The organism is Wolbachia endosymbiont (group A) of Limnophora tigrina (assembly GCF_964263225.1).
In the GTDB taxonomy this organism is placed as follows: domain Bacteria; phylum Pseudomonadota; class Alphaproteobacteria; order Rickettsiales; family Anaplasmataceae; genus Wolbachia.
Genome location: NZ_OZ181654.1, coordinates 1,384,114 through 1,614,799 on the forward strand (window position 1 = coordinate 1,384,114; position 230,686 = coordinate 1,614,799).

A 230,686-nucleotide genomic window follows, 5' to 3' on the forward strand; every position below is an offset into this window, starting at 1 on the left:
TTGGTATTTTATATTATATGTTTACTCCCCTAAGTTAATTATAGTAAGGTGCTTAAATGCATTATTGTTCACTCCTGTTGCTAAATTAGCTTATATCTTATGCTTTGTAAGCTTTATGTATCATTTTCTTAATGGTATTCGTCATTTATTGTGGGATGCTGGGCTTAATTTAGAAATTGCTAGTGTTTTAAAAAGTGCTATATTACTAACAATAATGCTATTTCTTTCTACTATGGCTTTTTTATTTATATTTATATGAGTCAATCTGTAAATTCAGTACATCATTGGTGGATCCAGCGTGTTTCTGCGGTGATTTTGTTATTTTTATTTCCTTGGTTTATTTACTCATTTTCTTGCACATTTTATGTTGATAGCCCTTTATCTTTTAATGAAAAATTATTTCAGGCTATTAATCATCCACTAGAGCTTTTGTTTTTTGTTATACTGGTGTTTTGCATTTTTTGGCATGCAGTTCTTGGAATGCAGGTAGTGTGTGAAGATTATATAGACAGAGTACCTCTAAGGATTTTTACAATTACATGCATGAAATACTTATCAAGCATTACTTATATAGTCCTTGCTTTTACGACTTTTTTCTTTTATAGGCATATTTTCTTGTAAAGTTGCCAGTTCTATGTTAATATATTATTAGTGTACTAGTTTTATTATTGAACTATAGCGATTTTGGTTTAGCAATATGTTAGAGACATTGAAAAAGTGGGGAATAGACCTTACGCTAAAGGTGAAGGATCTATTTAGTTCATCTGAGTCTCAAGTTTATGTCAAAGACCTTAGAAAGGTAATGATATATGAGGATGGACGAAAGTGTCAATATCCAAAAAATTATGATCAGATTGTAGATTCTGGGAGAGTTGTAAAAAAAAATGACAAGCTTGTAAAAGATAAAGACGGAAATCCAGAGTACCAGCTTATATATAATGAATACAAATTTGATCTAGCCTTGGTTAAGGAAATTGATAAAAAATCTTACTTTGCTATTGACTTTTTAGTTAGTAAAGGTAGGCGTGAGGTTAATGATTATAGTAAATTTTATAAGCCATTTAAGTTTTCAAAAATAGATCTTGAAAAACACTTGCCGGTCTTTGAGGTTGATACTAAGTTACTTAGATTAACTAATTCTTCTTTTCTTGCTAAAAAAGGTTGCTTCATCAATGATGACACGGGAGAAGTTGATGAGAAAGATAGAGATGAAAAAGGAAGAAATGGAAAATTACTATACGCTAGTGATTACAAGAAGCTAAGCACCCATTTTTCAGAAATTAGAGATCAGGATGGTAATCTAGAGCTAGATAAAAGTCTTATATCTGTTTCTATCGTTTTTGCTACAAGCTTGGCTAAAGTTTGTACTAAATTGTTGACCTCTCTTCCTATAAAGTTAGGGGAGTATTTAATAAGCGAACAAAACCCAATTGCAAAGTCTTTTGGCTATCTTTTGTTCACCCCTGCAATGGCAGTAAAAAATTTAGTGAATATGGGAGCTACCATACTTAAGGCTCCAATTTTATTGTTTGTAGCAAATGAGAAAAAGTATGGTGATGCTTATCTTACTATGTGGAAACACCAATTGAAAGAATGTTGGAAAGAAGTAAAAAGCGACTTTAATGTTGTTACAAATGGGGAAAGGCCAAAGCCGAAGCAGAAGGATCATAAGCCACTTAGCATAGCGGGTACATGGAAAGAGCTTAACGCTAGAAAATCAGATATTGAAAAAAACTTAGAGAAGGGGTTGAGCAAAAATAGTGAAAGTATAGATAAATCTAGAGAACTAGGTGTTGGAGAAAGCTTAAAGGAAAAGTTGCAAAACAAAACTGATGAAAAAGTAGCTGCAGCCGTTAATCAAAAAAGCAACACTCCTCATATTGATAGAGAGATAGAAAGAAGACAAGACTCATCACGAAATGTAGGGACTCCATCACGCTCGTAGTCAACCATCACTTTAAATTACTTTTTACTTTAATCATCTCACAATAAAAACTTGCATGCATTTTGCCGTTAGTATAAGATATTAATCAAATAATTAATATCTTAATTAAATGCGCCCTGTAATACTGTGTGGTGGTAGTGGCAGCAGACTTTGGCCTCTATCTAAGCCAAAGCAATTTCAGAAAATATTTAGTCAGAATACTATGTTTCACAACACTTTGTTGAGGCTAAAAGGCGATTATATGCCACCCATCATTACCACAAATATACAATATGAGTCATTATTGATGCAGGAATTACATGCATTGCAGGAATATAAAGTAGTTTTTGAACCAGTTAAAATTGGGACAGCGGCAGCAATACTAATTGCTGTGCTTCTCTGCGATAGGAACGAGACAATCTTAGTTCTGCCTTCAGACCATTTTATAGGTGATTTGAATAGTTTTTATGTTTCTATTGAGAAAGCGTCTAAGCTAGCCTCTGAAACTGACTCTATAGTCACTTTTGGGATAAAGCCTCATGAATTCAATTCGGAATACGGCTATATAAATGCAGTATATGGTCAGAAAGGGAAATATCACATAGTAAAGAGCTTTATAGAAAAGCCTGAATATGAGCTGGACAATAATCATTATTGGAACTCTGGAATATTTGTGTTTAGAGCAAAACGCTATATAGATGAGATAAAAAAAATTGCTCCGACTCTCTATAATTTATGTTGTGAAAGTATGAAGCATTTTGTACCACGAGAGAGATTTCTGTATTTAGAACAGCAAAATTGTGCAGGAATGGGTGATACATCTATTGATCACCTAGTGATAGAAAAAGCAGAAAATATTGCAATGGTAGAAGCTAATTTTGATTGGATGGATATTGGTACTTGGAGTTCAGTTTTAGAACTGAGTAAGAGATTTAGTGAGAATTTAGTTTCATTTCAGCATGTAACAAAAGGAAGAGAGCCAGTTTTGATGACAGAAAATGATGAAAAGATTTTATTAGGTAGAGTTTATAAACGGCAAAATAAGAGCCTAATGTTGTTCATTAATAAAGTTAAAGAAGCAAAGCCAACAAGGAAAGAGATTAAGCCATGGGGATTTTATAGTGTGATTTTAATGGGTAAGGATTTTCTTATAAAATACCTTTTTATAAATCCACTGAGCTGCACTTCTAAGCAATTTCACCACTATAGAGATGAGTACCATATAATACTATCAGGGGTTGGATGCGTGAGTTTAGATGACAAAACATATGCTATAACAAAAAATCATGTAGTAGAGATTCCAAGGAAGGTGTTTCATAAAATTGAGAATAAAAGTACAAGATTTCCTCTTGAGATAGTTGAGTTTCAGGTAGGAAAGTTTTTATCTGATAATGATATAGTAAGATCGGACGATATATATGGAAGGTCTTAATATAGAATATTGAATATATTCTATAAGCTTGCTAAATTTAGACAACCTAATTTGAGGTAAAGGAAAAATTACAGTTATATGAAGCATAAAAAGTATGATATTTAAATCTTAGTATAATGTCTATTGCCTTTGAATTTACTATGGCTATTCGCTATTTGCGAGCAAAGAATTCTAGATTTTGCTCTATAATGGCCTTGTTTTCTATTATTGGTATTGCTCTTGGAGTTGCAACGCTAATAGTAGTAATGTCTGTAATGAATGGGTTCAGAGCAAAGCTGCTCGACTCTGTACTTGGCATTAATGGCCATATTAATGTTTACTTTGATAGAAGCATAAATTCAGATTACCACGCAGTGTTAAAATCTATTGAGAAAATCCCAGGTGTATTAAAAGCTACTTCTATGACCAATGATCAAGTGATCGTTGCATCAAATGGTGGAATTGTGGGTAGCGTAGTTCGTGGTGTATCAGCTAAAGACTTATTTAATAACACTACCGTTACAAATAATGTGATTGTGGGTAACGTGGAAAAATTCGATGAAGGTATCATAATAGGGGCAAGATTAGCAGAAGCTTTGAATATTGATTATGGTGATAACATTATGCTTATATCAACTGAAGGATTTGACGCACTGTCTGGTGAAATACCAAAAATGAAAGAATATAAAGTTGTAGCAATATTTGATATGGGTATGTTTGAGTACGACAATACCTTGATGTATATGCCCATGAAATCAGCTCAGGCTTTTTTTAATTATAAAGATAGTGTGAGAAATATAGAAGTGTTCATAGACGATATTGCTGCGGCTAATAAGCTAGCAAATGCTATAGTAGAAGAAACAGGAATGAAAGCTGAAAGTTGGCAATCTCAGCAAAGCCATTATGTTAATGCTTTAAAAACTGAAAGAAATGTGATGTTTTTAATTCTTACTTTGATTATAGTTGTGGCAGCATTCAATATTGTTTCAAGTTTGATGATGATAGTGCAAGAAAAGAAATCCGCAATTGCAATTATGCGTACGTTTGGTGCAACAAGTGGAAGCATTATGCGCATATTTTGTGCTTGTGGGCTATTAATTGGTTTTACAGGAACTTGTCTTGGCTCTGTTATAGGAGTTATTTTTTCTCTCAACATTGAAAATATTAGAGTGTTTTTAGAAAACATTACCAACATCAAGCTATTTGATCCTATGATATACTTTTTTTCAAGTTTGCCAGTGATATTAGTTTCTCAAGATGTAGTGAACATTTCTGCACTTGCATTGTTCTTGTCATTTTTAGCAACAATTCCTCCTGCATTGCAGGCAGCTGCACAAGACCCAGCGGAGATATTACGTTATGAATGATACTCGAAAAAAATGCATAGGTTGGTTCTTAATTATATTGTTATTTGTTAGCCATATTGCAATAAATAACATAATATTTTTCAAAATAAATCAGCAAGAAAGTGAAAATAGTATAAATGGTTTAACGGAAAAGATGGATGAACTTAGAGTATTGCTTGAAGTGAATCAATCTAGGGTAGAGAAAAGGATATTTGACTTAAAGAGAAATCTGCACACTCAATGTGAGCAAGGTGATGGTAGTTTAAGGCATAAGAACCTCGCAAAGTTGCTGCTACTTGTGATTAAGATGAAGAATTCGTTATTGCGAGAAGCCAAGTTTGATAATCATATAAATTCAATAAAGCCTTTGATATCAGAGCTTGACGATCCAGAGATAGAAAATGCAGTAAATGAATTGGAAAATTTGAAAGAGGTAGATACTTTACGCGGGTTGAAATTGTCTTTTGAGAAGAACATGACTGTTATTAACTACAATAAAAGTAACTTGTTTAAAAAAATCATTTCAAATTGGATAAAGATAGATGATCGTAGTGATCCACTCAGGTTAAAGCTTGCGGAAATTGAAGAATTAATAAGCGATAATGATTGGCAGAGCATAGCCACCGCAATAAGTGACTTAACATACCCAGAATTCAAACCATGGCTTAATAAATTGAATGATTTTATTGTAGCTTTCAAGAATACTTCAATAATATATCGTCACTTATTACAATACATCTCATGATTTATTTTATAATTTTTGCTTTTTCGTTTTTATTTGGCATATGGATCAAGGTAAGTGGTGAAGTAATAAAATTGGAATTAGGCAATTACACTATAAGTATTGATCTATATTTCGTTATTCTTGCTTGCGTAGTCTTATTATTTTTATTGATTGCAGTTGCACGTTTTTGTTCTTCTATTTCATCAACATTTGCTAACATAAAAAATAGAAGAAGAAGTAGGGAAGAATTGCTTCTCTTTGAAGCTTTCTTTAGCTTAGACTTAGGTAATATAGAGAACACCAATAAGCTAATTAAAAATCTAAATGAAGAAAGTGATAAATTATCTTTAGTAAAGCTCTTTAATTCAGGTAAAACGGGAAATTACAGCTTTTTCAGCCATAATTTAACGAGTATTGCAAGTAAAAATCGCAACTTAGCTCTACTTCTGATAAATAAACTGATTATTCACCTAAAGCAAGAAAGGTTAGTCTTTCAAAAATTTATAGAATATTGCTCTAGTTCAATTAATGATAAAATTTTGTCTATTCCCTTTCAAATAGAGCATTGTATATTGCAAGAAGATTGGATAAATGCAATTTCAAAGTTAAAGGAAGCTATCAAATTCAATATTTTTCTTCCCTTTGATCGTAAAAAGATGTTAGCGGTTTTTTATTGTGCTTTAGCAAAGCAATACGAAAGTAAAGGAAGTTTTTACAAAGCTATAGATTATTTAGCTAAAGCACAAAGTTATTATGCAACTTTTCAGCCCATCAATTATTTAAAGGCAGAATTATATATCAAGCTTGAAAAAATCAGAAAAGCTTCCACAGTATTAGAGGAAGAGTATAGAGTAAATCCTACTCCTCAATCAGCTAGAATGTATATCAAGTTAAATAATAAAGGCGCTGAAAGACTATATAACTTACGCCCTGATTATTATTTTAGTTATTGCTTGCTTGCTTTGTCTTCAATTAGCTTAGGGAAATATGATCTTGCAAGTCAGCATTTAGATATTGCTATGAAAAAAGCTAATTACATATCAATCTACCTTGTTATGGTACAGCTCAAGATTATGTTGCAAGAGTATGATCAAGCAATTTATTGGTTAAACAGGATGGACTCAGAAGCTGTGCCTGATCCAGGTTGGAAATGTGCTGATTGTAATAAAGAGCTAAAGCAATGGGATTATAAGTGCTCAAGTTGCAATAGTCTTAATTGTATTTACCTTATATTATAAGACTCCATAAGGTGTGATACTTTTACATCGAGATTGCTTTAATATAATCTTTATCTCAAAACAGTAAATCTGTGAGTTTCTTAGTTAGGTTTGACTCCAATGTCAAAAAAACTTGTTTTTAGACATTACCAGTTATATATTTTAATAAATTAGAATTATATACAAAATGAAGAGCTTAAAGGAATTATCCTTAAGAATTAAAAATATTAAGTCTGTGCAGAAAACCACGAAAATAATGCAAATGGTTTCTGCAGCAAAATTATTACAAAGCCAAAAGAAATTATCAAATTCAAAATTGCATATATCTAAGCTGCATAGCATTATTTCTTCACTAGCGCTATCAGCGGATCAAGAGTTACTAGCAAGAATTCTAAATATCAATAATGAAGATTCTTTCCTAGTATTTATTATTGCATCTGATCGTGGTTTATGTGGCAGCTTTAACTCCTCTGTTGTTAAATTCAGTCAGGAGCATATAAACAAATTAATTGCAAATGATAAGAAAGTAGACATTGTTTTTTTTGGTAAGAAAGCTTTTGAGACAGGCAAAAATAGATTTAATTCTAAAAATATCTTGAAGGTTGAAAATAGTAAGGGAATCACACTAAAGCGTGTGGAAGCCTTGGTTAGTGATATAGATCTAAGTAAATACAATAAAGTTAAGGTTTTTTACAGTAAATTCTATAATACCTTCATGCAAAAGCCAATATTAGAAACAATAAAACCATGGAGTAAAGACTCATTATTAATTGATAATTCTGTAGTTAGTCCTCTAACAGATTACAGCTATGAGTATGAACCACAAAATATTGAGTTTATTTTAAAATCTTTGACTCAAGATTATGTTACAGCTGCTCTTTATTCTGCTTTACTTGAAAGTGCAGCAAGTGAAAATAGTGCTAGGATGGTTGCTATGGAATCAGCAAACAGAAATACAAAAGAAATGCTAAATAAACTAGCATTACTTTATAATCGTTCTCGTCAAGCAGCAATTACAACTGATTTGATTGAAGTTATAGGTGGTGCAGAATCTTTATAGAAACTCAAGGAATGAAAAATGAATATATTAAATATTGCAGCAGATATCACTAAACTAATAAAAAAGCAGAATCAAGACGCAGAAGTTACAATATATGAAACTAATAAGACCTCGGTTTCTCAGCGTCTATCAAAAATTGAACAAATATCACAATCTAGAAACTGTACTGTCGGAATTAGAGCTATAGCAGGTAAGAACAAAGCTGCGTATATTTCGACAAACGATTTGAATAATCTTAGTAGTGCAGTGAGCCAAGTGGTGGAAATGGCAAAGAATGCCCAGGAAGATCCTTATATTAGTTTTGCTGTAGATGGCAGTAATTATATCTCTTCTGCAGATTTAAATATCTCAGATAATAATGTTGTAACAATTGATAAATTAAAAGAAATTACTGAAGCTACAGAAAATTCAGCTCTTGCACATAAAAATATTATTAATTCCGAAGGAGCTTCATCTTCACATACTTCAGTAAATACAGTATTATCAACCGTTTCTGGTTTTGTTGGTTCATTTAGTAAGTCAACTTTTGTTAATCAGGTTTCTGTTGTTGCTGGAGAAAAGAGTGAAATGAAAATAGGCTACGATTACGATGTAGCATGCAACTTCAGTGATTTAAAAACACCGGAGTCAATAGGGAAAGAAGCAGCAAAAAGAGCAATAGATCAATTGGGTTCATGTACAATCAGGACAGGCAAATTTCCGGTTGTTTTTGAAAAAAGAGCAGCAAAAGAGCTAGTAAAGAGCTTTGCTTCTGCCATAAATGGTAGCAATATTGTAAGTAATAGCTCTTTTTTGAGAAATAGTTTAAATAATCAAATTTTTAATACTGAGATTAGCATTATTGATGACCCATTGTTACCAAGGGGTATAACATCAAGACCGTTTGACGGGGAAGGAATAATGAGCAGAAGAAATGAATTTGTAAAAAATGGAGTACTGCAAAACTGGATTTTAGATCTATATTCGGCTAGGAAATTAAACTTGGAAACGACCGCAAATGCAACTCGTGCAAGTAATGCTGCAATTATTCCTTCAGCTAGTAATTTCTATTTCAAAAATGGTAATAGATCGTTTAAGGAATTAATTGAGGAAGTAAAAGAAGGAATATATGTAACTGATTTATTTGGTTTTGGTGTTAATTTAATCAATGGCGATTATAGTCAAGGTGCATGCGGATTTTTTATAGAAAATGGTAAAATAACGTATCCAATACACGAGATTACTGTTGCCGACAATTTGAAAAATATGTTTAGCAATTTAGTTGTTGCAAATGACCTAACTTTCTGTGGGCAGTTTAATTCACCAACGATTAAAGTTAGCGAAATGACAGTAGCAGGTTCACTTAGTGATTAAAAATTTTAGTTGCATTAAGTACAATAATTGTGTACTATTACTATGTAATGTTAAGAATAGACTATGGAGTATAGAAGTTTAGTTGCAGTAACTAAGCTTAAAGCATTCTAAATCGTAATTTCAAAGTTTTTCATCACATTAATAATATTAGTTAGTAGTTTAGGAGTTATCCATATGGAATTTGGTAATATAAAATGGTTTAATGTTGAAAAAGGCTATGGTTTCATCAAGCCAGAAGGTAAAGGTGAGGACGTTTTTTTACATGTTAGTACATTAGAACGTTCAGGAATAAGACCTGATGCACTTCGAGGAGAGGATAAAAAGGGAGGAATGAAAGGGGAAAGAGTAAGTTATGAGCTTAAAGAAGAGCGTGGTAGGAACGGAGAAAATAAAAAGTCTGCAATAAATTTAAGATTGGAAGATTAGTCTATCGTGAAGCTTTTTAATAGGGTAATGTATTGTGAGTAATTTTCATGAAATGGGGCTTCCAACTTTGCTTAGGCAAGCTCTAAGTAAAAATAATCTTTGTGTTCCAACCCCGATTCAGGTGCAAGCGATTCCTCTAGCTCTTCAGGGCAAAGATATTCTTGGGTCTGCTCAAACGGGAACTGGAAAAACCTTAGCGTTTGCTATTCCACTGGTTGCTAAATTGATGAATGAGCCAAGCATTGGTTCAGCTTTAGTCATCGTGCCAACCAGAGAGCTTGCTCATCAGGTAACAAGTGAGATAAGAAAACTCTTATCTCAAAGTTCTTTACTAAGAGTTGCTTTGTTGATCGGAGGCGAGCCTATTTTTAGGCAGCTAAATCAGCTTCAGAAAAAACCACAAATTATAATAGGTACTCCTGGTCGTATTATAGACCATATTGAGCGTAAAACTTTAGTTACTCGGAATGTTGGTATTCTTGTGCTTGATGAGACGGATCGTATGTTTGATATGGGCTTTGGAATTCAGATTGAAGAAATTATGAAGCATTTGCCTAAAATAAGGCAAAATCTTATGTTTTCTGCAACTCTTCCTGGAGAAATAGTAAAACTTACTGAAAAATATCTTAATCAACCAGAGCGTGTTTCTGTTGATTGCCAGGCTACAACTTCTGTAAAAATTAAACAAGAAGTTGTTTATGCATCAGAATCAGAAAAATATGGCAAGCTTGTTACACAATTATGTCAGCGCAAAGGATCGATCATTATTTTTGTTAAAACAAAGCGAGGAGCGGATCAGCTAGCTGACAAATTGCACAAAGATGACTATAGCGCTTTGGCAATTCATGGTGATTTAAGGCAGCACAAGCGTGAAAGAGTCATTGATTCTTTTCGTCGTGGCCGCAATCAAATCATGGTTGCAACAGATGTTGCTTCTCGTGGCCTTGATATTCCGCACATTCAACATGTTATCAATTATGATGTACCACAATCGCAAGCTGATTATGTTCATCGTATAGGTAGAACTGCACGTGCGGGAGCTGAAGGATTTGCATTATCTTTTGTTACACCTCAAGATAAGAGAAGACTGCCTGCACTAGCAGATAAAGAAGGAGAGCCAAATTTTGATTGTAGTATGCAATCTCAAAAACGTAACAGCAAAAAGATCTTTAAAAGGCCAAGTACGTTAAAGGCTAAATACGGTAGAAAAAAGATCAATGTATTTAAGAAGAAAAGCAGAGTACTAGAAAAAGCGTATTAATGTACTTAACTATTCTTCTATTCTTTAAAAGCTCCAGTAAACTTGCTGCAAAGTGAAGTGATTGGAGGATGGTAGAAAGAATATATAGCTAGCCCAAATTAGATTTACCTACAATTTGATAATCTTAATTCTGCTGCTTATAACGTTTTGAGATTATCACAACGGTATAATGTTAGGCTGTGTGGACTATAATCTGTAGCTTAATTCAATTTGGCTACAACGAGCTGCTAGATTTCAGTTTTTTTAATAATTGTGTGCTACTAATTATATATAAATTTACACTTTTAAAGAGAATAGATGATTTCTAAAAATTTAGAGGCAAGTTTAAATAGAGCGTTACAGATTGCTTCTGATTGTAAGCTTAAATATGCAAAAGTGGAACATTTGTTGCTAGCATTAACCAAAGATGTGGATGTAAATTATGTTTTATCAAGATGTAACATCAGAGCTGGTGAAATCATAAATATAGATAATATTATATTAAGGAATGATCGTGGTAATAATACAAAAGGTTTTTTACAAGACAACTCCGAATTAACTGTCAATAAAGTTGAGCCTGATGTGCTATTTCAACGCATAATACATAAAGCCATGATACGAGCTCATCGTCTGGGAAGAAAAGAAATAAATGGAGCAAGTATTCTATTAGAGATTCTGTCTGAGCAAGATTTATACATTGAAGAGCTATTACGCAAACAGAATGCAAAGGATTCTAATTTGATTTATAACATATCCAATATAAAATATTCAGGTGATATAGAAGAATATGTAACTAATCGTAAGATAAAACTTGATAAGAATAACGATATCTCTACTGTAGCAAATAAAGGTGAATTATTAAAAGATGAAGAAGTTCTACAAAATTATTGTAGAAATTTAAATGATTATGCAAGAAGCAAAAAAATAGATTATGTCATTGGTCGTGATTATGAATTAAATCGCACTATAGAAATCTTGCTAAGACGCAGAAAAAATAACCCTTTATATGTCGGAGAACCAGGTGTTGGTAAAACAACAATAGTTGAAGGCTTGGTATTGAAAATTATTGAAGGTAGTGTTCCGAGTGCACTGAGATCCAGCATAATTTATGCTTTGGATTTAGGATCACTTCTTGCAGGAACACGCTATAGAGGTGACTTCGAAGAGAGAATAAAATCTATAATAAAAGTAATTGAGGCAAAACCTGGCGCTATTCTTTTCATTGATGAAATACACACTATTATTGGAGCAGGTTCAACAAGTGGCAGCTTTCTTGATGCTGGCAATCTGCTCAAACCTGCACTTGCAAGAGGTGCGTTGCGTTGTATAGGTGCAACTACATATAGAGAATATAGCAATAGCTTTGAAAAGGATAAAGCATTAGCAAGGAGGTTTCAAAAAATTAATGTAAAAGAGTCTTCTATTAATGATACAGTAAAGATACTAGATGGTATAAAGCATTACTATGAAAGGTATCATGGAGTATATTACACGAAACATGCCATTAAATCTGCAGCTGAACTTTCACACAAGTATATTACTGGGCGAATATTACCTGATAAAGCAGTTGATGTTATAGATGAAGCAGGGGCGTATTGTAAGTTACAAAAAAACAGGCGAAAAATTATAAACAGTAGAGATATTAAGAATACTATCACTAGGATTACAAACGTACCTTGCGAGCTTGATGATGTGCAAAGAGTAAAATCTTTGAAAGAAAATCTCAAGAAAGCCATTTTTGGTCAAGAGCAAGCGATAGAGTCTCTTGTTAATTCTATTAAAATTGCTAAATCTGGTCTGAGAAGTTACAGTAAACCCTTGGCAAATTATCTTTTTGCAGGACCAACTGGCGTAGGTAAGACTGAGCTTGCAAAGAAATTAGCACAGAATATGGGTATGAACCTTATACGATTTGATATGTCCGAGTATATGGAACCTCACACAATATCTAGAATGATTGGTTCCCCTCCTGGATATGTGGGTTACGACCAAGGTGGATTGCTTACAGAATCTGTATCTAACAATCAATATAGTGTGGTACTTCTTGATGAAATTGAGAAAGCTCATAGTGATATTTACAATATATTACTACAAGTCATGGATTATGGTTATGTTACAGATACTTACGGGCGTAAAGTTAATTTTTCCAATACAATTTTAATTATGACAACCAATGCAGGTGCATTTGAGCGTAGCAAAAGTTCTATTGGCTTTGGGTATAAGGACTTTAATATTGGTGATAGCGAAAAAGCAGTAGAACGGATTTTTAGCCCTGAATTTCGTAATCGCTTGGATGCAGTCATTTCTTTTTCTGACCTCAATTTAGATGTCATTTTGTATATTGTGGATAAATTTGTTCAAGAATTGAAAAAGCAACTTATGCAAAAGGGCATAAGTTGCTCAGTCGAAGAGGAAGTAAAGTTTTATCTTGCACAAACTGGCTACAGCAAAGAAATGGGAGCACGTCCGATAGAGAGGTTGATTGAAAAAGAGATAAAAAGTCATTTGGCTGAAGAAATGCTGAATCGTCAATTAATCAAAGGAAAGAAATTAAGGATTTATATGGATAAACAAGAAATTGCTTTTAATATAGTTTAAATTCTTGCTTGAGTATTAAATTTGTAGTATAAGCCTCATTTTTTAATGAGGCTAAAGTGGCAAGTTTAACTAGAAATCAATATTACAGTAATCAAGATTTACGGAATTTATTTTCAAGACTGGGAATAAAAGCGGAAGAAGTAATAAGCCAGGAGTTTGATGATGTACTTAAGTTAGTTGAGCGGCGCTTTAGAAAAGCTTCATTAAAATGTCACCCTGATAAAGTAATAGGAGAGAAAGAAAAAAAAGTAGCTGAAGAAAAGTTTAAAAAACTTAGTGCAGATAAAGATAAGCTAGAGCAATATCTTAATTCTTTAAAAGCAGCTGGCATATCTATAACATTACAGCGAGAAGTGCAGGAAAAACAAAGGAGAATCAATGAGATTCTATTGCGTAGAGAGAAAGCTGTAAATAGAGCATGTTTATTTATATTAGCAGGTGTGATACTTAATCCGTCGCATAAAGTCAAATATTGCTTATCGCAGCTTGCTAACAGTGGCAAAATGCAAAATATTGCTTATAAATTTTATGCATTCAGCATCGGAGTTTGGCCATGGTTATTTATTATATCCTTTTGTAGTATTATCTATGCAGCAAGTAAACAAAGAGGCTCACAAGAGGAAAATCTAGATAGGTTAAATAGAAGATACAATCTACTTATTGCTGCTGATAATTATGTGATATGTATGGCAGCAGCGTTTGCTGTGTGCAGTTTAGCATCGGAAATTGCACAAAATGGCTGTCCTGTTCAATATGGAACAATGCTGATAGTTAATTTGGCATTGGATTTATTACTTATTGCTTTACTTAGAACTTTTACGAAAGCTTCTGAATTATATAGCGAACACTGCATTCAGCGTTTATATGAAGAAGACACAGAATTTAGCTACAAGGAAAAATTTGCATGGTATGACTACAAATTAGTGCTTATGCCACTCATTCTTCCTATTGTTAAAATGTATTTTGAAGATTTAATTCAAGAAAAACCACAGCAGCACACCACCGATCCTAAAGTTACACCTTTAAATATAGGTGTAGGAACAAGAGCATAAAAAGATCTTTGCTTCAACTATGGTTTTTGCTACACTTTAAGCAAACTTGAAGGTGTTAATGAGTAAAGAAGTAAACCGAATTCTAGATTATTACGAAAGTGAAAATCCTGGGGTAAAAGCAAATCTTGCTCGTATTCTTATGCATGGAAAACTTAGTGGAATTGGCAAGTTAGTAATTCTTCCTGTAGATCAAGGATTTGAGCATGGGCCAATAAAAAGTTTTGAAGTTAATCCTGATGCTTACGATCCGCATTATCATTTTCAGCTTGCAGTTGATTCGGGAGTAAGCGCATATGCTGCTCCGCTTGGTATGATCGAAGCTGGTGCTTCAACTTATGCTGGAATGCTACCACTTATTTTGAAGCTTAATAGTGCTAACTCCTTGCACTCGAAAAACTTAACTTCTGATCAAGCAATAACTGCTTCTGTAAAAGATGCGCTGCGTTTGGGTTGCGTAGCTGTTGGGTTTACTATATATCCTGGTTCTGCTAAGTGCTTCGATATGATGGAAGAAGCTCGCGAAATTATAGCTGAGGCTAAGTCTTGCGGCCTTGCCGTAGTGCTATGGTCTTATCCACGCGGTGAAGGAATTTCCAAAGAAGGCGAAACAGCAGTTGATGTTATTGCCTATGCTGCGCACATAGCAGCTTTACTTGGCGCTAATATAATCAAAGTAAAACTTCCAATTAACTATTTGGAAAGGGAGAAAATAGAAACAGAAAATATTGAGTCATTATCTAAAAGAATTGAATATGTTAAAAGATCTTGTTTTGCAGGGAAAAGAATAGTAGTTTTTTCTGGTGGCGAGTCAAAATCAGTGAATGACATATGCAATGAAGCGAAAGAAATTAAGCAAGGCGGTGGTAATGGTTCAATTATCGGGCGTAACACTTTTCAAAGAAAAAGAGAGGATGCTTTATCTATGCTAAAAGATATAATGGATATCTATGCATAAAAAACGGCTGGGTGGCAGAATGGCTTATGCGGAGGACTGCAAATCCTTTTATACCGGTTCAATTCCGGTCCCGGCCTCTTACTCCAATTAGATCGTTTTTTCTTCTGAAATTTTAACAAGAAGTGTGGCTTTTAATGAAATATTTAAAAAAATAAGATACTATATTCAAAATATAAGCAGTAAAATGCCAAAGAGATTAACAGAAGTTTTATTATTGATTGGTTTGCCCTTCTTGCTTACCAGTTGCACTTTTCACTATTTATTAAAGAGCTCGTATACTCATCTTGCACCAGAAAAGTACCCTTCATCCAACAAACAGCCGGTTTACGTCGGTACAGCTTACAGTGCACAGACTATATATAATGCGTTATTTAATGACTTTCTGTTAATAGGTAAGTCATCATTCACAGCCAAACATGGGCGTGCTAGTCAATATGTTAACTATGGAAGAGAAGTTGGAGCAGATGTGATAATCGTATCATTTCAAAATATGCAAAAGGATAAAGAGCATTTTAGCATCACAGAAAAACTATTATGGGACACAAGCTTAACAACATTTCATACAAGGACCATTATAAACTTTGATCAGGACGTACTCTTTCTAAAAAAGGTAGGTGATGCAAAAGCTCCATGGGAATATGTCAAAGGAGAGTTCAAGCTTCACGAAAAAGACGATACTGATCCATATCTAGGGAATTGGGTAGGGTATAGAATATGCAAGATTGCAATATCTTCTTCAGAAGATGAATACTTAGGATTTGTAAATGAAGATAATTGTAAAGAAAAATCTGGAATAAATAAGATGCTTGCTTGGAAAAATAGGGATGTAAGGTTGCGGATTAATAAACAATCAAAACAGGGATTTTATTTAAATCGAAATAAGATTCCTATACTAATAAAATCTCAAATTAACAAATTTGGCTACCTCGAATTAGTAGATAAAAATACTGATCAAGTTCTGGTTTCCCTTCAGAAAAATTAGTTTTTACTACTCATAGAAACTATATACTTACTATTTTGATAAACCTCAAGCTTTCTAAGTTATTCTTGTTGCATGGTAAAAAATAAACTAAAAATAAGCAAAGTGTTTTACAAAATGATATTACGTAATTTATTGTTTTTACTGCCGCCTGAAATTGCTCACTCCTTGGTAATAACGGCGTTAAAAAAGATGCCCTGTAGGAAACCTATAGAACTACCTAAGTCTTTAAATGTAAACTTTTTTGGTAATAAAATTAGGAGTCCTGTAGGTCTTGCTGCAGGTTTTGATAAAAATGCGGAAGTTGTAAAGCCGATGCTCTCATTTGGTTTTGGATTTATTGAGGCTGGTACTGTAACTAAACATCCCCAATATGGAAACAAAAAACCGAGAATTTTTCGATTAATTAAAGATGAAGGAATAATTAATAGATTGGGATTTAATAATAAAGGAGTAGACTATTTTCTTAAACAGATAAGTGAAACTAAACTTGGTGATTGTATTTTTGGTATAAATATAGGAAGAAACAGTACATCAAAGGACCAAATCAGCGATTATGTTGACTTAATAAAGATAGTATATGGAAAGAGCAATTATATAGTACTGAACATCTCATCCCCAAACACACCTAACTTGCGCGATTTGCACAATAAACAAGAATTATCCAAATTGTTGAAATCTATCACTCTAACCCGGAAATCAATCGATAGCTCTGAATCCATACCGATAATATTAAAAATTTCTCCAGATATAGATCAGCAAACAAAAGAAAATATCGCTGAGCTTACACTAGAATATAAAATTGACGGCTTAATAGTAAGCAACACTACGATAAGTCGAGATTCTTACTATAATGAGAGTGGTGGGTTGAGCGGTAGACCATTGTTTCAACTTTCAACCGAGTTATTGAGTGATATGTACAAGCTTACTAAGAGCAGGATTCTATTGATAGGATGTGGGGGAGTTTCAAGTGGTATTGACGCATATGAAAAAATAAAGGCAGGAGCCTCTTTAGTACAACTGTACACTGCTCTCGTATATCAGGGGCATCAAGTTGTGAACAAAATCAATCTGGAGCTTGCAGAATTGGTAAAAAGAGATGGATTTAGTAACATTACTGAAGCAGTGGGTTGTATACATTAATTTTGGAAGTTATTGATATTGTTTTAGTAAAGTAGAGCTAACTTTTTAGTGTAAAGGTATGATAGGGAGTGCTTTTCTTTTGAATGATGAACATGAAAGTTTTGAACGATATAATATCTAAAGTTATTAATTATAAATTTACAGATCATGCAATATTAGAAGAGGCATTAACCCATCCAAGCGTAAATAAAAGGAATAGCGAAGACCAGATCGTAAGCTACGAAAGGCTAGAGTTTTTGGGTGATAGTATTTTGAACATGGTTGTATCTGCTATGCTGTTTAAAATGTTTCCTGAAGAAAAAGAAGGAGCATTGGCAAAAAGAAAAACGGATCTAGTTTGTGGCAGTACCATTGCTAATGTTGCTAAAGAAATAGAGTTAGGTAACTTTATCATCATGAATAATAGTGAACGTTGCAACGGAGGGAAATGTAACTTAAAAAATTTAGAAAATTCGCTTGAGGCACTAATAGGTGCAATTTATATTGACGGTGGACTTGAGAGTGTTGAAAAATTTATTATCCGACATTGGGAAAAGCTAGCTAAAGACATCATCGATCCTCCTCAAGATCCTAAAACTTCACTGCAAGAGTGGACTCAGAAAAACAAATTACCTTTACCAGAGTATGAACTTGTAAAACAAACTGGACCAGCACACAATCCTGAGTTTACTATATCAATTTTCATAGAGAATTATGGCAAAGTTTCTGCATGCGCTTCTAGTAAGAAAATTGCTGAACAAAAAGCTGCTGAGTTGATCCTAGAAAAAATTAAAAAAACGACTTAGTTTAATCAAAATAGCTGTTAGCATAAATTTAAAGTAAGCTAAGCTCTTTAGTTCAGCTTACATATTTTTTTATCTCAGCCAGAATCTTATCAGATTGACTTTCATCTGAATTTAAATCAGCTACAAAGTGTGTGACATATTTTCCTTCAGGGCTAATAAGGTATATCATTGAAGAATGGTTAATTTCCTCTTCTCCATCTACTTTACTTGCATATACTTTATACTTTGCAACTACTTCATCTATTTTTTGTCTTTCACCAGTTAGCATTTGTATTCTATGGTCAAATTGCTGCTGAAATTCTTTAAGCCTTTCTGTGTTATCGCGCTCAGGATCAACTGTGATAAAAAATGTTTGTAGCTTATTGTCAGTTTTCTTATCTAACTTTGCAAGTGTTTCTGAAATTATGCCGAGATTCATAGGGCAAATTCTTTTGCATGAGGAAAATCCGAAAAAAATCATCATATACTTATTTTTAAAATCACTACTGCGTACTGTTTGTCCGTCTTGATTGATCAAAGAAAAATCTCCACCTACCTTAATTTCTGTATTTTGTGAAACAAATATGCCTTGCTTGGTAAAATAACAATAACCTAAGAAGATAGCTGCTACTGTTATTAGCAAACTAGACAATAACCTTATAAACTTTATCATTAAAGCGTTTCCAATAAAGTTAAATCATATATTGATTAGTTGATTGATTCAATATATTCCTTCCAAAGTGGGTTGTTAATTTTATCTAACAATTTCTTATGCTCATCAATTTCTTTAATACTTGGTGAATGTTCTCTGCGAGCTAAATTACGCACTTTATGCTGAATAAACGTAGAGTTATTGTCCTGAGCACATTCATTATTAAATAAAAAGGTTTGCAATCCTCCTGTAAGCTCAACATAGACCTTTGCAAGCAATTGAGCATCAACTAATGCTCCGTGTAACTCTCTACCTTCTAGCGATATATCAAAACGCTTGCATAATGCATTTAAAGAAGCAGGTGATCCTACAAACTTTTTTCTTGCAAGTGGTAATGTATCTAGCACTCTATCTGAGGAAATTAACCCGGCATTCAACTTGTTTAACTCCATATTAAGGAACTTAATATCAAACTCAGCATTATGAATTACCAAGATGTCATTAGATATGAAGTCAAGAAATTCAAGTGCAACATCTGAAAATAGTGGCTTATCTTCCAAAAACTCCTCACTAATACCATGAATCTTAAATGAGTGGTAAGGTATATCTCTCTCTGGATTAAGATATTGATGAAATGTTTTACCTGTTGGAATACGGTTAATTAGTTCTACACATCCTATCTCAATAATTCGATGGCCAGACTCAGTGTCAAGACCTGTAGTTTCAGTATCAAGTACTATTTCTCGTAGCCTACTTTCCATCGGTGTAACTAATCTTACTTGTCATTTGCTGTTAAATTTTTATCGGTACTTGCCTTCTTGTAGTTAATGGAAACAAGCAACCAGGTTGGATCTGATGAATTAATATTTTTTTTGAATTGCCATACATCCTCAACTTTGTTAATAGTAGACATACTGCCTGATATGATATCTCCTTCATTATTCTTAACGAAGTTAATTTGCTCTGAAAGGAAATATACTGCAATAAATATTACGTTTTTTACTAGCTTTATTTCTAAGATCTTTTGTGAAACGATAGAAACAATTATAGACTCGTGTATCTCTTTACGATGCTTAATCTTATCCACAAAGCTGTTATACAAATCTTTGTCCAGAAGGGATTTTAATTGAGGTAAATTCCCTTGGTTAAAATATTTAATTATTAATTCAAAAGCTATGCTTGAACCTTCTATAAAATTGGAAATAGAGAACTCTCTGTTTTTTTGTAATATTTGTTTATAAGTAGCTTCTATTGAACTTTTGTCGTTGCTATAAATATAATCTTCGATATTTTCTACCACATCCTCTTTACTTTGACTTGCATCCAATACAACTGTTAGCTTTTTTAGGTTGAGACTGGCTGATCTTCCTAAAGAATTGTATAAGCGTGAAAAAATAAACGCCGCTAGTAAAGCATATATTACAAGCTCTATCATGGTAACTTAACCCCTTGGTATATAAAGTATCTAAATATTATTAATTATTGATAAAAATATGTTTTGCATATTAGCCTATAGTTAGGTTTGCTATTCGTTTATAAATGAATATATTATATAAGAAAGTATTAAATATCTCAACTTAATTAAAGGAGAAGTAAGAAATGTTACAACACAAAATGAAAATTCATGGTCAGTATGTCAAAGATCTTTCGTTTGAGAATCCAAATTCGCCATTCCTTCCTTCTAGTAAAGCTCCCGATATTAATGTAACGGTTAATATTAATTCAGCAAAATTAGAAGGAACGGAAAGCAAAGAAGGAATAAATGAAGAAAAACCTTTTCATGAAATTACTTTGCATATAGAAGTCAAATCGACGGTAAAAGATGAAGATATAAAAAATGGTATAGCTTTCATTTGTGAGATAAAGTATTGTGGTATTTTTTCAATAGAAAATTTGAAAGAGTTGAGTGAAGAGGAAGTAAGACAAGCTTTGTTTATTGGCGGGCCTACTTTTCTTTTTCCTTTTGCAAGAGAAGTAATTGCAAGAACTACAAGTAGTGGTGGGTTTCCTCCACTTATGCTAGATCCTATAGATTTTGAAACTATGTATCAGCAGCAAAGTCAACAACAAAAAAGTAGCGCTAGTAATTCCAATTTTAACTAATACAGGATGAACAATTCTTTAAATGCAAAGACGACTTTAAATATTGATGGAAGGTTATATAACTACTTTAACCTAAGTAACGCTGGTAAATTCTTAGGAGTAAATTTAACCAAATTGCCTTGTTCACTCAAGGTATTGCTTGAAAATTTATTGCGCAACGAAGATGGAGTAAGCGTTAAATTAGATGACATAAAGATATTAGCAAATTGCGTCAAGAAACACATTAATCACGAAATTAGCTACAAGCCAGCAAGGGTTTTGATGCAGGATTTCACAGGAGTTCCTGCTGTCGTTGACTTAGCTTCAATGCGTAATTATGTGAAGAAAAACGGAGGTAACCCAAGCAAAATAAATCCATCTGTAACTGTTGATCTTGTGATCGATCACTCTGTTCAAGTAGATAGTTATGGAAGCACTTCCGCATTCAGTAAAAATGTTGAGCTAGAAGTAAAAAGAAATTTGGAGAGATATCAATTTTTAAAGTGGGGAGAGTCGTCCTTCACAAATTTTAGAGTAGTACCACCAGGTACTGGAATTTGCCATCAAGTAAACCTTGAGTATTTAGCGCAAGTTGTGTGTAATAATGATGGGGTCATATATCCTGACACTTTAGTTGGTACTGACAGTCACACTACAATGATTAACGGGTTATCAGTCCTTGGTTGGGGTGTTGGAGGCATAGAAGCTGAGTCTGTGATGCTTGGTCAACCAATTAGTATGGTGATTCCAGAAGTAGTTGGATTTAAATTAATTGGCAGACTACCGGAAGGAGTAACTGCGACTGATTTAGTGCTGACGGTTACCAGTATCCTAAGAACAAAAGGTGTTGTTGGTAAATTTGTAGAATTTTATGGTGATGGTTTAGATTATTTATCTCTAGCAGACAGGGCCACTATAGCTAACATGGCCCCAGAGTATGGTGCAACTTGTGGGTTTTTTCCAATTGATCAGAAAACACTCGATTATTTACATTTAACAGGGCGACCAGAAGAGCTGATCAAATTAGTTGAAGTCTATTCAAAAGAGCAGGGATTGTGGCGTAGCAGTAATGAGTTAGCATTTTTTGACACACTAGAGCTTGATTTATCAAGCGTAAAGCCAGTGATGGCTGGTCCTAAAAGACCACAGGATAAGATTTTCCTTTCAGAAGTAGCGGAATCTTTTTCTACATCTTTTCCTATTAATGAGACAAACAGACCTCCGTTGGAACCTATCTATGGCGATCAGCTCCAGAGTGGCAGCGTAGTGATTGCAGCAATAACAAGCTGCACTAACACCTCAAATCCAAGTGTGATGATTGCTGCAGGTCTTGTAGCTCGTAATGCAATTAAACTTGGATTAAAATCAAAGCCTTGGGTTAAAACTTCTCTTGCTCCAGGGTCACAAGTTGTGACAGAATATTTAGAAAAGTCTGGATTGCAGGTAGATCTAAATGCTTTGGGTTTTAATCTAGTTGGATATGGCTGCACAACTTGCATTGGAAATTCTGGTCCACTTAATAAGGATATAGAGGATGATATAAAAAACAAAAACTTAACTGTTGCTGCAGTTTTGTCTGGCAATCGTAACTTTGAAGGAAGAATTCATCCGTTAGTCAAAGCTAATTACTTGGCATCTCCGCCACTTATTGTTGCATATGCACTTGCAGGCACTGTGCAAATTGATTTGACAAAAGATTCAATATGCAAAGATAAGAATGGAAATGATGTCTATCTCAAAGATATATGGCCAACAAATAATGAAGTTGAGAGCTGTGTTAAAAGTGTTGTGACGCGTGAAATGTTCATACAAAAGTATAAGGATGTTTTTTCTGGTGATGAGCATTGGCAAAAGATAAAGTGTGAGAAAGGTGAAATCTATGATTGGGACACGAAAAGCACTTATATACAAAACCCTCCCTATTTTGATAATTTATCGACTAAGAACAATGGAAGCAACATAGTTGATATAAAGAATGCGCAAATACTAGCGATGTTTGGCGATAGCGTCACTACCGACCACATTTCCCCTGCTGGAAATATTGCCTCAAATAGTCCTGCAGGCATATATTTAAAAGGTCTTGGAGTTGAACCGCAAGATTTCAATTCATATGGATCTCGCCGTGGTAACCACAACGTAATGATGCGTGGAACCTTTGCTAATATCAGAATAAGAAATAAAATGGTGAGCGCTGAGGGTGGCTATACAAAACATATTCCTTCTCAAGAAACTATGTCAATTTTTGATGCAGCAATGCAATATAAAAGAGAAGCTGTTCCATTAGTTGTCATTGCAGGAAAAGAATATGGTACAGGTTCAAGTAGGGATTGGGCAGCAAAGGGTACTGCATTACTGGGAATTAAAGCTGTGATTGCAGAAAGTTTTGAACGCATACATAGGTCCAACTTGGTCGGCATGGGTGTTCTTCCACTTATATTCCAAAATGGAATAACCAGAAAGATATTTGATGGTAGTGAGATAATAAGCATAAAAGGTGAAATAGTATCAAATGGAAATCTAGAATGTATCATTAAAAGACAGGATAATTCAAAGCAATCAATACAACTCAAATGCTGTGTACAAACCGCAACTGAGATTAAATACTTAATGAGTGGTGGAGTGTTAAGCTACATACTTCTTTCGACTTAGTAAAAGTAAGTACTAGACTTCTTTTAGCTCCAGCCCTGGTCCTTTTAAATAATGATTTGTTCTATGCGAAGTTATGATATAATTTTACCTTACATATAGTAAAGGTGTTTTATAGATAATTATGATTAGCTCTATACAAGAACCTAATGAACTCAGAAAACGTTTACAAGGATTTTATCGTACTGATGAAAAAAGCTGTGTACGTTATCTTGTAGAAAAAGTAGAACTTTCGGTTGATTCGAAAAACAGAATTTACAATATTGCAAAACAAGTTATTGAAAAAATCAAACACAATAAATTAAGTATTGTAGATTCCTTTATGCAGCAATATTCGCTTTCCAATGATGAAGGAATAGCATTGATGTGCCTTGCTGAATCGCTACTTAGAATACCAGATGATTACACAATAGACGAATTGATCAAAGATAAAATTACCAACCAAGAATGGAATAAACACTTGGGGCGTTCCTCTTCATTGTTTGTTAATGCTTCCACATGGAGCTTGATGATAGGTAGCAGTATATTGAGAGATAATGAAGGCGATTCGAAGTTCTATTACGCAATTTCTAAGTTACTTAAGAATTTAGGAGAACCGATCATTCGCAAAGCAGTAAAACAAGCAATGTCTATGCTTGGCAATCATTTTGTTGTTGGAGAAACCATAGAAGAAGCTTTAAGATATGCAAAACTAGATGACAATAGTAAGTTTTTATACTCTTTTGATATGCTTGGCGAAGCTGCTCACACAGCTGAAGATGCAGAAGAGTGTTTTGATTCATACATGCACTCAATAAAAGCTATAGGTGCAACTACTGAAGTGAATGATTGTTTTAAATCCCATGGAATTTCAATAAAACTTTCTGCTTTGCACCCACGTTATGAATTTGGTCAATTTGACCGAATTGCTGGTGAGATATTTACTAGGGTTTTAGAGCTCTGTCGTGAAGCAAAAAAATACAACATTTCACTATGCATAGATGCAGAAGAATCAGAAAGACTTGAGATGTCATTAGTTTTATTCGAGCAACTGCGTCTTGATGAGTCACTTTCTCAGTGGGGAGGGCTTGGCTTGGCTGTACAAGCATATCAAAAACGTGCTTTATCTGTGCTTGATTTTGTTGAGGATGTTGCTATCCGATCAAAGCATAAAATTATGGTGAGGCTTGTGAAAGGTGCATATTGGGACTCAGAAATCAAGTGTGCACAAGAGCTAGGGTTAAGTGGTTATTCAATATTTACAAGAAAAAGCTATACTGATGTATGCTACCTTGCGTGTGCACAGAAGCTTTTAAGCAAAGTAAATCACTTTTACCCATGCTTTGGAACTCATAATGCCTATACTTTTGCTACTATAATAGAGCTTGCTGACAAAGATCATCCTGGATTTGAGTTTCAGCGTTTACACGGAATGGGTGAGGATTTATATGATTATGCAATGTCAGAACTTGCAACAAGCATCAGCTGTCGTATATATGCACCAGTTGGTAAACGTAGTGATTTATTACCATATCTTGTTAAGCGTCTTCTTGAAAATGGAGCTAATAGTTCGTTCGTCAATCAAATAAATGATCCTAACGTTAAAATTGAAGAATTAGTCTCGGATCCATTAGAAAAAGCTAAAAGTTTAGAATATGAACCTCATCAAAACATTCCATTGCCACAAGATATTTTTGGAGAGGAAAGAAAAAACTCCTTGGGGATGGATATTAGTGATTCAATTACAGTTTCGCAATTTGCAAATGATATAAAAAAATTTAGTGAAAAGAAATGGCAAGTTGGGCCAATAATTGATGGAAAGGCACTACTTGATAGTGCTGAATTTATCGAAGTAGTAAATCCTGCACATTTGGAAAATGTAATTGGAGAAGTGTCAAGTACAACAAGCGCTCAGGCTTTAAATGCTCTTGAAATAGCACATAGTGCTTTTACTAAGTGGCAGAATATTTCAGCAGAAGAGCGCGCTAAATGCCTTGAAAAAGCTGCAGATTTGCTTGAGGAAAGGATGAAAGAGTTGGTTTACATTCTGATCTTGGAAGCAGGAAAAATTTTATCCGATGCAATAGCAGAAGTAAGAGAGGCAATCGACTTTTTGCGCTATTATGCAATGATAGCAAAAAACGAACTGAATGACTGGAAAAAATTGCCAGGTCCAACAGGTGAAGATAACTTCATCTTTTTTGAGGGCAGAGGAGTTTTCTTATGCATATCACCGTGGAATTTTCCACTTGCTATCTTCATTGGGCAGGTTTCAGCTGCACTTGTAGCAGGTAATGCAGTGCTGGCAAAACCGGCAGAGCAAACGCCGATTATTGCCTATGAAGCCGTTAAGATACTACACGAAGCTGGAATACCAAAAAATGTATTACATCTTGTTCCAGGAGATGGTCGATATTTAGGTAAAATATTAGTGCCAGATAATAGAATTTCCGGTGTAGCTTTTACCGGCTCAACACAGACCGCTCAAATAATTAATAGAATGCTTGCCAGCAGAGATGGTCCTATTGTGCCACTTATCGCTGAAACTGGTGGATTAAATGCTATGATTGTTGATAGTTCTGCTCTTTTAGAGCAGGTAACTAAGGATGTTTTAATTTCTGCATTTCGCAGTGGCGGTCAACGTTGTTCTGCTCTCAGAGTGCTATTTATTCAAGAAGATATAGCAGAAAAACAGATAAAAATGATATGCAATGCAGCTCAAGAACTAAAGATAGGTGACCCAATACAACTGAGCACAGATATTGGTCCAATAATTGACAAAGCATCTATTGATATGCTCACTAAACATACGGAAAAAATATCAAGGGATGAAGATTCAAACCTTTTGTCCAAGGTACCCATGGATACAAATTCTTATAATGGTTATTTCTTTCCTCCGTACATTTATGAGATACAAAAAATTTCGCAATTAAAGCAAGAAGTGTTTGGGCCTATTTTACATATCATACGTTTTAATAAGTCGCAGTTAAATGAAGTTATAAGTGATATAAACAATACAGGATATGGACTTACGTTTTCTTTGCAAAGCCGTGTACAAAGTAAGATCGATTTAATAAGCAAGAAAATATCAGTTGGAAATGTATACATCAATCGCAATCAAATAGGTGCAGCAGTTGGAATGCAACCATTTGGCGGTAGAGGACTGTCAGGTACCGGACCAAAAGCTGGTGGTCCTAATTATCTGCAACGTTTTTCTATAGAAAAGGTTGTAAGTGTCAACACTACAGCATGTGGCGGTAACATTACACTTGCGTGTTTGGATTGATTTGCAATTTCTAAATTGGAAGTCCGTGCAGTTGTGTATGCAGTACTAAAACCTAAAACTCATACACTGAAAGGATAGTTGTGATTCTAAGGAGGATTCAAAGAAAGTCTTGTCTTTAATAAAAGAAAAAGGTTGCTATAATTCTGATAAAAGCACTATAAACAAAATGAATGTAAAAAATATCTTATTAGCGTTTTTAGTACAATTTATATTCGATTTGTCATTATTTGCGGCTGATCCTATTTTGCTTAATTGTATTGAAACTCCAGGGATTTATGATCTTGAAACAAGGCCAAAAAGCTTTAACTCTTCAAATAATTTAAGAAGAAAACCTGGCTCTCCAAATAATGCAGCAGGAGAATTAATAAATGTAGTGGGTAGAGTTACTGATGTAAATTGCTTACCGATACAAAATGCTGTGGTTTCTATATGGCACGCAGACTCACTTGGCATGAGCTATTATGATGAAAATGTGGAGCTTGATCCAAATTTTGCTGGATCAGGAAGATTTGTAGTAAATAACCTTGGCTATTATAATTTTATTACAATAGTACCAGGTAAAATTGGTGATAGGGCTCCACACATCAACTTTTTGGTCCAACATCCAGATTTTCCAGAATTCACAACACAAATGTTTTTTGCTGATCATAATTGCGATAACTGTGATGATCTTCTTCTTGGTAATCTTATTGAGAGTGGACTTGCAAGCCTTCTGATAGCACCATTTACTTATAACAATCAGGCCATGAAGACCTACACATTTAATATAACCCTAGGTGGGCATAACAAATTTTCTGATAAAAGATAAAGCCCTTGCATATCAGGGGAGTTCATAGTAGTCTTAAGCGCTATTGTACTTAAAATGTATATGAAAAATATCTTACTAATGTTTTTACTATGTTTTATGTGCAGCTTACAATTATTTGCAACGGAGATGTCAACGATGAAGATAACAATTTCTAAAGCTTTACCCGATTTTGAGACGCTAGTGGTAGGTTTGTTTGAGGGTGATAAGCTCATAACTAATGTTCTACAAGATAAGCAAGCTATAGATAACATCAAGAAATTTAGTGGTTTTAATGGAGGTTTTGGTGAATTTTTCTCCGTTACTTCATCAGAGGGAAAAAATATTATAGTTGCTGGTCTTGGAATGAGAGATGAATGGGATGAAAGCAAAGGATTAAATATTGGTGGTAAAATATATTGTGAGCTAAGCAGATTAAGAATCAAGCGAGCAGCTATTTCAATCGAGGGCAGTACAGCAAATGTTGCATATGGAGCATTTCTGCGCAGTTTCAAGTTTAATAAGTATAAAACTAAAAAGGATGAAAAAATTACAGAAGTAGAGGAAATTACATTATTAGTAAAAGATGAACAGTTAAGTAGCATTGAAAAATCATTTGAGCGTTTAAAACACGAAGGTGAAGGTATCTTTCTTGCACGTGCTTTTACTACTGAGCCACCTAATATTTTATATCCAGAGTCTTACGCTAATCGTATAAAAGCTGAACTTACTAAACTTGGTCTTGAGGTTGAAGTGCTTGATAAAAAGCAAATGGAAGAGAAAAAAATGGGAGCCCTGCTTGGAGTAGCACAAGGAAGTAGTAAAGAGCCAAAGTTAGTGGTGATAAAATGGAATGGGGCTTCTCAAGAACAAAAACCAATAGCTTTTATAGGCAAGGGTATAACGTTTGACACTGGTGGAGTGTCACTTAAACCCTCACGCGGTATGGAGTCAATGAAATATGACATGGCAGGTTCTGCTACTGTAGTTGGAGTGATGCATACTCTAGCTGGGCGAAAAGCAAAAGTAAATGCAATTGGTGTGGTTGCACTTGCAGAAAATGCAGTGGATGGTAATGCTCAAAGACCGAGCGATGTAGTCACTTCAATGTCTGGACAAACAATAGAAATATTAAATACCGATGCAGAGGGAAGACTAATACTTGCGGATGCTTTATGGTATACACAAGATAGATTTGCACCGAAATTTATGATCGACCTTGCAACTTTAACTGGTGCTATAGTGGTTGCACTGGGAAGTAATGAATATGCTGGTCTTTTTTCAAATAACGATGAATTAGCGAATCATCTGATTGATGCAGGAAATGAAGTAAATGAGAAATTATGGCGCTTTCCTATGAATGAAACTTATAACAAAATTATTGATTCGCCGATTGCTGATGTGCAAAATATAGCTCCTGCAGGTTCTGGTGGAGATAGTATAATGGCTGCACAGTTTCTACAGCGTTTTGTAAACGACACTTGTTGGGCACATTTAGACATTGCAGGCACTGCTTGGCACGAAAAAGGCACTGATATTTCTCCAAGAGGGGCAGTAGGTTTCGGTGTAAGGTTGCTAAATAAGTTGGTTGAGAAGTACTATGAGATTAATAATTAAGGATCTTTGTATTGAGTTTATAGCTTAATTTACGGCTACATGAATGTCTGTTTATAAGACGTAGAAAATGATATCATCAAAGTAACTTACATTTTCTTTTTTGGGGATTCTAAAGTTACACACTTGAGCAGCATCAAGAGAAAGTATTTTGTTCAAATGATGATTGTAATGATGGACTATTAAAACTTTAAAGCTATTTGGTATTGACGGTATATACTTAAGTGTTAGAATAAAATAGGAAGTTTTTAGGAGTTTATATGGCAGCAGGCGGAAAAGCGAAAACAGCTAGTAAAAATAACCCTACTCAGCGTAAGAAAGCAGAACAAAAAATGTATAAGGATAAACCGGTAAAGCCGGTTAGATATATAGACCGTGATTCACGTATGAACTATATGTCTGCTCAATACGATAACGGCAATCTAGTTGAAGATGAGGTAAGCGGCAATCCTATAAAGTGGGAAGCTGTATAGTAGTTGTGGTTAAAGTTACTATTAATTCTAAGGAATGTGAAGTAGAGCATGGGCTCACTATAATTCAAGCTTGTGAAGTTGTGGGCGTTGAAGTTCCGCGGTTTTGTTATCATGAGCGTTTAGCAATTGCTGGTAACTGCAGAATGTGTTTGGTTGAAGTTGAGGGTGGCCCTCCAAAACCAGTAGCTTCTTGTGCAATGCCAGTTGCAGAGGGTATGGTTATTCACACGGATACTCCCAAGGTAAAAAAGGCGCGTGAAGGTGTGCTTGAGTTTTTGCTAATAAACCACCCGCTTGATTGCCCAATTTGTGATCAAGGTGGTGAATGCGATTTGCAAGATATCACGATGGCTTATGGTAAAGGAATCAGCAGACTTGATGAATATAAGAGGGCTGTGCCAAAAAAACATTTTGGTCCGCTGATTGAAACTGCAATGAACAGGTGTATTCATTGCACTCGGTGTGTTAGATTTTTGTCTGATGTTGCAGGTACAAATGAACTTGGAGGAATTGGAAGGGGAGAAAATATAGAGATTAGTACTTACATAAAAAGGCATATTAGCTCTGAATTATCTGGGAATATTATAGATCTTTGCCCGGTGGGAGCTTTAACTTCAAAGCCCTATTCTTTTACAGCACGTCCATGGGAGCTATCACATTGTGAAACTATAGATGTGCTAGATGCTGTGGGAAGTAATATTAGAGTTGATTGTCGTGGTCCTGAAGTTATGCGAATATTGCCAAGACTCAATGAAGAAGTGAACGAAGAATGGATATCAGACAAAACTCGTTTTGCTTACGATGGACTCAAAGTACAACGCCTCGATCGACCTTATATAAAAAAAGAGGGCAAATTAATTCCAGTTGATTGGAATGAAGCATTGGCTTTTGCTGCAAAGAAACTAAAGAGTACGAAATCAAACAAAATAGCTGCAATTGCAGGTGATTTAGCAGATTGTGAGTCTATGCTTCTACTCAAAGAAGTGATGCAGAAGCTTGGTTCGGGGAATATAGACTGCAGGCAAGATGGTGCAAATCTTATATCAAGTAATCGTGGATCTTATGTGTTCAATACCACTATTCAGGGTATAGAAAGTGCAGATTTATGCTTGCTAATCAATACGAATCCAAGGATAGAAGCACCAATAATTAACGCAAGATTGAGAAAGAGATATTTACAAGGTAATTTCACTATTGCAAATATTGGTCCTAATCTTGAATATCTATATAATGTTGAAAGATTAGGTGATGGTCCAAACGTTCTAAAAGAAATAGAAGAGGGAAATCACAAATTCTGCGAGTTACTGAGTGCGGCTCAGAACCCTATGCTAATTATCGGTCAAGATGCATTAATAAGAGATGATTCTGAATCAGTTTTAGCTCTAGCTGGCAAAATTGCAGAAAAATTTAACATGATCAGAGATGACTGGAATGGCTTTAACGTACTGCATAAGGCTGCAGCAAGGGTTGGTGGACTCGATATTGGATTTGTTCCTAGCAAAGGTGGAAAAGACATTAATCAGATGCTAAAACAGGCAGAAAGTGGCGAGGTGGAAGTTGTTTATCTTCTTGGTGCAGATGAAATTGATACATCAAAATTAGAAAATACATTTGTAATTTATCAAGGCCACCATGGTGATAGGGGAGCGCATATAGCAGATGTCATTCTACCTGGAGCTGCATACACAGAAAAATATGCAACTTATGTAAATACTGAAGGGCGAGTACAGAGAACAAATTTAGCTGTTTTTCCTCCTGGTGAAGCAAAGGAAGATTGGTTGATTATTAAAAATTTATCCCAATATTTGAGCCTTTCCTTGTTATATGATAGTTTATTTGATGTGAGAAAAAAATTAGATACTATCGGTCCACAGTTTAGAAGTGTTGATCAAGTGGTAAAAAATACATGGGTACCAATCAGCAATGGTAAAATAAATTTAAGTAATACGCCTTTTACTTTAAAGGAGTGTAATTTTTATATGAAAGACTCAATAGGTCGTGCTTCAAAAATAATGGCAGATTGTACTAAGGATTTTTATGAACACTCTACTTAATATTTTATTTATTCTAACACCATTATTACTAATAATTCTGGTATATTTTCAACGAAAATTAAACTCTATATTTTTGTGTAAAGAACAAAATACATTAGAAAAACAGTTCGTTTATAAGCTAGTTGATTTTATCAATGATATTATTGCACTATTTACGGAAGGATATGTATGGATGGCAATAACATTTATTATAGTTACCGAGGGAAGAGGGAATTATTTGCCTCTCACAATGATCTTAATTATGATGTCACTAGTGTCATTCATATGCATATCATTTTACTATTCTATTAAGCTAAATGCTGTACAGAAAAGTGTTGTCCTATTGATTTCAATAGGGACATTGTCTTTTGTGTCTAGAGCATTTGCTGTATTTTTTATTGCCACAATTATGAACTATTTTTTTGATTTAGGGTTGCATGTACTTGATATTTGATATTCTTTTTCTTCTTATTCCACTTTTGCTTTCAGTAGCATATTTAGTGTACTTTGAGCGTAAAGTTATTGGTGCAATTCAACTAAGGCATGGTCCAAGTGTAGTAGGGCCATTTGGGCTACTACAGCCATTTGCAGATGCTATCAAATTGATAATTAAAGAGCCGATAATACCATTTAGAGCAAACACCATACTGTTTATTATGGCTCCAATGCTCACCTTTATTTTAGCATTAATTTCCTGGGCAGTTATACCATTTGGAGCTGAAATAATTACAGAAAATGGACAGCAGGTAATAATCCCTAAGGTAATATCAAATATTAATGTTGGAGTGCTTTATGTGCTAGCTATATCCTCTTTGGGAATATATGGCATTATTATTGCAGGCTGGTCTAGTAATTCTAATTATGCATTTCTTGGCGCTATAAGGTCAGCTGCTCAAATGATTTCATATGAAGTTTCAATAGGTCTAATAGTTGCTACAGTTGTTATTACAACTGGCACATTAAATCTTGGAGAGATGGTGGTAGCGAAACATAATATGCCATTTTGGATTGATTTATTACTAATGCCTATAGGAATAATATTTTTTATTTCTTTGCTTGCCGAAACTAATCGTCACCCATTTGACTTACCAGAAGCTGAAGCAGAGCTCGTCTCTGGGTATAACGTCGAGTATTCATCAATGCCTTTTGCTCTCTTTTTCTTGGGAGAATATGCAAATATGATTTTAGCAAGCGCTATGATGACAATATTCTTTCTAGGAGGGTGGTATCCTCCATTAGAGCTTAGTTTGCTGTATAAAATTCCTAGTTTAATCTGGTTTGTTTTGAAGATAGTTGTACTTTTGTTTATATTTGTTTGGATTAGAGCTACAATACCTCGTTATCGTTATGATCAATTAATGCGTCTTGGTTGGAAAGTATTTTTGCCAATATCGGTATTTTGGGTAATACTCATTTCAGGAGTGTTGCTTTTTACTGGGAATTTGCCTGGATCCAATGTTTAATTTCCCAAATACAAGGTTAAGGCGTAGGCGCTCAGGCAAGTGGATTCGCAATTTAACAAGTGAAAGCACTTTATCAGTAAATGATTTGATTTTTCCCTTATTTGTTTATGACGGAGAAGAAACAATTGAGCCAATTTCTGGCTTACCTGATATCAAATGTTATTCAATAGATGGATTAATTTCTATAATTCAGAAAGCTAAGGACTCGGGGATTAATGCTGTTGCAATTTTTCCTGTAGTTGATAGTAAACTAAAATCTGAAAACGCCGAGGAAGCGTACAATCCTGACAATTTAATCTGTAAAGCAATTTGTGCTGTAAAATCAAATGTACCGGATATTGGCATTATTGCAGACATTGCACTAGACCCATACACTACTCACGGTCATGATGGCATTTTAAAAAGCAGTAGGATAGATGTAGAAAATGACGAGACTGTGTCAGCATTATGTAAGCAAGCACTTGTTTTAGCAAAAGCAGGATGCGATATAGTTGCTCCTTCTGATATGATGGATGGCAGGATAGGAAAAATAAGAAAAACATTGGATGATAATAACTTTCAGAATGTGTCAATATTGTCCTATGCAGTAAAGTACTGTTCTAGCTTCTATGCGCCGTTCAGGCAAGTTGTCGGTTCGTGCGCATCATCAAATTTCATCGACAAAAGTGGTTATCAAATGGATTATAGAAATGCACGTGAAGCAATCTGCGAAATCGAAATGGATATAGATGAAGGTGCAGATTTTATTATGATAAAGCCGGGTATGCCATACTTAGATGTAATAAAAACAGCAAGTGAAAAGTTTAATTTTCCGATTTTTGCTTACCAAGTAAGCGGTGAATACGCAATGATAAAAGCTGCAGCAAATAATGGCTGGCTGGATTATAACAGAGTGATTTATGAGTCCTTAATTGGTTTTAAACGTGCAGGTGCAAGTGCAATATTTACCTATGCTGCACTTGATGTTGCAAAAAATTTGGTATCTACTTAGCAGTGTGGAACATCTAAGTAGGTAGCTGGCCGAAGTGACTTGACAAACCTTCCCACTTTCCTTATCATATCAATAAAAGTATTTATCCTTGTTTTTAATCTCTGCAGATTTAACAACAAAAATTCAGTAAAAAACTCAGGTATTTATTGGCAAATTACATAAAATTATAGCGGCTTTTTTTATTTTTTCTACGTTCAGCCAAATCGCGCTTGTTAGCACATTATTACAACGCCAATTTAAATTATAAAACTCGCTATAAGGGGGTTCTTTTGCCTTTTTTTATTTAGTAAATTTTTTAATATTTTGAATTAGCTATACATACTGACATCATATCACAGTGCGTGACACTGTGATCCAGAAAAACTAACCGCAAATTGAATCATAATAAAGACTAGATTCCAGCGTCATGAGCTGGAATGACATCAACTTTTGAATTCCAGTTATGCAAGAGATCTAATGACGCAAAGGGGCTACTTGAATGACAGGAAAAGGAGCACTGGGATAGAGGCACTAATATGAAGAAAGAAGGGATAACGGTTATTGGTAAATTTAGATCGTTTTTAACTATTTGCCTTTTTTCTATGCAAGAAGTGTATTGATAAGTCCATTACAATTCAGTATTGTGAAAAATATAAGTCAAGTGTTAGTTAGGACATGGGGATTTTTTTTCAATTTTTGGGTAAGGTGCTAGGCAAGGTTTTTCCTGCCAAAATAGTAAGCTCTTTTTTAGGAGTAGGATATTTACCGGGTTGGCAGCATTATTGGTCTTCTTTTCTAATATTATTTATTACCGACATTATATTAATGCTTACATACGGAGGTGATTTTATACTATATAAAATGCCGAATTCAGGCATAGTTGTAGCTGCTATTTTTACCAAGCTAGCAATAGTTATGTTAGTGCTGCAATTAGTTGGCATATCTATTTTTCATACTCAAGATCCTTCAGCCAGCAGTGATGAGAATATAGTAATACAAATAGCATCAGGACAGGTGATGACTGTTGCGTTTTCGATGCCGGCAATAATGTCAATTTATTATATTGTAAGTAAATTCTATTTAAGTATATGCAAGGCAATACTTCAATGTCCATTTTGGTTTAATGATCTTATGCATTTGTTCTTTTTCTTTATAATACCTTATTTATTTTTTAATATTGTAGAAGTAATAAAACCATGGCCGATAAGTACGATACAGCTTAGTTATAACAATGCAATATCAATCACATTTGAAGGGATTTTTCATGTGTTTTATGCAGTGATTTTATTGTACTTGATTGCATTTATATTCTGCGATCTGACTATGCATGATGCGATTGTTTTAAATAAAAGCATATTTGAGTATGTAAAAGAAAGTTCAATAGCCTTGAGTGACTATTTTCATGGCACTATTAAAAAAATAAGTATAGAATAGTACTTATTTGCTTATGTATTCAGTTTAAAAGATATACAGTTTGCGTGAATCTACAGGATATAATAAAGGGATTACAAGATTTTTGGGCAGATGAAGGGTGTACTATACTTCATCCATATACGTCTGAAGTTGGGGCTGGAACACTACATCCCGCAACAATCATGTCAGCGATTGACGAAAAATCAACAAAAATTGCGTATCTACAACCAGTAATCAGACCTGCAGACGGACGCTATGGCGACAACCCTAATCGTTTATATCAGCATCATCAATACCAAGTTATAATAAAACCATCTGGCAGCAATTTGCAAGATATTTACTTAAATAGCTTAAAAGCTCTTGGTGTATCGACAAAAGAATATGATATTAAGTTTATTGAAGATGATTGGGAAAACCCAAGTGTTGGCGCATCCGGTCTTGGTTGGGAGGTTACATGCAACGGAATGGAAGTAACACAACTTACTTATATACAGCAAGTGGGAGGTATTGACTGCAGAATAATTCCTGGTGAAGTAGCATATGGGTTAGAGCGTTTAGCAATGTGCATACAGGGTGTAGATAATGTTTACGACATAATGTGGAACGGTAGCGGTGCAACTTATGGAGATATTTTTAAACAAAGAGAGCGAGAGTTTTCTTACCTGGCACTTGATTATTATGATACTAAAGTAGTACAACAGCAGTTTGAGGATACAGAAAAACTGTGTAAATTCCTTGTTGAAAAAGAATTGCCGATAGCAGCTTATGACCAATGTATTAAAACGAGCCATCTACTTAATCTACTTGATGCAAGAGGTGTGCTTGGTGTGAATGAACGTACAGGCTATATTAGTAGAGTGAGAGAGTTAACAAAAAAATGCTGTGAATTATATAGAGCAAAGTAGAATATGTTGTCACAATTATTGTTTGAATGTCTTTCAGAAGAAATTCCATCAAGAATGCAGAATTCATCTGCAGCTCAGGTTAAGAGCTATATCACTAATGCTTTTAGTAAAAATAATGTGAAATTTGCATCTATAGAAGTTTATGTGACTGCACGTCGCATTGCTCTTTTTATTGATGGCATAAGTGCTTTGGAGCTAAAAGATTCTAACAATGAGATTAAAGGACCAAGAGTTAATGCACCGAAAAGTGCTATCGAAGGTTTTTTGAGAAAAAATCGGAAAGGTGAAGAAGATTTACTCATTCGCAAAGTAAACGATGAAGATTTTTACTTCATTAAGAGAGAAAGCTGCTTATTTAACATCAACGGGTTTCTCAAAAATCAACTGGAGGAAATGCTAAAAAACTTTTCTTGGCCAAAGAGTATGAGATGGAGTGAAAGAAAAGAGAGATGGGTTAGGCCAATTAAAAATATTCTATGTATTTTAAATGACGAAATAATACCTATATCTTTTGCAGGGGTTACAGCATTCAACGTGACGTATGGTCATAGGTTTCTTTCAGGTGATGCAGTACTTACTGTTAAAACACCCAAAGACTATTTTGAATTGTTAGAAAAAAATAATGTCATTCTCCAGTTGGACAAAAGAAAGCAATTTATACTAGATCAGATTAATAAGTTTACAAAAGAGGAGAACTTACAACTTGAAAAAAATGATTATTTACTTAATGAATTGGCAGGGCTTATAGAGTGGCCAATAGTATTATTTGGTAAAGTAAAATCATCAGAATTACCGAAGGAAGTAATACTTAGTATAATTAATACGCAGCAAAAGTATCTTGCTTTAAGTGATGGACAGAAAATATCACATTTTGTTACTGTTGTAAATGTTAACAACAATGAAGTTGTCAAAGGCCATGAAAGAATATTAGAAGCACGTCTTGCTGATGCCCAGTTTTTGATATCTCAAGACAAGAAGGAAAACCTAGATTACTATGTCAAAAAATTGAGCTCTATTTCATTTCATGCTTCGCTCGGTAGCGTAGAAGAAAAAGTGAAGCGTATTATCGCTCTTTCAAAGTATGTAGCGATATTTATTCCACATGCTTCATTAATTAAAGTTGAACGTGCTGCATATTTAGCAAAGGCAGATCTTGCAACGTTGATAGTGAAAGAATTTCCGGGATTGCAAGGAGTAATGAGTGGATACTACGCTTCTTATTTTCAAGAGGATAAAGAAGTAGTGGAAGCTATAACTGAGCACTATAAGCCAATTGGATCGGACCAAGAATGCCCTAAATCTCCTACTGCGATTGCTGTAGCTATTGCAGACAAAATGGATAGTTTGGTTGGCTTAATTGCAGCAGGTGAGAAAATCTCTGGTTCGTATGATCAGTTTGGTTTGCGGAGAATGACAATTGGTATAATTAGAACAATACTTGAAAATAATTTGCATATTCCAATTAGATTGCTGATAGATAAGTCAGTATCTTTATGTTCAAGGCTTCTATTGAATAAAAATATAACTCCAGTTGATAAGCCAAGTGAAAAACAAATTTTAGAACTAGTATTTAAATTCTGCTTAGAAAGGTTCAAGATTATTTTAAAAAATAGAAATATAAGGCAAGATGTTGTAGATTCAATACTATATAAAGTCGATATTAATGATCTGCTGAAAGCGGAAAAGCAAACTGTGATATTGGATCGTTATCTTAGTACAAAAGAAGGTGAACAGGTTCTAAGCACTTATAAAAGAGCCAGTAACATGATGAGCAAAGTGAGAAAAAGTGATGGCACTACTTATAATGCATCTTACAGTAAGAAGTTTTTGATTGAAGATGAGGAGATTGCGCTATCAAATTGTGCTATAGCTGCTTGTAAAAACATCAAACAAGCGATAGAAAATAACGACTTTAATACAGCGCTTGATGAACTTGCTCGTTTTGCTCCGTTTATCAATCAATTTATGGACAGTGTAAAGATTAACTGTGATTCTAATGAGCTTAGAATAAACAGGTTATCTTTGCTTGCAAATGTTGTTTCTACCTTTCATTTAGTAGCAGAGTTTAACCTTATACAGGTTAAACAATTGATAAATGCTCAGGCAATATAAGGAACAAATCAAATCATCTCCACAATCCTGTGGCGTTTATAAGATGGTTGGAGATAAGAGTAAGGTTTTATACATTGGTAAAGCAAAAAACTTGAAGTCGAGATTATCCGACTACCTTCAATTCGAAAACCTTTCTGAACGAATCAGAGTAATGATCTTACAGGTTATTAAGGTTGAAATATTCATCACTGAGAATGAAATCGAAGCATTGCTTCTTGAAGCACAGTTAATAAAATCGTTAAAACCATCTTATAATATTTTGCTTAGGGATGGAAAATCTTATCCTTATATAACAATTTCTAAGCATGATTATCCAAGAATAGCGAAATATAGAGGTAAGTTTAAGAAGAATGAGTTTCATTACTACGGCCCTTTTCCATCTGCCGCTGCTGTTAAGAACACTATATTATCATTGCAAAAAGCTTTTCTCTTAAGAGTATGTTCAGATCAATATTTCTCTTCAACAAAAAGACCATGTCTTGAGTATCAAGTTAAGCGCTGTTCAGCACCATGCGTAGATAAAATTACAAAAGATGATTACTGCAAATCAGTAAAACAAGCACAAGATACTCTGCTAGGAAGGAATAAAGAAGTGCAAAGACAGCTATTTTCTACAATGGAAAAGTGCAGTAGGGAGATGAACTACGAGCTTGCTGCTGTCTATAGAGATCGATTGAAATTTCTTCAGCAAATTCAAATGCAGCCAATGGATTTTTCTTTTGAAGAAGATGCAGATTTCTTCAGCATTGTACGTGAGGCAGACTTAGCATGCATTGGTGTACTATCTTTCAGAGATAAAGGTAACTATGGAAGCATTCCTTACTTCATTGAGAATTGTAGTGATCATCCAAATGATGAAATTTTATCCACCTTTTTGGTCAATTTGTATAATCCAGTTAATACACCAACAGCGCAAATTTACGTTCCCGATTTTATTAAGGATAAGGAAATTATAGAGCAAGCACTTTATGCTCTTACTCAAAAATCAATAAAAGTTTTGTATGCGAAAAATAGTAAAGAGCGTGATTTGTTGAATTTTATTTACAATAATTCTAAGCATAGCCTAGAGCAGAAGCTTACTGATTATAGAAATAACCTAGAAAAGCTCGAAGAGCTTAGCAAAATCTTTTTGTTACCAAATATTCCAAAGCGTATCGAGGTTTATGATAATAGCCATATATCTGGAAATCAACAAGTTGGTGTGATGATTGTTGCAGGGCAGGAAGGTTTTTTAAAAAGTGAGTACAGAAAATTTACTATAAAAGAAGAAATTTCAGGTGATGACTATAAAATGATGAGAGAAGTGCTTACTAGACGTTTCTCTGGCAATATAAAAGACATCATTCCTGATTTTTTACTGATAGATGGTGGGCCAGGACATGTTTCCATAGTGCAGAATGTGTTGGAGATATTGAATATAAACGTTCCTTTTGCTTGTATGGCAAAAGGTCATGATCGTAACGCAGGAAATGAAAGATTTTATGTGCCGAGCAGAGAAGAATTTACTCTAGCAAGTGACAGCAAGGTCATGCTTTATTTACAATTGCTGCGTAATGAAGCTCACCGTTTTGCAATAACTTCGCACAGAAAAAAACGCGATAAACAGTTTTTTGCTTCACAATTAAGCAAAATATCTGGTGTTGGCAGTAAAAGAAAGAAGGCACTCATGTCTCATTTTGGTTCGGTAGAAAACATAAGCAAAGCTTCTCTAGCTGAAATTCAAAACGTACCTGGAATTAGTAAAGGTTTAGCAGAAATCATTCTTCAACACGTGAATTCTAAGAAAGGTACTCCTAAATAGGTACTCTAAAATTAACCTTTATTTCTTCTTAATAAGACATAAAAAGCTCCTTTGCCACCATGTTTTTTTATGGCTTGCTGATAGTATAAGATCATATTTCGAACTTTTGTATCATTCAACCACTTATTTAAGCTATTCTTTATAGTGTCTATTTTATCTGTACTATTACCATGCCCCGTAATTACCAATAAGCACCTATTCCTTGCTTGATAATTTTTGATAATAAAATCTATCAATTTACAATAAGCATCATCTATACTATAGCCATGCAAATCGAGTTTATCGCTTATAAAATATTTGCCCCTATCGATCTTTAATTTTGTATTGTAGTCAAGACAAAATGATGAATCACCATTATCAGTATTAAGAAAATTTTCTTGTAAGCCAGAGATACCTTTATCAATCATAGATTTTATATTTACTTTGTGATCAACTTTCAAAGTAACTTTTCCACATTCTATTGGCTTAACATTTTTTTGCCAATCTAACTCATCATCTGACATAAATTCATTAATTGAACTGCATAATTTTACAACAATATATAAACACAGTAAAATATTGCTTACTCTATAAAAATCTGATTTTTAATAATGAGATGAAATCATCAAAAGCTAATGAAAACTGTTGGATATATGGAAAGCACACTTGTATTTCAGCATTAAGAAACAAAAATAGGCGGTGTATAGAACTGTTAGTAACAGAAAATTTCTACAGAGAATTTGAGAAAGAAATTAAACAATGTGCAGATAGTAAGGGCATTAAAGCTCGACTGGTAGAGAACAAAATGTTCAATGATGTTTTACCCAAAGGTGTAAATCACCAAGGAATTGCTTTAAAAGTTACTCCTATTTTTCACAGCTTAAATATTGAAGAAATAGCTGAAAGATCAGGTGAAAACTCTACTATAGTCATTTTAGATCAAATTACTGATACACACAATATAGGGTCGATTTTAAGAACCTCAGCTTGTTTCAACATTGATGCATTGGTTTTACCGTATCACCATTCACCGAGCGAAAATGCATCTATCGCAAAAGCAGCAAGTGGAGCACTGGATATTGTCCCTCTAATATACGTTACAAACATAGTAAAAACTATGGAGTCTCTAAAGAAGATAGGCTACTGGTGTTATGGGTTTGATTGCAATGCCAAGGAAAATATAGATGAAATAAAGAACTTTGGGGAAAAAAGAGTAATTGTTTTTGGTTCTGAAGAGAAAGGAATGCGGAGACTAGTTAAAGAAAGTTGTGATTATCTTTTAAAAATCCCAATGTCAAACGTAATTGATAGTCTAAATGTTTCAAACGCAGCAGCAATAGGACTATATTCCATCTACATTAAAACAAAAATAACTGCAAATTAGTTGCAATAAAACAAGGATGTCATTCCAGTATGTGATACTGGAATGACAACAGTGAATGACATCTTGCGATGTCATTCACTAGCACTTACATTACCAATCCCAAGAAAGAGGTGAACTTGAATCTGTTGGAATCTCGAAGGATGGCTGTGACACTATCTCTTTTATCTCATTTTTAAGCCATTCGCTACCATCTTCTCCAGCTTCTTTAATAGCTTTCTTGAAACTGCTCTCTAGTACAGTTTTAGCAGCTGCAGTGACGTGACCATTACCATTTATAGCATTTCCTATTGTAGTTAACTTAATTAACTCATCGTTTAAGTCATCAGGCATCTTATCAGTCTTAGTTTTTATTGCATCTACATTAGTTCCAATACCTAATAATGTAGCAATTGCACCTCTAGTCATGAAGTTTGTTGCTGTAGCACTGTAATCTATTTCAGCAGCACCATTAGGTTCATACTTAAAAGTGTTGAAAACATTAGTAGCATTGTCTACACCAAAGGTATACTTATTCTGTGCAGCATCTTCATAAATTATGCTTTTAATGTTAGGGGATGGTACATTTGCTCCAGAGTTGTCTTTAAAAGTTAAACTAGCCATATCACTTTCCGTTAATTATAAAAACCATAATGTGCATGAAAATAATATAAATTCCGTAAATACTAGATTTTGCATAAGATTTCCTTGAAGCTTTTCGCTTCAGAATTCTTCTCTTGTGATCTAAGTATGTAGCAGACGATGTCATCCTAGTAGCCCCTTTGGTGTTATTCCAGTGCTTGACACTGGAATCCATTTTTCCATCATAAGAAACGTTGATTACTTTTATACTAGCAAATTTAACTGGATGCCAGTGTCTGGGCATTGGAATAACAAAAAGAGGGCAGGGCCCTCCTTGTATATTAGATATAGGCTGAGTTATGATCGTGATAAACGTGATCGCTTGCGCAGTCGAACATTTTCACAAAACCATTCTCTAGATAGAGATTATATTCATGATGTTGATCTAATAACTCAAAGTTATCTTGTGTTTCTAAGCTGAAGTGACTTGAATCTGATAGCAATTCGTAATTTGGATTATCTATTTTACTAATGCTGCTTATTACTTTGCCATTACCATTTGATATAGCCAAACTATAACTATCACCATCCTTCATTATTTTGATGGATACCTTATCTTCAGGTAACACTATAAGCTTTTTCGTGTCACTATCGTGAATTAGAAATTTGCCATCTTTAAAGTAATACTTGTCTTCCGGCAAAGCACCAATCTTATAATCCGATGTATGCAGTTTGTTCCAAAAATCTAACACAGATTGCTTGTCTGCTCCTTCTGCTCTATTATACAAGGCTTTCACATCATTATAATCTATGATTACATTTGCCTTATGCTTTCCTTCTACATCTCTATCATAGCTCTTTTCTATTTTCAAGATTGTGTCTTTCAACACTACCTGCTCTTTCTCCTCCACTGAAGCTGACCTTTTTGCCCTTGTTGGAATTTGTGGTTGATCAGACTGTATTTCACTATTGTCGTTTGATACAGTTCTCTCTTCAGCAACAACATTAGTAGTACTATGAACTTCTGTCTTAGTTTCACTTACTTGCCCTTTTAGACTTTCGGTTTGTTTCTCTTTTGTGAATATTCTCTGATAGTCCGTGTAGCCTCTGTTAGTATCGCCGATATCGCCACTGCCTTGATCAAAAGTTATTTTTTTGCTTCCATTTCCCATATTCTCAATTTCAACTTGAGGAGAAACAGATGCGAGGAAATCATTATAGCTGTAGTTATAATCAGCAGAAAAGAATATTTGCCCTTTGAAGTTATGGAAGTTATTAGATAACATTCCTATTTCTTCATCAGTATCACCATCAAATAGTTTTACTTTAGTGAAATATCTTTGATTGTTGATTCTCACTATTTCACCACTCGAGTTTCTTTGTATCTGATAATCATTTGGATCATGTTTAATGGTAAAAAGTTTACCAGGGGCATATTTTTCTAAGTTTATAAGGCCCACATTTATATGTTTATGAGAATAATCTCTCTTTTCATATTCATGTGCAAATACTGGGTCAATATATTTGTATTCGTCTGGTATGCTACTGTATTCTCTTCCTTCAGAATCAGATGGTGCTAATTTATATTGTCCATCTTTTTCCACCAATTTTAGGTGAGTAACATTGCCTGGCAATTGAAACCTTACGTTTTTTCCATGATCATGAATGAACAAGTTACTTTCATTTATAACTTCACCTCTTTCATTTTTCATCTCTTCAGTGATATAGAAGCCCATATTTTTGAATGCATGTAGATTTTCGCCTCCTTGCTTTACAACCGCTTCGTATACATCGTCGTCTTTTCTATCAGTCCCTTTATCATCCAATAATGTTCCTTTTTCTACGATTACGCCGCTTTCTCTTTGCTCATCAGAATATTGAGCATGCTTTGAATCCTGATGATTTAGAATTTTGGTCCCTCTAAGAAGCAGAGAATCTAAATCTTTTTGAATGTGTCCAGTGCTAGGATGCAACAATTCATTTTCATGTAAATGTGCTTCATCAAAGTATTCATCACGTTCAACTGTTCTGCCATCTATCAGAGAAGCTTTATAATGACCATTTTCTTTTGTAATAGCCATATAAGCACCACCGTCATATTGAGTATTCAAGTTGTGCAATATGTCCTCAAAAACAAAAGTTTCTTTAGTTTGACCTTCAACTTGCTTAAAAAAGCCCGATTCGCTCGACAACTCTCCAAGCTTTGTATTCCCATCATATATAGATAGTGCACCCATATCTCCGTGACCAAGAGCTTTGATAGAGAAAACTTTACCTTCTTGTGGATTAATATGAGCACCTCTGATTAGGTTTGGATCGATATTAACCATCTCTTCTAACATCTTTTCTACGTCAATGTTCTGAGTTTCTTTTACTTGTTTCAAGCCAGCGTTTATGGTTTTATCAAGCAAATCATCTTTCAGTTGTGTATATTTGTCCTGTGTAGCATTATATAATCTCTTATCTTCATTATGATAATTAGTGCTGGCTGAATTGCATTTTTCTACAAATTTCTCATAAGAGATCTCTCCTCTTTTGTATTGCTCGTATGCATCATGACGCTGTGTTTCTTCCTGTTCACGCAGGCTTTTCAACACATCATTATATTTTATATCCTTCTGCTTATCTAAGTCTTCTTTCCCATCATAGTAAGATTTTCTAAGATCTTCACCATGTTTTGATAATATCCTCAAAGCTTGCATTTTATACTCTTGACTGTTTTGATATTCATTACCTTGTTGATCAGAGTAAGTCAGCTTAACCTGCCCATCAGTAGTTTTTACTGCCTTTAAGAAATGATATTCCTTTGATATATCGAGGGTATCATTTGTTGCCCTATTAACAGCACGAGCATAATCGTAAAATGACACATGCTCTACAGCAGAGAAACTTCCAACGTTTTCTCCATCTATTTTTTCTATATTTGCTTTATAATACGATACATCTTTAATTTCTCCACCCACTATTTCTTGACCAGTTGCTATAAAATCTCCTTTTGTAACTTGCAAAGCGTTGAGATGTTCCATTGCAGTTTCTGTATCATTCTCAGCAAGCCAACTTTTGAAGTCAGCATCATGTCCTTTTATGTCTTTCAAGAAACTTTTTGATTCATCTGAGTTACCTTGACGTAAAGCATCTAGGTAGTCTCTTAATAAACTAGGATCTTTTTCCTGTAAGTACATTATCAACGCATGACCAGTTTTATACACTAAACTGTTTTCTTCACCATTGGCTGAGTATTGTAAATTTAAAATTCCACCTAGATCCAAATTTGCGGCTTCAGTTTTATCAATGCTTGACCCTTGAGCATTGAACTTGTGATCTGAATGATGTTCAAAGTAATCTGCAATTCCCTCCATTAATACTGTAGGTAGAGATTTTCCTCCTGTAGCCAAGTAAGTTAAACCATGTGCAAATTCATGCTGAAGGTTATGAACGCCACCTTGCTGATAGACATACATCTCAGCAAAAATATCAGCTTCTCCTTTGTAGTAACATTTACCACCTTCATCTCCAAGGTAAGAACCAAAACGTTCGCTTCCACCAAGGTGAGTGTAATCAGCCTTATCATCAAACACATAAATTTTGAATGTTTGTTCTGAGCTACCAGGCTCCAGCTTAAATGCATCTTTAAAATTAGTAGCTGTTTCTCTTATCTCACTTTCAATGTGAGCAACTTTACTTGCTCTTAAATCATGAGAATAAACTTCTACTTTAATATTTAAATCTTTAACTTCTATGATATGCTTATTGTTAAAGTATTTTTCTTTAGTTATATTTTTATTTATTTGTTGATTGATTGTCATAATTCTTCTAAGAAACTCCCTCAACCAGTTCATCTTTTTGAACTAAGATGTAGCCAAATTCCTGTGCTTTTTTGATCAAGTTTTTTTTAACTCTCTCTTTGTAACGTGTTTCATAATAGTTCATTCCTTTTTCAACATACTCTTGCCCATACTTTAGCATACTATAAAAAATGCATGCTAGTTTTCTTGCGGTAGCCGTGATTGCTTTTGGTGCACCTAGTCGTCTCTTTATTCTTCTACAGTACGCACCTATTCCGCTGTTGCTTCTTGATACACAGTGAGCAGCTATTCGAAATGCATTTGCAGCACGATTAATGACTTTACGCGTTCTTGTGCTAAACACTTTTTCTCCTGTAATTTTATTGGCAGGGCTGAGCCCTAACCACGATGAAAAGTGTTTTTCTGTCCGCCATCTATTAGGGTTTATGCCAGTTTCTGAAATTATTGTTTGTATGGTTACTACATCAAGTCCTGGAACTTTTGTGAAATCCCTACCTGTAATTCTATGCAGTTCTTCGTGTATAGCAAAGTTTGGCCTATGTTTTGTAGACTTACGCTTTATTTTATTACATAGCTTGTTCCCACCTGACTTTGTCTCAAATGTTTTATAATATCCTTCAATACTTCTATCACATTCTGCTATTTTTTCCTGATAAATATTGTATAGCTCAAACTCTTGTTTTAGTGTAAACAGGTGTTCCTCTCTATAGTCTCCTGCTAATGCTTTTGCAATGGTAGATTTATCATTTTTTATTCGTCCATCTCTTAATTCAGCTAATTTTTCTGGATTTCTTTCACCTTCAAGTATTGCTTTAATAATTTGTATGCCAGTAACTCCTGTTATATCGCTTATCACCTTATGCAATTGAATGTTCATTTGAATTAACGCTTTTTGCATACGTTGAATGTGTGCTGCTGCACTTTTTATTAGGTTATCTCGTTGTCTAGCGTAGCTGCGTAATACACAAATTTGATTATCTGGTCTAAATGACCCTTGAAGCAGTCCATAGCTATGCAGTTGTTGTAACCACTGGCAATCCTGAACATCAGATTTTCTTCCAGGCACATTCTTAACATATTTTGCGTTTACTAATTTTACTTCAAATCCATATGATTCAAGTACTTGAAACAAAGGGATCCAATACACTCCTGTTGATTCCATGGCTATTGTAGTAACTTTGCACCTCTTTAACCACTTTGCTAAGTTATAAAGATCTTCTGTGAAGCAGCAGAATTTTTGTATATTCTGTTTATCTCTTCCTTCTGGTACACATACATAATGCACAGATGAACCAATATCTATTCCTGCCGCATCAGGGTTCATTACCTCTAATTTACTTTTTGTTTTTGCCATTTCTAACCTCCATCATATAATAGTTGAAAAGCACTTCAGCTTGGAACGGTTGAATTATACGCTCTTCTAATCGAGGTAGTCTCAAAGACTCCATCAGTGGTTTGATCGTTCCTTCCAAAACCATGCTAACCTACGGGCACTAAGGCACCATTGCCTATTCGGCTATAACTGCAGAAGCGCTTCTCCGTAAAATTATATTCAAAAAAGTAGAAAATAGGAGTTTCTTTCTGGTTTGACAGGTTTTATATCTGTCCGATGCTTACCTCTAATTTATTAGTCTTTACAATATCAAGCATAAAGTGACTCATCTGAAGAAAACGTAAATTCTCATATTAGTATAGTTTCTATCTTAGTAGAAAAATATAAATTATTAACTTAATATGGAAAATTCAGAATACGACTGAAATTCTATAGATAACCTCACGTAGCTGCTAACAAGTAACGGAATTGTAAATATTAAGAAATTTACCAAACGAAAAAAAGGCAAAAGAATCCCCTAGTAGCGAGTTTTAATAATGTAAATTGGCGTTGTAATAATGTGCTAACAAGCGCGATTTGGCTGAATGTAGAAAAAATAAAAAAAGCCGCTATAATTTTTATGTAATTTGCCAATAAATATCTGAGTTTTTTACTGAATTTTTGTTGTTGAACCCGCGAGGATCAAAAATAAGGATAAGTACTCTTATTGGTATGATAAGGAAAGTGGGAAGGTTTGTCAAGGAGTTTCATTCAGCAAGAAGTCTAAAAGCAAATTGACTTTCATTTCACTGAAGCACTATACTAAGGTTAAGATGGGTAATTAGCTCAGTTGGTAGAGCACTTGCTTGACGTGCAAGGGGTCGCTGGTTCGAGCCCAGTGTTACCCACGTTTTTTTGCTCATAAAAAGATTTTATATGACAGCAGTGCACAATGGCAAACACTCAATAGCGGAGTCCAAGCGCTTAATTTATTCCATAATAATAGTCGCAATAACAATGCTTATGGAGATAGTAGGTGGAGTAATTTCACACTCGCTTGCTCTGTTATCAGATGCAGGGCATATGCTCACTGATCTTTTTGCCTTGATTTTAAGCTGGGTAGCGCACAAATTTTCAGCTAAGAAATCTGATTTACAGAGGTCATATGGGTATCACAGATTGCAGATAATTGCAGCATTTGTTAATGGTTTAACTCTATTTTTCATTGCAGCAGTCATTATCATTGAATCAATAAAGAGATTCATTTGTCCGGTCAATGTTGAATGGAAAGTAATGCTAATAATTGCCACACTTGGCCTGATCTCTAACATTATAGTCTTTTTTATATTACATAGTAAATGCGAAAGTAATATAAACATAAAAAGTGCTGTATTGCATGTTATCGGAGATATTTTAGGTTCTGTAGCTGCTATACTTGCATCCATAATTATCATGTTTACCGGATGGCAAATAGTGGACCCTATTTTGTCAGTATTTGTCAGTGTAATAATCTTAAACAGTGGCTATAAAATTCTCAAGAATTCTTGCCATATACTCCTTGAAGGTACACCTGAGAGTGTATCTGCTGAGGAGATAAAAAGTGAGATTGTATCTAAGTTACCTGAAGTGATAGATGTGCATCATATACATGCATGGTCACTATCTGATAATTATTTTATACTTACTATGCATGCCAAGATAAAGCAAAATGGACAACACACTAATATTTTGTATGAGATAAAAAAAATACTATTAAATAGGTTCGAAATTGCGCACTCTACAGTTGAAATTGAATACGATGAGTGCGTAGACAGTAAAATACTTAAGCATTGACATCTATAGGCTATTTGTTATTACTACAATATCATAATATTATAGAGAGTAGGCTATGATAGGTGTTTCCCAAATACAATTTCCTGGAAAGGATTCTTACAGATTAAAGACAGCAAGTTACTTCGCAGCTTTTGTTTCTTTAAGCATTTTAGTTAATCCTGCCAATGTCTTTTTATCTTTTGCCACATTGTTTTTTAGATCTGAAATAAAAACTTTTTACGTTTATAAAGACATAAAAGCTGCAAAGCAGGAAAAAATAAGTAAAAAGGAATATTGGGAAATATTTTTTGAGAAAAATAAAATTAAGATAGCATCTTTCCTTTTATTTTTTGCTTCTGTAACATATCTAACTTTTACAATTACTTTTCTACTTGTTTCGTTACTTGCAACAATACCACTTGCAATGGTTTTAATTCTATTACAAAGTGAATTAAGGCCAAAGGATTTTAATCCATTTACGTTACTCAAAGCTGCTATAAGTTTCTTTTTAGAAGGCATAAAAGAAAATACTCGCAGTATGACAAATAAGTTTGATGGTACTTATGAGCATTTACTGCCCCATCAATTGAATGACGATATTAGTAATAATATTGGTAAGTTAATACGCAAATATGATCCAGTACCAGAAGACGCTATTAATGATGAGGGATTTAAAGAGTTTATTGAATATATAAATCACTTACATATGCTTGATGGCCAACCATTTAGTAATGAGAATAAGGGAAAATTAGTAATGTTTTTGCAAGATTTTTGCAAAGGTAATGAGAAACATAGCTCTGGTTTCACTGGTGGACAAATTCTTCTGTTAGTTCTTAGAGCCTGCAATGATGGAGATAGAGAAGCTGTAAAAAATAAAAAAGACGCGTTGATTGCAAATTTACTAGATAGCCAAACTTTCTCTAGAAAAGAACGAATTCCTAACACATGTTTTACTGGTGTTATCTACAGAATGTTAAGTACATTAGAGGGTATTCATTCCGATCCAGAGATTAAATTTACACCACCTAGACAAATGCTCCTTACAGAAGCAGAAAATGAAGCACGTAAGTTTATGTTAGACAGGCTAAAAAATAAGAAGAACAGTAAAGAAATTCTTAGGGCTTGGCATAACGCCCAAAATAATTATGAAGATGATAAAAGTCAAAAAATAGTTGATGATTTTATTGCAGAAGTAAGTATTTCCTTAATGAGAAATTTACTGAGTTTTACTTCTCAATATAGTGAACAAATTGTGCTGACGTTAATGAAAAATATTAACTCTGTAAAGTTAAATAAATTAGAGCACTTTGCGCTGTCTCAGCACATAACAAATAAACTACAGGGGGATGGTTTAGACGATCAACTCGAAAACATCAAAGGAAAAGTCTTTTTGGAGCTTTTAAACCAAAATTTACTTAGAACAGATTTTTTTCTCAAGGACTCATCTTTAACTGAAGCTAAGAGAATAGCTAGCAAAATAATAAAAGAAGAAGTAAAAGAATTAAAATTGAAAGCCAAGAAGACTATTAAGGGTCAAGTGGCCAGAATGTTAGATAGTTTAAGAACGTTACCACTAGAGAAAAGGTGTTATAGGGTATACACGGAACTGAGTAAAAATAGCAGAGACGATAAAGAAGAAATAAAGAAAATTCTGCAAGAAAAGCTAGCAATAACAGAAGCAGTGATAAATAACATGTTAAAAAAAGAAGCTTCACACAGGCTAGAGATAGAGATTGAAGATATTTATAATCAAAATAAGCGCAATGTAACCACACTTTATGAAAAAATACAAGAAGTGAAGCAAAGATTCATTGAAGATGAATTTTTAATACCTCAAGAAGTAGAGAGTATAACAAGAGTAAAAATTACAATCTTAAATAAAGAAGATAAAATAATACCATCAAGCAGTTTATCTGTATCCGTTCAGCAGAGTGGTTTAAGAAACGATAGATAGAAGATTGTGAAAAGGGTTTAGCCTCCTCTGTTTCCATGTTAAGTATAACGAAATTATTTGCTCAAGGAATGAGTTTCCTCGTTCTGATTGTGTAAAATATGAATTTTTGCGATAAACGACATAATGCCGTATTTGCCGTTCAGCGTGATTATTTGTCAGCGGAGTATTTTCTGGGTCATCTAAAAATTTCCACATCATTCTTTCAGATTTCAAAATATTCTTTGCAACTCGAGACGCTCCAATTGCTTCAGGTAAGCGAGATATTTCCTTCAAATAATACCTTGTACGTTTTCGCAATTTCTTGGCACGTCTAATAAATCTTGAAACATCTATCTCATTTTTTAGTAAAGCTTTTTTCAGTGCAAATAACTCAGTGGCTACATTTCTCAAGTAACAGCCCAGAACTTTAACTTCAAATTTCCAACTATGCGCTAATCTTTCAAAATCCCTTGCTAAGTGTGCCCAACAGATTTGCCTTCTTTCATCAGCAAAGTAGTTGTATGCTGCATATCTGTCGGTTACTACCAAGCTATTACGATTGCAGCATACACTATTTTTTAAAACTTTCATTCCCCTTGACTCTGTCAACTTCACAAAACTTGCCGTATTGCTTGCAAACATCCAACACCAAGCGAGTTTACCTTTGTTATAATGGCTCGTTTCATCAATATGTAGAACTTTACTCCTACTTATCTCTTGTTCGATCTGCTCATACATTTTTTTGCATTTTGAAGCAACTCTATGTTCACTATTTGATATGCTACCGACGCTTATGTTCAAATTGAAGATATCATTTATGATGCTAGCTACTTCGCGCTTTGAATTTTTATAAAACCCACTGAGTGCTGCAACTACTGACTTAACCCTTGGGCCAAATGTATCTGGCGTAACACCCTCTGGTAACTTGCTACTTCTTCTTTTTCCGCATCTCTGACAACGGCCATGTTCCAACTGATATTCCATTACATAAGCCTTAATCTCCGGAAGATCTACTTTCTGATGAATATAAGGTTTTTCGCATATTGCAATCTTCCCTCCGCATTCGCAAGTAGGTGACAACTCTATCTTTATCACCTCATCTGCTTCCATTTTAGCACGATAATTACCCTTATGCCCAACTTGACCACCAATCTTTCTTTCGCTTTTTGGCTTTTCCTTTTTCATTTTGTATAATTCTTTTGAATTGGGAATTGATGAGTTTTTTGAATTTAAACCTAGCCTTTCCTTTAATTCAGCGTTCTCTATCTTTAAAGCCTCATGCTCTGCTTTTAAACTTTCATTCTCTCTTTCCAATCTTTCTATTTTTGCTTCTAACTTTTCTATTTTTTGCTGTAAATTTTTGCAGAGTTCTAAAAGGTTTACCATATTACCTCATATTTACCCTATGATTATCTTTATTATCTTGCTTTGTCTACCTTATTTTGCCGCTCTGCTGAACGGACACGTTTATCTCGTAGTTTAAGTGTCAGTGATTTAACATCTCATTGCTTATAGAAACTTATGCTCTCTGCCTTGCAGAAGATTTGCAATATTTTTGTAATGCTTCAAGAAAATTAATATCGCTACAGTGAGTAGTATAAGGAATAACTCCTTTTGAAAAAAGAAAGATGCTATAACAGCTGCTGCATTAGCAGCCAAGGAAGCAAGAGAGGAGTACCGAAAGATAAAAAATACTATTAGCCAGACAAATACAAATGCTAATGCTATAGAAATGTTAAGTGCTACTAAAACTCCCAAAGTTGTTGCAACCCCCTTTCCTCCATTGAACCTTAGCCAAATAGGAAACATATGCCCTAGAACTGCTAAAATTGCAGATACATATATATAAAAATCGTTATTATCACAAAATTGTTGTGCTGTATAAACCCCGACAAATCCTTTCAAAGAGTCTAAAAATAATGCGAGGACAGCAAGTCTCTTATTTCCTGTTCTTGCAACATTTGTAGCACCAATGTTTCCTGAACCTACTTCTCTTAAATTTATACCATTTATTTTTGCAATAATTAAGCTAAACGGTATTGAACCTAATATGTAAGATAATACAAAGACTACAAATATCTCTATCATAGCAGAAATCTAGCTAATTTTGTTATTCCTTAGCCTTTTTAGATAACATTGGACTTCATTGTTAATCTGATTGCTAAACAGTATAAGTGCTGTCATATTGATGAGTGCTAAACAAGAGAATAAAGCCCCACCAATATTAGCAATAGCCATTATATCTTTAGACAAACCTGACAAAAATGAAACTACTACCACCGCTATACGATATATTACTACACTTTTTACACCAAACAAATACAGCCATCCCATTTCACAACAATATACAAATGAAATTACTGAGGAAAACGCAAACAAAGGCGCAGCGATGGTTAAAAGTATAGGAAACCAAGAAGAAACTGTTTCAAATGCTTTTTGGGTGATCAATATTCCCTCGCCAATGCCAGTCTGGTATGCGCCTGTTATTACTATTGTTATTCCTGTCAAACAACAAATTAACATTGTATCAAAGCATGGTTCTATCATAGCAACTAGACCAGTCCTAACCGGCTCCTCATCTTTAGCTACAGCGTGAGTAATTGCAGCAGAACCAACACCTGCTTCACTGGCAAAAATTGCCCTTTGAATCCCAGCGACAAATGCTCCTACTACTCCACCACCAACAGCATTGAAGTCTATCATACTGGAAAACAATATTTTTAATGTATTGCTAAAATTGTGAATATTGAATGCAATAATCGTGAAACAACTCAAAATATATATGAGTGACATAATAGGCACTAGTGCAGAAGATACTCTAGCTATTCTCCTGATTCCACCGATAATCACTAGAGCAAGTAATGTAGAAATTATGAAGGAAAGAACCCAAGGATGACTATCTATCCAGCTTGAATAGCCAGATAATATTGAAACCATTTGATTAGTCTGAAATGCTACACTTCCACCAAGACCTGACAATACAAAAAACACTGCATATATTGCAGCTATCACAATACCAAGCTTCTTAAATCCAAATTCCTCTAGTCCATTTCTTATATATTGAAAGGGACCACTGAATAACTGCTCCTGGCCTTCTGTTCTGTGTCTGAATGCTAAAGTTACTTCAGCAAACTTTGCAGACATACCAAAAAAGCCTGTGATCATCATCCAAGGTACCGCTCCTGGCCCTCCCATTGAAATTGCAATTGCAACACCAGCAACAGTTCCAAGACCTACTGTGCTTGATAGCGCGGTTACAAATGCCTGAAAATGCGTAATGTGACCATCATGATGATCTGTGTCATATTTTCCACATAAAATAGCGAACGCATGCTTAAACATCCTTATGTTGAGAAATCTAAAACGTAGTGTTAGAAATATATAACCAAAGGCCAATAAAAGAATTATAAATGGTACGTGAAAGATCTTGAAAAACAACACTTCATTCATGAAGTTGCTTACTCCATTTAATGCAGTGTCATAACTTTTATGAAAAACTGAAGCAGCGTATACATCATTAAATGGTAGGCAAAATAACACTATATAAAGCATTCTATAAATCATGTTTAATACCTTTTGTAATAAGAATCTATTGTATTTAAGACTTCCCTTCTCAGTAGATATATCGCAACAGCATTTGGAATCATAAGGCACATAAACAGGCTATCGCCTAAATAAGATATAAATTCTATATTTTTTGACATACAACTGATATACACTGAACCCACTATAAGAATTTGGAACAATATCAGTACTTTTTTGTTACCAAATAAGTATAACAGGGCAACTTCACAGTAGTAATAGTAAGCTATTATTGTGGAAAATGCAAAGGAAAACATTATCAGCGGAAGAGCTAGCTTGCTAAATAAAGGTAAGGCTGTTGAAAATGCTGAGCTAACTAACGTAATATCACCTACGGTATTAGTGATATGCATATCGGTGATAATTATCACAATACCAGTCAAAAATGAGACTAATATTGTGTCTACAAATGGTGCAATCATTGCAACACTTCCAACTTTAACTGGGTCTTTCTCTTTTACAATCGAATGTGCTATAGCTGCTGTTCCAGTACCTGCTTCATTAGCAAACACTGACCTTCTTACCCCTGCTATTAATCCACTCAATACTCCACCTCCTATAGCTGATTTGTTAAAGATATCTTGAAATATTATAGATAGAGCATTCAGTAGATTATTTCCGTTTACACAGATTAAATATATACACATGCCTATATATAACATTATCATGATCGGCCCTAAACCTGTTGCAACTAAAGCAATTCGCTTTATTCCTCCCAGTATTACAATTAATACAAATAGCGAGATAATAACAGATGTGTTGTATTCAAATAAGTTACTTGACAACGCTGCAATTTGATTTGCCTGAAATGGTATGCCGCCTAGAATCATTGCAACAAGCAGCATAACTGCGTAGATAAATGCAAGGAATTTGCCAGTCTTCATAAATCCAATCTTTGCAAATCCATGTTCCATATAATAAAAAGCCCCACCAGTTGTGTTTTCAGAGCGATGAGTAAATGCAAGCACTACTTCAGCAAATTTTATTGACATGCCAAGTACTCCGGTAATTATCATCCAAAAAACTGCACTTGGCCCCCCTATTGTAATAGCTATTGCAACTCCTGATATTGTTCCAAGACCAACTGTTCCTGAAATTACCGTTGCAAATGCCTGAATGTGGGTGATTATGCCGTTATTATTATGGCTCTCTAGGTTGAATAGTGTTTGTATCCCATATTTGAACAACCTAAAGTTAATGAATTTGAATCGAATCGTACAAAAAACCCCAGTTGCAATTACCCAAATAATTATAAATGGTATGTTGAATATCTTTATATATAAAAAAGAGTTTAATAGATCAGTTGCTTTTACAATCATGCTGCTCACTACTTTTATATATCTAATGAGTTTTATATGTGTAGTATATATAAAGTCCAGTGCTTATTGGAATAGTAAGTATATACAATGCCCCTAAAATTGGTAGTGTTATCCAGGGCTTGCTTATAAACAGTATGATCAATATTCCAAAAAACGACACAAATATATAGGATAGGCTTCTAGGAACATAAATGTACTTTGCAGAGAAAGTTGGAATATGACTTATCGAAAAAAATGAAATGGCCAAAAAGTAACAAGCTGTATTCTTTACGTTAAAAAATTGCTCTATAAGAAGTAAGTATTCACTCTCATGAGATTGAAAGGTAATAATTATTGGTAACAGAGCAAGTAAAGCGCATACAGGAGCTGGAACGCCGGAAAAGAAAAATTTTTTCCAGTATAATTGTTCTGAATGTAACGAAACATTGAATCTGGCAAGTCTTATTGATATGCAGATTACATATATCATTACTAAAATCCATCCTACAACTTTAATTTCATTTAACTTCCAAAAATATAAAAGAAAAGCAGGTGCTGAACCAAAATTTAGAAAATCTGCAAAAGAATCGAGTTGTGCTCCAAAATCGCTAGTTGATTTTAAAATTCTGGCTATCCTGCCGTCCATTCCATCTATTATTGCTGCAATGATAATAAAAATTGCTGAAAATTCCCATTGTTCATTAAATGTGAATTTAAGTGAAGTAAGGCCAGCACATAAACCCAGTAAAGTTATAAAATTTGGAAATAACTTGGTAATAGGTAAGGATTTACTGTTACTTTCATCATTATTCATATAACATCAAAAGTAAGCTTCTCTTGTTTATTAAAATCTGCTATAACTGTCTCACCGCCAATAACAGTTTGTCCTTCTGAAACTCTTACTTCTATACCAATAGGAATATAAATATTTACTCTGCTACCAAATCTTATAATTCCAAATCTTTCACCTGCTTTTACGCTCTGAGATGTCCTCAAATTACAAACAATGCGGCGTGCAATAAATCCAGCTATTTGTTCCACAATGATTTCTTTTCCCTTTTCATATTCAATCACAATAATCTGCTTTTCATTTTCATTACTGGATCTATTACTCATTGCAGAAACAAACTTGCCTTTTTTATAGTTCATTTCCTTTATCGTACCAGATATTGGTATACGATTCACATGGACATTCAAAACGCTTAGAAATATGCTGACAAGTGTAAATTTCTTTTCTTCTTCATTTTCTTCTGATAAAGAGTAACTAACTTCTTCTATCTTTGAAATCACACCATCAGCGGGGCTTAATATAAAATCCTTATTGCTTGGTACAGCTCTTGCTGGATCACGAAAAAAATAGGTACATAATAACGTTGGAAATAAGCAAGTAATTCCAGCTCCCCAAGATATAGAGAATGCTATACATGTTACGATAAAGGAAACAACTATAAATAAATAACCTTCTCTGTTTATGTTAGGCAAACCAAAGCACATAACTTATTCTCAATAATTCATTATTAACAATTTATCATTTATAATTTCTCATGAAAAGCTTTTTTTTACTGTTTCACTTTTCGAATTATTATATAAACATTTGCTTATAAAATCGCTGATAGATGTAAATTTTTTAATAAAAATTGAAGTTTTTTAACTATTATTAATGTAATTTTAATAAAAACTTAATAATAATCCTTAATAATCTATGAATTAATATGTTCGCAATTTCGTATGACAGGGGAAATAGAAAAAGATGAATCTCCTTCCTTATACTCTGCAATTCGGATGGGTGATATTGAAGCTACAGAGCTACTAATAAAGTCTGGTGCAAACGTCAATGATAATTATGAACGTAATTGTACGCCACTGCATGTTGCTATCGGGTATAAGCAGTTTGAAATAGCGAAATTGCTGATAAATAACGGAGCAAACGTTAACGCAAAAACTGGAAATCATGGCAAAGATGACTTAACACCAATGCACCTAGCAATTTTTGCAAACACGCCAGAGTTTATAGAATTGCTAGCTAGCAATGGTGCGTTAATTAATGAAAGGGAAAGCACTGAAGGACATACACCTTTTCACCTTGCTGCTTTATATGGGAATAAAAGTGTAATACAAGCCTTAGTTGATAAGGGACAGGATATTGAAGATATTGATAATAATGGGCGGACAGCTTTATTTTTAGCTATTAGACAATGCACTGAAGCAAAGGATGATAGCAGAGTAGAAGTTATCGAGTATTTGATAAATAAACTCAAAGCAGACATAACGAAAAAAGATAATAATAACAACACAATACTTTTTCCTGCTGCTAATAATTGTCCTGGAAAAGTAGTGGAACTCATCATTAAACAATATATAGAAAGCTTTGGTAGAGATCGGTTGAAGAATTTTATCAACCACAAAAATAAAGCTGGAATGGATGCCTTGGATATTGCACTCAATAGTGGAAATGAAGAGGCCATTGAAGTACTTAGATCATATGGAGCAGACATTGAGAAGATAGAGGGTGAAAGTCGTCTATTTCGTACAGTAAAAGAAGGTAATATAGAAAAAACGAGGCTTCTTTTAGAGCAAGGAGCAAACGTTAATATAAAAAATGGAAAGGGGCTTACTCCTTTAGATATTGAGATGCGGGAAAACGATCAAGACATGGCTCGATTCCTAAGAGAGAATAAAGCAAAAACAAGTTTAGAGATAAAAGTTCAGTTAGCGGCATTAGTTACGCTAACTATTATAACTCTTGGTTTAGCACTAGTAGTGTATTTTGTTGTGAAAGGTATTCAAGAAATTGCTGCACAAAAAACAGGCAGTACTCTCAATAATGTAGAAAGTACAAAGATAGAACCTCCTATCAAGCAAAAATAAAGCTTTTTACAGGTAGTTGATAAGTTTCTTGCTTTATTTACATTCTTTCTATAGTATGATATATTAATGTTAGAATAGGGTATGTTTGCAGGTCAAAATAATAATCAACAGCAAAATAGAAATAGAGTACAGGCTTTAATAGAAAGAGTGCAAAATGCTTACAACAACACTAATAAAATTAAAAGATTCATTAATATAGTTTTATTAGTAAGTATGATTCCTTCATTTTTTCTTCTTGTACAGCTCTCTTTGTATTTATCATTAGTAAATTATTTTTTCAAACCAAGGGAAAATGAAAAAAGATTATCAGCGTGGCCAAAAAATGTTATTAGAATAACATTAAGCATTTTTTTAATTATACACATTATTAATTCCTGTGTGCTTTTGGTACTGCCTATATTGTGCTTATGGTTGCTAAACAAATCACTCATTGAAGAAATACAGCAGTTTAACGATTTAATACAACAAATTCCAGAGGAAGAAAGGCCTATTTTCTTTCAAGATTTAGCAGCCATTCCTTTTATGGCACAAACTACTCATGACCCAAGTGCAGTTGCTAGTATAAACTTGAGTGTTGATAGACTCATAGAAAAGTATAAAGAGAATTTAAGCAAAGATGAATTCTATGTACAGCTAAATAGAGGCAACACAACCGACATTGAAGAGTACATCAAACAGTCAAATGAATTTACAGAAGGCGATAAATCTCATGCACTTGAATGCTTAAGATTTATCAATAGAACAGGAGATAATTTTAAAGACAATCATAGTAAGTTAACACTAAAGCAAGCAGCTATTTTATGTTGGAAAGCCTGCAATGATAGAAATACAGGGACAGAAAATCAAAGAACTCCTTTGAATGATGAAGACATAAAAAACAGAAAAGATATGTTTTTAAAAGGTCTTGTAGACGCTGCAACAACTTACGGTAATCAAGGTCAAAGTTGTGCAGGTGGAACATACAATAAATTATTTGAGTCTTTATCTGGCTTACATCCATCAGTGGTTATTACACTCGATGGAGAAGAGGCTAGAGAAATGATAAAAGAAACGATCACACAAAAATTCCCTGAAATGGCCAGAGCCAATTTCACCAATTTCTCTGGAACAGAACAAGAAAGGATCCGTAGCGAGTTACCAGAGTTATCATCTGAAACAGTAAGGTATATTATGACTACGCATTCAGCTCTTGAGAGAAGGTGTCAAGAGTTCAGCAATAGATTAAACAATGATAAAAAGAATGAAATATTAGAAGAGTGTATGAGCAACTTATCCTGTGTTGAGCTAGAAAGTCCAATTGAAAGAAGAAGGTAAATTGTATTTGATTGTAGCCATTTATCTTGAAATATGAAGCAGAGTTTTGTATGATTATTTGAACTTAAGTTTATGTATTGAAATAACATGTAAAACCACTTCGTGTAGGTGATATGTTATGTTTTATCTATATGTCAAGGATCCTTCTTTCAACTTAAAGATGTTGCTAATCAGCACATACAAATGTAATATTAATTAATATTTATAAATAAAGCAATTCCATGGAAAGTAACTACAACGCTGATGCAATAAAAATCCTAAGAGGTCTTGATGCTGTAAGAAAGCGTCCAGGTATGTACATTGGTGATACTGATGATGGATCTGGTCTGCACCATATGGTGTACGAGGTTGTTGACAATGCGATAGATGAGTCTTTAGCTGGTTATTGTAGTAAGATTGAAGTTAGCATAAATGAAGATGGCTCAGTATCTGTAACCGATAATGGTCGTGGCATTCCAACTGATATTCATGCAGAGGAAGGAATATCAGCAGCAGAAGTAATAATGACCCAATTGCATGCAGGAGGTAAATTTGACAGCAATACCTATAAGGTTTCTGGAGGATTACATGGTGTTGGAATTTCAGTTGTTAATGCGTTATCGAGTTGGCTGGAATTAACCATCTGGCGCAATAAGAAGGAATATTTCATACGCTTTGAAGATGGTGAGTCTGTTGAATCTTTAAAGGTAATTAATGAAAACACAAATAAAAGAGGAACTAGAGTAACGTTTATGCCATCAACGGGGACTTTTAGTAGTATTGATTTTAGTTACTCCACTCTTGAGAGTCGCATAAGAGAATTGGCATTTTTAAACTCAAATATTGAGATCATTTTGTGTGATCTCCGTAATAAACCACATGTAAAGTCTCATTTTAACGATAGTAAAGAGTCTGAAGATAATTTTGGTACAGCTAATTTTGTACGGTACTTAGACAAGAATAAGACACATGTTACTAAAATTGCCAGCATTAGAGATGATGTAAAAGATCTAGGTACCAGTGTAGAAATATCAATGGAGTGGAATGATTCCTACTATGAGAATATGCTATGCTTCACAAATAATATAAGACAACGGGATGGTGGTACGCATTTGGCAGGGTTTAGATCTGCACTAACCAGATGTATCAATAACTATGCAAACAATGAAGGTTTTTTGAAGAAGGCAAAAGTGAATTTGACTGGAGAAGATGTTAGAGAAGGCTTAACTTGTGTTTTATCTCTCAAGATGCCTGATCCTAAATTTTCTTCACAGACAAAAGATAAATTGGTCAGTTCTGAAGCGCGGGCAGTTGTAGAGAGCATAGTTTTTGACAAGTTGAGTACAATACTTGAAACTGACCCCAAGTTAGCAGCAAGTATAGTAGAAAGAGCGATTAGGTCAGCAAAAGGAAGAGAAGCAGCAAGAAAAGCACGAGAGTTAGTTAAAAATAAAAACAATATTAATATTGCAACTCTACCTGGAAAGCTTGCCGATTGTCAGGAAAAAGTTCCTGAGTTATCGGAATTGTTTATAGTAGAGGGTAATTCCGCAGGTGGTACTGCAAAGCAGGGACGTAATCGTAAAACACAGGCGGTACTTGCTTTAAGAGGGAAAATTCTAAACGTAGAACGTGCAGGGCTGGATCGTATTTTTTCATCTGCAGAAATTGGCTCTCTGATCACGGCAATTGGGGCTGGAATAGGGAGTGAGCACTTCGATATTGAAAAAACTAGGTATCATAAAATTATCATTATGACAGACGCAGATGTTGATGGCTCGCATATAAGAACTTTGATTCTAACTTTCTTTTTTAGACATATGCGTGAAGTAATTGAAAAAGGATATTTATACATAGCGCAGCCACCGCTCTATAAAGTTACAAAAAATGCTAAAGATACTTATATCAAAGATGATGAAACTTTTGAAGAGTATATAGTAAATTCAGCGATTAAAAGATTAACACTAAATGGTGTAGGCAAAGATTTGCGTTTCGTTTTGAATAAGTGCCTCAGTATTTCAAACATTAGCAAAAATTATGATAGGGAAATACCAAAAGATCTCTTAGAATCATTGCTAATTTTAAGCAAAAAGAATGCTCTATTGTCTGCTGATGAGATATTAAAATATTTAAAATTGATGTATAGTGAATATAATTGGGAAGTAGAAGTAAAAGATGAGGAAATTCACATTGCTAAATTGTTTCAAGGGTTAGCAGACAAATATGTATTCTCGCTTAGTATGCTTGAAAGTAAAGAAATACGGAATATATTGAGTTCTCTTGATAACATAATTGACTTATTTAATGGTGATTCATTTTTACAGTCACAAGAAACTGAAATAAAAATAAAGTCTCCAAGTGCACTCGCAAAAATAGTGATGGATTATGGTAAAAAAGGTTTAACTCTGCAGAGATTTAAAGGCCTTGGTGAAATGAATGCTGATCAGCTTTGGGAAACTACACTCAATCCAGAAACTAGAACTCTGCTAAAAGTTGAAATAAAAGATTGTGAAGAAGCAGATAGCATATTCTCGGTGCTAATGGGTGATATAGTTGAACCACGTCGTGACTTTATAAATAACAATGCACTTAACGTGCATGATGTTGATATTTGATTTTAGAAACGCTAAACCCTTATGGCTTAGCATTGTGTGCCAAACCGGCTATTTAAAACGTACTACTAACCAATCCATTTCAGAAATCTGAATTGATCTCGGTTGTATTCCCGTTTTCGATCATAAATATATAGATTTTCTGTCCTATTGTTGTTATAATTAATGCCTCGCTAACATTGAATATTAATGAATGAATTGAGAAGGCTCACTATTACAGAGATGCATGATGGACTTAGGCGGGGGGATTTTTCTGCTGTTGAGCTTGTAGAGACGCATGTTAATGCAGTTGAAAATGAGCAACTAAATGCATTTGTAACAAAAACCCCAGAAATCGCGATAAAAGCTGCTAAAATAGCAGATGAATACTTCTTGAAACAAAAAGATAATATTTCACCACTTATGGGCATACCAGTTGGTGTTAAAGATTTATTCTGTACAAAAGGAATAAAAACAACAGCATGCTCAAAAATGCTGGAAAATTTCATCCCGACTTATGAATCTACGGTATCTAACTTGCTTTTAAAAAATGGAGCAGCCATGCTTGGTAAACTTAACATGGATGAGTTTGCTATGGGTTCTGCGAACACAAACAGCTATTTTGGTCCTGTTAAAAATGTATGGATTAGAAAAAGTGACGGAGAAAAAGTTGTTCCTGGTGGATCATCTGGTGGATCTGCAGCATCAGTTGCTGGGTTTTTATGTGCTGGAGCACTAGGAAGTGATACTGGTGGTTCTGTACGCCAACCAGCAGCTTATTGTGGAGTTGTTGGAATAAAGCCAACTTATGGAAGGTGTTCGCGTTTTGGTATGATTGCGTTTGCAAGTTCTCTCGATCAAGCAGGAGTAATTACTCGTTCCGTTTCTGATTCAGCATTAATGCTTGAAATAATTTGTGGCTATGATGAAAAAGATTCAACATCGAGCAAAAGGACAGTGCCTAAATTTTCCAGTTTTATAAATGGTGATATTAAGGGTAAGCGCATTGGTATACCAAAAGAGTATAAGATGGATGGAATTTCAGATGAAATAGTTCATAATTGGGAAAAAATTGCTTCCTATTTAAAAGAAAACGGTGCTGAAGTTGTTGACATTACTCTGCCTCATACTAAATATGCGATACCGGTTTACTATCTAATTTGTTCTGCTGAAACTTCATCTAACCTTGCTCGCTATGATGGTGTACGTTACGGATTCAGGGTTGATGCTGATACCCTTGAAGAAATGTATTCGCTAACAAGAGCAGAAGGTTTTGGTAAAGAAGTGAAAAGGAGAATTTTAATTGGTGCTTATGCGCTTTCTTCAGGTCATTACAATGAGTATTATGAAAAAGCACAGTGCATTAGGGCATTAATTAGAAATGATTTTATAAAAGCGTTTGAAAAAATAGATTACATACTTGTGCCATCTGCTCCAACAGAAGCTTTTGGCTTAAATGAAAAGCCAGACCCGCTAATTATGTGCATCAATGATGTGTTTACCGTGCCGGCAAGCTTAGCGGGGTTACCTGCTATTTCTGTTCCTGTTGGACTTTCCAATGAAGGCTTACCACTTGCTTTGCAAGTAATTGGAAATTATTACGATGAAGCTGGAATATTAAATATGGCAAGTGTGATAGAGCAAAATTGTGGCAGAATAGTTAATTCCCTTACGTAATATGTTTTCTTATAGTAACTATAGCATTATGATTATTTTGGCTATAGGAAACAAGAGCTTGATTTTTATAGCTAAATAACAGACCATCAAAGGCACACATAAATATCTACAATGAAAGAAAAAACTTTCACAATCATTGATGGTTATGGTTTTCTTTTCAGAGCTTATTACGTTTTGCATCATTTGACTACCACAGCTGGTATTCCAGTAGGTGCTGTGTACGGTTTTCTTAATATGGTTCTGAAGTATATTTCCCATTCGGACTACTTAACTATAGCACTTGATTCTGGCAAAAAAAATTTCAGGCACAGTTTATATTCTGAGTACAAAGCAAACAGAGTAACACCTCCTGAGGATCTAATTCCACAATTTACAATACTGAGAGAAGCGGTAGAAGCTTTTAACTTCAGCTATGAAGAGATTGAAGGCTATGAAGCAGATGACATAATTGCAACACTAGCTGCAAAATATGCCAACCACGAAGACTTTAAAGTAGTAGTAGTCTCATCAGATAAAGACTTATTTCAACTTTTGAATTACAACATTCTAATATTTGATCCTATCAAAAATATATACGTAGATGAAAAACAAGTGATAGAAAAATTTGGTGTAAATTCAAATAAGCTTCTTGATTTATTTTCTCTAACTGGAGATGCATCTGATAACATTCCAGGCGTTCCAGGAATAGGCCCAAAAACTGCAGCTAAATTGCTGGATAAATTTGATTCGTTGGATAACATTATAGAAAACATCAATAACATTGAGCAAACAAGAGTTCGTAATATTCTTACTGAGAATAAGGAAAAAGCACTAATTTCAAGAGAACTTTTGTCACTATGCAAAAAAGTAGATCTTCAACATGATATTGTAAAATATGAAGTCCATCCTCCAAATATGGAAAAATTGTTATCCTTTTTGAAGAAATATGAATTTAATTCATTGATAGGAAAAGTAGAAAAGCTCTTTTCTTATAGTGGATCTAGCACAAAAGAGAAAATAGAATATAGTAGTGAAGAATTAGAAAAATTTTTGGAGCATTGCAGATATGAAGGTAAAATTGCAATTCATTGCCACTTTGAAAACAATAGATTGAACAAAATCTCCTTATCTTGTAGTGAGGATAATATTTTCTACATAGATCAAAGCTGCCTACAAGATGCACTTACTATAATAAATTCAACTTTATTTTCAAATGGGGTGCTTAAAATAGTACATGATATTAGAAAGATCAGAGAAATATTTCCTACAATAGAGAGAGTGCTAGACTCAATTGATGACCTGATGATCATGTCATACAGCCTTGACACAGGTAAGCATGATCACAGCATTCCAAACATAATTGCACACAATTTAAGTAAAAATGTAGAAACTTTCTCGGCAAAAATTTTAATAGCGATCCATGAGAAACTGACACAAAGATTATTTCAGGAAAAACTTTTTACGATTTACGAGCGCTTTGATAGACCTCTCATGAAAGTAATATTTGATATGGAGCAAAATGGAATACTGCTCAATATTCAAAAACTACAGGAATTGTCTGATAAGTTTGAGCAGCTAATTGCTGTACTTGAAAACGATATACATAATTTAGCAGGAGAAAAATTCAACATTGCATCGCCAAAACAATTAAGTGATGTTTTGTTTAATAAAATGGAGCTAAGTAAAAAGAAAAAGTCAAAATCTGGGTCTTATAGCACAAACTCTGAAGTTCTAGAGGCACTTGAAGAGGAGGGGACAGAAATCGCAGGTAAAATTTTAAGTTGGCGACATTCAAGTAAATTAAAGGGTACCTATACTGACGCGTTAATAAAACAGGTTGATCCGCTTGATGGTAGAATACATACAAGCTTTTCAATAACCACAACTGCAACTGGAAGGCTGAGCTCTAGCAATCCTAATTTACAAAATATTCCTATCAGAAGCGAAGAAGGTAGTCTTATCAGGCAAGCCTTTATTGTGCCAAAAGGTTGCAAGATAATTTCTGCTGACTATTCACAAATAGAATTAAAAATCCTGGCACACGTTGCAAATGTTACCGCATTTAAAGAAGCTTTTGCAAACAGGCAAGATATTCATGATATCACTGCAAGACAAGTTTTTGGAGTGCAAGAAATAGATGAGCAATTAAGACGCAAAGCAAAAACCATTAATTTTGGCATTATATATGGCATTAGTCCATTTGGCCTTGCAAAGCGACTTGGCATTACCTTTCAAGAGGCTGCTGAATACATTAATTACTATTTTTCTTGTTACCCAGAAATAAAGGTCTATATGGAAAAAGCAGTATCTATCGCGAGAAATCATGGTTATGTAGAGACTTTGTTTGGTAGAAGATGTTTTGTAAGAGACATCAACAATAAAATTCCTTATCTAAGACAATTTGCAGAAAGGGCAGCAATAAATGCACCACTGCAGGGAACTGCCGCTGATATAATAAAACGCGCGATGATTCGGCTTTTTGATCAGTTAAAGTCAGGTAAAATAATCCTCCAGGTTCATGATGAATTACTTGTAGAAGTGGAAGAGAGCAGAGTGCAAGAAACAGCAAAACTTATGAAAGATATAATGGAAAATGCAGTAGAAATTTCTATACCACTTGAAGTAGAAATAAAAATTAGCGACAACTGGGGCTTTTCTTAATTATACTGTAGACCCTAAGAACCTGTCTTGAAAGGACTTAAGTAGTATCTGTTCAGATGCATGGCTAATGTGTAAATATTGAAGCAAAAGTAATGTCATCCCAGTGCTTGACACTGGTGCTCACAAGCAACCTAATCATAGATATTAAAAGCAACGCTTTCAATGAGACTACAAAAGGCTGGATTCCAGTGTCTGGGCACTGCCTTATTGTTGTAAATTCACTTTTACCTTATTTTGCCACACCCCTGAACGGATGCCTTGAATGGTTAATTTCATAAGTATAATAGTAGTCATATTAAATACTTCTTGAAGTAAGGAGAGCACGTCAAGCAAACAACATTTACCTAAAATTCTGTGACATTAGCAGCTTTCTTGCCCCGTTTTCAGTAAACAGTGATTTTTCTATATATTAGAAAAATTTTTATTTTAATTAGCGTTAAACAATAGGCGCCTATTGGTTTTTAGCTAAAGTAAAGGTCAAATATCTGGAATTCTGGACATAAAATCCCCCTGTGTAAAAAAAAGATTAGAAAAAAGTGCAGCGCACATACAACAGAGATTAAGCATATTTACATGCACTAAAGAAGATACGCTACGCTTTTTGATTAAAAATTTGACTGAAAAATCTGCAGACAAAGATAGATTTTGAGCTCTTAAAATATCTCTAACTGTAATTATAATCAGATTTAAAATATATGGAAGCAATTTTTTACATTCCCTTATCACTTATATCATTTGTTACTCTTCTATTTTTTGCTTTATTCTTTTCTTTTTCCCCTTTCGATACAGGTTTTAGGAAATTTGAACTAATGCGAAAAATATGCTATAATTATGGCATAGGTAAATGAAATAGGTCAACCATGACAGTTCCACCAGTAAAAGCAGAGTCTTCAAAATCACCTATAAAGGAAAGTGAGATAATTTTCAAAGAAGAACATAAGGCAATTTATGATGCCTTCATGGAAGCATTACAAGATAAAGCCAAATCACAGGAGAGCCCACGAATAACTAATGTTTTCATATCAGATTATGAGTACATACTACTTAATAATGTCAATCCAGAAGAGATAAGACCACTCAGTGAAGAGAATTTTTGTCAGTTTTTGCTTTCTGTATTTAAAGAAGTTAGAGAGAAAAAATTAGCGAACAAAGAGAATGTCAAGAATGTTGAAATAAAGAAATTAGTAGATGATTGTGTAGCTGATATACGTGGTACAGAAGCTAAGGATTCACTAATAAAACTTGTTGGGTTACCATTGGGAATAAAAATAGACCCGAAAAATATTTCTGATTCTTGTATGAGTGGGCTAAAAGAGAAAATACCATTCTTAGGCGGTGGTAAAAAAGAGGATGATGAACCACCACTTAGTGATGAAGAGATGGTAACAAAGTTCTTACGTAAAGTTTTTCTTCCTATTCTTTTTTCCATTGCTTCAATATTAATTTTTGGTCCTACTACACTTGCGATAATTGCTGCTGTTATTGGTACAATATTTGCTGTAAAGGGAGGAGTTGAGGTTCTTTTTTCAAATAATAGGCCAGGTACTTTATATGACCCTAGCTCACCAGATAAAGATGATACAGAAAAGAGAGAAAAATTGAATGAAAAAATTCGCAATGGCATTGATGATATTTTAAAAACCGAAATCAAAGAGATTACTGAACAAATTTCTCAGGGAGACGGAGAGAATAAACAGCATTTTACTTCTGAGCGAGTTTGCAGTCCACGAAAAGAAACACCTGCTACCCTTAAACAACCTACTTTAGATCAGCCAGCTAAAGTATCCGTTCAGCAGAGTGGTTTAAGAAACGATAGATAGAAGATTGTGAAAAGGGTTTAGCCTCCTCTGTTTCCATGTTAAGTATAACGAAATTATTTGCTCAAGGAATGAGTTTCCTCGTTCTGATTGTGTAAAATATGAATTTTTGCGATAAACGACATAATGCCGTATTTGCCGTTCAGCGTGATTATTTGTCAGCGGAGTATTTTCTGGGTCATCTAAAAATTTCCACATCATTCTTTCAGATTTCAAAATATTCTTTGCAACTCGAGACGCTCCAATTGCTTCAGGTAAGCGAGATATTTCCTTCAAATAATACCTTGTACGTTTTCGCAATTTCTTGGCACGTCTAATAAATCTTGAAACATCTATCTCATTTTTTAGTAAAGCTTTTTTCAGTGCAAATAACTCAGTGGCTACATTTCTCAAGTAACAGCCCAGAACTTTAACTTCAAATTTCCAACTATGCGCTAATCTTTCAAAATCCCTTGCTAAGTGTGCCCAACAGATTTGCCTTCTTTCATTAGCAAAGTAGTTGTATGCTGCATATCTGTCGGTTACTACCAAGCTATTACGATTGCAGCATACACTATTTTTTAAAACTTTCATTCCCCTTGACTCTGTCAACTTCACAAAACTTGCCGTATTGCTTGCAAACATCCAACACCAAGCGAGTTTACCTTTGTTATAATGGCTCGTTTCATCAATATGTAGAACTTTACTCCTACTTATCTCTTGTTCGATCTGCTCATACATTTTTTTGCATTTTGAAGCAACTCTATGTTCACTATTTGATATGCTACCGACGCTTATGTTCAAATTGAAGATATCATTTATGATGCTAGCTACTTCGCGCTTTGAATTTTTATAAAACCCACTGAGTGCTGCAACTACTGACTTAACCCTTGGGCCAAATGTATCTGGCGTAACACCCTCTGGTAACTTGCTACTTCTTCTTTTTCCGCATCTCTGACAACGGCCATGTTCCAACTGATATTCCATTACATAAGCCTTAATCTCCGGAAGATCTACTTTCTGATGAATATAAGGTTTTTCGCATATTGCAATCTTCCCTCCGCATTCGCAAGTAGGTGACAACTCTATCTTTATCACCTCATCTGCTTCCATTTTAGCACGATAATTACCCTTATGCCCAACTTGACCACCAATCTTTCTTTCGCTTTTTGGCTTTTCCTTTTTCATTTTGTATAATTCTTTTGAATTGGGAATTGATGAGTTTTTTGAATTTAAACCTAGCCTTTCCTTTAATTCAGCGTTCTCTATCTTTAAAGCCTCATGCTCTGCTTTTAAACTTTCATTCTCTCTTTCCAATCTTTCTATTTTTGCTTCTAACTTTTCTATTTTTTGCTGTAAATTTTTGCAGAGTTCTAAAAGGTTTACCATATTACCTCATATTTACCCTATGATTATCTTTATTATCTTGCTTTGTCTACCTTATTTTGCCGCTCTGCTGAACGGACACCAGCTAAAAGTACAGGACAGCAAACAGATTTACCAAATATGTAAGAGGTCTTTTATTGTTTTATAACACATACAACAGGAGTATGATCAGATGGGTTTTCTAGTTTACGCAACCTATCATCTATGTAACATGTTTCCAATTTATCTGCAGCTTGTGGCGATAGCAGCATATGATCTATTCGCATTCCTTGATTGTTTCTGAGTGAATTACCTTGATAATGCCACCAAGTGAATTGTTGTAAGTTGAGGTGAGATATTCTAAATGCATCTTTAAAACCAAGATTCAAGATCGCTCTTAATTTCTCACGCTCTTTTATATGAAAGCACACTTGGCCATTTAATAAATTTGAATCAAAAACATCAATTTCATCCAGTGCAACATTATAATCGCCAGCTATAATAGTTAACTCTTCATTTTTCAACAAAGTGCCCATCCTTTCATATAGGTTATCAAAAAACTTGAGTTTATACTCAAAAGTATGAGAGTCTGGGCTTTGACCGTTTGGAACGTATACACTTCCTACCCTTACCTTATTATTGGTGTGTTTTATCACACACTCTATATAACGTGCTTCTTGATGACTCTCTACAATATCAATTTTAAACTTCTCCAGTATTGGATATTTAGATAAAACACAAACACCATTTCTTGCAACCTGTCCATAGACAGCATATTCATATCCTAATTCTTCTATCTCTGCATAAGGAAATTGCTCTTCTGTACATTTTATCTCTTGCAGCAAAACTATATCTATCTGACTATCAACTATAAAACTACAAAGTTGGTTAATTCTTTTACGTATGGAGTTTACATTCCAAGTTGCAATCTTTAGCATCAACAATCCTTATTAATTATATCAATTAAACTCTCCCCTGTAGGCAACCTCGATGTTATAATTTTTTTCCACTTGATTAACTTTAAACTATCAGCAATGTTTTTACTCATGGTATATGCAACTGTATTATTCATCACAGGAGATAGCCCACTTTTTAGAACTAATGAACAAAATACCCTTGCAGTTTGTGAGGAAAAAAAAGCAACGCTATCAATTTTACCGTCCAATAGTAAATTTTTACACCTATTAGTTAGACTCCTTTTAGTAATTGTTTTATAGAGTACAACTTCTCTTACGTTAAAACCTTCTTCAGATAATCTTTTTTTTAGGTCACATGATACTTCTTGTCCCCTTATATATAAGAACTTTATTGCATTTGAATAATGAGATTTTATGAATGATATCAGACCATCAACGTTGCTGTCTGCTGAGATTATATCGGAAAATCCCAAATTTTTTGCAGCCTGCATAGTTGAATTACCAACTGTAATAATCGAAAAGTTATCCTCTTTGCATATTTGACTGAAAGCCTTTACACTGTTTTTACTTGTAGATATCACAACATCAAATTCGTGCGCGGATATATCAGGATTTAAGTACTTTATTGTGAATACTGGCTCTATAAAAACTTTGTATCCATATTTTTTTAGCGTGCTTCTTGTGCTCAACGAATCTAATAAAGGCCTTGTCAATAAAATAGACTTCATTCTGGTTTATTTCGCTAGCAGTAAAATGATATCCCTTATACACAAATTATTGAATAAAAATTTTATTTTTCAAGTTTCTTGCATAACCTAGAAAAAAGGCAAAAGAAACTCCATAATTGGCCCAGTGCTAGAAAACTGATCTTAAATAAGCGAATGTTTTTGATCAAATGAAAAAAAGATGTTACTCACTGAGTAACATCTTTTTTAAGAAGATAGATAGTTTTGTTTACTCTCTATATCTTCATTTTTTGAGCTTGATGCTCTACATCGACTTCAGCAGTTACTGTTGAAGAAGGTCCCACCAATTTGTCCAAAGAACCTGTCTTTCTTAAGTCAGCTTGGGTTTTTAACTTGCCATTTTTCTCAGTGAACATACCATGTTGCGGAGAAGAACTTGGTGAATTGAACCCACTATCAGAATTACGACGGTAACTGGCAAAGCTAGAAGTTGTAGCAGTACTGTCAGTGCTTAAAGAACCCGTTGAATTGCTTCTTGGCGGTTTCTCCGGAGCAACATAAAAACGGCTATTTCCTATCTCTGCAGATAGCATCTCATCCTCAGAAATCCTTTTATATCCTGTGCAAGTAACTTCCTCTGGCTTTTTGCCACCTTTTAGTGATGATGACAACTTGCTCCAAAATGAAGTAGGTGCTTTTACTTCCTTATGCTCATTAGGATTTAATAATTCTGCTTTGCTGCTAACAGTACTTATAGAACTCGTTGAACTACTACCTGATAAGCTATTTTCCAGTGAATTCATAGAACTTGCTTTATGCCTTTTTGCTGACTTATTAAGCCTTTCTAAAGTACTAAAACGAGTATGCTCTTCCTTGCATTCTTTAATAACTTCCTTAATCTCATCATGATGTTCAGAAAAAATTTCATATAGGCTGCTATTATCTTTAGCTAACAAATGTTGCAACTTCTTAGCATCTAATTTATTGATAAAATCTATTTGCTGCTTCAATCGGTTGATCAACTGGTCCTTTTTGGCACTGTGTTGACCATCAACAGAATAAGCTTTCTCTAATATTTTTTCCCCCAGCTTAGAAAATATTTTCCTAGTTAAAGCAGAGCTATTCACACCTTTGTCTTCAAAAACTTCCTTGACAAACATTTCCTTTACACTATTAAAACTTCTCGTTTTTTCTTTTGTTTTCAAAATAACAGTTTGATCTTCATTACCTATTGAATATGCGATGCCATCTAAACTAGACATGCTTGCACCACTATCACTCGTCTTCCTTCCAAGGTTTTGAATGTTATCCCCCATTTTTCTTAATGTAGAGCTAGTTCTCTCTTGTGTTGCCTGTTTTACAGAACTTGCAGTTTCTTTTACCGAATTCTTGGCATATACAGCACCATCTTTGATTTTTCCGCCAATATGCTTCGCTCCTTCAACTGTTTTTTCTGCTGACCATTTGAGCCCTTTATATCCAGATTGAACTGCTTTTACAGCAACTTTCGCAGCGAAAAATAGAGTAAGACCAACTATAGCACTTGGTATAGCAAGTGTTGCACCAACTGCCAAAAATGGTAACACTGCTGCAAATAATCCACTTGCTGTACCTACTACAAGGGCCTTATCTCCTTGCTTCATCTTGGAGAATTCTGTATCTCCTTTTAACAGATCCATAATTCTGTCTTTTAGCTTCTTGGGATCGTGAATGATATCTGAATTTAATGAAGAATCTTGAATCATTTTAAGATCATCTTGCTTAGTTTCAACAAAATTTGAAGAGTTTTTTTCACTAGGTGACATTTTAAACCTCACTATTAATTAAACATACTAATATTGTATATATCTGATTCTTAAGTTAGGGTTAATTCATCTAACAATGTCCACTTACTCTCAAATGATTTTGCTTGATGTGTTTTTTTGAAAGCACAGAAAATTAGTGATTGTTGCGGTATGATGTTTCGTTTGGATTAGCTATAGTTGAAGTAAAAACTCATCCTTTTCAAGAAATAGATTTTTCTGAAGCCTGAGCAGAGACTGCGCTTGGATCTGATAGTTCTGTTCTGACATATTTGCCTTCTTTATTGTATAAATCAATCACTTGCTCTTCAGTTTGAACTTCCACTGTATTAGCCTCTTTTTGATCTGTTGAAGATGATGCATCAACCCCTGCATTTGTACCTTGGTCTTGTGTTTTAGGAACTGTAGTTTCGTGATTACTTGCCTCGATTTCTCTACTTTCATATTCAGCTTCAGTTGAAGTAGCTACTTTCGCATTTACTTCACTGAACTCATCCGCAAGTGATCTTCCGGGTTCAAGTTGTCGAATTTTCCTCTCTAAATCTTCGTTTTTTCTCTGTAATGCATTGAATTCTTTAGACAATTGTTTCATCTCTTTAGCCAATGTATTGTTTTTCCCTTTTTCTTCCGTCAATTCTTCTACCAACTGCTTTTCGTGATTATCCTTTAAACCTTCTGCCAATGTTTTCTTGAGATCATTTTCAAAATTTGTATTCTTTTTTTCTAGTGCACTTAACTTAGCTTCACTTTGCTTAAATTTTTCCTGTAGTTCCTCATTTATTCTATTTGTTAACTGAATCTCGCTTTCTTTATCTTTCAATTGATTAATTAAATCTGTTATTCTAACATTTTTATCTTCTTGACTTTGTTCTAGTACGGTTACTTTTTGTGCTAATTGCTCTATGTCTTTATCCTTTTCAGCTAACTCTTTTTCCTTTCTTTTCAATTCATCTTTAAGTCTTGTGACTTCTTTTTCCAGATCTTGCTTTTCCTCGATTAATTGACTTGCTTCTGCTTCACCTTCTTCTGTTATCTTCGTATTACGGCTTTTTAACTCCGCGTTTTCCTTCTTGAGATATGTGTTTTCTTCCTCTAACTCATTTCCTTCTTGTTTGTTCTCTTCTTCATCACTAAACGTATCACTCTCAAATATTTCATCTTCACCATTAAATTCACTACTAATAGACAAAGAACTTCTGCGTGAAGAAGGTGTATTAAGAGAAGAATATCCACTGCTACTTGGTGTAGCTGACTGTGGTGAATCTTTTGTAAATGTTTCCTCTGCTGGTGTTTGCTGCTCGTTCACACTTTTGCCCATGTCAGTAAAAGCTTGATGCAGAGTTTTTCCGTTGATAAAAACTTCTTTATTCTGCTCAACTAATTTTAATACCTCTTCTGGGTCAGTTATTTCTCCAAATTTTGGTTCATCAATCACTCTTTTTATGCCCTTAGAACTTACTTCTACAGTCATGCTACAATCTATGCTATTGCCTTTAGAATCCTTAGCTTGCCAGTTAATGGTCATCTCACATGAGCTTGAACCAGTAAAATCATAGTGCCTTTCGCTGCCTTTTTTGGTTGCAGTTATTTGACTATCTTTCCCTAAAGATAGGTTATAAACCTTGCCTTCGTCACTGGCTCTTAAAAGGGTGCTAATCTCTATTGGTTTTTCTTTATTTTCAAATCTAATTTTAAATTCATTATCTTGTGTTGTATATACTAAGAAATTTTCACTTGGTAGAGATTCTGCGAATTTTTTATGTGTTGCATTTATTGATTGCTCAAACTTTTGAAACTCCTCTTTCCACTTTGAACTTACCTGTTCTTTAATGTTCTCATCTTTGTGTAAAGGACCAATAAAGTACCAGATTAAATTTTCTTCTTCTAGTTTTCTGATAAAATCCTGAAAATTTTTGCAAGATTTAATGAAACTTAAAATATCATTTTTCTTTTGCTCATCTACATCTAAACCTTGATTTTCAGCTATAAATAAGTTTTCTTTTAGCATAATTTCTATTTTTAGAGAACTATATTATAATATTAGCATATTTTCTTAAAAAATCAACTAATCTTATAGTTAAATAAACTTGAGTATTTGGCGGGAATGTTATATATTAACCACTCCAAGAAGTGCAGTATGGACAATACTATTATAAGAAAATACGATATTAGAGGTGTGGTAGGCAGAGACCTGCAAATCAGTGATGGGTATGAAATAGGTAGAAAATTCGGTCAAACTGCAGCTAACGTTTGTGTAGGCTATGACAGCAGGATAGATTCACCAAGCATAGAAAAAGAATTAATCAGAGGCTTGATTTTATCCGGTGCGAATGTTATACGCGTTGGGCTCTGTTCTTCACCTATGCTCTACGCTGCAACAATGCAGGCAGATCTTGGGATTATGATCACTGCTTCTCATAATCCCAGAGAATATAACGGCTTTAAATTTTTCAGTAGTAAAAAAGTTTACTCAGATCAAGAAATGAAGGAAATTATAGGCAATACAATTAAAAACAGCACGAAAATTGGAAGCTTAATTAACACGAATATATATAGTGAGTACGTTAACATATTAAAAGATGTGCTCAAGAATAACGCTACACAAAAACTAAAAATAGCCTGGGATTTTGGCAATAGCCCAACAATTGTAAGGTATATTGAAAAGATTTTACCAGATCATATACACATCGTAACCAATAGCTTTATAGATGGAACGTTTCCACTGCATGACCCAGATCCCATAGAAGAGAAAAATCTTGCTCAGTTAATAGATATTGTCAAGAAAGATAAATGTGATCTTGGTATTGCACTTGATGGTGATGGTGATAGGGTACGCTTGATTGATAATAAAGGTAATGTTGTTTCCAATGATCACTTGTTTATGATTTTTTCACGTGAAGTATTGGCGGAACACCCAAAAAGCAAGGTTATTGCCAACGTAAAAATGAGTATGAAAGTGCATGATTTCGTTAGCAAATTAGGAGGGCAAATAATTACCTGTGCCACTGGACACTCACTAGTTAAGAAAAAGATGGTAGAAGAAGGAGCAAAGTTTGCCGGTGAACTGAGTGGACATTTTTTCTTTTCTGAGCTAGGTTTTGATGATGGACTATATTCTGCTATTAAAGCCATTGACATTTTACTTAAGAAAAACCAAAGCCTATCTGAGATGATTAAAGATTTACCAAAGTTATATATCACTCATGAAGTGAAAATTGTAGTGAAGGATGAGAAAAAATTTCAAATAATTGAATCAATAAAGGAGACACTAAAGCAGCAAAACATTGTATTTTCAGAGCTTGATGGAATTAAGGTAACTGATGATAAAGGTTGGTGGCTTCTTAGAGTATCAAATACGCAAAACTGCATAACAGCAAGATGTGAAGGAAATACCTTAGAAGATTTTGAATTCACTAAAAAAGTTTTGTTGTATTACATTGATGAACTAAAATTATACATTTAAATTTTTTTGATGATTTACTTATTCGTCAATGTTTGCAGTTTTGTTTGATTAGTAATAGGAATTGGTAACCTATGGCGCACTGCTGTGGATAACAGCTGTCTAAGCTAATTTAGCTATAGAAAATGAACACTCACTTTTCTTTATTGTTTTGAGATTTTTCTTGATCAACCATTTCCTCACCAATCTCTTTTATTTTTAGTATCAATGACTCTGGTACATACATGTTAATTACTTCTTCTGTTGTCACAAATAAAGCCTGATAAGAGTGTGAATTTATTATCCAATTGGGCAATATGTCTTCTGCGTCTATTTTAGACTCTCCCTCTTTTTTATCATATACTGTGTGGCAATATAAGTGCACAGCAAAAAATAGTACATAAGAAAGCAATATTCCTCTGAGTGCTCCGACAAAGATTCCAGTAACTCTATCCATTAATCCCAACCTTATAGGTGATAATATGTACATTAGCCAGTTATTCATTGTCATGAATGTAAGATTAAGTATGATAAATACAGAGATTGTAGAAAGTATGTTTTGTGTAACTTTAGAGTCAAAATACTTACTATAATTTATAATAAAAAAATCATAGTAACTAGCTGTCAAAAAGACTGATAAGAGCAAGAACATTAATGCACATAGCTCTTTTATAAAACCTCTAGTTATCGATATTATTACACACAAGACAATAATAAAGATAATTAGGCTATCGAAAAACATATTTTGTATCTATATGATTTTCAAGATATAATAGTTGTAAATAACAAAGTTGTAAAATTAATTGTGTTGATATTTTATCAGCTGGTCTAAGTACCGAGCAATCATATCAACTTCTAAATTTAGGTAATTACCTGTTTTGTTATATTGAAAAGTTGTATTTTTCCATGTGTAGGGAATAATGTTCACAGTGAATTCTTGATCGACAACTGAATTTACTGTAAGGGAAACTCCATCTAGCGTTACAGAACCTTTTTTTGCAACAAATTTAATTAATTCTTGTGGGCATGATAGTCTGATTTCATGAGATTCTAAATTTTGATTGATTGTTAAAATTTCTGTTGTGTCATCCACATGACCCTGAACCAAGTGGCCGTCAATTCTGTTACTCAGTTTCATTGCTTGTTCTAGGTTTATTTTTTTCCCTGTTTTCCACGTATTTAAGTTAGAAACCTTCATGGTTTCTTGAGATACTTGAACTGTGAATACATTGCTCATTATGTTGACAACAGTTAAACACACTCCGGAGCAGGATATTGAATCTCCTTTGTTTATAGAGGATAAATTTTGTGTCTCAATATGGAAGATTTGATCAGAGTTAGGGTGGATAGTGATATCAGTTATAGTGCCAATATCTTTGATAATTCCTTTAAACATGCAATAAAATAAATAATTATATCACAAAAGATCTTATTTGTTAGGTGCGCAAAGGAAGATCTTTTTTACTTATCTGCTCAATAGATTCTACAGAATATTCAGAATATAGAAAGTAAGCCAGGTTCAAAACGCACAGTGTAATTAATATTGGTAACCCTATGTTTAATGTTAGACCGATACTTTCCCTTTTTTCTGTTGGCACCAATTCCTTTAAAATTGACACTTTTCCCAGCGGCAAGTGCCATAGGCAGAGTGCTGATATAGAAGCTGCTACTAAAAATAGACAAAAATAAGTCTCTTTCGAAGAAAACATAGCTTTTAATGGTGATTTGAGCCTAATATTAGTAGGCAATCGAGTTTTAGCTTCATTTGTTTTTGGTAAATGGTCTACAGCTTTGCTTGGTAAAATTTCATGAGAAACATTTTTAGGCTGTGGAGAAGGTTGGCCTGAAACTAATTTAATCAACTGCTCTTTTTTTCTATATACTTGCTTGTGTAAATACTCTTTTGGAAAAGAAGATTTGCCGGCTGTTTGTGGTATCTTCAGCATTTCTAATGCTTCTGATATCTCATCTGGTTCTAATACTTCATGTAGTTGTTTATCTTGGAAATAAATAATATTAAACATTGAGTTGAAAATATTGTGAAATATTTCTGGATCTTGATTTTTATATTCACTTACTACTTCTACGAATATTTCATCGAGTTTTTTTCCCTTGTGCTTAGCTACATTATCTATCATAGCTACTCTAGCATCAATTTGAGCTTGTTTTATGATTGATTGTTTTTCTTCTTGCAATAATTCTTTAGCCTGCTTTTGTGACTTCTTTTTTCTGTTAGCTTTAAAATAATCTGTGTGTGACCTAATTTGACCTATATCCCGCTCTGTTTCTTGAGGGACTAAATTTCCTATACTACCCTCTGTTATCCGAGTGTCTAACACTGGTTCTTTTTCTTTTTGGTCAAGTGCTGGAATAACACCAGGTGGCATATTGTTACTCTGTATAGAAAATTTGGGCAGTTGTGGGAAAAAGAATTGTGCCGTATTAAAAAAATTGAATGGCTGAAAAAGAGACCTAAACCAGGAAATATTTTCATGCATTGCAGCAACAATTACTGGTGCGCGTGTAATTTGCTTTCTGTTACTTACTATATTGTAGCCAAACGAACCTTGCACAATTTGGTTGCCTTGCGTGTTCCCTTTTTCAACCACATTTTCGTTTTTATTTTCAGTTTCTTCTGCTTGTAACGTATCTTGACTTTGCTCCTCGCTTTTAGCTTTTTCTACATGTTTTAGCTTCTCATTTAAGAGTGCCTCGATTTGTTGCAAGCTATCTAGATTGATGTTTTTGTCTGTTTTTAGCGTTATCGTTATGCCCTGCAGAAGGATTTGAATTGAAGCATTACTTATGAATTCTTCTACAGTTTTATTCGCTTTATGGTGGTTGTTGTATAGTTCTTCACTTTCTTTTGGTACTTTTATATTGGCTGTGAAGTTTTTCTCCTGAGAAAGGCAGATTTTAAAAAAGTCAATTAAATGTTTTATTTGAGGTAATATTGTATTAGGGTTTACCTCTGTTAGCAGCTTGAGCTTAAATGAAAACTCTTGTGTATCACTTACAACACTTCTTGAGCGAATGGTGCTAATCTCCAGTACTTCATTAGAAAATGCCTTACTTATTTTTTTAGATCTATCCTTAAAAAACTTAGGTAAACCCTCAATTTCGTATTTTTTCTTAGTTTCTATGTTACTACTATGCATGAGTAAATTTTTTAATGTAGAGTGAAATAAAAAACATAATTAGTCAATAAATTAATAATTATAGCACCCTTGCATAACAGCGGCGCGTTGGATTCAATAAGAGCAGAAGAAGTTACTTTACAAACCTCATCAGTTTCCTTATCATGACAATAAGAGTATTTATCCTTGTTTTTGATCTGCGCAGATTCAATGACAAAATTCAGTAAAAAAACTCAGATATTTATTGGCAAATTACATAAAATTATAGCGACTGCATGTCTTTTTTATTTTTTCTACATTCAGCCAAAATCCGCTTAAAATAAGCGTTAGAACATTATTACAATGCCAATTTACATTATAAAACTCACTACTGGGAGATTCTTTTGCCTTTTTTTTGCTTGGTGAATTTCTTAATATTTTGGATTGGTTAGGAGTCCTATAGAGATGTCATTCCAGCACTTGATGCTGGAATTCAGGAATTTTTTGAGCACGAAAGTTATGCTAAGTTTTTATTGTTAAGTAAAGGCTGGATTCCAGTGTCGGAGCACTGGAATGACAGAAGAAGGAAACACTCGGATAGGGGCAATTTTAATGATACCATCATAGAGATCAGCTACTCTGATGACAACTTTTTATGCGAATAGTTTTATTGATGATATTAAAGACTTCACTATAATGAAAGTTTAAGCTAGCGTTTTTAAGGTGAATAAAGAGCTAATAAGTGAAATACCTTTACTTGAAGATAAGGCAGTTTCTGAGATTGAAAATGCTGCTTCTTTGCAAGATTTAGAAAAAGTTAGGTTGTCATACTTGGGGAGAAAGGGTCTAATAAAGGCTTATTTCGATGACTTAAAGAATATAGATGATGCAGGAGAAAAACGCGACCTAGGTGCAGTGATTAATGTTTTACGCAATAAGATAGACCAGCTTATAACAAGCAAAGAAAATGAACTAAAAGATAAAGAAGTTAAGTTAAAACTGCAAAATGAAGCAGTTGATATCACACTGCCTGTCAGACCAGAAAGAATTGGCAAGATTCATCCACTGAGCAAAGTTATAAGTGAAGTAAAGCTCATTTTTGCACATATGGGCTTCAAAGCAGTTGATGGTCCTGATATTGAAGATGAATTTCACGTGTTTGATGCGCTAAATACTCCAAGTCATCATCCTGCGCGAGAGGAGCAAGATACCTTCTACTTAAAGAATAAAATAAACGATAAAAGAATGGTGCTGCGCACTCATACCTCATCTGTGCAGATTAGAACTATGGAAAAGATAAAAGCTTTTCCAATTAAAATAGTGGCTGCAGGCAGGGTATACAGAAATGACTTTGATGCAACTCACACTCCTATGTTTCATCAGATAGAAGGGCTTTATGTTAATGAAAATGTCAATATGGGCCAATTAAAATTTACTATTCATCGCTTCCTTAGTAAATTTTTCGGAGATAAAGGTCTAAAAATACGCTTTCGTAATAGTTTTTTTCCTTTTACTGAGCCTTCTGCAGAAGTGGACATAAGTTATAAAGGTAGTAAATGGATTGAAGTACTTGGATGTGGTATGGTGCATCCAAATGTCTTTAAAAATGTTGGAATAGACCATACTAAATACAGTGGCTTTGCATTTGGGATTGGTATAGAAAGGCTAGCAATGCTGAAATATCAAATTAGTGATCTAAGGAGCTTTTACGACAATAGAGTTAGTTGGCTCAACCATTATGGTTTTCATTTTTCGTCTTTAAGATAAGTGACAAATAAATCTTATACATTTGTTGTACTTGCTGCTGGGCATGGTAAACGAATGAATTCAAGCTTGCCTAAGGTTCTGCACAAAATAGGTAATTTCTCCATGCTTGAGCATGTCATTTACAATGCAAAGCAGCTGAATCCTGAAAAAATAGTTATTGTAGTCGATTTGCCTTTAACTCAAAGGCTGAAATGCTTTGAGGGTATAAAACTAATTACACAAGAGTCAACGCTCGGTACAGGGGATGCAGTCAAAATTGCAATGAGAAACCTGAAAGAATTGTCAGATATAGTTGTTGTGCAGTATGGGGATACTCCACTAATAAAAAGCAGCACAATAACTAAAATGATAAGCTGCTTAGGAGAGAGCAATGCTTTAGTTTGTCTTGGGTTTAAAACTAATAATGAAGGATACGGTAGACTAATTATTGAGAACGGTTCCCTAAGAGAAATCGTAGAAGCACAAAATGGTAGAAATAATGATGAGGAATTTCTTGCTAATGCCGGAATAATGGTTGCACGTGAAAAGAATCTACGTGAATTGGTGGAGAAAATAGAGTGTAATAACCAAGCTCATGAATATTACTTGACCGATATCGTTGCCATTGCAGTAAAGAGTAATTTAAATGTCGGCTATGTTATTGCTGATGAGGAGGAGGCAACTGGCATAAATAATAGGAATGACCTTGCAACGGCCGAGTTTTACTTTCAAGAAGAAAAAAGAAAGTTTTTCACTAACTCTGGAGTAACGCTTGTTGCTCCAGAAACTGTTTTCTTCTCTCTTGATACGCAAATTGGTATGGATTCGATTGTTTACCCATACGTTTTTTTTGGTCCTGGAGTAAAAATAGGATCTGGTGTTAGGGTTGGTCCATTTGCCAAATGTGAAGATACAACAATAGGTGATGGTGCAATCATAGGTAATTTTGTTGAAACAAAAGCAAGTGATATAGGTATAAATACTAAGATAAAGCATTTAAGTTATATAGGAAATACTCAGGTAGGGCAGGGGAGTAACATAGGTGCAGGTACCGTTATTTGTAATTATGATGGAAAAAAAAAACATAAAACAAATATTGGAAGCAATTGTTTTATTGGTGCCAATAGTTCATTAATTGCACCGCTTAATGTTCATGATGACTCTCTAGTTGCAGCAGGTAGCGTTATAGTAGAGGATGTGCCAGAGAAAAGTCTTGCAATTGCAAGAGAAAGGCAAATAACTAAGAAAATAAAATAACTCTAATTTTTATTACGCGAATTATGTTATTTTTAACATATGCATTAGTATACATGTATATCAATATACATGTTAAAAATGAAAAAGTTGCTTATTTTGGTGGTCTGTTGTTTCCTGTCAGTACCGTCTTTTGGAGTTGATTGGATTAAAGATAGAATTTATACTTCTTTGTCATATAGCCGACTTGGTGTTAATTATGACGTTGGTTTTCACTATACAGATAGCGTTAAAATTTCAGTTGGCTATGTAATCAAACCTATTATTAATTCTCTAATCAAACCTACTCTTGATGAAGAATTTGGAGCAGTGGTGGGGCTTATGGCAAAGCTTCATTATCATCATAAATTTGAAAATACGGGTATTACTCCTTATATTACTGCTGGTGTTGGTGCTGTTATAGTGCGTACAATGAAGGCTAAACCTAATGTAGGTAGAGCTGATAGTATAGGTGAAAACATAAGTGCTCTACTTGGAGAGGCTTTCAAAGCTGTAGTCAATGATGAATTTTTTTCTTATCAAATAGGTTCTGGTATTAATCTTCCACTTTCTGAAAGAACAAGTGTTTTTGCTGGCTACAAATTGCAAAGGTTTCATAAAATTTTCCATGGAATTGAGCTAGGAGTGAGTTTTAATTTATAAACTCTGATTGAATATTTTTAGTAAAGGCTAGTGGGAAATTATATTGAAGTGAAAGTAAGTGATGTAGACTCAAATGATGATTGCAGCAGATAGTGAAAGATATGCCAATTTGCAATTGCAAGAGAAAGACAAATAACAAAAAAATAAAATAATTCCAATTTTTTACTTGCAATTTATACTATTTTTAATATTTATATGCTTGTATATGCATATATTAATCTTTGGAGGATAAAAATGAAAAAGTTACTTACTTTCTTGGCTTGCTGTTCTTTGTCAGCACCGTCTTTTGGAGTTGATTGGGTTAAAGATAGAACCTACACCTCTTCGTCGTATGGTATGCTTGGTATTAATTATGATCTTGGCTATCATTGTACAGATAGCATTAAAATTTCATTTGGTCCTGCAGTTAAACTTGTTATGAGTGAAGGGATTTTAGACGCGGGACTTATGACAAAGCTTCATTATCATTATAAATTTGAAAATACAGATATTACTCCTTATGTTACTTTTGGTGTAGGAGGAGTTGCTAAAATTCCTCTTTCAGAAAATCAAGGGCCAGACGTAGAAGAATTTTTTTCTTATCAAATAGGTTCTGGTATTAATCTTCCACTTTCTGAGAGAACAAGTGTTTTTGCTGGCTACAAGCTGCAGAAGTTTCATGAACTTTCGCATGGGGTTGAATTTGGAATGAGTTTTAATTTGTAAGCTCCGATTGAATGTTTTTAGTGAAGTCTGGTTTGAATTTTTGTTGAAAAAAAGCAAGTGATATAGGCTAAAATGATGATTGCGGTAGGTAACAAAATGTGACAAAGAGAAGTTTGGCAATTGCAAGAGAAAGGCAAGTAGCTAAGAAAGTGATTCCGATTTTATTATGTAAGTTATGTAATTTTTAACTTTTCTGTGAGTATATATGCGTATATTCATGGTTAGAGGGTAAAAATGAAAAAATTACTTACTTTAGTAGTCTGCTGTTCTCTGTCAGCACCGTCTTTTGGAGTTGATTGGATTAGAGATAGAATCTATACTTCGTCGTCATATGGCAATCTTGGTGTTAATTATGATCTTGGCTATCATTATACAGATAGTGTTAAAATTTCGGTTGGTTCTGTAGTTAAACCTACTCTCAATAGTCAGTATAACCTTACTGGACTAGAGGTGGGACTTATGGCAAAGCTTCATTATCATCATCAATTTGAAAGTACGGATATTACTCCTTATATTACTTTTGGACAGGAGGCATTATTGCAATGTCTCAAAAACAAGAAGGATTTTTTTCCTACCAGATAGGTGCTGGTATTAATCTTCCACTTTCTGAGAGAACGAATGTTTTCGCTGGCTATAAACTTCACAAGTTCAGTAATTTTTCTCATGGGTTTGAACTTGGAATGAGTTTTAATTTATAAGCTCCGATTGAATGTTTTTAGTGAAAGCTTGAGTTTTTGTTAACGTCGTAAAGTTTTCATGAGACTAAGAGAATTTGAGAGTAGTCAAGTTTTAAAACTTGACTACTCTCCACGAGGAAAAGCAGATAAAGGTAGAAGTATTTCATGTTTTTATTTATATTGACAGTATGTGTAACATCATTTACGATTAGTGTTAATAACAATAATTGATATTTGTCATGTTTGCAGTAATCGAAACTGGTGGAAAGCAGTATTTAGTAAAAAAAGGCAGCATAATTAAAGTAGAAAGATTAAAAGCTGAAGAAAAAGAGGAAGTGGAAATCAATAAAGTGATTTGTGTTTCAAACAATGGCTTATCTTGTTCATCTAATGCTGTTGTTAAAGCTGAAGTACTGGAGCAGTGTAGAGATAAAAAAATTATAATCTTTAAGAAAAAGAGAAGAAAAAATTACCGTAGGAAAAATGGTCATAGGCAGTATATTACTGTTCTTCGTATCAATGAAATTAGTCTTCAAAAGTAAGGGGTAAGATATGGCAACTAAAAAATCAGGTGGTAGTTCCTGTAATGGTAGAGATTCGGCAGGGCGTCGGCTCGGGATAAAGAAGAATGGTGAGGTTATTCCAGGTAACATAATTGTACGTCAAAGAGGTACAAAATTTCATCCTGGAAAGAATGTTGGTATGGGTAAAGATCATACGATTTTTGCTAAAACGAAAGGCTGGGTGAGTTTTAGAAAATCAGCAAATAGAAAGACGTTTATTGATGTTGTGCCTACAGATGATATGCAAGCCTTGGCTTGAATAGATACGGGTCTGTAGCTCAGGTGGTTAGAGCGCACGCCTGATAAGCGTGAGGTCGGAGGTTCAACTCTTCCCAGACCCACCATTTAAATTTGCAATAGTTTTGATATCGTGTAATTAAGCGATGGTTTTACATAAGAATTCAGTAACCAGTGAATCAGTAGCAGCCGGTCATCCAGACAAAGTAGCAGACCAGATTTCAGATGCAATACTTGACGAATACCTTTTTAATGACTCTTCCTCTCGTACTGCAATAGAGACTTTAGTTACTAAAGATAATGTTATTATAGCTGGGGAAGTATTTGGGCCGAACATTGAAAATAGCAAGATTGAAAGTATTGTACGGAATACAATAAAAGATATTGGTTATGAGCATGATGGTTTCCACTGGGAAACAGTGAAAGTAAATATATTACTACATGAACAATCAAATGACATTGCAATAGGTGTGGATCAAGGTGCTGGGGATCAGGGCATAATGTATGGCTATGCAACAATAGAGACAGAAAGCCTCATGCCAGCACCCATTTTTTATGCACACTCGATTCTGAGAAATATCATGAGTATGGTCAAAGAGGTAAAGCTTGGTCCGGATGCAAAATCGCAAATCACTTTGGCGTATGAGAATAACCTTCCAGTGCGTGCTGAAAGTATTGTTGTTTCAATACAGCATCTTGAGGATCTGAGTCAATCGAAAGTGAAGGAAATAATTTATCCTTACATAGCTTCATCTTTACCTGAAGGGTGGATGTGCCCTAAAGAAAATCTCTTAGTCAATCCAACAGGTAGATTTGTTATTGGCGGACCAGTTGGTGATTGTGGATTAACCGGACGAAAAATTATGGTTGATACTTATGGAGGCTATATTCCACATGGTGGAGGAGCGTTTTCTGGAAAAGATGCAACAAAAGTTGATAGATCCGCAGCTTGTATGGCGAGATACCTTGCTAAAAATATTGTCTTTGCAGGTTTAGCTGAACGTTGTCTTGTGCAGCTTTCTTATGCAATTGGTGTCTCAAAACCTACTTCATTTTACATTGATACATTTGGCACGAATACAATAGATGAAGAGAGGATTAAAGGGTTTATTGAAGGTAACATAGATTTATCAACTAAAGGCATAATAAGACATTTATCACTTAATCGTCCTATATATAAACGTACAGCCTGCTATGGGCATTTTGGTAAAGAATCGGAAAGTGATGGTGGATTTTCTTGGGAAGGTGTGGACTTATCTACTGATTTTTGTAAAGAATTTAATATAGAAGAAAAAAAGAGAGAATTTCTTTAAACTATTAAACTGTTTTATTTCTAGCTTGATACTGATATAATAACTTATTATTAAATTGTAAGTAACTTTTTAGTAATTATACCAGTTTTAATATTTATGAGGCTTACAAGATGTCCGACAAACCAAAAGAAGAATTTTACGATATTGCTGTAAGAGAGTCATCTGGCCTTATTGAAAAAATAATAAAACATCCTTTCAATGTTGAATTGATGAACAATACGCTAGATTATGAAAAGTTTAAATTTTATCTTCAGCAGGATTTTTTGTATGTAGTAGACTGCACTCGTGCTTTATTGATTATTGCAGCTAAATTTAATGACGTTGAAATAATGAATAAACTAGTTTGTGTAGCTGTGGGTACTTTTGCCACACGAGATTACTATAGAGAACATTTTGCAGATTGCGATTTGTCTGATAGCCACAAAAAGTCGAAGTCTTGCTCAGCTTTTACTAACTTCTTTGTACGTGTTGCACATCACAATTCTGTTGCTGAAGGTTTAGCAGCTTCTTACCCGTGCTTTTGTATATATCAAATAGTTGTACGTCATATTGCGAAAGGTAAAACTGTTGCTGATAACAAATATCAAAAATGGATAGATTTTTTTAACTCTGATGCAGCAAATACCATGATTGATGATGTAACTAACATTATGAACAGTCTATATAAAAAATCCAATGATAATGAGCAAAGGAATATGTTAGAATTCTTTCGTAGTGGGATGCAGCTTGAAATGGAATTTTGGAATGAGATATATTATAATGCAGGTCGCGACTTAGAATCTAATATAGAGTTACTCGTGTCAGAACCTTGATTTTGAGTGTTTTGCATGTTTAGTAATATAATTAAGAATTGCTATGGATCAAATCTTTTAAGAGATTTAACTAATCATCCTTTTAATGTTGAGTTGATGGAAGGTACTTTAAATATAGAGAACTTTAAATTCTATATCCAGCAAGACACGTTGTTTTTAGACGATTACATTCGTACCATATTGATTATTGCGTCCAGAATAGAAGATTGTAGTAATGTAATTCCACTTGCCAAAGTAGCGCAAGGGTCAATAGCTGTTAATAAGTTCTTGTGTGATCACTACTTTACTATATACGGTGTGAGACGCGGAAAGAAATCTCCTGTATGTTTTAATTTTACCAATTTTCTTTTATCTGTCTCATATAGTGATATCTATGAAACTGTAACAGTTTTATATTCTTGCATGTTTATATACAAAACTGTTACTGATAGTATGAAAAGTGGGTTCAAGGAAAATAACAGGTATAAGGATTGGTTTGATTTTTATAGTGGTAGTTTAATGGAGTATGGGTGCACTACTTTAGAACATATTGTTGATGAGTATTGCCAAAAAGTAGGAGAAAAAGAAAGAAGTAGAATGCTTGAGTTATTTAGGATAAGCGCACAATTTGAGTTAGACTTTTGGAACAGCGCATATAATTTTTCAAGATTTAATCAATTTCCTAAGAAATATTGACAATTTTAAGCTAATTTGTATGCTTAATACGTATTTTTGAAGATGATATGAAAAGTAAAGAACATGATTTTCATTTAGTGGACCCAAGTCCCTGGCCAATTGCTATATCAGCAGCAATTTTTGTTCTTGCACTTGGGTTAGTTGGTGTATTTCATAAACAAACTTCTGGAATATTTGGTTTAGTTTTAGGAATCTCTGCAGTATCAGGTGTACTGTTTTATTGGTGGAGAGATGTAATAAGAGAAGCAATTTATGATAAATGCCATACTGCCATTGTAAAACATGGACTCAAGCTTGCAATGTACTTATTTATCCTCTCGGAAGTTGTGTTTTTTATAGCGTTCTTTTGTTCATTCTTTAAAGCCTGGCTTGATCCGGTTTTTTTATTTGAAGCGTTTTCTCCTACAAAAAAAGTTGAATGGCCCCCTGAAGGGATTTTACCACCGGATCCGTGGTCGTTACCATTTATGAATACACTAATATTATTGCTTTCTGGTACAACAATTACTTCAGCACATCATTTTTTACTTGAAAATGATAAAAAAAGCATGATTAAAATGCTGTCTATAACTATATTGCTTGGGATGTTCTTTATAATAGTGCAAGCAATCGAATATCATGAAGCAAGTTTTTCTTTGCGAGAAACAGGAGAAAAACTTATTTATACATCCAACTTTTACATGATTACTGGTTTTCATTGTGTGCATGTTATAATAGGAATAATATTTTTGTCAGTATGCTTATTTAGAGCTCGAAAAGGTCAATTTACACCTCAAGATCACTTATGCTTTGAGTTTGCTTCTTGGTATTGGCACTTTGTCGATCTAGTCTGGATATTTTTATTTCTGTTTATTTATTGGTTAAGCCTTTATTAAGTGATTAAAATAATAGGCCTAGATCCAGGGATGAGTAAGACTGGTTGGGCCATTATTAGACTGGAAGAAAAGAATAATATTAAATTTTTGGGTGGCGGTACCATATCAACTGATGGTAAATTGGGTGTAGGTGAACGTCTACATATAATTTTTGAACAATTAAAGAAAGTAATTTTCCTATACTCTCCAAATGAAGCTGCTGTGGAAAAAATTTTTATTAATAAGAATCCAAAATCTTCGCTAACTTTAGGATATGCAAGAGCAATTGCAATTTTAATATTACGAATGACGGATTTACCCATGAATGAATATGATGCAAACTATATAAAAAAGAGCATTACTGGAAATGGTCATGCTGATAAGGGTCAGATTATATTTATGGTAAAGCAAATAGTTAAAAGCTCAAATATAAAATGTCACCATACTGCTGATGCTCTTGCTACAGCAATTTGTCATGCTTATACGAAAAATTTTTGTTTTATTGAGTAGTTTTACATGAATTCAGTTTAAAAAACTATTTGATGGCGTTTATCTTATCTAATGTTTGTTGTAGAATAATACATGCAGCAATTTTATCATCTATTTTTTTTGATTTTGTGATTGATATTCCAATAATTTTTAGTGCGTGAGTTGCAAGAGATGTTGATAGACTTTCGTCTTGTAGGTATATGTGTACTTTGCATTTTTTTATTATTTTATTTGCAAACTGGATTATTACTTTGCACCATTCGGTCTCTTGTTCATCTATTGTGAATGGTAGTCCTATTACCATTGATCCAGCTTCATTTTCTTTAAGCATTCTATTTAGATAGCCTAAATCTTTGCTCATATTTCTTCTATAATATATACTATGAGCTGTAGCTATAAGCTGTGTTTTATCACTAAATGCTATGCCTATTTGTTTTTCTCCCATATCAAGGCACATTATACGTTTATCTCTTGGAATAGACTTTAGAAATTCATCTGGATTTCTATGTAGCATCTATGAAAACATAACTTTTGTACAATTATATTTTTGTGACAGTAAGTTATGTACAGTCTACTGGCATGATAGACATTCATCATAATTAATATCTGTTTTTTGTTGCAATATTTCACTTTTTTTGAATATGTCATGTGAGACCTTGTCAGCTCTCTGCATTGATTGTGATCTGCAGTAATACAAGCTTTTTAATCCTTTTTTCCAAGCAAGCATATGTATTTTGTGTAAGTAACGTTTATGCACATTGGCAGGTAAGAACAGATTTACTGATTGAGATTGACAAATATAAGGAGTTCTATCACTTGCATGTTCTATGATCCATTGTTGATCAAGTTCGTATGCTGTTTTAAATGTCAGTTTTTCATGCTTGCTAAGAAAATCTAAATGCTGAACAGAACCCTCATTTGTTGAAATTGAGGACCATGTTTCATCATTGTCTTGATTTTTTTCTGCTAGTAGTTTTTGCAAGAATTTATTTCGTACTACAAATGAACCTGTAAGTGTCTTCTGTATAAATACGTTTGCTGCATACGGCTCTATTCCAGGAGAAGTGTTGCCTGCGATAATCGAAATTGAGGCAGTTGGAGCAATAGCGAGCTTATGTGTAAACCTTTCCATTAGATCGATTTCTTTAGCGTCAAGACATGGCCCTTTTTCTTCTGCTAATTTTTTAGAAACTACATCTGCTTGCTCGCGCAAATGCTTAAATATTTTTTTATTCCATTGTTGGGCTGTTACTGATTCAAAAGGAACCATTTTACTTTGTAAAAATGAATGAAAGCCCATCACACCAAGACCGATACTACGCTCTCTTATTGCGGAATATTTTGCTCGCTGTATTTCATTTGGTGCGTGGTTTATGAAATCCTCTAATACATTATCAAGAAAACGCATTATATCTTCTATGAAAAGCTCATTATCTTTCCATTCTTCGTAGTATTCAAGATTTACGGATGATAAACAACATACAGCAGTGCGTGACTTTTTCAAGTGATCGTAACCTGTAGTTAAAGTTATTTCACTGCATAGGTTTGACATTTTGATGTCTAAGTTGAGCTTTTTGTAAGATTCTGGCTTATTGTTATTTGTTGCATCAAGGAAAATAATGTAAGGTTCTCCAGTTTCAACTCTTGCTGTTAATATTTTAATCCATATATCCCGTGCTTTTACTGTTGAAATAACTTTATTGTTATGAGGGCTTATTAAATCCCATTCTTGATCATCTTCAACAGCTTGCATAAACTTATCTGTTACTATTACAGCATGATGTATATTTAATGCTTTGCGATTTGGGTCACCACCAGTTGGCTTGCGTAAATCTAGAAACTCTTCTATTTCTGGATGCCATACAGGAAGATAAACTGCTGAGCTTCCTCTTCTTAAGGATCCTTGGCTGATTGCAAGCGTCAGAGCGTTTTGTACTACGATAAATGGCACAATTCCTGATGTTTTACCGCTACCTTTGACACTTTCACCAATTGAACGTAAATTTCCCCAATAACTACCTATTCCACCACCACGTGCAGCGAGCCAAACATTTTCATTCCATAGATCAACTATTCCCTTCAAGCTATCTTCAGTTTCATTAAGAAAGCAGGAAATAGGCAATCCTCTTTTGGTACCGCCGTTACTAAGTATTGGTGTTGAAGGCATGAACCACAAGTTGCTCATGTAATCATAAAGACGTTGTGCATGTTTTCTATCATCAGAATAGTAATTAGCAATACGTATAAAGAGATCTTGATAACTTTCATTTTCTATTAAATACCTATCCAATAGAACTGCTTTTCCAAAATCGGTTAATTTACTATCTTTTGCGTAATTAATAGTAATGTAATTCATAAGGCTCCTTTTATGATAATATAGAAATTTATTTGAGCGATTTCTCGATTAAGTTGTTGAATTTGTTTGTGGATGTTGTAATGCAAATAAGATACCATCAACCTGACTGCCATATATTTTACAGTAACTCATTTGACTTATTTGCATATTTGTTTCTTTTGCAACATGCTGAATATAATCTTCTGAATGACGAAAATAATCTCCTTTGTTTACAAAGTCAATACCTTTACCTTCCTTTCTTCTTACTAAACATACAATAACCCCTTTTTTGTTTGTCAATCCTTTTGCTAGTTCCAATTCTGCTAGAAAATCATGTAGATAGTGTAGCACTTCAGCAAAGATAATTACATCATACTGCTGGTTCTTCTCTTGTTTAAGAAACTCTTTCATTTCTGTATGTATTAACTCATCGTAAACAGGTTTACCTTTTATAAGGCATCCTCTTGCAATATTGAGCATTCTATTTGAGATGTCAACTCCTGTTATGCAACTTCTAATATTACTTATTTTTAGGAAGTGACCACATATTCCAGTACCGCAACCAAGGTCGAGTATATTCAGTTTAGAAGTGGAGTTGTTAAAGACTTTTGTAATTATCATGTGTACTAGTTCATGCCCTCTGTATTGTTTGGCAATTAGCCAATGCTCAACAAAATATTCACCTGTGTAATCAAAATATTGTTTTATGAGATTTTCAGGCAATTCTACGATATCTGATGTGTTTGTTATTTTTTTTAAGTAGTAAGAAGCTTCTTTGTGACTACTATCTAATTTTAGTGTCTTTGTTAAATAATTATAAGCTTTATTAGTATTTCCTACTGCAAAATGACATCTTCCAATATTATAACAGACTAGAGGTAAATTGGGGTAGAATATGCTAATTAACCAAAATCTTAACTTTGCATCTGATATATTACCTTTATAGAAGTGATATAACCCGATTTCAATGTTGGTATTTAACAGGTTTTTAGATTTTTCAAGAAATACTACAATTTCTTTATGGAGAGTATTGTATTTATCCATAATGAAATTTTTTACTTTTTTAATATTTAATAAGCCAGTGAGCTTAGATATACAATTTAAAGCAAAGTTTTTTATAAAAGATAGATTACTTTTCATACATTAGAAATACTCCAAATGTTCATTTTCATTTTTAGGTAACTAATTTTAACACATTTTATCTTACAAAATATCTTTTTCATTAATTTTTCTGTACATATCAATTTGTCGAATATTTCTCAGATTGTACTGTTTAAGATTGCTGGTATATTGTTGTTGATAATAATAGGTAAATGTTTTGTGTAAAAAGGCGTTGACATATGATTTATCAGATTGTAACATATAAAAGATTAGTTTTTAGATGTTTGAAAAGTTTTATGGTAGAGATTATTTAATCTCAATTCAATTGTAAGTTAATATTTAACTCTGCATATTCTACATATAGTCAGATAAATAAATTATTAAGAGCACTTGATGGATGCCTTGGCGTTAAGAGGCGATGAAGGACGTGGCAGGCTGCGATAAGCTGTGGGAAATTGTCAACAAATTTTGATCCGCAGATTTCCGAATGGGGAAACCCAACTAGCTTAGCTAGTTATTATATACTAAGTATATAAAGCAAACTTGGTGAACTGAAATATCTAAGTAGCCAAAGGAAAAGAAATCAACCGAGATTCTGTTAGTAGTGACGAGCGAAAGCGGAAAAGGCTAGTGATTTAAAAATAAGAATTAGAATACTCTGGAAATGGTAACCATAGAAGGTGATAGTCCTGTATAAATAGAAAGTTTTTAAATCCTTGAGTAGAGCGGGGCACGTGAAATCCTGTTTGAATATGGGGGGACCATCCTCCAAGCCTAAATACTCCTTAACGACCGATAGTGAACAAGTACCGTGAGGGAAAGGTGAAAAGAACCCCGGGAGGGGAGTGAAATAGAATCTGAAATCAAGTGCTTACAAACAGTTGGAGCTCTATATCAATTTATTGATATTTAGAGTGACAGCGTACCTTTTGCATAATGGGTCAGCGAGTTAATCTATGAAGCAAGCTTAAGCCGGTAGGTGTAGGCGTAGCGAAAGCAAGTCTGAATAGGGCGTTTAGTTTTATGGATTAGACCCGAAACCAAGTGATCTAGTCATGACCAGATTGAAGGTATGGTAAAACATACTGAAGGATCGAACCAGTTAATGTTGCAACATTATTGGATGAGTTGTGATTAGGGGTGAAAGGCCAATCAAACTTGGAAATAGCTGGTTCTCCGCGAAATCTATTTAGGTAGAGCGTTGTATGTATGTTGTTGGGGGTAGAGCACTGGATAGACTAGGGGGATTCATCATCTTACCAAATCTAACCAAACTCCGAATACCAACAATTAATTATACAGCAGACACACTACGGGTGCTAAGTCCGTGGTGGAAAGGGAAACAGCCCAGATCACTATCTAAGGTCCCAAAATTACAGCTAAGTGGGGAAGGAAGTGGAAAAACCATTACAGCTAGGAGGTTGGCTTGGAAGCAGCCATCCTTTAAAGAAAGCGTAACAGCTCACTTGTCTAAATAAGTTTTTCTGCACCGAAAATGTACCGGGGCTAAAGCTGTATACCGAAGATGTGGGTGCTTATTAATTTCGATTAATAGGCGCGGTAGCGGAGCGTTCCGTAAGTCTGTGAAGGCGGTTTGTGAAAACTGCTGGAGATATCGGAAGTGAGAATGCTGACATAAGTAGCGTAAAAGAGTGTGAAAAACACTCTCACCAAAAATCTAAGGGTTCCTACGTTAAGTTAATCTGCGTAGGGTTAGTCGGTTCCTAAGGCGAGTCCGTAAAGGAGTAGTCGATGGCAATTAGGTTAATATTCCTAAACCTCTTAAGTGTGACGGGTTTTGTATTTGTATAGGTCTTATTGGATTGATCTATGCTTAAAAGAAGCTCCAGGAAATAGCACTTATATTTATGAGGCCGTACCGTAAACCGACACTGGTGGATGAGTAGAGTATACTAAGGTGTTGAAAGAATGATGTTGAAGGAACTCGGCAAATTATACCTGTAACTTCGGAAGAAGGGTAACCTGCTTTTAGGCAACTATGAGTAGGTGGCACAAAATAGGGAGTAGCGACTGTTTACTAAAAACACAGGACTCTGCAAACACGTAAGTGGAAGTATAGGGTCTGACGCCTGCCCGGTGCTGGAAGGTTAATAGGAGGGGTGCAAGCTCTGAATTGAAGCCCCAGTAAACGGCGGCCGTAACACTGACGGTCCTAAGGTAGCGAAATTCCTTGTCGGGTAAGTTCCGACCCGCACGAATGGCGTAACGATTTCTCCACTGTCTCCAACATCACTTCAGCGAAATTGAATTCCCCGTGCAGATGCGGGGTACCCGCGGTTAGACGAAGAGACCCCGTGCACCTTTACTATAGCTTTACATTGCTATTAAAAGTGTGATGTGCAGGATAGGTGGGAGACTTTGAAGTTATGGCGCTAGCTATAATGGAGTCAACCTTGAGATACCACCCTTTACACTTTTGATATCTAACTACGTTTCATTATCTGGAACTAGGACATTGTATGGTGGGTAGTTTGACTGGGGCGGTCGCCTCCTAAAAAGTAACGGAGGCGTGCGAAGGTAAGCTAGAGCTGGTCGGAAATCAGCTTGATAGTACAATGGCATAAGCTTGCCTGACTGCGAGGCTGACAAGCCAAGCAGAGACGAAAGTCGGTCATAGTGATCCGGTGATTCTGTATGGAAGGGTCATCGCTCAACGGATAAAAGGTACGCCGGGGATAACAGGCTGATGGTGTTCGAGAGTTCATATCGACGACACCGTTTGGCACCTCGATGTCGACTCATCACATCCTGGGGCTGGAGAAGGTCCCAAGGGTTCGGCTGTTCGCCGATTAAAGTGTTACGTGAGTTGGGTTTAGAACGTCGTGAGACAGTTCGGTTTCTATCTGCCGTGGGTGAAGGAAATTTGAGAAGATCTGACTCTAGTACGAGAGGACCGAGATGGATATACCTCTGGTGTACCAGCTGTTATGCCAATAGCATCGCTGGGTAGCTATGTATAGATGGGATAATTGCTGAAAGCATATAAGCAAGAAACCCTCTTCAAAAAGATTTCCCAATTAAGGCCGTGGAAGACTACCACGTTGATAGGCTAGGTGTGGAAGCATGGTAACATGTGAAGCTAACTAGTACTAATAGCCTGATTGATTTATTTCCTTTCTATATGTGCATATGCAGTGTTAAATATTAAATTGAAATTTGTTAAGTCAGAAATTTTTATTGACTTGGTGACTATAGCAAAAATGAACCACCCGATCTCATTTCGAACTCGGAAGTGAAACTTTTTAGCGCCGATGATACTTAAAAAGGGAAAGTAGGTCGTTGCCAAGTTTATAAAAATTTCTTTTTATTTATATCTGTTCAGTAGAGCGATGAAACAAGGTAAACATAGAGTAGCTGTGAGGTAATATAACTGATCTTTTAGAACTTTGCGAAAACTTTAAAATAAAAGTAGAAAATTTAAAAGTAGAATTTGTCACCTATTTGCAAATGAGGAGAGAGATAGCAACATTTAACAAATCATCAAACAATTGGTCTTCCGAAAATCAAACTTTATATAATTGAATATTAATTAAGTTGTTGGAGATGAGGAGAAAGAAGAAGTAGCAAACTACCAAAAAGCAGATACATTTGGTCCAATAGTTAGGTGATAATTGTAGCACTCAGTGGATTTTATAAAAATTCAAAACGTGAAAATTATAAGTGATGTTTTTAATGTGAATTGAAAGCGTATCAAATAGTGAATATAGAATTCCCTCAAAATGCAAAAAGGTGTATGAGCAAATCGAATAAGAAAAGTGAGGTTTTGCGCATCAACGTGTTATAATAAAGGTAAACTTGGTTAGTGCTGAAGCAATACTGCAAGTTTTAAAGGGAAAGAAGATTTAAAAGACAGTGTATGTTGCAATCGTAATAGTCGCTGACAGGTACTTTGAAACATAGCTGGACTATTGAAGTTAAAATTCTGGGCTGTTACTTAAAAAACGCATCCACTGAATTATTTATGCTAAAAAAAGCTTTATTAAAAAATGAAACAGAAGTGTAAGAAAGTTGCAAAACGTATAAGGTATTACTTGAAGCGTGTCCGTTCAGCAGAGCGGCAAAATAAGGTAGACAAAGCAAGATAATAAAGATAATCATAGGGTAAATATGAGGTAATATGGTAAACCTTTTAGAACTCTGCAAAAATTTACAGCAAAAAATAGAAAAGTTAGAAGCAAAAATAGAAAGATTGGAAAGAGAGAATGAAAGTTTAAAAGCAGAGCATGAGGCTTTAAAGATAGAGAACGCTGAATTAAAGGAAAGGCTAGGTTTAAATTCAAAAAACTCATCAATTCCCAATTCAAAAGAATTATACAAAATGAAAAAGGAAAAGCCAAAAAGCGAAAGAAAGATTGGTGGTCAAGTTGGGCATAAGGGTAATTATCGTGCTAAAATGGAAGCAGATGAGGTGATAAAGATAGAGTTGTCACCTACTTGCGAATGCGGAGGGAAGATTGCAATATGCGAAAAACCTTATATTCATCAGAAAGTAGATCTTCCGGAGATTAAGGCTTATGTAATGGAATATCAGTTGGAACATGGCCGTTGTCAGAGATGCGGAAAAAGAAGAAGTAGCAAGTTACCAGAGGGTGTTACGCCAGATACATTTGGCCCAAGGGTTAAGTCAGTAGTTGCAGCACTCAGTGGGTTTTATAAAAATTCAAAGCGCGAAGTAGCTAGCATCATAAATGATATCTTCAATTTGAACATAAGCGTCGGTAGCATATCAAATAGTGAACATAGAGTTGCTTCAAAATGCAAAAAAATGTATGAGCAGATCGAACAAGAGATAAGTAGGAGTAAAGTTCTACATATTGATGAAACGAGCCATTATAACAAAGGTAAACTCGCTTGGTGTTGGATGTTTGCAAGCAATACGGCAAGTTTTGTGAAGTTGACAGAGTCAAGGGGAATGAAAGTTTTAAAAAATAGTGTATGCTGCAATCGTAATAGCTTGGTAGTAACCGACAGATATGCAGCATACAACTACTTTGCTGATGAAAGAAGGCAAATCTGTTGGGCACACTTAGCAAGGGATTTTGAAAGATTAGCGCATAGTTGGAAATTTGAAGTTAAAGTTCTGGGCTGTTACTTGAGAAATGTAGCCACTGAGTTATTTGCACTGAAAAAAGCTTTACTAAAAAATGAGATAGATGTTTCAAGATTTATTAGACGTGCCAAGAAATTGCGAAAACGTACAAGGTATTATTTGAAGGAAATATCTCGCTTACCTGAAGCAATTGGAGCGTCTCGAGTTGCAAAGAATATTTTGAAATCTGAAAGAATGATGTGGAAATTTTTAGATGACCCAGAAAATACTCCGCTGACAAATAATCACGCTGAACGGCAAATACGGCATTATGTCGTTTATCGCAAAAATTCATATTTTACACAATCAGAACGAGGAAACTCATTCCTTGAGCAAATAATTTCGTTATACTTAACATGGAAACAGAGGAGGCTAAACCCTTTTCACAATCTTCTATCTATCGTTTCTTAAACCACTCTGCTGAACGGATACCTTGAAGCGTGTCCGTTCAGCAGAGCGGCAAAATAAGGTAGACAAAGCAAGATAATAAAGATAATCATAGGGTAAATATGAGGTAATATGGTAAACCTTTTAGAACTCTGCAAAAATTTACAGCAAAAAATAGAAAAGTTAGAAGCAAAAATAGAAAGATTGGAAAGAGAGAATGAAAGTTTAAAAGCAGAGCATGAGGCTTTAAAGATAGAGAACGCTGAATTAAAGGAAAGGCTAGGTTTAAATTCAAAAAACTCATCAATTCCCAATTCAAAAGAATTATACAAAATGAAAAAGGAAAAGCCAAAAAGCGAAAGAAAGATTGGTGGTCAAGTTGGGCATAAGGGTAATTATCGTGCTAAAATGGAAGCAGATGAGGTGATAAAGATAGAGTTGTCACCTACTTGCGAATGCGGAGGGAAGATTGCAATATGCGAAAAACCTTATATTCATCAGAAAGTAGATCTTCCGGAGATTAAGGCTTATGTAATGGAATATCAGTTGGAACATGGCCGTTGTCAGAGATGCGGAAAAAGAAGAAGTAGCAAGTTACCAGAGGGTGTTACGCCAGATACATTTGGCCCAAGGGTTAAGTCAGTAGTTGCAGCACTCAGTGGGTTTTATAAAAATTCAAAGCGCGAAGTAGCTAGCATCATAAATGATATCTTCAATTTGAACATAAGCGTCGGTAGCATATCAAATAGTGAACATAGAGTTGCTTCAAAATGCAAAAAAATGTATGAGCAGATCGAACAAGAGATAAGTAGGAGTAAAGTTCTACATATTGATGAAACGAGCCATTATAACAAAGGTAAACTCGCTTGGTGTTGGATGTTTGCAAGCAATACGGCAAGTTTTGTGAAGTTGACAGAGTCAAGGGGAATGAAAGTTTTAAAAAATAGTGTATGCTGCAATCGTAATAGCTTGGTAGTAACCGACAGATATGCAGCATACAACTACTTTGCTGATGAAAGAAGGCAAATCTGTTGGGCACACTTAGCAAGGGATTTTGAAAGATTAGCGCATAGTTGGAAATTTGAAGTTAAAGTTCTGGGCTGTTACTTGAGAAATGTAGCCACTGAGTTATTTGCACTGAAAAAAGCTTTACTAAAAAATGAGATAGATGTTTCAAGATTTATTAGACGTGCCAAGAAATTGCGAAAACGTACAAGGTATTATTTGAAGGAAATATCTCGCTTACCTGAAGCAATTGGAGCGTCTCGAGTTGCAAAGAATATTTTGAAATCTGAAAGAATGATGTGGAAATTTTTAGATGACCCAGAAAATACTCCGCTGACAAATAATCACGCTGAACGGCAAATACGGCATTATGTCGTTTATCGCAAAAATTCATATTTTACACAATCAGAACGAGGAAACTCATTCCTTGAGCAAATAATTTCGTTATACTTAACATGGAAACAGAGGAGGCTAAACCCTTTTCACAATCTTCTATCTATCGTTTCTTAAACCACTCTGCTGAACGGATACCTTGAAGCTACCTATCTGAAGCAACTGGAGCTTTTCAAGTTGCGAAAAATATTTTAAAATCTGAAAGAATGATGTGAAATTTTTTAAGTAAACCAGAAAGTATTCCACTATCGCGCTGAACAGCAAATTAGGCATTATATCATTTACTGTAAAAGCTCATATTTTACGTAATCAGAGCTAGGAATTTGAAAGGATAATTTCATTATACTTAACATGTAAACAAAGAGAACTATACAATCCCCTGCCTATCGTTTCTTGAACCACTCCCCTGAACGGGTACTTTTACTTTTATCAAACTATTCTCTTATTGTAATAAGTTGCTTCTATATTCAAATTTAGCAACTTCCCTCTAGGATTATCCTTATTTTGTTCTAAGTATTGGCTTTGTTCAAATGCCATTCCCCATTGTGTACGATAGCTAGACTTTCTATATTCATAAAAACTCTCTTCAGCATTATTTGTATCGAGCTTTTTATCTTGTTTTCTTATACTCTCTACCATCAAGCACCCACATCTATTAATTTATTTTAAAAAGTTTACTTATCTTATCATAAAAAATATAGCTGTAAATACTTTAGTGAAAATTTCTTCTTATTTTATCTTTCTTTAAGCAAATATTGAGGTCTTTTTGTAAATTTTTATAGCCTGCTTGCATAATGTTTTTATGGGTTAGTATTATGTAATAGTATCCTACATTACTTATATTAGAAATGCTAACTTTAGTTAGCATTCGTAATTGCCTTTTTATTTTATTTCTTTTTGCTGCTTTTCCGACTTTTTTACTGATAGCCAGACCTACTCTAATAACATGAATATACTTTTCAGGTTCTCTTTCTTTTATAGCATATAGTGATATATATACCCCTCGATAAAAAAGACTGTCAGGTGCTAATCTGTTTTTAAAAGCAAAGGAAAACTCTTTTTTTTTATGCTTACTATGCGCATAATTTATTACACCCTAATGAGCGACGCTTATTAAGAATTTTTCTTCCAGCTTTTGTTGACATACGTGAACGAAATCCGTGTTTGTGCTTTTTTTTTAAATTTTTTGGTTGAAATGTTCTTTTCATTGTTTTTATATTAATATAACTATTTATTTTAAATTATTTTTCTCTATTGTCAAATAATGGTCAACTTCTATGGCATTCTTATTGAATAAAATTTGATATATGGAAAAATGAATTTAATTATAGGCGTACCTGTTTTACTAATCCTTTTATTTTGTTTGAGTAAGTTTCAAGCAGTAAGTAAAGTTAAGTCTTATATATATTTGAGTTGTATGTGGATGCTACCTTGTTTGTTAGCATTCTATGATGGTTATTTTATAACTTCTATTTCTATAGCGTTACTTTTTTTTATGCTGATTTTTATCTTTAAAGGTAAAAGAAATAAGATGGTAAAATTTTTGTTATTTATGGCTTTAGCAATATCACTTTTTATCACTTTATTTATAATGCTATCTATTTTTGTTCAGTCCATTTCTTTTTTTAATAAAGTAGCTATTTCAGAATTCTTATTTTGCTTAAAATGGAAGCATAATGTAGCTATTATTGGTGAAGGAGAGGTGGGGTGTTTTGGTATAGCGCCACTTTTAGTGGGGACATTACTTATAACTATTGTAGCAATGTTAGTTGCGGTGCCGCTTGGTTTATTTTCTGCAATATATATTAGTGAGTATGCGAGTGAAAAAGTGCGTTATGTTATTAATACAGCCTTACAGGTTTTGTCTGCTATTCCTACTGTTGTATATGGATACTTCTCAGTTGTATTTTTGTCTTTTTTTATAAAGCAGGTAGCGAATTTTTTTAATCTAAGTATACACTCAGAAAGTGCTTTGATTGCTGGTTTATCGATTGGAATAATGATTCTTCCTTTTATTATTTCTTTGCTTGAAGATGCTATAAGATCTGTTCCAAAAAGTTTACGTTATGGTTTTATGGCGCTTGGCGCAACACCAGCGGAAACTATATGGCATATAACAATACCTTATGCAATGCCTACAATTTTAAGTGCAGTTTTATTATCAATTTCAAGGGTGATAGGTGAAACAATGATTGTACTAATGGCTGTGGGAATCAATGCAAATTTGACCTTTAATCCTCTCAATTCAGTTACTACTATCACTGTACAAATTGCTACATTACTTACCGGAGATCAGGATTTCAATAGTGTGCAAACTCTTGCTGCTTATGCGCTTAGTTTGGTGCTGTTTGTTATTACTTGGCTATTGAATGCATTTGCACTATTTATAATGAAACGTAACTAGTAAGTGTTTTAATATTGCAAAATTTCTGTTAATAATATAAGATTTATTTTTTAGAAGTTCTTTTATAGAATTATAGTGTTAGGTGATGAAAGAGATGAATATAGGTAGAACGGTTAAGATAACTCAAGCAGTTGTTGATCTAAAATTTGAAGGCGAGTTACCTAAGATATTTAATGCTTTAAAAAGCAAACTAAAATGTAAGGGCAAGGAGCTAGTTTTAGAGGTTTCACAACATATAGGTGACAATATAGTTCGTTGCATTGCTATGGATAGCACAGATGGTATGTCAAGAGGTGATGAGTTTGTTGATACAGGTGCACCAATATCAGTTCCGGTTGGACGCTCAACTTTAGGAAGGATTTTTAATGTTGTAGGGGAGCTTATAGATGAGTGTGGTCCTTTAAAAGGAAAGTATAATTTAGAACCTATACATAGATCACCTCCAAGTTTTACCGAGCAGAAGATACAGGAAGAGGTTTTAGTTACAGGAATAAAGGTTATAGATCTTCTTGCTCCTTATCTTAAAGGAGGAAAAATTGGCTTATTTGGTGGAGCTGGTGTTGGTAAAACAGTTCTGATAATGGAGCTGATTAACAACATAGCAAAAGCTCATAAAGGATTTTCTGTGTTTGCCGGAGTAGGAGAGAGAACGCGTGAAGGTAATGATCTTTATAACGAGATGATTACTTCGAATGTAATAGATATAAATGAGCACGAAAAATCTCAAGCCGTTTTGGTTTATGGTCAAATGAATGAACCTCCTGGAGCAAGAGCTAGGGTTGCTTTAACAGCACTAACTATGGCGGAGTATTTTCGTGATCATGAAAATCAAGATGTTCTATTTTTTGTAGATAATATCTTCCGTTTTACTCAAGCTGGCTCTGAAATTTCTGCTTTGCTTGGAAGAATACCGTCGGCTGTTGGTTATCAGCCAACTCTTGCGACTGATATGGGCGCTATGCAAGAGAGAATAGCCTCAACTACTGCTGGTTCTATTACTTCTGTACAGGCTATATATGTTCCTGCAGACGATTTGACCGATCCAGCTCCAGCAACGACATTCTCTCATCTTGATGCAACCACAGTGTTGTCAAGGCAGATAGCTGAAATGGGTATATATCCTGCTGTTGATCCACTTGACTCAACTTCTCAGTCTTTATCTGCTGAAATCATTGGTGAAGAGCATTATAATGTGGCTTCTGAAGTGAAACGTATATTGCAAACTTATAAGTCGCTGCAAGATATTATCGCAATACTTGGTATGGATGAACTATCTGATGAAGATAAAATTATTGTTGATAGAGCTCGTAAAATTCAGAAGTTTCTTTCTCAACCTTTTCATGTTGCGGAGGTATTTACTGGCATGTCTGGCAAATTTGTTTCACTTTCTGATACTATTTCTAGTTTTAAAGGAATTATTGAAGGTAAATATGATCACCTGCCAGAAGCTGCTTTTTATATGGTGGGAAGTATAAGTGAAGCAATAGAAAAGGCTGAATCAATAAAAGCTGAAGTTGGAGCCGGACATTAAAGATTATGAACACTTTTAAGGTGCAATTTTTTTCTCCTGATAATCGAATTTCATTCGATGAAGTGGTTTCGCTTTCAGTGAATGGGCTTGAAGGAGAGCTAGTGATTTTAGCTTACCATTCTCCTTACTTAATTTATTTATTGCCTGGTATAATTACTGTTCAAATGAGTAACCAGACAAAGGAAAAAGTTGTAATTGATAATGGTATATTAGAGGTTGCAAATAATAATTGTAGCATTATAACGAATCAAATTCAGGTTTTTGATCATTTGACTCATGATGAGGAATCATTAAAAAATAAGAGAGTTGGTATATATTTAAGTTATCTTGATGTCAAATCTCTTTAGGGGCTCTTTTTGTGTTCAAGAAATGAGTTTACTCTTGTCATTCCCACTTCAAGTAGCTGACACACAACTGTACGAACATTATGGTTCAGGGAAGATGTCATTCCAGTATCTTCCTTCTTGTCATCCCAGTGCGTGACACTGGGATCCAGATATAAAAAGTATTTGCAAATTATGCAGTAAACAATAGTTCTTAAGGACATATGTCAAAAACAATGTCCAAAAACTAGATCCCAGTGTCACGCACTGGCATGACATTGTTTATTATGTGCCGTATTGCAATGTTCGTACAGCTATGTGTTACACTACTCGGATGACAAGAGGGGCTACTTGAATAAAGAAGCCGCTGGTCTCATGTGCATCTTTAAACATTTCCACGCTGACTTTGGCTACACACCTTTGAGGGACTGCTGATTAAGTCTAGAAGTGAATTACAGTGATCGCTATGAAATGCGCTATCAAGGCTTAAAGACCTAGATTTTTTTTCTGAATCATCAATTTTCTCTGTAAGCTGGTAAAACATTTTTGAATTATTATCAAAAACTTCCTTTTTATTAACAAGTACTTGATCAATTACTGGACTTAACAGTTCTACTTGGCTATTTAAGTATTGCACTGTACCGTTTAGCTCTTTTTTTTCTCTTATTAATCTTTCAATCTCATCTTCATATTCTTTAAACTTTAATTCCAGTGATGGACGGTACTTATTAACTATTTCTTCTTCTATCTCCTGCCGTAATTGCCCTCTTATTGTCTCGATCTGCTCATCTTTAAGCTCTAGCTCGTTCTTTAACGTTTCAAAATCCCACGTTAGCTGATCTGCCTCTTGTTCATCAGATTCCAAATGTGCGTTATGCTCATTTTCTAAATTTTGTATTTGAGATTTATAACTCGCTATACACTTATCCCTTGCACTTATCATGTGTTCTGCTTCCTCTATCTCTTCCTCTTTTTTTTCAAACTGGTTCAATTTACCTTGTAGTTTCTCTTGTTCTGCATTAGCAGTTTTTAGCTTTTCCTTCAGTTCTTCTACCTTTTCTTCCAGTTCCTTATTTTTTCCATAAATTTCTTGAATTTTCTGCTCTTGCTCCTTATTGAGCTGGATTATTCGCTCATCTGTTTTACTCATTTCTTTCTCAAGTCTTTGTTCCTTTTCTTTACACTCAACTTGTAAATCATTGCACTGTTCCTCCAATTCCTCAATTTTTTGCTTAGCCTCCACGAGTTCTTGTTCTGATTCTACTTGCTTTGCTTTTAACATTTGATTTGCTTCTTTCAGTAATAATAACTCTTCTTTCAAATCTGATATTTGTTGTTCACTGCTTTCTTTTGTACTATTGCTATAGTGTTCTAATTGATCAAGCTTGTCTTCCAAACTATACTTTTCTTCTTTCAGTTGATTTAATTCCTCGTGCAATTTTCTTAACTCACTTATCAACTCTTCTTTTCCTGCATTGGCAACTTCCAGCTTTTTCTTCAGGTCTTTCTTTTCTTCATATGCACCTTCAAGTTCTTGCGCTCTTTCTTGCAGCTCTGTTGACATATTTGCTAGCTTTGCATTTTTTTGCTTTTCTTCTCCAAGTTCATTCTGTAAATCACTATTATGCTTTTCAAATTCTTGCTTGGCCTCTTCGAGCCTATGCTGTAAATTGTTCCTCTGCTCATTTAATTCTCTAATTTCTTGCTCAGCTTTTGTAAGCTTTTGATCTAGTTGTTGTGAATTAACTTCTGTTTGAGTTGCAATTGCCTGAGTTGCAATCTGCTGTGGATTAACCTCTGATACATTGTTGCTAGTGAAAGAAAGAATAGGATTGCTTTTAGCATCATTTTCAAGATCTTTCAGCTTTTCGTCTTGATTGATTACGATATGTTCGTTATTTTGCAGATTACTAACAGCCGGTGCAATGTTAGCATTTTTGTTCTTTTTCAATAATGCTTTTACAGCATCATGTAGAGAGAGGCCTTGAATATATAATTCCTCATTTTGTCTTATTAATTCCCAAAACTCCTCAGGTGGCGATTCAAAATCTTTACCATTAAACTGTAGTACTTTAGTTATACCAGAATTACTTACATTCATAACCATAGTACAGGTAAAAGTTTTCCCATCCTTGTCCTGCACAGGCCAAGTGCTTGTCATTTCATAATATGCACCCTCTTTAAATTCATAATGTCTTTCCTTACCTTTTCGGTAAGCGTATATGTCATGCTTTTTATCGCAATAGATATTCAATGTGCTAATATCCCTTTCTTGCTGTAAGATATCACTAATTCTTATTGGCTCACTTCTATTGTAATTAATAAGATTAATGTTTAACACTTTATCAGAATTGTTAGTTTCTACATAAAAAGCTCGAAGGTCTATGTCTTTGTCTCTAAAATACTTACTTACAGCTTTTTTTGCCTGATTTGCTAATTCTATAAAGTTTTTTTTAAAGCTCTTGTTGAAAGATAGATCTATATATGCTTGCTTAAAATTTTCATCATTTGTTAAATCCATGAGCAAGTCATAAACCTCCCATTTTTCCTGACAATGTTCTTCTAAAACAGTAATGCTATTTTTTCTTTTCAGCTCTGCTAATATGTTTTTCAATGTCGGGAAATTTGTTGACATAGTATACCCCTTGTTACTATTGTTCTGATAATATATTTACTTTAGGAGTGATTAACTCCTTTTATATTAACCTTTTTAGTTGAATTTAATTGCGAGCGTTAAACTCGAACTTAGTCATTTTGTTTATTGTTCCTCACTACCTATTTGTGTTACTATACTAATAGTAGCACTAAGTTTTAGGCTATGCAAGAATTTCTATTGAACGTAAAGCTAGTAAACTTCAGAAATTGGTTATGCTAATTTTGTTAATAAAATGCAACCAATTAAGGAAAGCGCTATACTGTGTCTCAGTGCAATATTTTCTTTCCTAACGGACTGAAAATTGAGTTGAGTTAAAAATCCGATTTTATTTAATACTTTTCAAAGATGACAATATTTTGTAAAAATAGGTTTTTAATAGGACAATAATATGGAAATTTTTCTTGATAGTGTTGATTTGAATGAAATTAAGGAGCTAAAAGAGTTCATTGATGGTATAACAACTAATCCTTCTTTAATAGCAAAATCTGGACATAAAGATAAGTACGAAGATTTAGTAAGCGAAATATGTTCTATTATAAAAGGACCTGTTAGTGTTGAAGTTGTTGCAGATAGCCATGAAGATATGGTTAAGGAAGGCCTTAAGTTAGCGAAAATCGCTAGTAATATCGTAGTAAAGTTACCCCTTACACATGAAGGATTAATTTCTTGTAAAAAGTTGTGGACAGAACATAAAATACCTGCTAATATCACATTATGTTTTTCTCCTGGACAAGCACTGTTTGCCGCTAAGGTCGGTGCTTGTTTTATTTCTCCCTTTGTTGGTCGCCTTGATGATATAAGCTATGATGGCTTATCGCTAATAGAAGATATATGCACTATATATTCTAATTATAATTTTAAGACAAAAGTTCTTGTTGCATCAGTAAGAAGTCCAGCACATGTAATAGAAGCTGCACGGCTTGGTGCTCATTCAATTACTGTGCCAGCAAAAATACTTAGACAGTTAATTAATCATCCACTTACTGATCAAGGGCTCGCAATATTTGAAAAAGACTGGGGCGTAAAACAATAAATGACATTGCTAAAAAAGACATAAAAACACAATAATTTATATAAAAAGGACATAGGTACCATCTGTCCTTTAAAGACATGTAGGTCAATGATATGCGTAATTCAGTGTTTTAAACATGATAGTCCTCCACTAATAAAAAAGATTGAGAAAAATGTATACAGCTACGACCGAAGTATAGCTAAAATATATTTTAACTGAAGATTATAGATTAATTGAATTGAAAAGTCTGCAGACGAAGATAGATTCCGAGCTCTAGAACACCTTCACTGTGCATGGTAACAAAACTATTAGAGTTTGTCAAGTAATTTTTTATCGTAATTTTACGAACGTGCCATGCCAGTAATTATATCTAGTGAAATTTGTAAAGTAATACAGTGTTTTCGATAGTTATAAAAAAGCTGGATTTCAGTACTGGAGTAACATTTTGGAAATTGGGATGAAAAGAGGGAAAGTACTGGTTTGAAATTAAGTTTTCTGGATTCCAGTGCTGGAATGACAAGAGAGGAGCTCCAGGTACAGCTGTTACCTATAGAATGGCAGTACTAGAATGATAACAAACTGAATGACATATTTAATCTCTATACAGATGTACATCACGCACCGATTTCCATTCAAGGTAATGTCATTCCAGCATTGGAATCCAGTTAGATTTGCGAGTATAAAAGTAATACAACATTTTTGGTATCCGTTCAGCAGAGTGGTTTAAGAAACGATAGATAGAAGATTGTGAAAAGGGTTTAGCCTCCTCTGTTTCCATGTTAAGTATAACGAAATTATTTGCTCAAGGAATGAGTTTCCTCGTTCTGATTGTGTAAAATATGAATTTTTGCGATAAACGACATAATGCCGTATTTGCCGTTCAGCGTGATTATTTGTCAGCGGAGTATTTTCTGGGTCATCTAAAAATTTCCACATCATTCTTTCAGATTTCAAAATATTCTTTGCAACTCGAGACGCTCCAATTGCTTCAGGTAAGCGAGATATTTCCTTCAAATAATACCTTGTACGTTTTCGCAATTTCTTGGCACGTCTAATAAATCTTGAAACATCTATCTCATTTTTTAGTAAAGCTTTTTTCAGTGCAAATAACTCAGTGGCTACATTTCTCAAGTAACAGCCCAGAACTTTAACTTCAAATTTCCAACTATGCGCTAATCTTTCAAAATCCCTTGCTAAGTGTGCCCAACAGATTTGCCTTCTTTCATCAGCAAAGTAGTTGTATGCTGCATATCTGTCGGTTACTACCAAGCTATTACGATTGCAGCATACACTATTTTTTAAAACTTTCATTCCCCTTGACTCTGTCAACTTCACAAAACTTGCCGTATTGCTTGCAAACATCCAACACCAAGCGAGTTTACCTTTGTTATAATGGCTCGTTTCATCAATATGTAGAACTTTACTCCTACTTATCTCTTGTTCGATCTGCTCATACATTTTTTTGCATTTTGAAGCAACTCTATGTTCACTATTTGATATGCTACCGACGCTTATGTTCAAATTGAAGATATCATTTATGATGCTAGCTACTTCGCGCTTTGAATTTTTATAAAACCCACTGAGTGCTGCAACTACTGACTTAACCCTTGGGCCAAATGTATCTGGCGTAACACCCTCTGGTAACTTGCTACTTCTTCTTTTTCCGCATCTCTGACAACGGCCATGTTCCAACTGATATTCCATTACATAAGCCTTAATCTCCGGAAGATCTACTTTCTGATGAATATAAGGTTTTTCGCATATTGCAATCTTCCCTCCGCATTCGCAAGTAGGTGACAACTCTATCTTTATCACCTCATCTGCTTCCATTTTAGCACGATAATTACCCTTATGCCCAACTTGACCACCAATCTTTCTTTCGCTTTTTGGCTTTTCCTTTTTCATTTTGTATAATTCTTTTGAATTGGGAATTGATGAGTTTTTTGAATTTAAACCTAGCCTTTCCTTTAATTCAGCGTTCTCTATCTTTAAAGCCTCATGCTCTGCTTTTAAACTTTCATTCTCTCTTTCCAATCTTTCTATTTTTGCTTCTAACTTTTCTATTTTTTGCTGTAAATTTTTGCAGAGTTCTAAAAGGTTTACCATATTACCTCATATTTACCCTATGATTATCTTTATTATCTTGCTTTGTCTACCTTATTTTGCCGCTCTGCTGAACGGACACCATTTTTGATGATGGAAGCCATTACTAGGATAACAAGAAAGGAAGTGCTGATTTCAGTGTTTATACGTTAGCCATGCATCTAAAAATTTATAAACAAAAGATTACACTTCGCAACTTTGTGATGGAATAAGTTTTTCAATGCTGTTGACGCAAAACTCAGTTGTATTATTAGCTATTTCATCGAATTTATCATTTATATCCTTACCTATTTTTTCATCTTTAATATATTCATACAGAGCTAAAATAGCTATAGTTGAACATATTGCGATGAAACCAACTTTTGCTGTAATAAGTAATGATAGCCCACCTGCAAGTATGGACACTGCTCCAATAGCTAGGTTTATAATTTTATTTTGTGTTGATTGATTCTCTTTATCCTCTAAAACGTTTGATATTGCTTTTGAGGCAATTTTTATCGCTATTGCTGTAGTTGAGATTATAACAAACATCATAGCTATTTTTGCTAAGAGAAAAATTGATGGTAGCATTATTACAAGAAACAGTGAAGCACCTCCTATAAATAACCATTTCTCATTTATTTTTTTAGACTGATCTGTATTATTAGGCATTGCAACCCTCCACTTTCATTAACAGTTTATTCATATAATATGAAACATGCGATAGTCAAGATGTTTTTGTGTGGAGAAGCTTGCGATTGAGTTTTGAAGAGCTTTAGCTTTACAAGATGGTAGATTTGGTGATTATCGTAAGATTCTTGCAGTCATTTTAGTGGGAAGAATTTGTAAAATATGAAAAAATAACCGCCAGAAAATTGGAAACGCTATAACTTTCTTTCCTTTAAATATACTTTTTAAAATATATGCTGCAGCTTTTTCTGGCTCCCATATGAAGGGAAGTGGTTTATTAGACTTAAACATATCTGTTTTTACTGGCCCTGGCATTATGGTGATAAACTTTGTGCTACTGTTAGAATATTGGATTTTTAGTGATTGAAAACAACTTTTTAGTGCTGCTTTGCTGGCACAGTATGCAGAAGCATGTGGTGTTGCATGCATAGCAACAAGAGAAGATATAACCGCAAAAGTTGCCAAGGAATTATGATGAATCCATTCTTCAATCCAGTTGATAACGCCAAAATAATTGGTTTCAAATGTTTTTCTATGAATGTTGGTATGAAACTTATCTTCTATTTCGCCACATCCTGCATTAAGAAAAAAGAGATTTGGTATAATATTTTGCTTTTTTAAAAAATCAGACGAGTTTTTAATATTTTCACTTTTGCTTACATCACATGTTATAGGTAAAAAATTACTACCTAATTCTTCTTTTAATTTTTCCAGTTTTTCAGTGCGCCTTGCAATGCCAACCACAAACCATCCATCTTTAATGAGCAACCGTGCTAGACTTTCTCCAATGCCAGATGATGCTCCTGTAATGAGACAAGTTTTTCTATCCATGTGAATTTACATAACGTGAAGTATGAATGTAATGACTATTGCCTATTCACACAAGTTAAGTTTGCTATAATTTTGCTAAATAATAAAAAAAGAAAGCTACTTATAATTTTGAATTTTATATAAATTTAAAGGGAAGTTTAGTATTTGCTTACTTGTAATTTAAAATTCTTATATAATATTTTAAATGAGTTGAGAGAATTAAATGCAGGATGCAGCTTTAGTTTTACAAGATGGCAAGTACTTTTTGGGAAAATCGGTAGGTAAAAGAGGCAAATGTATAGGTGAAGTTTGTTTTACCACTGGTATGACAGGTTATCAGCATACTATAACAGATCCTTCTTTTGCTGATCAAATAATAGCGTTCACTTTTCCTCATATTGGTAATGTTGGAATAAATCACAAAGATAATGAAGGAGAAAAAGTTTTTGCAAGTGGTGTGGTTATGCGTGAACTTTCTCCTATGTCTCACTCTTCTTCATATATTAGTTTAAATGATTGGTTGGAGAAAAATAATGTAGTTGGGATATCGGGAATTGATACTAGAGCTTTGACGAGATATTTGAGAAAACATGGATCTCAAAATGGAATGATATGTCCGTCAAGTGAGGCACATATATTAGATGAATTGAAGAAATACAAATCTGTAAATGGAATAGAAATAACTAAGAAAGTCAGTTTAAGTAATAACTTTCAAAGCGTTCTTAATGCAAAATATAGGATTGTAATTGTTGATTTCGGTATAAAAAATAGTATAATCTCACGCTTAGTAGAACTTGATTGTACGGTTGAATTAGTCAAACCAGATACAGGTTTTGCTCACAAAATATTAAGCATGAATCCAGATGGTATAGTGCTTTCAAATGGCCCTGGTGATCCACAAGAGATAGGAGAGAGTGTAATTTCAGAAATAGAAATTATTGTGAAATCTAAAATACCAGTTTTTGGCATATGCCTGGGCCATCAATTACTTGCAGTTACTTTAGGAGCAAAGACTGTCAAGATGGATATTGGTCATCGAGGGAGTAATCATCCAGTTTATGATCTGGAGAGTAAAAAAGTTGAGATAACTAGCCAAAATCATGGTTTTGTTGTTGATTCAGCTTCTCTTCCAAGTAACGTTGAAGTTACTCATATTTCTCTATTTGATAATAGTGTAGAGGGGATAATGATGAAGGATTACCCAGTCTTTTCTACCCAATACCATCCAGAAGAAGCGCCAGGTACACATGATTCACATTATTTATTTGGGCGTTTTATTGACAATATTTTGTTATATAAAAGTAAAATCTAACTGAAATCAGTTAGATTAGCTTTTATTACTTGATCTTTTGGATTTGGATGTTTAATATTAGGAATAATAAAACTTAAGTTAAGGTAGTGTTCTCTTAACAGATTTTTGTGGAGGAGTGACCGAGTGGTTAAAGGTAACAGACTGTAAATCTGTCCGCATTGCGTACGTAGGTTCGAATCCTACCTCCTCCATTGTGCGGGTATAGCTCAATGGTAGAGCTCTAGCCTTCCAAGCTAGTGACGTGGGTTCGATTCCCACTATCCGCTCTTTTTTTGTTGTATTTATATAAAATCAACATATTATTTATTGATGTATTTGTATTTTAGGTAGAAGAGTTAAAATTATGACAGCGATAGTAGAAGCATTTGGAAAGCCGCATATAAACGTGGGAACGATAGGACATGTGGATCATGGGAAGACAACGTTAACAGCGGCGATAACAAAGCATTATGGTAATTTTGTAGCATATGATCAGATAGATAAAGCGCCAGAAGAAAGAAAGAGAGGTATAACAATAGCAACAGCGCATGTTGAATATCAAACAGAAAAGAGACACTATGCACACGTTGATTGCCCTGGACATGCTGATTATGTAAAGAATATGATAGTAGGTGCAGCACAGATGGATGCAGCAATATTGGTAGTGTCAGGGGTTGATGGGCCGATGCCACAAACGAGAGAGCATATATTGCTGGCAAAACAAGTGGGTGTTGGATATATCGTGGTATATATAAACAAAGCTGATGTTGCTGATGCTGATATGATAGATTTGGTGGAAATGGAAGTGAGAGAGTTGCTGAGTAAGTATAAATTTCCAGGTGATGAAGTGCCTGTGATAGTTGGGTCTGCGTTAAAAGCATTAGAAGATGATAGTAGTGAGTATGGAAAGAAATCAATGGATAAATTGATGGAGAAGTTAGATGAGTATGTGGCAGTACCTCCAAGGCCTGTAGATTTGCCGTTTTTGTTGCCAATAGAAGATGTATTTTCAGTGCCGGGCCGAGGGACGGTAGTAACAGGAAGAATAGAGAAGGGGGAGATAAAGATGGGGGATGAGATAGAGATAATAGGTCTGAAAGCGACGCAAAAGACGATATGTACTGGTGTTGAGATGTTTAAGAAGTCGCTAGATAAGGGAAGTGCAGGACTCAATGTAGGAATACTACTAAGAGGAACAAAGAAAGAAGAAGTGGAGAGAGGGCAAGTATTGGCAAAACCAGGGACAATAACCCCGCATAAGAAATTTAATGCGGAGGTGTATATATTGAAGAAAGAAGAAGGAGGGAGGCATACACCATTTTTTGCAAATTATCAGCCACAGTTTTATTTAAGGACAACGGATGTAACTGGGAGCATAAAATTGCTAGATGGAAAGGAGATGGTAATGCCAGGGGACAATGTAAGTATAGAAGTGGAGTTGCAAGTACCAATAGCAATGGATAAAGGATTACGTTTTGCGATAAGAGAAGGTGGTAGAACTGTTGGTTCTGGCGTTGTTTCGGAAATTTTAGAATGAGTATAATAACTAAGATGAAGCAAGATATATATATTAGAATCAAAGCTTTCGATTGTTCTTTGTTGGAAAAGTGTATTCGCGAGTTTATTGATCAATTAAAGCAGTTTAATGCAGATTTATCTGGTCCGATTGCGTTGCCAAGAAAAGATTCTAAATTTACTGTTAATAGGTCTCCTCATGTTGATAAAAAATCTCGTGAGCAATTTGAAATGAGAATTTCTAAGCGGTTAATTATTGTACATAATCCTACTTCTACTATGATGAAGATGCTTGCAGATTTATCTTTTTCTGCTGGTGTAGAAGTGGATTTAAAGGTTAAGGAAGTTAATATTTAGGAAAAGGAAATGAAGAGAATAAATTCGCTTAGGAGAATTGGTTTGTTAATGACGAATGTTGGCCATACTGCTATGTATTTTGATAATAGTCGCATGGCTGTAACCTTATTGCATCTCAGCGAAACTTATATTATCGATATAAAAGGACAAGATAAATGTGGCTACAATTCAGTCATTTTAGGCACAGGAGATTTAAAAAAAATAGCAAAACCTCAGTTGGAATATTTAAAGAAAAAGGGTATAAATAGTAAATGTAAATTATACGAAAGTAGATTAACTGATCTATTCGGAATAGAATGTGGTAAAAAGGTGGGGGTTAATCATTTTGTAGTTGGTCAATATCTTGACATTACGGGTTATTCTTTAGGTAAAGGGTTTGCTGGTGTGATGAAGCGGCATAACTTCAGTGGGCTTAGGGCATCTCATGGCGTTTCTATTGCTCATAGATCACAAGGTTCTACTGGTCAATGTCAAGATCCTGGTAGAGTATTCAAGGGGAAGAAAATGGCTGGTCATTTAGGTAATAGCAGAGTAACTGTACAGAATATGAAAATATTATCCATTGATTATGAAAATAGCATAATTGCTGTAAAGGGTAATAATGTTCCTGGGTTTAAAAACTCTTATGTTTTTGTGAGAGATGCAGTTAAAAAGCCTTTACATAAAGATGTTCCTTTTCCAGCAGGTCTGCTGTTGAATATGAGTGATGATGTTAATAATTTGGTGAGTTAGTTATGGAATGTGAATTAGTTGATCTATCTAATAATAATGTAGGTAGTGTTGAGCTTAATCCCTTGATATTTTCTGCCAAGCAAAAGTTGAGTATTTTGCATGATATAGTGAGATGGCAATTAGCAAAGAGAAGAGTTGGTGCTCATAAAACAAAGGGTATCAGTGATGTTTCTGGTACAACAGCTAAGCCGTATGCTCAAAAACGTACCGGTAGGGCGAGACAGGGGAGCTTGCGATCTCCTCAGTTTAGAGGTGGTGGAATTATTTTTGGTCCTGTTGTGAGGAGTCATGCTTATTCTCTTAATAAAAAAGTACGTAAATTTGGTTTGAAAATTGCTTTATCTCTAAAATATTTAAATAATCAAGTTATTGTTCTTGATAGTTTGAATGTTGATGTGAAGAAAACATCTAAAATGTGTGAATATATTAAAAATTTTAAATTTTCTTCTTTTTTAATAGTTGGTGATTATGGAGATGATTTGTTACGTGCTGCTAAAAATTTGCATTATGTAGATTTAATCAAACCTATTGGGTTAAATGTTTTTGATATATTGAATCATGAATGCGTGATGTTAACAAAAGACACTTTAAAGCATCTTGAAGGTAGATTGTTATGATTAAATATAATAATATAATAAAATCTCCTGTAATCACAGAAAAGGCTTCTCTTTTAAGAGAGAAGTTTAATAAATACTCTTTGTATGTTTTTGTAAATGTAAATAAGCGTCAAATAAAATCGGCAATAGAGTCTTTATTTAATGTCAGAATTTCTTCTATAAATGTTATTAGAGTTAAACCCAAATATAGACGTTTCAGGGGTGTGGTTGGTTGTAAAAAACAGAGAAAAAAGGTTTATTTTTCTTTGATAGATGGTCAAAAATTAGATATAATGAGCGTTTAATATGGGTATGAAATTTTTTAATCCTGTTACTCCGTCTTCTCGTGGGACTATATTAATAAGTAAAGTTGGTTTATCAAAAGATAAGCCGGAGAAGTCTCTTGTATTTGGTAAAAAATCCAGTGGTGGAAGAAATAATCATGGTAGAATTACAACTCGTCACAGGGGTGGTGGTCACAAGAAGAAGTATAGAGTTATAGATTTTAAACGTAATAGAAGTGATCAGGGTATAGTTGAGAAAATAGAGTATGATCCAAATAGAAGTGGTTTTTTAGCATTAATATCATATAAGGAAGATGATACTAAATCTTATATATTAGCTCCTCAAGGTATGAAGCCTGGTGATGTTGTGACAGCTGGAGATGATGCTGATATTTTGCCAGGGAATTGTTTACTACTCAAGCATATACCTGTTGGTTCTTTCGTTCATAATGTTGAGCTGAAGCCAGGTAATGGTGCTGCGATTGCTAGAGCTGCTGGTTGTTATGCACAAATCGTTGGTCGTGATGGCCAATATGTTTTATTACGACTCAGGTCTGGTCAAATTAGGTTGATTTTATCTTCTTGCAAGGCTACTATTGGTGTAGTATCTAACCCTGACCATAAGAATAGAAAGTTGGGTAAAGCTGGGAGAAGTAGGTGGCTTGGGATTAGACCTACTGTACGTGGAGTTGCAATGAATCCGATTGACCATCCTCATGGAGGTGGAGAGGGAAAAACTTCTGGCGGTCGTCATCCTGTTACTCCTTGGGGTGTTGCAACAAAAGGAAAGAAAACTAGGAAAAAAAATAAATCTAGTGATAAGTATATAAAAAAATTGAAAGGTTAATTTATGAGTAGATCTGTATGGAAACCACCTTTTTTACACCCATCTGTACTAAGATTAGTTCAGAGAACTTTAAAAGAGGGTTCTATTAATAGGGTGATAAAAATTCATTCCAGGGCTTCTGTAATTCTTCCTAATTGTTTGGGTTTAAAATTTGCTGTTTATAATGGTAAAGATTACATTCCTGTTAGTGTTGATAATCAGAATATGATAGGTCATAAATTCGGTGAATTTTCACCTACTCGTAAATTTACTGGGCATGGTGGTGATAAAAAGGCAACAAGAAGATAGGTAATTTATATGAAAAATAGGGATATAATAGTTGAGGCTGGTTCTAAGATTTTAAGATCGACTCCTCGCAAATTAAATTTGGTTGCTGATTTAGTGCGTAATAAAAAAGTTTCTTTTGCTAATGTACAATTAAGATTTTGTGAAAAAAAGGCTGCCGGTTTTATAATGAAGGTGTTGAATTCTGCAATTGCTAATGCTCAAAATAATTATGGATTGAACGTTGATAATTTATATATAAAGGAAATTTTAATAGGTAAGTCACTTACTTTGCGTAGAGTATATCCAAAAGCTATGGGTAGGGCTAATAGAATGAGCAAATTTTATAGTAATATAACTATAAAATTGAAAGAAATTGTATGATTTATAGAAATGGAAAATTAATAAGGAAAGTGTAAAAATATGGGACAGAAGGTTAATCCTAAAGTATTTAGATTGCAAATAAATAGTAATACCTGGGATTCTGTTTGGTGTGCTACGGACGATTATAAACGGAAATTGCATCAAGATCTATTTATTCGCAGTTATATAAATGAATCCTTTAAGCATGCTGGTATTTCTAAAGTAACTGTAGAGCGTACAGTTACTTTAGTGTCTGTAATAATACATTCTTCTAAACCTGGGGTTATAATAGGTAAGAAAGGTTTGGATGTTGAGAAGATAAAGCAAAAAATAGCTAAAAAAGTAGAAAGTAGTGTCGAAGTGAATGTAGTAGGAGTTAAAAAATCTGAAATAGATGCAGTTTTAATATCAAGGAGTATTACACATCAGCTAGAAAAAAGGATTTCATGTAGAAGAGCGATGAAAAAAGCTATTCAAAATTGTTTGAAGATGGGTGCTGAGGGTATTAAAGTAAGTTGCTCTGGGCGTCTTGGCGGAGCTGAAATAGCTCGTACTGAATGGTACAAAGAAGGTCGTTTGCCTTTACACACTTTGCGTGCTAATATAGATTATGCTTTTTGTGAAGCGAAGACTATATGTGGTATTATAGGAGTTAAAGTTTGGGTTTATGTTGGTAGTTAAGGTATATTGAAATGTTTGTTCCCAAAAAGAGTAAATATAAAAAGGTATTTAAGGGGAGAATTAAGGGTAATGCTAAGGGTGGTAGCACGCTGTCTTTTGGAGATTATGGATTAAAAGCTATGGAAGTAGGTAAGGTTCAGTCTAAGCATATTGAAACTGCAAGGCGCGTGATATCTAGAACGTTAAAACGCTCTGGTAAAGTGTGGATAAGAATTTTTCCTGATACCCCGGTTAGTAAAAAGCCAGCAGATGTACGTATGGGTAAAGGGAAAGGTAGTGTTGAATTTTGGGTATTTAAAGCTAAGCCCGGTAGGGTTTTGTTTGAAATTAGTAGTGATGTTCCCATGCATTTAGCAAGATTGGCGCTTGAAAAAGCGACTGCTAAGCTTCCTATGAAGTGTAAATTTATATCTAATCATAATTGAATGGAGTTGCAATGGATATAGTTAAATTTGAATCAGAATCTTCACAAGGATTACATGAACTTCTTGTGAATTTGAGGAAAGAATTTGTTAATTTGGCTTTTCAAAAAAAGCTGGGCCAGTGCAACAATTTTTCGCGTTTTAGCTTAATAAGAAAGAGCATAGCTCGTAGTCTAACTGTATTAAATAGAAGAAAGAGAGAGGGAAAAAATGCCTAAGAAGGTTTTTTGTGGTGTCGTAACTAATGCTGAGTCTGATAAGACTGTAAAGGTTTCGGTGTTACAAGTGTATAAGGATAGGCTGTATAAAAAAGTTATTAAAAAATACAAGAAGTATACAGCACATGATGAGAATAATAGTTGCAAAAAGGGAGATAGGGTTTTAATACAGGAACATAAGCCTATTTCTGTTACTAAAAAATGGGTTGTTATCAATAGCTAAAAAGGAATAGGTATTTATATGATTCAAAAAAATACATTGTTAGAAGTAGCTGATAATTCTGGTGCGCGTGCAGTGCTTTGTATTGGCTTGTTAGGTGGTAGGAAATCTGCATCTGTAGGTGATACGATTATTATATCTACTAAGTCTATTAACCCAAAAGGTAAAGTTGAAAAAGGAAAAGTATATAAAGCAGTTGTTGTTAGAGTAAAAAATAGTGTTAAGAAATCTGATGGTTCTGTAATTCGTTTTTCTAGCAATGCTGTGGTTTTAATTAATGATCAAGGTGAACCACTTGGCACTCGGGTGTTTGGTCCAGTAAAAAAGTTGTTATCTGGTTCTTTTATGAAAATAATGTCATTAGCTGATGAGGTTTTATAATGAGTGCTAAAATAAAAAGTGGTGATGATATTATAGTTTTAACTGGTAAAGATAAGAGAAAAATTGGTAAGGTAATCAAAGTTATAATACGTGATGCTAAAAAGAAAGTAGTTGTTTCTGGCGTAAATGTGTGTAAGAGACATACTAAACCAAGAGCTGGTAGTGGTGGTGGTATATTGAATAAAGAGTTAGCTATTGATGTATCCAATGTTGCAATATTGGATCCTAAGTGTAAAACTCCAACTAAAGTAGGATTTAAGATTATAGATGGTAGAAAAGTGCGTTTTGCAAAAGTTTCTGGAGAAGTGATAGATTAGGTTGATATGTTTAAACAATTGTATAAAGATAATATAGTAAAATCCTTAAAGGATAAGTTTAATTACAGCAATGTAATGCAAGTGCCTAAACTTGTCAAGGTGTGTATCAATATGGGCGTTGGAGATGCTGCTACGGACAATAAAGCGATAAATGAGCCATTTGATAATCTACATTTGATTGCTGGGCAAAAGCCTGTGTTAACCTTTGCAAAAAAATCTATTTCTGGTTTCAAAATTAGAAAAGGTGCAACTGTAGGTTGTAAAGTGACTTTGCGTAGAAATAAAATGTATGAATTCTTAGAAAGATTAATATATATTGCTTTGCCAAGGGAAAAAGATTTTAGAGGGTTTAGTGTGAAGCAATTTGATGGTCATGGTAATTTTTCCCTTGGTATCAAGGAGCATATATCATTTTTAGAAATAGACTATGATAAAATAAGTAAAATTAGAGGTATGGATATTAATATTATAACAAGTGCAGTTAGTGATAAGGAAGCAAAGGAATTATTACTGGCTCTTAAATTCCCTTTTTTTGATAATTGAGAGAAAATATATATGGCAAAAAAATCCATGATACAGAAGAATCTTCATAGAATAAAGTTATGCGATCAGTATAGGGAGAGAAGGGAAGAATTAAAATCTATAATGAATAATAAGGATTTATCTATTGCAAAAAGGTTTGCAGCTCAAAGTAAGCTGATTAAAAAATTGCCTAGAGATTCTTCTAAAATCAGAATTAGGAATAGATGCGCTTTAACTGGTAGGCCGAGAGGAGTATATAGAAAATTTGGTTTATGTAGGATTGTTTTACGTGATTTGTGTTCTTTTGGACAAGTTCCAGGGGTTACAAAATCTAGTTGGTAAATGTGATATAAGGAGTGTAATAGTGTCGTTATCTGATGGTATTGGTGATTTTTTAACAAGAATACGTAATGCTCAATTGGCAATGCATAGGGAAACAAGAGTCCTATTCTCTAAAGTGAATTCTTCTATATTGAAGATCTTAAAAGAGGAAGGGTATATTCTTAATTATGAAAAGCAAGAGAGTGATAGTATCCCTTCGCTTGTTGTGCAGTTGAAGTATTATGATAAATCACCTGTGATTAATGATATAGCTAGGGTATCAAAGCCCGGTTGTCGTTATTATTCTAAGTGTAAGGACATTTCTAAAGCATATAATGGTCTTGGAATTTTTATTATATCTACACCGAAAGGAGTGATGACCGATTATAATGCACGTAGATTAAAAGTTGGTGGAGAAGTTTTGTGTCGTGTATTTTAAATGATAGGAGAAATGTATGTCTCGTATAGGTGCCGCACCTATCAATATTCCTGCTGATCTTTCAGTTGAATATAATGATGGTAGGGTATTAATAAGAAGTGTTAGGGCAGAAAAAGAGCTGAACTTGTGTAGTGGCATTCTGTGTCAGATAGTTGATAATCAATTGTTACTTTCTGTTGATCAAGGCAGGGATGATTATGATAAAATAAAATCTATATGGGGCACTTATAGAAGTAATATTAATAACATGATTAACGGTATGGTTAATGATTTTTCTGTTGATCTTGAGATTAATGGTGTGGGGTATAAAGCAGAATGTGATGATAAGTATTTGACTTTATATCTTGGTTATAGTCATAATATTAAGTATAAAGTGCCTAAAGACGTTGAGATTAAGTGTATAAAGCCAACTCATTTAGTGATTCGCGGTATGGATAAGCAAAAAGTCTATATGGTGGCTTCTGATATATGCAAAATTAGAAAATATGATCCTTATAAAGGTAAGGGTATTGTAATAAAAGGCAAATTTATGCTGCGTAAGGTTGTAAATAAAAAGAAGTAATTAAAATGAAAAGATTGTATAATTTTTTAAGTAGCTATGAAAAAAGGAAACTTCGTAATAGAGCGAAGCTCGATAAGAGCGCTGGACGTTTACGTATATCCGTATTTAAGTCTAATAAACATTTTTACGTTCAGTTGATTAACGATGCAAAAGGAATAACCCTAGCTTCTGCTTCTACTTTGGATGATAAAATTAGGAATGTATGTAAAGGTAGGGTCAATGCTGAAACTATAAAACAGGTTTCTTCTTTATTGATTGAGCGTCTGCCTAGTACAAAATTGCAGCAGCGGTTCGTCTTTGATCGGGGAGCATATAAGTATACAGGATTGATTTCTCAATTTGCTGAGGCTTTAAGAAGCTCTGGATTTAAATTTTAGAAGGTTTTAAATATGGCTGTAAAGAATTTACAAAATAATAATGATTTATCAGAACTTTTGGTTTCAGTGCGAAGGGTAACAACGGTTACTAAAGGTGGTAGAAGATTTTCATTTTCAACTTTGGTTGTTGTTGGTGATGGTAAGGGTAGGGTAGGATGTGGAATAGGTAAACACGCAGAGGTTGCTGAAGCAAGAGTGAAAGCTGTAAATGCTGCAAAGAAGTCGATGATTAGGGTGTACTTACGTGAAGGTAGAACTTTACATCATGATATTAAAGCTAAATTTTGTTCTGGTGAGATAGTTTTAAGAGCTGCAAGAACTGGAACAGGTATTATTGCTGGTGGAGCAATGAGGTCGGTTTTTGAGGTATTAGGTATAAAGGATGTGGTAGCTAAGTCTACTAGATCAAATGATCCCCATAATATTATATGTGCAGTATTTAAGGCTTTTGATGTTATGTTATCTCCTCGCCAAGTGGCAGGTAAGAGGGGTAAAAAGATTAGTGAGATAGTTGGAAATAGGTAAAGTATGAATGATGCTGTAAAATTAAATTCTGTGTTTACCAAATTATCTAAGAAAAAGAAGCCTAAATTATTAGGTAGAGGTATTGGTTGTGGTAAAGGTAAAACATCCGGTAGGGGGCATAAAGGGCAAAAAGCGAGAAGTGGCGTTTCTATAAATGGTTTTGAAGGTGGACAGCAGTCTATATATACTCGTTTACCTAAAAGAGGTTTTAAGCCTATACGCAAAAACTTATACTCTATATTTAATGTTGGTGATGTACAGTGCTTAATGGAAGCTAAAAAAATAGTCAAGGATTCTATCATAGATAAGGAGCTACTGCATAAATTAGGTTTTATCAGATCTGTTAAAAGTAAAATCAAACTTCTTAATAATGGTAAATTAAGCGAAAAATTTGTGTTTCATGTTGATTTTGCATCAGAAGCTGCAAAAAGATCTGTAGCTTCAGTTGGTGGTAGTGTAGAAATACTATCGTAAATCATGAGCAGTAAATTTGCATTTAATAGTTTGGATTCTACGTTGTTATATAAAAGTGATTTACTAAAGCGTATATTTTTTACGCTAATGGCTTTAGTTTGTTATCGTTTAGGCACTTATGTTCCTATTCCTGGAGTTAATCTTGATATAATCAATGATATATTTCCAAAAGAGAGTTCTGGTGTTTTTGGAGTATTTAATTTATTTTCTGGTGGCGCTTTAGCTAGAATGACGATCTTGGCGTTAAACGTTATGCCATACATAGTTGCATCCATAGTTATGCAATTATTATCTTCTGCCGTTAAAGGAATCAATGAAATTAAAAATGAAGGAGAGTTAGGACGTCGAAAGATGAACTCTTATATACGCTATATGACTATAGTGTTTTGTATCTTTCAATCAATTACGATCTTAATAGGGTTAGAAAGAATGAATAGGGAAGGGGTATTAGTTGTAGTTGAACCTGGTATTATGTTTCGTACTATAGGTGTCTTTAGCCTTTTAGGTGGAACTATATTTTTAATATGGCTTGGTGAGCGGATCAGTGTGAGCGGTATAGGCAATGGTATCTCATTAATCATTTTTACTGGCATAACATCTGAATTACATAATGCTTTATCATCTCTGCTAACATTAAATAAAAATGGTAGTATGTCGTTTTTCATTACCCTTTTTGTTATAGCATTGTTTTTTTTACTGCTCCTTTTAGTCATTTTTACAGAATCTTCTTATAGAAAGGTAATTGTTCAATATCCCAAAAAACAGTTTAAAAAATTACATAATGATGATTTTACTTACATTCCATTGAAGATCAATTTATCTGGTGTAATACCAACTATTTTTGCTAACGCAATTCTATTAACGCCTATTTCAATTGCAAATTTCTATAAAGGTCATGCCATTGCTGATTTTATTTTAAACTACTTTATGGCAAATAAAGTGATGTACATTATAACTTACTTAATACTCATAGTACTTTTTAATTTTTTCTATACCAATTTTATATTTAATCCAGAGGAAAATGCTGATTTTCTTAGGAAAAATGGTGGTTTTATTCCTGGTAGAGGGCCTGGAAAACATACTTCTGATTATCTTCAAGATATAGTTTTTAAATTAACATTTATTGGGTCTGCGTATTTGGTGGTAATATGTACTATACCTGAAATTATGAGGTATCATTATGATATACCATTTATTTTTGGTGGGACGAGCTTGCTGATTATAGTTAACGTTATTACTGATACTATTATGCAAGTACAATCTTATGTTTTTTCAAATAGGTACGATAGTTGGATAAAGAAATATGAGTCTAAAACAAGGAGACTAAAGTGATTATTACAATTTTTGGTCCTCCTGGCTCTGGTAAGGGTACTCAGTCCAGTTTGTTAATAGCAAAGTATAATTTTAAATTAGTTTCAGTAGGAGATTTATTAAGGAATATTATATCTAGTGGGAGTAAATTAGGTAAAGGAATAAAGGATACTGTTGAATCTGGTAATTTAATTCAAGATGAAGTTATATGTAAATTATTGTGTGACCAGCTTGCATTAATAGATGGTGATTTTTTGTTAGATGGTTTTCCAAGAAATTTAAATCAAGCTCATTTTTTAACTCAAGTTTTGCAAAAAAGATGCAATAGGGATGTTGATCTTGTAATTGAGTTGCAGCTTGACGATAATATTGCAATTGATAGATTAAAAGATCGTCTTACTTGTTTGGATTGTAAAAGTATATATAGTATATCTTCTTTTAAGAATACTACTTGTGCTAAATGTAAAAGTACGAGATTGGAGAAGAGAATTGATGATGCTAATATGCTTGCAATTAATAAGAGGATAAGAGAATATCATTCTCAGATAGAGGGTTTGCGCGAGTATTATAAGGACAAGTTGTTAACAATTAACGCTAATTTGAGTGTTGATAGAGTAATGCAAGAGATTGAAAGTAAAATTTCTTGTAATTTGATTTGACTATAAGTTGTTTTATGGTATAAATTAAGAGTTATTATTAATAAAGTATCGAGGTATCAGTGGCACGTATTGCAGGCATAAATGTTCCGGTGAAGAAGTGTATTCCTTTTGCATTAACTTATATACATGGTATAGGTATTACTACTGCGAATATAATTTGTCGTAGCTGTAAAATTGATGAGCGTAAGCGTGTTTCAGAATTACAAGATGAAGATATAGAGAAAATTAGTAGTTTTATTAGGCAAAAATATGTCATAGAGGGTGAGCTCAGAAAAAAAGTGGCTATGGATATAAAATCTTTAATAGAAATCGGTTGCTATAGAGGATTAAGGCATAGAAAAGGTTTGCCTGTGAGGGGACAAAGAACCCATACTAATGCTAAAACTCGTAAAGGCAGATCTAAATTGCCTATTGCTGGAAAAAAATAAAATTTGTTATTATCGTGAGTTTTTATGAAAAAAGTTAAAACGGTTGGTAAGAATACAAAAAGGTTTATTACTGGTATTGTCCATATTCGTGCAACTTTTAATAATACTTTTGTAAATGTGACTGATGTTTGTGGTAATACGCTTTACCAGACTTCTGTTGGTGCATGTGGTTTTTCTGGTTCGAGAAAATCCACACCTTATGCTGCAGGTAAGGTTGCCGATTCTGCTGCGAAGAAAGTAATAGAGAGATTTGGTATGAAGGTTGTTTCTGTAATAATTCGTGGTCCTGGTTTTGGTGCAGAAGCTGCAGTTAAAGCACTTAGGAATTGTGGATTGACTGTCACTTCAATTGCAGATAAAACGGCGATACCTCATAATGGGTGTAGACTAAGGAAAAAAAGAAGAGTATAGGATATTTGGAAGGTTTTTGTATGTATTATAGTGATAATGTCTCTTTCTGTGGAAATTTAGATAGATTAACTAAGCCTAATGCGATTAAGGTAATATCAGGTGATTCAAGTAAAAAAAGTGATATAGTTCTAGAACCTTTGGAAAGTGGTTTTGCTTTAACGTTGGGTCATGCATTAAGGCGTGTAATGTTGTCTTCTCTTCGCGGTAGTGCTGTTTATGGAATAAAAATTGAAGGCGTGAATCATGAATTTACTTCGATCCAAGGAGTTAGGGAAGACATAACTGATATAGCATTAAATATGGGTATGTTGAGATGTAAGTTAAATAACACGTCTAATAAGTGCTTAAATTTGAGCGCTAAAGGGCCTTGTCAAGTATTAGCTGGAATGATAGAAACTGATGACCAATGCTCTATTGTTAATAAAGATTTGGTGATATGTACACTAGGTCAAGATGTGGAGCTTAACATTACTATATATGTTGCTAGCGGAAAAGGTTATCTTCCTGTAAATAAATATAAAGAAAATGAATTTTTAAAGCTTATGAATGAACAAGATTTAATTGGTTTTATTCCAGTTAATGCTTTATATAGTCCTGTCGAGAGGGTTTCGTATAGAGTAGAGAATAGTCGTGTTGGTCAAGTTACTGATAAAGATAAGCTAATATTGTCAATTGAAACTGATGGTACAATCTCTCCAAGTCAAGCTGTTGACTATGCTGCAAGAATATTACAGGAGCAATTTCAGCCTTTTATTAGTTCTGATATTAGTTATAAAAAATCGCAAGTTTCTTTGTCTAGTGGTGCTAAAGATTTGGGCTATGATCCTGTTCTATTGCGTAAAGTAGATGAAATGGAATTATCTGTTAGATCTCATAACTGTCTGAAAAATGAAAATATCACTTATATAGGTGATCTTGTGCAAAAGACGGAAGTTGAAATGTTAAGAACTGCTAATTTTGGCCGAAAGTCTTTGAATGAAATCAAGGCAATTTTAAATAATTCAGATTTGTCTTTGGGTATGAATATACCAAATTGGCCGCCTAAGGATATAGATGAACTGGCTAAACAACATACTGATGAGGATTAGGTAGTATATGAAACATGGAATAAAGAAAAATAAACTGTCTCGTTGTACCGAGCATAGGTTATCAATGTTAAAGAATCTATCTATCTCGTTAATTAATCATGAGCAGATTGTAACTACTTTACCAAAGGCTAAAGCACTTCGTCCATATGTGGAAAAGTTTATTACAATTGCTAAGAATAACGATTCTTTACATGGTAGAAGGCTTTTGCTTTCACGTCTTCATAATAGTAAGTTAGTAGTTGATAAATTATTAAGCGTTCTAGCTAATCGTTATCAAGACCGTAAAGGTGGATATTCTAGAATAATAAAATTTGGTACTCGAAAGGGTGATTGCGCTCCAATGGCAGTGATAGAGCTAGTTGATAGAGATATTTCAGCAAAAGGTGAGATTTATAGTAAAAATAAAAAAGGAAGCAAAGTAGTTACACAAAGCTAATTATTCTTTTTATGGTAAGTAGGTTACGCTATTTTGTAGGTTACTTTGGAGAATTGTTAGTTTCGATATATTTAAAGCTGAAATTCTATAATGTTATAAAACGTCGCTTCCGTTGTAAGTTGGGTGAAATTGACTTAATTGTATCTAAAAAAAGGGAGCTGATTTTTATAGAAGTTAAAACAAGTTTATTTGGAAAAGAAGTACCGATATCTCATTTTCAGTGTCAGTCTATTATAAATTCTTCTAAATATTTCTTAAGTAAAAATCTTGATTTTTTAGATTATTCAGTCAGATATGATTTATGTTTTCTTTCCTTAAGGAGAAGACCTATTTATATAAAAAATGCTTGGATTGAACAATGGTAGCTAAAATAATTTAGATTTACTAGAACAGGTAATTGAATATGAAAAACAATAATTTAGTTTCATCTTATGCTAGAGCACTGTTTCATGTCTCAGGAAGCAGATTAGGTATTATAAGAAAAGAAGTAGAATTTTTGTTAGCTTTTTTTAAAGATCAAGATGTTTTTGTGTATCTATCTCATCCTATGGTTTCTCTTTTGCACAAAAAAGAAGCGATACTTTCTATAAAGGAGAACTTGAGTGAAAACTTAGTCAAATTTATTATGGTTACACTTGCAAACAAGCGCTCCCGTTTATTAATCCTTATATTAGAAAAATTCTTAAATCTTGTAAGGGAAAGTGAAAATGAATTGGAAATTACTATAAAATCAGCAGAGATTTTAAAGAAACCTGATATAAAAATAATTACTGAATCTTTGAACTTTCTTGGTAAAATAATAAAAGTCAGTCATGTGGTTGATCCTTCTATACTAGGTGGCTTTGTAGTTAGGTATGGTTTTAACGTGATTGATGCTTCGCTTAAGAGTTATTTGGATAGATTGGTTGATTTGAGTAAAATGGAAATGTTGAAAATAAGGAATTGTATATGAAGAATAGCATAAATGCCTCTGAAGTAGTAAACATAATAAAAGAGAAGGTTGAGACATTTGATAATCCTATAAAACGAGAAAATATAGGTGAAGTAATTTCAGTAACGGATGGTATCACATTGGTCTATGGGCTGGAAAAAGCAAAGTTTGGTGAAAAGGTATCTTTTGCAAGCGGTGTAGAAGGAATAGTTCTTGATTTAGATCATGATACAGCTGGAATAGTTGTGCTTGGCAATGACCGTGATGTAAAAGAAGGGGACGTTGTAAAATGTAGTGGTGATGTTGTACAGGTGCCTGTAGGTCATGAATTATTAGGGAGAGTTGTAAATGCATTAGGCGATCCTATAGACGATGGCGGAGAAATTAGAGCCAAGAAAAAAATGTATATAGAATCTAAAGCGCCAGGTATTATTGACCGTAAATCTGTGCATGAACCTCTGCAGACAGGAATTAAAATTATAGATTTGTTGATTCCTATAGGTAGAGGGCAACGTGAATTAATTATTGGCGATAGACAAATTGGTAAAACCACTATTGCGATTGATACTATTATCAATCAGAAGAAGATTAATGATGAGGTAAACGAAAATCAAAAAATTTACTGTGTTTATGTTGCTATTGGACAAAAAATTTCGACAGTAGCAAAAGTGGTGAATAAGCTAAAAGAAAGTGGAGCATTAGAGTATACAACCGTAGTTGTGGCTAGCGCATCTGACTGCGCGCCTATGCAATTTTTAGCACCTTATACCGGTTGCACTATTGGAGAATTTTTCCGTGATAATGGAATGCATTGCTTGGTGGTATATGATGATTTATCTAAGCATGCTGTGGCATATAGGCAGATGTCCTTATTGCTCAGACGTCCTCCTGGTCGTGAAGCTTATCCTGGAGATATATTCTATGTACACTCTCGCTTGCTTGAAAGAGCTGCCAAAATGTCTGATGAAAAAGGACAGGGATCTTTGACTGCTTTGCCGATTATTGAGACTCAGGCTGGTGATGTATCTGCATATGTTCCAACTAATGTGATTTCAATTACCGATGGACAAATTTTTCTTGAGTCTGAATTGTTTCACAAAGGATTTCGCCCTGCAGTGAATATAGGTTTATCGGTTTCTCGGGTTGGCTCTGCTGCACAATTGAAATCTGTGAAAAAAGTTGCTGGTTCTATAAAGCTGAGTTTGGCCCAATATAGAGAACTGGAAGACTTTGCTAAATTTGGTTCTGATCTTGATGCTACTGTTCAATTGTCCTTAAACAAAGGTAAATACCTTATTGAATTATTAAAGCAAAAACAGTATTCACCTATGCAAATAGAAGAGCAAGTATTGCTTATGTATATCTTTTCTAATCTGTATGGTCAATTAAATAAGGTACAGGTGAGCAACATCAATAGGTTCGAGTGTGATCTTATCAATTATTTTCAAACTGTTCACCCTGGAGTTTTAAAAAAGTTGTCAGGTGACATGAATGATGATATAAAAGATGATATTCTTGGTATTGTGAGTGATTTTGTCACTCAATTTAATTGCGTTTAGGCGGTGATTATGACTTCATCCATTGTTAACAAGTTTCCTATTACAAGGGAAGGTTTTGAGAGTATGCAAGTCGAACTTGAGAAATTAAAGGAAGAAAAACCTTCTATCATACAGGCTATTTCTGATGCTCGTGATCAAGGCGATTTATCTGAAAATGCAGAATATCATGCAGCACGGGAAAGATTAAGTTTTATTGAAGGCCGCATAATTGAGGTAGAGAGTAAACTTTCACATGCAGAAGTGATAGAAGTAAAAAATTTGTCTGGTGATACAGTAATGTTTGGTGCAACTGTTACGGTAAGCATGCTCGGTGATGATAACAGTGAAATAGAATATGTTTATAAGATTGTAGGTGGGTATGAAGCTGATGCTTCAAAGCAGTTGATCTCTACGGATTCACCACTCGGTAGTGCTTTAATTGGCAAAAAAGTTGGTGAGTATGTGGAAGTGATAGTGCCAAATGGAGAGAAATTGTATAAAATAGTTAAGATTGAGTTTAAGTAAATCATGGTACAAGTAACTTATCCTTCAATTAGTCTACCCGGTATTTCTTCTGTGGAAGATGTATTGAGGGATGCTAGTTCTGGTAAATTATTCATTTTAGTTGACGATGAAAACAGAGAGAATGAAGGTGATCTGATTGTATTAGCTGAGAAATTAGAGCCAGAACATGTGGCTTTTATGGTTAGATACGGTACAGGGATTGTTTGTTTAGCAATGACTAAAGTTCACATGAAAAGGTTAGGCCTTAGTTTCATGGAAAAAAAAAATGTTGGTGAAAATCATACTGCTTTTACTACATCAATTGATGCACGTTATGGTATTACTACGGGTGTTTCAGCTGAGGATAGAACAAAAACTATACATGTTGCTATTGATAAAAATAGAACTCAGGATGACATTATAACTCCCGGTCATATTTTTCCTGTGATTGCACATGAGGGTGGAGTAGAGCAACGTGCTGGTCATACTGAAGCAAGTGTTGAGATAGCTAAGTTAGTGGGATGTAATCATTCTGCAGTTATTTGTGAATTAGTGAATGATGATGGCTCTATGATGCGCTTACCCCAGTTGCTTGAATTTGCTGAACAACATAATATTAAGTTAACTACCATTGATAAACTTATCAGTTACGTTCAAAATTTAAACTAGCGTTTATAGATTCGTATAGTTTAAGTGTTAAAATATAAAATTCCTCAAAGTTATACAAACAAGGAATTTCCATGTCTAAGCTTTTTGTTTTACTATTTTTTTTCGTATACTGTAATAGCGCTTACTCTGTTAGTATTATTAGAGATAGTGAAGTGGAAGCGGTAGTTAAGGATCTAGCGCAACCTTTATTTTCTGCTGCGGGTATTGATAATGATAAAATAAAAGTTTTTATAGTTGATGATAGATCGATTAATGCTTTTGTAATTAACAATAATAGCATTTTCATTCATTTAGGGCTTTTACAATATTCGACTGAACCTTATGTCTTACTTGGTATATTAGCACATGAAATTGCTCATATATCTGCTGGTCATGTATTACAAATGAGTAGTGCTGTAGGTTATTTTCAATCAATAGCAATGATTAGTTATATGGTAGGATTAGTTTCTAGTATTGTCATTAACCCTCAGGTTGCGAGTGCAATCTTGCTTAGTGGTGTAACGCTTAGTTCAAGGTTGTTTTTTAACTATTCTCAAGAGCAAGAGAGTGTAGCAGATAGCTATGCTTTAAGATACCTAGATGAATCTGGCTATGATAATTTGGGTATGAAAGAGATTTTTGACTATTTTAAGAGTATTGAGCATGAAAACACTGAAGAGTATTTCCGCACTCACCCACTTAGTGATAAGCGTATATTTGCTGTACAGAATTATAAGGTTAAAAACAATATAAAACCAATCCTTGCAGATAAATTGCTGAAGTTTGAGCGTATGGTTGCAAAGCTAGACTCTTTCTTTGCTCCTATTCATGTGTTATCTAATAAATATGAAGGTAGTTCTAAGTATGTAAATTCTGTAATTCACTATAGGCAAGGAAAGATCGAAGAGGCTATTACTAAAGTTAATTCATTGATTCAAGAGTCACGCAATGATCCTTATTTATATGAATTAAAAGCGGAGATGTTATACAAAGCTGGAAATTTAAGTGAAGCAATAAAAATGTATGAAGAATCACTTAGATATTTATCTGAGAAGAATAACTATTTAGTGAAACTTGCATTATCTCATACTTTATTGTTATACGGTGACGTAGAGAAGGCAATTTTTTACCTGGAGCAGATTGCAAGCGTAGAAGCAAATAACGCTTTTGTCTGGAAGTATTTAAGTATTGCATATAAACGTAGCGCTGATATGGCAATGTATTACTTTGCTTTGACAAAGAAGGCTTGTATTGAAGGTGATTTAGAGAAATTTATGAAATACGCTGAGGTAGCTGTTAAAACTTTACCGAAAGACAGTCATTATTTGTTACAGATTGAAGACATGAAGGAACAATACACACAAAAATATCCTGATTTTTAAGTTATTTTTCCCCACACTTGCTCAACATACTATCTTGTTTAATGCTATCGGGTATAATTTTCATTATAATCGCTTTGGCACCAAAAAATACACCACAAAACATACCTAGGGCAAAGAGAGCTGGCCATGGCATTCTACCAAATATTGCAAGCAAAGCTGCACCTATTATGACTACAGTCATAAGTGGCCCACCTATTCCCCAAATATAACCAATAATATTGCATATTACTTGGGCAGTTGTATCATCTATATCAGTAGCAGCATTTGCGTAATCTGAAAAAGAGAGAAACAGCACTATACATAAAGCATTAAAAAATTTTTTTATTATATAGCTCATTCTTTTGCCTCCAAGTAATAAACTAGTGTGAATCTAAATTTATATATATATTTATTTTAGGGTAAAACTCATAGTTTGTCCATAAATAAGTGTTGCTACATAAATAGCCCACCATTGATGTTAAGCACATGCCCCGTTATATATCTTGCTTCGTCGCTTGCTAAAAACAATACTCCTGCTGCTATTTCTTTCCCTGTTCCCATTCTTTGCATTGGAATATTATCTAATATTTTTTCTTTTTGTTTTTCATTTAAAACTTCAGTCATCTTAGTATCTATAAACCCAGGAGCAATGCAATTTACTGTTACACCGCGACTTGCAACTTCTTTTGCTATAGATTTACTCATGGCTATTATCCCAGCTTTAGAAGCTGCATAATTTGCTTGCCCGGCATTGCCTGTTAAACTTACTATTGAGGAAATATTTATAATTCTTCCCCAATTATTTTTAATCAGTTTCCTGCATGCTTCTCTATTTAACTTAAACGTGGAGTTCAAATTAATGTCAATCACCTTTTGCCATGCTTCATCTGTCATTCTCAGCAATAAACTGTCTTGTGTAATGCCTGCATTGCATATGAGCCCATCAAAGCCTTTCATCGACTCACCTGCTTCATTTATTAGTTGATTTACCTCTTCAGCATTTGATAAGTCACAAGGGAGTACATGAATGTTTTTTTCATATTTTTTAGCAACTTCTTCTAGTACTTCTTTTTTTGTGCCAGAGATACATAAAGTTGCTCCGGCTTTATGCATAACCTCTACAATTGCCTGCCCTATTCCGCCTGATGCACCAGTAATCAGAAATTTCCTGTCTTCTAATCCGAACATGATAATTTTTATATTATCCCAGCTCTTAACAGAATATTAAAAGACTTGCAATAGATTTTTTTCATAACTTTCATTTAATAGAAGATTCTTGACAAATCTTGTGTTTATTGGCGAAATTATGGCGGCTGCATGCCTTTTTTTATTTTTTTCTATTCAGCCTAAACACGCTTCGTTTAAGCGTTAGCACATTATCAATTACAGTAATAAAATCAGCACCATGTGGATTCTTTTGCCTTTTTTTGATTGGTAAATTTCTTAACACTTATAGCTAAAGTAATTTAAGAGAGCCAGCGCGTGACTAGTTCTTATTACTTGATCAGTCTTCTGGATCCCAGTGTCTGGGCACTGGGATGACAGGAGTGTGAGATAAGGCTACATTCATACTCCAACAGGAATGACATCATAGAGGTCATTGAGATGACAGGAAAGAATACTTGAATGACAATAGGGACACTAGAATGAAAGGAAAAGAGGCTATTTAATTGTGCTGAATTTTACAAAATTTATTACTCCTGCCTGACAAATTTATTAGAATAGTATGTATAGTATGTTTATTAGTGAAAATCCGAAAAAAATGCAAGAAAAGTTAATATATTACTTTAGCCAAAGCAACTGTGAAGGTAATGCAGCAATGAGAAATCTACTAGGAGGGAAGGGAGCAAATCTGGCAGAGATGTGTAACATTGGCATTCCTGTTCCACCTGGTTTTACAATTTCCACTGCTGTTTGTCAGGCCTATTGTCAAGATAATGAATTGTCTTGTGATCTACGTAACGAGATAAAAAACTACATGGCGATGCTCGAAAGTGACATCGGTTGTAAATTCGGGGATTCAAATAATCCTTTATTAGTTTCCATACGCTCTGGTAGTGTGAATTCAATGCCGGGCATGCTTGATACTATTTTAAATGTTGGTCTAAATGATGAAACCGTTGTTGGGCTTGCAAAAAAAAGTGGCGAACGTTTTGCTTACGATAGCTACTGCCGTTTCATCATGATGTACTCCAATGTTGTACTACAGCTTGATCATCACCTATTTCAAGATGTTATTGATAATGAGCAGCAAAAGAGTGGAGCAAAAAGCTTAGCTGATCTTGATGTTAATGTTTTAAAGAAAATTGTTAATGATTTTAAAGAGATAGTATGTGAGAAAATAGGAAAAAATTTCCCGCAGAACGTTGAAGAGCAATTGTTAAACTCAGTTAATGCAGTATTTGCCTCTTGGAAAAATGATAGGGCTGTTTCCTATAGAAGAATACATAATATTCCTGAAAACCTTGGAACAGCGGTCAACGTGCAAGCAATGGTTTTTGGTAATTTAAATGATAATTCTGCAACCGGCGTGATATTTACACGTAATCCTTCAACTGGAGAAAAAAAGCTTTTTGGTGAGTTTTTAGTTAATGCTCAGGGTGAGGATGTGGTTTCTGGTGTTTATACTCCTATGCCAATTGACGGGGAGCAAGAAAGTACCATGGAGAAGTTGCTACCAAGTGTCTACCGAGAATTATGCGCGGTATGTGAAAAACTTGAAAGTCATAATAAGGACATGCAGGATATCGAATTTACTGTACAGGACGGTAAGTTATGGATTTTGCAGACTAGGTCTGGCAAGCGCACAGCCGAAGCTGCTATTCGCATAATAGTTGATATGGTAAACGAAGGAGTGATTACAAAAGAGGAAGGAATATTGAGAATTGATCCAAAAACTTTTGACAATTTATTGCATCCAGTTCTTGATGTTAAAATCGATCAAGAAGTAATAGGCAAAGGACTGCCAGCTTCTCCAGGTGTTGCTTCTGGATATGTAGTATTCAGTGCAAGTGATGCTGAAAAAGCTGCAGAGCAGGGTAAAAAAGTAATTTTGGTAAGATCAGAGACGAGCCCTGAAGATATTAATGGAATGAATGCTGCAAGTGGAATAGTAACAGCGCGAGGAGGTATGACCTCGCATGCCGCTGTTGTAACTCGTGGAATGGGTAAACCATGCATTTGTAGTCTAAATGGACTTTATATTGATAAAGATGAAAAATTTCTTTCTATGGGGGATATAAAAGTAAATAAAGGTGAATCAATCACCATCAATGGAGGAACAGGAGAGGTTATGCTTGGTATTCTTCCTACAATTTTGCCTGAATTATCTCAAGAATTCAAAACGATAATTAACTGGGTAGATGAAATCAAAACAGTGAAGGTGAGAGCGAATGCTGATACTCCAAAAGATGCAAAAATTGCAAAAGAATTCGGTTCAGAAGGTATAGGATTATGTCGCACAGAACATATGTTTTTTGCTAGTGATAGAATCGAATTCATTCAAAAGTTGATAATAGCTGATGATGAAAATGAAAGGACAAATGCATTAAATAAACTCGAAGAAATGCAAAAGTCTGATTTCAAAGAAATATTTTCTATTATGGAGGGCAGGGAGGTTACTATACGTTTACTTGATCCACCTCTACATGAGTTTTTGCCCCACAATCAATCTATTATAGAGAAAATTGCCAAATCACTGAATAAGTCAGTTGAATCAGTAAAAAATAAAATAGCACAGTTATCAGAAAAAAATCCAATGCTTGGCCATCGAGGTTGTAGACTTGCTATTTCTCATCCTGAAATATATAAAATGCAGATTAGGGCAATACTCAGTGCTGCAAGTGAATTAAGGAAAGAAAAGAAGATAGAAGTGAAACCTGAAATCATGATTCCTTTTATCATGAGTGAGAAAGAGTTTATTCTGATATGCGAGTTAATAAAGAAAGAAGCCGAAAATTTCGATGTGAACTATTCAATTGGAACGATGATAGAACTGCCAAGAGCAGCACTTATTGCTGACAAACTCGCAAAACACGCAGAATTTTTTAGTTTTGGCACTAATGATTTAACACAAACAACTATGGGACTTTCACGAGATGATTCAGTTAATTTTCTCGATTCTTATAAGGAAAGCAACATATTCAAAAACGATCCCTTTGAGGTGCTAGATGTCGAAGGGGTAGGGGAATTAATCAGAATAGCTATCGAAAGGGGCAAAAAAACCAGAAAAGAAATTAAACTTGGTATATGTGGAGAGCATGGAGCGAATCCACAGTCCATAGAGTTTTTCATCAAATCAGGGGTTGATTATGTGTCATGCTCGCCTTATAGAGTACTGGTTGCAAAATTAGTGGCAGCACAGCTTAGCATAAGTTTGTTGGGTAAATAGCGATAACTAACTGTGCGAACATAGATTCCGCTAACAAGTAGCGGAATGATGATTTTTCAAATTGTCGATAAATCTAAGTCAGTTTAGCTATTTTGCTGCTGCTTTTTCTTTTCTTAATATCTTAAGAAAGATTGACTTTTTGTCTAAAATAATATAGGATAAAATAATAGTGAGTGAGGTAAAAATGTCAATATCAAAAGAACGTAAGGAATATTTACTAGAAAAGTTTAAATATGCTGCCAAAGAATTTGGCAAGTCTGGTACAAAGTCCAATCATCTAGCAGTACCAAAGGAACAGCAACTCTCTATTGATTTAGGTAATAGAAAAGTTTTTGGTATCATAAATAAGATTCTGTATTGGATAGAGAATAATTTGTATCCGTTCAGCAGAGTGGTTTAAGAAACGATAGATAGAAGATTGTGAAAAGGGTTTAGCCTCCTCTGTTTCCATGTTAAGTATAACGAAATTATTTGCTCAAGGAATGAGTTTCCTCGTTCTGATTGTGTAAAATATGAATTTTTGCGATAAACGACATAATGCCGTATTTGCCGTTCAGCGTGATTATTTGTCAGCGGAGTATTTTCTGGGTCATCTAAAAATTTCCACATCATTCTTTCAGATTTCAAAATATTCTTTGCAACTCGAGACGCTCCAATTGCTTCAGGTAAGCGAGATATTTCCTTCAAATAATACCTTGTACGTTTTCGCAATTTCTTGGCACGTCTAATAAATCTTGAAACATCTATCTCATTTTTTAGTAAAGCTTTTTTCAGTGCAAATAACTCAGTGGCTACATTTCTCAAGTAACAGCCCAGAACTTTAACTTCAAATTTCCAACTATGCGCTAATCTTTCAAAATCCCTTGCTAAGTGTGCCCAACAGATTTGCCTTCTTTCATCAGCAAAGTAGTTGTATGCTGCATATCTGTCGGTTACTACCAAGCTATTACGATTGCAGCATACACTATTTTTTAAAACTTTCATTCCCCTTGACTCTGTCAACTTCACAAAACTTGCCGTATTGCTTGCAAACATCCAACACCAAGCGAGTTTACCTTTGTTATAATGGCTCGTTTCATCAATATGTAGAACTTTACTCCTACTTATCTCTTGTTCGATCTGCTCATACATTTTTTTGCATTTTGAAGCAACTCTATGTTCACTATTTGATATGCTACCGACGCTTATGTTCAAATTGAAGATATCATTTATGATGCTAGCTACTTCGCGCTTTGAATTTTTATAAAACCCACTGAGTGCTGCAACTACTGACTTAACCCTTGGGCCAAATGTATCTGGCGTAACACCCTCTGGTAACTTGCTACTTCTTCTTTTTCCGCATCTCTGACAACGGCCATGTTCCAACTGATATTCCATTACATAAGCCTTAATCTCCGGAAGATCTACTTTCTGATGAATATAAGGTTTTTCGCATATTGCAATCTTCCCTCCGCATTCGCAAGTAGGTGACAACTCTATCTTTATCACCTCATCTGCTTCCATTTTAGCACGATAATTACCCTTATGCCCAACTTGACCACCAATCTTTCTTTCGCTTTTTGGCTTTTCCTTTTTCATTTTGTATAATTCTTTTGAATTGGGAATTGATGAGTTTTTTGAATTTAAACCTAGCCTTTCCTTTAATTCAGCGTTCTCTATCTTTAAAGCCTCATGCTCTGCTTTTAAACTTTCATTCTCTCTTTCCAATCTTTCTATTTTTGCTTCTAACTTTTCTATTTTTTGCTGTAAATTTTTGCAGAGTTCTAAAAGGTTTACCATATTACCTCATATTTACCCTATGATTATCTTTATTATCTTGCTTTGTCTACCTTATTTTGCCGCTCTGCTGAACGGACACAATAATTTTACTTATTTTTTTCCACGATATAATTTGTTTCCAGAAGTTGGAGTTGAAGGAAGAAAAATTCCTGGAACTAATACAAGGGTTAAGTATTTTAACTCTGATGAACAATTTGATCAAAGAAAATTTATTGGCGAGCAAGATGGGGAACTTAAGTTATACAACTTAGAGGGCAAATTATATGATACAACTGATAAAATTAGTAAGGGTAAAAAAGGTTGTGTAGCTTATGTTATCACGCTTGATGGAAAATTAGTAACTCATGAACATATTAATGTTAACAAAAGCGAATGGGCTTATCGTCATTCAACTCTTGCAGGCGGTAAGCCGATTTTATGTTCTGGTTTAATGAAAGTGGTAAATGGTAAAATAACTTATATAGACAATAATAGCAGGCATTATAAACCAGAATCAGCAAACTTATACAATGCAGTGAAAAAGTTAGAAGGTCTATTTTCGAAAGATGCGAAAGTTGTTTGCTTACCATATTGGATTAGCTTGAAAAAACAAATTCCGCTTACACGCAAAATTAATCTAGCCAAACGAGAGCCAGTAGAGGAATTCTTGAAAAGGATGGAGAAAAAAGGGAAAGATGGATTGACTCAATATGAAAGACATTTTGAAAAGATAAAGAAATTTAATGAGCAATATGAACAAAAATTGCTTCTTGCAAACTATAAGTCACCTACAAATGAACTGTCCTACAAACCAACTATACATAAAAAACACAGATTGAAATACTCTGAATATATTAACTTACACCTTAATTTTTTGAAAGAGTTTGATGAAAGTCCTGAAGTGCAAAAAATAGCAATAGAACATTCAATAAGAAGGGTTATTGGAGCAAATTATGGCCATAAGCCTACAGTTGCGCTTGCTAAGGCACAGGTAATAGATAAAGATGGAAAGCTGCAAGAAACGGACGAAATAGTAGGTATAAATGTTGCTTTTCACCATGAGAATGATCGTGATGGCTTTGCTAAACTTCTAGATTTTAAAAAGTATAGCTATATTTGCGAACCTCATTTGCAAGATAAAAAAAATAGAGCAGATATGGAAAAATTAATGCCCAATAAACATACAGTTTTTATGAGTACAGACCAGGATAATAAATTTATAAAGGGCACTTTACAAATTAAAATTGATAGTGTTGAGCAATTGGGTGTTGGTTTAGTGATGGGCTAAAGCTCTGTTTAAATATATATTTAGTTTTGTTACAATATTCTTATTTTCATCATATAATATGATGAAAATTTTATGCACAACTTTTTTATTTGATTAAAAATTGCATTTTTGCAATAAAAACTTATTTATTGTAAGAAAACTTGCTCATATAAAACTATTTATAGAGTGACAATAGCTGTGTTATACTTACACTTCTGATTCGAAAACTTATGCAGTTATTTCTAACAAGATTGGTCAATAAATTTTACTGTTTAAGGATGAGAAACAAAGTAATCATCGGTTCTGGTATTGCTCTTATTCTACTGTTTTTTATCAACAGTACATTTTTAAAAAAAGATCAGGCAGTTCATAGTGATAATCCAATTAGTAGTTTTTCAGTAAAAACTCAGGATTATACTCCACAAAATCGCACTGTATATTTAAATTTTTCTGGTACGGTAAATCCCTTGCATAGGGTCAGCCTTGTCTCAAGAACAAGTGGTCAAGTTATTGCTATTTATTTGTCTGATGGTGAAAAAGTAAAAAGAGGCGATGTAATTTTAAAGATAGAAGATTATGACAGAGTTGCACAAGTTGAGAAAGCCAAAGCTTTATTAAATCAGCGTGAAATTGAGTATGATTCCTCTCGAAAATTGAATAAAAAAGGCTATGGAGCACAGATAAGAGTGGAATCAGCTTTTACTGCATTGCAGAGTGCAAAAGCTGACCTAAAAAGGCTAGAATTGGATTTAGAAAACACTGCGATTAAATCTCCTATTGATGGTTATATAGATAAGATCAACGTAAATGAAGGGGATTTTGTTAATCTTGGACATAAGATAACTGACATAGTTAATTTTGATCAGGTTCTTGTGGTGTTATATGTTTCAGAAAATGAAGTAAATAAAATAAAGCTAGGTAGCACAGCGCAAATTAATTTGCTAGACGGAAGGGAATTAGTAGGTGAAGTGAGTTTTATTAGTAAAATTGCTGAGCCTAAAACTGGATCTTATAGAGTGGAGGTAAAGGTAACTGATAATGAGATTATATCTTTGCAAGGACTGACTGCTAGTGTAAGCCTCCCTTCAGGTGAAAGATTTGCATATAAAATTCCTTCTTCGGCCTTAAGCTTAAGTGACGATGGTGTTCTTGGAATAAAGATTGTTGATGACAATAATTATGTAGTATTTACACCAATAGAAATTGTTGATCATGAAAACGATGGTGTTTGGGTGGTGGTAAATAACGAAGATAAGCCTATAAAGTTAATAACATTGGGCCATCTATTTGTTAAGCCTGGTGATAAGGTTTAAGACATAACTTCAGTGTCAGTTATAGCCCTTCCCATAATAGTCCAAAAAGGTCATAAGAAAGAAGAATCGACAGCATGACGAAAAGATTTGAATAAAGGAATGTTTTTCCTGGTTCTGTTTTTTATAGCAAACCAATAATGTTCAATTTTGTTAAAATCTGGAGAATATGGAGGAAGATATAAAATTTCTGCACCAACTCCTTTAGCAAATCTTATTAGACTTATGAAAAGTAGCATTATCAAGGATAACAGTTTGTCCAGGTTCCAAAATCGGTGTCAGAAACTGCTCAAACCATTTATTAAAGATATCCATATTGCAGTGGCCTTCAAAGGTTAACGGAGCAATTATTTTTCTTCCACTTAAGGCTGCAACCATGCTAATTCGTTGAGTTTTCTTCCCAGATTTTAGGGCATAAAACCGCTGTCCTTTCTGGCAATACTCATAGGTTCAGTGTCCAGACTCATCTATATACACTAATTCTTTAGGTTCTTTTGTTGCTATAACCTTTGAAAATTGAGCTCGCTTTTCTTCATTTCTTTCTTTATATCCGTAGGTCTTTTTTTTCTTGTGAATCCTATATTTTTAAGTGCTCGATGAATTGTTTGTCTACTAATATTGCCCCAGCATCTCTGACTGAGTTTTGCCACCTTGCTCATTTGCAAATTCGGCAAATGCATTCCAGTCGGTAATTTTATGCCACGCTTCCAGGCTTTTTTGACTGAAAATCTCCCGTTTTCTCACGTCTTTTCTTCCACTCATATAAAGTTGTTTTTCCGATCTTAAATCTCTTGGCAACAGTTTCTCCACTCTCTCCTTCATCCAATGCTTCCATTACCTTTTTTCTTAAGTCATAACTATATGCTATTGGCATCCTTACCTTCCACTACTATCAATCCATCTTACTCTTTTTGGACTATTATGAGAAGGGCTATACTTAAAACCTTTGCTTCAAGTTCGGTTGTTTGCCTTTTTCTGACTACTTGTGGCTCGAAACTTCCTTCTCTATCTCTTGGTGTCAATAGTTCAAATACTTGTCCGTAAAGTCTTTGAATTTCTTCGGTTGTTTTCTTCGCTTTCAGCCGACAAATGGTTTTCTATCTCGCCTTCCCTCTAGCAGTTTTTTTATAAATGGTGTTAATGCTCCATCTCTTCCTGTCAATGGTCTTCCTTCTCGTATAGATGATAAGATATTTGTTTCTAATTCTTTATAGTCTACCAAACCGGTAGTTGTGTTTGCTTGACTCATTGTCAAACCTCCATTTTTTTATCAATTTATTACTTTACTTCTCGGTTTGACACAGTTTATTTAACACTCCCCTTTTTGTTTAGTAATGGTTAATGCTTCCTTCTATAATGCAAAATCCATACTCACCCAACCCAATCAATTACTTGCAATCTGGATTCCAGTTTTAAGCTACTCGTATGACAGAGAAAGGGCTAATTGCATGAAATGAAAAGGAGCACCGAGCAGATCACTTCTTCACAAAGATCTTATCAGCAACACGCATATCAATTATGCTCCAATTGCTAAAAGTAAAGTCGGTTGTATTTTGCAAGTGGCTTAAATAATCCCATGCGCTATAAGGATTATCTTCAGGCAATTTTACTGTGGCACTGTTATCGAGTATGATATTCCATCTTCTATTGCCTACATAAACACAAGAAGAAATATGATCACTTAATTGAGTTTTCCTCTCTAGTATATCTTTAATGAATTTTAGGCTTGATAACGAATTTTGTCCTTTGATTATAACGAGGTTATCTATCTGGTAATCATCTACGATTACTTTACCTTCAGAGTCAATTACTGAAGTTCTGTTATCATCTTTCCAAAGAGCAAAAGGTTTGTGTTCATTTACATCAATGCGTAAGGTGTTGGGTAAAATCCTATAAATTCTTACATGTTTTATCCATTCGCTTACAGATTGTATATTATCTGTTAGTTTTGAGAGTGATACATACATGATAGGTTGTGTTCTATCTACTAAACTTAGAATGTCCTGTTCATTTGTAAATTTGTTTCCAGTAACGGTTACTTTGTCGATTGAAAATCCATTGCTAATTAATAAGCTCGATAAGCGATCGTTACACCAAGTAAAGTAGTAATTGAATCGATTTGTTATTTTATCAAGTGAACTATAAAGTACTAGTGTAAGGAAAAGTGCAGTTATAATCATGAAAGCACACTTGCGCAAAAAACTCCTTTGACTTCTAGTAACATTGTTCAACATCGGCTTGATCTCTAATATTCTTGTGGTGTAAACTGTCTTTGACAATAATTTTAATTAATTCATTAAAATCAATTCCTTTTGTCAATTTTGCAATTTCTGGTACTAACGATAATTCAGTAAAGCCAGGATGTGTATTAATCTCAAGCATTTTTAAAGTGTTATTTTGGGGATTATAACGGAAGTCTGAGCGGGAAACAGTTTTGCATCCTAAAAATTGATGAACTTTTAGTGCGTGTTCCAAGGTCATTCTATATATGTTGTCAGGAATTTTAGCAGGAAATATATGTTCTGCAAATCCATCTGTATACTTTGCTTCATAATCATAGAATTTATTTTTTGGTCGTATTTCCATAGTGCCAATTGCTTCATTCAGCAACACAGCAGTATGTAACTCTATACCCGGTATGTATTCTTCTATGATCATCTTTTCCATTATAGTAGAACTGTTATTTTTCAGCTCTAAGTAATCCTCATGTGAGAAAATCATGTGTACTCCAATGCTTGAGCCTTCGTTAATCGGTTTTAAGACGTACGGATAATCAACTTTAATATTATTTTTTAGCACATCTTCTCGACTAATTACATAACCTCTTGGAGTGTCGATATTAAGAGAATGGAATATATGCTTTGACATCACTTTATTCATAGCAACAGCCGAAGCCATAACTTCTGAGTGTGTATATTTTATACCTAAAATCTCCAGTAAACCTTGAATACAGCCATCTTCACCATAAGGTCCATGTAGAGCAATAAAAGCAAGAGCGGGATTAGTTTTTTTAAGCTTTTGAGCAATGTTGCTATCAACATCTATTTCTATTGCATTATATGAAAGGCTATCAAGCGCCTTCTTTACTGCTTTTCCGCTCATAAGCGATATTTCTCTTTCGCAAGAAAATCCACCACTTAAAATTGCTATAGTTGGAACCATAAGCACCCTAATATTTTGCTATATATCATATATAAAAGATACTTTTATCTTCAATAGAAAAAACGCTTTGAAAAATTCCACAGCTGTACAGATATTGCAATTTGCAGGTGGCAAGTAGTTTTATGTAAACTGGTTCCTTTGTGATCAGACACCAGATTGCAAGTAATACATTGGGTTTTGCATTATAGAATAGGGTTATTGCAAAACATATTTCCTTCAAACGTAAATGGTGTCCCTATATCCTATTGTAACGATAGTTACTTCATGTTTTTGGTGTCCGTATAATACACATCGCCAACTCTTAGTCTTCTAAACCCTTTAAAGCTATGGTGCAAGATTCACTGAATCAACTGTAAGACGTTCCTGTATTGCTTTATTTACTTTTGATTCCATATTTAATATAGTATTAATACTTTTATACTATATTAAATATAATATTAATTAAGGAGAATATTATGTCAGAAAAAGATAATAATCAATGTTCATTAAGTGAAGTTTGTATTAAATCAATCACTGGACCGTTATGGGGAGCGCATTATAACTCAAAGAAGACAATTGAAACAATTAAAGAAGATTTCAAGAATCTAAGCAATAATATTCATTTAACCAATACCAAGTTATGGGGAGAGTATGGTAATTTAAAGAAGACAATTGAAACAATTCAAAAAGATTTCGAGAATCTGAACAATGAACTTAAACCAGACAATATTGATAGTAATATATCATCTGCTGATATATTTTCTGATGAAACGCACATTTACGATTCAATGTCTATTTAACCAAAAAGATGTGAGGCTTCTTTTGTACTCTCTATTTATTCTGAACTTTTCAATAAAGTAATAAACGTATCTGAAAAGTAATTATGCTAATATAAATATTACAATTTTATTAACACATAAATGCTACCGTGGAGTTAGTTTTTTAATTTAGGAGTATATTATGGTTATGTCTACACAAAACTCGAATTCATTAACGTTTCAGGCACGCAACCTATCTCATATTTGCCATAAAAACTGTGAAGAGGCGTTCAATGAAACAGACAAACCTCTGTGCAAGGCTAGATGTGATACTTTCTTTCCAGTGCCTGAACTTCGTTCACAAATTAGTGAGAAATTAATAGACATTGCAAACAATCTCCGTTTTGAGAGTGCACAATTATCGTCTATGGCAGATGAAATAGATGCTTACAATTCAATGTCTATTTAATCAAAAAAGTGTGAGTCCACTTTCGTACTCTATTACCCTAAATTTTCGTCAAAATAAGCTGTTTTATCCTTTTTTTCTTTATACTCTTCTGCTGTATCTAGGGGTTGCTTTTTAGCTGTGACATTTGGCCACTTTTGCGAATATTCTACATTTATGTTGTAAAATGATTTAAAGATTTTTTGTTCATTGTTCAGTAAGCCTTCATCTAGCTCTAGAATATCTTTTATGGAATCATCAGTTACAATTGCATCTACTGGACATTCAGGTATACACACTCCACAATCAATACACTCATCTGGGTTAATCACGAGCATATTTTTACCTTCATAAAAGCAGTCAACGGGACATACTTCTACACAGTCCGTATATTTACATTTTATGCATTTATCTGTAACAAAATGCGTCATAAAATACTGTATATTTGCATTATCTTGGGTACACTAAACTGATAAGAAATTCAAGCCTTTTATGAAGATAAATAAATTAAATAACGAAGAATTAGAAATATGGCTAAGCTTGGCTAGAACTGTGGGACCAGTAAAGTTTTTTAGTATACTAAGAGCATGTGGCTCACTAGATGAAGTGCTTAAGTATCTTAATGAATTGGCTAACAAGGATTATGGAATTAAAAATGTACAAGAAGAAATTAAGAATGCAGAAAAAATTGGAGCCAAAATAATACCAGCATGTGATCCAGATTACCCTGACATTTTAAGGAATATACCGAGTTGTCCTCCTGTAATAACTACACTTGGTGATATATCATTGTTAAGCCGTGAGATAATTGCAATAATCGGTGGACGTAATTCTTCAATCAATGGAAGAAATTTTGCCAATAAGTTGGCACTTGATTTAAGCGAAGTTGGTTTCATCGTAATTTCTGGACTTGCAAGAGGGATCGATACTGCAGCAAACAGTGTAATATACAAAAATCACCCAACCATTGCTGTCACAGCAAGCGGAATTGACGTAATATACCCAAGAGAAAATTTTGATCTATACAAAAGAATCACTGAAAATGGCGGGTTAGTAATTACCGAGCTTCCATTTGCTACTAAACCAAAGCCTCAGTATTTTCCCCAAAGAAACCGAATTATATCTGGCCTTTCACTCGGTGTTGTGGTAATTGAAGCATCAAAAAAGTCTGGTTCTCTCATCACAGCAGATTTTGCTTTGAATCAAGGAAGAGAGGTGTTTGCAGTTTCTGGTTTCCCTTTAGATTCACGCTGTAGTGGTAGTAATTATTTAATTAAGAACGGCGCTAAACTTGTTGAATCCGCTGATGATATAGTAGAGAGCGTGAGATTTAGTTTACCTCTTCAGCAAAAAAATCTATTTGATACCGTTGCTGACCAAAAACAAGAAAAATTACAACAGGCAAAATCTGTTATAGTTGATCATATTAACTCTGTACCTGTTGATATAGATGAACTTATATTAGCAAGCGGACTTTCTACCAACATAGCTCTAATGGCTCTTTTGGAACTAGAGACGGAAAATAAAATAGAGCGTTTGCCGGGGAATAAAATATCATTAATTTTCTAGATTGCTTTAGTTATAAATCCACAACCGTACAAACATTATGATTTGAGTCCACCAAGAAAGATGTCATTCCAGCGTGTGACGCTGGCTTTCCGTAATCTCACTAAAAACGTTGTATTTTTACATAACTTTTATACTTACTAACTTAATATATAATCAGAATTCCTAGATTCCAGACTCATGCATCAATAGACCTGCTGCAAAAGGTAATGATAAAATGATGGAAGAGGAATAAGCAGATAGAGTAAGGTAAAAAAATGAGCTTTAGTTACTACAATATAAAGAAACACCCAAGAAATTTTCGTAATATAACAGGCTTAACTGTAGAAGAATTTGAAAAGGTGATAGAAAAAGTGGGGAACGTTCAAAAAAGTGTGTCAAGCCGAAAAGAAAAGTAATAAATTGATATAAAAAATGGAGGTTTGAAATGAGTCAAGCAAATAGAACTACCGGATTAGTAGACTATAAAGAACTAGAATCAAATATTTTATCATCTATAGCTAACCCAAGAAAGGTTTAGCTATATGGCAAAATTGGTTAGAATGGTATAATAAGTAATGAGAAAGAAGAAGATGCCAAGTCCATATAGTGAGGATCTGAAAGAACGTGTTCTCAAAGGAGTCGATAAAAAAACAATGACGATAAAAAAAATCAGTCAAATATTCAAAGTGAGCATAAAACCAATATATTTGTGGAGGAAAAGGAAAAAAGAAACAGAAACCATCTTCAGGCTATCACAAAGGATATGGCCATAAGATTAAAGATATGGATAGATTTATCAAATTTCTGAATGGAAATCAGGATATTAGAATTGAAAAGATAATTGAAGAATTTGGTAATATGTGTAGAAGCACAGTATATAACTACCTTAGCAAAGTAAACTATACATATAAAAAAAACTTTTCTTTATCGAGAAAGAGATAAAGAGAAACGCAAAGAGTTCATAAAAAAAGTAGAAGAAATAAATAAAGGAAACTTGATATACATAGATGAGTCTGGAATAGAGGACAATGAATTTTATGAATATGGGTGGTCTCAAAGAGGAAAGAGGTTATTTGCCCAGGGTTTAAAAGAAAGAGGGTAAGCATAATTGGAGCACTGAATGAAGGAAAAGTTAAAGCATCATGGATAATTGATGGCTACTGCAACAGGGAGATTTTTGATGCTTATGTAGAAAATGTACTTGTTCCTGTATTTAAACCTGGACAGACTATTGTTCTCGACAATGCGAGTTTTTATAAATCTGCAAGGACGAAAAATTTGATAGAAAATATTGGGTGTAAAATTTTGTTCTTGCCTCCATACTCGCCAGATTTAAATCCTCACTTTTACCCACAAATAAAAAAGTGAGTAAAATGGATACCAAATAAATTTGGGATTAAAATGAGTGAAGTAAGTACAAATGTGCAATATACTGATGGCTTAGGGGATAAATGGCTGGAAAGAGAGTTAAAACACGTTAATTTAGGAGATACAAGACTTAATAAGAGACTTATTAAAACAGGCTATTGTATAGAGGGTAAGGCGTCTGGATCAATTAATCAAAGCTGTAGTGGATGGAAAGAAGCTAAGGGTGCATACAGATTATTTAGCAATGAAAAGCTTAAGGATAAGGAAATTTATTCTTCCCATTACAAAGAAACTATGGAGAGAATGAAAGGAAATCAGTTTGTTTTTTCAGTTCAAGATACAAGTTATTTGGATTTTGACTCTCATATAAAAACTAAGAGGCTAGGTAGTATTTCTAAAGCTTATACGAAGCATAAAATGGGTTTACTGTTGCACAGTGCCTTAATAGTCAGCAAAGACGGATTGCCTTTAGGTCTATCTTCTCAACAATGTTGGGCACGTTCTATTAGGGAAAAAGAAACGTCACAAGAAAAAGCAAACAGGAAATACCGTACCTCCATAGAAGAAAAAGAAAGTTATAAGTGGATAACAGCTCTCAAAGAAAGCATAAACAACCTTCCTGCAAATGTACAACTTGTTACCCTTGGTGATAGAGAGGCAGATATCTTCAAATTTTTATGGATCACTGAGACATTAGGTAGTTTTTATGTAATCCGTAATCGAACTAATAGAAGATTTATCTGTACTGAAATTGGAAAAACAGATTTGCAAACACGCATCACTCAACTGCCAGTAAAGAAGAAAATTTCTCTAGAAGTTAATAAAGGTGGAAACCAAAGATCAAGGAAAGCTAATATTGAAGTTAAGTATATGAAAGGCTATATACCTATCAGATCTTCTTCAATTTATGGATCAAAAGACACAGTGCATAAAATAAGTGATAAAATCCCTGTATATGTGGTAAGTGCAAAAGAAACAAATCCTCCTGAAGGATTGGAAGCTATTGATTGGACTTTGCTGACTAATGTACCAGTTAATAGCACTTTAGATGCTATAGAAAGGATAAATTGGTATAAGCTAAGATGGAAAATTGAGGAGTATTTCAGGGTTTTAAAATCAGGATGTAAAATAGAAAGCTCTCGTTTAACTACAAAGGAAAGGCTACAGAAATTAATTGCTATAAAGAGCATTATTGCATTTAAAATTTTATATTTAACAAAAGTCGCTTTATCAAATCCCATGGAAACCTGTACTAAAATTTTAAGCAACGAAGAGTGGAAGGCCCTTTTCATACGTGAGCATAAAGTAGCTACATTGCCAGAAGAACCTCCAAACATAAAACAAGCTATTATTTGGTTAGGAAAATTAGGTGGATTTATGAATAGAAAAAGTGATAATTTACCAGGGGCTATGACTCTATGGCGGGGCTATGAAAATCTTAAGGAGAGCATAGTTATGCTTCACATCATGACCTCTCAAAATTGTGGGTAAAAGTGAGATTTAAATCCGATTGAGAAGTTCTGATCAAGCACGCCATAAGAAAGGCTCTACAAACCTTTTGGCCCAATATTAATTCGGCTATTGATTTTGTTTTTCAGTGCTCGGGCAAATCTTACTTCGGTTAGCTATAGCAGCGTGTCCGTTCAGCAGAGCGGCAAAATAAGGTAGACAAAGCAAGATAATAAAGATAATCATAGGGTAAATATGAGGTAATATGGTAAACCTTTTAGAACTCTGCAAAAATTTACAGCAAAAAATAGAAAAGTTAGAAGCAAAAATAGAAAGATTGGAAAGAGAGAATGAAAGTTTAAAAGCAGAGCATGAGGCTTTAAAGATAGAGAACGCTGAATTAAAGGAAAGGCTAGGTTTAAATTCAAAAAACTCATCAATTCCCAATTCAAAAGAATTATACAAAATGAAAAAGGAAAAGCCAAAAAGCGAAAGAAAGATTGGTGGTCAAGTTGGGCATAAGGGTAATTATCGTGCTAAAATGGAAGCAGATGAGGTGATAAAGATAGAGTTGTCACCTACTTGCGAATGCGGAGGGAAGATTGCAATATGCGAAAAACCTTATATTCATCAGAAAGTAGATCTTCCGGAGATTAAGGCTTATGTAATGGAATATCAGTTGGAACATGGCCGTTGTCAGAGATGCGGAAAAAGAAGAAGTAGCAAGTTACCAGAGGGTGTTACGCCAGATACATTTGGCCCAAGGGTTAAGTCAGTAGTTGCAGCACTCAGTGGGTTTTATAAAAATTCAAAGCGCGAAGTAGCTAGCATCATAAATGATATCTTCAATTTGAACATAAGCGTCGGTAGCATATCAAATAGTGAACATAGAGTTGCTTCAAAATGCAAAAAAATGTATGAGCAGATCGAACAAGAGATAAGTAGGAGTAAAGTTCTACATATTGATGAAACGAGCCATTATAACAAAGGTAAACTCGCTTGGTGTTGGATGTTTGCAAGCAATACGGCAAGTTTTGTGAAGTTGACAGAGTCAAGGGGAATGAAAGTTTTAAAAAATAGTGTATGCTGCAATCGTAATAGCTTGGTAGTAACCGACAGATATGCAGCATACAACTACTTTGCTGATGAAAGAAGGCAAATCTGTTGGGCACACTTAGCAAGGGATTTTGAAAGATTAGCGCATAGTTGGAAATTTGAAGTTAAAGTTCTGGGCTGTTACTTGAGAAATGTAGCCACTGAGTTATTTGCACTGAAAAAAGCTTTACTAAAAAATGAGATAGATGTTTCAAGATTTATTAGACGTGCCAAGAAATTGCGAAAACGTACAAGGTATTATTTGAAGGAAATATCTCGCTTACCTGAAGCAATTGGAGCGTCTCGAGTTGCAAAGAATATTTTGAAATCTGAAAGAATGATGTGGAAATTTTTAGATGACCCAGAAAATACTCCGCTGACAAATAATCACGCTGAACGGCAAATACGGCATTATGTCGTTTATCGCAAAAATTCATATTTTACACAATCAGAACGAGGAAACTCATTCCTTGAGCAAATAATTTCGTTATACTTAACATGGAAACAGAGGAGGCTAAACCCTTTTCACAATCTTCTATCTATCGTTTCTTAAACCACTCTGCTGAACGGATACATAGCAGCTATAATGTGCTTGCAACAACTAATTCACTACGGCAACTGCACCGTGACAGTGTTTGTATTTTTTTCCAGAGTTACAAGGGCACTTGTCATTTCTTGAAACTTTTGGAAGTCTGCTATTTTTAGTAGAGCGTGACCTATTGCCTATTTCTTGATTGTCTAGCAACTTAAAGTGCGCTAGGCGGTGAATGGTAAGCTCCCCCCACTTTTCAAGCATCGACTCAAACATTAAGAAAGCTTCGCGTTTAAATTCATTCAGTGGGTCTTTTTGCCCCATGGCACGCAAATTTATGCTTTGTCTTAGGCTCTCTAAGACCGAAAGGTGCTCCCTCCATAAATGATCAAGTGTCATGATCATCACTTGTTTCACTATCGTATTCCACAAATCTGTAGTTTGTTGACTATTGAAATATTTTTCTTTCTCAGTAAAAAATTCTTGTATCTTGTCATTTATATAATCCAAGGCTTCTTGTTTATTCAAAAACTCTTCTAGATTAAGCGTTATCCCGTATCTTATGTGGAATTCTTTTGCAATATCTTCAACATAATCTTCGTAATAACCACTTTGTACTATACCTTCTATTATATCCTCATTTACTTCACTATATACTTCAACTAAATCATTGATTTCATTGTTTAAAATATGATTTCTCTGCTTAAAAATAACTTTACGTTGATTGTTGATTACATCATCAAACTTTAGCAAAGACTTCCGCACATCATAATTTCTAACTTCAACTTTCTTCTGTGCTTTTTCAAGTGCTTTATTAATCCATGGATGATGAATAGCCTCGTTGTTCTTTAGTCCCACTTTTTGCAAAAAATTCCTCATTCTATCAGAACCAAATATCCTCATTAAATCATCTTCAAGTGATAGAAAGAACTTAGAAAGTCCAGGGTCACCTTGGCGGCCAGAACGTCCACGTAATTGATCATCTATTCTCCTGCTTTCATGCCTTTCGGTTCCAATAACACATAAGCCACCAGCTTTTATAGCAATTTCCTTATCTTTTTTTACTCTTTTGACTATTTCTTGATATTTTTTTTCTCTTTCATCAGCATTTTTTATTTTCTCGAGCTCTATTTTTGCAATCATTTCAACATTTCCACCAAGCTGAATATCAGTTCCACGTCCTGCCATGTTTGTTGCTATAGTAATGCTGCCTGGTATTCCAGCTTGCGCTATTATATACGCTTCTTGTTCATGATAACGAGCATTCAATACTGAATGCTTAAGAGAATGGCTTTTCAAAAGATCGGAAAGTTTTTCAGAATTTTCAATACTCACAGTGCCAACAAGCACTGGTTGAAGGCGTTTGTGACATTCCGCTATAAACTTCAATACAGCACTAAATTTTTCTTTTTCTGTGCCATAAATTTCATCATCAACATCTATTCTTTTAACAGGCACATTAGTTGGAATTTTTACTACATTTAATCTATATATATCACGAAATTCTTCTGCCTCTGTTGCTGCTGTTCCTGTCATACCAGAAAGTTTGTTGTACATACGAAAGTAGTTCTGAAATGTGACTGATGCTAAAGTTTGACTTTCATGCTGAATTTCAAGATTCTCCTTTGCCTCCAGTGCCTGGTGAAGACCATCAGAATATCTCCTACCTTCCATCATGCGCCCAGTAAACTCATCAATAATTACCACCTTACCGTTTTTCACTATATAATCTTTATCAGCAGTAAACAGCTTATGTGCACGAAGTGCTTGATCTATATAATGAGTCAGTATAATATTGCTAGTATCATAGAGCGAGGAATTTTCAGGAATGAGGTTATACGATTTTAGTAATTCCTCCACTCGTGAAATGCCATTTTCAGTGAGGAACACTGCTCTACTCTTTTCATCGACTTCATAGTCAGAATCAACTAATTTGATTACTATTTTATTGATATGCTTATATATCTGATTATTTTCCTCAAGTGGGCCAGAAATAATGAGCGGAGTACGCGCTTCATCAATCAGTATGGAGTCTACTTCGTCTACTATTGCATAATTGAAGCCTCTCTGAACCATATCTTCTTGAGAAAATTTCATATTATCTCGTAGATAATCAAAGGCAAGTTCATTATTTGTTGAGTATACGATATCTGCGCTATAAGCCTTTTTTCTCTCGTCGTCTGTCAAATTATTTGTAATAAATGCAACAGAAACTCCAAGAGAATTATATAATTTACTCATCCACTCTGTATCTCGTTTTGCAAGATAGTCGTTAACAGTTACGACGTGCACACCTTTTCCTTCTAAAGAATTTAGATATGCGGCTAAAGTTGCGACGAGTGTCTTTCCTTCTCCTGTTTTCATTTCTGATATCATGCCATTATGGAGAACCATTCCACCAATTAGCTGAACGTCGAAATGCCTCATGTTAAGGAATCTTCGTGATGCTTCTCGTACAACCGCAAATGCAGGTACGAGAAGGTCATTTAGTGTTTTTCCATTTTTCAGTTCTTGTTTTAATTCCGCAGTTTTACTAGCAAGATCCTCATCAGATAAGCTCTGCATTTCTTGCTCTAGCGCATTAATCTGCTGAGCAATTTTTCTGAAGGATTTTATTATCTTCTTGTTCGTTGATCCAAATATCCTTTTTATAAAAAAAAGTGACAACGTAAAGATGAAGAATATAAGAATAGTTGTTAAAACTAACGTAGAGTCTGGCATAAACTTAGGTAAAGTTTTATTTAATATGAGATTATATTACTAAACGTAACCTGCGGCAATTAGATTCAGAAAATCTTTATTTACAAACTAAGGAAAAGATTCTTGCAGATGAAATGTAAAAGAGTCTATTTATTTTATTAAATATTATAATTAATAATTAAACTTTCTTGATAAATTATTAAAATAGTGTTAAGCTACATGTATAAAACGGTTAGTGGAGTTACAATATTAAGCAATATTATAAAAGTAAAATTAGAGAAAAATAGTTGTCCTTTTGAAGAATTAGAAGAATTTTTTGCTTCATTAAAATTTGGTACAAAAGGGTTTAAAGATTCTTCAATAAAATTAGTTTGCCAAGGATGGGAAGATTTCACCTTAATTCTACCAAGAGAAGCAGTACCTAATTCTTTCGCTTTGAATCTTTTATCTTTGCTTAGTAAGGGAAATGAGCTGGCTTTACCTATTATATTAAAATACCTTTCTTGCAGAACTGTATTTAAAGATTTTGGTTAAAAACTACAGGCTAAAATGGATCAAGATATAAAAGAACAAAACGATTCTAAAATTTCTCAGGAGATTGAGTTATGTAAAAAAAGACATTTTAAATCTTCTAAATGGTGGTAAATCAGTATTAGATGTTCAATTGAAGCAGCGGTATAAAAAATACTATTCGTCAATAGATAACGAGATTGAAGAGTTAAAGACTAAAATTTTAAAAGAACTAGAAGATTATATTAGCAATACTAACGTTAATAAAATGTATCGAAGCCTTAATAATAACAAGAAAAACGAAGAATCATTAAAAGAAGTAGTGTTAGGATCTTGTTCATTGGGTGGATTTTGCGTGTTAATATTTTTTTCACTTGGTTTTTTTATTTTTTTAGCAACAACCATTGACCCACCTGCTCATATGAGTATGTATAAAGTAAAGGTTTTTAGGTGTATAGGAGCTTCACCTTTAGTTTTTGCAGCATTAGCACTAACAGTAGCAGGTGTAGCTTACTTAACAAGTTGTTATCTAAATCATAGTTTTACAAAAGAAATACAAGACTATATAGAGCAACCAATAAAATGTATGGATAAGGCAACTAATAATAAAGAATTAGACAATTTTCCTTCTGACAATTATGAAAAAGTACAACCTTCAGCACCGCTTGAGGAACTACTACCTTCATACGAAGAATCGTGTTACAGTAGTTTAGGTTATATTCAACCATCTAATCCAATACAGCAAAATAAGTTGTTGTAGTGAAGGTATAAAGAGAATAAGCAAAATTATATTTGTAATTTTGCTTCCTTTATCATGACTTAGAACATGCAGCAACATGACGATTTGTCTATGCTTTATCAAGTATATTAATGGGTAAATGAATTTTAATACAATCTTATTATACTTATAAATACGTTATATGTGAGAAGATATGGAAGATTTTATAACTGCAAGAAGGAAAGATGATGCTGTGATATCTGTTTGTCAGGATAATGAGAAAAAGAACGTATTAATCTTGGGACTCAATCAAGCTGCAAGGAATTTATTAAAATGTGAGGAAGGGAATTTACTTAATAAACCGTTAATCAATATTTTAAGTAAAAGAGCAGCTGAAGATATGAAAAGCTATTTGGAGTATACTGAAGATGGGCGCGATTTGCCCGATATATTGCCAAAAGTGATAGGCTTTTCTTTAATCGACGCTAAAGGAGAAGATATAAAAACAAAGGTAAAAGTTTTTCGCACAACGCAATTTACTAATAGCAAGATTAATTATGAGCTATTAATACGTGACATTAGCCTGTTTCATAAGCTAGGAATGTTTAGGGATAAATATCTGATAGGTAAAAAATATAAAAACCACAATTTGTTTAACATACCAGACAATGAGTCCACTATTTTTGAGTTATATGTTGTATTAAATTTTGCCTTTGAATATCAAATTAATGCAGTTATAGGGATAATAGGCTTCAATAGTAAATTGAATGAGACAAACGATGCATTGAGTGTAATCATAGAGCATTTTTATAAAAATTGCCGTAGTGATGATTTTCTAGGATGTATTGATGAGAATAAGGTACTTTTTATTTTGATTAACTGTGATGCAAATAACACATCTAAAATAGTTAATCGCATACATTCTGCCATTAATAAGCAGTTATTGAGACGAAATCTACCAGGCATATCAATGATTTATGGGAATGTAATTAAAAAGTGTAGCGTGAAGAGTGCTTAAACACTTTTGTGATTGTTATTTATAACTAACACAAGGATTGTTTTTTATTTCTGTTAAGCTTATATTAAGAATTTAAGCTTACCTATGAGGTTACTAATCACACTGTTTTTATCATTACTCGTGGGAGGAAGTGCTAACGCTAGGGTAATTCTAGATAAGGAGATATTTTATGCAGAACTAGATGGAAAAATAGATTTAAGATTTGGCTACGCTTTCAACAGAGATTCTTTTAGCTCTACAAAAGACAAGACCTCAAGCTATTCAGACCTGCGCTTTCTTTATTTGCAGCAAGTTTATCCAAATACACAAATGGGGTTTAATGTTAAGGTAGGAGTTTCTGGTATTGCAAACTTAAAGTCACTAGACATAGAAAAGTTAGAAATGGAGAAGTGGTATTTTATCATAAAGAACCAGGAATTTGGATCAATTGAATATGGTAAAGGAAGTTTAGTTAGTCAGAGTATGTTAATTAACACTTCAAAAATTTACACAGCTGCCGGAGGAATAAATGGTCATTGGACAAATTACTCAAATTTGCGCGGTAATGAAAAAAAAGATAATGATCCTGGGTATGATAAAGATGAGGTATTTTGGGTAAAACCCAATATTTACAGCGACTATAATGGACTAGAGCTGAAGTTAAAACAACCAACGATAAACTATATTTCTCCTGAAATCTATAACTTTCAACTTGGACTCAGTTATGTTCCAGGAAAAAATAATTTGCAATATAACAATCTAATAGCCGCTGGTCTTTCCTATAAAAATGGCTTATCAGATGAAATAAATTTTACTACTGCTTTTACTGGTGAGTTTGCAAGAGAAAATTTAACTGATTGCTCGGATGGTACTTCTGAAAATTATAAATGCCGTAATCAATTGCTACACTGGAATTTTGGCTTGAAGCTAAAACTTTTTGAACTTGATTGCATTTTTTCGTACGGTAATGGCGGTAAATCTGGTGAGAAACGTAGTCCTGAAACAAGTAATATGAATTATATAAATGCAGGTGTTGCTTATCATTCTGATTCTCGTAAAGTGAGCTTAACATATTTTAGTAGTAGCAGGGATATTGTAGGCAAAGGTACAAACGAATTAACATCACAGGCTTTCAGTCTTGAATATCCATTAGCTCTTGGCACTTCATACTACTTAGATATTGTAAAATTTAGTACCAAAGAACCTGAAATCGAAAGTAATAACTCCGGGTATGTGCTTTTGGCTGGGCTGAAGCTAAGTTTTTAATGAAATAACCGGTTTGTAAGTGTTGTAATGTGGTAAATAGTAAGCAATGAGAGTAAAATCGAGTTGTTAATATATGTGCTATTTGATATGATAAAAATAACTATTACATAAGATTTTTAATAAAAAGACATTATGTCACTAATCCAAGTGTAGGCGATTATTAATTAGTAAACCAAATCCTTCACAAAAGAGTACCTCATTTGATGCTCTTTTTTCTTTTTTATATATAGAAAAATTAGATAGTATTGTGAGTGCGGTTTTTTCTGTATTCTGATGCTTCTCAATTCTATAGTTCTCGGGTTAAATTTTCTTTTTTTACTGTTATTTCTCTTTTTCGTCGTAAAAAAGAATAGAAAGCTAAGTGAGGAGAAAGCAAATCTTGAACTTAAATTAGAGCGTGAGCTTCAAGAGGCAAAGCGAACTTTACTGAATAAGGATGAAGAGATAGTTGGGTTGAAAGTCAAAAAAGCAGAGCTTGAAGTAATTCTACAAAAAGAGCGTGAGGAAAAGAAAAAGGAAATAGAATTACTGACAAAAGCAGAGGAGAGGCTTACAAATACTTTTAAAGCGCTTTCTCTTGATGCTTTGCAGGTAAACAACAATAATTTTCTGAATTTAGCGAAGGAAGTAATCGATAGTAAACTAAAAGAAACAGAAAGTGATTTCAAAAAAAGGCAAGCAACGATCAACGAAGTTGTCACTCCAATAAAAGAAAAGTTAGAAAAATTCGATAGTGAAATACGTGACCTAGAGAAGGAGAGGGTAGGGGCCTATGAAGGTTTAAGGGAGCAAATTGGAGCATTAATGAGTCAAACTTCTAGCCTTGCTAACGCCCTGAGGAAGCCTCACATTAGGGGTAAATGGGGTGAAATGCAGCTAAAAAGAGTAGTAGAAATGGCGGGAATGATTGAATATTGCGATTTTTTGACTCAAGCCTCAGTAATTGATAAAAATGAGGACAATTTGTTGCGTCCTGATTTGATAATAAAAATGCCATCAGGAAAGCAAATAATAATAGATGCTAAAGTACCACTTGATTCTTATATGGATGCTATGTCGCAAAATGATTTGCAGATACAAAGGGAAAAATTGAAGAATCATTCTCTGGCAATAAAAAAACATATAAACGATCTAGGCAGAAAGGAATATTGGAATCAGTTTGAAAATACGCCAGAACTTGTAGTACTTTTCTTAACAGGAGAAGGAGTTTTCAGCGCAGCACTGGAGTGTGAACCAGCTTTGATAGAAATTGGAATAGAAAAAAAAGTTATTATTGCAACACCGATAACTTTAATTGCGCTGCTTAGGGCAGTAGCCTATGGATGGAAGCAAGAGGTGATAGCAGAAAATGCAAAGAAAATAAGTAAACTAGGCCATATTTTATATGAGCGAATCTGCACAATGGGCGAAAACTTTGACAATTTACGCAGGAGCTTAAAAAGCGCTGTCGACCATTACAATAAAACTGCTGGCTCGCTTGAGGCAAGAGTATTTCCCGCTGCTCGAGAATTCAATAAGCTTGGTATACATGCAAAAAATAAAGAACTCACTGCTGCAAAAGAGTTGGAATCTTTACCACGCAGTTTACATGCTGAGGGGTTGAAAGTAGATTAGTATTTCAGGTCTACTTAACTTACATTTGCTGATTAAAACAACTTTCTAAAAATTTTTTTTATATAGCTCAATTCCTGCACATCATTTGCTGCATAAACAGGTATAGTTTGTTGCTCAGTACCAGGTATTTCTACAAAAATTTTGCCCACTTCTTGACCTTTTTTAATTGGTGCGGGTAGCATATCTTTATACTCAATACGCACTTTAATTTTATCATGTAATCTGCGGTTATAAGTTATGGTAACATCGTTTGCAACTGTAACGGGCACTTTTTTATCTTTTCCATAAACAATATTTATTTCTTCAACTACGCTATCCTTAGCAAATATTTTCTTGGTATTAAAATGATTTAAGGAATATTGTATTAGTCTTTTTGCTTCCTCTATTCGCTCTTTCTCGGTGTCCAAACCATTCACGACAGCAAAAATTCTTCTATCGTTCCGTTTTGCAGATGCTATAATGCCATAACCACCAGCACTTGTATGACCTGTCTTTAGACCATCAACTCCAATATCATGGAAAAGTAAAAGATTTTTATTTTTTTGTACAATATCGTTATATGTCAAATATTGTTCAGAGAATAGATCATAGTATTCAGGAAAATCAGTAAAAATCCTTTTTGCCAGTGTTACCAAGTCTTTTGCGCTCATAAAATGGTTTTCATCTGGCCACCCGCTTGAGTTAACAAAATGACTATCATTAAGATTTAAATCTTGTGCAACTTCATTCATTTCAGCAACAAAATTCTCCTCTGATCCTGCAATACCCTCGGCTAGCGCTATGCATGCATCATTACCTGAGGCAATTGTAACTCCTTCAAGTAGTTCTTTTACCGTAACAAATTGACCTTCTTTCAAAAACATAGAAGAGCCTTTCCTTTCCCATGCTTTTCTACTTACTCGAAATTTATCTTCCATTTTTATTATTCCAGCTTTTAGATAATCAAAAGCTACATATAAAGTCATCAATTTGCTCATTGAAGATGGGGCCATTTTTTCCCTGGAATTGTGTTCAAAAATGAACGAGTCTGAAGCTAAATCTAAGACAATTGCTTGCTTTGCTTTGGTTCTAAACTGATATGAGTATGAGTAAAAAGGAAATATAAAAATTAATAGCAAAGTTACTAATTTGCTTAACATATTTATAATTTTAAATTTATAGTGTACTAATTAATAGTATGATTTTGCACGAGCATTTCAATAGATCTCTCGCATAAAACTTCCTTGACAAACTGCGCCAGCCCCCTTATTATGACAATAAGAGTATTTATCCTTGTTTTCGATCCGCGCGGGTTCAACAACAAAAATTCAGTAAAAAACTCAGATATTTATTGGCAAATTACATAAAAATTATAGCGGCTGCATGTCTTTTTTATTTTTTCTACATTCAGCCAAAACGCGCTTATTTTAAGCGTTAGCACATTATTACAGCGCCAATTTACATTATTATAGGGTCAAAACTCGTTACACGGGGATTTTTTTGCCTTTTTTTTCGCTTGGTAAATTTCTTAACATTTACAGCTAAAGCTTCAGGCCAGCACTTGATGCTGGAAATTTTTTGAGCACAAAAGTTATGCTAGGTTTTTGTTGGTAATACCAACTCCAGTTACAAAACAAACAAATAGACAATATGTGTGATGAAGTTATACTCAAGCAGGTATAATCATTGAGGTTAAGAATGGCACTAAGGTCAAAATTATTAGATGAAAAAGTTGTAAACTTGGCAAAAGAAATGTTAAAAAAGGTGAGAAATAACGCATATGTTTCAAAAAAATTACAGGCTGTAATTGCAGCGAAAAAATATAGTATATCAGAGGTAGCAAGGGTATGGTGTATCTCAAGAACTGCGCTGAAAGAATGGATAAAACATTTAAAATTTGGAAGGGTAGAAAGATTGTTTGTCCCACCTGAACGGCGAAAAAAAAGTATATTAAACCAGAGTCAACGCAAGCAAATCGAGATGTGGGTGGAGAAAAATCCAAACATTACTATCAAGGAAGTAAGGTTAAAAATCCAGAAAGAATTTGCTTTAAATATTAGTAAATCTACAGTACACAGTGAAGTACAAAAGATGAAGTTTTCTTACATCACGCCACGTCCAGTGCACCATAAACAAGACAAAAACAAGCAAGAAGAGTACAAAAAAAAATCTCAATAAAATTGTACAGAAGAACCCAAAAAAGGAGATATTTTTCTTCGATGAATCGCGATTTGGAACACACTCGAAAGTTGGGCACGGATGGTTTAAAAAGGGATCAAGAACACAAATTAAAGTAAAAATTGGTAGGGAAAATTTCTATCTTTACAGCGCAGTAAATTACAGGAGCGGAGAGGACTGTAGCTTACTTTTTCCATATGTAAATACCGACTGTATGAACATATTTTTAGAACAGATGTCGAAAAGCTTGGGAAACAAAGAGGCCTTTCTTATCATGGATTGTGCCAGTTGGCATAAGTCAAAAAGTCTAAAAATTCCAGAAAATATTACTATAATTTATTTACCTCCATACTCACCTGAACTGAACCCTCACTTTTACCCACAATTTTGAGAGGTCATGATGTGAAGCATAACTATGCTCTCCTTAAGATTTTCATAGCCCCGCCATAGAGTCATAGCCCCTGGTAAATTATCACTTTTTCTATTCATAAATCCACCTAATTTTCCTAACCAAATAATAGCTTGTTTTATGTTTGGAGGTTCTTCTGGCAATGTAGCTACTTTATGCTCACGTATGAAAAGGGCCTTCCACTCTTCGTTGCTTAAAATTTTAGTACAGGTTTCCATGGGATTTGATAAAGCGACTTTTGTTAAATATAAAATTTTAAATGCAATAATGCTCTTTATAGCAATTAATTTCTGTAGCCTTTCCTTTGTAGTTAAACGAGAGCTTTCTATTTTACATCCTGATTTTAAAACCCTGAAATACTCCTCAATTTTCCATCTTAGCTTATACCAATTTATCCTTTCTATAGCATCTAAAGTGCTATTAACTGGTACATTAGTCAGCAAAGTCCAATCAATAGCTTCCAATCCTTCAGGAGGATTTGTTTCTTTTGCACTTACCACATATACAGGGATTTTATCACTTATTTTATGCACTGTGTCTTTTGATCCATAAATTGAAGAAGATCTGATAGGTATATAGCCTTTCATATACTTAACTTCAATATTAGCTTTCCTTGATCTTTGGTTTCCACCTTTATTAACTTCTAGAGAAATTTTCTTCTTTACTGGCAGTTGAGTGATGCGTGTTTGCAAATCTGTTTTTCCAATTTCAGTACAGATAAATCTTCTATTAGTTCGATTACGGATTACATAAAAACTACCTAATGTCTCAGTGATCCATAAAAATTTGAAGATATCTGCCTCTCTATCACCAAGGGTAACAAGTTGTACATTTGCAGGAAGGTTGTTTATGCTTTCTTTGAGAGCTGTTATCCACTTATAACTTTCTTTTTCTTCTATGGAGGTACGGTATTTCCTGTTTGCTTTTTCTTGTGACGTTTCTTTTTCCCTAATAGAACGTGCCCAACATTGTTGAGAAGATAGACCTAAAGGCAATCCGTCTTTGCTGACTATTAAGGCACTGTGCAACAGTAAACCCATTTTATGCTTCGTATAAGCTTTAGAAATACTACCTAGCCTCTTAGTTTTTATATGAGAGTCAAAATCCAAATAACTTGTATCTTGAACTGAAAAAACAAACTGATTTCCTTTCATTCTCTCCATAGTTTCTTTGTAATGGGAAGAATAAATTTCCTTATCCTTAAGCTTTTCATTGCTAAATAATCTGTATGCACCCTTAGCTTCTTTCCATCCACTACAGCTTTGATTAATTGATCCAGACGCCTTACCCTCTATACAATAGCCTGTTTTAATAAGTCTCTTATTAAGTCTTGTATCTCCTAAATTAACGTGTTTTAACTCTCTTTCCAGCCATTTATCCCCTAAGCCATCAGTATATTGCACATTTGTACTTACTTCACTCATTTTAATCCCAAATTTATTTGGTATCCATTTTACTCACTTTTTTATTTGTGGGTAAAAGTGAGTATTTTACTCTGTACATCTAGTAATTTCGCTTTATCCAATAGAAACTCCAACGTTTTAATATTACCACTGTCAGCAGCTGCCCTAAATGCTTCATAATTCTCCACTGCTAACATTGCATGTTGTTCTTCTAGTGATCCTGCTCTATCCAGGAGCAACTTCGACACTTTAATATTACCTTCACTGATAGCTTCCCAAAACGCTTCGTAATTATTAGCCGCCAACATTTCACACTGTAAATCTAGTAGTTTCGCTCTGTCCAATAGAAACTCCAACGTTTCAATATCACCATCATCATCTGCAGCTACTCTAAACGCTTCATAATTATTAGCCGCCAACATTTCACGCTGTACATTTGATGATTCTGTTCTATTCAATAAGAGTTTCAGTACTTCAGTGTGCCCTGCATAAGCAGCTACTCTAAATGCTTCATAATTATTAGCTGCCAACATTTTATACTTTACATCTAGTAATTTTGCTTTGTCCAATAGAAGCTCCAATACTTTAATATTACTTTCAACAGCAGCTTCTCTAAATGCTTCATAATTCTTCACTGCTAACATTGTATGTAGTTCTTCTGGTAATTCTACTCTATTCAGCAGCAGCTCTAATACTTCAGCATTATCATTACCGGCAGCTTCTCTAAATACTTCATAATCATTAACTGCCAACATTTTACACTGTAAATCTAGTAGTTTCGCTCTGTCCAATAGAAATTTCAACGTTTCAATATTACCTTCAGTAGCAGCTTCCCTAAATGCTTTATAATTAGCAGCCGCTATTAACATTTTATATTGAATATTTTTCTGTGATTGTGTGTTTCTGTTCATAAATTACCTCTAACCTATAGATACATTATGCAGCATAAATACTTAATAGTTCTTAACATTACTGTACTTACATTTTTGAGTACTATAAATGCTTATATTTTTTTTGTATACTTCTGCGATTTTTGCTTTCTTTAGGAAAATTTCTATTGCACTTTTATTATAAGATAAGCATAAACTTTTCTTACCATAATTCTTCTTTTCCATTTTTTAATGAATTAGTATTACATATTGCTAAAAATTTAAACAATATAACCATTTCCAGCAAACAACATTAGCTAGTGAGAGAAGAATTTGTTTTGGGATCTTGGTCTACCACTTGTTCTACGCGAATTTATATCAATTTATTACTTTATTTCTCTGTTTTTTTGAAATTCCCCTCATGAAATTAAATAGCTTACTGTAAAATTATAGTCTTAAGTCCTTGTTTGCAGGTTGTACAGAGACGCTGTTAAATGAAGATATAGGTGACCTATGAGTTAAGTTAACTGTGCTTTTATCTTCAAATTGCAATGCTTCACTTATATTTTTTAATTTTCTTTTTTTAGGTAGTGTATGTTCATCAAATGTCTCTAGGTTTCTTTTATGTGATTGTGTTTTTAAGTCTGGAGCTAAGTGCATATCTTCAAGATAATAAATAATTTCTTCTGAGTTAGAATATACAATAACATAGTCCAAAGGACTCATATTTTTTTCATCTTGTCTATCTATACTAGCTCCTTTCTCTATAAGGTATTCAACAATATCTAACTGACCATGCATAACAGCAAAGTGCAAAGGACTCTCACCTTCTTTGCTACGTAGATTTATATTAGCTCTTTTCTCTACAAGATATTTCACAATATCCAATCTACCATATATAACAGCAAAGTGCAAAGGACGCATGTTATTTTTATCCTTTATATTTATACTAGCTCCTTCCTCTACAAGGTATTTAATAATATCTAAGTGACCATATATAGCAGCAAAGTGCAAAGGACACATACTATCTTTGTTTAATGATTTTATTATAGCCCCTTGCGCTACAAGGTATTTAGCAATATCTAAGTGACCATATACGGCAGCAAAGTGCAAAGGATTCATACCTTTTGTGTTATTTAGATTTACATCACCCCCTTTCCTTACAAGATGCTGAACAGTACCTAAGTGACCATGTATGATAGCATAATCTAAAGAAGTAAAATTCTTTTCATCAATAGCATTAATAACTTTACTTAATTTATCAGGATATATTTTCTCTAATATCAGCTTAATAACCTTTTCATTACCATCTTTGGCTAGCAAATGTAAGATAGTACCTCCATCATAAATAGAATCAATAAATTCATTAACTAATCTACTATATTTACTTGCATGACTCCAAACAGACTTAACGTGATTTGGATTCGTAAGGCAAAATGATGTCATCATTTCTCTTAAAGTTTCTTCTTCTATTCCTGTTCGTTCTTTCTCTACTCTTACTGTTTTTTGTATTCCTTTATGAACTCTTGCTATTGACTCCTCTAGCTCAATCACTGAAAACTTATTGAGTAGATTAAGAGCATCCAAAACTTGTTGCTTACCTTTTTCTGATTTCTTTCGGAGGAAAATTTCTTCTATATCAATTTGATTGGGATCCAAGTAAGCCATATATGATACAATATCATGCGATTGCTGCCCAACATTTTTTTCTCTTCTTATTTTATTAAGGTTAAGCTTCAAAGTTGTAAATAATTCTTTGGTGATACCTAATGCTTCCAAAAGATCAGGATTTGATTTTTGTATTGCTTCATTATAGCGTTTTAGATATTCGCTAATACTAATCTTTTCTTGTTTTATATATGCTGCTCCTTGCACCAAAGCTAATGGTAGATAATTCAACGCTTCTGCTAACTCTACTAGATAGCGATTCTCTAATTTATCTTTTATCCCTAAGGCCCTTTCAATAAATGTTATAGCTTCTCCTAGAGAAAATCCATCATTCAACTGTGTCTTTTCTATTTCTTTTTCCCAATTCTTGCTACGAGAAGTAATTAAAACATAAGGCTTTTCTCCATGAAAAAACAAATTAGGAAAATAGGATGGTAAAAATTTTTCGATCTCCTTATACTTACTGGTGTTATCAAAGATGAAAAGACTTTTTACGTCTCGAAAATACTGGTATACATCCTGGACAATAGATTCTATTTCTCTATCTCGAACAACATTAAAATCCATATCATTATCATTTTCTGTAGGAATTTCTAATTCTTTAGCTAAATTACGAAATGAATTGAAAAGAGTGTCATATGTTTTAGCATTTATCCATATAACTTTTGTCCAAATATTACTCTCCTTACTATATGCGTAGCTTCTAGCTAATTCACTTTTTCCTGTTCCATATTCTCCATTAATCAAGACCATTCGTGACAGTTCTACTTCTTGATTTTTACTATCTAACTTCTTTTTTAATTCGTCTAACATCACTTCTCTTTTTATAAAGAATTTTGGTAAATAGCCCAAATTAAAGGAAAATGTATTTTTACCTTCTTTTTCATGAAGTATTCGTAAATTTCTGATTTCTTCACGCAGTTCTTGTATATCCTTTTTTTTTGCTGAATCGTTTTCATTGATCTCTTTTAATATACTACTAGCCAATCCTTTCTTTTTTTCCTCATCTAAAATACGCACATACTCTCTTTTTTTAGATGTTGCACTAAGTACATATTTTTGTTCTAACTCTTCCCAATTTTCTAATTCCCACGTAAAGGGAAGCCGATAGCCGTATTTTTCAGCAAAGTCATGCTCCTTCAATTGATAATACTTAATAATCTCACCCTCTGCTTTCTCTATTCCCACCTTTTCATATAACTCTGAAGTCATCAACATTTCACCACTTTGTTTATCTTTTACTTGATGTCCAGTACGTGTAGTAAACGGGTACTTTCTTTTTGATTTACCTAAAATAACACCTTTAGTTATGTGAAGATTGGGAAATTCTCCTTTCTCGTTGCAAGATGTAGTGTAATTTATTACTCTGGATACAGTATCCATTGCTAACTTCTCAATCCCCCTATTACAAGACAACTGATTAGTATCCACAATTTTAGTGAATTGCTTCTCAAAACTTTGAAAAATTTCCAAGCCAGCTTCTATTAAAATCTTTCTTAAGTTACCTTCTGAAGGCGCAACTATTGTAGAAAATATTTTTGCTTTTTTCCTATGTTGGTTTGTAGAAACAAAACTCACACACTCCATAACTTGAGAAGTACCTACTTTCTCCACACTTGGTGGAATATAATTACCCACAGTTGATACAACCTTAGCTACTACTTTACCTGTTTTACGTACTTTTGAACCTGGTTTTGCTTCTTTAGAACATTCAGATAGTTTTTCCTCGAATTCTTTAACAAAAGTCTTAACAAAAAAAGTTGCTTTTTTCACTATTTCATCACTTGTAATGCTTATACAGCTAAACATTTCTTCATCATCAGTCGATGTACTACTGCTGCCTATAGATGAAGATCTTGTTACTCTAGGGCTCTCCTGACTTCGTCCACACTGAAGTTCTTCACTAGATAATATATTTTCATAATCAACTATTGCTGATCCAGCATCTACATAATCCATTTGATTATCTGCTACTTGTTCTCCTATATTTTCTTTACCTAACATAAAGCCGCCTATATTTTAATATTCATATTTTGATTGTTTTGTCGTAAACCTCTTTTCTGAAGATTGATTTCAACATTTGATTCTTATGCAGCTGTACCAAACCAATTTGCTGTAGAAACCTTACGGTAATCCTAAGTAACTTTAATTGCTGAGTAACAGTGTGCTTTTCTTTTGACTTCTGACTAAAATAGATATATTCTTAAAAAATCGAGAATTGCTTTCTGAGTGATATACATAATACAATGCATCTAACTCACACCCCATGTTTTCATTACGTTAGACTGCATTGTAGCTAAAAAGATCTAGCAAAGCAAGAATTTTTTTGCATACTTTAGCATCTTATTTTAGTTTTTATTTTAAAACTAAAGCAGCTCAGTTTCATGTACTTTTATTTCTTTATCGACTGTTATTTTTCTTCTTCAATGCATCTATGAGTAATGATAACGTGGACGGTAAAGCTTGTAAAGCAATTTTTTTATATAGCAAGATTCAGCTATTTAATAAAAAGATCGTGGCTAGACCAAAAAATATAAGAGCTGAGAGAATATCAGTTGTTGCTGATGTTAAGATTGAAGACGAAACAGCAGGATCGGATCTTAAACGATGAAGCATTATAGGAATGAAAGTTCCGATGAACGTTGCAATAATTGACATCATAATCATGGAGACCACAAAAATCATCTCCACTTTGACATTGTGAAACCTTATTGCTAACACTACTAATGAAATAGTAGATAAGATCACCCCGTTTATAAGACCTATTAAAAATTCTTTCATCAGTATTCTTTTTGCATTTTGCTCAGTTAGATATTTTGTTGCGATTGCCCGGATAGTTAGTGTTACTGTTTGGGATCCTGCATTTCCGCTCATCGATGCAATGATTGGCATAATTATTGGCAGTACTATAAAACTTTGTATTACGTTATCGAAAAAGCCAACTACTATAGAACATATTGTTGCAGCTAAGAGGTTAAACAGTAACCAAGGTAGTCTTTTAATTATAGTTTTATGTATAGGGGCATTTATATCAGATTTAGAAGATACACCGCTTATTTTAAGCACATCCTCTTCTGCTTCTTGTTGAACAATTTTGATTACATCTTCAATAAGGATTACACCTATAATTTTACCATTCTTATTTACTACTGGAGCTGATAATAGAGCGTAATCTTTAAATATTCTTGCTACTTCTTCTTGGTCCATTCCAGTTTTAATTATTTTTATATCTTGACTCATTATCTCTTTTATTATTGTTTCTCCTGAGTGAGATATTACCTTATTTAAGTTGAAAATGCCTATGGGTTCTAATTTTGAGTTAATGATGAAAATTTGATAAAATGTTTCTGGTATTTTTTTATAGTTGCGCAAGAATTCCATTAGCTGATTTATCGTCCAATAATATGGAGCTATAACCATATTTTTATGTATCAACCTTCCTGCACTTTCTTCTGGGTATGATAACAATTCCTCTACTAATTTTTGAGTTGCATTGGGTAAGTAGTTAAGTATATTTTCTATAGACTTTCTATCTAAATCTTTCACTATAGCTACTATGTCTTCTATATCAAGAAGCATTAGTAACTTTGCTGTATTTTCTATTCCCAATATTTCTATGATCTCTACTTGTAAATCTGGTACTACATGTACTAAGGCATCACTTAACAAATGTTGATCGAGGATATTAACTAATTTCTCCCTGTGATCACTGATCGAAGTAGATAAAAAATAAGCTAACTGAACGCTATCTATCGTTTTTACAATATTACGAACATTCTCTAATTCTTGATTATCGAGAGACTCTATTAAATCATCAATAGCCTTTTTGTCTAAACCATAATGAGAACTTGTTTTAATATTCATTACTTTACCTTATTTTTTTAATAAATATACACACTTGATTTTATTGAACATTCAAGTATAATAAAATTATTTTGAATTAACTATTATATGGTTAAATTTCTATTTTGTTTGCTGTTATTGTTAGTGATAATAAATATATTAAAGTCTAAAGTATAATGAAAACCCATCCAGAAATCCTTGAATACTTTCAAGGCTTAAATAAAAGTATTTCTCTTATCAGGAGGTGTCTTTGACATAGAAAAATTGAAGTTGCGTCTTGAAGAGCTGGATTCTCAAGCGTCGAATGATAATCTGTGGCAAGACAATCAAAAAGCACAAGAGATTTTAAAAGAACGCTCTAAAATTAAGCATGAAATAGAATCGTTTTCAAAGCTAGAAAGCGATTACAACGATTCTATCAGCTTGATGAAATCTGCTATTGATGAGAATGATGAAGAATTTTTTTCTGAAGTTAAAGGTGAGTTAGTAAAGCTAGAGAAATTAATCAAACTTAAAGAGACAGAATCCTTATTTACTGGTGAAGCAGATAACAATAACTGCTTTTTAGAAATCCACTCAGGAGCCGGTGGAACAGAGAGCAATGATTGGACTGAGATGCTCATGCGCATGTATACAAGATGGGCAGAAATTTATCACAATTTTAAAGTTGAAGTTGTAGAAAAATTAGATGGTGATGCAGTTGGTATAAAATCTACAACAATAAAGATCATCGGAGAAAAAGCTTACGGGTGGGCAAAAAGCGAAAGTGGAGTTCATAGATTGGTTAGAATATCACCATTTGATGCAAATGGTAAACGTCATACCAGTTTTGCAAGTGTAGGAGTAACTCCAGTGATTGAAGATTCAATAGATATTGTTGTGGATGAAAAGGATTTAAAGATCGACACTTACCGTGCTTCTGGAGCAGGTGGTCAGCATGTAAATAAGACTGAAAGCGCGGTACGTATTACGCATATTCCAACAGGCGTTGTAGCTCAATGCCAAAATGGTCGTTCTCAACATAAAAATAAAGATGAAGCACTTAAACTACTTAAAGGACGTTTATATCAAATTGAATTGGAAAAAAAAGAACAAAAAATGGCCGAAGAATATGGCAAGAAATGCGATATAGGTTGGGGCAGTCAGATCAGATCGTATGTTATGCATCCGTATCAAATGGTAAAGGATTTAAGGACTGGACATGAAGTTGGCAATATAAATTCCGTTTTTGATGGCAATATAGATTGTTTCATAGTTAGTGTATTGGAGTTAAAATGAGATTTATTAAAAAGCTAAGTTTTATGCTCTGCTAATAAGGGGAAAAGAAAACCAAAATCTATTGAGAAAAATGGAACAATTTTGTGAATATATCTATTATCCAAGTAGCTGATGAAAATGGCAACTCGTTTCTTATGGGCACAAAAATGTAATATGAAGAGAAATCTTCGTACATTAAGTTGTAGCCGCGCAACGTCTGCCATTGATGATTATTTCACCTACTGTAACTGCTGCTAAAATAAAGCAGTAATAAACTTGTGTTAACAAAGAAATAGGTGAGACAGAAGCAATGCTACCTGCTAGCAGCAGCTGGGAACCATAAGGCAAAATGCCTTTTGTAACGCAAGCAAAAATGTCTAACAAGTATGCACTACGGTATGACGGAATATTATGCTTTTGCGCGAGCCTTTTTGCAATATCGCCACTTAATAAAATAGCAATGGTATTATTAGCAACTAAAACAGTAAACATAGATGCTATGCCCGCTATTACAAATTCAGCTTTAGTTTTTGTGATATTGCTTTCATCGATAAGTTTGTGTAATGCCTTTTGACCCTGCTTGTACATTATATGACTCAATCCGCCAATAAATAGAGCAAATATCACTATCTCGTTTACTTTTTTGAAACCGTCATATATGTCATGAGAGAGTTGAATGATAGTATAGTCAAAAAAAGTCATCCCTAATACACTAGCAACAATTATATTTATAGTTATTGTTACTAAAGTAGTAACTTCAAATAACCCCATGATTATTAAAGAAATATAAGGAATAATCTTTATTACTGATAAATAATCTAAATTTGATGTAGGAATAATTTTTGTACTATCTGCCATAATTGCCAGATAGACAAGCGTTATAATGCTGGCAACAAATGCTACTTTAGAATTCACTTTAAGTTTATCCTTTATCGTGGCCCCCTGTGAAGAAACAGATGCAATAGTAGTGTCAGATATCATTGAAAGATTATCACCAAATACGGCACCTCCAACTACAGTTGCAGTTCCTATTTCAAGACCAAAAGCCCCACTTTTTGCTAAGTTAACAGCTATTGGTACCATTAATACAACAACTCCCATAGACGTACCAATTGCAGTTGATATAAAAGCGGAAGCCAAAAATACTCCAGGCAGTAGTAATCTTGCTGGAAGGAAATTGAGAATTAAATCAGCAACAGTATCTGCACTACCAATTGATTGAGTCACCACAGAAAATGCTCCAGAAAATAGAAAAGTTAAACACATAGTAAGGGTGTTTTTATCGCCCATACCCTCGATGACAGTATCGATGTTACGTTGAATTTTACCTGCACTGCATGCAACAGCAAAAAATAGCGCCGGTAGTAGGCAAATCACCGGTGAAACTTGGCGAAGCGGATTATCAATTCCAATAAAGGAAAAATAGACACCACTTCCAAGGTATAAGATTAAAAAAATAACCAAAGGAAAAAAAGCTGTCATTTTACTGCCTTAAAACCTATGATTATAATCAATTAAGTGGTTTCAGGCAAGCTTGGTTTTCTGTAAGTTAATAACAGTCCTTTTAGACTCTCAAGTTACGCTATGGAAAATGCGTTGACTATTCTACCATAATATATAGCATCAAAAAATACTCTATAGTATGAGGTAAAGCTATGGTAATGACATATGAACAGTGTAACATAATATTAGGTGTAATTGATCAAGAGGTAAATTTAAGTAAAGACAATGTAATTGAAAGAATAAAAGAGCTATTAAAGGAAGTAAAGATACTAGGGCAAGCAGAAACATCAAGAATGTTAGAAGAGATATCGCATGGATTAGAAGTATCAGGCGAGAGTACAAGAGTACAAGAGACACAAGAGCCATTAAAAAAGAGACTAAAGGTGGTAAATGTACCGCAGACAAAAGAAGAAGTAAAAAAGATACTAAAGGAGTCAAGGGTATCAAATGCGCAACAGATGGTAAAAAGAATGCTAAAAAGGTTAGGTGTACAAGAGACATCAGAAGAATCAAAAGCAGTGGCGCTAGAGGATGTGCTAAATGCACGAAAGATCTCAGAAAAGGTACCAGTGATGCTAGATACACAAAAGATACTAGAAACACTAAATAGACTAAAGAAAGAAAGTGGAAATGTGTATAGAGAGTGGAAGGAAAATGAGTTTGATGTAAATCATTGGTTTGAAATAGATCGTTTGCATGAACGCTTTTCATACACGTTATTATATTTAGCTATTGATTTTGAGCTGAACAATTTAATCAATGCTATGCTTGAAGTAGAAGGAGTCGATATTAATGCAACAAGTCCGTTGTTCAAATGGACTGCTTTACATTGGGCTGTTGAAGATAGGAACATAGAAGTAGCACGCAAGCTAATAGAAAAAGGGGCAGATGTTAATCTGTTGGATTCATCTCAACGGACTACTTTATATCAGCCAGCTGTAAATGGCGATATAGAAATAATAAAAATCTTAGTAACGAAGGAGGTAAATCCTAATGTGGAAGATCTGATGAACTTGACTGCTTTATATGAAGCTGCCAGGAATGGCCATAAAGAAGTAGTAAGGTTATTAATGAATAATGGAGCAGATGTTAAGAAGAATGGGGCGCTTAAACTTACTCCTTTACATATTGCTGTTGCAAATGTTGATAGAGCAATGGTGGATTGTATAATAAAAAACGACAAGAATATCGACAAAAATATTGAGATAGTAGATGTATTTGGATGGACTCCTCTATATTGGGCTGTTACAAAGAACGATATTTCAATATTAGAAGACCTATTAAAGTGCATATCAGAACATGGAGCAGATGTTAATCTAGAGGATAATTTAATTGGACGATCTCCCTTACATATTGCTGCTACGAATGGTAATGTGGGAGCAGTAGAGCTCTTAATAAAATATGGAGCAAATGTTAACCATAAGGATGCATGGGGATGGACTCCTTTTAATTGTGCTGCTACAAAAGGCAATAGAAAAGTAATGTATTATCTAATAGCCCATGGAGCAAGTATTGAGACGAATGATTCACAGAAAATATTACTTTCTATTTGTCCATATAATTATCTAGAAGCAGTAACTACTATGATACAACTTGGAATATGGAAGGATGTGATGAAATTGATGGGAGCTGAGTTTTTACGTTGTGCTGCCAGACATGGTGATACACTAATGGTACATGCTCTATTAGAAGCTGGAGTAAATGCTAATGCAGATGATGATTTAGGATCAACTGCTTTACATAAAGCTGCCAAGTATAACCATCCGGAAGTAGTAAGGATCTTAATTTTATATGGAGTAGATGTTAATGCACAGGATAGCTCTGGGCAATCTCCTTTAGCTTATGCTGTCGAACGTAGACACTGGATAGTAGTAATGACCTTACTATGTTATCGCGCAAATACTTCATTGCCTGATCACTGTGGTGAAACTGTAAGAGATTTAGCTGAACGTCAAGGTATAAGTAATCTTCTAGTGGAAGCAGAACAAAGAGCAATAGCTATACTTACACAGCTTGACTTAGAATCAAGTATACTCAGAAACAAAAAATTAATGACAGTGCAACACATAGAATCACATATGTTGAGAGAAATAGAATCACATAATCTATCTATCAGCTTTGAACGTATGATAAGAGATCAAGCTAATCAAATTGAACAATTACAGTATAACGCTAAACTTAATGGAAAAGGAGTAGCACTTATAACTGACCGCATTAAATGTGTGCAGTTAGGGACTAACACTAAAGCGTGTCCAGATGAAATGGATGGAGTAAAAGAACAAATATTACATAGTCCTTACAGGTGGTCATATCGCACTAAAAATGTTAATGTAGGAAGAGTAACATCTTTAGCTAACGGCATTGAGTGTATGAAGTCAGGGCCTAACACTGAAGCGTGTCCAGGCCCTAGTACTAAAGAGCCTAATACTCACCTCTCTATGATCGAGAAACTATCATTGTTACCACTTTACTCAGCTGTAGGAAAATATGAAGCTGTTATAAAGAGTTAAATAATCCTCTAAATTCCAGCACGCAGCACTCGATGCAAGTAGCTGAAACTGAGGAGTACATTAGGTATGTTAGATTTTAGTTTACACAATAAAATTTTTATAAGTAAGATGTCAGAAGGTATCAAAACCATATTAGTAGAAGACAATAACGTTAGGCTCGATAGGTACATTAGAAGAATTTTTCCCAATTTGAAACAATCTGCAATTGAGAAGTCTTTAAGGAAAGGATTAATCAAGGTTGATAATTGCACGGCAAAATCCAGCGATAGAGTGAATTCTGGGCAAACTATAACGATAAGATACTTAGATTATATTGAAAACACTAATTCTGATCGTAAATATAATGAAAAATTAGTAAATTTACTGAGAGACAACATACTATATGAAGACGAGTATATATTAGCTATAAACAAGTCAGCAGGAATAATCGTTCAAGGCGGTATAAAGGTAAAAATTAGCATTAGTGACTTGCTTGACCAAATAAGAGAAGGGGAAGTATTTAAAATTGTCCATAGACTTGATAGAGATACAAGCGGAGTAATAATATTCGCGCGCAATGCCAGTGTTGCAAGATACCTTATGGAAGAATTTAAAGGACGGAGGATAAAAAAAACTTACCTAGCATTAACTTCTGGTATACCGAGCAAAGATAATGGAATAATAGACTACCCGTTGGTGAAAAAATATATTTCAGGGCAAGAAAAAGTAGTTATTGATGAAGACTCACCTCAAAATGCCACTACGCATTTTTCAATTATATCAAGATTAAAACATAATGTTGCTTATTTAAAATTACAACCAATTACCGGCAGGACACATCAGTTGCGTGCACATTTAGCTCATATAAATTGCCCTATTCTTGGTGACGGTAAATATGGTGGTAAAAAAGCTTTTATCGATGGGGTAGTAAATCAGATCCACCTTCATTCGCATTCTTTATCTTTAAAATTGCCAAATAATAAAGTAATCACTATTACTGCTCCTATCCCTAGGCACATCGAAAAATCTATTGAAGTGCTATCTTTCAACTGAAACGATTTCACCAATCAACTTTTCTATCTTTGGCTTTAATTTGAAGTACAGATATTAGGCTAATTAATGCACAGATAGTAAGATAAATGCCTGCTGCAAGTTTTGTTTCAGTTTTTTCTATAAGCCACATGCATATCGATGGAGAAAGGCCGCCAAAAATACCTGCAGATATGTTATGTGCGAGGCTAAAGCCAGTGCATCTAACTTTTGTTGGAAATAACTCGCAGGCGAGAGAATTATATATTCCAAAAGATGCGCCTATCGGCACACTTATTAATAGAAAAGTGAGCGTTACAATATAGTGGTTATCATATGATAATAGTGAAAGTGCCGGCAAACCGGCGCAAGCTAGAGTTACTAATGTAGGAATGATCACGTTTTTTCTTCCAACTTTATCAGACAGTATTGCAAACAGCACTGCAGACGTCCCAAATGTAATTTCAACCATAATCCTTACTACATTTTTAATATCAATATCTGAAAGAATAAGCTCTTTTACAGATATGTTGTAAAACATGATTACTGAATAAACAATTGCGTTTTGAGCAATGCCAAGTCCAATTGCTATCACAAATGCCTTTTTATAGTCCCTGATTAATTCTAAAAATGGAGAATCAGATAAGCTTCTATTTTGATCATGAATTTTATATGCTAGGCTCTCTTCCATTATGTATCTTATTAAGAAGCCTATTACGCCCATAACAGAGCAGAAATAGAAGAGCAATCTCCAGCCCCAAATCTCATAATTTTCACCTGTAAATTTTTTGCAAATAGCTATCATTACAAAACATGTAATAGAACCAAGAGCACCACTGAAAGCTTTCATGCTACCTAAAAAGCCTAGATTTTTTTTATCGCTTGAATGCTCTATTAAAAAGGCTGAGTTGATACTCGTTTCCCCTCCTGTTGCCATTCCTTGTATTATTCTACAAAGCAGAAGTAATATAGGAGAAAATATTCCTATTTCTTTAAAGCCTGGTATAACCGCAATTGCGGTGGATGATATCGAAGCTAATATTACAGAAGTCAGTAAAATTTTCCTCCTGCCGTATTTATCTCCAATGTAACCAAAAATAAATGCACCAAATGGTCTAAATCCAAATCCAATTGCAAAACTGCCAAGAAATTTGATTGTGCTTAAATAATCACTTTCTGAAGGAAAAAAAACGTTGCTTATTATATGAGTTAAAACTCCAAACAGAGTTACTTCATACCATATAATCATATTGCAGATTATGCTTGATAGTATTGCTTTTTGAATATTGTTCATGATTTCTGGTTTACCACACTCCGCTATAAAAATTTTTATTCAATAACCTTCAAGGATAACTCACGTAAATGTTTATTGTCCACTTCAGAAGGAGCACCCATTAGAACATCCTCTCCTTGCTGATTCATAGGAAAACAGATTACTTCACGAATGTTTGGCTCATCAGCAAGTAGCATAACCATTCTATCAATCCCTGGTGCTATTCCACCATGAGGGGGCACACCAAACCTGAATGCACGTACAAGTGCGCCAAATTTTGTATCAACTTCTTCTTTACTGTAGCCTGCAATGGCAAAAGCTTTATACATTATATCCAGTTTGTTGTTACGAATTGCTCCACTTGAAAGCTCTATTCCATTACAAACAAGATCATATTGATAAGCAAGGATGTCCAGTGGATCTTTTTCTTCTAAATCCTTCAAGCCACCATGTGGCATAGAGAATGGGTTATGAAAGAAATCAATTTTTTTGCTTTTATCATCATACGCAAAATATGGAAAATCAATAATCCAACAGAACTTAAATATGTCGTTATCTATAAGACCTAGTTCTGATCCTAAGAGAGCGCGCACTTTCCCTACAATTATTGCTGCTTCATTTTCCTTATCAGAAGCAAAAAATACACTATCTCCAGGCTTTACATCCGTTATTTCTTTTATAGAATTTAGCCTATTTTCATCAAGGAATTTAGCAATTGGCCCTTTTGCGATGCCATCTTTATCAAACGTTATATATCCAAGACCTTTAGCACCGAATTCTTTTTGCGCATGTTCTATTTTTTTATCAAAGAAGCTACGAGGTTCTTCTGCTGTTTTAGGAGCAGGGATGGCTCTCACTACCATACCGCGTTCAATATTGCTTTTGAAAATATTGAACTCTGAATCACGGAAAATTTCTGTAACATCGCTAACTAACAATGGATTACGCAGATCTGGCTTATCAGATCCATATTTGAGCATTGCTTCTTTGTATGTAATACGTGGAAAATCTTTATCGACAGACTTGCGAGAAAATTTAGCAAACACTTTATATAAAGTAGACTCAATAACCTGAAATATATCCTCTTGAGTTACAAAAGACATTTCAAGGTCTAGCTGATAAAACTCCCCAGGAGAACGGTCAGCCCTTGCGTCCTCATCACGAAAACAAGGTGCAATTTGAAAATATTTATCAAACCCCGAAACCATAAGCAACTGCTTAAAAATCTGCGGAGCTTGTGGTAATGCATAGAATTTACCAGGATTTAGTCTGCTTGGCACTAAGTAGTCACGTGCACCTTCAGGAGAAGAGGCAGTAAGTATTGGAGTTTGAATATCTAAGAATCCTTGCTCTATCATGAGCCTCCTGAGCTCTGAAATGATCTGTGAACGTAGAATAATGTTATTACGAACCTTTTCACGTCTTAAATCAAGAAAACGATATTTAAATCTCATGTTTTCTGGGTATTCTTGCTCACCGGCGATACTTGCTAATATACTCCTTTCTTCTTTTGCTATTTCTTCATCACAGTGGAACTCAACTTCAGATTCAACTTGTAAATTACTAACTATAACTTCAATTTCTCCTGTGGAAATAGAGCTATTTACCGTATCTTCAGTTCTAGCTTTGACTATTCCTGTGACAGTAATCACACTTTCTGATTTTAAATTCGAAATTTCATCAAAAAAATCTTTATCGTTATTGAATACCAACTGAGTAATCCCATGAAAATCTCTTAAATCAACAAAGATTAGGTTACCATGGTCACGTTTGCGATACAGCCAACCAGAGAGAATAACTTCCTTTTCTACATCATTCTTCCTTAATTCATTACACTCGTGAGTTTTATAACAGTTCATTTAATTGAAATTTCTAGAATACAAAAAGATTATAAAATAAATTAACCTTTGGGCAAGATAATATCTAAAGATCCTTTACAAGCAATTCTGATTTAGATATACTTTTTTATTATGTGTGTTGAGGTGTATTTATGAACCCTGAAGAATTAAAAGAAATTTTAGCTAAAAAAGAGAGGGTGAATGCTGTAATAAAAGATCTTGTTGATACTGTTACCAAAAATGATTTAGAAAAAGTAAAATCAATTTTTGAGAAAAACAGCTCTATTATTAAAGATGTTGTTGCTGAGATTAATTCCCAAAATGGTACAAATTTATTAGGTTATGCTATTGATAGTAAAATGGCTAAATATCTAATAGAGCAAGGTGTAAAATTCGTCACTGCAGTCGGAAAGGCAGTTATGAAAAAAGATTTAGAGTTAGTCAAATCAATCTGTCAGATGAATAAATCAATAGCTAAAAATGAGTTATCGCAAAATCCTGAGCCACTAGAATCTGCAACTTATGATCACAAATTTAATGATAAAATTGCAAGGTATTTGATTGAACAAGGTGCAAATCCTAATGCAACTGATCATCTTGGTCGTTACTTACTTCATCTGCAAACTGCAAAAGGCAATTTCGAAGGAGCTAAGGCTTTAATAGAAAACGGTGCGGATGTAAACATAGTAAATCAAGAACAGGATGGCTATTGGAGACCAGGCATAGACGCTAATGCGCTGAAGGGTCAAACTGCATTGCACTTTGCAATTAGAGTATACAGAAATAATAAAGACCTAAATCCTGAAAAAGCTAATAGAGCTTTAGGATTTATAAGTTATTTAATAGAAAAAAAAGCAAACTCAAATATCAAAGATTGTAATGAAAAAACTCCTCTAGATACTGCTATATTTTTTGACACTCCAGAGATAGTAGAATTATTAATAAAAGCTGGTGCTGATCTTAATGTTGGAAGGGAAAAAGCAGAAGGTGTTTTAAAGTATGCAATTACTGAAGGGCATATAGATATAGGGAAAGCTACAATTCGATATATTTTGGAACATGACTCACACTGGTTAACAACTTCAAATAAACCAGATCTTCTCAATGACCAACAAGAGTTATCAAACTATTGGGATGAATATAAAGCTCAAGTTAAAGAGCTTCATGATATAGTGGGAGATAGAATTTACTTAACTGGTGACCGCTCTACCCGTCCTATAATGAGAACAGTGAGTGGCTTTTTAGATCATGAAAGTAGAAAAAATCTAGTAAGGAGAGTAGACCGGCGGAGCTTCCCCACCAGTCTCTCGCAGAACTGCACGGAAACCTCTCGGCTTATACAGCTCCCATTATTTAGCCTTTTGATCCTAACCCAAGTGTCCAATGATAGAAAATACTTGGAGACCTCTTTCTCACTTTTCCTAGAAATTGCTTTGCTAGTCTTCCGTGATCACGAAGTTTCTTATATTTTGTCCTGACCCATCTTATGAGGTATCTCTCTATATTTCTGAGAGATGGATACATCTCTGATTTATAAAACCTGCCATAGTACTGAAACCAGCCTCTGACTATTGGATCTATTTTCTTCGATATTTCCTCTAGTGTGGTCCATGTAATCCGATGTATTCTCCATGACTTTATGGTTTTCTTGATCTTCTTCTTGGCTTTGTTACTAATTGCAGGTAGAAATGAGATGAAATAATTCCTCATCTTATTCTTTGCTACTCTAGGTCTAAAAGTATAACCTAGAAAATCAAAGCTTTGTTTAGGAAATTGTTCTTTTCTATCATCATCCTTACTGTACACAATCTGTGTCTTTTCAGGATGTAACTTCAATTTACACTTAGCCAATCTTTCTTCAATCATTACTTTCATAAATCCTGCCTGTCTTTTAGTTCTGCAGTGCACTATCGCATCATCTACATATCTTTCAAATGGTACTGTTGGATAATTTTGTTTCATCCACATATCAAAGGCATGGTGCATAAATATGCTTGAAATGATTGGGCTTATTGAACCTCCTTGCGGAACTCCTTTATCCCTTGTTACCCTACTGCCATCTGCTTGCTGAATGGGGGCTTTCATCCACCTCTCAACATACAGTATGACCCATTTGCAGTCTGTGTGTTTCTTGATAGCCTGCAGTGCTAAATCGTGGTCCAGATTGTCGAAAAATCCAGATATATCAAGATCTACCGTCCAATCATTTTTCCAACATCTCTTCCGTGCTGTGTATATCGCATCCAGTGCAGACTTATTTGGTCTATAACCATATGAATCTTCGTGAAATTTCGGTTCTACTAACGGCTCAAGATACATTGTAGCTGCTGTTTGCGCTATTCTGTCGAATACTGAAGGCACACATAAAATTCTTTGCCCTCCTGTATCTTTTGGTATCGCAACAGCTTTTACCGGCTCTGGAAAATAACTTCCGGATGACATCCGATTCCATAATTTGTATAGATTATCCTTTAGATTTTCTTCAAACTTTGTTATCGAGACCTCATCTACACCTGCTGCACCTTTATTTTTCGATACTTGTTTATAAGCTCTCCAAATAAGTTGCTTCGGTATATCAAAAGACTTTGTTTTATTCATTAACTCCTCCCTTTCGGTTGATAAATAATTAAAACTAAATAACTTAGCCCCTTCACTCCATTTCCATTACAGAAACTTCTTCGCTACTACGAGCTAATCCGCCCCTGTTTTTCGCATCGGTACTCTCATCCTCAGAGATCAGCTCTTTGGACTTCTCCCTTTTCATCGAAACGACAGGTTCCCGTAGTTCCATGCAATAGCCTAAAATAGATTCACGCCACTTTTATGCCGGACGCCACCTACCCAGTAAACAAGCTCCCAGTAGATTCATCCCAGGTTAACGACTACCCCCTGGTTTTGACGTCGTCTCTACGCTTTCGACACTTCATCAGTGGTTCACTTGCGTTCGTCTCTCTATTTCATACATGACACATAATTGTGCCTTTTCCATAACGCTTACTACCTTAGCTCTTTACCAAAGCAGCTTATGGCTGTTTGAAGCCTGCTCTTGCAAACCGGCTCCGAGGGGCCCTCCCTCATCTACTGCACAGCTTCAACACTTTTCGTGTTTCTACGGCGCACAATCATCATTCATATCTAGTGCTGAGGCACCAGAAAATTTTTGTCCGAGAAAGCTGGCTGTTATAAGTGTAGCTGCAATAACTTGCGCTTTAGCATTATATTTTCTTGCTCCATTAATCATTGGGTCTTCTGCTGGAATTGGTACTCAACTAGCATTAGGAGCTGTAGGTGCAGTTGTAGGTGGTGGAATTGGAATCTTGACCAATGTGGCAATAGATCAATGCTACGTTAATTCAGCTACTCAGAAAGCTGACTAAAATTAAAGCGCCATAGATTGCTAAAACTCCATAATTGTGGAGTAATATAATGTTACTTTCCTCAAGCCTTTAGCTCCTCAAACACTTCACTTGCTCTATTTAAAACAGAGTCAGGAAAACCAGCAAGTTTTGCTACATGTATTCCATATGACTCATCTGCAATGCCTTCAATTACTTCATGTAAAAAGATAACCTCTCCGTTCCATTCTTTTATTTTCATACAAAAACATTTCACATTTTCTAAGTATTCACCTACTTTAGTTAATTCATGATAATGAGTTGCAAAAATGGCGCGGCACTTATTTACATTGTGAATATGTTCAATCACTGCCTGTGCAATAGATAATCCATCATACACTCCTGTGCCCCTACCAATTTCATCAAGTATCACCAAGGAACGATCTGTTGCCTGATTTACTATCGTTGCTGTTTCGATCATCTCTACCATGAAGGTAGAATAACCAGCTGTTATATTATCTGTTGCACCAACCCTGCTAAATATCTTGTCAATCACTCCTACATGCGCACTCTCTGCTGGCACAAATGACCCCATATGAGCTAAAACTGCAATGAGAGCGTTTTGCCTCAAGAAAGTGCTTTTTCCAGCCATATTAGGACCAGTAATTAGATGTATACCAGCTAAATTGATGCTATTTGCAATGAATTTATCGTTAACTTCAACCACTGGATGTCTTCCGCTACAGATATTGAACTCTTTGCTGTCATCAATGATGGGTTTTACGTAATTATTTTGCACTGCAAGCTCTGCAAACGCGGTTCTAATATCAAGTTTTGCCAAAGCATTTGCAGCAAGAGCAATTTTTTCAGATTCTTTAGCGACTTCACTACACAGTTCACTAAAAATTTTCATTTCTAAGCCGATTGCAGCATCACGTGCCGTAAGAATTTTATTTTCTAGTTCTTTCAACTCATTAGTAGTGTAGCGCATGCTATTTGCTAAGCTTTGTCTATGAATAAATATATCCGAAGTTATTTTGTGATTTGCCGACACTTCAACGTAATAACCGAGTATGTTGTTATGTAATATTTTAAGTGCGGCAATACCAGTTAGGTCGCGATAAGATTCACGGAGTTTGGTTATTAGTTTATTACTATTATTTAATATGTAGGATAACTCAGATAATTCTGAGTTGTATTTTGAGTGAATAAATCCTCCTTCTTTCACGGAACTGAGGTTATTATCAAGTATAGCACTATTTAACAGTTCAAATAGGTCTTTATGATTGCCAAGGCTTTTATGTATTGTGCTTAGTTCACTTTCGTCACTACTTATCACCTGAGTAGTAGACACTGGTTCCTTTTCTCTTGTCAAGCACTGGAATGACATCTGAGAGTTAATTTCTGATTTTTCACTTAAACAATAATTATGCAAGGTAGACAGAAACTCAGACAACTCTAAAGTTTTTCCTAGGCCTATTTTTAATAGGTTCATATCCTTTGGTGAACCACGCCCTAGTATTAAGCGCGATAAAGACCTCTCAATATCTGGAATGTTAGATAATATCTCTCGTATTTTTCTGCGTGGCTCATGATTATTTACAAAAAATTGAGCGGTGCTGAGCCTCAAATTAATTGCCTTAGAGCAAGCAAGGGGTGAAGCGAGCATTTGTTTGAGCAGGCGTCCACCAGAGGCTGTTACTGTGTGATCAATAACTGAAATTAGTGAACCTTTCTTTTCACCAAATTGAGTTGAAAACAACTCAAGGTTTCTCCTTGCTGAAGCATCAATAAGCATGAAATTTTGTTGCTTATAGGTTTTTGGGAATTCAAGCCTTGGAATGGAGCCCCTTTGTGTTACTCTGACATATTCAAGCAGTGCACCACACGCCATGATTTCTACTTTGCTGAAATTTCCTATACTCCCAAGTTCCCTGATTTTATAAAACTCGCATAACGTTCTGTGAGATTTACTATACTCAAAAAAGCTCTGTGCGTGTTGCGTAATTGATATTTTATAATTTTTTAAAATCGATCTAATTTTTTCGTCCTCAGTGAATTTTTCAGAAATTAATAATTCTCTTGGTGATATACGCAATAAATCACTATCTAGAGCTTTCAAACTCGTTAAAATGTGAAAAAATTTTCCCGTCGATAATTCAAGCCAACTAATAGCATATTCGTCATTTTGTTCAACTATGGATGCGAGATAATTATTGCTTTTATCCTCCAGTAGTGAATCTTCTATAATTGTACCTGGAGTTACAACTCGCACTACATCACGTTTTACTATGGATTTATAGCCCCTCTTTTTTGCTTCATCAGCAGTTTCTAATTGGTCACAGATTGCTACTTTGAATCCTAAATCTATTAGCTTGTGCAGGTAAGACTCACTACTGTGTGCTGGCACTCCACACATTGGTATTTCTTGCCCATTTGAATTGCCCCTCTTGGTTAGCACTATATTCAGCAATTTCGCAGCTTTAATAGCATCATCGAAAAACAATTCATAAAAATCGCCCAGTCTATAAAACAATAGATGATCCGTGTATTGAGCTTTCAAATTTAAATATTGCTCCATTACAGGGGTATTTTTTTCTCTTATTAAGTTCATAACATTTTTAAATATGTTAGCAGCAAACCACTTACTCTGGTGTTGGTTATTTTATTATGGATCAATAATTTTTTTTAGCTATAGTACAAAAACAAATAGTTTGAGGTAGAATTATGGAATATGAACGGTTGTTAAAAATATTAAGGACAATAAGTGACTTAAATGAGAACAATATAATCGAAAGGGTAAAAGAGGAATTGGAAAAAGAAGATCCAGACACGTATAAAAAGTGGCAAGATAATGGATTTAACATAAATTATACATTCGATGATCAAAGTACATTGTTACATATAGCTGCTAGAAATGATCTTGTAAAGATAGCAGAGCTTTTAATAAAAAAAAAGGGGGTAATGTTAATACAGCAGATCAAGATGGATGGAATCCTTTACACTTTGCTGCTGCAAGTGGTAGTATAGGAGTGGTAGAGATTCTCATAGCAAACGGGGCTAATGTTAATGCAGCAGATCAAGATGGGTGTACTCCTTTGCATTGTGCTGCTCACAATGGACATAAAGAGATAGTAGAACTCCTATTAGACACGGGGGCTAATGTTGATGCAGTAGGTAAAGTTAAGATAACTCCTTTACACGCTGCTGTTCGCTTTGGTTATACAGAGATAATAAAAGTTCTCATAGCAAACGGGGCTAATGTTAATACAGCAGATCAAAATGGGTGTACTCCTTTGCATTGTGCTGCTCACAATGAAAATAAAGAGATAGTAGAACTCCTATTAGACACGGGAGCTAATGTTGATGCAGTAAGTCAGGCTGAGAGTACTGCATTACATCATGCTGTTTCTGCTGAAAATTGCCAAGTGGAAATAGTAAAAGCTATCATAGAAAAGGAAGCTGCTGTTGACATAGCGGATAAATACGGGCGTACTCCGTTATGCTGGGCTATTAGAAATGGCTATTCAGAAATAGCAAGAATTCTACTTGAAAACAAAGCAGATCCTTTATTGGGACATAAAAGTTTTAACACATTAAAGCTCTTGATTGAATTAATAAAAAATGATTTTAAGCACTCTAAGAAAGCAGAAGAAACACAGCAACAAGAGGATGATGAATATGAATTGATTAAATACTCACTGGTACTTCGCAATGACTGTTCTTTAACTGATATTGCTGAAAGAGGTGCATTTGGTAAGTTGATATCTACGTGGCTTGTTGACATGTCCAACTTAACAGAGAGTCAGAAGGAGTTGAATAAAAAATTCTTAAGTACTTTTAAAGACTTTCCACATGTTACTTATAAGGATTATAAGAACGATGTTGAAAAAATTAAAAAATTTTTACTGGATCATAAAAGTAATCAAGATCTAAAAACCATCCTCAACCTTAAAAGAGGAGAATCTAAACTGACAATACTGCATATTCTATCAAGTATGGAATGTAGCAATGCGGGAGAATTCATAGATTTACTGTTGAATTCAGGTGCTGATCCTAATGAAAAGGACGACACAGGAAGAACACCTTTACATTATGCTACTCGTTCTGGTCATTGTGATACAATTATCAAATTGCTTCTAAGGAAAGGAGCTAATCTTGATATAAAGGATAAAAAAGGTAAAACCCCAATAGAATTTGCAGTTAATAATCCCAACCTTAATATTAAAGAGTACTTTTTAACTGATGATGTTATTTATGGAACTTTTCGTAAAAAAACACAAGTTGACTATAATGGAAAAAAGTATTTGTGCAAAAGTGTAAATCTATGGGGGGAGGATTTTCTACTAGATGAGCAAGATCCAGGTAAATATTTTTGTAAATTAGATGAAGTTCAAGACATAAATCAGCTAGAACAGGTTGTAAATGAAGCTATAAAATCTAGGGTAAGGTTCAATCTTACTCGTGAGGGAAATATATATGAAAATACTTATGAGAGTAGGTATAATTTTACAGATTATGTAATAAGAAGAATTAGTGAATTAAAGATTTTTCAAGGTGAAAGGGACATAGAAGTTGCTAGTCGCATAGTATGTAATTTGGTAAAAAGAGGTGCAGTATTTGAAACTCTAAGTAGTATAATTGTAATTGATAAACTAGAGAAGTTTAAAGACCACAAAGCTAATCTTAAAGAAGCACGTAAAAGCTATATACATTACTCTCTAAGGTTTTTGGAAGCTGCAAAAAACGCAACTACTGGTAAGGTAAAAGAGGCAAAAATGGACAACTTCACTTTCTACTTGAAATACTCAAAGAATAGTATAGTCGAGGTTGCAAAAATCGTAAATGGAACAGATGAAAGCACAGAATTTCGAAGAGACGTGATAGCAATCGGTGAAAGCGAGACAGAAATTTTAACAGAAGGTGGGGTAAGAAATTATACTGACCTTATAGGTAATATAGTACTGACTTTTCATACTGATTTGGGAAAAGTAGATGCTAGATTGTATTCTGATGTCCAAGATGAAGGAAAAATTATAGTAGAAGTGAGTAACAAGGAGGAAATATTGGAAAAGTTTAAAAATTATAAAGAAGAGTTAGGTGAGAACTGCTTGCTTGGTGGTTCTTCTGTCTACGACGCTATTAAGCAGGGATATTTTAAAAGGCCTGAGGAAGTAGATTCCATATATCATGTAAGTTCTTCATTAGAAAATATATCTTTATTTCCTATTGTACAACAGAACATAGAGAAAATTCGCCAGCAAGGTTAGTGTTGCTTAGCTTAAGTTTAAATTGCAAAAAAATGCAAACTTTATGATACTGAAGGAACTACTTTTTTGCTAGAAGGCAAAGCAGCAAGGAGCGAACCAAAAGCGATAAGAAAGGATCCAAGCCAGATTATAGACATTCCAGGTTTATAGTGCACTTTAGCTGCAATTTTGCTCTTACTCTTATCAATCTCTCCAATTACAACATAAATATCAGAAAATAAATTGTGGTAGATACTGCTTTCAACATTTTTCTGACCTTCCGCAAGGTAAAATCTATATTCAGGAGTTACTTCACCTAATATCTTATTATTCAGCAAATTCCTGATATCCATTGTACCCCTCACTGCATGGAAATTTTTTTCTTTTATTAGCTCAATATTTCGTAAAGTAACTTTAAATTTATTGACTGTTATGCTGTCTCCTATTCCCAAGTAGTTTTCTTTTTTCTCCTGCCAACCAACTGAATAAGATATACCAAGCACTAGAATTGCCACTCCAGCATGAGCAAGCATCATTGCATAGTAGGACTTAGAAACTCTTCTTGCTAATAAAATTGATTCACCAAATGCTACCTTAAATAAACAAATTCTTTTACTATATGCTTCTAAAACAAAGATTAATAACGCTATGGAGATGGTAATTGATAGCACAATCATTAGCTCCATGTGAAAGATAAACGGCAAAATAGCTGCAGCACTACAAAATGAAAATCTATATTCACGGAATATTGGCAATAGACTATTTCCCTGCCAACTGCAGTATTGCCCTATCATGGTGAGCACTAGAATAGCTAGTGCAATAGAGTTAAATAAAGAATTGTAATATGGTGCTCCAACTGAAATTAATTCACCGGTTAAATACTCAAGCACTGTAGGGTATAAAGTGCCAACAAACACGATGAAAAAGGCAGTGATGAATAATAAATTGTTCATCAGCATCATCGTAAGGCGTGAAAAGAATCTTCTACCCTCTGTCACTTGAGTAGCAGATTTCTTTTCAGATTCCAATATCGAATACTGGAAAGATGTGTGATTCTTTCTCGTAAACACTACAAATATTACTAAGCTACTGACTGTAATTACACCAAGTAGAGCTAATATATACAGTCCATATCTTGGGTCATCTGCAAACGTGTGCACTGAGGTAAGTATTCCTGAGCGGACTAGAAATGTTCCAGTCACACTCAATATAAAAGTTGTGAGCGTAAGTAAAATAGCAAAATTCCTTAAAGTATTGAAATTTCGTACAACGAGCAACAAATGTGTCAGCGCCACTGCAATTAGCCACGGCATCAAAGAAACGTTTTCCACTGGATCCCAAAACCAAAATCCACCCCAACCGAGTTCACGATATGCCCACCAGCTACCCAAGCTGATGCCCAAAGTGAGCAGCGACCAAGAAATAAGTACCCAAGGCCTGACAATTTTAGCCCAAACATTTCCTTCAGTATTTAAAATTAATCCAGCTATAGAGAGCGAAAAAGGAACGCTAAATCCAAGGTACCCCAAATATAATACCGGTGGATGAATAGCAAGGCCTATATCCTGCAATATCGGATTAAAACCCAGTCCATCTGTTTCAATGCCTGGCATTTTAGTGAAGGGGCTGGATTCAAGTAAAGTGAACAGTAAAAAACAAAAGCAAATCAAGCCTTGGGTGATAAGAGATATTTTTTTTAATTTACTACCATTAGTTCGTTCTGGTGTCATTCCAGTGCTTGACACTGGAATCCAGTTTTTATTACACTGCCATTTGATGTACTCATTTGCAATTAAATTCCAGTGTCTGGGCACTGGGATGACAGAAGGTATATAAATATCCATTAGTAATAAATACATGACAAGCACTAAGGTCCAAAGCAACATAGACCCTTCTTTATTTCCCCAAACACCACAAATCTTATAGATCAAAGGTTTTGTTGTGTGTGAGTGGTAATATACGTTTTCAAGTGAGAAATCATTTTTAATGTGGCAGTAGATCAAAATAGCCATTGATGCTGACACAAAAAAAAATATGGCAGAGGAGACGAATCGGTAAGAACTAAACGGTAGAAACAAATACGTTAAAGATAACAAACAGGCTACCAATAACAATATATTCCCAAATTCAGGCATAAGATTCATATAATGATATTACTAATAATAAATTGGGAGTTAAAGTTTTAATATAGGAACAAAGTTAATCTTCAATTATATTAATAGTAAGTAAAAATTAATCATTAAGCTTTTATACTTTATATTATATAACATTAATATTGTGAGGTAATATTATGGGCACAACTAAGATTAGTGAATTTCTATTCAATATAAAAGGTAAAGTGGCAAAACAACATGCTGAACCAATAATTGAAAAAAATCTCTATACTATTTTAGGATTCAAAGATGTAGAAGATTTAGAACATAAGACAAGTAAGTCCGTTAACAAAAAAATTTGGCAGCTATTTATTGATTGCTTTACAAAGGAAATAGATTATGTAGCAACTAAGCAAGTTGTAAAAAACGTTGTTTGTAATATTGCCAAAAGTGCCCAAGGCAATGCTTTTACTGAAGCTGAAAGCTTAATCTTAAACGAAAAACAAGATAATAAAAAGAGAGAAAGAGCGATTAAAAAAGCTACTAGTATTTTAAAAAAAATCAATCCAGAAAAAGCCTTCAATGAACTTTCAGTAATAAAAAAACAAGCCGAAGATTTTTTACAAACCGATTTTTATAAGGCGCAGAGCAAACCACTGCCAGGATTTGCTACATCTGGTGCGCAGCTTTTTGCGGAAACTTTGAAATATATAGAAACACTAGAAAAATTATCAGAAGTTAAAAAGGAAGATTTAACTAAGAGTTTCCTATTAAATTATATTAGTTCACTGAACAAAAAGTATCCTAAATCACAAGGTAAAAGGGAAGATGCTATACGAATACTATCAAGCGATGAGTTGAAGAATTTTTATAATAAAGGTGTAGAGGAAGGAATACTACAACCGCTGGTATCATATAAAGAATGCAGAAATCTGTATGATAAAATGAGCCAAACAAAGAATGAATGTATAATCAAAAAAGAAGAGCATGAGAAAGCAAGTAAGTCAATAACCAGTATAATTAGTGACATAAAAAAATGTAGAGAAGCAGTCCTTAATTGCAAAAATTTTCAGAGCTCCTACATAAAGGAAAAAGCAGAACACCCATTTAGAGGCACCTCATGTCAAAAAATGATTGATATATATCAAGAGAGAATTGCTGGATATCAGGAAAAAATTCGTCAAAACCTAAACCAAATAAGAGCAATATTAAAAGATACGCCGCAAGATGTGGAGGAAATAATCAATTGTGTGCATGAAGCAGAGCAGTATGATGAAATTTTTGATTCGGCTTTAATTTGTTTACCGAACATACAGAATAAGCTAGATATTCAACCAGAAAATCCCCTAACAGAACTCAGAGCTTCACAAATTAACGTTGAAATTGAGCTAACTAGGCTCTGTGAACAAAATATTAGAGTAAGCATGTGAGTGCTTCAACAAAATTCAAAAAACCAATAAAGACCTCATAAGTCTTATCAAAACAGGAGATTTCTAATAGTGGCAAATACCATGTATTTCTTTCAATTTGCCACTATTACGCCATCTAAATCACACATTGTCTTCCAGAAGGAAAATTTTTGTTCCACTGGCAACCACCTCATGTATAGCTTTATAGCTCTTCTCACAATAATCCGAACAGGTCATAATAATATACTGCTGGCCTCTTGGCTTATAATAGCTATAAAGACGTTTTTACCTCCGTTCGGACTATTATAAGAAGAGCTATACTTCCATAATAAGAAAAATGGCAAAAGCAATTTTAGATCTACTCTAATAAAAGCCTATTTTCCTTGAAACTAAAATAGCTACTAAATGTGATAATAATATGATCTATTAATTCTATTCCTATGCTTTTGCAAGCTTCTGCAAGCTGTCTGGTGAGAAACATATCGCTACTTGAAGGCTGTATATCTCCACTTGGGTGATTGTGGGATATTACAATCGATGTTGAGCCAATCAAAAGAGCGCGTTTTATGATCTCTCTAACATAAAGAGGAGTTTGATCTATTGTACCAAAGTTTTGTAGATCTTCTGCTATTAGACGATATCTTTTATTCATATAGATAACGCGAAAATTTTCTTTATTAAGGCTTCCTATACTTGCTTTTAAATAATCAAGCAATTTTTCCCAATTATTGATTATAGGTAGGTCCTTTACTTCTTCTCGTGCAGAACGAACAAAAGCCTGTTTAACACAAAAGATAGCAGATATAGCTGCATTACTAACTCCTTCGATATTCTGCAGTGCTTCTAAATCGGCATTAAAAACCTTATTTAAACTACCAAAATTTTCTATCAAACTCTTTGCTACTGGCTTTACATCAATTCTACTATATGCTGAATATAAAATGTGTTCTAAAATCTCATAATCAAGTAATGATTGTCCGTTATCTGAAATAATTCTCTCTCTTAGGCGCTTTCTATGACCTTTTTTGTAATCTTTCATTATTCATGAATTGCTTATCTCTTATAATAAGAAATTGAATTTTTAAGTAAAATATTTAATAAAATATATGAAGCATAATTGTAAATTTTTGAAGACAGCAAATGAAAGTAGCCCCTCTCTTGTCATCTCCTGCTCCCTCCTTCTATGTCATCCCAGTGCTCCTTCTATGTCATCCCAGTGCTTGACACTGGTTTCTTATACCAACTCCACTTACTAGACGAACAAATAAGGAATATTACAAACTTGTTTAACCGTAGCAGGGGAAAGACTAACAATAAAATTACATAAAACATCTTCAAGTAGACCGATAGTATCATAGATTTTGTTGCGTAAAATGTTCTGTTTTATATATTGCCAAAACCTCTCTACTGGGTTCAGTTCTCACTTTTACCCACAAATAAAAAAGTGAGTAAAATGGATACCAAATAAATTTGGGATTAAAATGAGTGAAGTAAGTACAAATGTGCAATATACTGATGGCTTAGGGGATAAATGGCTGGAAAGAGAGTTAAAACACGTTAATTTAGGAGATACAAGACTTAATAAGAGACTTATTAAAACAGGCTATTGTATAGAGGGTAAGGCGTCTGGATCAATTAATCAAAGCTGTAGTGGATGGAAAGAAGCTAAGGGTGCATACAGATTATTTAGCAATGAAAAGCTTAAGGATAAGGAAATTTATTCTTCCCATTACAAAGAAACTATGGAGAGAATGAAAGGAAATCAGTTTGTTTTTTCAGTTCAAGATACAAGTTATTTGGATTTTGACTCTCATATAAAAACTAAGAGGCTAGGTAGTATTTCTAAAGCTTATACGAAGCATAAAATGGGTTTACTGTTGCACAGTGCCTTAATAGTCAGCAAAGACGGATTGCCTTTAGGTCTATCTTCTCAACAATGTTGGGCACGTTCTATTAGGGAAAAAGAAACGTCACAAGAAAAAGCAAACAGGAAATACCGTACCTCCATAGAAGAAAAAGAAAGTTATAAGTGGATAACAGCTCTCAAAGAAAGCATAAACAACCTTCCTGCAAATGTACAACTTGTTACCCTTGGTGATAGAGAGGCAGATATCTTCAAATTTTTATGGATCACTGAGACATTAGGTAGTTTTTATGTAATCCGTAATCGAACTAATAGAAGATTTATCTGTACTGAAATTGGAAAAACAGATTTGCAAACACGCATCACTCAACTGCCAGTAAAGAAGAAAATTTCTCTAGAAGTTAATAAAGGTGGAAACCAAAGATCAAGGAAAGCTAATATTGAAGTTAAGTATATGAAAGGCTATATACCTATCAGATCTTCTTCAATTTATGGATCAAAAGACACAGTGCATAAAATAAGTGATAAAATCCCTGTATATGTGGTAAGTGCAAAAGAAACAAATCCTCCTGAAGGATTGGAAGCTATTGATTGGACTTTGCTGACTAATGTACCAGTTAATAGCACTTTAGATGCTATAGAAAGGATAAATTGGTATAAGCTAAGATGGAAAATTGAGGAGTATTTCAGGGTTTTAAAATCAGGATGTAAAATAGAAAGCTCTCGTTTAACTACAAAGGAAAGGCTACAGAAATTAATTGCTATAAAGAGCATTATTGCATTTAAAATTTTATATTTAACAAAAGTCGCTTTATCAAATCCCATGGAAACCTGTACTAAAATTTTAAGCAACGAAGAGTGGAAGGCCCTTTTCATACGTGAGCATAAAGTAGCTACATTGCCAGAAGAACCTCCAAACATAAAACAAGCTATTATTTGGTTAGGAAAATTAGGTGGATTTATGAATAGAAAAAGTGATAATTTACCAGGGGCTATGACTCTATGGCGGGGCTATGAAAATCTTAAGGAGAGCATAGTTATGCTTCACATCATGACCTCTCAAAATTGTGGGTAAAAGTGAGAGTAAAATATTGGCAGCTAATAATTATGAAGTATTTAGAGTAGCTGCTACCGGTAATGGTAATATTGAAGTGTTGAAACTACTGCTGGATAGAGTAGAATTGCCAGAAGAACGACATAAAATGTTGGTGGCTAATAATTATGAAGCATTTAGAGAAGCTGCTGCTGAAAGTAATATTAAAGCATTGGAGTTTTTATTGGATAGAGCAGGATTGCCAGAAGAACAATATGCAATGTTGGTGGCTAATGCTTGTCAAGCACTCAGAATAGCTGCCAGTGAAGGTAATATTGAAGTGTTGGAGCTACTATTGGATAAAGCAGGATCTCCAGAAAAACGACATGCAATGTTGGCGGCTAATAATTATGAAGCGTTTAGGGTAAATACTGTTCATGTTGACATTAAAGTATTAGAATTTCTATTAGATAAAGTAGAATCGCCAGAAAAACGACATGCAATGTTGGCGGCCAATAATTATGAAGCATTTAGAGAAGCTGCTGCTGAAGTTGATATTGAAGTGTTAGAATTTCTATTAGATAAAGCAGGATCACCAAAAGAACAATATGCAATGTTAGCAGCTTATAATCATAAAATGCTTTCTTCCCATATAATTGAGAGCCATGAATATTCTTCTGAGGAGTTCAAAAGGATGTGTCTTGAAGCTGTGATAAACTATAATAGTAAGGAAATGCTTGATACAGTGCAGTCAAACCTTTTCCCTTCCAGTACCCGTCAAGAAGTAGATGAATCTTATCAAGAGAGAAAGAGAAAATTTGAGGCAATAGAAGATTTATCAAAATCACAGCCAGGACCTTCTGGGTATAAACCACTATCAAGGCATCCTCAAAGAAAAATGTCATGTGTAAATATTGAGCCAGGAAATGGAGAAAGAGAGAAGGTAATGAAATGTTGAGAAAACATTCAAAAAAGTGTGTCAAATCAAAAAATAAATTAATATAAAGAAAAGTTTGTATGTATTGAGTGGTAGACCATAAGATCCAAAAACAAACACTTCTCACATTTGCTGGTTTTTGTTGCTGAAAGTAGATATATCATTTAAATTCTTAACAAGAAGATATATTAAATTAATAATAATTTATTTAGGAATAGTAAAGAAGAATCGAGTAAACTTATTGACATTTATTATTAATATATTAATACTAAATATTAATCATTTTAGAGGTAATTTATGCCACAACTAGAAGAAACGAAATCAACAGAACTTTTGGATGCTGTTAGAAAACGAGATATGAAGGAATTTGTGAGATTGATAAAAGCTGGAGCAGATATTAATGCAAAAGATAAGGATGAACGAACTCCTTTGCATCATGCTGCTCAAAGATTATCTACAGAGGAAGTAAAAGTTCTAATAGAAGCTGGAGCTGATGTGAATTCAGTAGACAGATGTGGATGGACTCCTTTGATTACTTCTATTATGTGTTTCTATGGAGAATTTACAGATATAATAAAAGTTCTAATAGACTTAGGAGCAGATATTAATGCAAAAGATAAGAGTAAAAAAACTCCTTTGCATTGGGCTACTGAAATGGGCTTTACAGATATTTGTGAGGTTATACTAAATCACATAGCAAGACTAGAAGTTGCTGGCTTATATGTAAGTGAGGAAAATTTACAAAAGAAAAATGAATTTATAACCACTTCAACCGAGAGGTATAACAATTATTTACAGCATCTTAAAAATTGTGAAGAAGAAGTTAAAAAGATTAAAGAAAGAAATAAGTCACTATATGACTTTTTGAGGGAAAATGACGTTAATAAAATGGCTGGCATATGGGAGCAAAATGAAAACGTACGTAATGAATTTGATAATGAAGAGAATTTAAAAAAGCTATATCCAGAATATGCACATATTTTAATTAATAAGGCTGATGAATTGAAAAAAGAAATTTTCCTTCATAACCATAGACCATTGATTGATGTTTTATCAGAAAATTATAAAGGAGATTTTCAAAAAATGTCATTTGCTGGCATAAAAAACTCTCTTATGTTTCATAATAATGATTATAGTTATATTCAACAAGAAACGGGAGTAACTTTGATTAATTGTTTAGATTTTGAAGATGTGAAAGAAAGGCATGTGCCTAAGCTTAAAGTAAGGGTATTTGCAGAAATGATTGAAAACAAAGGTATAAATAGTCGTCTTGAGTATTCAAGCACTGAACAAACTCAAGGAGCTAGTCAGTCTCTTAATTAAAGAGGGATACATGGAGACCTGCTGCAAAAACAAAAAGAGGTGTTTCTCACTTCTATAAAGTGTTTTTAAACGTGATTTTTTAATATCATAATTACTATGAAAACTGGGGCTTTCCTTTTGCAGCAGTTCTTGAGTTCCAGCAACAGACCAATCCATCCCAAAACGAACTCTTCTCTCACTAGCCGGTTTTAGTTGTTGGGAATGGTTGTTTTATTTAAATTTTTAGTAATATATACTATTAAGTCAGTATTAATTCGTTAAGAACTTTCATTAAAGATTATCAAAAAAACTTCTAAATAGGGATTGACAAGTTTTAGAGATGGAGTATTTTATGAAAAGTATATTGAGCTATTAATTTTTTATGTACAATAAATATGATAGTGAAAATATTTTTCTTTATATTATGAGGTAGCTGTTTTATTCAGAAAAAGATTTTTTTCTTACTTTGAAATTGAGTTGTTTTTATGGAGGGTTAAATGATTAATGAATTATTTGCTACTGTACGTAGTGGAGATGCCAATCAAGTTGCGGATCTTATCAATAAAGGGGCTGATGTTAATGCCAGGGACAATAGAGGCAATACTCCTCTACATTTAGCTGTTCTTGCAGATAAATTACAGGTAGTAGAAAAGCTTATAGAGGGAGGGGCTGATGTTAATGCTAAGAATAATCATGGCGCTACTCCTCTGCACTGGGCTGCTCTTAATCAGAATGTCAATATAGTAGAAAAGCTTATAGAGAAAGGGGCTAATGTTAATGAGAAGAATAAATATGACAATGTCCCTCTGCACTATGCTGCAGGTTATGGTAGCTTAAGTGTAATAGAAAAGCTTATAGAGAAAGGGGCTGATATTAATGCTAAGTCCAGTAATGGCGATACTCCTTTGCATTTGGCTACTAAAAATAGTCATTTAGATGTATTAGAAAAGCTCATAAAGGAAGGAGCTAATGTTAATGAAAGAAACAAATATGGTAATATCCCTCTGCACTACGCTGCAGTTTATGGTAGATTAAGTATAGTAGAAGAGTTTATAGAGAAAGGAGCTGATATTAATGCTAAGAACAATAATGGCAATACTCCTTTGCATTGGGCTGTTAAAAGCAGTCATTTAGAAGTAGCTAAATTTCTTATAAGTAAACATGCTGACGTTAACGCTAAAAATAAAGATGGTTGGACATCTTTGCACTTTGCAGCTGCTTATGGCAATTTAAATATAGTTAAGTTCATTCTTGATGAAGAGAATGATGTTGATGCTAGAGGAGCTTTAACCGTAGCAAATACGCTTAGTAAAGAAAACAGCTCAGAAATACTAAACCTTCTAGAGGAAAGAATAAGGAAAAATGAAGAAACTACACAACATTTTATAAGACATAGGCGTCATCGATACTCACAAGAGGAAGGCAGTTCTCTATCAATAGGTGTCCATAATCGCCGTAGTATTGTAAAAGAAGATGAAAATTCATTGCAAAATGATAAAATAGGAGTTACAAGCGGAACAAGTAAGCCATCTTCATTTATCAATATTTTTGCTTACACTACGGTAGATACTATTAAAGGTATTTTTCAGTTTGTTTCTTCTCCTTTTAAGGCAGCTATAAGTATGGAACCTTCTAAAGCTATTACAGTTCAAGGTATTGATAACAACGGTATACTTCTTTTATTAGATGTATTTATAAGGAAAATCACAGGTCAGAAGTATATTTCCACAGTAGTTCAGTCTATATCACCATTAGAAGCACAGGGCTATGCATTAAATATTATAGAGGAATTTGAGAAAGTAGTAGAGCAAGCTGGATTAAAAAGTGGCATATCAATGCACCGGTTAAATATTGATTATGTAGAAATGAAGAAAGAGGTTGCTGCAAAAATCATAAGTGGTAAATTTAATGAGATTCCGAAGGTTTTAAACTCATATGTAGAGCAAGCATGCCACGATAGAGAAACAGGTAAGTTAAGTCCAAAGAAGTTTAACAAATTTATGATTGTATTTAGTAAAGGACTAGATTTAATAGTAAATCAATCAATAGAGCAGATATTACACAATAGAGATAGTACATTAGAAGTTGAAGAACAGCAAATAAACTTAGAGCCTCAAAGTTATTTAAGTAATACTTCTGTTCAAGGCCATTTAACTCAGGATAGAGGTTTAATAAATCAAGGTAAGGCTTAATCCTTAGCTTTTTGATTTCATCTAGTAAAAGGCCGGTAATTTGAGCTATAACATCAATGGGTACACCGGCCTTTATTTTGATGCCTTCAAGCAATGTGTGACTATTACGCCACCTAAAAAAATAATCATACACTGTCTTCCATAGAGGAAAATCTTTTGCTCTACTGGCAAATACCTTTCATTATGTATCGTATAGCATGAATAATCGTTCTGATTTTATGCTTTCTTGGCCACACCTTATGCAACTCTTGGCTCAAAAAATTTCCATTCTTTGTCACTTACATCACCTGGATATATTTTTTACTGATCCTATCATATTATCTTCCTAAATTCCTTTCAAGATATGTTCTAAAAAGTAGAATCCGTTCAGCAGGGTGATAAAATAAGATAGAAAAGACAGCCATAGAAATAAATGGTGTCATCCCAATATGATGCTTTCTCTGTCATCCCAGTACTTGACATTGGGATCCAGTTTTCTTTATAAATTCATCAAAAGTGCTTCATTTTATAACGCAAAATCCATACTCACCAAACCCAATGCATTACTTGCAATCTCAATTCCAGTATCAAGCACTGGAATGACACCATTTTTGCTTCGATATTTACACATTAGCCATGCATCTGAACGGATACAAAAGTAGAATTTATAATTCTATCTAAAAGGATACCGAAAAAGAGCAGGAGTCCTATCTGGGAATTATTTTTAAATATGGACATGCATTGATTAGAATCGTCTGGATTGAAATTTTTGTGTTGGTGGTGAAATATGAATCCTATGGCAAGTAAAGCAATATAAAAGATGTTATTTAATGATGATAGTATACCAGCATACAACCATGCCATTAAGGATATTAAATAAAATCTTTTCAACCAAGATTTTGTTGTATTGCCAAAATATAATGCAGTAGATTTCATTCCTAATTTCTCATCATCTTTTTTATCTTGATGAGCGTATATAGTATCATAACTAAGCGTCCAAAAGACGCATCCTATATAAAATAGCAAGGATTCTATGCTAATCTGGTTTGTTATTGCTGCTGAACCCATGAGTGATCCCATGTTGAAAGTAAACCCTAAAAACAATTGTGGCCACCAAACGTAACGCTTTAGCAAGGGGTAGATAACTATCATGCACATTGAAATTATTCCAAGTATAAGAGTAGTTTTATTGGTTAATAATAAGATTACCAGGGCAATAGACAGTAACAGTGAAAGTAAAGCCAAAGCCTGCTTTATGTTTAATGCACCACTTGCAAGTGGCCTATATTTTGTTCGTTCAACGTGCGCATCTATTTCTCTATCGAAGATATCATTGATTATGCACCCTGCGGGTCTCATTAAAAATGCACCTATAGTAAACAAAACAAGGAGAAAAAGAGCCTGATACGATAGAGAAGTTGAGGCTAAAAGAATGCCGCTTAAGCTAGAAAATAGCACAAGCCATAAACCTGTTAAACTGTGTATTCTCATTAATGAGAAATAATGGTTGAAATACATTAATTAAGTGTGATTATGTAATATTTTGCTTACATTGACAAAATTATCGAATGCTAAATCAGGCTTAAAAACTAACTCAGGTATAAATCGCAAATCAACATAACACAATATAGATTTACGTATTGACCATGCAGATTGGTTCATTTCATTAACAACAGTGCTGATATCATCATTATCATTTTGGATGTTTAATGAAGATAACACAATATATACATCTGCTTTCTTCAAATCTTTGCTTAGCTTTACATCAGATACTACTACTTTTTCATTAAGAACATTACCTTCCATTAAGACTTTTGATATTGCCCTATGTAATACCGATGCTACTTTTAGATTTCTAATTTCCTTTTTCATATTCAACTACTATAACGTCCTTTCTTCTTGCACTAATTGATAAGCTTCCAAAATGTCTCCAACTTTAATATCGATATTACCCTCTAGCGATATTCCGCATTCAAAATTTACACCCACTTCTTTAACATCATCTTTAAATCTACGTAGTGCTTTTAACTTTCCTTCATGCACCAATTTGCTGCCACGTACTACCTTAATTAAAGAATCTTTTTTTATAACTCCATCAGTGACATAACATCCGATTATATTACCGGCTTTGGATGCATTAAATATTTGCCTTACAGATGCAGAACCAACACGAACCTCTCGTGTAACAGGCTTTAACATTTTAGTTAGATACATCCTCATGTCTTCAATAAGCTCATATATTATATTGTAAGTATGTATTTCTATACCTTTTTGTTTTGCTAATTCTCTTATTTTTGAATCCACTTTTACATTAAAAGCTAAAATTACTGCGCTTGATGCTTCTGCAAGCAGCACATCTGAATCTGTTACTCCTCCTACTGCTTTGTGTAGAATATTTAATTTCACTTGCTCTTTACCAAGCTTATCAATTGAGCTTGATATTGCTTCAATAGAACCAGTGACATCGCACTTTAAAACTACAGATAGTTCTTCTGTTTCACTATCATTACGACTGAATATATCTAAATTACTGTCGTCTAAATCTTCTTGCTTTTTCTTGATTAATTCTAACCTGTATTCAACAATTTCACGAGCCTGCCTTTCAGAGTTTACAACAACAAATTTATCTCCAGCATTTGGTACACCATTTAAACCAGTAACTTCAACTGGAGTAGAAGGTAGTGACGCTTTTTCTCTTTGACCAAGGTGATTAACCATACTGCGTACTTTGCTGTATGTTGTACCAACTACCAATATGTCACCAATCTTTAATGTCCCTTCTTCAACTATTAATGTAGCTGATATTCCTTTAGCTTTATCTATTTTGGACTCTATTACCCATCCAAGTGCTCGACAATCCTCTATTCCTTCTAGCGTCATTAATTCAGCAATTAATAAAATTGCCTCTTCTAGTTTATCTAAGTTGATTTTCTTTTTTGCTGATACTGGCACAATTATAACATCACCACCAAGTTCTTCGGGGATGAGGTCATACTGAGGCAAACTATTAATTATTCTTTCTACATCGCCAGGTTGTGATTTATCAATTTTATTAATGGCAACTATAATAGAGACATTTGCTGCTTTTGCATGGTTTATTGCTTCAACTGTTTGTTTCATGATTCCATCATCAGCTGCAACTACTATCACAACTATATTAGTAATATTGGCACCACGTGCACGCATTGCAGTAAACGCCTCATGCCCTGGTGTATCAATGAAAGTAATTTTTTGCTTATTTTTTGTCGTTAATTGATAAGCACCTATATGTTGAGTGATGCCACCTGACTCTCTTTCTGCAACATTGGATTCACGAAATGCATCAAGCAATGATGTTTTACCATGATCCACATGTCCCATAAAAGTAACGATAGGTGGTTTTGGTCTTTTAGGTAAGTTTTCTCTGTTGCTTATGAAGAGTAAATTCTTTTCTTTATCAGCATCACTTACTCGTTTAGCCGTATGATTAAATTTTTTTGCTATTTCGCATGCTATATCTGGATCTACTAGATCATCTACTCTATAGCTCTCCCCAACTTCTTCTTTGAGCATTTTTAGCACACTCTTGCTATCTTCTGCCATACGAATAGATAACTCCCTGATAGTTATTTTGTCTGGTATAATAACTTCTCTTGCTATATTTTTACCCTTAGTAAACTTTGATTGTTTACTTCTTATACCAAATTTTTGCTTAAATACAGGGAGGTGTTCATTTCTTTCATCTATTGCCTGTGTAATTACTAGCTTAGAATGCTTAGAGTATATATCTTTGCTAGCTTTAAAAGACTTTTTATCATTGTTCTCATATTCAATACTATCTTCTTTTTGTTCAACTGAGTTAGTATTACTTAAAACTTCCTTATTTATTTCTTTAGGTACAGAGTGTGATTCATTTTTATCTTCAGCTTCTTGATTGCTTTCTTCTTTTTTTATTTTCTCTTCTTGTTCTCTCTGATTCCTTTCTTTCAGCAAAGTAGCATTCTGTACAGCATTAATGCGGGAAATTTGTTCTTTTTCAGTTAAAGAGCCTAATTTACTCTCGTCAAATAAACTATATTCTTCTGCAGAATGAATTTTTCTTCTTTTTTTTACTATTGTAGTACCAGTACTTTGACTATCTAAAGAGTTTAAATTAATGTCTAATTTAAGCTTGCTTAAGCCTTGTAGGGTTAATTTTTTATTACTGATATCTTCATTATTCATATTGTTTTTATATTAATCCAAGCTTTTTACGTGCTTCTATGATTATTAAATCTGCTGTATCTTTTAGATTGTCTTTATTATTAGTTGAGGAAGAGAGTATGCTACAAAACTCATAATTTGATAAATCTGCTATGTCCTCTAAAGTTTTAATATTATGTTTACTAAGAGCAATTTTATTATCTATTGATAAGGCTAAGTTGATTACATCGTCTTCCATACCTAAATTTTTTAGCTCTTCTATTTTTCTATCATTCTCTGCTTTCAGGTAATTATTTGCTCTATTATGAAGTTCATTTGCAATATCTTCATTGAAGCCCTCTATTGAAGCAAGTTCCTTAATTGAAGTGTTAGATATATCTTCTACACTTGAAAAACCTTCTGTTACCAATAATTGGCCCATAATCTCTTCTAAGTTTAAAGCTTCAGCAAATAAAACTGAACATTGACTAAATTCTTTGTTTCTTCTTTCTGATTCTTGCTGAGTGCTTAATATCTCAATTTTCCATCCAACAAGCTCTGAAGCTAATCTTACATTCTGACCCTTTTTTCCTATAGCTAAACTCAATTGATCTTCAGCAACTATTAACTCTATACAATTTTCATTTTCGTCAATAATGACCTTTGATACTTCTGCAGGAGTAATGGCTTTAATAACAAATTGACCCAAATCTGATGAGTAATGTATGACGTCGATTTTTTCACCGTTTAATTCGTGTATAATAGTTTTTATTCTATCTCCTTTAACTCCAACGCAAGCACCTACTGGATCGATATTCTTATCAGATGAAAAAACAGCAACTTTAGATCTTGAACCAGCGTCTCTAGCTATACCTTTAATTGTTATCAATCCGTCAGCAACTTCTGGTACTTCTTGATTCAACAATGCCTCTAAAAAGCCTTCATGAGTCCTAGAAAGAATGATTTGACGTCCATCGTCAGAGCGCTTAACAGCCTGTATGTAAGCTTTAACCTTATCGCCTTCACGAAATGACTCACCACCAATTAAGTTTCGTAAAGGGAGGTATGCTCCAATTCCGTTTATGTCTATAATAAGATCTGAATATTCTACTTGTTTAACGATGCCATACCTCATTTCTCCTACCTTATCTTTAAATTCCTCATATTGCTTTTTTAACTCTTCATTTTTGATTATTTCAGAAATCTTTTGCTGGGCAATTCTTGCTGAAACAAGATCAGTGTTAAGAGAAATCAACTCACTAATAGTATCTCCAACTTTTGCATCTTCTTTTATTAACTTAGCTTGTGTCAACTTAATTAAGTCACACTCATTTTCATTTGATTCATCATTAATGACTTTTAGTTGTCTATATGAGGTAACTTTGCCTGTGTTTCTATCTATATTAACTACAATTTTACTTTTGCTACCATACTTTTGTTGAGCTACTGCTTCGATAGCACTTTTAAGTGCATTTATTATAATATTAAAATCCAAACCTTTTTGAAGTGAGAGCTCTCCCGCTGTTTTTATTACATCAAGGCTCCCAACTATGTTATTCTTGTTGCTTTTCTGCTTAACACTGCTTTTACGATTAGCAATCATATAAATAAATCCAATTTAATTAGTTATAATTATAGCTTCAACAGGTAAAGAACGCTATCTTAAATGTTAAATGATTGCTAATTTAAGTCAAGTTTTTTCATGTCTTTGTATGACAAGCAACGCCGGAGTAAAGAGTAAAGTTAAGACCGTTGCAGCCAATATTCCACTTGCTATGGTTGCTGAAATATCAACCCACCACTGGCTTGATGGAGCATCATATGTGATTTGTAGCGTAAAAAAACTGATATTTAACCTAGTAATCATAGGTATTAAACCAAGAACTGTAGTTGCAACGGTAAGTAGTATTGGCCTGATGCGAGAAATTGAAGCGTTTATTATACATTGCTTAATGTTATTTTTGCGCACCTTAATTTGCTGATGAAAGGCATCAAGCAATAGTATATTATTATTCACTATAATTCCTGCTAAAGCAATTATCCCCACTCCACACATGACAACTACAAAAACTTTCTGAATAAGAAAGAAAATGAAAAATACACATGTTGTTGATAAAAACACTGCTGTCATTACGATAAATGTATAGTATATGTTGTTAAACTGTGCCACTAGCACCAATATCATCAATGTAATTGCTAATATAAAAGCCTTTAATAAAAATGCTCCTGATTTTTGTTGATCTTCCTTATCACCTTTGAAATCAATCTTTACTCCTTTACTACAGTCTTGAGTAATCGAATTTTGAATGAACTTAACTCTTTCATCAACAAGATAGCCAGTATCAACGTCAGCAGAGATTGTTACTGTGCGTGATCCATCAATCCTACTTAGTTTATTTGCCTTTTTTTCGGGAACGTATTTCACTATGCTACTCATAGAATATGGTCCATTTGCTGTATTAATAAAAAGGTTATCTATAGTTTTCATGTTGCGATTCTTTCTGGGAAAGCGTAGTACAATATCAATTTCTTCATCTGCGTTATTTGGTCTATATTTTCCAATTAATACTCCATTTGTAACCATCTTTATAAAATCACCGATGGTTGCAACACTTACTCCAGAGCTTGTAGCCTTACTCTTATCAATACTCATATTCCACTCTATTTCAGGTGCTGATCTACTATCTTGAATATTTATAAATCCAGATGAAGGTTGGTCCATAATTTTTAGGATTTTCTCTGCTACTGAATTCAAGTTGGATGCACTTCCGCTTAAGTTAATTTGTATTGGCTTGTCAGCTGATGGTCCTGACTTTTGTTCCTGTACATCAATTATTACTCCTTTTATGTTTTGTACACTACTCCTTATATCATTTAGTATTTGCGTAGCTTTGCGCCTGCAGCGCCAATCTACAAGTTCCAATTGAATTTTGGCAATAACGTTGTCTGAAAATTTTCCTGATCGAGCATAAAAAACATAAATTTCCTTTTCAACACCCAAAATACGTTCTTCTACTTTCTTAAGTATCAAATCTCGTTCTTTGGCTGATAAGCTTTCTTTTACTTTAACGCTGATTAAAATGTTATCTGAATCTACATTCGGAAAGAACTTTAATCCAGGACCAAAAGTAAAATATAATATACTAGACAAAAATAAAACAAACACAACAACACATACAAATTTTTTGGGGTGATCTAAGACTTTCTCTAACATACGTACATAAGTTCTTATTATAAGCCCAGTATTTTTTATCTCACCACTTTCTATAGCACTCATTCTTATTATTTCTTTTTTTGAAGTTATGGAAGGTTTACCAAATATTGCACCAAGTGTTGGTATAAAAACCAAAGCCATAATTAGCGATCCAGTTAAAGTTAGAATTATTGTAATTGGTATGTACTGCATAAATTTACCGACTGTATCGGGCCAGAGTAACAGAGGGAAAAACACTGCTAATTTAGTCAATGTTGATGATAAAACTGGATAAAACATATCATGAACTGAGGTGCAAAAGGCTTCTACTTTATCCATGCCACAAATCATCTTTCTATCAGCATATTCGCTGATTACAATTGCATCATCAACCAGCATGCCAACTGCCATAATTAAACTGAAGAGCACAACTATATTTAGAGTAATACCCATGAGGTAAAGAGCCATTATTCCTATTAGAAAGGAGCCAGGTATTGATAGTGCAACAAGAATAGCAGCCCTTGTTCCCATAAAGAGCATTATTATGGTTAATATTAGTAATACGGCAAATATTATACCATTTTCCAAGTCGTCAAGCACATCACGTACATTTTTTGACTGGTCATTCAAATAAACTACTTTTAAATTTTCAGGTAATTGATCTTTTGCTTTGTCCATTAAGTATTTTACTTGATTTACCGTGTCTATTATGTTTTTTCCATTACGTTTTGAAATTTCTAGTACAATGCTAGGTAGTCCATTAATACGAGCAAATCCTTGGTGATCCTCAAACCCAAGGTATACTTTTGCTATATCTTTGATTCTCAAAACTGCATCACTTTGAGATCTAATAGGAATATTCATAATATCTTCTATGTCTTTTAATAACCCTGATATTTTAATCGAATATTTACCGGTATCATTTTCTAGTGATCCGGCTCCTACCAATCTGTTGTTGTTTGATATAGCTTGAAATATCTCATTTGATTGAATGTTATATTTTGTTAGAACTGTGGGCTCAATTATAACTTCCACTGTTTCTTTACGCATACCTGCTACTGCAACTTTAAGAACATTTGGCAGAGATTCTATTTCTTTCTTTAGTTTGCGTGCTATTTCAGTTAAAGTTCTTTCCGGCAAATTACCAATCAAGCCAACGTTTAGTATCGGAAATAAGCTCAAGTCTATTTCATTGATTATCGGAGATTCTGCTTCAATAGGTAATTTTGATTTTATGTTTAAAAGCTTTGAACGGACATTATCGAGCACTTCTTTATTATTATACTCTGTTCTAAATTCGATTATCATGTGAGCACCATCATTAGTTGCAAAAGCTCTCAATTCTTTTACACCTTCGATGGATCTTAGTTCATTTTCTATAGGAAGCACTAATAGCTTTTCACTATCCTCGACAGAAATACCAGGAAACCCGACAAATACACTAATTATAGGAATCTGTATATCAGGATTGCTTTCTCTTGGCATCTTTATATAAGTGTATGAGCCGAAGGTAAAAATCACGATAAGCAATAATATTACTGTTCTATTCCTCTCTACAAGTAAGCTTTTCATGCCAAACATTATACGTATTTATATCATATTATAGCTAAGATAAATTATATATTAATTAATCCTCATATAGCTTTATGTAAATGATTAAAATTTTTACAGTTTTGCAAGCGTAAGAAAATTTCTATATAATATGACTTTAGTATGGTATTTGAGGGATTATTATGGTAGCAGTTTTAAGTGTGATAGAAGGCAAGAATAAAGTGATCATATCTGGGTTGGTTGGTGTTTCATCAACTTTAGTATTTTTAACAGTGATTCACATTGCTGCAAAGATAGCCATTATAGTTACTGCTGCTGCAGTTACTTACGCATTACTTTCATTGCTTAATAAAGCAGGAGCTAAGTCTGTTAAAACTGATGATATGTCAGAAGATGAAGGGTATAGCAGTGTTGATGAAGGTGAAGAAAAAGATACCGTAAAAGAACCAAAAAGAACTGAAACTGAGCTAGAAGAAGAATTAAAAAATAAAAGAGCAGAAGAAGAAATGAAAAATGGACTACCTAAACATATGGATTTCAAAGGTAATTCACTTTCTAAAAGTGCTGATACTACAGATAGTCATTTCGTTTCTAGTGCTACAAATATTGTTATGGAACCTTTACCTAAACACATGGATGCACTTGGTAATCCACTTCCTGAGCAGCCACCGAGCAACCTTACCAATATAGGGCTTGGATCATCTAAAAGTACGCAGAAACTATCTGCTGCAGACTTGCTATTACAGTATGGGAATGTAAATAATGATGTGAGGAAAGTGCTAGAATGGCCAATTACCTCAAAGGAGTTTAATGGGTTAGGGTTTAACAGGTAGTTGCTATATCAAACTCTCCATCTTATATTGAGGATCAGATGCAATGCCATACACTCTATTTGGCGGAGCAATTTTGTTCTCTATACCAAAAACTATACCTTCAATTATTGCTGTGAGTACTTTTTCAAGGTTACAATCTGCTCCAGGAACACGGTGCTCTAGGCGGCATCTTTTGGAATCGTTGCCAAAATAGGGAATTCTTATCGCAGCAGTTCTGTTATTCACTCCCCAACTAATCGTAGTTGGAGTATGAATATCTGGGTACTGAAATCTTAAATATGAATCATCATTTGGAGCAAAAAACAACATATGTTTTTTCATCATTGCACATAATCCACCTATGCTGTGAATCAGGTGGTCACTATATTTTTGCTTATTGCCATAAAATAAGTTATTATTATTTGAATCCATGAGGCTAACATGTACATTTAGTGCGCTGCCTGCTCTATCCAAATAAGGTTTTGCTTTAAAAGAAACATTACCATCGAACTCTTTTGCTGTTCCAATCAGTAATTTTTTTACTAACTCAAAATGCATAATTAAATTATCAGGACTCGTATAACAATCACTTTTTATCTCGTATTGGTTTAAAGAACTCTCTTTCTCACAAAAAAATCCAAGAGAAGCTATTTTATTTTTGATGCTATTCAGAAATAAATATTCTTTTTTTATTCCCTCAGTGTAAAACTCCAGTTCAATACCGAATACAGTATTATGACTCAAATTACTTAATATAATCACAAATTTACTTCAATAAATTTATACTAAATCAGCTATATTTATACAAGTACTTTACTTATTTATCAGTAAATTTAATATCTTATTTATACATAATATATTACTATTTTTTAATAACATACTTCTAATCCTCGGTACAAGCGACATTTACAAATTGATTGTTTTTATTTCAAAAAAATGATCAATTTTAGTGCTTTTATACTCTTTACAACTCGTCAAAAAATCCTCATAATTTTAGATATGTATTAAGTAGTGTTAGCTTTTTATCTTACAGTAAGCTATTGATTATCTTGCATCTTTCTGATTATTGTTCTTTCTTGGTGTGGTATATGAACTTAACTAACCCTAAGGTTTCTACTATGTTTTTTGATCAGATTATTACAGTAACGGACCACAATGTTACTTGGGAAAAAATCCAAAATTATCTCCATAATCTCTATGGAGAAGCAACATATAACAGCTGGCTGAGTTCACTAAGATTTATCAGCAACAGAAATGGAGAAGTTTTGTTGTCTGTACCAACAAGATTTATAAAGGAGTGGATTACAGTTCACTACATGGAAAAAATATTGTCATTATGGCAAAGCGAAGATCAAAGTGTATGTTCTATTGATATTCAATTAATTGAAGAAAGAAATTCAAATTCTAATACGATACTAAAAAATAGAGAGGAAAATAATCATAATCTTGGTTCACCACTAGATACCAGATTCACTTTTGATAATTTTGTGGTAGGAAAGTCAAATGAGTTAGCATTTACAGCGGCAAAGCGTGTAGCGGAATCTATAGATCCAATATCAGGAAGCAACCCTTTATTTCTATATGGTGGAGTGGGACTTGGTAAAACACATTTAATGCATGCTATAGCTTGGGACATAGTTAATTCTCCGTCAGCAAAAAGAAAAGTGGTATATTTATCAGCAGAGAAATTTATGTATCAATATATTACGGCGCTGCGGAGAAAAGATATTATGTTATTTAAAGAGCAATTTAGATCAGTAGATGTATTGATGGTAGATGATGTGCAATTTATCAGTGGTAAAGATAGTACACAAGAAGAATTTTTTCACACTTTCAATGCATTGATAGACCAAAATAAACAATTGGTTATATCAGCTGATAGGTCTCCTAGTGATCTTGATGGAGTAGAAGAAAGAATAAAATCACGACTTGGTTGGGGATTAGTTGCAGATATTAATGAAACAACTTTTGAATTAAGACTTGGTATATTGCAGGCGAAAGTGGAACGAATGAATATGTATGTTCCCAAGGATGTCCTAGAATTTTTGGCAAGGAATATAAAATCCAATATAAGAGAACTAGAAGGAGCATTAAATAAGGTTGCTCATACCTCTTTAATTGGAAGAAGCATGACAGTAGAATCAGCTAGTGAGACCCTAATTGATCTTCTTAGGTCAAATCATAGGTCAATCACAATAGAAGAAATACAGAAAAAAATAGCTGAATTTTTCAATATAAAGATTGCAGATATGCAATCTAATAGAAGGCTCCGCAGTCTTGCGAGGCCGAGACAAATAGCTATGTATTTCGCAAAGAAGTTTACGCAAAAAAGTTTACCAGATATTGGAAGAAATTTTGGTGGTAGAGATCATGCTACTGTTATACACGCAGTCAAACAAGTGGAAAATTTCATAAGAACTGACCCAAAATTTGCTGATGAAATCAATCGATTAAAAAAGATGTTTAAGTAGCACTTTATTAATGACAACCAGGCTGTTTTCATTTTTTTGATCAAATATCTTTTTCAAGTAGATTAAGTAAATCAAAGATCATTATTAGTATAAGCTAAGAGAAAATAGCTAGTCGATTGCTTAAAAAGTATATAAAATCACAATTTAAGTAGGAAATATGGCAATTAGACTTATTCCAGATAATCTTGATATAAAATTTAGTAAATATAGAAATTTGACAGCACTTGTTAGCGTTATTCTTATCATTTTTTCAATGCTTACTTTTATGCTGCGAGGAATGAATTTGGGTATAGACTTTACAGGTGGAATTTTGATAGAGATAAAATCTTCAAGCAAGGATGATGCTATTCTCGGTATATTAAAAGAGAGTGGATTTACGATACAGAGTTCAAAAGCTGGTGATAACTTAGTTGTGCGGTTTAAAGATGAGGGAGATGAAGATAAAATTAAAAAGGTTAAAAGTATATTAGAGAGCAAATTAGGTAATTTAGTAACTTATCGCAAAATAGATTATGTTGGTCCACAAATAGGCTCAACGCAGATATTTGAAGGGATATCAGCCATGTTAATTGCAATTATTGGAATATTTTTTTATGTTTGGCTTAGATTTAACTGGCAGTGTGGACTTGGTGGAATAATGGCACTGATCCATGATGTGATTTTAACTCTTGGCTTTATCAGTTTAACGAGTATTGAGTTTAATATTTCATCAGTTGCAGCTCTCCTTACCGTAATTGGCTACTCAATCAATAACTCAGTGGTTATATATGATCGGATTCGAGAGTATCAAAAAAGTGGAAAAAATGCAAAAATAGGTGAAGTAGTTGATGCCAGCATTAATTCGACGCTATTTCGCACTATGTTAACTTCAGGTACTACTCTTCTTGCCGCTCTTCCTTTAGTGCTGATTTGTACAGGTGTGGTCAGAGACTTCTGCTTAATCATTTCTTTTGGCATTGCAATCGGCACCTGTTCCGCAATATTTATCTCTGCTCCTATATTGACCTGCAGAGCGTTGATAAGTAGAGTATAGAACGTTTAACTACGATATAATATTAGCTTGTTATCCCTAATAGTGAAATGAAAATATCTCAAAAAGCTCATACCAAGTAATGAATGGGACATAGAGTGAGTATTAACACTAGCGTGCACATCATTAATTAAAAAATTTCCTATTTTAACTTGAGGTATTTGAACCACTCCAGCTTTTATTTGACCTTTTGCAGTTTCATATATTTTAAAGTCTTGAATGTTTTGTAAGTTAATACCAGCATGTAACGCATCTTTTTGCGATAGAACAATATCAGTTGCTCCGGTATCAAGCAAAAACGTTATATTACGATCATTGACTTGAGCTTGAATATAAAAATGTCCATCGTATGACTTTGTAAATTCGATACTTCCGCCATTTTGAACCCTTCCTTTGTACGGTAGAAAAGTGCTCAGAAACCTATTGCTTAGTTTATCCCCTTGTGAATCAATAAACATTGCAGTAATGACTATTATCAGTAGCCAAATAACTAGATTTTTTGCTGCATTCATATTATTAAAATTTGAAGCCATAAGAGTAAATTTTTAAGATTAGCGTTAAAAGCTATTATTAAAAATAAGTAAATTTTATTGTTTTAGTACAATATTTAATATATACTTTAAGGAGGTATGTTCGATTTAATTTCATGTCAGAAGCAAAAAATTTAATTTTAGCAACAATTCTTTCTATATTGATTATAGTATTATGGCATATTATTTATGATAATTTTCTTAACACGAGCCAAAGCCAACCATCGATTGAAAATATTGAACATATCGAATCTTCTAACGACCTTGCTCCTATGATATACCAAAATCGTTCTGAAATTATTAATTCTACTAGAGAACAGAGAGTTAATTTAACCAATAACATGCTTGAAGGATCAATTTCTCTGAAAGGTGCAAGGTTTGATGACTTAATCTTAACTAACTACCACTTAGAACCGAGTTCTTCTTCTCCACAAGTGGTGTTACTGTCACCTGCAGAATCAAAAGATGTATATTTCGCAGAATTTGGGTGGCTCGATCCGAATGAAAAGATTAAAGTTCCAGATTCTAAAACAGTATGGCAAGCAGATAAACTCAATCAAAAAGAGGTCAATTTATTTTGGGATAATGAAAATGGCATTTTATTTAGAATGAAAATTAGCCTTGACGATAACTACATGTTTAAAGTTGAGCAAATTATTGAAAACAATACAAAAGATAATGTAGTTTTGGTTCCCTATGGTAAAATCAATCGTAAACGTGATAATATTAACGAATCCTATTGGATATCACATGAAGGAGTACTAGGTGCATTTAACAATAAACTAGAGGAGTGGACATATAAGGATATTTCCAAGAAACGTTTAATAAAGGCCAGCACAAGTGAAAAAAGTTGGTTTGGTTTTGCTGATAAATATTGGTTTACAGCTATCATACCTGAAAAATCTGATCAAATAAATGTAAGTATTAAGCATACGAATGTTAATAACATTGATAAGTTTCAAGTAGATTTTGTTAAACCTTACAAACACATACTCCCTGGTGCAAGTGTTTCTACTCTGAACTACTTTTTTGCTGGGGCAAAGAAGTTGAATTTACTTGATTCTTATAAAGACACTCTTAATATACCTTTATTTGATAAGGCTGTAGATTTTGGTGTACTTTATTTTATAACCAAGCCAGTGTTTTTACTGCTTGAATATTTTAACTTTGTTTTGAAAAATTTTGGCTTAGCAATATTATTGCTAACTTTAGTAATCAAAATTTTGATGCTTCCCTTATCTAATAGATCATATATTTCGATGTTCAAGGTGAAAAGCCTGCAGCCTGAATTAACTCGTATAAAAGAGTTGTACAAAAATGACAGCTTAAAGCAGCACAAAGAGACAATTGCGTTGTTCAAGAGAAACAATGTAAATCCAATGTCGAGCATTTTCCCTATTCTCATACAAATACCAGTATTTTTTGCTCTGTATAAAGTATTATTTGTTACTATAGAGATGAGACACGCCCCTTTTTATTTATGGATTAAGGATCTTTCAGCTTCTGATCCAACAAACATTTTTACATTATTTGGGTTGTTTAATTATAACTTTCCTATTTCTATAGGCATTTTACCTATAATTTTCGGCGCTACCATGATAATTCAGCAGAAGCTAAGTGAGAAAGATCAAACCAGTAAAGATGATATTCAAGTAAATGTTATGAAGTTTTTACCTTACATTTCTGTCTTTATTTTTTCTTCTTTTCCTGCCGGCCTGGTAATATATTGGATATTTAGTAATATTATAACTCTGGTTCAACAATCATTAATAAAGTTGCTTTTAACAAGAAAAGTAGGAATGAATGTCGAAAATACTAATAGTTAATTCAGTTTATTATACTGAAATAGCAAACCTTTTGCTTGAGGGTGCAACTGATAAATTCAAAGGAAATAATATTGGTTACGAGATAATTAAAGCGCCTGGTACGTTTGAGATACCAGCTGCAATTCTTTTTGCGGTCAAAGGCAAGAATACTAATTATGATGGTTATTTAGCTCTTGGATGTGTAATTCGTGGTGAAACTGATCATTATAAATACGTTTGTAAAGGAGTAATCGAAGGCTTAAATGCAATTGTTATGCATCATGCAATACCTCTTGGTATGGGAATAATCACAGCAGATAGTAAAGATAAAGCACTAATTAGAGCTGACAAAAATAAAAAGAACGTTGGTGGCCATGCAGCCTCAACTGTTTTGCATATGATAGATCTACACAATAAATTAAAATAATGGAGGAAAAACCAGTAGATAAAAAGTGGCGCATAAAAAGAAGTACGGCAAGATTTTTTGTTGTACAAGTTGCTTACTCAAATATTTTCGTAGGTTACAACAAAAGCACTTTTAAATTGGAAAATTGTGAACTTAAGGACTACATAAGTACGTTGAAAGATATATTTGAATGTGAAGAATTTGAACATCAGTTCTTAGAAAACTTGTTATGTAAGGTTATAAAAAGCAGTGAAGAATATGATAAAATAATAGAGTCTTATTTACACCCAAGCTGGTCACTTTCACGATTAAATCTTATAAGCTTATCTATTTTGCGTGTTGCAGTATGTGAGTTAATTGATTTTGATACACCAGCACCAATTGTTATTAATGAATATACTAACATTGCATCTGATTTACTTGATGCTCCAAACAAAATTGGCTTTATTAATGGGTTGTTAGATAAGGTAAAGGATGCAGTCAGACTAAATAAAAATCCTTAGTAACTTCTCGTAAGGTATTCGTTCAGTAGGGTGGCAAAATAAGATAGAAAAGACAGCTATAGAAATAAATGGTGTTATCCAATATGATGGCAGTGCTCCTTTTTCTGTCATCCCAGTGCTTGACACTGGGATCGAGATTGCAAGTAATGCATTCGGTTTGGTAAGTATGGATTTTGCGTTATAGAATGAAACACTTTTGGTAAAGAAAACTGGATCCCAGTGTCAAGCACTGGGATGACACCACTTTTGCTTCGATATTTACACATTAGTCATGCATCTGAACGGATACTTTGAGACAGCTTCTATAATGTGTCCGTTCAGCAGAGCGGCAAAATAAGGTAGACAAAGCAAGATAATAAAGATAATCATAGGGTAAATATGAGGTAATATGGTAAACCTTTTAGAACTCTGCAAAAATTTACAGCAAAAAATAGAAAAGTTAGAAGCAAAAATAGAAAGATTGGAAAGAGAGAATGAAAGTTTAAAAGCAGAGCATGAGGCTTTAAAGATAGAGAACGCTGAATTAAAGGAAAGGCTAGGTTTAAATTCAAAAAACTCATCAATTCCCAATTCAAAAGAATTATACAAAATGAAAAAGGAAAAGCCAAAAAGCGAAAGAAAGATTGGTGGTCAAGTTGGGCATAAGGGTAATTATCGTGCTAAAATGGAAGCAGATGAGGTGATAAAGATAGAGTTGTCACCTACTTGCGAATGCGGAGGGAAGATTGCAATATGCGAAAAACCTTATATTCATCAGAAAGTAGATCTTCCGGAGATTAAGGCTTATGTAATGGAATATCAGTTGGAACATGGCCGTTGTCAGAGATGCGGAAAAAGAAGAAGTAGCAAGTTACCAGAGGGTGTTACGCCAGATACATTTGGCCCAAGGGTTAAGTCAGTAGTTGCAGCACTCAGTGGGTTTTATAAAAATTCAAAGCGCGAAGTAGCTAGCATCATAAATGATATCTTCAATTTGAACATAAGCGTCGGTAGCATATCAAATAGTGAACATAGAGTTGCTTCAAAATGCAAAAAAATGTATGAGCAGATCGAACAAGAGATAAGTAGGAGTAAAGTTCTACATATTGATGAAACGAGCCATTATAACAAAGGTAAACTCGCTTGGTGTTGGATGTTTGCAAGCAATACGGCAAGTTTTGTGAAGTTGACAGAGTCAAGGGGAATGAAAGTTTTAAAAAATAGTGTATGCTGCAATCGTAATAGCTTGGTAGTAACCGACAGATATGCAGCATACAACTACTTTGCTGATGAAAGAAGGCAAATCTGTTGGGCACACTTAGCAAGGGATTTTGAAAGATTAGCGCATAGTTGGAAATTTGAAGTTAAAGTTCTGGGCTGTTACTTGAGAAATGTAGCCACTGAGTTATTTGCACTGAAAAAAGCTTTACTAAAAAATGAGATAGATGTTTCAAGATTTATTAGACGTGCCAAGAAATTGCGAAAACGTACAAGGTATTATTTGAAGGAAATATCTCGCTTACCTGAAGCAATTGGAGCGTCTCGAGTTGCAAAGAATATTTTGAAATCTGAAAGAATGATGTGGAAATTTTTAGATGACCCAGAAAATACTCCGCTGACAAATAATCACGCTGAACGGCAAATACGGCATTATGTCGTTTATCGCAAAAATTCATATTTTACACAATCAGAACGAGGAAACTCATTCCTTGAGCAAATAATTTCGTTATACTTAACATGGAAACAGAGGAGGCTAAACCCTTTTCACAATCTTCTATCTATCGTTTCTTAAACCACTCTGCTGAACGGATACTCTATAATAAGCTTAAATAACTAACACTAAAAAATGAAGGGCAGACTTATTTAGTCTGCCTCTTTTATACTTAATTTTTTAATGATTTTCCTTCCTCTTGTTGTTCAACTTTTGATGATTTAACAATTGAGCTTGGCACAAGTCTAATGGTTAGTTCTTTAGCATCATTTTCTTCAGTGCTAAAACCTAACGTTTCTAACTTTTTTTCATATTCATGTATTAATTTATACTCATCTTTATCATTTTTTCTTCCTAATGAATTTATCTTTAATAATCCATCATTGTTATTCATTTCCTTACTTGTAGCAGTAATGTAGTAACTTTTACTTTTTAAGTTAAAATATATAAGATACTCATCGGTGATAACTCTGCCATCTTGATCCGTATTTTGGTTGTGTTTTTTGATATACTCAAAATCTTCATCTTTTACTTTCACAAATAGATCTCCTGCCTTTTTTATAATAGAAACTACCGGAGTTTTAGTCATGGAATATATTGCTAAACTAGCCAGTGCAACAGCAGCAAATGCTAAAACACTTATTCCAAGTGGTGTAGCTGCAAAAACTGCAATTGGCGCTAAAATCGAAGTTGAAGACACCCAATACGGTGTTGAAAGTGCTACTGCTGTGCCTATAACATACAGAGAAGTAAGCGCTACAATTGCAATGTTTGTTTTATGACGGTGGGTTTTTAAAATTGACATAATTTCCTCTTAAAATAAGTTAATAATATATTAATATTATATATCAAAAAATCAATACAGTCAACTTACATATAAAAAACTACCTACCGCTTGATCCAAAGCCCCCTTCATTGCGGACGGTTTCTTCTGTGCAGAATTCTTCTCTGTCATCCCAAATTACTTGAGATACAGGAGTGATGAGGATTTGTGCGATTCTATCTCCTCTTTTTATTTCATATGGCTGATTACTTAGATTGATTAGGCAAACTTTAACTTCACCTCGATAATCGGAGTCTATAGTGCCCGGAGAATTTAAGACAGTGATTCCATGTTTTGCAGCAAGCCCAGAACGTGGGCGAACTTGTCCTTCAAAACCGTTTGGTATTGCAATCACAATGCCAGTTGGAATAAGTAACCTTTCAAGTGGATTTAAAATAATAGAGTCGTCCAATGCAGCATAAAGATCCATGCCAGCACTCTGCATAGTTGCATAACAGGGAAGAGGCAAGCTTTTGCCATGTGATAACTTTTTTATTTCTACTTTAATTTTATCTCTTTGCATTTTTATTCACCAGTTATGAAAATTTGATTGTAGCATGTAAATTATGCCTGTAAAAGATAAGAAAACTACTTGACAAATCTTTCAGCTTCCTTACTATAAAATTCAAAGTGTTTTATTACCTTCAATCTGTTTAGATTAAACGACAAAAGTATTATACAGTTGGCGTCTTATAAATCTTTCCGCTATGTGCACTTTATGTCTTCACAATAATTTCTACCTAATATAAGCTGAAGCGGGCTTATAAAATGTTTAAATACAGTATAGAACGCCAATTTTTAGGACTCACTTTTACCCACAATTTTGAGAGGTCATGATGTGAAGCATAACTATGCTCTCCTTAAGATTTTCATAGCCCCGCCATAGAGTCATAGCCCCTGGTAAATTATCACTTTTTCTATTCATAAATCCACCTAATTTTCCTAACCAAATAATAGCTTGTTTTATGTTTGGAGGTTCTTCTGGCAATGTAGCTACTTTATGCTCACGTATGAAAAGGGCCTTCCACTCTTCGTTGCTTAAAATTTTAGTACAGGTTTCCATGGGATTTGATAAAGCGACTTTTGTTAAATATAAAATTTTAAATGCAATAATGCTCTTTATAGCAATTAATTTCTGTAGCCTTTCCTTTGTAGTTAAACGAGAGCTTTCTATTTTACATCCTGATTTTAAAACCCTGAAATACTCCTCAATTTTCCATCTTAGCTTATACCAATTTATCCTTTCTATAGCATCTAAAGTGCTATTAACTGGTACATTAGTCAGCAAAGTCCAATCAATAGCTTCCAATCCTTCAGGAGGATTTGTTTCTTTTGCACTTACCACATATACAGGGATTTTATCACTTATTTTATGCACTGTGTCTTTTGATCCATAAATTGAAGAAGATCTGATAGGTATATAGCCTTTCATATACTTAACTTCAATATTAGCTTTCCTTGATCTTTGGTTTCCACCTTTATTAACTTCTAGAGAAATTTTCTTCTTTACTGGCAGTTGAGTGATGCGTGTTTGCAAATCTGTTTTTCCAATTTCAGTACAGATAAATCTTCTATTAGTTCGATTACGGATTACATAAAAACTACCTAATGTCTCAGTGATCCATAAAAATTTGAAGATATCTGCCTCTCTATCACCAAGGGTAACAAGTTGTACATTTGCAGGAAGGTTGTTTATGCTTTCTTTGAGAGCTGTTATCCACTTATAACTTTCTTTTTCTTCTATGGAGGTACGGTATTTCCTGTTTGCTTTTTCTTGTGACGTTTCTTTTTCCCTAATAGAACGTGCCCAACATTGTTGAGAAGATAGACCTAAAGGCAATCCGTCTTTGCTGACTATTAAGGCACTGTGCAACAGTAAACCCATTTTATGCTTCGTATAAGCTTTAGAAATACTACCTAGCCTCTTAGTTTTTATATGAGAGTCAAAATCCAAATAACTTGTATCTTGAACTGAAAAAACAAACTGATTTCCTTTCATTCTCTCCATAGTTTCTTTGTAATGGGAAGAATAAATTTCCTTATCCTTAAGCTTTTCATTGCTAAATAATCTGTATGCACCCTTAGCTTCTTTCCATCCACTACAGCTTTGATTAATTGATCCAGACGCCTTACCCTCTATACAATAGCCTGTTTTAATAAGTCTCTTATTAAGTCTTGTATCTCCTAAATTAACGTGTTTTAACTCTCTTTCCAGCCATTTATCCCCTAAGCCATCAGTATATTGCACATTTGTACTTACTTCACTCATTTTAATCCCAAATTTATTTGGTATCCATTTTACTCACTTTTTTATTTGTGGGTAAAAGTGAGAGTAAAACTCAATGGTAAAATACTGGAAAATGATGAAGTTCAATCCGTCTTTACGTTTTTTGCGACTTACATGTTAACGTTCACTATATCATCAATAGTGATGTCTTACTTGAGCAATGCGGACTTTATAACTAGCATCAGCTCTGTTTCTGCAATGCTTACAAATTCTGGCCCAGGATTTAGTAACCTAATAGGTCCTTCAGGTAATTATTCCTCCTTTAGTGGTGGAGTAAAGCTATTTCTATCGTTTTTGATGCTGCTTGGCAGGCTTGAAATATTGCCAATTTATTTTTGTATAGGTAGTTTATACTGGAAACTTTGCCATTCCAGAGTGTAACGCTAATTCAGGTTTACATTTAAATTCTATTACATATTATTATAAGTATTACAAAACTTTAAAGGACAATTATGGCAGTTATGCCAGATAAATGGATAAGGGAAAAGGCTGAAAACTCTAGAATGATAGAGCCTTTTGTGAATCATAAAAGCAGTAAGGGTGTTGTATCTTTCGGATTATCATCTTATGGCTATGATGCAAGAGTTAGTAATAAGTTTAAGATTTTTACTAATGTTAATTCAGCTATTGTAGACCCAAAGAATTTTTCTGAGAATAGTTTCATAGATAAGGAAACAGATGTATGTATAATTCCACCAAATAGTTTTGTACTTGCCAGCACAGTGGAGTATTTTCGTATACCAAGGAATGTACTGGTAATTTGTGTTGGTAAGTCAACTTATGCAAGGTGTGGTATTATAGTAAACGTTACTCCCTTAGAACCTGGATGGGAAGGTCACGTCACACTTGAATTCTCGAACACCACTCCACTTCCTGCAAAAATTTACGCTAATGAAGGCGCATGCCAATTTGTGTTTTTAAGCGGCGAAAGTGAATGCGAGAAATCATATGATGATATGAAAGGAAAATATATGAACCAACATGGTATCACTTTGCCGTTAGTTAAGTGATTACTTTAGATGCATTTCTTTATTAATTGATATCCTTTCAAGCCGCTAATACTGATTGCATTTGCCTAGTTACAAAAATAATGTCTGTGCTAAAACATGCTCATATATAGCTCTTTTTCTAATAGTTCGAATAGCTGGATATTCTTTCTGGCTCAATTTTTTATAACAAACCAATGGTTTGATTAAAATCTCACTTTTACCCACAAATAAAAAAGTGAGTAAAATGGATACCAAATAAATTTGGGATTAAAATGAGTGAAGTAAGTACAAATGTGCAATATACTGATGGCTTAGGGGATAAATGGCTGGAAAGAGAGTTAAAACACGTTAATTTAGGAGATACAAGACTTAATAAGAGACTTATTAAAACAGGCTATTGTATAGAGGGTAAGGCGTCTGGATCAATTAATCAAAGCTGTAGTGGATGGAAAGAAGCTAAGGGTGCATACAGATTATTTAGCAATGAAAAGCTTAAGGATAAGGAAATTTATTCTTCCCATTACAAAGAAACTATGGAGAGAATGAAAGGAAATCAGTTTGTTTTTTCAGTTCAAGATACAAGTTATTTGGATTTTGACTCTCATATAAAAACTAAGAGGCTAGGTAGTATTTCTAAAGCTTATACGAAGCATAAAATGGGTTTACTGTTGCACAGTGCCTTAATAGTCAGCAAAGACGGATTGCCTTTAGGTCTATCTTCTCAACAATGTTGGGCACGTTCTATTAGGGAAAAAGAAACGTCACAAGAAAAAGCAAACAGGAAATACCGTACCTCCATAGAAGAAAAAGAAAGTTATAAGTGGATAACAGCTCTCAAAGAAAGCATAAACAACCTTCCTGCAAATGTACAACTTGTTACCCTTGGTGATAGAGAGGCAGATATCTTCAAATTTTTATGGATCACTGAGACATTAGGTAGTTTTTATGTAATCCGTAATCGAACTAATAGAAGATTTATCTGTACTGAAATTGGAAAAACAGATTTGCAAACACGCATCACTCAACTGCCAGTAAAGAAGAAAATTTCTCTAGAAGTTAATAAAGGTGGAAACCAAAGATCAAGGAAAGCTAATATTGAAGTTAAGTATATGAAAGGCTATATACCTATCAGATCTTCTTCAATTTATGGATCAAAAGACACAGTGCATAAAATAAGTGATAAAATCCCTGTATATGTGGTAAGTGCAAAAGAAACAAATCCTCCTGAAGGATTGGAAGCTATTGATTGGACTTTGCTGACTAATGTACCAGTTAATAGCACTTTAGATGCTATAGAAAGGATAAATTGGTATAAGCTAAGATGGAAAATTGAGGAGTATTTCAGGGTTTTAAAATCAGGATGTAAAATAGAAAGCTCTCGTTTAACTACAAAGGAAAGGCTACAGAAATTAATTGCTATAAAGAGCATTATTGCATTTAAAATTTTATATTTAACAAAAGTCGCTTTATCAAATCCCATGGAAACCTGTACTAAAATTTTAAGCAACGAAGAGTGGAAGGCCCTTTTCATACGTGAGCATAAAGTAGCTACATTGCCAGAAGAACCTCCAAACATAAAACAAGCTATTATTTGGTTAGGAAAATTAGGTGGATTTATGAATAGAAAAAGTGATAATTTACCAGGGGCTATGACTCTATGGCGGGGCTATGAAAATCTTAAGGAGAGCATAGTTATGCTTCACATCATGACCTCTCAAAATTGTGGGTAAAAGTGAGGATTAAAATCAGGAGAATGTGTAGGCAGATATATAACTTCAGCACCGACACTTTTAACAAATTCACTTGTTTTCTATGAAAAGTTGCATTATCCAAAATCACCCAGCAAAAAGTTTGAACTAGCTATTAAAAACGTCTGTATCGCAGTAGCCTTCAAAAATCATAGGCGCCATAATTTTTCCCTTATTCAAAGCTGCAATCATACTAATACGCTGACTTTTGTGTTATCAATTCCAGATTAGTCGATATATACAAGAATTTCAGTGTTTTTTGTTGCTATGAGTTTTTTAAGCTCAGCACGTTTTTTCTGCGTCCTTAAATAGTCCTAATTTTAATTTGTTTTAAGTTTAAAGTCTTTCGTTAGGTTTGCAGAATACATTTCCTTATTATCTTGGTTATAGAAAGTAAATTTGTGATCGTCTAAACCTAATATTGCAAAGCCAAAGCCGAAAAAGTTTCTAACTTCGTGTGCTAAGTAATTTCTACTATTTGGATAGTTAAATTCTACGTTTTGATAAACAGGTTCTTGATCTTGAGCGTGTAATAATGCACCGCCGTTTCCAACTATAATCTGATCTGGAACATTATCCATTAATAAAATCTGGGCTATATGAATGTGGCCAGAAACTATGGTAGTAACATTGCTTGGAAATTTATCTCCAAAAGCTTCAATTTGTGTAAGATTACCATGGCTTTTTAATGTCAAAAATTCTTTTTTTGGAGATCTCCAAAGTGGTTTATGAGTCAAAAACCACGTGGGCTTATCTTGTATCAATTTATCAAACTGCCTCTCAAAAGCATCAACTGTGCTTTGGGTTGTAAAAATTTCCTCACCGGATGAAGAGTCGAAGATAAAAAACTTCATCGGCCCAGCATCTAAGAACCAACTGGAAATAAGATCTTCACATTTTTGAGGGGAAAAGGGGTATGAATCTAAATATCTGAACCATCCTTCATAAGCTCTATTACAACTCTCATGATTTCCACGAACAAAAAGAAAAGGAGATTGTGTTAAAATATCTTTTGCAGGCTCAAACCAATCAGCGTACCAAGCTTCTTTGCTATATCCATAAATATCGCCGCACTTTTTTGTGTTTCTACATTTTGTTTGTCTATAATGATAATCACCAACATGGATAATTAAATCTGGTTTATGAAAAGCGATTGAATCTAAATTTTTTTTCAAAGGCCAGCTATCTACAGAATTACATTCTTGCTGAAATAACATATTTATTCTACATCCTGTATCGCCAATGAAGGCAATTTTGCTGATCTTTTCCGCTAATACGGGAACTTTTATATTGTCAATACTAATGTTTTGAGCATTTGTTTCTACTATCAGTTCACAAACTGTTTCGGTATTGTTAATTGAGCTGCGACTTAGCATTTCTACTTCCTTATTATCGACGTAAGCAATGGGACACATGTTATTGTCTATAATCGCACGTATGCTTAATTTATTTTCTGGAATGATTTGAGACCATGTGTACAATATTTGTGCATGAGTGGAGTGAAAGCTAATTGTAAGAGATAGAATTAAAAAAATGAAGATATTAGCTACTTTCATTTGTATAAAGACCTAAATTAAGAATTAGTATTAAGATTATCTTAAATGATTAAAGTTTGTAACCATAAAATTCATAGTTAAATTATACAGGCATTTCCTAAATTATCCTAGTATCAGATTGACACTTTAGATGAAAAACCCTAAAATGATTAAGTAATTTAAAGTAATTATATAGAAACTAGAATAAAGTGCGGTCGTGGTGGAATTGGTAGACACGCAGCGTTGAGGTCGCTGTGGCTCACAAAGCCTTGGAAGTTCAAGTCTTCTCGACCGCACCAAGTTGTTTGGTGTAGGTGAAATGTTTATAGGAAATCAAAGTAGAAATAAAGTAGAAAGGGCCATCAGTGAAGTCAGGCGTGGTCTTCCAATTTTAATATATGATGATGAAAATAACTATCTATTGCTTGCTGCTGCTGAAACTTTAGAAAAAAATTTATTTAGTCAATATAAGCTTATATCAGGTAATGTGTATGTTACTTTGACTGCAAGTAAGGTAAAATACATATGTCAGAGTAAAGAACATAGTAGCAAACGTCTGTTGATAAGCAATTTTGATGAACTGCTCCATTTAATAAACTGTTCAAAGGAAGATTGGATAAAAGAGTTGCAATGCTCAAAGACAATAGATGCGTATGCTGTTGCCTTGCTTAAGTTCTCAGAATTATTGCCATACGCGTTAGTGGCTGATATGACTTTTGAGAATAAACATGAAATGCGAAATTGGTGTGAAGAAAATGACATTATTGCACTAAATACGTTACTTGTGAATGATTTTCAACAAAATCATAGTGTGTATGAAGTGTGCAAAACATCATTATTTTTAAAACAGACTCAAGAAGTAGATATCATATCTTATAGAACCAAAAGAGGCGGAAGAGAACATTATGCAATTATCATTGGCAATCCAGATAAAGATAATGAGCCATTAGTGAGAATTCATTCTTCATGCTATACAGGAGACTTATTAGACAGCTTATCATGTGATTGCAGAAGCCAGTTACATCAAGCGATTCAAATAATGACCGACTTTGGGAATGGCATTATATTATACTTGATGCAAGATGGGAGAGGCATTGGTTTAACTAATAAGTTAAGAGCATACAGTATGCAAAGAAAATATAATCTTGATACTGTTGATGCAAATAGAGTATTGGGTTTTGAAGATGATGAAAGGAGCTTTGCTGTTGCAGCTAAAATACTTAAGAAATTGAACATTAACAAAATACAATTACTTACAAACAATGGTAGAAAGTTATCAGAGTTGAAAAATAACGGTATAGAAGTTACAAAGTGTGTACCACTTATTATGGAACGCAATGAATATAATGATTCATATATGGAAACAAAATTTGGCAAGTTAGGCCATGGATTAAGGGTTTATTAGCTTTTTTGTTATAACTACTTTGTTAGCTTGCTATGTTAATTAATATAAGTTAAGATTTTTAAGAATATTGAGATGCTGAAATTTTTAAAACAAGAAAAAAATAATGAGTCATTGGATAAGGATATAAATTGGAATTCAAGTCGCTATAGCACAGTTGTTGCTCAGAGAAATACTTTACTTTTATTTACATTAATATTACTAGTTGCAATTTCTATAAGTATATTAGCTATATTTAAAATTAGCACAAGTAGCACTATTGAGCCATTCGTTATAGAAATTGATAAAAAATCAGGAATAGTGCAATTGGTTGATCCTGTTACAGTAAAACAATATTCTGCAAATGAAACGCTGAACGATTATTTTATTTCAGAGTATATAAAAGCAAGGGAGGTTTTTGACCCATATAATTATAATTATAATTATTATACAAAAGTAAGGTTGTTTTCTTCGCCTAGTGTATATAGTGAATTTAGCAATTATATAAAATCGCAGAATATGAATGACCTTTTTAATTTATATTCAGATGCTAAAGGTGAGTTGAAAATTCGTTCAATTCAAAAATTAGGTAATGATGCTCTTCAAGTGAGATTTTCTATAGAATTTACACGAAAAGATGGAAATTCCTCAAGGAAAAATAAGATAGTTGTGATGTCGTATAAATATGCATCGCTTGAAATGAATGATCAGCAAAGATATATTAACCCGTTAGGGTTTCAAGTTATTTCATATAGAGTAGATGATGAATATGTGTAGGATATTGTTAGTTTTAGCTTTACTAATAAGTGGCAACTTAAATGCATCTATTAATAATAAACCTATTTCTGTAGATAGTAGAATAAAGACTTTTGTATATAGCCCTAATGAGGTGTTTACAGTAATTTTTAGTCAAGGTTACTATTCTTATATTGAGTTTGCAGAAGGGGAAAAAGTCAAAAATATTGCTGTTGGTGATGCATCAAGTTGGAAAATTAATCCTTATGATAATAAACTGCTTGTCATGCCATTTGAAGTCAGTAGTCGCACTAACATGATTATTACGACAACTAAAAAGAGAAATTACATTTTTGATCTAATTTCAAGACCAAATTACGATAAATACCCAGATACTGATGCTAAAAAAGTGGATCATGATTATTCCGTTGAAAAGGATATATCTTACGTAATACGTTTTTATTATCCTCAAGAAGAAGATGAATTTGATGTTGATTTAGATGAGGTTTCTTTACCTACTCAAATGCAATACATTACAGAAAAGCCAGAAAAAATAATACAAGAAAATAATACGAGGTACAACTATACATATATTGATGAAGGTGGTAACGTAGATATAGTTCCAATTGAGTTATTCGATGATGGTTATTTAACCTATTTAAAGTTTAGAAATAGTAATAAAATTCCTCAGATTTTTATAGAAGGCGAATCCTGTAAAAGGCTGTTATTTGATGATTATGTTGTAATAAAAGGAGTACATAAAAAGCTATTAATGCGTTATGAAGGTAGTGAAGTTGAAGTTATAAATAGGTCACTTTAGTTCTGGTACATATAATATGAGTAAAGAAAGGCATAATAGTGTAGAAGATGAATCAGAGATAGAAAGCAAGGTAGTAACAGTTGGCTCTAATCAAGGTTATAAGGCATTGATGATAGTTATGGTAGCGCTCTTAGTTGGTGGAGTGTACTATCTTTATTTTAGTCCTTCTAATAAAGAGGGTCCAGAGATTGTTAAAAAAGAGGAAACAAAGCAAAACATTCAAGAATTGAAAGGAAAGTTAGAACAAGTTCCAGATAATGCAATAGTTTCCGAAAGAGTAGTAACTGATCTCTTGCCACCCTTACCTCCTCTTCCTATTCCACAAGTCATACCAGAAGTAAAACAAATCAAAAAAGAGGAAGTGACAAAAAAAGAAGAGCAACTAAAAGAAATTCCCTTGTCAAATATACCTGTTTTACCAAAGCAAAATTTTCCTTCTGGTAATGTTATTAGCAATTTGCCTACTTCATTTCCTACAATAGGGGGTGGCGGTTATCCTAGAGACAGACGTAGTGCACAAATGTTAGCAATTTCAGGTAGTAGTGGGGAAGGTAAAGCTACAGATGCTGTTTTATCCAATACCTCAGCACAATCGAGCAAAGCTACCAAAGCTGGAAAGCTTGGTTTAATGATTATTCAAGGTAAGGTTATTGACGCTATTCTTGAAACTGCAATAAGTTCTGACTTACAAGGAATGCTCCGTGCTGTTGTTAGTAGAGACGTTTATGCAGAAACTGGTGATACAATTTTAATACCAAAAGGTTCAAGGTTAATAGGTGGTTATTCATTCGACTCAAATGTTGCAAAAGCCCGCGTGAACATAAATTGGAATAGGATCATTCTTCCTCATGGTATAGATGTTGCTATTGCATCATCTGGTACCGATGAGCTTGGAAGGGCAGGGATAGCTGGAATAGTTGATAATAAAATAGCAAGTGCATTATTCTCTTCAGTGGCACTTGCTGGTGTTTCGATTGGTTCAGCTGTTGTAGGACAAAAAGCCTCTAATCTTATCGATGCGCTAACTGCCATGGATGCAGTGAAGTCTATTACTGCAACTGAAATAGATATTTCTTCTCTCAAAGGGGCTATTGTTGAGAGATTGGAGAATTCTATAAAAACTGAAGTTGGGAAGGTAGGAGACGAAAAATGGAAATTGGGTATTAGGGCTATTGAAAAAATTCGAAATGCTAAAAGTGATCAGGATTTGCTGAGAATAATAAAGGAAGAAATAGTAAGTGTGATAAAAAGTTCTGGAGCTAGTGGAGTTGATACAATTACTAGTGACAATATCGGTATAACTTTAGACGATGTACGTCAACTGTTGAGGCAAACTCAGAAAAGAAGCAAATCTGTTTATGATGAAGCAATTGGGAAGTCAATCAATGATTTTTCCAAAGACATGCGAGATATAGTTGATAGGAGTGTAGATAAAAAACCAACTATTTATGTTAATCAAGGAACTGCATTGAAAGTATTTGTTAACCAAGATATAGTATTTCCTCCACAGTCAATATTAAATAACTGAAATGAACTATGCTGCACTTGATACATACTTGGAGCCATTACAAGGGATATTTCAAGAGGAAGGTGTAAATGAAATATCAATAAATAAACCGAAGGAAGTATGGATTGAAAATCGCGGTGAAATAAGATGCGAAAAGTTAGAAATATTTGATCTTAATCATTTAAAATCTCTTAGCAGGTTGATTGCTCAAGCTACAGAACAAAAACTGAGCGAAGAGACACCGCTGCTTTCAGCTACATTACCAAATGGTTATCGTATACAGATAGTGTTTCCTCCAGCATGTGAGCCTGATAAAGTAGTCATTTCAATTCGTAAACCTTCTTCTATGCAATTGGCATTGGATGATTATGAAAAAATGGGGGCTTTTTCTGAAACTGTTATAGGAGTGACCGATAATCCAGTAGATCGTCACCTAGATTTGCTACTGAAACAAAAAAAAATAAAAGAGTTTTTAGAATATGCTGTAATAAGTAAGAAAAATATCATAATTAGTGGTGGAACTTCCACTGGTAAAACCACTTTTACTAATGCTACTTTGCGTGCTATTCCATCTGAAGAAAGAATTATTACTGTTGAAGATGCAAGAGAGATAGTTTTGAATGATCATCCCAATAAAGTCCATTTAATTGCTTCTAAAGGAGGGCAAGGCAGGGCAAAAGTGACCACTCAAGATTTGATAGAGGCATGTTTACGTTTAAGACCAGATAGGATAATAGTTGGTGAATTACGTGGAGCAGAAGCTTTTAGTTTTCTTAGAGCAATAAACACTGGCCACCCAGGGTCAATATCAACTCTTCATGCGGATAGTCCGGCAATGGCTCTTGAGCAAATAAAACTTATGGTTATGCAAGCAAATCTTGGCATTCCCCCAGATCAGATCATACCATACATTAGAAATGTAATTGATATTGTTATTCAGCTAAAAAGAACCAGTGGAGGCAAAAGAAGCATTTCTGAGATATTATTTACTAGATCTTCAAATGAAAATACTTAAATTTATACGTAAGTTAAGAAAAAGTAGTTTATGAGTAATGGAAATCACCTACGCAATATTCTCATAGGAGGTGTAGTATCTTTTAGCATACTTGAATTTTGCTTCTATTTGTCTGGTATATTATTCTACCTGTTTGTTGACGGTCCAGATGGTGTAGATTTTAGAGCAATTAATCCTAGCTTGACACCTTTTCCTCAAGCTCTCTGGCCGACAATTTTTGATCATATACAATATTGTTGGCATCATCCAGAGCTATATAGCTTTGAGCTCAAAATTAAATTAGTTGTATCTTCTCTACTGCCTCAAATTGTTTTGATGATTATTTTGTGGAATGTGAGAGAAAGACTAATTGAGTGGCGGCCATTTAAAAAGAAAGAATCACTTCATGGAGATTCACAGTGGGCATCAGAGAAAGACATACGAAAAGCGGGATTAAGAAGCAAAAAAGGTCTATTGCTTGGTAAAGATAAGAGAGGATATTTTATTGCTGATGGGTTTCAGCATGCATTGCTCTTTGCACCTACAGGCTCTGGTAAAGGTGTTGGTTTTGTAATTCCTAATTTGTTATTTTGGAATGATTCGGTAATTGTGCATGATATAAAATTAGAA

193 protein-coding genes, 6 tRNA genes, 2 rRNA genes and 11 pseudogenes (2 of these 212 running past the window's edge) are annotated in these 230,686 nt (G+C 34.0%); 146 read left to right on the forward strand and 66 right to left on the reverse strand.

The window, feature by feature from the left end; translation table 11 throughout:
- The 18 genes from sdhC to rnc all read left to right on the forward strand — a co-directional run.
- Positions 1-259: the 3' portion of a succinate dehydrogenase, cytochrome b556 subunit gene (sdhC, locus tag ACE38P_RS06540; RefSeq protein ID WP_010407125.1), read on the forward strand. The gene continues 119 nt to the left of window position 1, outside the view; only the last 259 of its 378 coding nucleotides appear in the window; its start codon lies beyond the left edge, outside the window; it ends in the stop codon at positions 257-259.
- A complete protein-coding gene (sdhD, locus tag ACE38P_RS06545; protein WP_064085698.1) occupies positions 256-621 on the forward strand; it encodes a succinate dehydrogenase, hydrophobic membrane anchor protein in 366 nt (121 codons plus the stop codon). Before sdhC ends, sdhD begins: the two co-directional genes overlap by 4 nt.
- Before the next feature lie 76 nt (positions 622-697).
- Entirely contained in the window at positions 698-1,945 is a 1,248-nt protein-coding gene (locus ACE38P_RS06550; RefSeq protein ID WP_374699722.1) for a hypothetical protein, read from the forward strand.
- A gap of 109 nt (positions 1,946-2,054) precedes the next feature.
- A complete protein-coding gene (locus tag ACE38P_RS06555) occupies positions 2,055-3,356 on the forward strand; it encodes a sugar phosphate nucleotidyltransferase (RefSeq protein ID WP_353281628.1) in 1,302 nt (433 codons plus the stop codon).
- Positions 3,357-3,472: 116 nt separating this feature from the next.
- Positions 3,473-4,702 carry a lipoprotein-releasing ABC transporter permease subunit gene (locus ACE38P_RS06560; protein WP_374699723.1) on the forward strand — a complete coding sequence of 410 codons (1,230 nt, stop codon included), beginning with the start codon at positions 3,473-3,475 and terminating at the stop codon, positions 4,700-4,702.
- Entirely contained in the window at positions 4,695-5,426 is a 732-nt protein-coding gene (locus ACE38P_RS06565) for a hypothetical protein (protein WP_226079284.1), read from the forward strand. The genes ACE38P_RS06560 and ACE38P_RS06565 overlap by 8 nt, the downstream gene beginning before the upstream one ends.
- A complete protein-coding gene (locus tag ACE38P_RS06570; RefSeq protein WP_010404310.1) occupies positions 5,423-6,643 on the forward strand; it encodes a tetratricopeptide repeat protein in 1,221 nt (406 codons plus the stop codon). Before ACE38P_RS06565 ends, ACE38P_RS06570 begins: the two co-directional genes overlap by 4 nt.
- A gap of 166 nt (positions 6,644-6,809) precedes the next feature.
- Positions 6,810-7,682 carry an ATP synthase F1 subunit gamma gene (atpG, locus tag ACE38P_RS06575; RefSeq protein ID WP_063630933.1) on the forward strand — a complete coding sequence of 291 codons (873 nt, stop codon included), beginning with the start codon at positions 6,810-6,812 and terminating at the stop codon, positions 7,680-7,682.
- Between the two features lie 18 nt (positions 7,683-7,700).
- A complete protein-coding gene (locus ACE38P_RS06580; protein ID WP_374699724.1) occupies positions 7,701-9,035 on the forward strand; it encodes a TldD/PmbA family protein in 1,335 nt (444 codons plus the stop codon).
- Positions 9,036-9,209: 174 nt separating this feature from the next.
- Positions 9,210-9,461, forward strand: coding sequence for a cold-shock protein (locus ACE38P_RS06585; RefSeq protein ID WP_064085705.1), 252 nt, complete (start codon positions 9,210-9,212; stop codon positions 9,459-9,461).
- Positions 9,462-9,495: 34 nt separating this feature from the next.
- On the forward strand, positions 9,496-10,722 hold the full coding sequence (locus tag ACE38P_RS06590; protein WP_010404320.1) for a DEAD/DEAH box helicase: 1,227 nt from the start codon (positions 9,496-9,498) through the stop codon (positions 10,720-10,722).
- Positions 10,723-11,019: 297 nt separating this feature from the next.
- On the forward strand, positions 11,020-13,299 hold the full coding sequence (locus ACE38P_RS06595; RefSeq protein ID WP_374699725.1) for an AAA family ATPase: 2,280 nt from the start codon (positions 11,020-11,022) through the stop codon (positions 13,297-13,299).
- Between the two features lie 56 nt (positions 13,300-13,355).
- Positions 13,356-14,351: a molecular chaperone DnaJ gene (locus tag ACE38P_RS06600; RefSeq protein ID WP_374699726.1), complete on the forward strand. Its 996-nt coding sequence runs from the start codon at positions 13,356-13,358 to the stop codon at positions 14,349-14,351.
- A 58-nt stretch (positions 14,352-14,409) separates the two neighbouring features.
- Positions 14,410-15,306, forward strand: a complete 897-nt coding sequence (locus ACE38P_RS06605) for a class I fructose-bisphosphate aldolase (RefSeq protein WP_353281634.1) — start codon at positions 14,410-14,412, stop codon at positions 15,304-15,306.
- A 5-nt stretch (positions 15,307-15,311) separates the two neighbouring features.
- Positions 15,312-15,383, forward strand: a tRNA-Cys gene (locus ACE38P_RS06610).
- A 107-nt stretch (positions 15,384-15,490) separates the two neighbouring features.
- Positions 15,491-16,288, forward strand: coding sequence for a hypothetical protein (locus ACE38P_RS06615; RefSeq protein WP_374699727.1), 798 nt, complete (start codon positions 15,491-15,493; stop codon positions 16,286-16,288).
- Positions 16,289-16,360: 72 nt separating this feature from the next.
- Positions 16,361-17,428: a quinone-dependent dihydroorotate dehydrogenase gene (locus ACE38P_RS06620; RefSeq protein ID WP_010404352.1), complete on the forward strand. Its 1,068-nt coding sequence runs from the start codon at positions 16,361-16,363 to the stop codon at positions 17,426-17,428.
- A gap of 92 nt (positions 17,429-17,520) precedes the next feature.
- A complete protein-coding gene (gene rnc, locus ACE38P_RS06625; RefSeq protein WP_374699831.1) occupies positions 17,521-18,213 on the forward strand; it encodes a ribonuclease III in 693 nt (230 codons plus the stop codon).
- A gap of 52 nt (positions 18,214-18,265) precedes the next feature.
- On the opposite strand, the gene ACE38P_RS06630 is transcribed toward rnc, so the two are convergent.
- Genes ACE38P_RS06630 through ACE38P_RS06640 form a run of 3 tightly spaced genes read right to left on the reverse strand, consistent with a single transcriptional unit; the run spans position 18,266 to position 20,279 of the window.
- A complete protein-coding gene (locus ACE38P_RS06630) occupies positions 18,266-18,865 on the reverse strand; it encodes an SCO family protein (protein ID WP_010404358.1) in 600 nt (199 codons plus the stop codon).
- A 35-nt stretch (positions 18,866-18,900) separates the two neighbouring features.
- Complete coding sequence (dnaQ, locus tag ACE38P_RS06635; protein ID WP_374699728.1) at positions 18,901-19,605, reverse strand: DNA polymerase III subunit epsilon; 705 nt, start codon at positions 19,603-19,605, stop codon at positions 18,901-18,903.
- Between the two features lie 14 nt (positions 19,606-19,619).
- A complete protein-coding gene (locus ACE38P_RS06640) occupies positions 19,620-20,279 on the reverse strand; it encodes a Tim44/TimA family putative adaptor protein (protein WP_010404363.1) in 660 nt (219 codons plus the stop codon).
- A 164-nt stretch (positions 20,280-20,443) separates the two neighbouring features.
- Between ACE38P_RS06640 and secB the strand changes: the two genes are divergently transcribed.
- The 13 genes from secB (at position 20,444) to uvrC (ending at position 40,405) form a co-directional block, all read left to right on the forward strand.
- Complete coding sequence (gene secB, locus ACE38P_RS06645) at positions 20,444-20,947, forward strand: protein-export chaperone SecB (RefSeq protein ID WP_374699729.1); 504 nt, start codon at positions 20,444-20,446, stop codon at positions 20,945-20,947.
- A gap of 6 nt (positions 20,948-20,953) precedes the next feature.
- Positions 20,954-23,575 carry an aconitate hydratase AcnA gene (gene acnA, locus ACE38P_RS06650; protein WP_374699730.1) on the forward strand — a complete coding sequence of 874 codons (2,622 nt, stop codon included), beginning with the start codon at positions 20,954-20,956 and terminating at the stop codon, positions 23,573-23,575.
- Between the two features lie 121 nt (positions 23,576-23,696).
- Complete coding sequence (gene putA, locus ACE38P_RS06655; RefSeq protein WP_374699731.1) at positions 23,697-26,837, forward strand: bifunctional proline dehydrogenase/L-glutamate gamma-semialdehyde dehydrogenase PutA; 3,141 nt, start codon at positions 23,697-23,699, stop codon at positions 26,835-26,837.
- Between the two features lie 166 nt (positions 26,838-27,003).
- Positions 27,004-27,645: a protocatechuate 3,4-dioxygenase gene (locus tag ACE38P_RS06660; protein ID WP_064085711.1), complete on the forward strand. Its 642-nt coding sequence runs from the start codon at positions 27,004-27,006 to the stop codon at positions 27,643-27,645.
- Positions 27,646-27,741: 96 nt separating this feature from the next.
- Positions 27,742-29,238, forward strand: a complete 1,497-nt coding sequence (locus ACE38P_RS06665) for a leucyl aminopeptidase (protein ID WP_264376176.1) — start codon at positions 27,742-27,744, stop codon at positions 29,236-29,238.
- 257 nt (positions 29,239-29,495) lie between these two features.
- Positions 29,496-29,708, forward strand: coding sequence for a hypothetical protein (locus ACE38P_RS06670; protein WP_006279675.1), 213 nt, complete (start codon positions 29,496-29,498; stop codon positions 29,706-29,708).
- A 5-nt stretch (positions 29,709-29,713) separates the two neighbouring features.
- Complete coding sequence (gene nuoG / locus ACE38P_RS06675) at positions 29,714-31,762, forward strand: NADH-quinone oxidoreductase subunit NuoG (protein ID WP_374699732.1); 2,049 nt, start codon at positions 29,714-29,716, stop codon at positions 31,760-31,762.
- A 416-nt stretch (positions 31,763-32,178) separates the two neighbouring features.
- Positions 32,179-33,204 carry an NADH-quinone oxidoreductase subunit NuoH gene (gene nuoH, locus ACE38P_RS06680; RefSeq protein ID WP_374699733.1) on the forward strand — a complete coding sequence of 342 codons (1,026 nt, stop codon included), beginning with the start codon at positions 32,179-32,181 and terminating at the stop codon, positions 33,202-33,204.
- Positions 33,197-34,195 (forward strand): porphobilinogen synthase, encoded by a 999-nt coding sequence (gene hemB, locus ACE38P_RS06685; RefSeq protein ID WP_374699734.1) that lies wholly within the window; start codon positions 33,197-33,199, stop codon positions 34,193-34,195. The genes nuoH and hemB overlap by 8 nt, the downstream gene beginning before the upstream one ends.
- Positions 34,196-34,849: 654 nt before the next feature.
- Entirely contained in the window at positions 34,850-35,608 is a 759-nt protein-coding gene (locus ACE38P_RS06690) for a phosphatidylglycerophosphatase (RefSeq protein WP_374699735.1), read from the forward strand.
- A 44-nt stretch (positions 35,609-35,652) separates the two neighbouring features.
- Complete coding sequence (locus tag ACE38P_RS06695) at positions 35,653-36,492, forward strand: glycine--tRNA ligase subunit alpha (protein ID WP_374699736.1); 840 nt, start codon at positions 35,653-35,655, stop codon at positions 36,490-36,492.
- A 3-nt stretch (positions 36,493-36,495) separates the two neighbouring features.
- Positions 36,496-38,604 (forward strand): glycine--tRNA ligase subunit beta, encoded by a 2,109-nt coding sequence (gene glyS, locus ACE38P_RS06700; protein ID WP_374699737.1) that lies wholly within the window; start codon positions 36,496-36,498, stop codon positions 38,602-38,604.
- Positions 38,588-40,405 (forward strand): excinuclease ABC subunit UvrC, encoded by a 1,818-nt coding sequence (gene uvrC / locus ACE38P_RS06705; RefSeq protein ID WP_374699738.1) that lies wholly within the window; start codon positions 38,588-38,590, stop codon positions 40,403-40,405. The genes glyS and uvrC overlap by 17 nt, the downstream gene beginning before the upstream one ends.
- An 11-nt stretch (positions 40,406-40,416) precedes the next feature.
- On the opposite strand, the gene ACE38P_RS06710 is transcribed toward uvrC, so the two are convergent.
- Entirely contained in the window at positions 40,417-40,908 is a 492-nt protein-coding gene (locus ACE38P_RS06710; protein WP_029237658.1) for a Smr/MutS family protein, read from the reverse strand.
- Positions 40,909-41,000: 92 nt separating this feature from the next.
- Between ACE38P_RS06710 and rlmB the strand changes: the two genes are divergently transcribed.
- Positions 41,001-41,768 (forward strand): 23S rRNA (guanosine(2251)-2'-O)-methyltransferase RlmB, encoded by a 768-nt coding sequence (gene rlmB / locus ACE38P_RS06715; RefSeq protein ID WP_264375947.1) that lies wholly within the window; start codon positions 41,001-41,003, stop codon positions 41,766-41,768.
- A 90-nt stretch (positions 41,769-41,858) separates the two neighbouring features.
- On the opposite strand, the gene ACE38P_RS06720 is transcribed toward rlmB, so the two are convergent.
- The 3 genes from ACE38P_RS06720 to ACE38P_RS06730 all read right to left on the reverse strand — a co-directional run bounded on the left by ACE38P_RS06720 (position 41,859) and on the right by ACE38P_RS06730 (position 47,486).
- Positions 41,859-42,368 carry a hypothetical protein gene (locus ACE38P_RS06720; RefSeq protein WP_374699739.1) on the reverse strand — a complete coding sequence of 170 codons (510 nt, stop codon included), beginning with the start codon at positions 42,366-42,368 and terminating at the stop codon, positions 41,859-41,861.
- Between the two features lie 299 nt (positions 42,369-42,667).
- Positions 42,668-46,132: a peptidase M2 gene (locus tag ACE38P_RS06725; RefSeq protein ID WP_374699740.1), complete on the reverse strand. Its 3,465-nt coding sequence runs from the start codon at positions 46,130-46,132 to the stop codon at positions 42,668-42,670.
- Between the two features lie 7 nt (positions 46,133-46,139).
- On the reverse strand, positions 46,140-47,486 hold the full coding sequence (locus ACE38P_RS06730; protein ID WP_353280896.1) for an IS110 family transposase: 1,347 nt from the start codon (positions 47,484-47,486) through the stop codon (positions 46,140-46,142).
- 793 nt (positions 47,487-48,279) lie between these two features.
- Here ACE38P_RS06730 and ACE38P_RS06735 point away from each other — a divergent pair.
- The 3 genes from ACE38P_RS06735 (at position 48,280) to ACE38P_RS06745 (ending at position 51,210) form a co-directional block, all read left to right on the forward strand.
- Positions 48,280-48,352, forward strand: a tRNA-Val gene (locus tag ACE38P_RS06735).
- A 28-nt stretch (positions 48,353-48,380) separates the two neighbouring features.
- The gene (locus ACE38P_RS06740) at positions 48,381-49,277 is read left to right on the forward strand and encodes a cation diffusion facilitator family transporter (RefSeq protein WP_250120286.1); all 897 of its coding nucleotides are present in this window, start codon (positions 48,381-48,383) and stop codon (positions 49,275-49,277) included.
- A gap of 55 nt (positions 49,278-49,332) precedes the next feature.
- On the forward strand, positions 49,333-51,210 hold the full coding sequence (locus ACE38P_RS06745; protein WP_374699741.1) for a hypothetical protein: 1,878 nt from the start codon (positions 49,333-49,335) through the stop codon (positions 51,208-51,210).
- Here ACE38P_RS06745 and tnpC (ACE38P_RS06750) read toward each other — a convergent pair.
- The 6 genes from tnpC (ACE38P_RS06750) to ACE38P_RS06775 all read right to left on the reverse strand — a co-directional run bounded on the left by tnpC (ACE38P_RS06750) (position 51,193) and on the right by ACE38P_RS06775 (position 57,563).
- The gene (gene tnpC, locus ACE38P_RS06750; protein WP_374699286.1) at positions 51,193-52,575 is read right to left on the reverse strand and encodes an IS66 family transposase; all 1,383 of its coding nucleotides are present in this window, start codon (positions 52,573-52,575) and stop codon (positions 51,193-51,195) included. The genes ACE38P_RS06745 and tnpC (ACE38P_RS06750) overlap by 18 nt on opposite strands.
- Before the next feature lie 123 nt (positions 52,576-52,698).
- Positions 52,699-53,277, reverse strand: a complete 579-nt coding sequence (plsY, locus tag ACE38P_RS06755; protein ID WP_374699742.1) for a glycerol-3-phosphate 1-O-acyltransferase PlsY — start codon at positions 53,275-53,277, stop codon at positions 52,699-52,701.
- A gap of 9 nt (positions 53,278-53,286) precedes the next feature.
- The gene (locus ACE38P_RS06760; protein WP_374699743.1) at positions 53,287-54,753 is read right to left on the reverse strand and encodes an alanine/glycine:cation symporter family protein; all 1,467 of its coding nucleotides are present in this window, start codon (positions 54,751-54,753) and stop codon (positions 53,287-53,289) included.
- Between the two features lie 2 nt (positions 54,754-54,755).
- Positions 54,756-56,090 carry an alanine/glycine:cation symporter family protein gene (locus tag ACE38P_RS06765; RefSeq protein ID WP_374699744.1) on the reverse strand — a complete coding sequence of 445 codons (1,335 nt, stop codon included), beginning with the start codon at positions 56,088-56,090 and terminating at the stop codon, positions 54,756-54,758.
- Positions 56,091-56,112: 22 nt separating this feature from the next.
- Complete coding sequence (locus ACE38P_RS06770; protein ID WP_064086015.1) at positions 56,113-56,883, reverse strand: CDP-alcohol phosphatidyltransferase family protein; 771 nt, start codon at positions 56,881-56,883, stop codon at positions 56,113-56,115.
- Positions 56,880-57,563, reverse strand: a complete 684-nt coding sequence (locus ACE38P_RS06775; protein ID WP_374699745.1) for a phosphatidylserine decarboxylase — start codon at positions 57,561-57,563, stop codon at positions 56,880-56,882. Before ACE38P_RS06775 ends, ACE38P_RS06770 begins: the two co-directional genes overlap by 4 nt.
- Positions 57,564-57,797: 234 nt before the next feature.
- Between ACE38P_RS06775 and ACE38P_RS06780 the strand changes: the two are divergent.
- The 6 genes and pseudogenes from ACE38P_RS06780 to ACE38P_RS06805 all read left to right on the forward strand — a co-directional run.
- Positions 57,798-58,568: pseudogene (locus tag ACE38P_RS06780) on the forward strand (ankyrin repeat domain-containing protein); the annotation flags it as partial.
- 450 nt (positions 58,569-59,018) lie between these two features.
- Entirely contained in the window at positions 59,019-60,251 is a 1,233-nt protein-coding gene (locus ACE38P_RS06785; protein ID WP_374699746.1) for a hypothetical protein, read from the forward strand.
- 221 nt (positions 60,252-60,472) lie between these two features.
- Positions 60,473-62,845, forward strand: coding sequence for a DNA topoisomerase (ATP-hydrolyzing) subunit B (gyrB, locus tag ACE38P_RS06790; protein ID WP_264686681.1), 2,373 nt, complete (start codon positions 60,473-60,475; stop codon positions 62,843-62,845).
- Between the two features lie 186 nt (positions 62,846-63,031).
- Positions 63,032-64,498, forward strand: coding sequence for an Asp-tRNA(Asn)/Glu-tRNA(Gln) amidotransferase subunit GatA (gene gatA / locus ACE38P_RS06795; protein ID WP_064085246.1), 1,467 nt, complete (start codon positions 63,032-63,034; stop codon positions 64,496-64,498).
- A 111-nt stretch (positions 64,499-64,609) separates the two neighbouring features.
- Complete coding sequence (gene polA, locus ACE38P_RS06800) at positions 64,610-67,138, forward strand: DNA polymerase I (protein WP_374699747.1); 2,529 nt, start codon at positions 64,610-64,612, stop codon at positions 67,136-67,138.
- 860 nt (positions 67,139-67,998) lie between these two features.
- Positions 67,999-68,958, forward strand: a complete 960-nt coding sequence (locus tag ACE38P_RS06805) for a hypothetical protein (protein ID WP_374699748.1) — start codon at positions 67,999-68,001, stop codon at positions 68,956-68,958.
- Here the strand turns inward: ACE38P_RS06805 and tnpC (ACE38P_RS06810) are convergent.
- The 5 genes from tnpC (ACE38P_RS06810) to ACE38P_RS06830 form a co-directional block, all read right to left on the reverse strand.
- Complete coding sequence (gene tnpC, locus ACE38P_RS06810) at positions 68,941-70,323, reverse strand: IS66 family transposase (protein WP_374699327.1); 1,383 nt, start codon at positions 70,321-70,323, stop codon at positions 68,941-68,943. The two genes, ACE38P_RS06805 and tnpC (ACE38P_RS06810), sit on opposite strands and share 18 nt — an antisense overlap.
- A 131-nt stretch (positions 70,324-70,454) precedes the next feature.
- Positions 70,455-71,237, reverse strand: a complete 783-nt coding sequence (locus ACE38P_RS06815) for an exodeoxyribonuclease III (RefSeq protein ID WP_017532452.1) — start codon at positions 71,235-71,237, stop codon at positions 70,455-70,457.
- Positions 71,237-71,944 (reverse strand): uroporphyrinogen-III synthase, encoded by a 708-nt coding sequence (locus ACE38P_RS06820; RefSeq protein ID WP_064085243.1) that lies wholly within the window; start codon positions 71,942-71,944, stop codon positions 71,237-71,239. The genes ACE38P_RS06815 and ACE38P_RS06820 overlap by 1 nt, the downstream gene beginning before the upstream one ends.
- Positions 71,945-72,177: 233 nt before the next feature.
- Positions 72,178-73,707 (reverse strand): hypothetical protein, encoded by a 1,530-nt coding sequence (locus tag ACE38P_RS06825; RefSeq protein WP_374699749.1) that lies wholly within the window; start codon positions 73,705-73,707, stop codon positions 72,178-72,180.
- A gap of 199 nt (positions 73,708-73,906) precedes the next feature.
- The gene (locus ACE38P_RS06830; RefSeq protein WP_374699750.1) at positions 73,907-75,712 is read right to left on the reverse strand and encodes a hypothetical protein; all 1,806 of its coding nucleotides are present in this window, start codon (positions 75,710-75,712) and stop codon (positions 73,907-73,909) included.
- 129 nt (positions 75,713-75,841) lie between these two features.
- Between ACE38P_RS06830 and ACE38P_RS06835 the strand changes: the two genes are divergently transcribed.
- Positions 75,842-77,167 carry a phosphomannomutase/phosphoglucomutase gene (locus ACE38P_RS06835; RefSeq protein ID WP_374699751.1) on the forward strand — a complete coding sequence of 442 codons (1,326 nt, stop codon included), beginning with the start codon at positions 75,842-75,844 and terminating at the stop codon, positions 77,165-77,167.
- 130 nt (positions 77,168-77,297) lie between these two features.
- On the opposite strand, the gene ACE38P_RS06840 is transcribed toward ACE38P_RS06835, so the two are convergent.
- Genes ACE38P_RS06840 through ACE38P_RS06850 form a run of 3 tightly spaced genes read right to left on the reverse strand, consistent with a single transcriptional unit; the run spans position 77,298 to position 80,301 of the window.
- Positions 77,298-77,885, reverse strand: coding sequence for a CvpA family protein (locus tag ACE38P_RS06840; RefSeq protein WP_064085309.1), 588 nt, complete (start codon positions 77,883-77,885; stop codon positions 77,298-77,300).
- A gap of 57 nt (positions 77,886-77,942) precedes the next feature.
- Positions 77,943-78,539 carry a riboflavin synthase gene (locus tag ACE38P_RS06845; RefSeq protein WP_374699752.1) on the reverse strand — a complete coding sequence of 199 codons (597 nt, stop codon included), beginning with the start codon at positions 78,537-78,539 and terminating at the stop codon, positions 77,943-77,945.
- Positions 78,540-78,579: 40 nt separating this feature from the next.
- Positions 78,580-80,301 (reverse strand): hypothetical protein, encoded by a 1,722-nt coding sequence (locus ACE38P_RS06850; protein WP_374699753.1) that lies wholly within the window; start codon positions 80,299-80,301, stop codon positions 78,580-78,582.
- A 681-nt stretch (positions 80,302-80,982) separates the two neighbouring features.
- Here ACE38P_RS06850 and pheS point away from each other — a divergent pair.
- The 13 genes and pseudogenes from pheS (at position 80,983) to ruvC (ending at position 90,247) form a co-directional block, all read left to right on the forward strand.
- Positions 80,983-82,026: a phenylalanine--tRNA ligase subunit alpha gene (gene pheS / locus ACE38P_RS06855; protein ID WP_264686674.1), complete on the forward strand. Its 1,044-nt coding sequence runs from the start codon at positions 80,983-80,985 to the stop codon at positions 82,024-82,026.
- A complete protein-coding gene (locus ACE38P_RS06860) occupies positions 82,027-83,262 on the forward strand; it encodes an NTP transferase domain-containing protein (RefSeq protein WP_374699754.1) in 1,236 nt (411 codons plus the stop codon).
- 78 nt (positions 83,263-83,340) lie between these two features.
- On the forward strand, positions 83,341-83,901 hold the full coding sequence (locus ACE38P_RS06865; protein WP_264377670.1) for a P44/Msp2 family outer membrane protein: 561 nt from the start codon (positions 83,341-83,343) through the stop codon (positions 83,899-83,901).
- A gap of 234 nt (positions 83,902-84,135) precedes the next feature.
- Positions 84,136-84,606, forward strand: a complete 471-nt coding sequence (locus ACE38P_RS06870; protein WP_007302508.1) for a P44/Msp2 family outer membrane protein — start codon at positions 84,136-84,138, stop codon at positions 84,604-84,606.
- A 234-nt stretch (positions 84,607-84,840) separates the two neighbouring features.
- Positions 84,841-85,304: pseudogene (locus tag ACE38P_RS06875) on the forward strand (outer membrane beta-barrel protein).
- Between the two features lie 218 nt (positions 85,305-85,522).
- Positions 85,523-85,825, forward strand: coding sequence for a 50S ribosomal protein L21 (gene rplU / locus ACE38P_RS06880; protein WP_374699755.1), 303 nt, complete (start codon positions 85,523-85,525; stop codon positions 85,823-85,825).
- 10 nt (positions 85,826-85,835) lie between these two features.
- Positions 85,836-86,105: a 50S ribosomal protein L27 gene (rpmA, locus tag ACE38P_RS06885; protein ID WP_374699756.1), complete on the forward strand. Its 270-nt coding sequence runs from the start codon at positions 85,836-85,838 to the stop codon at positions 86,103-86,105.
- Positions 86,106-86,113: 8 nt separating this feature from the next.
- Positions 86,114-86,190, forward strand: a tRNA-Ile gene (locus ACE38P_RS06890).
- Positions 86,191-86,229: 39 nt separating this feature from the next.
- On the forward strand, positions 86,230-87,396 hold the full coding sequence (metK, locus tag ACE38P_RS06895) for a methionine adenosyltransferase (RefSeq protein WP_353281663.1): 1,167 nt from the start codon (positions 86,230-86,232) through the stop codon (positions 87,394-87,396).
- Positions 87,397-87,506: 110 nt separating this feature from the next.
- Positions 87,507-88,208: a TenA family protein gene (locus ACE38P_RS06900; RefSeq protein ID WP_265041705.1), complete on the forward strand. Its 702-nt coding sequence runs from the start codon at positions 87,507-87,509 to the stop codon at positions 88,206-88,208.
- A gap of 15 nt (positions 88,209-88,223) precedes the next feature.
- Entirely contained in the window at positions 88,224-88,883 is a 660-nt protein-coding gene (locus ACE38P_RS06905) for a TenA family protein (RefSeq protein ID WP_374699757.1), read from the forward strand.
- Positions 88,884-88,930: 47 nt separating this feature from the next.
- Positions 88,931-89,758 carry a cytochrome c oxidase subunit 3 gene (locus tag ACE38P_RS06910; protein ID WP_064085978.1) on the forward strand — a complete coding sequence of 276 codons (828 nt, stop codon included), beginning with the start codon at positions 88,931-88,933 and terminating at the stop codon, positions 89,756-89,758.
- Entirely contained in the window at positions 89,759-90,247 is a 489-nt protein-coding gene (ruvC, locus tag ACE38P_RS06915) for a crossover junction endodeoxyribonuclease RuvC (protein WP_264336920.1), read from the forward strand.
- Between the two features lie 25 nt (positions 90,248-90,272).
- Here ruvC and ruvX read toward each other — a convergent pair whose 3' ends face one another.
- From ruvX to ACE38P_RS06930, 3 genes are read right to left on the reverse strand one after another with little or no spacing between them, the layout of a single operon-like run.
- Positions 90,273-90,740, reverse strand: a complete 468-nt coding sequence (gene ruvX, locus ACE38P_RS06920; protein WP_264336921.1) for a Holliday junction resolvase RuvX — start codon at positions 90,738-90,740, stop codon at positions 90,273-90,275.
- 57 nt (positions 90,741-90,797) lie between these two features.
- Positions 90,798-92,582 (reverse strand): ribonucleoside-diphosphate reductase subunit alpha, encoded by a 1,785-nt coding sequence (locus ACE38P_RS06925; RefSeq protein WP_374699758.1) that lies wholly within the window; start codon positions 92,580-92,582, stop codon positions 90,798-90,800.
- A 48-nt stretch (positions 92,583-92,630) separates the two neighbouring features.
- Positions 92,631-93,701 (reverse strand): class I SAM-dependent DNA methyltransferase, encoded by a 1,071-nt coding sequence (locus tag ACE38P_RS06930; protein ID WP_374699759.1) that lies wholly within the window; start codon positions 93,699-93,701, stop codon positions 92,631-92,633.
- Between the two features lie 331 nt (positions 93,702-94,032).
- On the opposite strand from ACE38P_RS06930, the gene ACE38P_RS06935 reads away from it, so the two are divergent.
- From ACE38P_RS06935 to tnpC (ACE38P_RS06950), 4 genes are all read left to right on the forward strand, one after another.
- Positions 94,033-96,797 (forward strand): 23S ribosomal RNA (locus ACE38P_RS06935).
- Between the two features lie 67 nt (positions 96,798-96,864).
- Positions 96,865-96,971: ribosomal RNA gene (rrf, locus tag ACE38P_RS06940) — 5S ribosomal RNA — on the forward strand.
- Positions 96,972-97,800: 829 nt separating this feature from the next.
- Positions 97,801-99,183 (forward strand): IS66 family transposase, encoded by a 1,383-nt coding sequence (gene tnpC, locus ACE38P_RS06945; RefSeq protein WP_374699286.1) that lies wholly within the window; start codon positions 97,801-97,803, stop codon positions 99,181-99,183.
- Between the two features lie 108 nt (positions 99,184-99,291).
- Positions 99,292-100,674, forward strand: a complete 1,383-nt coding sequence (gene tnpC / locus ACE38P_RS06950) for an IS66 family transposase (protein ID WP_374699286.1) — start codon at positions 99,292-99,294, stop codon at positions 100,672-100,674.
- A 312-nt stretch (positions 100,675-100,986) separates the two neighbouring features.
- On the opposite strand, the gene ACE38P_RS06955 is transcribed toward tnpC (ACE38P_RS06950), so the two are convergent.
- The 3 genes from ACE38P_RS06955 to rpmH all read right to left on the reverse strand — a co-directional run bounded on the left by ACE38P_RS06955 (position 100,987) and on the right by rpmH (position 101,765).
- Complete coding sequence (locus ACE38P_RS06955) at positions 100,987-101,196, reverse strand: hypothetical protein (RefSeq protein ID WP_264686664.1); 210 nt, start codon at positions 101,194-101,196, stop codon at positions 100,987-100,989.
- A gap of 73 nt (positions 101,197-101,269) precedes the next feature.
- Positions 101,270-101,647, reverse strand: a complete 378-nt coding sequence (gene rnpA, locus ACE38P_RS06960; protein ID WP_374699832.1) for a ribonuclease P protein component — start codon at positions 101,645-101,647, stop codon at positions 101,270-101,272.
- On the reverse strand, positions 101,631-101,765 hold the full coding sequence (gene rpmH, locus ACE38P_RS06965) for a 50S ribosomal protein L34 (RefSeq protein WP_010404613.1): 135 nt from the start codon (positions 101,763-101,765) through the stop codon (positions 101,631-101,633). The genes rnpA and rpmH overlap by 17 nt, the downstream gene beginning before the upstream one ends.
- 107 nt (positions 101,766-101,872) lie before the next feature.
- Between rpmH and pstC the strand changes: the two genes are divergently transcribed.
- The 3 genes from pstC (at position 101,873) to ACE38P_RS06980 (ending at position 104,839) form a co-directional block, all read left to right on the forward strand.
- Positions 101,873-102,961 carry a phosphate ABC transporter permease subunit PstC gene (gene pstC, locus ACE38P_RS06970; protein ID WP_264375924.1) on the forward strand — a complete coding sequence of 363 codons (1,089 nt, stop codon included), beginning with the start codon at positions 101,873-101,875 and terminating at the stop codon, positions 102,959-102,961.
- Between the two features lie 94 nt (positions 102,962-103,055).
- The gene (gene atpD, locus ACE38P_RS06975; protein ID WP_029237661.1) at positions 103,056-104,492 is read left to right on the forward strand and encodes a F0F1 ATP synthase subunit beta; all 1,437 of its coding nucleotides are present in this window, start codon (positions 103,056-103,058) and stop codon (positions 104,490-104,492) included.
- A gap of 5 nt (positions 104,493-104,497) precedes the next feature.
- Entirely contained in the window at positions 104,498-104,839 is a 342-nt protein-coding gene (locus ACE38P_RS06980; RefSeq protein ID WP_010404622.1) for a F0F1 ATP synthase subunit epsilon, read from the forward strand.
- 361 nt (positions 104,840-105,200) lie between these two features.
- On the opposite strand, the gene ACE38P_RS06985 is transcribed toward ACE38P_RS06980, so the two are convergent.
- Positions 105,201-107,450, reverse strand: a complete 2,250-nt coding sequence (locus tag ACE38P_RS06985) for a hypothetical protein (RefSeq protein ID WP_374699760.1) — start codon at positions 107,448-107,450, stop codon at positions 105,201-105,203.
- Positions 107,451-107,859: 409 nt separating this feature from the next.
- Here ACE38P_RS06985 and fsa point away from each other — a divergent pair, with 409 nt between their 5' ends.
- A complete protein-coding gene (gene fsa / locus ACE38P_RS06990; RefSeq protein ID WP_374699761.1) occupies positions 107,860-108,504 on the forward strand; it encodes a fructose-6-phosphate aldolase in 645 nt (214 codons plus the stop codon).
- 702 nt (positions 108,505-109,206) lie between these two features.
- Here fsa and tnpC (ACE38P_RS06995) read toward each other — a convergent pair.
- From tnpC (ACE38P_RS06995) to ACE38P_RS07005, 3 genes are all read right to left on the reverse strand, one after another.
- Positions 109,207-110,589 carry an IS66 family transposase gene (tnpC, locus tag ACE38P_RS06995; protein WP_374699286.1) on the reverse strand — a complete coding sequence of 461 codons (1,383 nt, stop codon included), beginning with the start codon at positions 110,587-110,589 and terminating at the stop codon, positions 109,207-109,209.
- 180 nt (positions 110,590-110,769) lie between these two features.
- Entirely contained in the window at positions 110,770-111,237 is a 468-nt protein-coding gene (locus ACE38P_RS07000) for a hypothetical protein (protein WP_007302528.1), read from the reverse strand.
- 132 nt (positions 111,238-111,369) lie between these two features.
- The gene (locus ACE38P_RS07005) at positions 111,370-112,086 is read right to left on the reverse strand and encodes an SDR family NAD(P)-dependent oxidoreductase (protein ID WP_374699762.1); all 717 of its coding nucleotides are present in this window, start codon (positions 112,084-112,086) and stop codon (positions 111,370-111,372) included.
- Positions 112,087-112,288: 202 nt separating this feature from the next.
- On the opposite strand from ACE38P_RS07005, the gene carA reads away from it, so the two are divergent.
- The 36 genes from carA (at position 112,289) to ACE38P_RS07185 (ending at position 133,109) form a co-directional block, all read left to right on the forward strand.
- Positions 112,289-113,377 carry a glutamine-hydrolyzing carbamoyl-phosphate synthase small subunit gene (gene carA, locus ACE38P_RS07010; protein WP_374699763.1) on the forward strand — a complete coding sequence of 363 codons (1,089 nt, stop codon included), beginning with the start codon at positions 112,289-112,291 and terminating at the stop codon, positions 113,375-113,377.
- A 109-nt stretch (positions 113,378-113,486) separates the two neighbouring features.
- A tRNA-Tyr gene (locus tag ACE38P_RS07015) sits at positions 113,487-113,568 on the forward strand.
- A 4-nt stretch (positions 113,569-113,572) separates the two neighbouring features.
- Positions 113,573-113,643, forward strand: a tRNA-Gly gene (locus ACE38P_RS07020).
- A 77-nt stretch (positions 113,644-113,720) separates the two neighbouring features.
- Positions 113,721-114,893 (forward strand): elongation factor Tu, encoded by a 1,173-nt coding sequence (gene tuf, locus ACE38P_RS07025; RefSeq protein ID WP_374699506.1) that lies wholly within the window; start codon positions 113,721-113,723, stop codon positions 114,891-114,893.
- A 14-nt stretch (positions 114,894-114,907) separates the two neighbouring features.
- Complete coding sequence (gene rpsJ / locus ACE38P_RS07030) at positions 114,908-115,228, forward strand: 30S ribosomal protein S10 (protein ID WP_012482004.1); 321 nt, start codon at positions 114,908-114,910, stop codon at positions 115,226-115,228.
- Positions 115,229-115,237: 9 nt separating this feature from the next.
- Positions 115,238-115,960: a 50S ribosomal protein L3 gene (rplC, locus tag ACE38P_RS07035; protein WP_374699764.1), complete on the forward strand. Its 723-nt coding sequence runs from the start codon at positions 115,238-115,240 to the stop codon at positions 115,958-115,960.
- A gap of 2 nt (positions 115,961-115,962) precedes the next feature.
- Entirely contained in the window at positions 115,963-116,577 is a 615-nt protein-coding gene (gene rplD, locus ACE38P_RS07040) for a 50S ribosomal protein L4 (protein WP_374699765.1), read from the forward strand.
- Positions 116,574-116,861, forward strand: a complete 288-nt coding sequence (locus tag ACE38P_RS07045) for a 50S ribosomal protein L23 (RefSeq protein ID WP_010404680.1) — start codon at positions 116,574-116,576, stop codon at positions 116,859-116,861. Before rplD ends, ACE38P_RS07045 begins: the two co-directional genes overlap by 4 nt.
- 1 nt (position 116,862) lies before the next feature.
- Positions 116,863-117,687 carry a 50S ribosomal protein L2 gene (gene rplB, locus ACE38P_RS07050; protein ID WP_374699766.1) on the forward strand — a complete coding sequence of 275 codons (825 nt, stop codon included), beginning with the start codon at positions 116,863-116,865 and terminating at the stop codon, positions 117,685-117,687.
- A gap of 3 nt (positions 117,688-117,690) precedes the next feature.
- Entirely contained in the window at positions 117,691-117,975 is a 285-nt protein-coding gene (gene rpsS / locus ACE38P_RS07055; protein WP_374699767.1) for a 30S ribosomal protein S19, read from the forward strand.
- A gap of 9 nt (positions 117,976-117,984) precedes the next feature.
- Positions 117,985-118,335, forward strand: coding sequence for a 50S ribosomal protein L22 (rplV, locus tag ACE38P_RS07060; protein ID WP_341815764.1), 351 nt, complete (start codon positions 117,985-117,987; stop codon positions 118,333-118,335).
- A gap of 39 nt (positions 118,336-118,374) precedes the next feature.
- Positions 118,375-118,995, forward strand: a complete 621-nt coding sequence (gene rpsC, locus ACE38P_RS07065; protein ID WP_374699768.1) for a 30S ribosomal protein S3 — start codon at positions 118,375-118,377, stop codon at positions 118,993-118,995.
- An 11-nt stretch (positions 118,996-119,006) separates the two neighbouring features.
- A complete protein-coding gene (gene rplP / locus ACE38P_RS07070; RefSeq protein WP_006012233.1) occupies positions 119,007-119,420 on the forward strand; it encodes a 50S ribosomal protein L16 in 414 nt (137 codons plus the stop codon).
- Between the two features lie 11 nt (positions 119,421-119,431).
- A complete protein-coding gene (gene rpmC, locus ACE38P_RS07075; protein WP_007302540.1) occupies positions 119,432-119,635 on the forward strand; it encodes a 50S ribosomal protein L29 in 204 nt (67 codons plus the stop codon).
- Positions 119,628-119,858 (forward strand): 30S ribosomal protein S17, encoded by a 231-nt coding sequence (rpsQ, locus tag ACE38P_RS07080; RefSeq protein ID WP_010404696.1) that lies wholly within the window; start codon positions 119,628-119,630, stop codon positions 119,856-119,858. Before rpmC ends, rpsQ begins: the two co-directional genes overlap by 8 nt.
- An 18-nt stretch (positions 119,859-119,876) precedes the next feature.
- Positions 119,877-120,236: a 50S ribosomal protein L14 gene (gene rplN, locus ACE38P_RS07085; RefSeq protein WP_007302542.1), complete on the forward strand. Its 360-nt coding sequence runs from the start codon at positions 119,877-119,879 to the stop codon at positions 120,234-120,236.
- Complete coding sequence (rplX, locus tag ACE38P_RS07090) at positions 120,236-120,553, forward strand: 50S ribosomal protein L24 (RefSeq protein ID WP_010404700.1); 318 nt, start codon at positions 120,236-120,238, stop codon at positions 120,551-120,553. The genes rplN and rplX overlap by 1 nt, the downstream gene beginning before the upstream one ends.
- A gap of 6 nt (positions 120,554-120,559) precedes the next feature.
- Entirely contained in the window at positions 120,560-121,096 is a 537-nt protein-coding gene (rplE, locus tag ACE38P_RS07095) for a 50S ribosomal protein L5 (protein WP_010404703.1), read from the forward strand.
- Positions 121,097-121,108: 12 nt separating this feature from the next.
- Entirely contained in the window at positions 121,109-121,417 is a 309-nt protein-coding gene (gene rpsN, locus ACE38P_RS07100) for a 30S ribosomal protein S14 (protein ID WP_374699769.1), read from the forward strand.
- Positions 121,418-121,439: 22 nt separating this feature from the next.
- A complete protein-coding gene (rpsH, locus tag ACE38P_RS07105) occupies positions 121,440-121,835 on the forward strand; it encodes a 30S ribosomal protein S8 (protein ID WP_007302546.1) in 396 nt (131 codons plus the stop codon).
- Positions 121,836-121,851: 16 nt separating this feature from the next.
- Entirely contained in the window at positions 121,852-122,397 is a 546-nt protein-coding gene (gene rplF, locus ACE38P_RS07110; protein ID WP_010404706.1) for a 50S ribosomal protein L6, read from the forward strand.
- Positions 122,398-122,402: 5 nt separating this feature from the next.
- The gene (rplR, locus tag ACE38P_RS07115) at positions 122,403-122,774 is read left to right on the forward strand and encodes a 50S ribosomal protein L18 (RefSeq protein WP_052265059.1); all 372 of its coding nucleotides are present in this window, start codon (positions 122,403-122,405) and stop codon (positions 122,772-122,774) included.
- Between the two features lie 12 nt (positions 122,775-122,786).
- On the forward strand, positions 122,787-123,299 hold the full coding sequence (rpsE, locus tag ACE38P_RS07120; protein WP_010404712.1) for a 30S ribosomal protein S5: 513 nt from the start codon (positions 122,787-122,789) through the stop codon (positions 123,297-123,299).
- A 3-nt stretch (positions 123,300-123,302) separates the two neighbouring features.
- Positions 123,303-123,773, forward strand: a complete 471-nt coding sequence (gene rplO / locus ACE38P_RS07125) for a 50S ribosomal protein L15 (RefSeq protein WP_374699770.1) — start codon at positions 123,303-123,305, stop codon at positions 123,771-123,773.
- A 3-nt stretch (positions 123,774-123,776) separates the two neighbouring features.
- Positions 123,777-125,105 (forward strand): preprotein translocase subunit SecY, encoded by a 1,329-nt coding sequence (secY, locus tag ACE38P_RS07130; protein ID WP_010404717.1) that lies wholly within the window; start codon positions 123,777-123,779, stop codon positions 125,103-125,105.
- Positions 125,102-125,743 carry an adenylate kinase family protein gene (locus ACE38P_RS07135; protein ID WP_052265056.1) on the forward strand — a complete coding sequence of 214 codons (642 nt, stop codon included), beginning with the start codon at positions 125,102-125,104 and terminating at the stop codon, positions 125,741-125,743. Before secY ends, ACE38P_RS07135 begins: the two co-directional genes overlap by 4 nt.
- A 59-nt stretch (positions 125,744-125,802) precedes the next feature.
- Complete coding sequence (gene rpsM, locus ACE38P_RS07140; protein WP_010404723.1) at positions 125,803-126,171, forward strand: 30S ribosomal protein S13; 369 nt, start codon at positions 125,803-125,805, stop codon at positions 126,169-126,171.
- Positions 126,172-126,195: 24 nt separating this feature from the next.
- Positions 126,196-126,582: a 30S ribosomal protein S11 gene (gene rpsK / locus ACE38P_RS07145; RefSeq protein ID WP_006012273.1), complete on the forward strand. Its 387-nt coding sequence runs from the start codon at positions 126,196-126,198 to the stop codon at positions 126,580-126,582.
- Between the two features lie 20 nt (positions 126,583-126,602).
- On the forward strand, positions 126,603-127,670 hold the full coding sequence (locus tag ACE38P_RS07150; RefSeq protein ID WP_374699771.1) for a DNA-directed RNA polymerase subunit alpha: 1,068 nt from the start codon (positions 126,603-126,605) through the stop codon (positions 127,668-127,670).
- A gap of 7 nt (positions 127,671-127,677) precedes the next feature.
- A complete protein-coding gene (gene rplQ / locus ACE38P_RS07155) occupies positions 127,678-128,106 on the forward strand; it encodes a 50S ribosomal protein L17 (RefSeq protein ID WP_010404731.1) in 429 nt (142 codons plus the stop codon).
- 11 nt (positions 128,107-128,117) lie between these two features.
- On the forward strand, positions 128,118-128,471 hold the full coding sequence (locus tag ACE38P_RS07160) for a YraN family protein (protein WP_010404733.1): 354 nt from the start codon (positions 128,118-128,120) through the stop codon (positions 128,469-128,471).
- Between the two features lie 38 nt (positions 128,472-128,509).
- Positions 128,510-129,058: an ATP synthase F1 subunit delta gene (atpH, locus tag ACE38P_RS07165; protein ID WP_007302557.1), complete on the forward strand. Its 549-nt coding sequence runs from the start codon at positions 128,510-128,512 to the stop codon at positions 129,056-129,058.
- Positions 129,055-130,596 carry a F0F1 ATP synthase subunit alpha gene (atpA, locus tag ACE38P_RS07170; RefSeq protein WP_374699772.1) on the forward strand — a complete coding sequence of 514 codons (1,542 nt, stop codon included), beginning with the start codon at positions 129,055-129,057 and terminating at the stop codon, positions 130,594-130,596. The genes atpH and atpA overlap by 4 nt, the downstream gene beginning before the upstream one ends.
- Before the next feature lie 9 nt (positions 130,597-130,605).
- A complete protein-coding gene (greA, locus tag ACE38P_RS07175; RefSeq protein WP_007302559.1) occupies positions 130,606-131,100 on the forward strand; it encodes a transcription elongation factor GreA in 495 nt (164 codons plus the stop codon).
- A gap of 3 nt (positions 131,101-131,103) precedes the next feature.
- Complete coding sequence (ribB, locus tag ACE38P_RS07180) at positions 131,104-131,748, forward strand: 3,4-dihydroxy-2-butanone-4-phosphate synthase (protein ID WP_007302560.1); 645 nt, start codon at positions 131,104-131,106, stop codon at positions 131,746-131,748.
- A gap of 71 nt (positions 131,749-131,819) precedes the next feature.
- On the forward strand, positions 131,820-133,109 hold the full coding sequence (locus ACE38P_RS07185) for a M48 family metalloprotease (RefSeq protein ID WP_264704462.1): 1,290 nt from the start codon (positions 131,820-131,822) through the stop codon (positions 133,107-133,109).
- Between the two features lies 1 nt (position 133,110).
- On the opposite strand, the gene ACE38P_RS07190 is transcribed toward ACE38P_RS07185, so the two are convergent.
- Entirely contained in the window at positions 133,111-133,446 is a 336-nt protein-coding gene (locus ACE38P_RS07190; RefSeq protein WP_007302562.1) for a TrbC/VirB2 family protein, read from the reverse strand.
- A 95-nt stretch (positions 133,447-133,541) separates the two neighbouring features.
- A complete protein-coding gene (gene fabG / locus ACE38P_RS07195; RefSeq protein WP_374699773.1) occupies positions 133,542-134,276 on the reverse strand; it encodes a 3-oxoacyl-[acyl-carrier-protein] reductase in 735 nt (244 codons plus the stop codon).
- Between the two features lie 574 nt (positions 134,277-134,850).
- Here fabG and ppdK point away from each other — a divergent pair.
- Together ppdK and ACE38P_RS07205 are read left to right on the forward strand one after the other, a co-directional pair.
- On the forward strand, positions 134,851-137,478 hold the full coding sequence (ppdK, locus tag ACE38P_RS07200; protein ID WP_374699774.1) for a pyruvate, phosphate dikinase: 2,628 nt from the start codon (positions 134,851-134,853) through the stop codon (positions 137,476-137,478).
- A gap of 184 nt (positions 137,479-137,662) precedes the next feature.
- Positions 137,663-137,863: pseudogene (locus tag ACE38P_RS07205) on the forward strand (hypothetical protein); the annotation flags it as partial.
- An 11-nt stretch (positions 137,864-137,874) separates the two neighbouring features.
- Here ACE38P_RS07205 and tnpC (ACE38P_RS07210) read toward each other — a convergent pair.
- Positions 137,875-139,257, reverse strand: a complete 1,383-nt coding sequence (tnpC, locus tag ACE38P_RS07210; RefSeq protein ID WP_374699286.1) for an IS66 family transposase — start codon at positions 139,255-139,257, stop codon at positions 137,875-137,877.
- 112 nt (positions 139,258-139,369) lie between these two features.
- On the opposite strand from tnpC (ACE38P_RS07210), the gene ACE38P_RS07215 reads away from it, so the two are divergent.
- Both ACE38P_RS07215 and ACE38P_RS07220 read left to right on the forward strand, forming a co-directional pair.
- The gene (locus ACE38P_RS07215) at positions 139,370-140,524 is read left to right on the forward strand and encodes a hypothetical protein (RefSeq protein ID WP_374699775.1); all 1,155 of its coding nucleotides are present in this window, start codon (positions 139,370-139,372) and stop codon (positions 140,522-140,524) included.
- A gap of 257 nt (positions 140,525-140,781) precedes the next feature.
- Entirely contained in the window at positions 140,782-141,816 is a 1,035-nt protein-coding gene (locus ACE38P_RS07220; RefSeq protein ID WP_374699776.1) for an efflux RND transporter periplasmic adaptor subunit, read from the forward strand.
- 50 nt (positions 141,817-141,866) lie between these two features.
- Here the strand turns inward: ACE38P_RS07220 and ACE38P_RS07225 are convergent.
- The 4 genes and pseudogenes from ACE38P_RS07225 to ACE38P_RS07240 form a co-directional block, all read right to left on the reverse strand.
- A pseudogene (locus ACE38P_RS07225) lies at positions 141,867-142,687 on the reverse strand (IS630 family transposase).
- 61 nt (positions 142,688-142,748) lie between these two features.
- Positions 142,749-143,062 (reverse strand): annotated as a pseudogene (locus tag ACE38P_RS07230) (transposase); the annotation flags it as partial.
- A gap of 226 nt (positions 143,063-143,288) precedes the next feature.
- Positions 143,289-144,047 (reverse strand): cell division protein FtsQ/DivIB, encoded by a 759-nt coding sequence (locus ACE38P_RS07235; protein WP_010401947.1) that lies wholly within the window; start codon positions 144,045-144,047, stop codon positions 143,289-143,291.
- The gene (locus ACE38P_RS07240; protein ID WP_039833309.1) at positions 144,028-144,981 is read right to left on the reverse strand and encodes a D-alanine--D-alanine ligase; all 954 of its coding nucleotides are present in this window, start codon (positions 144,979-144,981) and stop codon (positions 144,028-144,030) included. Before ACE38P_RS07240 ends, ACE38P_RS07235 begins: the two co-directional genes overlap by 20 nt.
- A gap of 449 nt (positions 144,982-145,430) precedes the next feature.
- Between ACE38P_RS07240 and ACE38P_RS07245 the strand changes: the two genes are divergently transcribed.
- The gene (locus ACE38P_RS07245) at positions 145,431-145,754 is read left to right on the forward strand and encodes a hypothetical protein (protein WP_139686411.1); all 324 of its coding nucleotides are present in this window, start codon (positions 145,431-145,433) and stop codon (positions 145,752-145,754) included.
- 459 nt (positions 145,755-146,213) lie between these two features.
- Here the strand turns inward: ACE38P_RS07245 and ACE38P_RS07250 are convergent, their stop codons facing one another.
- A complete protein-coding gene (locus ACE38P_RS07250) occupies positions 146,214-146,588 on the reverse strand; it encodes a ferredoxin family protein (RefSeq protein ID WP_010405211.1) in 375 nt (124 codons plus the stop codon).
- A gap of 61 nt (positions 146,589-146,649) precedes the next feature.
- On the opposite strand from ACE38P_RS07250, the gene dprA reads away from it, so the two are divergent.
- From dprA to tnpC (ACE38P_RS07280), 6 genes are all read left to right on the forward strand, one after another.
- A complete protein-coding gene (dprA, locus tag ACE38P_RS07255; RefSeq protein WP_374699777.1) occupies positions 146,650-147,726 on the forward strand; it encodes a DNA-processing protein DprA in 1,077 nt (358 codons plus the stop codon).
- Positions 147,727-147,980: 254 nt separating this feature from the next.
- Positions 147,981-148,121, forward strand: a complete 141-nt coding sequence (locus tag ACE38P_RS07260) for a hypothetical protein (RefSeq protein WP_010405218.1) — start codon at positions 147,981-147,983, stop codon at positions 148,119-148,121.
- 237 nt (positions 148,122-148,358) lie between these two features.
- Positions 148,359-148,478: a hypothetical protein gene (locus ACE38P_RS07265; protein WP_374699833.1), complete on the forward strand. Its 120-nt coding sequence runs from the start codon at positions 148,359-148,361 to the stop codon at positions 148,476-148,478.
- A 274-nt stretch (positions 148,479-148,752) separates the two neighbouring features.
- Positions 148,753-149,073, forward strand: coding sequence for a transposase (locus ACE38P_RS07270; RefSeq protein WP_374699778.1), 321 nt, complete (start codon positions 148,753-148,755; stop codon positions 149,071-149,073).
- Between the two features lie 33 nt (positions 149,074-149,106).
- Positions 149,107-150,564 (forward strand): IS4 family transposase, encoded by a 1,458-nt coding sequence (locus ACE38P_RS07275; RefSeq protein WP_374699293.1) that lies wholly within the window; start codon positions 149,107-149,109, stop codon positions 150,562-150,564.
- A 223-nt stretch (positions 150,565-150,787) separates the two neighbouring features.
- Positions 150,788-152,170, forward strand: coding sequence for an IS66 family transposase (gene tnpC, locus ACE38P_RS07280; protein WP_374699286.1), 1,383 nt, complete (start codon positions 150,788-150,790; stop codon positions 152,168-152,170).
- A 48-nt stretch (positions 152,171-152,218) separates the two neighbouring features.
- Here tnpC (ACE38P_RS07280) and secA read toward each other — a convergent pair whose 3' ends face one another.
- Entirely contained in the window at positions 152,219-154,870 is a 2,652-nt protein-coding gene (gene secA, locus ACE38P_RS07285) for a preprotein translocase subunit SecA (protein ID WP_010405317.1), read from the reverse strand.
- A 198-nt stretch (positions 154,871-155,068) separates the two neighbouring features.
- On the opposite strand from secA, the gene ACE38P_RS07290 reads away from it, so the two are divergent.
- The 5 genes from ACE38P_RS07290 (at position 155,069) to ACE38P_RS07310 (ending at position 159,954) form a co-directional block, all read left to right on the forward strand.
- Positions 155,069-155,383: a hypothetical protein gene (locus ACE38P_RS07290; RefSeq protein WP_374699779.1), complete on the forward strand. Its 315-nt coding sequence runs from the start codon at positions 155,069-155,071 to the stop codon at positions 155,381-155,383.
- Positions 155,384-155,447: 64 nt separating this feature from the next.
- Positions 155,448-156,119, forward strand: coding sequence for a hypothetical protein (locus ACE38P_RS07295; RefSeq protein WP_374699780.1), 672 nt, complete (start codon positions 155,448-155,450; stop codon positions 156,117-156,119).
- Positions 156,120-156,291: 172 nt separating this feature from the next.
- Positions 156,292-157,095 carry a hypothetical protein gene (locus tag ACE38P_RS07300; RefSeq protein ID WP_374699781.1) on the forward strand — a complete coding sequence of 268 codons (804 nt, stop codon included), beginning with the start codon at positions 156,292-156,294 and terminating at the stop codon, positions 157,093-157,095.
- A gap of 84 nt (positions 157,096-157,179) precedes the next feature.
- Entirely contained in the window at positions 157,180-158,340 is a 1,161-nt protein-coding gene (locus tag ACE38P_RS07305) for a porin (protein WP_374699782.1), read from the forward strand.
- A gap of 273 nt (positions 158,341-158,613) precedes the next feature.
- Positions 158,614-159,954 carry a DNA recombination protein RmuC gene (locus ACE38P_RS07310; RefSeq protein ID WP_264374667.1) on the forward strand — a complete coding sequence of 447 codons (1,341 nt, stop codon included), beginning with the start codon at positions 158,614-158,616 and terminating at the stop codon, positions 159,952-159,954.
- Between the two features lie 32 nt (positions 159,955-159,986).
- Here the strand turns inward: ACE38P_RS07310 and ACE38P_RS07315 are convergent, their stop codons facing one another.
- Entirely contained in the window at positions 159,987-161,093 is a 1,107-nt protein-coding gene (locus tag ACE38P_RS07315; RefSeq protein WP_374699783.1) for a D-alanyl-D-alanine carboxypeptidase family protein, read from the reverse strand.
- A 538-nt stretch (positions 161,094-161,631) separates the two neighbouring features.
- On the opposite strand from ACE38P_RS07315, the pseudogene ACE38P_RS07320 reads away from it, so the two are divergent.
- Positions 161,632-162,481: pseudogene (locus tag ACE38P_RS07320) on the forward strand (IS630 family transposase); the annotation flags it as partial.
- Between the two features lie 5 nt (positions 162,482-162,486).
- Here ACE38P_RS07320 and ACE38P_RS07325 read toward each other — a convergent pair.
- From ACE38P_RS07325 to mgtE, 4 genes are all read right to left on the reverse strand, one after another.
- Complete coding sequence (locus tag ACE38P_RS07325; protein ID WP_374699293.1) at positions 162,487-163,944, reverse strand: IS4 family transposase; 1,458 nt, start codon at positions 163,942-163,944, stop codon at positions 162,487-162,489.
- Positions 163,945-163,985: 41 nt separating this feature from the next.
- Entirely contained in the window at positions 163,986-164,834 is an 849-nt protein-coding gene (locus ACE38P_RS07330) for a hypothetical protein (protein ID WP_374699784.1), read from the reverse strand.
- A 405-nt stretch (positions 164,835-165,239) separates the two neighbouring features.
- Complete coding sequence (locus tag ACE38P_RS07335) at positions 165,240-168,464, reverse strand: ankyrin repeat domain-containing protein (RefSeq protein ID WP_374699785.1); 3,225 nt, start codon at positions 168,462-168,464, stop codon at positions 165,240-165,242.
- A gap of 489 nt (positions 168,465-168,953) precedes the next feature.
- Complete coding sequence (gene mgtE, locus ACE38P_RS07340; RefSeq protein ID WP_064085731.1) at positions 168,954-170,324, reverse strand: magnesium transporter; 1,371 nt, start codon at positions 170,322-170,324, stop codon at positions 168,954-168,956.
- Positions 170,325-170,479: 155 nt separating this feature from the next.
- Here mgtE and prfB point away from each other — a divergent pair.
- Positions 170,480-171,581 (forward strand): peptide chain release factor 2 gene (gene prfB / locus ACE38P_RS07345; RefSeq protein ID WP_230440360.1). Its coding sequence is split into 2 segments (ribosomal slippage): positions 170,480-170,545 and positions 170,547-171,581, totalling 1,101 coding nucleotides; the frame shifts between segments, so codons are not numbered across the junction.
- 174 nt (positions 171,582-171,755) lie between these two features.
- Here prfB and ACE38P_RS07350 read toward each other — a convergent pair.
- Positions 171,756-173,042, reverse strand: a complete 1,287-nt coding sequence (locus ACE38P_RS07350) for a Na+/H+ antiporter NhaC family protein (RefSeq protein ID WP_211908158.1) — start codon at positions 173,040-173,042, stop codon at positions 171,756-171,758.
- A 173-nt stretch (positions 173,043-173,215) separates the two neighbouring features.
- Between ACE38P_RS07350 and ACE38P_RS07355 the strand changes: the two genes are divergently transcribed.
- Positions 173,216-175,573 carry an ankyrin repeat domain-containing protein gene (locus ACE38P_RS07355; protein WP_374699786.1) on the forward strand — a complete coding sequence of 786 codons (2,358 nt, stop codon included), beginning with the start codon at positions 173,216-173,218 and terminating at the stop codon, positions 175,571-175,573.
- Positions 175,574-175,681: 108 nt separating this feature from the next.
- Entirely contained in the window at positions 175,682-176,605 is a 924-nt protein-coding gene (locus tag ACE38P_RS07360; protein WP_353281709.1) for an RluA family pseudouridine synthase, read from the forward strand.
- A 7-nt stretch (positions 176,606-176,612) separates the two neighbouring features.
- On the opposite strand, the gene ACE38P_RS07365 is transcribed toward ACE38P_RS07360, so the two are convergent.
- Both ACE38P_RS07365 and aspS read right to left on the reverse strand, forming a co-directional pair.
- Complete coding sequence (locus ACE38P_RS07365; RefSeq protein ID WP_374699787.1) at positions 176,613-177,875, reverse strand: MFS transporter; 1,263 nt, start codon at positions 177,873-177,875, stop codon at positions 176,613-176,615.
- Between the two features lie 35 nt (positions 177,876-177,910).
- Entirely contained in the window at positions 177,911-179,713 is a 1,803-nt protein-coding gene (gene aspS / locus ACE38P_RS07370; protein ID WP_374699788.1) for an aspartate--tRNA ligase, read from the reverse strand.
- Between the two features lie 131 nt (positions 179,714-179,844).
- Between aspS and ACE38P_RS07375 the strand changes: the two genes are divergently transcribed.
- Positions 179,845-181,170 carry an ankyrin repeat domain-containing protein gene (locus ACE38P_RS07375; RefSeq protein WP_374699789.1) on the forward strand — a complete coding sequence of 442 codons (1,326 nt, stop codon included), beginning with the start codon at positions 179,845-179,847 and terminating at the stop codon, positions 181,168-181,170.
- A gap of 13 nt (positions 181,171-181,183) precedes the next feature.
- On the opposite strand, the pseudogene ltrA reads toward ACE38P_RS07375, so the two are convergent.
- Positions 181,184-182,290: pseudogene (ltrA, locus tag ACE38P_RS07380) on the reverse strand (group II intron reverse transcriptase/maturase); the annotation flags it as partial.
- 52 nt (positions 182,291-182,342) lie between these two features.
- Positions 182,343-182,483: a hypothetical protein gene (locus tag ACE38P_RS07385; protein ID WP_019078704.1), complete on the reverse strand. Its 141-nt coding sequence runs from the start codon at positions 182,481-182,483 to the stop codon at positions 182,343-182,345.
- 172 nt (positions 182,484-182,655) lie between these two features.
- Between ACE38P_RS07385 and ACE38P_RS07390 the strand changes: the two genes are divergently transcribed.
- Complete coding sequence (locus tag ACE38P_RS07390) at positions 182,656-183,069, forward strand: hypothetical protein (RefSeq protein ID WP_374699790.1); 414 nt, start codon at positions 182,656-182,658, stop codon at positions 183,067-183,069.
- A 61-nt stretch (positions 183,070-183,130) separates the two neighbouring features.
- Here the strand turns inward: ACE38P_RS07390 and mutS are convergent, their stop codons facing one another.
- Entirely contained in the window at positions 183,131-185,641 is a 2,511-nt protein-coding gene (mutS, locus tag ACE38P_RS07395) for a DNA mismatch repair protein MutS (RefSeq protein WP_010401892.1), read from the reverse strand.
- A gap of 113 nt (positions 185,642-185,754) precedes the next feature.
- Here mutS and ACE38P_RS07400 point away from each other — a divergent pair, with 113 nt between their 5' ends.
- The 3 genes and pseudogenes from ACE38P_RS07400 (at position 185,755) to ACE38P_RS07410 (ending at position 188,297) form a co-directional block, all read left to right on the forward strand.
- Positions 185,755-186,057 (forward strand): hypothetical protein, encoded by a 303-nt coding sequence (locus ACE38P_RS07400; protein WP_374699791.1) that lies wholly within the window; start codon positions 185,755-185,757, stop codon positions 186,055-186,057.
- A pseudogene (locus ACE38P_RS07405) lies at positions 186,045-186,338 on the forward strand (ankyrin repeat domain-containing protein); the annotation flags it as partial. The gene ACE38P_RS07400 and the pseudogene ACE38P_RS07405, both read left to right, overlap by 13 nt.
- Positions 186,324-188,297 carry an ankyrin repeat domain-containing protein gene (locus ACE38P_RS07410; protein WP_374699834.1) on the forward strand — a complete coding sequence of 658 codons (1,974 nt, stop codon included), beginning with the start codon at positions 186,324-186,326 and terminating at the stop codon, positions 188,295-188,297. The pseudogene ACE38P_RS07405 and the gene ACE38P_RS07410, both read left to right, overlap by 15 nt.
- A gap of 41 nt (positions 188,298-188,338) precedes the next feature.
- Here the strand turns inward: ACE38P_RS07410 and ACE38P_RS07415 are convergent, their stop codons facing one another.
- Complete coding sequence (locus tag ACE38P_RS07415; protein ID WP_374699792.1) at positions 188,339-190,420, reverse strand: heme lyase CcmF/NrfE family subunit; 2,082 nt, start codon at positions 190,418-190,420, stop codon at positions 188,339-188,341.
- Positions 190,421-190,566: 146 nt separating this feature from the next.
- On the opposite strand from ACE38P_RS07415, the gene ACE38P_RS07420 reads away from it, so the two are divergent.
- Positions 190,567-191,799, forward strand: coding sequence for a hypothetical protein (locus ACE38P_RS07420; RefSeq protein WP_374699793.1), 1,233 nt, complete (start codon positions 190,567-190,569; stop codon positions 191,797-191,799).
- 337 nt (positions 191,800-192,136) lie between these two features.
- On the opposite strand, the gene radC is transcribed toward ACE38P_RS07420, so the two are convergent.
- Positions 192,137-192,817, reverse strand: a complete 681-nt coding sequence (gene radC / locus ACE38P_RS07425) for a RadC family protein (RefSeq protein WP_264375899.1) — start codon at positions 192,815-192,817, stop codon at positions 192,137-192,139.
- Positions 192,818-193,030: 213 nt separating this feature from the next.
- Positions 193,031-193,198 (reverse strand): annotated as a pseudogene (locus ACE38P_RS07430) (IS630 family transposase); the annotation flags it as partial.
- Between the two features lie 61 nt (positions 193,199-193,259).
- Here ACE38P_RS07430 and ACE38P_RS07435 point away from each other — a divergent pair.
- The 4 genes from ACE38P_RS07435 (at position 193,260) to ACE38P_RS07450 (ending at position 199,106) form a co-directional block, all read left to right on the forward strand.
- On the forward strand, positions 193,260-194,717 hold the full coding sequence (locus ACE38P_RS07435; RefSeq protein ID WP_374699293.1) for an IS4 family transposase: 1,458 nt from the start codon (positions 193,260-193,262) through the stop codon (positions 194,715-194,717).
- A 16-nt stretch (positions 194,718-194,733) separates the two neighbouring features.
- Positions 194,734-195,633: a hypothetical protein gene (locus tag ACE38P_RS07440; protein WP_374699794.1), complete on the forward strand. Its 900-nt coding sequence runs from the start codon at positions 194,734-194,736 to the stop codon at positions 195,631-195,633.
- Between the two features lie 276 nt (positions 195,634-195,909).
- Positions 195,910-196,935, forward strand: a complete 1,026-nt coding sequence (locus ACE38P_RS07445; RefSeq protein WP_374699795.1) for an ankyrin repeat domain-containing protein — start codon at positions 195,910-195,912, stop codon at positions 196,933-196,935.
- Positions 196,936-197,411: 476 nt separating this feature from the next.
- Positions 197,412-199,106, forward strand: a complete 1,695-nt coding sequence (locus tag ACE38P_RS07450) for an ankyrin repeat domain-containing protein (RefSeq protein WP_374699796.1) — start codon at positions 197,412-197,414, stop codon at positions 199,104-199,106.
- A 609-nt stretch (positions 199,107-199,715) separates the two neighbouring features.
- On the opposite strand, the gene ubiA is transcribed toward ACE38P_RS07450, so the two are convergent.
- The 5 genes from ubiA to ACE38P_RS07475 form a co-directional block, all read right to left on the reverse strand.
- Positions 199,716-200,603, reverse strand: coding sequence for a 4-hydroxybenzoate octaprenyltransferase (gene ubiA / locus ACE38P_RS07455; RefSeq protein ID WP_374699797.1), 888 nt, complete (start codon positions 200,601-200,603; stop codon positions 199,716-199,718).
- 3 nt (positions 200,604-200,606) lie between these two features.
- Positions 200,607-200,957, reverse strand: coding sequence for a ribosome-binding factor A (locus tag ACE38P_RS07460; RefSeq protein ID WP_006015187.1), 351 nt, complete (start codon positions 200,955-200,957; stop codon positions 200,607-200,609).
- 9 nt (positions 200,958-200,966) lie between these two features.
- Positions 200,967-203,288: a translation initiation factor IF-2 gene (gene infB, locus ACE38P_RS07465; protein WP_264375632.1), complete on the reverse strand. Its 2,322-nt coding sequence runs from the start codon at positions 203,286-203,288 to the stop codon at positions 200,967-200,969.
- 7 nt (positions 203,289-203,295) lie between these two features.
- A complete protein-coding gene (gene nusA, locus ACE38P_RS07470) occupies positions 203,296-204,849 on the reverse strand; it encodes a transcription termination factor NusA (RefSeq protein WP_010407241.1) in 1,554 nt (517 codons plus the stop codon).
- 87 nt (positions 204,850-204,936) lie between these two features.
- Complete coding sequence (locus ACE38P_RS07475) at positions 204,937-208,011, reverse strand: efflux RND transporter permease subunit (RefSeq protein ID WP_353281723.1); 3,075 nt, start codon at positions 208,009-208,011, stop codon at positions 204,937-204,939.
- A gap of 161 nt (positions 208,012-208,172) precedes the next feature.
- Between ACE38P_RS07475 and ACE38P_RS07480 the strand changes: the two genes are divergently transcribed.
- The gene (locus ACE38P_RS07480; RefSeq protein ID WP_264375631.1) at positions 208,173-208,823 is read left to right on the forward strand and encodes a hypothetical protein; all 651 of its coding nucleotides are present in this window, start codon (positions 208,173-208,175) and stop codon (positions 208,821-208,823) included.
- 3 nt (positions 208,824-208,826) lie between these two features.
- Here ACE38P_RS07480 and ACE38P_RS07485 read toward each other — a convergent pair whose 3' ends face one another.
- Positions 208,827-209,564 carry a glutamine synthetase gene (locus tag ACE38P_RS07485; protein ID WP_264375630.1) on the reverse strand — a complete coding sequence of 246 codons (738 nt, stop codon included), beginning with the start codon at positions 209,562-209,564 and terminating at the stop codon, positions 208,827-208,829.
- 326 nt (positions 209,565-209,890) lie between these two features.
- On the opposite strand from ACE38P_RS07485, the gene dnaA reads away from it, so the two are divergent.
- Entirely contained in the window at positions 209,891-211,273 is a 1,383-nt protein-coding gene (dnaA, locus tag ACE38P_RS07490) for a chromosomal replication initiator protein DnaA (RefSeq protein ID WP_265022947.1), read from the forward strand.
- A 157-nt stretch (positions 211,274-211,430) separates the two neighbouring features.
- Positions 211,431-212,306, forward strand: a complete 876-nt coding sequence (gene secF / locus ACE38P_RS07495) for a protein translocase subunit SecF (protein ID WP_010401100.1) — start codon at positions 211,431-211,433, stop codon at positions 212,304-212,306.
- A 5-nt stretch (positions 212,307-212,311) separates the two neighbouring features.
- Here the strand turns inward: secF and ACE38P_RS07500 are convergent, their stop codons facing one another.
- Entirely contained in the window at positions 212,312-212,836 is a 525-nt protein-coding gene (locus ACE38P_RS07500) for a TIGR02281 family clan AA aspartic protease (RefSeq protein WP_010401102.1), read from the reverse strand.
- A 113-nt stretch (positions 212,837-212,949) separates the two neighbouring features.
- Here ACE38P_RS07500 and yidC point away from each other — a divergent pair, with 113 nt between their 5' ends.
- From yidC to tnpC (ACE38P_RS07520), 4 genes are all read left to right on the forward strand, one after another.
- The gene (gene yidC / locus ACE38P_RS07505) at positions 212,950-214,659 is read left to right on the forward strand and encodes a membrane protein insertase YidC (protein ID WP_374699798.1); all 1,710 of its coding nucleotides are present in this window, start codon (positions 212,950-212,952) and stop codon (positions 214,657-214,659) included.
- Positions 214,637-215,065 (forward strand): 6,7-dimethyl-8-ribityllumazine synthase, encoded by a 429-nt coding sequence (locus tag ACE38P_RS07510; RefSeq protein WP_007302797.1) that lies wholly within the window; start codon positions 214,637-214,639, stop codon positions 215,063-215,065. Before yidC ends, ACE38P_RS07510 begins: the two co-directional genes overlap by 23 nt.
- Complete coding sequence (nusB, locus tag ACE38P_RS07515; RefSeq protein ID WP_064085381.1) at positions 215,065-215,547, forward strand: transcription antitermination factor NusB; 483 nt, start codon at positions 215,065-215,067, stop codon at positions 215,545-215,547. Before ACE38P_RS07510 ends, nusB begins: the two co-directional genes overlap by 1 nt.
- A gap of 388 nt (positions 215,548-215,935) precedes the next feature.
- Entirely contained in the window at positions 215,936-217,318 is a 1,383-nt protein-coding gene (gene tnpC, locus ACE38P_RS07520; protein ID WP_374699286.1) for an IS66 family transposase, read from the forward strand.
- 91 nt (positions 217,319-217,409) lie between these two features.
- On the opposite strand, the gene ACE38P_RS07525 is transcribed toward tnpC (ACE38P_RS07520), so the two are convergent.
- The 3 genes from ACE38P_RS07525 to ACE38P_RS07535 all read right to left on the reverse strand — a co-directional run bounded on the left by ACE38P_RS07525 (position 217,410) and on the right by ACE38P_RS07535 (position 220,329).
- A complete protein-coding gene (locus ACE38P_RS07525; RefSeq protein ID WP_374699799.1) occupies positions 217,410-218,042 on the reverse strand; it encodes a hypothetical protein in 633 nt (210 codons plus the stop codon).
- Between the two features lie 79 nt (positions 218,043-218,121).
- The gene (dut, locus tag ACE38P_RS07530) at positions 218,122-218,583 is read right to left on the reverse strand and encodes a dUTP diphosphatase (protein WP_353281729.1); all 462 of its coding nucleotides are present in this window, start codon (positions 218,581-218,583) and stop codon (positions 218,122-218,124) included.
- 288 nt (positions 218,584-218,871) lie between these two features.
- Positions 218,872-220,329: an IS4 family transposase gene (locus tag ACE38P_RS07535; RefSeq protein ID WP_374699293.1), complete on the reverse strand. Its 1,458-nt coding sequence runs from the start codon at positions 220,327-220,329 to the stop codon at positions 218,872-218,874.
- 60 nt (positions 220,330-220,389) lie between these two features.
- On the opposite strand from ACE38P_RS07535, the pseudogene ACE38P_RS07540 reads away from it, so the two are divergent.
- The 3 genes and pseudogenes from ACE38P_RS07540 to ACE38P_RS07550 form a co-directional block, all read left to right on the forward strand.
- Positions 220,390-220,728: pseudogene (locus tag ACE38P_RS07540) on the forward strand (potassium transporter TrkG); the annotation flags it as partial.
- 71 nt (positions 220,729-220,799) lie between these two features.
- Complete coding sequence (gene dcd / locus ACE38P_RS07545) at positions 220,800-221,357, forward strand: dCTP deaminase (protein WP_006012513.1); 558 nt, start codon at positions 220,800-220,802, stop codon at positions 221,355-221,357.
- Positions 221,358-221,608: 251 nt separating this feature from the next.
- Complete coding sequence (locus ACE38P_RS07550) at positions 221,609-223,066, forward strand: IS4 family transposase (protein ID WP_374699293.1); 1,458 nt, start codon at positions 221,609-221,611, stop codon at positions 223,064-223,066.
- A gap of 8 nt (positions 223,067-223,074) precedes the next feature.
- Here the strand turns inward: ACE38P_RS07550 and ACE38P_RS07555 are convergent.
- A pseudogene (locus tag ACE38P_RS07555) lies at positions 223,075-223,389 on the reverse strand (transposase); the annotation flags it as partial.
- A 15-nt stretch (positions 223,390-223,404) separates the two neighbouring features.
- Positions 223,405-224,640 carry a metallophosphoesterase family protein gene (locus ACE38P_RS07560; RefSeq protein WP_007302607.1) on the reverse strand — a complete coding sequence of 412 codons (1,236 nt, stop codon included), beginning with the start codon at positions 224,638-224,640 and terminating at the stop codon, positions 223,405-223,407.
- A 190-nt stretch (positions 224,641-224,830) separates the two neighbouring features.
- Between ACE38P_RS07560 and ACE38P_RS07565 the strand changes: the two genes are divergently transcribed.
- From ACE38P_RS07565 to ACE38P_RS07595, 7 genes are all read left to right on the forward strand, one after another.
- Positions 224,831-224,918 (forward strand) — tRNA-Leu (locus tag ACE38P_RS07565).
- A gap of 20 nt (positions 224,919-224,938) precedes the next feature.
- Complete coding sequence (locus ACE38P_RS07570) at positions 224,939-226,024, forward strand: GTP cyclohydrolase II (protein ID WP_374699800.1); 1,086 nt, start codon at positions 224,939-224,941, stop codon at positions 226,022-226,024.
- Between the two features lie 72 nt (positions 226,025-226,096).
- The gene (locus tag ACE38P_RS07575; protein WP_374699801.1) at positions 226,097-226,777 is read left to right on the forward strand and encodes a virB8 family protein; all 681 of its coding nucleotides are present in this window, start codon (positions 226,097-226,099) and stop codon (positions 226,775-226,777) included.
- Positions 226,764-227,555 (forward strand): P-type conjugative transfer protein VirB9, encoded by a 792-nt coding sequence (gene virB9 / locus ACE38P_RS07580; protein WP_019236950.1) that lies wholly within the window; start codon positions 226,764-226,766, stop codon positions 227,553-227,555. The genes ACE38P_RS07575 and virB9 overlap by 14 nt, the downstream gene beginning before the upstream one ends.
- Positions 227,556-227,571: 16 nt before the next feature.
- On the forward strand, positions 227,572-229,083 hold the full coding sequence (locus ACE38P_RS07585) for a TrbI/VirB10 family protein (RefSeq protein WP_010404940.1): 1,512 nt from the start codon (positions 227,572-227,574) through the stop codon (positions 229,081-229,083).
- A gap of 1 nt (position 229,084) precedes the next feature.
- Positions 229,085-230,077, forward strand: a complete 993-nt coding sequence (virB11, locus tag ACE38P_RS07590; protein ID WP_019236952.1) for a P-type DNA transfer ATPase VirB11 — start codon at positions 229,085-229,087, stop codon at positions 230,075-230,077.
- 30 nt (positions 230,078-230,107) lie between these two features.
- Positions 230,108-230,686, forward strand: partial view of a type IV secretory system conjugative DNA transfer family protein gene (locus ACE38P_RS07595; protein ID WP_374699802.1) — the 5' end (the start) only. Its footprint extends 1,440 nt past the window's final position; the window shows 579 of its 2,019 coding nt (coding positions 1-579); its start codon is at positions 230,108-230,110; its stop codon lies beyond the right edge, outside the window.

Bases quoted from the DNA above. Each gene is read 5' to 3' on its own strand.
- virB11 (WP_019236952.1), top strand. From the start codon at position 229,085: ATGAACTATGCTGCACTTGATACATACTTGGAGCCATTACAAGGGATA.
- ACE38P_RS07390 (WP_374699790.1), top strand. From the start codon at position 182,656: ATGACACATAATTGTGCCTTTTCCATAACGCTTACTACCTTAGCTCTT.
- rplN (WP_007302542.1), top strand. From the start codon at position 119,877: ATGATTCAAAAAAATACATTGTTAGAAGTAGCTGATAATTCTGGTGCG.
- ACE38P_RS06665 (WP_264376176.1), top strand. From the start codon at position 27,742: ATGTGCAGCTTACAATTATTTGCAACGGAGATGTCAACGATGAAGATA.
- ACE38P_RS07315 (WP_374699783.1), bottom strand. From the start codon at position 161,093: ATGTTAAGCAAATTAGTAACTTTGCTATTAATTTTTATATTTCCTTTT.
- ACE38P_RS06580 (WP_374699724.1), top strand. From the start codon at position 7,701: ATGAATATATTAAATATTGCAGCAGATATCACTAAACTAATAAAAAAG.
- tnpC (WP_374699286.1), top strand. From the start codon at position 97,801: ATGGTAAACCTTTTAGAACTCTGCAAAAATTTACAGCAAAAAATAGAA.
- ACE38P_RS07575 (WP_374699801.1), top strand. From the start codon at position 226,097: ATGCTGAAATTTTTAAAACAAGAAAAAAATAATGAGTCATTGGATAAG.
- mgtE (WP_064085731.1), bottom strand. From the start codon at position 170,324: ATGAATATTAAAACAAGTTCTCATTATGGTTTAGACAAAAAGGCTATT.
- ribB (WP_007302560.1), top strand. From the start codon at position 131,104: ATGGTACAAGTAACTTATCCTTCAATTAGTCTACCCGGTATTTCTTCT.
- ACE38P_RS06785 (WP_374699746.1), top strand. From the start codon at position 59,019: ATGTTTGCAGGTCAAAATAATAATCAACAGCAAAATAGAAATAGAGTA.
- ACE38P_RS07290 (WP_374699779.1), top strand. From the start codon at position 155,069: ATGTATAAAACGGTTAGTGGAGTTACAATATTAAGCAATATTATAAAA.
- ACE38P_RS06725 (WP_374699740.1), bottom strand. From the start codon at position 46,132: ATGACAATCAATCAACAAATAAATAAAAATATAACTAAAGAAAAATAC.
- ACE38P_RS06550 (WP_374699722.1), top strand. From the start codon at position 698: ATGTTAGAGACATTGAAAAAGTGGGGAATAGACCTTACGCTAAAGGTG.
- rplR (WP_052265059.1), top strand. From the start codon at position 122,403: ATGAAAAGATTGTATAATTTTTTAAGTAGCTATGAAAAAAGGAAACTT.
- ACE38P_RS06835 (WP_374699751.1), top strand. From the start codon at position 75,842: ATGGACAATACTATTATAAGAAAATACGATATTAGAGGTGTGGTAGGC.
- ACE38P_RS07335 (WP_374699785.1), bottom strand. From the start codon at position 168,464: ATGTTAGGTAAAGAAAATATAGGAGAACAAGTAGCAGATAATCAAATG.
- ACE38P_RS07260 (WP_010405218.1), top strand. From the start codon at position 147,981: ATGAGCTTTAGTTACTACAATATAAAGAAACACCCAAGAAATTTTCGT.
- secF (WP_010401100.1), top strand. From the start codon at position 211,431: ATGGCAATTAGACTTATTCCAGATAATCTTGATATAAAATTTAGTAAA.
- rplU (WP_374699755.1), top strand. From the start codon at position 85,523: ATGTTTGCAGTAATCGAAACTGGTGGAAAGCAGTATTTAGTAAAAAAA.
- secY (WP_010404717.1), top strand. From the start codon at position 123,777: ATGAGCAGTAAATTTGCATTTAATAGTTTGGATTCTACGTTGTTATAT.
- atpA (WP_374699772.1), top strand. From the start codon at position 129,055: ATGAAGAATAGCATAAATGCCTCTGAAGTAGTAAACATAATAAAAGAG.
- ACE38P_RS07330 (WP_374699784.1), bottom strand. From the start codon at position 164,834: ATGAACAGAAACACACAATCACAGAAAAATATTCAATATAAAATGTTA.
- rpsC (WP_374699768.1), top strand. From the start codon at position 118,375: ATGGGACAGAAGGTTAATCCTAAAGTATTTAGATTGCAAATAAATAGT.
- yidC (WP_374699798.1), top strand. From the start codon at position 212,950: ATGTCAGAAGCAAAAAATTTAATTTTAGCAACAATTCTTTCTATATTG.
- tuf (WP_374699506.1), top strand. From the start codon at position 113,721: ATGACAGCGATAGTAGAAGCATTTGGAAAGCCGCATATAAACGTGGGA.
- rplC (WP_374699764.1), top strand. From the start codon at position 115,238: ATGAAGAGAATAAATTCGCTTAGGAGAATTGGTTTGTTAATGACGAAT.
- secA (WP_010405317.1), bottom strand. From the start codon at position 154,870: ATGCCAGACTCTACGTTAGTTTTAACAACTATTCTTATATTCTTCATC.
- ACE38P_RS07585 (WP_010404940.1), top strand. From the start codon at position 227,572: ATGAGTAAAGAAAGGCATAATAGTGTAGAAGATGAATCAGAGATAGAA.
- rlmB (WP_264375947.1), top strand. From the start codon at position 41,001: ATGAAATCATCAAAAGCTAATGAAAACTGTTGGATATATGGAAAGCAC.
- ACE38P_RS06605 (WP_353281634.1), top strand. From the start codon at position 14,410: ATGAGTAAAGAAGTAAACCGAATTCTAGATTATTACGAAAGTGAAAAT.
- ACE38P_RS06760 (WP_374699743.1), bottom strand. From the start codon at position 54,753: ATGATTTATAGAATGCTTTATATAGTGTTATTTTGCCTACCATTTAAT.
- rplE (WP_010404703.1), top strand. From the start codon at position 120,560: ATGTTTAAACAATTGTATAAAGATAATATAGTAAAATCCTTAAAGGAT.
- ACE38P_RS06585 (WP_064085705.1), top strand. From the start codon at position 9,210: ATGGAATTTGGTAATATAAAATGGTTTAATGTTGAAAAAGGCTATGGT.
- rplX (WP_010404700.1), top strand. From the start codon at position 120,236: ATGAGTGCTAAAATAAAAAGTGGTGATGATATTATAGTTTTAACTGGT.
- sdhD (WP_064085698.1), top strand. From the start codon at position 256: ATGAGTCAATCTGTAAATTCAGTACATCATTGGTGGATCCAGCGTGTT.
- ACE38P_RS06660 (WP_064085711.1), top strand. From the start codon at position 27,004: ATGAATGTAAAAAATATCTTATTAGCGTTTTTAGTACAATTTATATTC.
- ACE38P_RS06630 (WP_010404358.1), bottom strand. From the start codon at position 18,865: ATGATAAAGTTTATAAGGTTATTGTCTAGTTTGCTAATAACAGTAGCA.
- secB (WP_374699729.1), top strand. From the start codon at position 20,444: ATGTTACAACACAAAATGAAAATTCATGGTCAGTATGTCAAAGATCTT.
- nusB (WP_064085381.1), top strand. From the start codon at position 215,065: ATGGAGGAAAAACCAGTAGATAAAAAGTGGCGCATAAAAAGAAGTACG.
- ACE38P_RS07000 (WP_007302528.1), bottom strand. From the start codon at position 111,237: ATGCCTAATAATACAGATCAGTCTAAAAAAATAAATGAGAAATGGTTA.
- rplP (WP_006012233.1), top strand. From the start codon at position 119,007: ATGTTTGTTCCCAAAAAGAGTAAATATAAAAAGGTATTTAAGGGGAGA.
- ACE38P_RS07460 (WP_006015187.1), bottom strand. From the start codon at position 200,957: ATGAAAAAGGAAATTAGAAATCTAAAAGTAGCATCGGTATTACATAGG.
- atpH (WP_007302557.1), top strand. From the start codon at position 128,510: ATGAAAAACAATAATTTAGTTTCATCTTATGCTAGAGCACTGTTTCAT.
- rplQ (WP_010404731.1), top strand. From the start codon at position 127,678: ATGAAACATGGAATAAAGAAAAATAAACTGTCTCGTTGTACCGAGCAT.
- metK (WP_353281663.1), top strand. From the start codon at position 86,230: ATGGTTTTACATAAGAATTCAGTAACCAGTGAATCAGTAGCAGCCGGT.
- rpsK (WP_006012273.1), top strand. From the start codon at position 126,196: ATGAAAAAAGTTAAAACGGTTGGTAAGAATACAAAAAGGTTTATTACT.
- atpG (WP_063630933.1), top strand. From the start codon at position 6,810: ATGAAGAGCTTAAAGGAATTATCCTTAAGAATTAAAAATATTAAGTCT.
- ACE38P_RS07160 (WP_010404733.1), top strand. From the start codon at position 128,118: ATGGTAAGTAGGTTACGCTATTTTGTAGGTTACTTTGGAGAATTGTTA.
- ACE38P_RS07535 (WP_374699293.1), bottom strand. From the start codon at position 220,329: ATGAGTGAAGTAAGTACAAATGTGCAATATACTGATGGCTTAGGGGAT.
- ACE38P_RS06820 (WP_064085243.1), bottom strand. From the start codon at position 71,944: ATGAAGTCTATTTTATTGACAAGGCCTTTATTAGATTCGTTGAGCACA.
- ACE38P_RS06980 (WP_010404622.1), top strand. From the start codon at position 104,498: ATGAACACTTTTAAGGTGCAATTTTTTTCTCCTGATAATCGAATTTCA.
- rpmH (WP_010404613.1), bottom strand. From the start codon at position 101,765: ATGAAAAGAACATTTCAACCAAAAAATTTAAAAAAAAAGCACAAACAC.
- ACE38P_RS07245 (WP_139686411.1), top strand. From the start codon at position 145,431: ATGTCAGAAAAAGATAATAATCAATGTTCATTAAGTGAAGTTTGTATT.
- rpsS (WP_374699767.1), top strand. From the start codon at position 117,691: ATGAGTAGATCTGTATGGAAACCACCTTTTTTACACCCATCTGTACTA.
- greA (WP_007302559.1), top strand. From the start codon at position 130,606: ATGACTTCATCCATTGTTAACAAGTTTCCTATTACAAGGGAAGGTTTT.
- virB9 (WP_019236950.1), top strand. From the start codon at position 226,764: ATGAATATGTGTAGGATATTGTTAGTTTTAGCTTTACTAATAAGTGGC.
- ACE38P_RS06845 (WP_374699752.1), bottom strand. From the start codon at position 78,539: ATGTTTAAAGGAATTATCAAAGATATTGGCACTATAACTGATATCACT.
- rnc (WP_374699831.1), top strand. From the start codon at position 17,521: ATGAAAGTTTTGAACGATATAATATCTAAAGTTATTAATTATAAATTT.
- polA (WP_374699747.1), top strand. From the start codon at position 64,610: ATGAAAGAAAAAACTTTCACAATCATTGATGGTTATGGTTTTCTTTTC.
- dprA (WP_374699777.1), top strand. From the start codon at position 146,650: ATGAAGATAAATAAATTAAATAACGAAGAATTAGAAATATGGCTAAGC.
- ACE38P_RS06565 (WP_226079284.1), top strand. From the start codon at position 4,695: ATGAATGATACTCGAAAAAAATGCATAGGTTGGTTCTTAATTATATTG.
- mutS (WP_010401892.1), bottom strand. From the start codon at position 185,641: ATGAACTTAATAAGAGAAAAAAATACCCCTGTAATGGAGCAATATTTA.
- atpD (WP_029237661.1), top strand. From the start codon at position 103,056: ATGAATATAGGTAGAACGGTTAAGATAACTCAAGCAGTTGTTGATCTA.
- ACE38P_RS06830 (WP_374699750.1), bottom strand. From the start codon at position 75,712: ATGCTAAAAGAAAACTTATTTATAGCTGAAAATCAAGGTTTAGATGTA.
- ACE38P_RS06740 (WP_250120286.1), top strand. From the start codon at position 48,381: ATGACAGCAGTGCACAATGGCAAACACTCAATAGCGGAGTCCAAGCGC.
- ACE38P_RS07415 (WP_374699792.1), bottom strand. From the start codon at position 190,420: ATGAATCTTATGCCTGAATTTGGGAATATATTGTTATTGGTAGCCTGT.
- ACE38P_RS07305 (WP_374699782.1), top strand. From the start codon at position 157,180: ATGAGGTTACTAATCACACTGTTTTTATCATTACTCGTGGGAGGAAGT.
- ACE38P_RS07235 (WP_010401947.1), bottom strand. From the start codon at position 144,047: ATGTTGAACAATGTTACTAGAAGTCAAAGGAGTTTTTTGCGCAAGTGT.
- pstC (WP_264375924.1), top strand. From the start codon at position 101,873: ATGAATTTAATTATAGGCGTACCTGTTTTACTAATCCTTTTATTTTGT.
- tnpC (WP_374699286.1), top strand. From the start codon at position 215,936: ATGGTAAACCTTTTAGAACTCTGCAAAAATTTACAGCAAAAAATAGAA.
- ACE38P_RS07400 (WP_374699791.1), top strand. From the start codon at position 185,755: ATGGAATATGAACGGTTGTTAAAAATATTAAGGACAATAAGTGACTTA.
- ACE38P_RS06555 (WP_353281628.1), top strand. From the start codon at position 2,055: ATGCGCCCTGTAATACTGTGTGGTGGTAGTGGCAGCAGACTTTGGCCT.
- ACE38P_RS07310 (WP_264374667.1), top strand. From the start codon at position 158,614: ATGCTTCTCAATTCTATAGTTCTCGGGTTAAATTTTCTTTTTTTACTG.
- ACE38P_RS07350 (WP_211908158.1), bottom strand. From the start codon at position 173,042: ATGACAGCTTTTTTTCCTTTGGTTATTTTTTTAATCTTATACCTTGGA.
- aspS (WP_374699788.1), bottom strand. From the start codon at position 179,713: ATGAACTGTTATAAAACTCACGAGTGTAATGAATTAAGGAAGAATGAT.
- ACE38P_RS06670 (WP_006279675.1), top strand. From the start codon at position 29,496: ATGGCAGCAGGCGGAAAAGCGAAAACAGCTAGTAAAAATAACCCTACT.
- ACE38P_RS07385 (WP_019078704.1), bottom strand. From the start codon at position 182,483: ATGGAACTACGGGAACCTGTCGTTTCGATGAAAAGGGAGAAGTCCAAA.
- ACE38P_RS06570 (WP_010404310.1), top strand. From the start codon at position 5,423: ATGATTTATTTTATAATTTTTGCTTTTTCGTTTTTATTTGGCATATGG.
- ACE38P_RS07360 (WP_353281709.1), top strand. From the start codon at position 175,682: ATGTCAGAAGGTATCAAAACCATATTAGTAGAAGACAATAACGTTAGG.
- ACE38P_RS07005 (WP_374699762.1), bottom strand. From the start codon at position 112,086: ATGGATAGAAAAACTTGTCTCATTACAGGAGCATCATCTGGCATTGGA.
- ACE38P_RS06690 (WP_374699735.1), top strand. From the start codon at position 34,850: ATGGGGATTTTTTTTCAATTTTTGGGTAAGGTGCTAGGCAAGGTTTTT.
- ACE38P_RS06805 (WP_374699748.1), top strand. From the start codon at position 67,999: ATGACAGTTCCACCAGTAAAAGCAGAGTCTTCAAAATCACCTATAAAG.
- glyS (WP_374699737.1), top strand. From the start codon at position 36,496: ATGTTGTCACAATTATTGTTTGAATGTCTTTCAGAAGAAATTCCATCA.
- ACE38P_RS07325 (WP_374699293.1), bottom strand. From the start codon at position 163,944: ATGAGTGAAGTAAGTACAAATGTGCAATATACTGATGGCTTAGGGGAT.
- ACE38P_RS06710 (WP_029237658.1), bottom strand. From the start codon at position 40,908: ATGTCAGATGATGAGTTAGATTGGCAAAAAAATGTTAAGCCAATAGAA.
- ACE38P_RS06815 (WP_017532452.1), bottom strand. From the start codon at position 71,237: ATGCTAAAGATTGCAACTTGGAATGTAAACTCCATACGTAAAAGAATT.
- ACE38P_RS07190 (WP_007302562.1), bottom strand. From the start codon at position 133,446: ATGAGCTATATAATAAAAAAATTTTTTAATGCTTTATGTATAGTGCTG.
- rpsN (WP_374699769.1), top strand. From the start codon at position 121,109: ATGGCAAAAAAATCCATGATACAGAAGAATCTTCATAGAATAAAGTTA.
- ACE38P_RS06720 (WP_374699739.1), bottom strand. From the start codon at position 42,368: ATGGCTAGTTTAACTTTTAAAGACAACTCTGGAGCAAATGTACCATCC.
- tnpC (WP_374699286.1), top strand. From the start codon at position 150,788: ATGGTAAACCTTTTAGAACTCTGCAAAAATTTACAGCAAAAAATAGAA.
- ACE38P_RS07300 (WP_374699781.1), top strand. From the start codon at position 156,292: ATGGAAGATTTTATAACTGCAAGAAGGAAAGATGATGCTGTGATATCT.
- ACE38P_RS06775 (WP_374699745.1), bottom strand. From the start codon at position 57,563: ATGTGCTTTGGTTTGCCTAACATAAACAGAGAAGGTTATTTATTTATA.
- dnaA (WP_265022947.1), top strand. From the start codon at position 209,891: ATGAACTTAACTAACCCTAAGGTTTCTACTATGTTTTTTGATCAGATT.
- ACE38P_RS06825 (WP_374699749.1), bottom strand. From the start codon at position 73,707: ATGTCACCTAGTGAAAAAAACTCTTCAAATTTTGTTGAAACTAAGCAA.
- dut (WP_353281729.1), bottom strand. From the start codon at position 218,583: ATGCAAAGAGATAAAATTAAAGTAGAAATAAAAAAGTTATCACATGGC.
- ACE38P_RS06560 (WP_374699723.1), top strand. From the start codon at position 3,473: ATGTCTATTGCCTTTGAATTTACTATGGCTATTCGCTATTTGCGAGCA.
- ACE38P_RS06615 (WP_374699727.1), top strand. From the start codon at position 15,491: ATGCCAAAGAGATTAACAGAAGTTTTATTATTGATTGGTTTGCCCTTC.
- ACE38P_RS07475 (WP_353281723.1), bottom strand. From the start codon at position 208,011: ATGAAAAGCTTACTTGTAGAGAGGAATAGAACAGTAATATTATTGCTT.
- ppdK (WP_374699774.1), top strand. From the start codon at position 134,851: ATGCAAGAAAAGTTAATATATTACTTTAGCCAAAGCAACTGTGAAGGT.
- rplB (WP_374699766.1), top strand. From the start codon at position 116,863: ATGGGTATGAAATTTTTTAATCCTGTTACTCCGTCTTCTCGTGGGACT.
- ACE38P_RS06595 (WP_374699725.1), top strand. From the start codon at position 11,020: ATGATTTCTAAAAATTTAGAGGCAAGTTTAAATAGAGCGTTACAGATT.
- rplD (WP_374699765.1), top strand. From the start codon at position 115,963: ATGGAATGTGAATTAGTTGATCTATCTAATAATAATGTAGGTAGTGTT.
- tnpC (WP_374699286.1), bottom strand. From the start codon at position 139,257: ATGGTAAACCTTTTAGAACTCTGCAAAAATTTACAGCAAAAAATAGAA.
- ACE38P_RS07510 (WP_007302797.1), top strand. From the start codon at position 214,637: ATGTCGAAAATACTAATAGTTAATTCAGTTTATTATACTGAAATAGCA.
- ubiA (WP_374699797.1), bottom strand. From the start codon at position 200,603: ATGTATTTCAACCATTATTTCTCATTAATGAGAATACACAGTTTAACA.
- ACE38P_RS06930 (WP_374699759.1), bottom strand. From the start codon at position 93,701: ATGAAAAGTAATCTATCTTTTATAAAAAACTTTGCTTTAAATTGTATA.
- ACE38P_RS07450 (WP_374699796.1), top strand. From the start codon at position 197,412: ATGATTAATGAATTATTTGCTACTGTACGTAGTGGAGATGCCAATCAA.
- ACE38P_RS07150 (WP_374699771.1), top strand. From the start codon at position 126,603: ATGTATTATAGTGATAATGTCTCTTTCTGTGGAAATTTAGATAGATTA.
- rpmC (WP_007302540.1), top strand. From the start codon at position 119,432: ATGGATATAGTTAAATTTGAATCAGAATCTTCACAAGGATTACATGAA.
- tnpC (WP_374699286.1), top strand. From the start codon at position 99,292: ATGGTAAACCTTTTAGAACTCTGCAAAAATTTACAGCAAAAAATAGAA.
- radC (WP_264375899.1), bottom strand. From the start codon at position 192,817: ATGAAAGATTACAAAAAAGGTCATAGAAAGCGCCTAAGAGAGAGAATT.
- ACE38P_RS07185 (WP_264704462.1), top strand. From the start codon at position 131,820: ATGTCTAAGCTTTTTGTTTTACTATTTTTTTTCGTATACTGTAATAGC.
- ACE38P_RS07365 (WP_374699787.1), bottom strand. From the start codon at position 177,875: ATGAACAATATTCAAAAAGCAATACTATCAAGCATAATCTGCAATATG.
- ACE38P_RS07045 (WP_010404680.1), top strand. From the start codon at position 116,574: ATGATTAAATATAATAATATAATAAAATCTCCTGTAATCACAGAAAAG.
- ACE38P_RS07525 (WP_374699799.1), bottom strand. From the start codon at position 218,042: ATGTCAATTTTAAAAACCCACCGTCATAAAACAAACATTGCAATTGTA.
- gyrB (WP_264686681.1), top strand. From the start codon at position 60,473: ATGGAAAGTAACTACAACGCTGATGCAATAAAAATCCTAAGAGGTCTT.
- uvrC (WP_374699738.1), top strand. From the start codon at position 38,588: ATGCTCAGGCAATATAAGGAACAAATCAAATCATCTCCACAATCCTGT.
- ACE38P_RS07500 (WP_010401102.1), bottom strand. From the start codon at position 212,836: ATGGCTTCAAATTTTAATAATATGAATGCAGCAAAAAATCTAGTTATT.
- ACE38P_RS06900 (WP_265041705.1), top strand. From the start codon at position 87,507: ATGTCCGACAAACCAAAAGAAGAATTTTACGATATTGCTGTAAGAGAG.
- dcd (WP_006012513.1), top strand. From the start codon at position 220,800: ATGGCAGTTATGCCAGATAAATGGATAAGGGAAAAGGCTGAAAACTCT.
- ruvX (WP_264336921.1), bottom strand. From the start codon at position 90,740: ATGCTACATAGAAATCCAGATGAATTTCTAAAGTCTATTCCAAGAGAT.
- ACE38P_RS06620 (WP_010404352.1), top strand. From the start codon at position 16,361: ATGGTAAAAAATAAACTAAAAATAAGCAAAGTGTTTTACAAAATGATA.
- rpsJ (WP_012482004.1), top strand. From the start codon at position 114,908: ATGAAGCAAGATATATATATTAGAATCAAAGCTTTCGATTGTTCTTTG.
- ACE38P_RS07480 (WP_264375631.1), top strand. From the start codon at position 208,173: ATGGTAGCAGTTTTAAGTGTGATAGAAGGCAAGAATAAAGTGATCATA.
- ACE38P_RS07560 (WP_007302607.1), bottom strand. From the start codon at position 224,640: ATGAAAGTAGCTAATATCTTCATTTTTTTAATTCTATCTCTTACAATT.
- hemB (WP_374699734.1), top strand. From the start codon at position 33,197: ATGTTTAATTTCCCAAATACAAGGTTAAGGCGTAGGCGCTCAGGCAAG.
- infB (WP_264375632.1), bottom strand. From the start codon at position 203,288: ATGAATAATGAAGATATCAGTAATAAAAAATTAACCCTACAAGGCTTA.
- rplV (WP_341815764.1), top strand. From the start codon at position 117,985: ATGAAAAATAGGGATATAATAGTTGAGGCTGGTTCTAAGATTTTAAGA.
- ACE38P_RS06870 (WP_007302508.1), top strand. From the start codon at position 84,136: ATGAAAAAGTTACTTACTTTCTTGGCTTGCTGTTCTTTGTCAGCACCG.
- ACE38P_RS07550 (WP_374699293.1), top strand. From the start codon at position 221,609: ATGAGTGAAGTAAGTACAAATGTGCAATATACTGATGGCTTAGGGGAT.
- fsa (WP_374699761.1), top strand. From the start codon at position 107,860: ATGGAAATTTTTCTTGATAGTGTTGATTTGAATGAAATTAAGGAGCTA.
- rpmA (WP_374699756.1), top strand. From the start codon at position 85,836: ATGGCAACTAAAAAATCAGGTGGTAGTTCCTGTAATGGTAGAGATTCG.
- ACE38P_RS06850 (WP_374699753.1), bottom strand. From the start codon at position 80,301: ATGCATAGTAGTAACATAGAAACTAAGAAAAAATACGAAATTGAGGGT.
- ACE38P_RS07375 (WP_374699789.1), top strand. From the start codon at position 179,845: ATGAACCCTGAAGAATTAAAAGAAATTTTAGCTAAAAAAGAGAGGGTG.
- ACE38P_RS07275 (WP_374699293.1), top strand. From the start codon at position 149,107: ATGAGTGAAGTAAGTACAAATGTGCAATATACTGATGGCTTAGGGGAT.
- putA (WP_374699731.1), top strand. From the start codon at position 23,697: ATGATTAGCTCTATACAAGAACCTAATGAACTCAGAAAACGTTTACAA.
- rplF (WP_010404706.1), top strand. From the start codon at position 121,852: ATGTCTCGTATAGGTGCCGCACCTATCAATATTCCTGCTGATCTTTCA.
- ACE38P_RS07355 (WP_374699786.1), top strand. From the start codon at position 173,216: ATGGTAATGACATATGAACAGTGTAACATAATATTAGGTGTAATTGAT.
- ACE38P_RS06770 (WP_064086015.1), bottom strand. From the start codon at position 56,883: ATGAATAATGATGAAAGTAACAGTAAATCCTTACCTATTACCAAGTTA.
- ACE38P_RS06910 (WP_064085978.1), top strand. From the start codon at position 88,931: ATGAAAAGTAAAGAACATGATTTTCATTTAGTGGACCCAAGTCCCTGG.
- ACE38P_RS07445 (WP_374699795.1), top strand. From the start codon at position 195,910: ATGCCACAACTAGAAGAAACGAAATCAACAGAACTTTTGGATGCTGTT.
- ACE38P_RS07420 (WP_374699793.1), top strand. From the start codon at position 190,567: ATGGGCACAACTAAGATTAGTGAATTTCTATTCAATATAAAAGGTAAA.
- gatA (WP_064085246.1), top strand. From the start codon at position 63,032: ATGAATGAATTGAGAAGGCTCACTATTACAGAGATGCATGATGGACTT.
- ACE38P_RS07435 (WP_374699293.1), top strand. From the start codon at position 193,260: ATGAGTGAAGTAAGTACAAATGTGCAATATACTGATGGCTTAGGGGAT.
- ACE38P_RS07570 (WP_374699800.1), top strand. From the start codon at position 224,939: ATGTTTATAGGAAATCAAAGTAGAAATAAAGTAGAAAGGGCCATCAGT.
- ACE38P_RS06865 (WP_264377670.1), top strand. From the start codon at position 83,341: ATGAAAAAGTTGCTTATTTTGGTGGTCTGTTGTTTCCTGTCAGTACCG.
- ACE38P_RS07265 (WP_374699833.1), top strand. From the start codon at position 148,359: ATGACGATAAAAAAAATCAGTCAAATATTCAAAGTGAGCATAAAACCA.
- ACE38P_RS07250 (WP_010405211.1), bottom strand. From the start codon at position 146,588: ATGACGCATTTTGTTACAGATAAATGCATAAAATGTAAATATACGGAC.
- nuoH (WP_374699733.1), top strand. From the start codon at position 32,179: ATGTACTTGATATTTGATATTCTTTTTCTTCTTATTCCACTTTTGCTT.
- tnpC (WP_374699286.1), bottom strand. From the start codon at position 110,589: ATGGTAAACCTTTTAGAACTCTGCAAAAATTTACAGCAAAAAATAGAA.
- rplO (WP_374699770.1), top strand. From the start codon at position 123,303: ATGAATGATGCTGTAAAATTAAATTCTGTGTTTACCAAATTATCTAAG.
- rpsE (WP_010404712.1), top strand. From the start codon at position 122,787: ATGGCTGTAAAGAATTTACAAAATAATAATGATTTATCAGAACTTTTG.
- ACE38P_RS06640 (WP_010404363.1), bottom strand. From the start codon at position 20,279: ATGATAGAGCTTGTAATATATGCTTTACTAGCGGCGTTTATTTTTTCA.
- ACE38P_RS06905 (WP_374699757.1), top strand. From the start codon at position 88,224: ATGTTTAGTAATATAATTAAGAATTGCTATGGATCAAATCTTTTAAGA.
- ACE38P_RS06765 (WP_374699744.1), bottom strand. From the start codon at position 56,090: ATGATTGTAAAAGCAACTGATCTATTAAACTCTTTTTTATATATAAAG.
- dnaQ (WP_374699728.1), bottom strand. From the start codon at position 19,605: ATGGAAAGTAGGCTACGAGAAATAGTACTTGATACTGAAACTACAGGT.
- tnpC (WP_374699327.1), bottom strand. From the start codon at position 70,323: ATGGTAAACCTTTTAGAACTCTGCAAAAATTTACAGCAAAAAATAGAA.
- carA (WP_374699763.1), top strand. From the start codon at position 112,289: ATGCAGGATGCAGCTTTAGTTTTACAAGATGGCAAGTACTTTTTGGGA.
- plsY (WP_374699742.1), bottom strand. From the start codon at position 53,277: ATGATAGAGATATTTGTAGTCTTTGTATTATCTTACATATTAGGTTCA.
- tnpC (WP_374699286.1), bottom strand. From the start codon at position 52,575: ATGGTAAACCTTTTAGAACTCTGCAAAAATTTACAGCAAAAAATAGAA.
- acnA (WP_374699730.1), top strand. From the start codon at position 20,954: ATGAACAATTCTTTAAATGCAAAGACGACTTTAAATATTGATGGAAGG.
- ACE38P_RS06840 (WP_064085309.1), bottom strand. From the start codon at position 77,885: ATGTTTTTCGATAGCCTAATTATCTTTATTATTGTCTTGTGTGTAATA.
- nusA (WP_010407241.1), bottom strand. From the start codon at position 204,849: ATGATTGCTAATCGTAAAAGCAGTGTTAAGCAGAAAAGCAACAAGAAT.
- fabG (WP_374699773.1), bottom strand. From the start codon at position 134,276: ATGTTCGGATTAGAAGACAGGAAATTTCTGATTACTGGTGCATCAGGC.
- ACE38P_RS06955 (WP_264686664.1), bottom strand. From the start codon at position 101,196: ATGGTAGAGAGTATAAGAAAACAAGATAAAAAGCTCGATACAAATAAT.
- ACE38P_RS07220 (WP_374699776.1), top strand. From the start codon at position 140,782: ATGAGAAACAAAGTAATCATCGGTTCTGGTATTGCTCTTATTCTACTG.
- rpsQ (WP_010404696.1), top strand. From the start codon at position 119,628: ATGCCTAAGAAGGTTTTTTGTGGTGTCGTAACTAATGCTGAGTCTGAT.
- ACE38P_RS06985 (WP_374699760.1), bottom strand. From the start codon at position 107,450: ATGTCAACAAATTTCCCGACATTGAAAAACATATTAGCAGAGCTGAAA.
- ACE38P_RS06730 (WP_353280896.1), bottom strand. From the start codon at position 47,486: ATGGCAAAAACAAAAAGTAAATTAGAGGTAATGAACCCTGATGCGGCA.
- ACE38P_RS06925 (WP_374699758.1), bottom strand. From the start codon at position 92,582: ATGAATTACATTACTATTAATTACGCAAAAGATAGTAAATTAACCGAT.
- ACE38P_RS06745 (WP_374699741.1), top strand. From the start codon at position 49,333: ATGATAGGTGTTTCCCAAATACAATTTCCTGGAAAGGATTCTTACAGA.